Genomic DNA, 223,414 nt, shown 5'->3' with positions numbered 1-223,414 from the left:
CAGTTGGTCGACATCGACGGAGGAGGCCTGGTCGGCCTTGTAGGCGCGGGCGTTGACGCCCTTGGCCTTTAGTTCGGCGACGACGGCTTCTGCCTTGTCGGGGGATGCCACGTAGCTGATCGCAACGTTTGCGCCTTCTGCGGCGAGGGCGCGGGCAGAAGCCGCGCCGATGCCGCGCGAACCGCCGGTGACGAGGGCTACCTTGCCTGAGAGCTTCTTGGTCATGGGATTTCTCCGTTGCTTGAATTCTGATGGCCATTGGATATGCCGCCCGGCGTGGTATAGAAATAGAAACTATTGAAACTCATTGTTTCCAAAAATGAGCATTGGAGACGATCCGAATGTCAAAGCTCCCGGATTTCGAAGCGCTCGCGATTTTCGCAAAAGTCGTGGAGTTACGGTCGTTTGCGTCGGCCGCCACCGAACTGGCGCTGTCCAAGGCCACGGTGTCCAAGGCGGTCAGCCGGCTCGAGCAGCGGCTCGGCGCGCGGCTGTTCAACCGCACCTCGCGGCGGCTGGCGCTGACCGATGCCGGGCAAAAGCTGGCCGAGCGCGCGGCACGCCTGCTCGCCGATGGCGAGGACGCCGAGAACGAGGCGTTGTCGCAATCGATGGCGCCGCGCGGGCTGGTGCGGCTCGCGGTGCCGATGACGTTCGGGGTCAAAGCCGTGGCGCCGATCTTGCCGGAATTTCTCGCAGCCTTCCCGGAAGTCTCGATCGATCTTCATCTGAGCGACGCAACGGTAGATCTGATCGGCGAGGGGTTCGATGCCGGCCTGCGCATCGCGCGACTGCCGGATTCTTCCCTGATCGCGCGGCGGCTCTGCGCGATGCCGCGCTACACAGTGGCGGCGCCGTCATACTTGAAGCGCCACAGCAGGCCAACGCATCCGATGCATCTCGCTGAGCATAAATGCTTCGGCTACGCCTATCTCTCCACACCCGGCGTCTGGCACTACACCAACGCATCAGGCGAGCAGGCCAGCGTCCGGCCCGCGGGCCAGCTCCGCGTCAACAATGGCGAGGCACTGTTGCCGTCGGTTATCGCAGGCCTCGGCATCGCCGACCTGCCGGACTTCATCGTCGGCGACGCGATTGCGTCGGGTGAAGTCGAAGTGATCCTGAAAGGCTGGCACCAGCCGGAAGGCGCGGTGCATCTGGTAACCCCGCCCGGCGGCCCGCGGCCTGCGCGCGTCGAAGTGCTGGCGGATTTCCTGGCCAAGCATTTTGCGAAGGCGAAGAAGCGAGGAAAGACTTCGTAGGGTGGGCAAAGCGAAGCGTGCCCACCGCTGATACGAACGGTCTGAAATTCGTTGAACGCACACAATGAGCACGAAGGCCCGAAGGATGGTGGGCACGCTGCGCTTTGCCCACCCTACTATTTGAGGCTAGGCTGCACCAATAACCAAAACAAAATCACCGGGGAGAAACCACCATGAACCGCCGCGAACTCCTGAAGGCCGCCGCTGCTCTGCCGCTGGCACAAGCCGCGCTCTCCAACGCCGCCTTCGCGCAAGCCCCTTACCCCTCGCGCAACGTCACCATGATCGTGCCGTTTCCGCCCGGCGGCCAGGCCGATCTGGCGGCGCGACCGATCGCGCAGGCGCTGGAGCGGATCCTCGGCAAGCCCGTGATCGTCGACAACCGCGCCGGCGGTGGTGGCGGGTCGGTCGGCAATGCGGCGGCGGCGCGCGCCGAGCCCGATGGCCACACGCTGCTGATGACGCTGTCCTCGCTGGCCGTGCTGCCGGAAGCCGACCGGCTGTTCGATCGGCCGGTGGCGTACGAAGTCTCGCAGTTCGCGCCGATCGCGCGCGTGCTCGCCGATCCCACGTTGCTCGCCGTGCCGGCCTCGGCGCCGTGGAAGACGCTGCAGGATTTTGTCGACGACGCCAAAAAACGTCCCGGGCAGATTCCATATGGCTCGTCCGGTCCGTACGGCACGCTGCATGTGGCGATGGAAATGTTCGCGGCGAGTGCCGGCATCAAGCTGCTGCACGTGCCGTTCCGCGGCGCAGGCCCCGCGCTGGCCGCGCTGTTGGGCGGCACCGTGCAGGCGATGGCGTCAGCGCCGGGCACGCTGAAGCAGCAGGTCGATGACGGCAAGATGCGCGTGCTCGCCAACTGGGGCGCCGAGCGCGTCAAGAGTTTCCCCGACCTGCCGACTTTTCGCGAACTCGGTTACAAGGATGTCGAGTTCTACATCTGGGCTGGATTGTTCGCGCAAGTAGCCTTGCCGGCGCCGATCATGACACGGCTGCGCGAAGCGATGGCGCAAGCGGCGAAGGCGCCGGAGGTGGTGAAGACCTTCGAGACCGCCGGCAGCCCGGTCGCCTATCTGGACGCGCCGGAATTTGCAAAGTTCGTCGCGGAAGACAGCGCGCGGCTGGTCGCGGCGGTGAAGAAGATTGGCAAGGTGGAGTAGGGAACCTGCTTCACATTTTTTTGTTCACACTAACGTGGCGTGGCCGCATTCATTCGACAGGCTGAACGCCGCCGCCGCGCGGAGTTCCGCGCCAACTTGAAAATCGAAGAGAAAGGACCTGATCCATGCAAACGCAGCGGATTGTCCTCGGCCTCGCTATCGCGATCGGCGGAACAGGCGTGATCGCTCCCGCGTCGTCGCAGGAATACCGCGGAACCTGGGAACAGCAGATGGCCTGCACGCCCGACGTCTGGCGGCTCTGCGGCGACCAGATCCCGGATGTCAGCCGGATCGTGGCCTGCTTGCGGCAGAACACGCCGCAGCTCTCCAGCAATTGCCGCGCGGTCTTCGAATCGCAGGCCGATGCGCAGCATCCGCCGGCGCCACGCGGACTGCAGCAAAACGCGCCACGTGCCCGTGCCCCGCAGCCGGGGCAGCCGCAGGCAGTACGGCCGCGGCCGATGCAGCCTCCGCCCTATTATGAGGAAGACAATTAGGTCACAGCTTCGCGCTCGGCCCTGAGTTCGCAGACGTCGACCCATTCAGCCGCCGTCAGTTCGGCCATGCGTGCGGGCGTAATCCGCACCGCGCTATGGGTCGAGCCCGCTGCCGGCACCACGACGTCGAACGCCTTCAGCGACACGTCGCAATAGACCGGCAGCGGTGTCTTCAATCCGAACGGGCAGACGCCGCCGACTTCATGGCCGGTGATTTCGGCGACTTCCTCAAGGCCGAGCATCTTCGGCTTTCCCCCGAACAGCGCCTTCACCTTCTTGTTGTCCATCCGCGACGTGCCGGCGGCTACGATCAGCACCACGCGGTCGCCGACGCGCAAGCTCAGCGTCTTTGCGATCCGCGCCGGCTCGACGCCGTAAGCTTCGGCGGCCAGCGCGACGGTGGCGGAACTCATGCTGGATTCGATCACGGAGATATCGGACGCCTTCTCGGCGAAGAAGGCGCGGACGGACTCAAGACTCATTTCAGGACCTTTGGGCAGACACCAGGGCGGGGAGCTCGGCGAGGCCGTGGATGCGGTGATCGGGCACGACGCCGAGTTCATCCATCTGGGTACGCAACGCCCAAAACATCGTCAATGGCGGCAGCGTCTCGCTTTCGAGGCAGGCCAGCGCCATCGCTTCCGGCGTCACCCGCTCGATCCAGGCGACGTTGAGCCCGAACGCCTTGGCGCCGCAGGCGTCCCAGGGATTGGCTGAGATGAACAGCACCTCGGCGGGCGGCACGTGCAGCACCTCCTCGATCAGCATGTAGGCTTCGGGACTGGGCTTGAAAATCTTTTTGGCGTCCACGCTGATCACCGCATCGAGCACGCGGTCGAGCCCGCTGTTGCGCACCAGCGCGTCCAGCATATCGGGACTGCCGTTGGACAGGATCGCGAGCTTGCGGTCCTTCATCGCCGAAAGTGCCACGAGCGCATCCGGATAGAGATCGAGATGCAGATATTTGTCGATGATGCGCGCGAAAGTGTCGTCGTCATGTTGCAGCCCGAGGCTACCAAGCGTGTAGGCCAGCGAGTCGCGCGTCACTTCGGAGAAATCCCGGTATTGCCGCATCAGCGAGCGCAGCCAGGTGTATTCGAGCTGCTTGATGCGCCAGACCTGGGTGATGATTTCGCCGTAGCCGGGAAACGCGTCCTCGGTGACGTCAGCCACCGACTGGACGTCGTAAAGCGTGCCATAGGCGTCGAACACAACGGCTTTGATGGTCATGAGCACACTTCAAATGTGGGGACGGGTTTATTCGAGTGTAGCACGCCGGACGATGGCGCAGATACCCGTTATGCAAGCGATCGGATGTCGACGAGCAGCCGGCACGATGCAAGCGCCACATCCAGCGTGTCCGGCGGAGGGCCGGGGATAAGGCGGGGCGCACGCATTTGCCGTGGGCAGACTCAACGCACGTGCCGCGCGCGTCAGCGCGCTCAAGCTGCCGTCCGCCTGCGGCGGAGCCAGCACGGTCCGCACCAGCGCAAGGTAACGCGGTCAGTACGCCAGGTTCCGGTACACACTGGCAATCAGGATCGGTGTCCTCGCCGAATTTCCTTCAGCTCTTGGATGAGCCGCGGCAAGGCCCGATACCTCAATACTCATTGCGTGGCCTGGTCGCTGGCATCTGCAAGGAATTTTTCAAGCATCTTGGCTGCGTCATCTGGCACATTGAGGCCGTGACGGGGAAAAATTTGCTTCGCACCGTACTCGCTCGAGTTATAAGTCAGCCAGACCTTGTCCTGGTCGTCCTGCCAAACCAGCGCTTTCATCGGGAGGTCGATCGCGAGCGTCGCGCCCTTCATCATCGGCGGCGTTCCAGCCTTCGGATTACCGAAGATGACGACCGTTCGCGGCCGCATTTCCAACCCGGCTTCCTTTGCCGCGGAGGCGTGATCGATCCGGCCGAAGATCATCCATCCGCCTGGAGTTTTCGACTTGATGGCTGCTTCGAACTTTTCGATGGTTTCCTGAACTGTGTGTTTGCTCTGCTTCGTGACCAGGCCGCTGTCGGCGAACGCTTGTGACGACGACATCGCGACCAATATTCCTGCAACTATCGTGTTTCGTGAGAGCATGTCGATGATCCTCCGCGGGCGTGGCCGATCCGGACTGCACGCGCACCGTATCGATCGCCGTGCGACAACGCACACTGATAATCAGTTGATGGGTTGTCGGCGGCAATAAATACATCGTGAGCTGCCAACCCGCCACTCGGGCCAATGGCGCATCCTCGGCGACGGCGGCGATCGGCTGGATGTCGCAGGGCGTGCCGCCGGCACCGAACACGATGGCCTCTAGCTCAAAAGCTCGAGACGGACGTCGCTTTATATACCCAAAATCTTCCTTGCGTTGGCCTTCAGCACCTTCGGCCTGATTTCCTCCCGGATGTCGAGCTTGGCGAAATCCGCCAGCCAGCGGTCCGGCGTAATCACCGGCCAGTCCGAGCCGAACAGCATCTTGTCCTGCAAAATGGAGTTGATGTAGCGCACCAGAATCGGCGGAAAATATTTCGGCGACCAGCCGGAGAGGTCGATATAGACGTTCGGCTTGTGGGTCGCGACCGACAGCGCCTCTTCCTGCCAGGGGAAGGAAGGATGCGCGAGGATGATCTTGAGGTCGGGGAAATCCGCCGCCACATCGTCCATATACATCGGGTTGGAATATTTTAAGCGCATTCCCATGCCGCCGGGCATGCCCGAGCCGACGCCGGTCTGCCCGGTGTGGAACAGCGCGATCGCGCCGCCGTCATTGATCGCCTCGTACAGCGGATAGGCCATGCGGTCGTTGGCATAGAAGCCCTGCATGGTCGGGTGGAATTTGAAGCCGCGGACGCCGTATTGCTCCATCAGCTTCCTCGCCTCGCGCACACCAAGCTTGCCCTTGTGCGGATCGATCGAGACGAAGGGGATCAGGACATCGAGATTATCGGACGCGACTTCCAGCATCTCGTAATTGTTGTAACGGCGGAAACCGGTCTCGCGCTCGGCGTCGACCGGGAAGATCACGGCCGCGATGTTCTTGGAGCGGTAATAGGCCGCGGTCTCCGGCACGGTCGGCGGATGCTTGTGCGGCGACTTGAAATAGTCCGCCATGCGCTCCTGGAAATCGTCGTAGCCGTCGTCGCCGTGCATGCCGCAGGGCTCTTCCGCGTGGGTGTGGATGTCGATCGCGACGACTTTCTCGATATCGGGCAGTTTGAGCTTGGGCATCTGGGTTTCCCGCCGGCTTGATTTTTGGGTCTGGAAAATTGATTATACTATATAACGAATTCCGCAAGGCGGCAGAAACAAAAGCCGGAAAATAAGGGAGCGCAAGATGTCCCAGGCCGAGGCCTTCGAGACCGATTTCTGGAAAGACGCCAATTTGCGAAAGGTCTGGGACGACATCGTCCCGGGCGAGCCGCGCAAGACCATTCCCTACACGCTGACCAAGGAAGCCATCGAGCTCTACTGCAAATCCGTCGGCGAGGATCACCCGATCTATTTCGACGAGGCCTATGCCAGGACCACCCGCTATGGCGGGCTGATCGCGCCGCCCTCGATCCATATCCTCCTGATGTTCTCCTGCACGCCGGCCGACGACTGGATGCGCTCGCCCGGCACCGTCAATGCCGGGCAGTCCTGGAGCTACAACATTCCGGCGCGGCCCAATGACGTCATCACCTTGCAGGCCCGCGCCCTCGACAAGTTCATCAAGCGCGAGCGGCTGTTCGTGGTGCACGACAACGTGTTCTTCAACCAGAAGGGCGATGTAATCTGTTCCGGCCGAGGCTGGACGATTCGGCCGATGTGAGAGGGGAGCGATCAATGACTGCTACGTTCGACAATCTCTCCGCCGGCGACGTCATCGACGGCCCGAAATTCGCGGTCTCACGCGAATCGATCCGCCTGTTCTGTGATGCTTCGCTCGACTACAACCCGCTGCATCTCGATGACGACTACATGAAGGGCAATTTCGGCAAGACCAATTTCGGCGGCATCATCATGCACGGCATGAACAATTTCGGGCTGATCTCCCGAATGCTCACCGATTGGGCCTGCCCCGCCGGCGCGGTCCACCGGCGGTTGGAGACGCGGTGGGTCAAGCCGGTCCGGCCCGGCGATACCATCCAGCCCACGGGGATCATCAAGGCCAAGCAGACGACTGAAAAATCCCGCTGGGTTTTGATCGACGTGGTGGTGAAGAACCAGGCCGGCGAAAAGGTCGCCACCGGCGAGGCCCTGGTCGAATTCCCGCGCGATCTGTTTTGCCAGTGATTCCGAAGAGTTCTACGGACAAGTATCAACCCACCCGGCGTTAGGGCCGGAACGGGACAGATGGGCCCGAAAACGGGCCCATTCGGATTGACATCCGGTCCCGCCATGGCTTAGAAACCGCCCCGTCCCGGGCGGTTGGCCGCTTTCGGGATAAATCCCATTTTGCCACTTTCGGGTAGCTCAGGTTCGGCCTTCAACACGGCCTTTCAAAGCATCAGGATTGTCCCATGAAGGTCCGTAACTCGTTGAAATCGCTGCGTGGTCGCCACCGCAACAACCGTCTCGTCCGCCGCAAGGGCCGGGTGTACGTGATCAACAAGGTGCAGCGCCGCTTCAAGGCCCGCCAGGGCTAAGCCGCCAAGGGTAAGCCGCCACGGCAAAGCCTTGGGCGCTGAGTCGGCTTTTTCTTCCTCGTTTCACAGGTCTTTGACGACGTACCGCTTTGCGGCGCGATTTTGCGCGTCTAGACTTGGCCTATGATTTTAAGATTCCCGGGTGCCCGTAACTGCCGGATCGTGGTCCTCGCCGCTGTCATGACAGCCGTGCCGGTGGCCGCTTTTGCCCAGGATGACCCCAGGGTCATTCCCCCGCCGAAAGCCCAGAAGAAATTGCCGGAAGCGCCGAGCAAGCTTCCAAAGGTCGGGGCCGATCGCACCCGCGGGCTGGATTTCCTGTTCGGCGCGCTGAAGGCCGCCCCCGATGAAGCCAGCGCCAAGCATGTCGAGGCGCGGATCTGGGCGCTGTGGCTGCAGACCCCGAGCGACACGGCTGCGCTGTTGATGCTGCGCGCCAAGGCCGCGATGGAAGCGCAGAAGGTCGACGTCGCGCTGAAACTGCTCGATGCCGTCATCAAGCTGCGTCCCGACTATGTCGAGGCATGGAACCGGCGGGCGACGCTGCATTACCTGAAGAACGATTACACCCATTCGCTGGAGGACATCCGGCAGGTGCTGATTCGCGAGCCCCGGCATTTCGGCGCGCTGGCGGGCCTGGGCATGATCATGCAGGACCTCGGCGACGAAAGGCGCGCGCTTGAGGCGTTTCGCAAGGCGCTGGCCGTCAATCCGCATCTCGAAAAGGTGCCGGAATTAGTCAAGACCCTCACCGAAAAGGTCGAAGGCCGCGATATCTGATGTTTCGCGGTTAACCCTGATCCCTGACGATTTATGTCAGGCAGGAACAGCGCGTCGCTAACGCGTATTATCGGCTGACTGCGTGACAGGAGCGAGCCATGAAATCATTGCCGCTGGCCAGCGCAATGACCGTTGCGACCGGAACCTGCGCTTTGGCGCAAAGCGGCTATTGGGTGGTCGGCAACCGTGCCACCGCCAAATGCGAGATTGTCACCAGCAATCCCGTCATCATCGCCCAGGTCGGCTGAAATATCTGGTTTGGATCCGGACCCTACAGGTCGATCGACGACGCCAAGCTCGCCCGTTCGGCCATCAGCCAGTGCCCGGCGGTGGAAGAACCGCCCGCAAAGACGCCGGGTGACGAGGACAAATCCAACTAGAGCGTTTTTCCAGCCGTTTCGCGTCAGGAAAACGCGTCGACCCAAAAGGCTCTCATGTACCGCGTTAATGTATCGCGTTGCTGCCGCGGGCCATGCCGTCGAGGCCTACGGCCGCGTAGAATTGCGCCAATTCCGCCTCGAGTTGCTCGTTTACCCGTAGCAGGGCCTTGAGTGCGCCGCGGATGTCGCCATTGCAACTCGCTACGATCTGATCGATGGCGGCTTCGCTTGCGTCGGAAATCATGGGGCATCCTCCGATGATACGCTGGAACAATTTGTAGTGAGCGCCCTTGTTCCTGTGGATGTTGGGTACAATGCAGGCGCCCGGCTACCCCCTAATCAGGCACGCGCACACATGGCGAAAGTGTCAGCGTCACTGTACAAATTTGCCGATGACAGCAGTATGACCCCGCTATCCACAGGTTCGAGGCCCTGTGGACAATCCCGAAACCCGCAACCGATCCGGGCCGTAGCTCGCCGGTGCAGAAAATCAGCCGGAAATTCTCGATGGCGGTAGTGATAGTAGTGGCGGCGCTGGCGGCGCTGCTGGCGCTGATCACGCAAGTCGGCGTTTTTCTCAGCGAACGGGCCCATCCGGCTCGGGGCAGGATAGTTGAGGTGGCGGGCGGAGCCCTCCACATCCTCGATCTCGGCCCGCACGATGCGGCCGGCCCGCCGATCGTGATGCTGCATGGTGCGAGTTCCAATCTTGAGGTGATGCGGCGGCCGGTCGGAGAACGGCTTGCCAGAAAGCACCGCGTGATCCTGATCGACCGTCCCGGGCATGGCTGGAGCACCCGCCTCCGGCTGGAGGATTCGACGCCCGAAATTCAGGGCCGGATGATCGGGGAGGCTTTGGCAAAGCTCGGCGTCGGCCAGGCGATCTTCGTCGTGCATTCCTGGGCGGGCGCCCTCGGCCTGCGCATGGCGCTGGATGAGCCGCAAACTGTGGCGGGTCTCGTGATGCTGGCGCCGGTCGCCTATCCCTGGCCGGGCGGCGTCGGGCGATACAACAAGATCATCGCGACGCCGGTGATCGGCCCGCTGCTCGCCTATACAATCACGCTGCCGCTCGGCCATTTGCTGGCCGAACGCGGCGCGCGCGTCGTGTTCCTGCCGCAGACCATGCCGGACGACTTTGTCAGGGACACTGCGACGCCGCTGCTGCTGCGGCCGCGCGAATTCATCGCCAATGCGCGTGACTTCGTGACGTTAAAGGCGGCTGTGGCCGAGCAAGCGCCGCGCTATGCCGAGATCACGGCGCCGATCACGATCATCACGGGCGATGAATCCGACAAGACGGTCTCGACCTGCATCCATTCGCGACCGCTCGCTGCCGTTGCGCCGAATGCAAAACTGATCGTGCTGCCCGGCGTCGGCCACATGGTTCAGCAAGCGGCGCCCGATCTCGCGATCGCAGAGGTGGAGGCGATGATGGGCGCGATGACGCCGAGGGCGGCAGCGGCGGCCGATTGACGGGTGCGGGAGCCCGGTTCTATCGACGCGCTTTTGCGCGATCAGAGGCGACGGTGACGCCGCGCGTGGCCTGACGGCTCCGGATGGGGTACGATCGCTGTGCGCGGGATTCCGCTGCTCGTCCCGCCGTGGATGAACCTTAAGAGTCGCGATATCGGGCAGCCGACCTTCGAGGGAGAGCGCCATGTACGCCGCCATTCGTCAGGGCAAGGCCAAGGCCGGCAAGGCCGAAGAGCTCACGCGCAGGATCAAGGAAGGCGCGATTCCCGTCATCAGCGGGGTCGAGGGATTCATGGCTTATTACGTGGTCTATGCGCCCGACGACACGGTGATCGCGATCAGCCTGTTCAACAACTTTGCGGCCGCTGAAGAATCCAACAAGCGCGCGCTGGCATGGATCGAGCACGATCTGGCGCCGCTGTTGACCGGGCCGGCCACCGCGATGGCCGGACCGGTGATCGTGCACACGCTGGCTTGAACGGGCGAACTCGGGCGTCGTCTCACCCTCCCCTGGAGGGGGAGGGTCACCGCGTAGCGGCGGGGTGGGGTGACGGTCTCTCCACACCCAACAGTGACCGAGTGGAGAGATCACCCCACCCCGTCTTACATTTCGCTGCGCTCCATGTGAGCCGACCCACGAGCGAGCTCCGCTCGTCTCGGACCCCTCCAGGGGAGGGTGAAGAAACAGCTCTCACTTCGTCTTGCCGTCCTTGTCGAACGAGGAGACATAGGCCCAGAGATCGCCGGCCTCTTTCTCGTTCTTGATGCCGGCGAACACCATCTTGGTGGCGGGAATCTTCGCCTTCGGGTCCTTGATGTATTCGAGGAACACGTCCTTGTTCCAGGTGATGCCGGAATTCTTGTTGGCGTCGGAATAATTATAGCCCTCGACGGTGCCGGACTTGCGGCCGTCGAGCCCGTTCAGCACCGGGCCGACCTTGTTCTTGGCGCCTTCGCCGATTGCGTGGCAGGCCAGGCATTTGTTGAACGAGGACTTGCCGGCGGCAGCGTCCTGCGCCAGCGCGCCCGTTGCTGTGGCCAAAGAGGTAACGACAACCAGCGCGCTCAAAGTCGATGTTTTCATGTGGTGCTCTTCGTTTCTTCCCGGGTAGAGAGGCGGATTTCTTGTGGCAGGACCGCTTGAATTGGACAAGCCACGAAACTTTGACAGTTTTGCCCATGGCCGGCTTGTCCCAGAGAGAACTCATCGTTCGGAGGGACGGCAATCCAACTTTCGGATGGCCTACCCAAACCTTGGTAGACGTGCTTGATTTGGCATCACAAATTCGTTCGCGAGGCTTTGAGGATACGCATGGCCATCATGATGCCGGCTTCCGATCAGGCGGTCCTGGATCGCCGTGACGCCATCGTTACAGCCTTGCGCGCGATCGTGCCAGGCGAGGGCGTGATCGACAGCGCGGCCGAAATGCTGCCCTACGAGTCCGATGGCCTGATGGCGTACCGGCAGCCGCCGATGGTTGTGGTGCTGCCGGACACGACGGAACAGGTCTCCAAAGTCCTGAAATACTGCTTCGAGCACGGCATCAAGGTGGTGCCGCGCGGCTCCGGCACCTCGCTATCAGGCGGCGCGCTGCCGCTGGCCGACGGCGTGCTGCTAGGGCTCGGCAAGTTCAAGCGCATCCGCGAGATCGATTTCGACAACCGCGTGGTGGTGACCGAGCCCGGCGTCACCAACCTCGCCATCAGCCAGGCGGTGGCGCATGCCGGATTCTATTATGCGCCCGACCCGTCGTCGCAGATCGCCTGTTCGATCGGTGGCAATGTCGCGGAGAATTCCGGCGGGGTGCATTGCCTGAAATACGGCATGACCACCAACAACGTGCTGGGCTGCGAGATCGTGCTGATGTCCGGCGAGATCCTGCGCATCGGCGGCAAGGCGGCGGAGAACTCAGGCTACGACCTGATGGGCATCATCACCGGTTCGGAAGGGTTGCTCGGCGTCATCACCGAGATCACGGTGCGGATCCTGCAGAAACCGGAGACGGCCCGCGCCCTGATGGTGGGGTTCGCCGAAGTCGAGGCCGCCGGCGAATGCGTGGCTGCCATCATCGGCGCCGGCATCATTCCAGGCGGCATGGAGATGATGGACAAGCCCGCGATCCACGCCGCCGAAGCCTTCGTCCATGCCGGCTATCCGCTCGACGTCGAGGCGCTTTTGATCATCGAACTCGACGGCCCGAGCGTCGAGGTCGACGAACTGATCAAGCGCGTCGAAGCGATCGCGCAAGCCTGCGGCTCGACGACCTGCCAGATTTCCACCAGTGAGGCCGAACGCAATTTGTTCTGGGCCGGCCGCAAGGCGGCATTCCCGGCAGTGGGCCGGATCTCGCCCGACTATCTCTGCATGGACGGCACCATTCCGCGAGGGGCGCTGCCGAAGGCGCTCGCGCGCATCCGCGACCTCTCGGCCAAATATAATCTGCGCGTCGCCAACGTGTTTCACGCCGGCGACGGCAATCTGCATCCTTTGATTCTCTACGATGCCAACCAGCCCGGGGAGATCGAGCGGGCGGAAGCCTTCGGCGCCGACATTCTGCGGGCCTGCGTCGAGTTCGGCGGCGTGCTCACCGGCGAGCACGGCGTCGGCATCGAGAAGCGCGACCTGATGGGCGAGATGTTTTCGGAAGTAGACCTCAACCAGCAGCAGCGCCTGAAATGTGCGTTCGACGCGCAGGGTCTGCTCAACCCCGGAAAAGTGTTCCCGACGCTGCACCGCTGCGCCGAACTCGGCCGCATGCATGTGCACGGGGGCAAGCTCGCGTTTCCGGATATTCCGAGATTTTGATGATGGCCTTCTCCGATTTTTCAATCGTCATACCCCGCGAAGGCGGGGTATCCAGTACGCGCAGCGCGATTACTGGATCGTCCGCTTTCGCGGACGATGACGGCAACGGGCAGGCGTAACGCCGTGGATACCCTAAAAGTACGTGACGCCAGGGACGTCGAAGAGGCGGTGCGGGCGGCGATCGCCAGCGACCAGCCCCTGGAGATCATTGGCCATGGCACCAGGCGGCTGATCGGCCATCCTATGGCGACCAATGCCGTGCTCGACCTCTCAGGCCTGAACGCGGTCTCCGCCTACGAGCCGAACGAGTTGATCATCACGGTGCAGGCGGGTGCCCCGCTCGCCGACGTGCAGTCGCTGATCGATTCCAAGAACCAGCAGTTCGCCTTCGAGCCGATCGACACTTCCGCGCTGCTGGGCGTGCCCGGCAACGGCACGATCGGCGGCATGATCGGGGCGGGGCTCGCCGGTCCCCGCCGTATCAAGGCCGGCGGCGCGCGGGATCATCTGCTCGGCGCGCATGCGGTGTCCGGCTTCGGCGACAGTTTTAAGACCGGCGGCCGGGTGGTGAAGAACGTCACCGGCTATGATCTCTGCAAACTGTTGGCGGGGTCGTGGGGCACGCTGGCTGTCATGACAGAAGTGACTCTGAAGGTGATGCCGAAGCCCGAGAGCGAGCGCACGTTGGTGCTAAGCGGGCTGGACCACGTGACCGCAAACCGGGCGATGACCACGGCGCTCGGCTCGCCATTCGACGTCTCGGGCGCGGCCCACCTGCCGAACTCGGCATTCCGGCCCGCGACGGGCGAGCTTGCGGGGTTTTTGACGCAGGGGCGGGCGGCCACGCTGCTGCGGCTGGAGGGCATCGCCGCGTCAGTGGCCGATCGCGCTAATTCGCTCGGCAAGACGCTGTCGCCGTTCGGGTCTGTGGAAACGCTGCAGGATGCGGCCTCGGCGGCGGCGTGGGGCGCCATCCGCGACGTCGAACCCTTTGCCGCCAGCGGCGCACTCGGCGCCTGGCCGGTGTGGCGGATCGTCTGTCCGCCGGCTTCCGGCGGCGCGCTCGGCCAGGCTCTGGCGCGCGATAGCGGGGGCGATGTGATCTACGACTGGGGCGGCGGCCTGATCTGGGCGGCATTGCCACCTAAGCCGGACGCGCAGGCGGCTTTGGTGCGTCAGCGCGTCGAGGCGGCCGGCGGCCACGCCTCGCTGCTCCGGGCGCCCGAAGAGACCAGGCGAAATGTCGACGTCTTCCATCCGCAGGCCGGCGGCCTCGCCGCGCTAAGCCAGCGCGTGCGCAACAGTTTCGATCCCAAGATCATCCTCAACCGCGGCCGTATGCTGCTGATGACAGCGACATGAAAACCGAATTCTCGCTCGCCCAGCTCGCCAATCCTGATATCGCCGAAGCCGACAAGATCCTGCGCGCCTGCGTGCATTGCGGCTTCTGCACCGCGACCTGTCCGACCTATGTGCTGCTCGGCGACGAGCTCGATAGCCCGCGCGGGCGCATCTACCTGATCAAGGAGATGCTGGAAAAGGACAAGCCGCCGACAGCGGAGGTGGTCAAGCATATCGACCGCTGCCTGTCCTGCCTTGCCTGCATGACGACCTGTCCGTCGGGCGTGCACTACATGCACCTGGTCGATCAGGCGCGGGTCCGGATCGAGAGGGACTATTCGCGGCCGCTGGCCGAGCGGGCCTTGCGCGCGGTGCTGGCGCGGGTGCTGCCGCGGCCAAAGCTGTTTCGCGCCAGCATGATCATGGCGCGGCTCGCCCGGCCGTTTGCGGCCCTGCTGCCGGCGTCAAATGCGGCCGCGACACCCGGCCTGTTGCGGCGGATCAAGGCGATGCTGGCGCTCGCGCCGAACGGCCTCCCGGCGCCGGGACCCTCGGGCGGCAGCGTCTTTCCGGCCATCGGCGAGCGACGCGGACGGGTCGCGCTGCTGCAGGGCTGCGCCCAGCAGGTGCTGGCGCCACGCATCAACCAGGCCGCCATCAGTCTCCTGACGCGCCATGGCATCGAAGTCGTCCTGGTCAAGGACGAGCAATGCTGCGGCGCGCTCACCCATCACCTCGGGCAGGACGGCGACGCGCTGGCGCGGGCCCGCGCCAACATCAACGTGTGGAAAAAGGAAGCGGAACAAGGCGGCCTCGACGCCATCCTGATCACGGCATCGGGCTGCGGCACGGTCATCAAGGACTATGGTTTCATGCTGCGCGAGGACCGCGATTTCGCTAGCCCCGCAGCGCAAATCTCCGCGCTGGCAAAGGATATCACGGAGTTTCTCGGCGGCATTCAACTCGCGCCAACGACACAAAAAGGCGACGTCACAATCGCCTATCACTCCGCCTGTTCGCTGCAACATGGGCAGAAAATCACAGGCCTTCCGAAAGAATTGCTTTCCAAGAATGGATTCGTGGTGAAAGATGTGCCCGAGAGCCATTTGTGTTGCGGTTCGGCGGGGACCTACAACATTCTCCAGCCCGACATTGCGAGCAGATTGCGCGATCGGAAGATCGCCAATATTGCGACAGTCAAACCGGACATGATCGCTGCAGGCAATATTGGATGCATGGTTCAGATTGCCGGCGGTACATCAGTTCCTGTGGTGCACACGATTGAGCTTCTCGATTGGGCGACAGGAGGTCCAAAGCCTGGATCGATCGGCCAGGGATTGAATTGATCGATCGGCCTACGGGCAAGATCCGGAACGTCTGCCCCCCGCGTGTGGATGGCGGGATCGGCATCCGGTTTCCTCGGGACAGACGCGAAGCGTTTGCCCGGAGATCGCGCCCGGACAGGGGATAGAGTAGGAGGGCACTTCGAAGAAGTGTCGTCCCGGTCTGGCCCACGGACTATTCGAAGCGCTCGACAGACATGGACAGCGGCAACAGGAGGACCAGATGGCGAAGAAGAGTAAGAAGGGCAAGAAGGCTAAGAAGGCCAAGAAGGCCGTAGTGGCGAAAAAGAAGTCCGCCAAGAAGGCGTCAAGGAAGGCCGCGAAGAAATCGGCGAAGAAGGCTGCCAAGAAGGGCGCAAAGAAATCCGCCAAGAAGGCCGCCAAGAAGTCAAAGGCTGCCGCACCGAAGAAGGCTGCAAAGAAGAGCCCGGCGAAGAAAAAGAAGGCGGCTGCCAAGCCCGCCGCGCCCAAGGCGGAGCCCGCGATGGCCGCGCCAGAGCCGGAACCCGCGCCTGCACCGAGCTGGGCCACCCCGGAGCCGTCTGCACCCTCATGGGGGTCCGGCTCGTCCAACGGCGGCGACCACAACTAGACGGTCGCCTGCTGGAATAACGTTTCTAGAGGCCGCAGCGTCCAGCGCTGCGGCCTTTTTCGTGCGGGCTGTTTCGTGAGGTGTCCCGAGCGACCGGAGCCGTATTTTTATGGGAAGGTTGATTCGCAAAAAGGCGTCCTCCGGTATTTCGCCGCTGCTGCTTTTTTCAGTTCCGCATGTCGCCCTGACAGCACGAAACCCTAAAAATTGTTGTGAGAATGCAACACACGCGGAGAAGATTTATCGAAATGGTCAAAGCGCCTAAAAAGGCGGCACATGCTTGCCTTTTTTGCTTCACGATCGTGATGCCGCAGACCACTGTGTGACCACGTTAAGACATTTGGCCGCAGTCGGTTGTCGTTTGCCCTGGGGGGCCGGAACGGGACTGTCAAGAAGGGTGGATGGGGATCGTCATGAAGAAACTGGTTTTGTTAGCAACGGCGCTGGCAATGGTATCGGGTTCGGCTCTCGCTGCGGATCTGCGGGTAAAGGCCGTCAAGGCGCCGCCGCCGGTCGCGTTCGATCCCTGGGATATCGCCTTCGGCGCCGGCATCACCAACGATTACATCTTCCGCGGCATCACCCAGTCCAACCACAAGCCGTCGGTCAACGTCTATTTCGAGCCACGCTACAACGTCACCAAGGACTTCCAGCTCTATGTCGGTCTGGGCGGAGCGAGCATCTCGTTCCCGAACCGTGCGGCGGCTGAAGTCGACGCCTACGGCGGCGCCCGCCTGACGGTCGGCCAATTCGCCTTCGACGTCGGCGCCTGGGGCTATCTGTATCCGGGCGGCACCTGCCAATACGGCGCAGTCAACGCATTTAATGGTGGGACGACTGATGCCGCCGGCGTTCCGCTTAGCGCCGAATGTCTGCAGAACGCGCTAGTAAACAGCAACGTTCTGAAAAAGGACGTCAGCTTCTTCGAAGTCTACGGCAAGGTGAACTACACCTTCAACGACAACTTCTCGCTGGGCGGCAACGTCTACTATACGCCGAGCTTCCTTAACAGCGGCGCCGAGGGCACCTACGCCTCGATCGTCGGCAAGGCGATCGCGCCGAGCACCTGGTTTGGCGCCAGCGGCATCGGCATGTACGTGTCGGGTGAATTCGGCCGCCAGTGGCTGGGCACCTCGGACTCGTTCTACGGCACCGCGCTGTTCCCGAATGGCATCAACTACGCCGACTACAACACCTGGAACATCGGTGTCGGCTTCACCTACAAGGTGTTCACGCTGGACTTCCGCTATTCCGACACCAACCTGTCGAAGGGTGATTGCAACGCCTTCACCAGCGACTTCTCGGCCCGTGGCAATATCAACGGGACCAACCTCGGCACGTTCGTGACCCCGATCAATCCGTCGGGCGTCGGTTCGAACTGGTGCGGCGCGGCCGGCATCGTCAAGCTCTCGGCTGACCTGACCGCGATGACCAACCTGAAGTAAGATCTTCCTGTCGAAGACGAGGGGGCGGCAGAGCGATCTGCCGCCCCTTCTCTTTTGGGTGGCGCGGATGAAACGGGATTGGCGGCGCGTAGTGCGGCAAGCGATCTCCCGCAACGATCACCGCAACGTGGTGGCGGGCGCGGTCGCAGGACTCGGCGGCGCGATTGCCATCGGCGTGATGGAGTTGTTCTCGTTCGCCGCGCATTATCCGCTCGCGGTGATCCCGTTCGCCACCTCGATCGTGCTGGTGATCGGCTCGCCGGACGTCGAGCCGGCGCAGCCGCGCGCTCTAATCGGCGGTCATCTGATATCGGCGCTGGTCGGGCTTGCCGTGCTGAAGCTGACCGGGCCGCAGGCCTGGGCCGCGGCCGCCGCCGTCGGCCTTGCCATTCTGGCGATGTACGTGACCGGGACGTTTCACCCGCCGGCCGGCATCAACCCGCTGCTGGTGGTATCAGGCAATCTGCCCTCGACGTTCCTGCTGGCGCCGGTGCTTGCCGGCGCGCTGCTTTTGACCGCGTTCTCCTATCTCTGGCACCGCGGAGTGCGCCGCCAGCCCTGGCCGCGGCGCTGGTGGTAAATCCGGGCTACGGGTCTATGTCGTTCGTGCGGTCGGCTTTTCGTCCCGTAGCGCAAACCGTTCACCATCGCGCACCAGGCTGACATTGCGCTGATGGAAGGCATCCAGTGTCGAGCGATGGCCGATCGAGACGATGGTGGTCGCCGGCAATTTCTTCTCGAGCAGTTGATACAGTGCTGCTTCCGAAGGTTCGTCGAGCGACGCCGTCGCTTCGTCCAGGAACAAATACTGCGGCGTGTGTAGCAGCGCGCGGGTCAGTCCAAGGCGCTGCTGTTCTCCGAGCGAGAGCGTCCGGTTCCAGTGCCCGTGTTCGTCGAGTTGCGACGCGAGCCTCGGCAGTCCTGCCTGCTCGAGCGCGCCGCCGATTTGCCCGTCGGTGAACGTCCCTTCCTTGGCGGGGTACTCGATCGCGCCTCGCAGCGATCCGGTCGGGAAATACGGTCGCTGCGGCAGCATCATCATTGTTGCCCCCGCCGGAATCGAAATCGAGCCGGTCCCGAACGGCCAGATGCCGGCAATGGCACGGAACAGCGTCGATTTGCCGGAGCCCGAGGGCCCGGTCACCAGCGTGCGCTCGCCCTTGCGCAAACTCAGTCCGCTCGCGTTCACCAGCGGCGTTCCGTTCGGCAGCCGCAGCGCCAGCTCCTTGAGGTCGATGGCGCCGTCGCCCTGCGAGGCGACGACGTGAATTCGATCGCTCTGCTGGGCGAGTTCTCTTGCCGCTGCAATCCCGGCCTCGAACCCGTCGAGACGGTTCACCACAGCCTGCCATTCCGCCAGTTGACGATAGATGGTGATGAAGAACGAAAGCGCGCTCTGCACGTTCGAAAACGCCGATGCGGTCTGCATCATGCCGCCTAGCTGGATCTTCTCCGCGAAGTAAGCCGGCGCCACCAGGATGTAGGGAAAGACTACCGAAGCCTGATTATAGCTGGCGGTGAACGCCGTTATCTTCTTGGTCCGGTTCATGATGGCGAGCCAGTTCTCCACCACGCGTCCGAAGCGAACCAGAAGGCGCTCGCGCTCGGCCTGCTCGCCGTGCAATAGCGCAATCTGTTCGGAGTTTTCCCGCACGCGGACCAGGTTGAAGCGAAAATCCGCTTCAACTTGCTGTTGCCGGAAATCGATGCCGACCAGTGGCCAACCGATCAGATGGGTTAGCACGGTGCCGAGCACCGAATAGATCAACGCGCACCAGACGAGGTAGCCGGGAATTGCATATTCCTGGCCGAACAGGTGCAGCGGCGCGGCATTCGAAAGGCCCCACAACATCACGACAAAGGACGCCAGCGTGACAATCGAGTTCAAAAGGCCAAGGCTGATATTGAGCGTGCGATCGACGAACAATTTGACGTCGTCGGTCATGCGCTGGTCGGGGTTGTCGGCGGCATCCCCCTGAAGCTGCATCCGGTAGTGATTGGCCTGATGCAGCCAGTCACCGAGATAGCGCGCGGTCATCCATTGCCGCCAGCGGATCTGCAGCCATTGATTGAGATAGAGCTGATAGACCGCCAGCACGATGAAAATGCTGACAACGACGCTGAAATAGATGATCTCGCTGACGAAGGTGTCCCAGTTCCGATCCTGCAGGGCGTTGTAGAAGCGGGCGTTCCACTGAGTGATCAGGACGTTGATGCCGACGATCGCAAGCTCAATGGCAATCACGGCGGCCAGCAGTCCGCGGCCGGCCCATTTGTCTTCGGAGCGGAAATAGGGGGCGGAGATGCGCCACACCGTGGCGAGCGTCGGGCGGAGGTTGTTCACAGATCACCGTCTCCGGAAATGGGGCTTAAAGCCCTGAAGGGATGCAGGAATTAGGGTCTACTACTAAGGTTATGGAATTGGCTGCCTGCGGCGACTTGTCGCGGCTTCCGGCCAGACCCTAGCATGGCTGTGACGGCGAGGGGCGGCGGCCATCGAACTTCGCGAGGTTGTGAGCGTTGGCGATGCCAAGGCGGCTCAACCCCGCTTTTCCACGGTTGTTCCCGCGAATCGCTCAACTCGCGTCTGGCCATCCACGCTGGCGGGCGCGCCAATAACAATGTGGGAGAACCGCAATGTGGGACCAACACTATAATCCGCTTGGCAACGCCGCGCTGTCGACGATCGCCGCCGCCGTGCCCGTCGTCACGCTGCTGGTGCTGATCGCCAGCGGCAAGGTCAAGGCGCATCTCGCGGCCATCATCGCGCTGTTCGTCGCCAATATCATCACCATCGGCATTTTCACCATGCCCGCCAACATGTCGATCCGTGCCTCGTTGCTCGGCGTCGTGATCGGTTTCTTTCCGATCGGCTGGATCGTGCTCAACGTCATCTTCCTTTACCGCATCACGGTCGAGACCGGCCGGTTTGAGCTGCTGCAGCGGGCGATCGGCGGCGTCACCACCGATCGCCGGCTGCAACTGCTTTTGATCGCATTCGCGTTCGGCGCGTTCTTCGAAGGCGCGTCCGGCTTCGGCACGCCGGTCGCGATCACGGGCGCCGTCCTGATCGGCCTCGGCTTCTCGCCGCTGGCAGCCTCCGGCCTTTCGCTGATCGCCAACACCGCGCCCGTCGCCTATGGCGCGCTCGGCACGCCGATCCAAGGGCTGGCGTCGGTGACCGGCCTCGACCCCTATGTGCTCGGCGCGATGGTCGGCCGGCAATTGCCGTTCTTTTCGCTGATCGTGCCGTTCTGGCTGATCTGGGCGTTCGCCGGTTTTCGCGGCATGATCACGATCTGGCCGGCCATCCTCGTCACCGGCGTTTCGTTCGCGGTCCCGCAATTCGTGATCTCGAACTTCATCAATCCCTGGATCGTCGATATCGGCGCGTCGCTGATCTCGATGGGCTGCCTGATCCTGTTCCTCCGGGTGTGGCAACCCGGCGAGCTCTGGACCTCTGCGGCGCTGCGCGGACGCGATCAATCGGCTGCGACCATGGCGCCCGCCAAGCCGCTGGATACGGCGAAGCTGAGCCAGGCGCAGCTCTGGAGCGCGTTGCTGCCGTGGATCATCGTCTGCGTCGTGATGCTGATCTGGGGCACCGGCGCGTTCAAGAACTGGGCGAATTCGATCTTCGTCTGGAAATATCAGGTGCCCGAGCTGCACAACATGATCAACAAGGTGCCGCCGGTGGCCGCGAAGCCGACGCCCGAGGCCGCGCTGTTCGACTTCACCTATCTGTCCTTCACCGGGACCGGCATGCTGATCGCCGCTGTTATTTCCGGCTTCCTGATGGGCTTCTCGCCGCTGAAGATGGTCGGCGAATATGGCCGCACCATCCGGCTGTGCGCGATCTCGCTGATCACGATCTCGGCGATGCTCGCGATCGGCACGCTGACGCGGCTCTCCGGTGTCGACGCCACGCTCGGCCTCGCCTTTGCCGCTACCGGCGTGCTGTATCCCTTCTTCGGCACGCTGCTCGGCTGGCTCGGCGTGGCGCTGACGGGATCGGACACCGCTTCCAACGTGCTGTTCGGCAATCTGCAAAGGATCACCGCCGAACAGCTCGGCCTGTCTCCGGTGCTGATGGCCGCCGCCAACTCCTCCGGCGGCGTCATGGGCAAGATGATCGACGCGCAATCCATCGTCGTCGCCTCGACCGCAACCAACTGGTACGGCCACGAGGGCTCGATCCTGCGTTATGTGTTTCTGCATTCGATCGTGCTGGCCTGCCTCGTCGGCGTGCTGGTGACGCTGCAGGCCTACGTTCATCCGTTCACGATGATGGTTTTGAAATAGCGACGCCATCAAGAGCAACCGACATGGTCCCCGCGCGGCCGACATCCCCGGGTCTTCAACGTGTGTCCGCACTTTCGGGGTTGACCCATTGCCGAGGTTGCTGCGTGTCGCGGCAGTATTAGTCCAAATCGCGAATATAAAATGTTGGTTACGGCTCTTTGCAGCCACAACTTGCCTGATATTGCTTTTTCAACCCGCGAGGACACGCTATAGGTGGCGCATAAGCACAATCAAAGGTGGTTCAGTGCCCCCTATGCCAACTCAACTCCGCTCTATCGCGCCGGCTGTCGGCGCAATGTGGTTTATGTGCTTCCTGATAGCTTATACGCTCACCGGCAGACAGGCCTCGCTCTGGCTTGTAATCGGCACCGGCATAGTGGCTATTGCCCTGGTATGGCTTGTGAAATCACGCGGCTCTAGCGCCTGAAGTGCCACCGCACGCGGACGGTCCGGCTTTGAAAACAACGCGGATATGCCGGGCGGGCCGTCAAGTCGATCCCACGCTGCAACTGCTGCAACTCGAGACCAGACTATCAATTCGGAGGGATCATCCCGCTATCGACGTTGGCTGCCGAAGAGTCGCGCCTCGCCTTGCATCGCCGACATGCGGCATATTCGAAAGCTTCTAGCCAATCGCGTCGTTGTTCACTAGAACGGCGTGCGGTGTTGGGTTTGAGTTCGAGAGGTCGCATGATTTCGTTCGCACGTATGTTTCAGGCGGGCGCCGCTTCGCTCTTGCTGATCGCAACCGCCCTGCATTTCAGCCCGGCGCTGGCCGATGACGGCTTTCCGTTCGGAACGGAAATGCAACTCGACGTGAACCGCCAGCCCGGCTCCAAGCGGATACCCAATCTGGAGATCGGCGATGCCGGCGAGGTGGTGCTCGAACTCTGGTGCAAGGGCGGCAAGGGCCAGTTTTCGGTTGCCGGCAACACCGTGATCTTCGTCGCCGGCGCGATGGAAAACCGGCCCTGTCCGCCGGACCGGGCGCAAGCCGATGACGAGTTGATCGCGGCGCTGACAGATGCCGGCACCTGGAAGCGGCAGGGCGATTTCGTGTCGTTCGTCGGCGCGAAGACGCTGCGGTTTCGCATCAACACGAACTAGAGCACGATCCGGAAAAGTGGACACCGGTTTTCCCTCGGGACAAACGCGGAGCGTTTGCCCGGAGATCATGCTCAAACAAGAAGATGATCGACGAGCATGATTCGACTCAGTTGAAGCATGCTCTAGCGCGGAAGGCCCGGTTACTGCGTCGCGATCAATCCGCTGGCGGTGGCAATGACCCAGCGGTTGCCCCAGCGCACGATGGACTCCACGCGTCCTAGCCCGGGAATGGTGTCGCCGCGTGCGGCCATCCGGATTCCGTCAGGACCTTCGAGAACAGCGGTGCCGTCCCTGACATCGACCACCGTCCAGCCGGGAATCGTCGCCGGCTTGGTTTCCGGCGCCGCCACCAAAGGCTGCCGCATCGCGATCGCAGCGGCCGAAGGGCCCGCATTTGCCTGGGGGGCCGGGCCCGCAGACGGGCGTGCACCGCCCGGCAACAGGGCGGGTGGCTTAGGAATGCTCCCGACAATGGCGGGCGAATCGGACGCGGATGCCGTCTTTCGAGCGCCTTCAATCCTGCCGCTCGATCGTGCCTCGGAAATTCGCGGCGCGGGCGTTTCTTTCTGCGCTAGTTCCACAAGGCCGAGCTCGCTTGCGAACTCGGGCCAGTTCAGGCCGCCGGCCCATCCCAGTCCAAAGCTTGCCACCAGTGCGACAGTGACCAGCAAAGCGGCGCGTGCCTGATCGCCAAATGGCTCCCGCACCACCAATACTTCGTCGCGATCGGATTTGAGGAAATTCCACAGGCCCGCGGGTGGCTGCGGCCGCCGGTCGCGAACCACATTCCCCGACCAAATTTCAAAGGTACTCGGCTCGCGGTCTTGCATGGCGTGACCCAATTTTCGGTGAACCGATGATGTTCCCGGAAGCTGAATCGAATCTTAACAATCAAAGCCCGGGACCGGATCATTTGCGCACTGGTCCGCTATGGGGGCATTGACGCGTGCGCAGCCTGCCGGTCACCCTGTCGTGCCGGCATGCGGATCACTTCCACACCGACTTGTCCGCGTCCCAGCGCTGGCCCTTGAACTCCTTGGCCAGGGCCTCGACCGAACCATTGTCATCCTTCGGTTCGCCGCCTTCCTCGTCGCCGGTGGACTCTTCCGACAGGTTCAGCTTGGGGCCTGTGCCTTCATCTGCGGTGGTAATCACCGGGCTCGAGATCCACAGCATCAGCCGGTCGGTTGCGCCGGGTTTGTCCGGCGAGACCAGCGCGGTGACCTCGACGGTTTCGGTGAGCCCGAGCGGCGGATAGACCGGGCTCGGCCGCTTGAAGGTCAACGTCAGTTTTCCGGTATTGGCGTCCCAGTCGGCGCCCGCCGCCTTGGCTGCGAGCGTCCTGGAGAGAACGGCTGATATCGCCGATGCGATCTTGTCCTTGTTGATCTTGTCGCCGTCGCGCCATTCGGCGGCCGCAAAGCGGATGGTGCGGTCCATCTCGACAGAACCGCTGGTCCATCCCGCCGCAACCACGCCCGGCATCGATTTGGCCTTGGCAATCAGCGCGGCCGTGCGCTCCGGATCGGCCGTGAGGTTGATGGTCTGCTCGCCGGCGCGCAGCGCATCGCAGGAGATCGAAAGGCTCGAGAGTCCGACCTCGACAGCCTCGCCCTTCAGGCTTTTGAGGAAATCGAGCGCGGCGTCGAGCTTGACCCGCACGCCGAACGCCTCCGGCGAAACGTCGGTAAAATCCTTTGGCGCAGGGGTGATGCCGTCGTCGCTGGTCTGGTTGTCGAGGAATTCCTTCTCGCTGAGATCGGAATTATCAGTCGAGGTCACTTCGGTCACGGTCTGGCCAATCGTGATCTGGCCGCGGAACTCGAAGGTGTCGCCGACAGGCTTACGCGACAGCTTGACGATGACCGGCTGCTTGTCACCGAGGCTCTGCGTGGTGCCCGTCAGGTTCTGCCCGTTGAGGACGGCGAGATTGGCGACGAAGCGGTCCTTGCGGTCGGAGCCCTTCGCGACGGGGTAGCAGACGTCGAGGGTAGCTGCGATGACGTTCTTGCCCTGCCGGGTTTCCTTTAGGATGACGTCGGCATTGCCGTCCATCAGGCCGTCGATCGCGGTGAAATAGCGCGTCTCGATGGCGCCCGGCGCCGTCTTGGAGGGAAGTTTCATCTGGGCGAAAGCGAGGCCCGGGGAGACCGTGATCAGACCGAGCAGGAGAAGGAACCGCGCGCGCATATGAAATTCCCTGAAACGATGGAATCGGCAGGGGTCGTAAGTAGCAAACCCCGGCAGCGTTTTCGAGCCAAGCACGTCCTGAACCGGATCGGGCGCGCTTCATTGCCAAAAAAGCCAAAAAAGAAGGCCGCCCGGAGGCGGCCTTCGATCTGTTTACTCGGGAAAGCCGGGCTTTATAGCGTTTTCGAGCGAAGTGGGTACCGGTTCGCGTGAAGAAAACGCGTCAAAACAAGAATCTAGAGCTTCGGTTCTGATTCAATCAGAACCGATAATGCTCTAGAAGCCCATGCCGCCCATTCCGCCCATGCCGCCGCCACCGCCGGGCATCGCCGGCGCCGGCTCTCTCGGCAGTTCGGCGACCATGGCTTCGGTGGTCACCAGCAGGCCCGCGACCGACGAAGCGTCCTGCAGCGCCGTCCGCACCACCTTGGCCGGGTCGATGATGCCCTTGTCGACCATGTCGACATATTCCTCGGTCTGGGCGTCGAAGCCGAAGGTCTCGGACTTGTTCTCGAGGATCTTGCCGACCACGATCGAGCCTTCGACACCGGCGTTTTCCGAGATCTGGCGAACCGGAGCTTCCAGCGCCTTCAGCACGATATTGATACCGGCCTGGACGTCGGAATTGTCGTTGTTGATGCGGCCGACGGCCTTCTTGGCGCGGAGCAGCGCCACGCCGCCGCCCGGCACGATGCCTTCCTGCACGGCCGCGCGGGTCGCGTTGAGGGCGTCCTCGACGCGGTCCTTCTTTTCCTTGACCTCGACTTCGGTCGCGCCGCCGACGCGAATCACGGCGACGCCGCCCGCCAGTTTCGCAAGGCGCTCCTGCAGCTTCTCGCGGTCGTAGTCCGAGGTGGTTTCCTCGATCTGCGCCTTGATCTGCGTGACGCGGGCTTCGATGTCCTTCTTCTTGCCGGCGCCCTTGACGATCGTGGTGTTCTCCTTGTCGATCACCACCTTGCCGGCGCGGCCGAGCATGTTGATGGTGACGCTTTCGAGCTTCATGCCGAGTTCATCCGAGATCAGCTGACCGCCGGTCAGGATCGCGATGTCTTCCAGCATCGCCTTGCGACGATCGCCGAAGCCCGGCGCCTTGACGGCGGCGACCTTCAGGCCGCCGCGCAGGCGGTTCACCACCAGCGTCGCCAGCGCTTCGCCCTCGACGTCCTCGGCGATGATCAAAAGCGGACGGCCGGACTGCACCACGGCTTCCAGCACCGGCAGCATCGACTGCAGGCCCGACAGCTTCTTCTCGTGCAGCAGCACGTAGACGTCTTCGAGTTCGGCCGTCATCTTTTCGGCGTTGGTGATGAAGTAGGGCGACAGGTAGCCGCGGTCGAACTTCATGCCCTCGACGATGTCGACTTCGGTCTCGAGCGACTTGTTCTCCTCGACCGTGATGACGCCTTCATTGCCGACCTTCTGCATCGCCTGGGCGATCATCTTGCCGATGGCGGTGTCGCCGTTGGCCGAGATGGTGCCGATCTGGGCGACCTCGGACGAAGAGGCGACCGGCTTGGCGCGCTTTTCGAGATCCTTGACGACGGCGTGGACCGCGATGTCGATGCCACGCTTCAGATCCATCGGGTTCATGCCGGCAGCGACCGACTTGGCGCCTTCGCGCACGATCGCCTGCGCCAGCACGGTCGCGGTGGTGGTGCCGTCGCCGGCGGTGTCGTTGGTCTTGGAGGCGACCTCGCGCAGCATCTGCGCGCCCATGTTCTCGAACTTGTCCTCGAGTTCGATTTCCTTGGCGACGGTGACGCCGTCCTTGGTGATGCGGGGTGCGCCAAAACTCTTCTCGATCACGACGTTGCGGCCCTTCGGACCGAGCGTCACCTTCACCGCGTTGGCGAGAACGTCGACGCCGCGCAGCATGCGGTCGCGGGCGTCGCCGGAAAATTTAACGTCTTTGGCAGCCATTTGAATTGCTCCTGGAATGATGGGTACGGCCCTTGCCGCGTTGTTAGCTCGTCATTGCCGGGCTTGACCCGGCAATCCATCGCCTGCGTAAGACTCTTCAGAAGAATGATGGATGCCCGGATCAAGTCCGGGCATGACACCTGTGGGTGCGGTTACCGCTCGGATCTATCGGCTCAGCTCAGCACGCCCATGATGTCGCTCTCCTTCATGATCAGGAGTTCCTCGCCGTCGAGCTTGACCTCGGTGCCCGACCATTTGCCGAACAGCACGCGGTCGCCGACCTTGAGGTCGATCGGAATCAGCTTGCCGGCCTCGTCGCGGCCGCCCGGGCCCACGGCGGTGACTTCGCCCTGCGACGGCTTTTCCTTGGCGCTATCGGGAATGATGATGCCGCCCTTGGTCTTCTCTTCGGCATCGATGCGCTTGACCACGACGCGGTCGTGCAGCGGACGGAATTTGGATTTGGCCATGACGTCTCCTCTTGAAGTTCCATGGAAGGCGTGGTTTCAGGTCTGTGCCACGAAAATGGCTGATAATGCCGCGTATTCGACGCCGCCCCGGGCGGGACAGCATGACCCTTAGCAATCGTCGGATTTGAGTGCTAAACGTGGGGCCGGGGAATATGGCTTGGCGCTGATCCTGTCAAGCAAACAAGGGGGTTAAGGCCTTCTTGAGGCCAATATAGGATGGTCCCACAGAAACCAAATCGGCGCAGCGGCGTAATTTAACGGACGTCATTGCTCCGGCAGGCTTTTTACGATTGGCTGCTTGACGGGAGCGGCCAAGGAATTGCTCGGGGGAATACGATGATCAGCTCACGTAATGCGCGTACGGTTGCCAATCTGGCGATCGCATCGGCGCTGACGATCTTGCTGGCAGCGTGCAGCAGCATGAGCCTGCCGTCGCTGTCGTCCAGTTCGGCGCCCGAGGCCGAGCCCGGCGTCGCGCCCGATATGCCGGCCACCATCCGCTCCGACGAGATCGTCGGCCGCTGGGGCCTCGCCTCGTTCCAGAATCCCAACGACCGCGCCCGCACCGAAGCCGCGGCGCGCGGGCAGTGCAAGCAGCCCTATGTGATCGGCGCCGGCACCTCCGGCGGTGTTGTCATGCATCTGGCCGACCAGGCCACCCCGCAGGAACTGCGCCTCAAGGGCAGCCCGAGCGGCAAGAATTATATCGGTCCGCCCGGCCCGACGCCCGGCGAGCAGGACCGCGAGATCGTCTCGTTCGACGGCCGCGTGCTCGTGACCCGCTTCATCGAAAAGGATGCCGCGGTCCGTTACGGCAACATGGTCTATGTCCGCTGCGCGCCGCGGGCGTGATTAGACGCCGTCATTCCGGGGCGATGCGAAGAATCGAACTATGGTGCGCAATTGCGCACCTGAGAATCTCGAGATTCCCCGATGCGCAATTGCGCATCTGAGGTCTGGTGCTAACGCACCATCCCGGAAATGACCGCGCAAAAATCAACAAAAAACGCCGGCAGCTAGCCGGCGTTTCCATTTAGTCTGCGTTAACCAGTTCGATCAATCGAACAGCGCGTCGATGTCGTTCTGCGAGGCGTGACCGTCGTCGCCGTCCAGCTTCGGGCCGTTCAGCAGCTTGGCGTCGCCTTCGCGGGTATCGACGATCGGCGGGGCGTGCGCCTTGATGGCATCGACGCCACCCCAGATTTCCATCATCTCGATGATGTGCTTTTCGATGAATTTCATCGTCGTCATCACCTTGCTGATGCGCTGGCCCGTCAAGTCCTGGAAATTGCAGGCTTCGAAGATCGCGACGACGCGTTCCTGGATTTCCTCGCTGAGCAGCTTTTGCTGGTCGGGCGAGATGTTCTTGGACAATGCGGTGGCGGCCTGGTCGATCGCCTCGACGGCCTCGAGAATCTGCTGGGTGGCCTGTTCGGTGCCGCCGACGACGGCGCCGAGCTCGCCATTGACCTTGGCCATTTCCTGGCCGTCAAAGCTGTTGCCGTGCAGGGTGGCGATTTCGCGCTTGGTGCGGTTGATGGCGTCGTGAATGAGATCGAGCTCGACTTTCAGCTTCGCGCACTGCTCGATCTGGGCGCGGTAGGTTTCCAGCAACGCGTGGGCATCCGCGGTCTCGCGTGCGATATCCGTGGCGACAGTCGAACCGTCGCGGGTGTGGCCGAAGCCCGCCATCTGTGCGCGGATCGCGCGCAGCTCGGCCATGATCTCACGATGCATCGGGCCGATCTCGCCGCCTTCGGCGGCAGGCATCATAATTGGCGCGTCGCCCAGAAGGGCTTGTTCAATACGAAAACGCTTGCGATTGACCGACATGAGTTTTTCCCACCCCTACACTTCCGTGTGTGTTCTAGACCGATGCGATTTAACGTGAGGTTCACGCCGGAACGCGTCATGGTCGCGGTTTGCCCGCGGCCGCATACCAACGATTAACCATGAGGGGCGGCGTTCATGCAAAATAAACGCTACCGGGCAAATCAGCGCGCGATTGCCGAAATGGTGAATCGAAACGGCTGATCTGTTTACCAAACCGATTAGGTTTTGATTTGTATTGATCGCGTGCAGCGGTGCTCGTCGCGCCGCTGCCGCCAACCCGCAATGACGATCAGTACAGAGTACGTCGATGTCCGGAAAAATCTCCCTTGCGCTCCTTGCGAGCGCGTCTTGCCTTTGCTTCTCCAGTGAGGCTTTTGCGATCGACGCCTCGCCAATTGCCGAACCCGCCGTGATCTACGCCCGCGAGCCCGCGCAGCCGGCGCCGGTGCGCATGGCCGCTGCCGAACGCTCGCGGATGGGCGGCGGCTTCATCGAATTCCTGTTCGGCGACCTGCCGCAAGGCGGACGCTATCAGCAACAGCCGGCCTATCAGACGCAGCCTGACTACGGATATGGCGGGCGGCGCGCGCTGCTGCCGCCGATGGATCCGCAGCAGTCGATGCGCGGGGAGGAGGAGATCGACCTCGCACAACGTCCGCTCGATCCGAAATACGAAAAGCAGGTAGTCGAGTATCACGGCAAGGAAAGCGCAGGGACGATCGTGATCGACACCCCGAACAAGTTCCTGTTCCTGGTGCAGGGCGACGGCAAGGCGCTGCGCTACGGCGTCGGCGTCGGCCGCCCCGGCTTCACCTGGTCAGGCGTCAAGACCGTCTCCGCGAAGAAGGAATGGCCGGCCTGGACGCCGCCGCCCGAAATGTTGGCGCGGCGCCCCGATCTGCCGCGGTACATGGAAGGCGGCCCGCAAAATCCGCTCGGCGCGCGCGCGATGTATCTGGGTTCGTCGCTCTATCGCATCCACGGCTCCAACGAGCCCTGGACTATCGGCACCAACGTGTCGTCCGGCTGCATCCGTATGCGCAATGAAGACGTCATCGATCTCTACGGCCGCGTCGGCGTCGGCGCCAGGGTCGTGGTGATCTGATTGTTTTGATCGTAGCCCGGATGGGGCCAACGGGGCGCGCACTCGCGCACCCGTTGGCCCCATCCGGGCTACGATCCGTCCCAACAAAAAAACGGCCGCCTGATCGGGCGGCCGTTTTGACTTTTCAACTCAGACACCGCTCACGCGTAATCGCCATCACCACCATCGTCGCCGTCGAAGCCGTCGGCATCGTGGTCCATGTCGTCATCGTCATGCGAGGCCTGATCGAAGAAGCCCTGCCGCGAACCGGAATCGTTGTCGTTGTTGTCGGCGCGCTGGCTGGACGAGCCGCGCGAACCGATGTCGTTGATCCCGGCGTCGCGCGCCAGGTCGCCGCCGGACTGGTCGCTCCACGGCCTGCGGTCTTCGATTCCGCCGCTATGGTTGGCCGTGTCGCCGAAGCTTTGGTGGTTGCCGCCGCCGCCCATCATCGAACGGAGGCTGCCGGCCAGCAACGAGCCGCCGACCACGCCGACCGCGGCCGCCGCTGCGGTGCCGAGGAACGAGCCGCCACCGCCGCCGAACGGCGACTGCTGCGGCGGCTGCGCGCCATAGAGCTGGGGCTGGGCATAGGACGGCTGATTATATTGTCCGGGCGGTTGGCTCTGCTGCAAGACCTGGCCCGTGTTCCACGCCGGACGGCTGCCGCCCGAATTGCCGCCCATCTCGGGCGCACGAACGTTGGGTACCGAACCATGTGACGAACCTTGCGGCTGGTTCTGCCCGAAGATCGCATCGCGCATCGAATCGAGGAAGCCGCCGGATTGATTTTGCTGACCCGCTGCCGCTTCCAATTCCTGGATGCGCATGTCGGCGCGCTTCAGCGCTTCGTCCTGCACCAGCGTCGTTTGCACCAGCGCATAGACCGCATTGGGCGCGTTGCGCAGGCCCTGCATGATCGCTGACATCGCCTCCGCATCGCGCGGGGCGTTCTCCAGCTTGGTGAGCCGGTCGAAAAGACCGTCAATCAGTTGGCGTTCTTGCGGTGTCATGGCCCTCTCCCTCGCGTCGGATCGTCGTCAACGCGCCGGAGAGATGTAGGACGGGGTTTGTGTCGCAAGTAGTGGGTGGCCGAATTAAATTTTGGTATGCGACAAAACGCCGGGATTTGTTGAGTCTTATCAACTCAATGTAACTTTATTCGCCGCCAGCAATGCCGGGAATCGATCGCTTGCGAGATACGCATGTTCCGCCTCGCGCTGGGTGGTGAGGGGGTCGAGGCTTTCGAGCGTTGGGTCGACGAATCCAGGGTGGCACATCACGAGCGCGCCATCCGGCAATTCCCGAAGGAACTCACCCATCAGCACCGCGAAATCGGGTTCTTTTGAAAAATCATAGGCGCCGGCGAAGGCGGGATTGAACGGGATGCCGGCACGGGTGGCGCGCTTGCGGAATTGCGCGCTGAGAATGTCGAGCACCAGCGCCTTGGGCGCGCCGAGCAGCCCGGCCAGCGGCTTGAGGCGCCCGCCCTGGCGTACCCAGGCGGCGGGGGCGGCTTCCTTCACCGCGCGCAGGAAGGCGTCGCGCACCTGCGGAAAGAGTTGCGCGTGCTGATGGCCGTCGACGAAATCGGGCGCGCGGCCGAACAGCTCCTTGAACGCCGCGAGCTGGGCCAGAAGTTCGTCTTCGATCATTTCAGGGTCGAGCCGCCGCAGCAGGCCCGCGCGCAAGAGATTCGGAAACGGCAGAAACAGGCCGCCGTCGGTGGGGCGGAAGTGCATCGTCAGCGGACGAAACGGCGCGGTCAGCGTCGCATGCAGCCCGATCGCGCAGCGCGGGCTGTTCGCCGCGAGATCCTGCAGCGCGGCGACCTCGCTGCGTCCGATCGCTGAGCCTACCACCATCACCGAGGTGGCATTGAGACGGCCGCGGGAGATCAAATCGCGAATGGCGCGGTTGACGCCCTCGGCCAGTCCGTAATCGTCGGCGCACAGCCAGATCCGGCGCAGCGCAGCGTCGTTCATTCGGCGGCGGTCCGTTCGACGCTGGCCGTGGTCTCGCCATCGGCGCGCTTTTCGGAATGCTCGGCGACGAAGTAGATCGGCCGCGCCTTCAACTCGGAGAGGATCTTGCCGATATATTCGCCGACGATGCCGATCATGATGAGTTGCACGCCGCCGATCGTCATCAGGCCGATCACCAGCGAGGGATAGCCGGGGACCTGCTTGCCGGTGGTCCAGACTTCCCAGAGAATAGTCAGGCCGAACAGGAAGGCGCCGACGGCAAGCAGCACGCCGAACAGGCTCGCAAAGCGCAGCGGCGCCACTGAGAACGACGTCAATCCCTCGATCGACAGCCCCACCAGCCGGCCGGGGCTGAAGGTGGTGACGCCGTGTGCGCGCGGCGCCGGTTCATAATCGACGCGGATCTGGCGGAAGCCGATCCAGCTCGCCAGTCCCTTGAAGAAGCGGTTGCGCTCGGGAAGCTGCCGCAGTGCGGCGGCGGCGCGCGGCGACAGCAGGCGGAAATCGCCGGCGTCCTCGGGGATTTTCTGCCGTGCGCCCCAGTTGATCAGCGCGTAGAAGCCGTGCACCGCCTGGCGGCGCAGGAACGATTCATTGTCGCGATTAGCCTTCGCCGTATAGACGACGTCGTAGCCGTCATCGATCCAGTGCGCGACCAGCTTTTCGACCAGGCTCGGCGGATGCTGGCCGTCACCGTCCATGAACAGGACAGCGCCGCGGCGGGCATGGTCCAGCCCCGCCATCAGCGCCGCTTCCTTGCCGAAATTGCGCGACAGCGACACCACCTGGATGTCGAGCGCATCAGCGTTAAGCGTGCGCGCGATCGCAAGCGTATTGTCGGCGCTGCCGTCGTCGACATAGACCACTTCGCTGGCAAGGCCGAAACGTGCCTTCAGCGTGCGGGCGAGGCCGACCAGCCGCTCGTGCAGCAAAGCGAGCCCTGCCGCCTCGTTGTACAGCGGTACGACGATCGACAGGCCTTGCGCCGCGGCGCTGGCTGCGGTCGTCGACAGGCGGGAAACGTCAGAGCCCAGCGTCATCGATCAGGTCCCAGATCATCCAATCGTATATGTTACCTGCCAGAGTCTGTCGCAACGATGAACGAAACGGCAGCCTCATTGCCGCAAGAACGCCTCGAGCCTGGCAAATAACGGGTTTTCCCGGTCGAGCACGTAGTCGAGCGAGGCGATCGACACCGTGTCGGCGCCATGCTCACGCAGGAAACTGCCGAGCGCGTAAAGCTGCATCGGCGGGCAGTGCAGCGTGATCATGCCCGACGAGGTCGGTCCGCCGAACGGCGCCACCACGCCAAAACGATTATGCGCCTCCGCCAGCAACGCATCGTTGCAGCCGGCGAAGCGCGTTCGCACCTCGCGATATTTGCTGGCCCGGGCGCGTGCGGCGATGTGGTCGAGGATGACGCGCGCGGTCTCGCGGGCGTCAGCCGACCAGTCGGCATCCTTTGACGCCACGAGGTTGGCCTGGCTGCGCAGGATCACGCCGTCGTCCAGCACCTTGAGACCATTGGCGGCGAGCGTCGCGCCCGTGGTGGTGATGTCGACGATCATCTCGGCGGTGCCGACCGCGGGCGCGCCCTCGGTGGCGCCGGCGCTTTCGACGATGCGGTAATCGACCACGCCGTGGGCGGCGAAGAAGTTGCGCGTCAGGTTGATGTATTTGGTTGCGACCCGCATCCGCCGATTATGCTTCGCGCGGAAACCGGTCGTGACGTCGTCGAGGTCGGCCATGGTGCGGACGTCGATCCAGGCCTGCGGCACCGCGACCACGACATTGGCGCTGCCGAAGCCGAGATTGTCGATCAGCAGCACGCGCTTGTCGGCATCCGCAATGCTTTCGCGCAACAGGTCCTCGCCGGTGACGCCGAGATGCACCATGCCGCGCGCCAGTTGCGAGGCGATTTCGCTCGCGGAGAGATAGGCGATCTCGACATTGTCGAGGCCGGAAATCGTGCCGCGATAATCGCGCGCGCCGCGCGGTTTCGCCAGCGAGAGCCCCGCGCGCGTGAAAAACGCCTCGGCGTTCTCCTGCAGGCGGCCCTTGGACGGAACGGCGAGAACGAAGGGGGCGGTCATGCGGCGCTCCCTAGCTTCGTCAAAGCCTCGATCCACACCGAGAAGCCGACCGCCGGGATCGGTGCGGGCGAACCGAGCTGCGTCATCAGGCCATCATAGCGACCGCCGGCCACCAGCGGCTCGACGCCGTTGCCTTTGGTATTTCCTTTGCCGTGCAGCTCGAATTCGAAGCCGGTGTAGTAGTCGAGCCCGCGGCCGAACGAGGTGGAAAACCGCGTCAGCTTCGTGTCGATGCCGCGCGCGGCCATGAATCCGACGCGGCTTTCGAGCTGGTCGATGGCGGCGGCGAGATCGAGCTTGGCGTCAGCGGCGAGCGCACGCAGTTGCGCCACCGATTCATCGGGATCACCCGCGATCGCGAGGAAGCGCTTGATGATGGCAAGCGCATCGCGCGGCAACGCACCGCCCTTCAGCGTCGATTGTTCGAGGAAGCGGTCGGCGATTTCGGCGACCGTTCGTCCGCCGACATTGGTGGTGCCGGCGATCGACATCAAATCGGTGACCAGCGCCAGCGCCGCCTTGCGGTCGGAGCCGGCAAGCGCCGCCAGCACGCCCTCATATTCGTTGCGGCCGGGCGCGGTCGCAAGCGTCAGCCGCTCGATGTCCTCGGCGAGGCTGACCTTGCGGTTGAAGTCCTTGATCAGCCGCCGCCGCCATACCGGATAGAGATTGAGCGCGTCGATCAGCGCCGTGAAAAGCGCGACGTCGCCGGTGCGGATGTCGACATCCTTCAATCCGAAAGCTGTGGTCGCTTCCAGCGCCAGCGCCAGCATTTCCGCATCCGCCGCCGCGCGGTCCTGCCGGCCAAAGGATTCGATGCCGGCCTGCAGAAATTCGCTGGGCTGGCCGCCGCGATAGCGGAACACCGGCCCGAGATAGCTGAAGCCCGCGGGCTTTCCGGCGCTGGCAGAGGCGAGATAATCGCGCGCCACCGGAATGGTGAGGTCGGGCCGCAGGCAGAGTTCCTCGCCGGACGGGTCGGTGGTCAGGTAAAGGCTCTTGCGGATGTCCTCACCGGAAAGGTCGAGGAACGGCTCCGCCGGCTGCAGGATGCCGGGGTGGGCCTGGACGTAGCCGCCTTGTGCAAACGACAATAGCAGGGCGTCCGCCCAGGCGGCGGATCCGGCAGCACCTGTGATGGCGGCGGTCGCGGTCATTTCAGGTCCAAATATCCGGAAAAACCGGGTTCCAGGGTTCGTTTGGGGTTCCCCGGGGTTCCGAGGGGCCTCGTTGGCGCAGGCCTTAGCATGGCCGGGGCGGCGTTTCGACAGGGATTGGCCAACTGAATTAATGGCCGGTGGCTTAACGGTTAGCCTTCCGTTGGCTGGCCGGGCCCGTGCCAGCCGGGCCCGTGCCAGCCAATCCCCCAGCACCGTCTGCACCAGCGCCAGCGCGGCGACGCCGGCGGTATCCGCGCGCAGGATGCGGGGGCCCAAAGACAGCCGCAGCGTCCTCGGCTGCCGCAGCAGCAGCGCGCGTTCTTCGTCGGCAAATCCGCCCTCGGGGCCGATCAGGATGTCGATGCCGCTAGCTGCGGTTAACCCGTTTTGCAGGGCCTGCAGTGGCGAGGTGGTTTCCGCCGCCTCGTCGCAGAAAACCAGTAGACGCTCCGGCTGGCGCTGGGTCAGAAACCGATCGAACGGCATCGGCTCGGCAACATCGGCAAGGCTCAGGATGCCGCATTGCTCGGCGGCTTCGATAACGTTGGCACGCATCCGCTCAACGTTGACCCGCGAAATCTGGGTGTGCCGCGTCAACACCGGCTGCAGCCTTGAGACCCCCATCTCGACGGCCTTCTGCACCATGTAGTCGAGGCGAGCGTGTTTCAGCGGCGCAAAGACATAGGCGATATCGGGCAGGCGATCCTGCGGCCGCGTCCGCGCGACGATGGTCAGGCTGTCCGGCCGCTTGCGGCCCTCGATCTGCGCCCGCCATTCGCCGTCGCGGCCGTTGAACACCAGGATCGATTCGCCGGCCGAAAGCCTGAGCACGTTGCCGAGATAATTGCTCTGGTTGCGCTCCAGTTCGATCCGCGCGCCCTGCTGCAAGGGGGCGTCGACGAACAGGCGAGGGGCGCGAAAGTCGAGGTCAGGCATGGCGAGGTTTTCCGTTTCCGGGGCGCTTTTAGCCTAAAGCGGCAAAATCCGGAGCCCAAGTTTGGCGCCCCAGCGTGGCCCTGCGCCGCGCTATCGCCTCATTTTCAGGGGTTGTTGAGGGGTAACATAAAGCGCTTAAATCGTAGTGCTCGCCCCGATTGCGCCCGAGAGAAACCGTTGATCATCCGCCGACTGATTGTGCCGCTAACCTTGGCCGTCGCGACCCATCACGCCGGGCTGGCATTCGCGCAGGGCACATTTCCTGCGCCGCTGCCCGGCCAGGCCGAAGCGCCCGCGAGCAACAGCGCGCCGATTGCCAGCCCTGCGTTCGGCGGTGCGCCGCCGCAGACCAGCGGCCCTGTGGACGCTTGCATGAAAGGTTTCGCTCCCTTGCGCGAGGAAGCCGAGCGGCGCAGCAAACTGATCAAGGCCGCGAGCGACCGCAAGGCGCCGCCCGATGAGGCCTGCAAGCTGATTGGAAATTTCGGCCAGGCCGAAGTGAAGATGATCAAATATATCGAGTCGAACTCGGCCAAATGCGGAATTCCGCCGCGGATCGCCGATCAGCTCAGGAACGGCCACAAGAACACCGAGAAGGTGCAGAAGCAGGTCTGCAAGATGGCGCAGCAGCGCCCCTCAGCGGATCCGGACCTGAACGAAGTGCTGGGGCCGGGCGACTTCTGGCCCGCATCCGCTCCGCTCCTCCGTGCCATCGATCCCTTGTGACCTGGATGAAACGCGTCGCGACCAGCTGCAGCCGGAATGCGCCACCTGGACGGTCACGAAACCGGGTACGGCATCTGAAATGTTCCGTTTCCGGGCGCTTTTAGCCTAAAGCGCTAGAATCCGGAGGCCATTGTTGGCTTACCGGCGGCCATGCGCCGTGCTGCTGCCCCAATCAACGGGTTGTTAAGCGTCGGCAGGAATCGTAAAATTGCCCATTGCAAATCTGCTTCGTTCGGAACACGCCAGCGTTGCCTGGACCTCGCCGGAGATACACCCTTGATGATCCGCCGCCTGATTGTGCCGCTGACCGCTGTCGTCGTGACCGTTCACGCCGGGCAAGCGCTTGCGCAGAGCGCGTTCCCGGCGCCATTGCCCAACCAGAGCGCGGCACCTGCCGCGGCCTCTCCGTTTCCGCCGGTGAATGGCGCTGCGCCGTCGGCCTCGGTCGGCGCGCCGTCGCCGTTCCCGTCGCAAGGTGCGGCTCCGGTTTCCAGCGGATTCAGTGGGCCGCCGCCACAGGCCAGCGGTGGGGCAGACGCCTGCATGAAAGGTTTCGTTCCCCTGCGCGAGGAGGCCGAGAAGCGAGGCAAGCTGATCAAGGCCGCGAGCGACCGCAAGGCGCCGCCGGACGAGGCCTGCAAGCTGATCGGCAATTTCGGCCAGGCCGAATTGAAGATGATCAAATATGTCGAGACCAACTCGGCCAAATGCGGAATTCCGCCGCAGATCGCCGACCAGCTCAAGAACGGCCACAAGAACACCGAGAAGATGCAGAAGCAGGTCTGCGCCGTCGCGCAGCAGGCGCAGGCGCGGGGACCGGCCGGTCCGAGCCTGAGCGAAGTGCTTGGCTCTTCGGCGGCGCTGCCTGAGGCGCAAGCCGTGAAGAAGGGCGGCAGCACCTTCGATACGTTGAACGGCAACGTTCTCGCGCGATGATCCCGGCTCGATGAGCGACGCGACCACCCGCGTTGCCGATGCCACCGGCAACTGGGTCGATACGCGCGCGCCGTCCTGGTCGCGGCCCTATTTGCGGCTCTCCCGTTTCGACCGTCCGATCGGATCGTGGCTGTTGCTGATGCCGTGCTGGTGGTCGGCGGCGCTGGCCGCCGGCATTGCCCGCGACGTCTCGCAATTGCCGCTCGTGATCGTGCTGTTCTTGATCGGCGCCTTTGTCATGCGCGGGGCGGGGTGCGCCTGGAACGACATCACCGACCGCGATCTCGACGCGCGCGTCGAGCGGACGCGGTCGCGGCCATTGCCCGCCGGGCAGATCAGCGTGGCGCAGGCATTTGCCTTCCTTGTCCTGCAGGCGCTGGTCGGACTTCTGGTACTGCTGCAGTTCAACTGGTTTGCGATCATGACCGGCATCGCCTCGCTCGTCATCGTCGCGATCTATCCCTTCATGAAGCGCATCACCTGGTGGCCGCAGGTCGTGCTCGGCCTGGCGTTCTCATGGGGCGCGCTGATGGGATTCGCCGTCACGCTCGGGCGGATCGATCTGACGGCGCTCGCGCTCTACGCCGGCTCAATCGCCTGGGTCATCGGCTACGACACGATCTACGCCCATCAGGACACCGAGGACGATGCGCTGATCGGCATCAAGTCAACGGCGCGCCTGTTCGGCGCGCGCACCCATCGCGCGCTCGCGGTGTTCTATTCGCTTGCGGTAATTTTGATCGGCATCGCGCTGGCGCTGGGCGGCGCGCGCTGGCCGGCATGGACCGGTCTGGTCGCGTTCGCCGCGCATCTGGCCTGGCAGATCAGGCGACTGGACATCAGCGATCCCGCGCTGTGCCGGCGCATATTCTATTCCAACCGCGACGCAGGGCTGCTGCTGTCTGCGGGATTGCTCGTGGACGCAGTGATGCGCTGAATTCGTAGCTGCGTAGGGTGGGCAAAGGAGCGCAAGCGACGTGCCCACCATCTATCACCGAGCGTGCTGTTTGATGGTGGGCACGCTTCGCTTTGCCCACCCTACGGACCGGCACGAAGAACGACTTCGCGGCACATCTTGGTTGCAGCCCAAGACATTCTGAAGGGAGAACTCGGCATCGTCATGGTTTTGCCGTGAGCGCTGCAATAACCGCGACCAACAGAAGTCCGGCGACACTCCAGACGACCAGACCAATCAGCAATTCGATAAAGGGATTCGACTTGCGGCCCCAAAGAGACAGAGCTTTCTTGCCCGTATGCTGGACGAGCAGTTCAAGCGCCGCCTGGATCAATGCGCCGATAAAACGAACAATGGTCTCTGCCATCTAGCCTCCGTTGCTCATCTGATTATCGAACTTGTTAATTTCCAGTAGCTTCGTAGCCCGGATGAGCGGAGCAACATCCGAGACCGCGGGTGCAGCAAGCACCCGGTCTTCCCTGCGCCCTCCGACAAAGAGGGCGGGAAGTTATCCAGCAAACCTCGGGCGAAAGGCGTCGCGAGAATGCGAAGGCGTATCCACGTCATTGCGAGCGCAGCGAAGCAATCCATCTATCCCCACATTGAGGCATGGATTGCTTCGCTACGCTCGCAATGACGTGGATAGGGCGTAGCGTACTGGATACCCCCACATGCGCGCGGCGGTATGACAGTCAGCATGCAGCGAAGGGCGCGCTTAGTCTCAATCCCGTGCGATGATCTCGCGCTCGTCCCGATGAACGGTGTCAGTGTTGAGCAAATTACCGCCCCGGCGGCGCACCAGAAATTTCGGGCGGCGGGCGCGGATCGCGTTGTGGCGGCGGCGGCGGGCGGCCGGTTCGCTGTTGTCATCTTCTTCCGCCAACAGCGGCAGCGCGAGGATGTCGCTCCACATTTGCCAGGCGGTGGCGATCTCGTCGTGGTCGGAGCTCACGCACAAGGGAATGTTCAGCGACGGATCGCGATGCGCCAGCACGAGCATCTGCGCGTCGTCGAGACCACGCAGCGCGACGCCGAGAAAGTCGCTGACGCGGACGTTGATTGCCATCCGCATGCCCTTGACGGCACGGTGCAGCACGACACGCTCGCGATGAAGTTCTACCCTCCGCACGCCGCCGTCTGCGCGGGTATCGTGCGCATGGAAGCTAAGCGGCAGAGAAAGAGGGTCGAGCCGCATGACACGGCTCGACCCGGCGGGATTGATCCCGCTTATTGCTGTTTGACGCCTCACGGCTCTCATCTCCCCGCCGGGATTATGTTCCCGGTCGATACGCGAGACCTTAGCGGAAGCGTTTCCGTTTCGCCTTAAAAAGCCTGGTTAAGGAGACGTCACCCGCCCTGGATCTTCCCGCATGATTGACAAGACCTTGGCACGCATGATTGACGAGACCTTGCCCAAATGCCGAAATTGTTTGGCATTTGGCAGCGCAAAATGCTTGAAATCCCCGTGAATCAGGCACATCTGAGGGCCTTGTCGATTTGCGTTCCCGCCCTCTTCAATGTCAGGGATTTTGTTTGTGAACTCTTCACCATCCACCGCTTCGCCGCTTTCGAAGACTTCCGACATGACCTCCGGTCTGTTCGACCAATCGGCGCTCTCGACGCTGGCGCAGCGGCTGGTCGAGGCCGCCAAGCGCGCTGGCGCGGACGCCGCAGATGCGGTTGCGGTCCGCGGCGTCTCGCAGGGTGTCGAAGTGCGTGAGGGCCGGGTCGAGGAATCCGAGCGCTCCGAAGGCGACGATGTCGGATTGCGCGTATTGGTCGGGCAACGCCAGGCCGTGGTCTCCACCAACGATATTTCCGGCGATGGCGTCGCAAAACTCGCCGAGCGGGCGGTCGCGATGGCCCGCGTTGCGCCTGACGACAAATATGTCGGTCTCGCCGATCCGTCGCTGCTGGCGCGCGAGTTCGCCGATCTCGATCTGCTCGACCGCGAGGTTCCCTCGACGTCCGAACTGGAACGCCGCGCCTGCGAGGCCGAAGCCGCAGGCATGGCGGTCAAGGGCGTTACCAAATCAGGCGGCGCGTCCGCCTCGAGCGGCATCGGCGGCATGGTGCTGGTGACCTCGACCGGCTTCCACGGCTCCTATTTGCGTTCCAGCCACGGCATCTCGATGACTGCGATATCGGGCGAAGGCACCGGCATGGAGCGCGATTACGATTTCACCTCGGCACCCCATGCGTCCGACCTCGCTTCGCCCGAAAGCGTCGGCCGCAGCGCGGGAGAACGCACCGTGGCGCGGGCCAATCCGCGCAAGGTCGAGACCTGCAAGGTGCCGGTGGTGTACGATCCCCGGGTGTCGGGATCGCTGGTCGGTCATCTTGTCGGCGCCATCAACGGCGCCTCGATCGCGCGCAAGACCAGCTTTCTGAAAGACCGGATGGGCGAGCAGCTGTTCGCGAAGAACATCCGCATCATCGACGATCCCTTGCGGGTGCGCGGCCTGCGGTCGCAGACCTTCGATGCCGAGGGTGTAAGGGTGAAGAAGATCGCGCTCATCGACGAGGGGGTGCTGACCACGTGGCTGCTCGATTGCGCGACCGCGCGCGAACTCGGGCTGGTCACCACGGGGCATGCCCATCGCGGCGTCTCGTCTTCGCCGTCGCCGGGATCGTATAATCTGCACCTCGAGCCCGGCGAGATGACGCCGAAGCAACTGATCTCTGACATCAAGCAGGGCTTTTACGTCACCGACCTGATCGGCTCCGGCGTCAACGGCGTGACCGGCGATTACAGCCGCGGCGCTTCCGGCTTCTGGATCGAGAACGGCGAGATCACTTACCCCGTTAGCGAGGTGACGATCGCGGGCCATCTGCTGCCGATGTTCAAATCGCTGGTCGCGGCCAACGACCTGGAATTCCGCTACGGCGTCAACGCGCCGACACTGCGTATCGAGGGCCTGACGCTTGGCGGACGCTGATATCGCCGACGCGATCTGGGCGCGCGATGCCGCGCTGCTGAGGGATACCGTGCGCGAGGCCGGCGCGCTGGCCTTGTCGCTGTTTCGCACCGAACTGAAGAACTGGATCAAGGGCGCCTCGTCGCCGGTCTCCGAGGCCGACATCGCCGTCAACGACCTCGTCGAGCGGCGGCTGCGCGCGGCGACGCCGGATTATGGCTGGCTGTCGGAAGAAAGCGTCGATGATGACAGCCGTCTCGGCAAGGAACTGGTCTGGATCGTCGACCCGATCGACGGCACCCGCGCCTATCTTGCCGGCCGCGAGGACTGGTGCGTGAGCGTGGCGCTGGTTGGGGGGTCGGCACCGGTGCTGGGGGCGGTGTTCGCTCCCGCCAGCGACGAATTCTTCTTCGCAGTTCGCGGGCAGGGCACCACGCGCAACGAAAGGCCTGTGCGTGCGGCCGCGGGCCACGAGCTCGATTTTTCCCGCATGGCCGGCCCGAAGCCGCTGGTGCAGCGGCTGAGTTCGTCACCGGATGAGATTACGCTGCATCCGCGGATCGGATCGCTGGCGCTTCGGCTGTGCCGGGTCGCCGACGGCAGCCTCGATGCCGCTTTTGCAGGCGGTCAGAGCCGCGACTGGGATCTTGCCGCGGCGAATTTGATCGTGCAGGAAGCGAATGGTAGAATGACCGCGCTCTCGGGGGATGCGATTGAGTATAATCGCCGGGAAGTGGTGCACGGGGTGCTGGTGGCGGCGGGATACGATCGGCATGCGCGCATTGTCGAGCATTTCCGAAATCGTCCGCTGCCCTGAATCGGTCGAAATCCGTGCCACAGATCATCCCGTCCACGCCGCGATATACGTTGCCGCTCTCGCCTGCCGGGCACCTCGTTAGGAAAGACCATCATGCCAGATAGTGCCCCGCAGCAATTGCTTCATCTCGTCATCGGCGGCGAGTTGACCGATCTCGAACACGTCACGTTCAAGGATCTCGACCAGGTCGATATCGTCGGCGTGTATCCCAACTACGCATCCGCGCTCGCGGCCTGGAAGGCGAAGGCGCAGCAGACCGTGGACAACGCCCACATGCGCTACTTCGTGGTTCACCTCCACCGGCTGCTCGATCCAGGTCAAGACACGAAGTCCTCCAGTTAAGAAGTCCTGCAGTTGAAACGATTCCTTCGCGATTTGCTGCGCAGCAGCTGGGTTCAGCGCGCGCTGGGTGTGCTCGCGGCCGAATATCTGCGGCTGGTCTGGCTGACCAACCGCTTCACCTATGAGCCTGCCGACGTCTATGACATCGTCGAGCCGGAGATGCCGGCCATCTTCGCGTTCTGGCACGGCCAGCATTTGATGACGCCGTTCATCAAGACCAAGGAGAGCTACCGCGCCAAGGTCCTGATTTCGCGACATCGCGACGGCGAGTTCAACGCCATTGCTGCCGAGCGGCTCGGCATCGGAACCATCCGAGGCTCCGGCGATCATGGCGGCGCCTTTCACCGCAAGGGCGGCGTCGGCGCCTTCAGGGAAATGCTGCAGGCTCTGGAGGACAAGTGGAACGTCGCAACCACCGCCGACGTGCCAAAACGGGCGCGGGTGGTGGGGCTGGGCATCATCATGCTGGCGCGGGAGTCCGGCCGGCCGATCATGCCGTTTGCAATGGTGACCTCCAGGTTCATCCGGTTGAAGAACTGGGACTCCACCACCATCAATTTGCCCTTCGGGCGCGGTGCGGTGGTAGGCATTGAACATGTATACGTGCCGCCGGATGCCGATGCCGAGACTATGGAAAAGCTGCGTCTTCAGGTAGAATCTTATCTGAACGAAGCGACTCGTCGTGCCTATAAGGCCGTCGGGCGTCCGGAGGCCGCTCTTGGCTAATTCGCTGCCGATGACGTTGCGCGTCTACCGGAAACTGTCGTCCGCGATGGTACCGCTGTCACCAGCGTTGATCAGCCGGCGGTTGAAGCTCGGCAAGGAAGATCCGGCGCGGGTCGGCGAGCGCCGCGGTCTGAGCGCCGATATCCGGCCCACCGGGCCGCTGGTGTGGATTCATGGCGCCAGCGTCGGTGAGGTGCTGGCGGCGGCGGCGCTGATCGAGCGGCTGCGGGCCTTGAACCTGCGCATCCTCCTAACCTCGGGCACGGTGACTTCGGCTGCGATCGTCGCCAAGCGGTTCCCCACTGACGTCATCCATCAATATGTGCCCTATGATTCGCCACGCTACGTCGCGCGGTTTCTCGATCACTGGCGGCCCTCGCTGGCGCTGTTCATCGAATCCGACCTTTGGCCGAACCTGATCCTGTCGAGCGCTGCGCGGCGGCTGCCGATGGTGCTGATCAACGGACGGATGTCTCAGCGCTCGTTTCCGCGCTGGCGCCGGGTCGCGGGGACCATCTCGGCACTGCTTGGCAAGTTCGAAGTCTGCCTGGCGCAATCGCAGACCGATGCGGATCGTTTTACCGCGCTTGGCAGCCGCAACGTCATCGTCACGGGAAATCTCAAGCTCGACGTTCCTGCGCCGCCGGCCGACGGCAACAAACTGGATATGTTGATGTCGATGACGCGCGGCCGCCCGGTGGTGGTCGCGGCCTCCACGCATCCAGGCGAAGAGGAAATCCTGACGGAAACCCATCGCACGCTCGCCGGCTATTTTCCAAAGCTGTTGACCGTGATCGTGCCGCGGCATCCCGATCGCGGCGAGGCCATCGCGCGCATGATCGCAGCTTCCGGCCTCAATCCGACCTTGCGCTCGCACGAGGATTTGCCTACCGCCACGACCGACATCTATGTCGCCGACACCATGGGCGAACTGGGCTTGTTCTACCGGCTGGCGCCGATCGTGTTCATGGGCGGATCGCTAGTCGAGCATGGCGGACAAAATCCGATCGAGGCGATCAAGCTCGGTGCGTCGGTCATCCACGGCCCCCACGTCTTCAATTTCACCGACGTCTATGAAGCCCTCGATTCCGCCGGCGGTGCGCGGCTGGCCGATACGCAGGAAATGCTGGTCAAGCAGTTCGGGCAGATGCTCGCGGATCCCAAGGCGCGCGAAGCCGTGCTGACTGCGTCCGAGCGCGTGGTCGGGCAGCTCGGCGGCGCGCTGGAGCGGACGCTCTCCGCGCTCGAGCCGTATCTGTTGCAGTTGCGGATCGAGATGGGAGCCGCCAATGCGTGAGCCTGGCTTCTGGCACGGCCCGGCCTCGCTCAATTCGCATCTCCTGAAACCGCTCGCCGCACTCTACGGAGCCATCGCCGCACAGCGCCTGCGGCGCAAGGGATTGAACGCCGGCATTCCGGTGCTCTGCGTTGGCAATTATAACGTCGGCGGCGCCGGCAAGACGCCGACCGTGCTGGCGCTGGCGAAGCTGTTGCGCGACCTCGGCGAGACGCCGGTCGTGCTCAGCCGCGGCTATGGCGGCGAATTGCGCGGCCCGGTCAGGGTCGATCCTGCCAGGCACGCAGCTTCCGATGTCGGCGACGAGCCGCTGATGCTGGCAGGCCATTTGCCGGTCGTGGTGTCGCGCAAGCGCGCGGACGGCGTGCCGCTGGCGCGGTCGCGAGGCGCCACCGTGATCCTGATGGACGACGGCTTTCAGAGCCCGGCGGTCGTCAAGGATGCGTCGTTGATCGTGATCGACAGCGAGCGCGGAATAGGCAACGGGCAGGTATTTCCCGCGGGCCCGCTGCGCGCGCCGCTGCAGCCGCAACTGGCGCGCACCGACGCGCTCATCATCGTCGGCAACGGCAGTGCTGCAGAGCAGGTTGCGGCCGAGATCGCGGCGCAAGGCAAGCCGGTGTTATCAGCGCATCTGAAGCCGGATGAGGCGCAGGTCGCGCGGCTTCGGGGGAAGCGCGCGCTGGCGTTTGCCGGCATCGGCGATCCCACCCGATTCTTCAACACGCTGCGAGCCAGCGGCATCGAAGTGGTCGGGCAGCGCGCCTTCGCCGATCATCACCCGTATTCGCAAGCTGAGATCGAAAGCCTGATCGCCGAGGCGAGAGGCGAGGCGCTGACGCTGGTGACGACGGAAAAGGATCTGGCGCGGCTGCGGCACGGCGGCAGCCTGCCGGATTGGGCAAAGCAGATCGTGCCGTTCGGCGTAACGCTCGAATTCGACGACGCGGCGCTGCTGCAGAAGTTCGTCGCTGACCGGCTGTTCAAGGCGCGGGAGAAACCGTAAGGGTGGGCAAAGCCAACGGGTCGCGCGAATGCGCGCCCGATGACAGGCTCCGCGTGCCCACCCTTCAAGACAATGCTCGACGATAGATGGTGGGCACGGCGCGATGCGCCTTTGCCCACCCTACGGCTCAGCCCTGAGTCTTCAGCGCGCCGGGAAAATGCCGCTGCAGCACGGCGGTCGGGACCGAATAGGCCTCCTGCAGGTCGACGCTCCAGTACTTCAATTCGTCGAGCGGGATCCGCACGTCGGTGATGGCGCAGCGCACATAGGTTCCTGGCGAGATCACGCGGAAATCGCCGTCCAGATATTGCACCTGCGCTTCGCCATGGCCCGAGGGACCGAATTTATTGAGCACCGTCAAACTCTCCGATTGGCCGCGCACGGGCTGGCCTTAAGTATATTTTCCAAAATTCGATCTATCATAAATAGGTCGTACTGTCCGCCCCGGAAACTGACCTACTTGTGATGATTTTGTGCCGAGGTGCATGATAGCGTGAATTTTAACGTGCCCGCAGCGTCATACCGATCCGACAGAGACCGATGCGCCTGTTGTCCGCAACGCTATTCCTGACGCTCCTTGCGCCGACCTGCACGGCCGGTGCCGCGCAATTGCCGGCCCCGCGCCAGGTCGATATCCCGGCGACCGGTCTGACCCTGCATGCCCAGCTCTACAAGCCTGATGGTGACGGCCCGTTTCCCACCGTGATCGCGCTGCATGGCTGCGGCGGATTGGGCGGGCAGTCCGAGCCGGTGCAGCCGCGCTACCGCGACTGGGCGGAACAGCTGTTGAAGACCGGTCATGCGGTGCTGTTGCCGGACAGTTATGGCTCGCGTGAGCTCGGCCCGCAATGCCGCGACAAGGAGCGCCGCGTGCTCGCCCGCCGCGAGCGGGTGGCTGACGTCAACGCGTCGCGGCAATGGCTGTCGCAGCAATCCTGGGCCGCGCGTGACCGGATCAGCCTGATGGGATGGGCGAACGGCGCCAGCGCGGTTCTGTGGGCGGTGCGTCCGCAATCGTCGGCGCGCGGTATCGAACCGGACTTCCGCTCGGCCATCGCATTCTATCCGGACTGCCGGATCTCCTCCGGCCTCGGCTGGAGCACGCGGGTGCCGACGCTGCTGCTGATCGGCGCGCAGGACGACGTCAGTTCGCCACAGGCCTGCCGCCAGGTGGTGGAGGAGGCCCGTGGCCGCAGCGCGCTGGCGCAGATCGTGGTCTATCCCGGCGCATCCCACGATTTTGACCGCGCCAACCTTCCGCTACGTGCGATCGCAGGCTCCGACGCCGCGTTGCCCGAACGCGGTCATATCGGCACGGATGCGGACGCGCGCAAGGACGCGCAGCGACGCGTCACGGAGTGGCTGGCGCGCTAGAAGAGGCTGCCCTGATCAACCGGCTTAGCCGCGCGCTTCGGCGCCGCCGGCTTCGCCTCATGCAGCCCCGCTTTCGGCGTACCCGCGGCGGGCGCCGTGGCCTGCGGCCGATCGGCATCCGCGGTGGCGCCGACGCGGCCGTCGGCGAATTCGATCGACAGATGCGCGCTCGGTCCGATCGCGGCGGCGGCATGCACGGCGTGGCCATGTTCGTCGCGCACCAGGGCAAAGCCGCGCGCGAGCACGCCGCGGTAGGACAGCGCCGCCAACAATTGGCCGCTATGGGCGACCCGCGCGTCGAGGCGCTGCAGAGCGGTCAGAAGCGCGCGGCGGGCGCGCTCGGCCAGCCGTTGCGCACGTTCGCGGTCGCGCGCGATCGCATTGCGTTGCGCCTGGGCGTTGGAGAGTTTTGAGGCCTTCAACCTGACCTCGAGCCCGGCAAAGCGTTCGCGCCGGTTGCGCAGTAGCGCGCGGGCGGACAGCCGGATGCGTTCGCCCGACACCGTGAGGCGATGATCGGCCTGGGCAACCTGCCCGCGCAAAACCTTCAGCGTCAGGCCGGCGCTCAGATGCGAAAAGCGGCGGTGATGGGCATGCGTATTGGCCTTCAAGCCGCGGGGCAGGGCGGCGCCGAGGTGATCCAGCCGCTGCCTGGGGATTGCGAGCAGTTCGCTCGCTCCGGGCAGGGCGCGGGCGGCTGCGCGCAATTCGTTGCGGCGGCTCTCCTGCCCGCGCTGCCAGCACACCATCGTGCGCCGCGCCAGACTCTCGACCTCGACGAACAATTCGCTGCGCACCGGAACCGCCATTTCAGCGGCGGCCGTCGGCGTCGGCGCGCGCTTGTCGGCGGCGAAATCGATCAGCGTGATATCGGTTTCGTGGCCGACGGCCGAGATCAGCGGGATCATGCTGTCGGCGGCGGCGCGAACCACAATCTCCTCGTTGAACGACCACAGATCCTCCAGCGAGCCGCCACCGCGCGCGACGATCAGGAGATCCGGCCGTGGAATCTTTCCCGCTTCCGGCAGCGCATTGAAGCCGCGGATGGCGGCGGCCACCTGCTCGGCCGAGCCTTCGCCCTGCACCTTCACCGGCCACACCAGCACGCGGCGGGGAAAGCGGTCCTGCAGCCGGTGCAGGATGTCTCTGATGACCGCACCCGTCGGCGAGGTGACAACGCCGATCACCTCCGGCAGCCACGGCAGCAATTGCTTTCGCGACTCGTCGAACAGGCCTTCGGCCGCGAGCTTCTTCTTGCGCTCCTCCATCAGCGCCATCAGCGCGCCGATCCCGGCGGGCTCCAGCGCCTCGATGACGATCTGGTATTTCGACGAGCCCGGATAGGTCGTGAGCTTGCCGGTGGCGATGACCTCGAGCCCCTCCTGCGGCTTGAACCGCATCCGGGCGTGGGCGAACTTCCAGATCACCGCCTCGATCTTGGCGCTCTCGTCTTTCAGCGCGAAATAGCAGTGGCCGGAGGAGTGCGGCCCGCGAAAGCCGGAGATTTCGCCACGGACGCGGACATGCCCATAGGCGTCCTCCACCGTCCGTTTCAGGGCGGAGGACAGCTCCGAGACGGTGAATTCGGGCGCGTTGATCAGGTTTTCGGCAGCAGGCATCGGCAACTGATTCGGGCGTTGGAGGTGTTGCCGCAACGTAGGGATTTTTGACCATCCCCGCCAATCCGGCTCTTGTGGAACTCACGTACTCTGTGATACAGAGTTCTCTGTATTCTTTCTGAAGAGGCGAGGCGATGTTCAAATTCCTGATCCGCGGGTCCGTCAGCCTCCTGAAATGGGTCCTGTGCGGCGTCGGCGTGCTGGCGCTGGTGGTGTTGGCCCTGCTGGCAACCCCGCTGCAGCCGCTGCCGGAGCTGCAAGCGATCTCGCGGGCGCGAGCCAGCGTCGATCTTTCCAGCCTGCCTGCGATTGAGCGGTTCCAGGCCCGCGACGGCACATGGCTCGGCTTCCGCCATTATGGCGCGGGCGGCGCGCCGACGGGGCGCGTGGCGATCGTGATCCACGGATCCTCCGGCTCCAGCGGCGGCACCATCCACGCGCTGTCGCAGGGCCTGGCTGCGCACGGCGTGGAAACCTTTGCCGTCGATATACGCGGCCACGGCACGTCAGGCACGCGTGGCGATATCGGCTATGTCGGCCAGCTTGAAGACGATCTCGCCGATTTCGTCGCGGTGTTGCGCAACACCATGCCGTCAGCGCCGCTGACCCTGGTCGGTCATTCGTCCGGCGGCGGCTTTGCGCTGCGCGTGGCCGGCTCGCCGATCCAGAACCTGTTCGAGCGCTTCGTGCTGCTCGCGCCCTATCTCGGCTACGATGCTCCCTCCACCCGGCCGAGTTCCGGCGGCTGGGCTCGCGCCGATATCCCGCGCATCATCGGCCTGCTGGCGCTGCGCGCGATCGGCATCACCTGCTGTGAGGCGCTGCCGGTGCTGGCGCTCGCGGTGCCGCCGAACTCCGAAAAGACGCTGGTGTCGACCTATACCGACCGGTTGATGCGCAACTTTGCGGTGCGGGGCGATTTCCGCCGCGATCTCGCCGCCGCGACAAAACCGCTCACGATCATCTCCGGCGCCGACGACGAATTGATGTTTTCGGAAAAATATACTGAGGCCGTGCGTGGCGCGAAGGTCGCGGTCGACGTCAAGGTGCTCGACGGCATCAACCACATGGGTATCGTCGCCGCGCCGAAGGCGGTATCCATCATCGCTGAAGATGTTGCCACGCGCGCCATGGCAGGGTCATAGCGGCGGGGATGCGCAACATGATCGACAGCCGCGAGGCCACTGAGGCGCTCGCCGAAATCAACGAGATGACGCGCCGCGTCCGGCAATCGCGGATCTACAATCTCGCAAGCCTGATGCTGATCATGTGGGGCGCGCTGGTATTTGCCGGCTATCTCGGCTCGTTTCTGCTGCCGCGCCAGGCCGGCTATTTCTGGGCCGCGCTGAACGTCGCCGGCGTCGCGGGATCGTTTGCGATCAGCGCCTTCGGATATCGCAAGACCGGTATCCGCACCTTCGATTTCAGGATGCTGATCGCATTCGTGCTGTTCTTCGCCTTTGGTTTCCTCTGCACGAGTGTGCTCGGCCACTTCACGCCGCGCCAGATGGGCACGTTCTGGCCGATCTATTTCATGCTGCTCTACATCATCGCCGGACTCTGGTTCGGCCACGCCTTTGTCGTGATCGGTCTCTCCATCAGCGCACTGGCGCTAGCGGGCTATTTCTGGGCCGGCGACTGGTTCGACCTCTGGATGGCCTTTGTCGACGGCGGCGGGCTTATCCTCGGGGGCTTGTGGATGCGCCGGAGCTGATATGACCGGGCTCGATGACATCATTCACCAGCCGCTGCGGCTGCGAATCATGGCGGCGCTGAATGCATTGCCATCGGGTGCGGGGCTCGAATTCGCACGGCTGAAAAAGCTGACGGGGGCCACCGACGGCAATCTCGGCGCCCATATCGAGACGTTGTCAAAGGCCGGCTATGTCGCGGTTGAAAAGGCTTTTGTCGGCAAGAAGCCGCAGACCACGGTGACCGCGACCGCAGCGGGGCGGGGCGCTTTTGCCCGCCATGTCGCGATGCTGCAGGAGATCATCGCCGCCGCGGGAGGCAAATAGCGCCGAAACACCTCTGCACAACGGCTATTCTGCCGTCCGGTCCCCTTGCGGCGAGGGGGCGTTTTGTGCGACCGAAGCCGCATCTCATCCCCGCATCTGGCTCTTGTCATGAACATCCTTCTGCTCGGTTCCGGCGGCCGCGAACACGCTCTCGCATGGAAGATCGCCGCTTCCCCGCTGCTGACCAAGCTGTGGTGCGCGCCGGGCAATGCCGGGATCGCGCGGGAAGCCGAGTGCGTGGCGCTGGATATCGCGGACCATCCGGCGGTGATCGATTTCTGCAAGCGAAACGCGGTCGATCTGATCGTGGTCGGCCCGGAGACGCCGCTCGCGGCCGGCATCGTCGACGATCTCGCGGACGCCGGCATCAAGGCGTTCGGACCGGGCAAGCAGGCCGCCCAGCTCGAGGGCTCCAAGGGTTTCACCAAGGCGCTCTGCACAGAGTTCAACATTCCGACCGGCGCCTATGGCCGCTTCACGACGGCTGACGATGCGCTGGCTTACGTGCGCGCGCAGGGCGCGCCGATCGTGGTCAAGGCGGATGGCCTGGCCGCCGGCAAGGGCGTCGTCGTCGCCAAAACGCTTGATGAAGCCGAGGCGGCCATCGCCATGATGTTCGACGGCGTGTTCGGCGCGGCCGGCACTGAAGTCGTGATCGAGGAATTTCTCGCGGGCCGCGAGATCAGCTTCTTCGCGCTGTGCGACGGCGAGACCGCGATTGCGCTGGCATCCGCCCAGGACCACAAGCGCGTGTTCGATCACGACGAGGGACCGAACACCGGCGGCATGGGCGCCTATTCGCCGACGCCGTTCGTGACTTCAGAAATTCACGACCAGATCATGGCGCGGATCATCCTGCCGACCGTTGCGGGTATGAAGGCGCGCGGCACGCCGTTCCGCGGCGTACTCTACGCCGGCGTAATGTTGACCGAGCAGGGACCAAAACTGTTCGAATACAACGTCCGCTTCGGCGATCCCGAATGCCAGGTGCTGATGCTGCGGATGATGTCCGACATCGTGCCGGCGTTTCTCGCCTCCTGCGACGGAGAACTGAAGCATTTCGACCTGCGTTGGTATCCGGAGCCTGCGCTGACGGTGGTCATGGCGGCGAACGGCTATCCCGGCGACTACAGGAAGGGCACGCGCATCGAGGGCCTCGATGACGCCGCCGAAATCGAGGGCGTCGAAATCTTCCATGCCGGCACGGTGGCGAAGGATGGCGCCATTCTCGCCAATGGTGGGCGCGTGCTGAATGTCTGCGCCATGGGGAAGACCGTGCTGGAAGCCCAGCAGCGTGCCTATCAGGCGGTGGATCGCATCAAATGGCCCGATGGTTTCTGCCGCCGCGACATCGCCTGGCAGGCTGTAGAGCAGGAGAGGGCGAAGGGCTAGATCGGTCGCGTAGGGTGGGCAAAGCGAAGCGTGCCCACCATAGCGATCTCAGTCCGCAATGGTGGGCACGGCGCTTCGCGCCTTTGCCCACCCTACGCCGTCGTCAGAGCAAATCGCCGCCCACTGCGCTCGCCGTCGTGCCGTGCTCGCGGAACGCCTTGATGACGTTCTTGCCGATCTTCCACTTGTGTACTTCGTCCGGACCGTCGACCAGCCGCTGCGCGCGCACCTGGGTGTACCATTTGGCGAGCGGTGTATCCTGGCTGAAGCCGAGCGCGCCGTGGAGCTGGATCGCGGTGTCGATCACCTTGTGCACCATGTGCGCGTGGAAGATTTTTGCGATCGAGTTTTCCTGCCTGATATCGAGGCCCTTTTCCGCCTTGTAGGCGATGTGCAGCAGCATCAGGCGGCCGATGTAGAGTTGCTCGGCGCAGTCCGCGAGCATGAACTGGACGGCTTGCCGGTCGGCAAGCAACTGGCCGAAGGTCGAGCGCTTGGTGATGTGGGCAACCGCCATATCGAGCGCGCGCTGCGCCTTGGCGACATTGTGCATGCCATGCCGCAGGCGGCCATAGGCGAGGCGGTGCTGGCCCATGGCAAAACCGTTGCCCTCGCCGCCGACCAGATTGTCGGCCGGCACTTTCAGGTCCCTGATCTCTATTTCGGAGTGGCCGCCGTGAATCACATCGTCATGCGGTCCCTCGATCGCCATGTTGGCGACGTTGCGCTTGATCTTGTAGCCGGGGTTCGGCAGCTCGACGAGGAATGTCGAATACTGCCTGTGCCGTGGCGCGTTCGGATCGGTCTTGGCCATGACAAGCGCCATGTCGGCGACGCTGGCCGAGGACGAAAACCACTTCTCGCCGTTGAGGACGTAATTCTCGTTGCCGTCCTTCACCGCGGTGGTCTGCATGCCGGTGGCGTCGGCGCCGGCGGCCTTCTCGGTCATTGAGAAACAGATGCGCTTGTCGCCGTTGAGCAGGGGTTTAAGGAACTTCTCCTTCTGATATTCGGTGCCGTGGGCAAGGATCGTCATCATCGAGGCGTCGTCGGGCCCCTGCGTGTTCATCGAGAGCGCGCCGAGCATGCTTTCGCCGAGCTCCATCTGCACCAGCGCGTTCGCCAGCGGACCGAGGCCCATGCCGCCATATTCCTTCGGCACCCACGGGCACCACAGGCCGCGCGCGCGGGCCTTGGCCCGGAGCGGGCCGAGCACTTCGGCGAGCGGCTTGGTATCGAGTTCCTTTTCCGCTGGGATGCACTCGTCGTGCACCCATTGGCGGACTTTTTCGCGGATCGCCTTGGCTTCGGCCGGGATTTCGAAATCGATCGACATCTGACGGTTTCCTCGGTTCTTGTTCCTGTTGGTCGGACTTGAAGGATGGCATAAACCTCCGGTCTGCCAGCGGCAACGGCAAACAAAGTTTGAAGCAATAGAAGCAGCCCACGAGGGAGCGCACCCATGCCCGATCTTGCTGATCTGTTTCCCGGATACGCCTCCGAATGGATCAATACTTCGTCGGGCCGCATCTTTGCCCGCGTCGGCGGCAAGGGTCCGCCGCTGTTGCTGCTGCACGGGTTTTCGTCGACGCATGTGATGTGGCATCCGGTGGCGCCGCAGCTGGCGGACCAGTTCACACTGATCATCGCCGACCTGCCGGGCTATGGCTGGTCGGACATGCCGCGCAGCGACGAGTACCACACGCCCTACACCAAACGCGCGATGGCAAGAGCGATGGTGGAGGCGATGGAGCAACTCGGCCATGTGCATTTCGCGCTTGCCGGTCACGACCGCGGCGGGCGCGTGTCGTACCGGTTGGCGCTCGATCATCCCGGCCGGCTGTCGAGGCTCGCCGTGCTCGATATCGCGCCGACCTATGATTACTGGGAGAGACTGAACCGGCTTTCCGCGCTGAAGATCTACCACTGGGCGTTCCTGGCGCAGCCTTATCCGCTGCCGGAGACGCTGATCTCGGGTCATGGAGAGTTTTTCCTCAAGGAGAAGATGGCGAGCCAGACAAAATCGAAGACGCTCGACGCCATCGATCCGCGCGCGCTGGAGCATTACCTCGCGCCGTTCCGCGATCCCTCTCGTATTCACGCGATGTGCGAAGACTACCGCGCGGGCGCCTATGCGGATTACGAGATCGACAAGGCCGATTTTGATGCCGGCAAGAAGATCACGGTTCCGATGCTGGCGCTGTGGGGCGATGCCGGGGTTGCGAGTGCCGCAACGACGCCGCTCGATACGTGGAAGAAATGGGCGACCAATGTGAGCGGGGCGCCAGTGGACTCCGGGCACTTCCTGACGGAGGAGAATCCGGACGTGACGGCGAAGTTGTTGCGGGAGTTTTTTCTGGCGGCGTGAGTTGACACGGACCTCTCCACGTCATTGCCTGCGACAAACGCGAAGCGTTTGCGCAAGGGAGCGGAGCGACGAAGCAATCCATCTATTCCCCGTGTCGAGGCATGGATTGCTTCGCTGCGCTCGCAATGACGGAGTGGCCTACCGCCTCACCTTGAAAAACTCCTTCAGCAGCGTCGCCGCTTCGGTCTCGCCTACCGCCGAATAAACCTCCGGCACGTGGTGGCAGGTCGGCTGCGCAAAGAACCGCACCCCGGAATCCACCGCGCCGCCCTTGGGGTCGGCGGCGCCGTAATAGAGCCGGCGGATCCGGGCAAACGAGATCGCGCCCGCGCACATGGTGCAGGGCTCCAGGGTAACGTAGAGGTCGCAATCGACCAGCCGCTCGGTGCCGATGGCCTCGGCGGCCTGCCGGATCGCCAGAATTTCGGCATGCGCCGTCGGGTCGCGGTCGGTCAGCGTCCGGTTGCCGGCGGTGGCGATGACCTCGTAACCCCTGACAATCACGCATCCGATCGGAACTTCGCCCGCTTTTCCGGCGTTTTCGGCCGTTTTCAGCGCCAAATCCATGAAAGAAGGGGCAGTCATGCCTCGTATCATCGGAAGAAACCTGCTACTAGCTGCGCCTTCAGCAAACGTGGATGCCGGTTTTGCGTGAGAATGCGCCTTGAGCGAAGCGCGCGCGCGTTTCCGCTTTGACAGCCCATCCGCATCCGCCTGATAGCCATTTTACCTGTACCGAGAGACCATTCATGCCCCGCGATAGCGACAAAAACAACGATTCCCGCGGCCGGCGTGACCGGCCGTCCGGCGGCAAAGGCCGCTCCGGGGCGGCGAGGGGGCCTGAAAAGAAGTTCGCCAAGCGCGGGTTTGCTGGGAAGGACGACGGCGAGCGGCGTCCCTATGCCGGAAAGTCCGACGGTGCGAGGTCGTTTGGCAAGAAGCCTTATGCCGGCGGCGGAAAACCTTACGCCGGCAAGCGGGACGGCGATGATCGTCCGCCGCGCCGGGACTTTGGCGACGCGCCGCGTCCGCGCGGCGATCGGCCGTTTGCTGGCCGCCCGTCACGCAGTGACGATGGTGAAAAGCGTTCGTTCAAGCCGCGTGAAGATCGTGGCGGTGGCGAGAAGCGTTCGTTCAAGCCGCGCGGCGACCGGCCGAACTTTAATCGGGACGACCGCCCCCCGCGCTGGGATCGCAAGAGCGACCCTAGGGATCGCGATGATGTGCGTCCGGCGGGACGTTTCTCCGATCGAAAATTTGGCGACAAGAAGCCCTATACCCCGCGAGAAGGCGGTGGCGAGAAGCGGCCCTATGCGCCGCGCGGCGAAGGTTTTCGTAAAGACAGCGACCGTCCGCGTGGCGATCGGCCCTTTAGTGCCCGCCCCCCGCGCGATGGCGATCGCCCCCGTGGTGATCGGCCTGAGAGAAAATTTGGCGGTGACAAGAAGTTTTCGCGCGGTGCGCCCGATCGCGGCCCGCGAAAGGATTTTGGTGACCGTCCCGATCGTGGTCGGGACCGCGGCGATTCAAAGCCGTGGCAGAAGCGCGAGGATCGCGGCGAGCGCGATTCCCGTCCCGCCCGTGCCGGTGCGCGCAATTTCGACAAGCCGCGCTTCGATCGATCCCGCGACGACCGCGGCGACGATGAGCGTCCGCGGTTTTCGCGTGCGCGCGAGGATCGCCCGAAATTCGACCGTCCCCGCCGGGATCGCGAGGGCGACCCTGGGAGGCCGGCCGGCCGCACCGACTGGCAGGAGCATCCGCGCAGTGAAGCGGGTGACGATCGGCCGCGTCGCGAGAACGAGGACGACAGCAAGATTTTTGCAAAGCGTCCGGCGTTCGGCGGCCGTGGCGCTTATCGCGAGCGCCAACCTGAATTCGACAAGCGCGCGCCGCAGCCGCCACGCGTCAAGAAATCCGGCGAGCGCATCGCCAAGGTGGTTTCCCGCGCTGGGCTGGCCTCGCGCCGCGATGCCGAGGAATGGATCACGCAGGGCCGCGTCACCGTCAACGGCCGCGTCATCAATTCGCCGGCGCTCGACGTCACCGCCAACGACACCATCGCCGTCGACGGCAAGGTGCTGCCGCCGCGCGAGCGCACGCGGCTGTTCATGTATCACAAGCCGCGCGGTCTGATGACCACGCATGCCGACCCCGAGGGACGGCCGACGGTGTTCGACAATCTGCCGGAAGGCTTGCCGCGGCTGATCTCGATCGGCCGGCTCGACTTCAACACCGAGGGGCTGCTGCTGCTGACCAATGATGGCGGGCTGGCGCGCGCGCTCGAATTGCCTGACACCGGCTGGCTGCGGCGCTATCGCGTCCGCGCCCATGGCGAGGTCACGCAGGCGCAGCTCGACGAACTGAAGAAGGGCGTCGAGGTCGACGGCGTCAAATACGGGTCGATCGATGCGACGCTGGAGCGCGACCAGGGCGCCAATGTCTGGCTGGTGTTTGCGATCCGCGAAGGCAAGAACCGCGAGGTCCGCAACGTCATGGCCCATCTCGGCCTCGAGGTGAACCGCCTGATCCGGGTTTCCTACGGGCCGTTCCAGCTCGGCGAACTTGCCGAGGGCCAGGTCGAGGAGGTCAAGACGCGCGTGCTGCGCGAGCAGCTCGGTGAGAAGATCGCAACGCTCGCCGGCGCCGATTTCAACCGGCCGATGCCGGGCGAAAAATCTGACGAAAAGTCGGACGACGAAGAGGCCGCCGCGCCGCGCGGCAAGAAGCCGTTCAAGCCGGCCGGGAAAAGCGCACTGATCGCCGACCGCAAGGGCCGCCGCGTGCTGGTGCAGCGCACCGGCAGCGAGGAGGCCCGTGCCCGCAACGAGGAAGAGGCCAACGGCTACGGCCCGCCGCGCCGCCCCAAGCGCGGCTATCACGGCAAGCGCGATTTGACGCCGCGGGACGAGTAGCTGGACGATGCGCGTCGTCGGCGGACGATTGAAGGGCCGTAATCTGGCCTCGCCATCCTCGCAGGCGATCCGCCCGACGGCGGATCGTTTACGCGAGTCCGTGTTCAACATCCTGATCCACGCCTACGATGATCCGATCGAAGGCGCGCGCGTGCTCGACCTGTTTGCCGGCACCGGCGCGCTCGGCATCGAGGCGGTGTCGCGTGGCGCGGCGTTCACGCTGTTCGTCGACAACGGCGCCGAAGCGCGTGCGTTGTTGCGCAACAATGTCGAGGCGCTGGGTTTGGGCGGCGTGACAAAAGTCTATCGCCGCGATGCCACCAATCTCGGTCCGGCGCATCCGATGGAGCCGTTCTCGCTGGCCTTTCTCGATCCGCCCTACGGCAAGGGACTCGCGGACAAGGCACTCGTCTCGCTGCGCGATGGCGGCTGGCTCGCTCGGAGTGCGCTGCTGGTGGTGGAGGAGGCGAAGGCCGCGGCGTTCGCCGCGCCCGATGGTTTCGAGGAACTGGAACGCCGCGCATATGACGATACGGAGTTCGTGTTTTTGCGAGGTTCGTAGGGTGGGCAAAGGCGCGCTTGCGCCGTGCCCACCATCAAGCAGCGTGCTCGTGATGGTGGGCACGCTTCCGCCTTCGCTCGCTGAGCTACGGCGGACAAGTCGCTTTGTCCACCCTACGAATTCCTTCAACGCCGCCCGAACAGCTTCTCGATATCGCTCAACTTCAATTCCACATAGGTCGGCCGGCCGTGGTTGCACTGGCCGGAGTTCGGCGTGTCTTCCATCTCGCGCAGCAGCGCGTTCATCTCTTCCGGCTTGAGTCGCCTCCCGGCGCGGACCGAGCCGTGGCAGGCCATCGTGGCCGCGACATGCATCAAACGCCGCTCCAGCGGCAGCGCCTCGTCCCATTCGGCCATGTGCTCGGCGAGATCGCGCAGCAATCCGGCGGCATTGGCCTTGCCGAGCAATGACGGCGTTTCGCGCACCGCGACTGCGCCGGGGCCGAAGGAATCGATCGCGAGCCCGAAGGAGCAGAGTTCTTCGGCGCGGTCCAGCAGCTTCTCGACCGTGGCCTCATCCAGCTCGACGATTTCGGGGATCAGCAGTATCTGCCGCTGCACGCCATTCTTCGCCAGCGACGCCTTCAGCTTCTCATAGACGATGCGCTCATGCGCGGCGTGCTGGTCCACCACGACCAGGCCGTCGCGGGTCTGCGACACGATGTAGGTCTCGTGGATCTGCGTCCGCGCCGCGCCCAGCGGGCGGTCGAGCAGGTCGGCAGAGGGCTGCGCCTCGAAGCGCACGTCGGCGGTCGGCGTGCCGACATCGAAGGCGGCCTGTCCCGCTTCGGCGAGCGCAGACGCGACCGAGCCTCCGAATGAAGGCGCGGGGTTCACCGGATAGGCCGGCGAACTGCGCCAGTCCCAGTTGCTCGGGCGCGGCGTAAAGGAGGGACGAAACGCCGACAGCGCCGCGCCGTCGGTATTGGCGGCGGTGCGCCGGCCCTCGCGGGCGAGGCCGTCTTTCAGTGCGTGCACGATCAGCGCGCGGACGAGGCCGGCGTTGCGAAACCGCACCTCGGTCTTGGCCGGATGCACATTGGCGTCGACCTCCTGCGGATCTGTCGTCACGAACAGCGCGACCACGGGATGGCGGTCGCGCGGCAGATAATCCGAATAGGCCGCGCGCACAGCGCCGAGAATGAGCTTGTCGCGGACGGGGCGGCCGTTGACGAACAGATATTGTCCGAGCGCGTTCGCGCGCGTCAGCGAGGGGGCTGCGGCAAAGCCCTCGACCACGACGCCTTCACGCTCGGCGCGCACTTCGATGGCGCTCGAACGGAATTCGCTTCCCAGGATATCGCCGAGCCGGGTCAGCCGGCCCGCCGCGCCGGGCAGCGCTGCGGCCCAGGTCACCGGCGCGCGTTCCTCGCCGGCCAATGTGAAGGCGATGTCGGGCCGCGCCATCGCCAGCCGCCGCACCACTTCGCGGATCGCTTCGGCCTCGGTGCGATCGGTTTTGAGGAATTTCAGCCGCGCCGGCGTCGCGTAAAAGAGATCACTGACCTCGACGCGGGTGCCTTGCGACAGCGCGGCCGGCATGATCGCAGATTTCACGCCGCCTTCGACCGACAGCGACCAGGCGTGCGGCTCGCTGGCATGGCGCGTCGTGATGCCGAGCTTCGCGACCGCGCCGATCGAGGGCAGCGCCTCGCCGCGAAACCCCAGCGTGCGAATGCGTAAGAGATCCTCGTCGTCCAGCTTGGAGGTGGCGTGGCGGTCGACGGCGAGCGCAAGGTCGCCATGGGTCATGCCGCTGCCGTCGTCGGTGATGCCGATCCGCCGCCGGCCGCCGCCATCGGTGAAAATGTCGACGCGGCTGGCGCCGGCATCGATGGCGTTCTCGACCAGTTCCTTCACCACGCTCGCAGGACGTTCGACCACCTCGCCGGCGGCGATGCGGTTGACGACCTGTTCGGGGAGCTGGCGGACGGGCATGCGTTCTCGGATCGATTCGAGTCTGGATGACGATTTTACGCGGCTACCGAGTCAAATGCATGTGTTCAAAATATTTTTACGGAACTTTCCGGACGCTGCGGAGGCGCCGAATATGCGGTCTGCATGTGGCCAAAGATTCGCAAAATGACCCCGAAATCCCTGCACGATCACCACATCGCGCGGCTTGCATGGCGGGCGCGCCGTTCGCGGATAACGACTGTTCCGGCGATGAGCATGTTCGGGTTGTGAACGGCGCCTGAAGAAGCCGAACTGTTCGTCGTCAACCAAACCTTGGAGAAATGGATGAAGCTAGTGAAAACCTCGGCTATCGCGGTTGCAATCTCGGCTCTGCTTGCCGGTCCGTTACTGGCGCAAGGCGCCTCATCCGACACCCAGATCCGCGGCGGTGCAAAGGGCACGACCCAGATGCAGGGCGGCCCGTCGGGCAGCATGGACGAGGACGCTGATGCGCCGGCAGCCGGCCAGAAGGCCGGCGCGAAGCCCGGCTCGAAGGGGACCGTCGGAGCCGGTAGCGGCGCGCCGCATGCAGCGCCCAAGGCCACGGGCGGAGCGGCTACCCCGCCAGCGAGCAACCGATAAGTGCCAGGAGGACACCCGTCTCCTCCGCCGGGTTGCTCTCCAAACAGAACTCCGGCCGCGCCAGGCGGCCGGAGTTTTTTGTGCAGTTTTTTTGTGCCCTGACCCGAAGTTCGCGAACCGAAAGCCCGGCTGAACGGCTCTATTGGGGGAGAACTGAGTGAGGTTCTCTCGCTGAATCAAAGGGAGCTGTTATGTTTTATCGCAAGAATTTGCCGGGCTGGGAGCGGGCGATGCGGACGATCGGGGGCGTTGCGATGATTGCCTACGGGCTGTTCGGGATGCCGGGCACGATGGCCGGTTATCTGATCGCGGGCACTGGCGCGATCGCGATCGCAACCGGGTTTTTCGGCTTTTGTCCGATGTGCGCCATGGTCGGCCGGAGGCTGCCTTCGCCATGACCGCGCTGGCCGGGGCAGGGCGCTGCGATCCCTCGCTGATCGAGGCCGCGCGCGGCGGCGACACTGAGGCGCTGGTCTCGCTGATCGCGATAGCCCAGCCCGACATCCGCCGCTATGCCGCGCGCAATTGCCGCGCGGCCGATATCGACGACGCGGTTCCGGAAACGCTGTTGCTGCTGTACCGGCGCCTCGGCACGCTGCGTGCGGTGACGTCGTTTTCGGCGTGGCTGTTTGCGGTCGCCCGCCGCGCCTGTCTTCGGCTGCTGCGCCGATCGGCGGGAATGGCTGACGCTCCGGCCGACGATGTGGAGATGCGTTTGGCGCATCTTGCGCCCGACGACATTCGCATCGATCTGTCCCGCGCGATCCAGTCCTTGCCCGATCATTATCGCGAGGTGATCCTGCTGCGCGATATCGAGGAATTGCCGATCGACGAGATCGTGGGCGTTCTTGGGCTGACGCGCGAGAGCGTCAAGGCGCGCATTCACCGCGCGCGGTTGATGATCCGGGAATATCTGATCCGGGATTGAGGGAGAGCGTTTTCAAGCGAAGCATGCCCTCGGACTTGATCCGTGGGTGAATACCGGTTCGCGTCAGGAAAACGCGTCAATCAAAAGATCGACGGCAGCCCTTCAATCGTCGAAGCGCGCGGTGTTGCGCTTCGCCTTGATGTCGCTGCGGCGCTTCTTGCCTTCGAGCCTTCGCTGCTTCGAGCCGAAGGTCGGCTTGGTGGCGCGCCGCGGTATCGGCCTTACCATGGCTTCGCGCAGCATTTCGAGCAGGCGGTCGATGGCGTCGGCGCGATTGCGTTCCTGGGTGCGGAAGCGCTGGGCGTGGATCACGATCACGCCCTCCTTGGTCATGCGCTGGCCGGCAATCCGGTTCAGCCGCAAGGCGGCATCCTCCGGCAGCGTGACCCTGCGCGTGTCGAAGCGGAGCTGGGCCGCTGTCGCGAGCTTGTTGACGTTCTGCCCGCCCGGGCCGGAGGCGCGGACGAAGCCGATCTCGATGTCGTTTTCGTCGATCGTGAGGTCGCGGGAAACCCGCAGCATGGCGTTCACCGGTCGTCGTCATGCCCGGGCTTTTCCCGGGCATCCACGTCTTACCAGCGTATGAAAAAAAGGAAACGTGGATGGCCGGGCACAGGCAAGCGGAAGCAACGCCGTCCTGCGGACGGCTATGCCCGGCCATGACCGCGAAAATACCTGTCAGTTCGCCTTCGGCGGCGCCACGACGGACTGGGCGGCGGCCTGCGGGGCGCGGCCGACGATGACGGTGAGCAGGCCCTGGCCCCACAGCTTCTGCGCGGCCTTCTTGGCGTCGTCGAGCGTCACGGCGTCGACCAGCGCGTTGCGCTTCTCGATGTAGTCGATCGGCAGCTTGTCGAGCTGGTACTGCAGCAGCGCCTGGGCGAGCTTCGAGGAGGTATCGAGCGCCAGCATCTGCGAACCCTTGAGGTAGGACTTGGCCTCGTCGAGTTCCTTCTGGGTCGGGCCTTCCTCGGCCATGCGGCGGACTTCCTTCTCGATCGCGTCGACGGTCTCGCCGGCGCGGTCGGCGCGGGTGCCGGTATTGCCGATGAACAGGGCGGAGCGATCCATCCAGAGCAGGGATTGATAGACCGAATAGGCGAGGCCACGCTTTTCGCGCACCTCCCTGTAGAGCCGCGACGACAATCCGCCGCCGCCGAGGATGTGGTTCACCACATAAGCGGCCATGAAATTCGGATCGTGGCGGCGAATGCCGGGGCCGCCGAACGTCACCACGGTCTGCGGCACGTCGAGCGGCACGAACGCGCGCTGCGGCGGCTTGGTGGCCTCGACTTCGGTGATCGCCGTCAGGCTGGCCTTGGCCGGCAGTCCGCCGAATGTCTTGTCCAGGAGCTTGCCGAGCGTGTCGGCATCGACATCGCCGACCACGGCGATGCGCAATGTATCCTTGGCGATGACGCGGCGGACGTAATCCTTCATGTCGGCGACGTCGATCTTCGGCACGCTGTCGAGCGTGCCGTTGCCCTGCCTGCCATAGGGATGATCGCCGAAGGCCGTTTCGAGGAATTTGCGGCTCGCCAGCGAGGTCGGGTTGGTGGTGTCGCGGCGCAGCCCGGAGAGCACCTGTGCACGAATCCGCTCGACGTCGGTGGTGTCGAAATGCGGCGAGGTCAGCGCCAGATGCAGAAGGCCGAAAGCCTCGTCCTTGTTGTCCTTGAGCATACGCAACGAGCCACGGAAGTAATCCCGGGTCGAGGAGAAGCTCAGCTCGATGGCGCGGCGCTCGAGGCGCTCGTGAAAGGTTTTGGAATCAAGGTCGCCGGAGCCCTCGTCGAGCAGGCCGGCGACCATATTGCCGACGCCCGATTTGTCCGATGGATCCTGGGCGGCGCCGCCGCTGAAGGCATATTCCATCGCGATCAGGGGCACGGTGGCGTCCTGCACGAACCACGCCTCGATGCCTCCGGGCGAGACCAGCCGCTGGATCTTTGCCGCGGCGTGCGACGGCGTCGCCAGCACCAGCAGCACGGCGCCGGCGATCAGGCCGGATGTGAGGCGCTGCGCGCCAATCGAAAGACGGATCACGAGCGCTTCTCCTCACGTTTCGGCGCGGCATCCTTGATCAGATAGCCGGTCACCGAGCGGTTCTTCTCGAGCCATTTCTGCGCGGCGTCGCGGACTTGTTCGGCGGTAACGGCGCGAATCCGGTCGGGCCAGCTCCTGATATCGTCGATGGAAAGCCCGGTCGTCAGCGCGCCGCCATACCAGCGCGCCAGCGTGGCCTGATTGTCCTGGGCGTAGATCGCTTCCGCAATCAGCTGGGTCTTGACCCGCTCGAGATCCTCGGCGCGGGCGGGGTTCTGGATCACCTCCGCAATCACGCCGTCGATCGCCTGTTCTACTTGCGAAAACTCCACGCCGGGCTTTGGCGAAACCGAGATCGAGAACTGCGAGGGATCCAGCGAGGTGCCCTGATAGCCGGCGCCGGCGCTGATCGCGAGCGGACGGTCGATCACCAGCGCGCGGTAGAGATAGGAGTTGGAGCCGCCGCCCATCAATTGCGCGAGCACGTCGAGCGCGGGGCCTTCGCCGGCCGCAGCCGTTGCGGAGGAGGGGACAAGATAATAGCGCCGCAGGCTGCTCTGCTCGACGCGCGGATCGGACAGCGTCACCGTGCGCGGCGCGGCAGGCACCGGCTCCTGCGGACGGATGCGCTGCGCTGATATCGCCGGCTGCGCCGGGATGCCGCCATAGGCCTTTTCCACCATCGGGCGGACTTCCTTGGCGTCGACGTCGCCTGCGATCACCAGGATCGCGTTGTTCGGCGCGTAGAAGCGCTTGTAGAACGCCAGCGCATCCTCGCGGTCGAGCTTCTCGATCTCCTGGCGCCAGCCGATCACGGGCCGGCCATAAGGATGGTTGAGGTACAGCGCCGCCATGATCTGCTCGGTCAACCGCGCGTCCGGATTGTTGGCGACGCGCATGTTGAACTCTTCCAGCACGACGTCGCGCTCGGGCAGTACGTTCTCATCCTTGAGAATGAGGCCGGTCATGCGGTCGGCCTCGAACTCCATCATTTTGGCCAGTTGCTCGCGCGGCACGCGCTGGAAATAGCCGGTGTAGTCGAGCGAGGTGAAGGCGTTCTCGTTGCCGCCGATCCGCAGCACGGTCTGGGAGAATTCACCGGCGGGATGTTTGGCTGTCCCCTTGAACATCAGATGCTCGAGAAAGTGCGCCAGTCCCGATTTGCCCGGCGTCTCGTCGGCGGAGCCGACCTTGTACCAGATCATCTGCGTGACGACGGGCGTGCGGTGATCCGGGATCACGACCACTTGCAGGCCATTGTCGAGGGTGAAGCTGGCGGGACGTTCCGACGTGACCGTGGTCTGGGCGAATGCGCTGCCGGCGGAAAATGCAAACGTCGAGATGAAGACTGCAACGAGAGAGGCGGCAAAACGGTGTGAGGACATCATGACCTATCTGGCGCGCATGCCGCAAAGCTGGTGACCGGTCCTGCGACAGAAATTCGCGCAAACGTTAGAAGTAACCCGACAAAACCGTTCGGGATCAAGCTGCGGCATCGTACACCGCGCCGGCACCAGCAATCGTCACGAAGGCGAGAGATCAGCTTAACTAATCGCCATGCTTAACTAATCGCCATACTTGCCCTTGGCCGGGTTGTATTCCTTGTTGAGCGATTCCCTCGGCCCGGTGCCGTAGGCGTAGTTCGGCGACGGCGTCTGGTAGCCGGGCGGTGGCTGGGTCAGCGAATCCCGCGTCGGCTCGGCCTTGAACGGTGCCGTCTCGGCCTTGTTGCCGCCGAACAGGCCGCTGAAGCTGCCGTTGTAGCCGAGCTGCGACGGGCTCAGGATCGGATTGTTGTTCGAGGTGCCGGGCTGCACCGGATCGTTGTCCTTGCGCGAGGGCGCCGCGGTCTTGCCCACCGCGAGTTCGGCCGGCGTCAAGATGCGGGCCGCTTCGCGCGGGTCCTTGTTTTCTTTCTTGCGCGCCGCGGCGGCTGCCTTGCGGCGCTGCAGGTCGGGATCCTTCGGCCAGTTCGGCGCCGTCACTTCGGCCGAGGAGCCGGCCGGCGGCGGCAAGTCCAGCTTGGGCGGAACCACCAAGGGCGAGCGCTCGCGGTACTCGATGCCGCGGTTCTCCATGTTGGTGCCGCCGATGCCGCGCATGATGCCTTCGATGATCTTTTCCTCGAAGGTCTTGTCGTCCTCATCCTCGTCGTCCGCCGCGCGCAACGGTCCGGTGGCCATCACGAGGACGATGCCGAGAGCAATGGCGGCGAACCGCAGGGCCCGGCTCAGCGAGCTGGTCTGCAGCATCCAGAAGCGGGTTTCGGTCTCGCGCATCGCGCTGTTCCCATTCACAATTTCTGCAACACGCGGGGGCCGGTTTAAGGGGCGTGATGGCTCCATACCGCAGGGGTTCGTATCGACCGGGATCAGGGCGCTTTTGCGGCGGGTACCCCTAGGAACGAGTCATACAATAGGCCCGCTACCCCGGCAACAATGGCCACATCCGCCAGGTTAAACACATACCAATTGAAGGTTTTTCCCCCGATCTCGATGTGGAACAGGGCAAAATCGACCACCGCGCCATACAGGAAGCGGTCGGTGACGTTGCCGGCCGCGCCCCCGATGATCAGGCCGAGCGCCAGCGTCGCCAGCAGGGTGCTGGAGCGCGCCATCCAGATCCCTAGCACGATCACGGCGATCGCCTTGATCGCCATCAGCGCGAGCTGGGCAAACTGGTTATCGCTTTGGAACCAGCCAAAACTGATCCCGACGTTCCAGGCCAGCACCAGATCGAAGAACGGCGTGACCCTGACCGCGCCGCGACGGGCGAGGTCGAATACGTAGAGCAGCCAGAGTTTCGAGGCCTGGTCGATCACCAGCGTCGCGATCGCGGCAATGACGCCGACGCGGAGGTGAGGGGTTCGCGGGTGTTCGAGGCCAGACACTTATCTGGCCTTCTTCTTTTTCGCCCTGGTCGCCGGCGGCTTCCTTCCCGGCTTCTTGGTCGTCTTTTTCTTCTTTGCCTGCTTGGCCGCCGTCTTTGTAGCCGCCTTCTTTGTAGCCCCCTTCTTGGCCCCCTTCGCTGACGAAGAGGCCTTTTTGGATTTGGCAGCCTTCTTGGCCTTGGCTTTCTTGGCTACAGCTTTTTTGACTACGGCTTTCTTGGCTTTTGCCTTTTTGGCCTTGGGCTTCTTGGTATTGGGCTTCTCGGCTTCAATGGCTCTCTCGGCTTCGACAGCCTTCTTGGCCGCTGCGACCTTCCTGGCTTTGACCGGTCTCTCGGCTTCCTCAGCCTCCGCGCTTTCCAAAGTCTTCTTGGCCCTGACTTTCTTGTCGGGCCTGGCAGCCGTCACGTTTTCCGAACCGGCTTGTTCGGGCGTTTCCTTTACCGGCGCTGGTTCTACGTGTTGCGTCTCGATCAATCCGACCGGCTCGGCAGGCGCTTCGACTGCATCCACCGGCTTCACGCCTTCGACAAGTGCCTTCCATTCCCGCAAGGCCTGCGCGTCACGCGGGGAGACGTCGGGATACTCCGCGTCCTCGCCGACCGTGGGCAGGATCTTCCACGACCGGGCGCATTTGGTGCCCACCGCTTTCTCGACCACGACGGCGACGCCGGGCACGTCGGGAAGGGTGAACGCGCTGGTCGGCGCGTCGTCGTTGGTCGCCATCGCGTTCGAGGTGATGCAGACCTCGGCCAGGTCGACATCGAACAGCGTGTTGAAGATGTTCTTGTCCGACACATAGACCAACGGCGACGCCTCCAGCGAGGAGCCGATGTTCTTGGCGGCGCGTTCGAGTTCGAGCGCACCGGTGACCACGCGCCTGACATCGCGGATGGTTTCCCACTTCGCGGCGAGCGCGTCGTCGCGGAATTGGTCAAAGCCTTCCGGGAACAGCGTCAGGTGCACCGACGGCTCGGCGTCCGGCCTGTACATCCGCCACGCCTCTTCGCAGGTGAAGCTGAGCACCGGCGCCAGCCAGCGCAGGATCGCATCGCAGATGATGTCGATCGCGGTCAGCGCCGCCTTGCGCGTGACCGAGGACGGCGGATCGCAATACAGCGCGTCCTTGCGGATGTCGAAATAGAACGCCGACAATTCGGTATTCATGAACGCCGCAAGCGTCGCGACCACCGTCTTGTAGTCGAACTCGGCATAGGCCTGGCGCACGATGGCGGCGCGCTTCGCGAGCTCGTGCAGCATCAGCCGTTCCAGCTCGGGCATGTCGGCATAGGCGACCGCATCGGCCGGATCGAAATGATGCAGCGTGCCGAGCATCCAGCGGATCGAGTTGCGCAGCTTGCGATAGGTCTCGATGGTGTTCTTGAGGATCTCCGGCCCGATGCGCTGGTCGTCGGCATAGTCGGTGGCACAGACCCAGAGGCGGAGGATATCCGCGCCCGAATCCTTCATCACCTTCTGCGGCTCGACGGTGTTGCCGAGCGATTTCGACATCTTGCGGCCGTTCTCGTCCAGCGTGAAGCCGTGGGTCAGCACTACGTCATACGGCGCGCGGCCGCGGGTGCCGGCGCTTTCCAGCAGCGAGGAATGAAACCAGCCGCGATGCTGGTCGCTTCCTTCCAGATACATCACGGTATCGTCGCCGCCATCGATCTTGCGGACGATATTACCGAGGTTGGGAAAGTTCTGGCGGTCTTCCAGCACGAAGGCGTGCGTCGAGCCCGAATCGAACCAGACGTCGCAGATGTCGTCGACCTTCTTCCATTCCTCAGCCGCGCGCTCTCCAAGAAATCGCTCGCGCGCACCGTCCATGTACCAGGCGTCGGCGCCTTCCTCCATGAAGGCTTCGACGATGCGCTGATTGACGATTTCGTCCTGCAGGATCTCGGCTGCGCCATCGCCCTTCTCGCGCACGAACACGGCGATCGGCACGCCCCAGGCGCGCTGGCGCGAGATCACCCAGTCCGGGCGTCCGGCGATCATGCCGTTGATGCGGTTTTGTCCTGCGGGCGGCACCCATTGCGTCACCGAGATCGCATGCAGCGCGCGGGCGCGCAGCGTGTCGCCGGGCTTGGTCTTGCCGTCAACAGCAATGTCCTTGTCCATCGCAATGAACCATTGCGGCGTGTTGCGGAAGATCACCGGCTTCTTCGAGCGCCACGAATGCGGGTATTGATGCTTGAGCCGGCCGCGCGCCAGAAGCCTGCCGGCCTCGACCAGCGCCTTGATCACGGCGTCATTGGCGTCGCCCTTCTCGCCCTTGTCGTTGATCACGCGTTTTCCCGTGAAGCCGGGCGCGTGGTCGGTGTAGGCGCCGTTCTCGTCGACGGTGTAGGGGATGGCGGTGTTGATGCCGCGAGCATCCAGCTCGCGCGCGTTCGCCATCCAGGCGTCGAAGTCCTCGCGGCCGTGGCCGGGCGCGGTATGGACGAAGCCGGTACCGGTGTCGTCGGTGACGTGGTCGCCGGGCAGCAGCGGCACGGTGAATTCATATCCGCCGCCGAAGCCTTTCAGCGGATGGGCGCATTCCACCGCGTCGAGCGTGTCGCCCGGCAGGTCGCGCACCTTCTCATAGGCGGTGACGCGCGCCTGCTTGAACACTTCTCCAGCGAGCGCATCGGCGAGGATCAGGAGATCGCCGGTCTTCGCCCAATTGTCAACGGGCGCATCGGTGACCTCAAAGAGGCCGTAGGCGATCTTCGGCGAGAACGAGATGGCGCGGTTGCCGGGCAGCGTCCACGGCGTCGTGGTCCAGATCACCACGGAAGCCTCGGCCAGCACGCCATGCGCCGGCGAGGTGACCGGAAATTTTACCCACACCATATCCGAGGTGTAGTCCTCGTATTCGACCTCGGCTTCGGCCAGCGCGGTCTTCTCGACCACGCTCCACATCACGGGTTTTGAGCCGCGATAGAGCGTGCCGTTGGCGGCGAACTTCATCAGCTCGCGCGCGATCTGCGCCTCGGCCGGGTAGCTCATGGTGGCGTACGGATGATCCCAGTCGCCGATGATGCCGAGCCGCTTGAACTCCTCGCGCTGGATGTTCAGCCAGTGCGTCGCATAGGCGCGGCACTCTTTGCGGAACGCCACCATCGCGGTGGAGTCGCGGAAGTCCGGCTTCGGCTTGCCCTTGGAGCGGTAGTTCTCTTCCTCGATCTTCCATTCGATCGGCAGGCCGTGACAGTCCCAGCCCGGCACGTAGTTGGAATCGAAGCCCAGCATCTGCTGGCTCTTGGTGACGACGTCCTTGAGGATCTTGTTCAGGGCATGCCCGATATGGATGTTGCCGTTGGCGTAGGGCGGCCCGTCATGCAGCACGAACTTGGCACGGCCGGCGGCGTCCTTTCGCAGCTTTTCGTAGAGGTCGATCTCGTTCCAGTATTTGAGGATTTCCGGCTCACGCTGCGGCAGCCCGGCGCGCATCGGGAATTCCGTCTGCGGCAGGAACAGGGTCTTGGAATAGTCGGTGACGACGTCGGACTTTTGCGAATTTTGGGACATGAATGCTCTGGTTTGGCTCGTAACGGCGCTGAAATCGCTGATATGCGGGTGAAGCACGGAAAATCCCGGTCTTGCGCCGAGCGGATCGCTCAGGCGGAAGCCGGGCCGCTAATGCTGATGGTGCGCCGCGCAAACATGGGACTTTTCCATAGCAGCCAACCGGGAAATCGCAAAGCCCCACGGCCACCGAACCGATCGCTGTTGCGGTTTTCTCCGATGATACTAATCTATTGATTATTGGAGAGAATTCATGAGCGCCAAGTCGTCCGAGGTTTACGAGAGATTAAAGGACCTTCGCCGCCAAGGCGATTTGACCAAACTACAGTCGAGGATCAGGCGGCAGTTCAAGGCGATGTACGATGACGTCGTAAGGCAGGCTGTTCCGGATCGCTTCGCCGAACTCATTCGGAAATCGGACGAGGCAGAAAGTCATGTTGGCACAACGGATCCATCGGCAAATTTGATCAGAGCACTCGAGATCAAGACGCTCGCCGACCGGATCTTTGGCGACGAGCAAAAGGCCGAAGCCTGGCTGCAGCGGCCTAACGCGTCGCTGTCAGGTCAAAAGCCCGCTGATCTCTTGAATGACGAGCTTGGCACGGCGGTCGTTCGCGAAATGCTTGAGCGAATCGACCATGGAATCTTCGCCTGAGCCGTCAGATGGAGCTCTGGCGGATTTCGAACTACGCCGATCTTTCCGGGATTGGGGCCTAAGGGCAGCCGGGCGGTGGCATTCGCAGGGCCGGCGGATCGTCTATCTCGCCGATCATTCATCCAGCGCATTGCTTGAGATGCTGGTCCACATGGACCGCGATCTGATGCCGGCTACTTATCAATTGCTGCGCATCGTCGTTCCTGCGGACATAGCCGTCGAGACCATCGACGCGGAGCTATCACAAGATTGGCGATCGCAGACGTTGACGAGCCGGGAAATCGGAGATCGATGGCTTGATCGTTCAGCGAGCGCACTACTACGTCGGCAATCAGCGCGAAAGGAAATAATTACCTTTTGAATCCCGAACACCCGGACGCCGCAAAGATAGCCGTGGCGGAAATCATCAAAGCGCCCTTCGATCCTCGATTGCTCGCCTGAAAAGGGAGCCGTCAGGCCGGTCATTTCCGGGGCCGGGCCGGGTTTCCGGCAACTGTCTGGCCGGCAGCGACATCCCGGGTGACCACGCTGCCGGCGCCGATCATCGCGCCATCGCCGATCGTGATGCCGGGGAGGATGATGGCGCCGCCGCCGATCCAGACGTCGCTCCCGATTCGCACCGGGCGTCCGAATTCAAGGCCCGTCCGCCGCGTCTCGGCATCGCGCGGGTGATCGGCGGCATAGATTTGCGTCGCGGGGCCGATCTGGGTGCGGTCGCCGATCGTGACTTCGACCACGTCGAGGATGACGCAATTGAAATTGAGAAACACCTCGTCGCCGAGCCGGATGTTGTAGCCGTAGTCGCAAAAGAACGGCGGACGGATCACGGCGCCGATGCCGACACGGCCGAAATGGGCCGATAGCAGCGCGTGCCGCTCAACCACGGGCGCTGCGAGCGCCGCATTGTAGCGCGCGAGCCAGGCCTTGTTCGCGGCGGCATCCGCCTGCAGTTCGGGATCGCCGGGACGATAGAGCTCGCCCGCCAGCATTTTTTGTTTTTCCGTCTTGTTCAACCGATCGCTCCGAGCCTGGGAAAGGCGTCCGGCGCCGCCGCCAGTGTCGCGCGCGCCCTGGCGCTGTCGTCATCCATCTGGCGTATCAACGCTTCGATGGTGTCGAATTTCAGCTCGTCACGGATGAAGCTGATAAAGGCGACGTCGAGGACGGCGCCATAGAGGTCGCCCTTGAAGTCGAACAGGAACACTTCGAGCAGCGGCGCGCCGTTATCGAAGGTCGGGCGGCGACCGAAGCTCGCGACCGCATCGAAACGCTCGGCCCCACGGCCGACCCGCACCGCATAGATGCCGTGCTTGAGGCTGCAATTCTTGTCGAGGCGGATATTGGCGGTGGGATAGCCGAGATCGCGGCCGCGCTTCTCGCCATGGATCACCTCGCCGCTCACGAACCACGGCCCGCCCAGCATGGCGGTGGCTTCGTCGATCTGGCCCTCCGCCAGCGCCATGCGGATCGCGCTGGAGGACACCGGCCGCTCCTCGATATCGACATGGGCCTGGACGTCGACCTCGATGCCGAGCCGCGGCCCCTCACTGACCAAGAGGCTCGGCGTGCCGGCACGGCCCTTGCCGAAATGAAAGTCGTAGCCGACCGCAATGCCGCTGACGCCGAGGCGCTCGATCAGGTCATGGTGAATGAAATCTTGCGCCGAGGTCCCGGCGCGGGTCTTGTCGAAGGTCATCACGACCGCGCCGTCGAGCCCGGTCCCGGCCAGCAGGCGCAGCTTGTTGGCCTCGTCGGAGAGGCGGAATTGCGGGCTGTTCGGGCTGAAAAAGCTGCGCGGATGGGGCTCGAAGGTGACGGCAAATGTCGGCCTGCCATGGGCGCGGCCCATCCGTAAGGCCGCGTCGATCACGGCCCGGTGGCCGAGATGAACGCCGTCGAAATTGCCCATGGCGACCACGGCCCCGCGGGGGATCTCCGCGGCAGGGGTGGTGTCTCGGATAACGGTAAAAGCAGTGGTCATTTCTGGGATTCTTCAGGGATTCTTCAAAGATTCTTGGGTCGGGGAGCGCGGCCGGACCGTGACGCGGTGCCGCCTTCGAAGTCAAGCGGGCGGGGATGCATCAAAACGGCCTCAATCCGCCTGTTCCCGATTAACGGGCTGTTTAACGGCAGCTGCTAGATGTGGGGGGAGGACTGCGGGTCGCGCAGGCCTGTCGATTATTTGTGGCGTAAGCATTGAGTGGGGGAAAGATGGCGGTTGATTTGTCCATGCCGGTTCTGGTGGTCGATGACTACAGCACCATGATCCGCATCATCCGAAATCTTCTGAAGCAGCTCGGCTTCGACAACATCGACGATGCCAGCGACGGCTCGGCGGCGCTGAACAAGATGCGCGGCAAGAAATACGGGCTCGTGATTTCCGACTGGAACATGGAGCCGATGACCGGCTACGACCTGCTCAAGGAAGTCCGCGCCGATCCCAATCTGGCCACCACGCCCTTCATCATGATCACGGCGGAATCCAAGACCGAGAACGTGATCGCCGCCAAGAAGGCCGGCGTGAACAATTACATCGTCAAGCCGTTCAACGCGGCGACGCTGAAAACCAAGATCGAGGCGGTCTTCCCGGACATGGCGACGGCGTAAGGCGCCTGGTCTCCCAGCTCGCTCCAATTCTCGTGATGCCCGGCCCAATCCCGGGCATTGCTGCGCTCTCATGAGTCCACGTCCTACCAGGTCTTGGCCCTACCAGGTCTTGCGTTTTCGGATGATGTAAGGCCCATTCCTACTTTGCATGGGGTTGTTTTCGCAATTTTGAGTCCGGTGCAACGATGCACCTACCACCGCAGCTCGCGCATCAGCGCGCGGGGTGGATGGCCGAACAGCTCCTTGACCGAAGCCGGATCGAGCTGATCGATGCCCTCGAATTCCTCGGAATGGATGCCGCGGGTGAGGAAAAGACAATCGATTCCGAAACCGAGCGCGCCGGTGAGGTCGGTCCGCACCGAATCGCCGATCGCCAGCACACGGTCGAGCGAGGTCGGCTGGCCGCGGCGTTCGGCGGCGAGCGCCATGGCGCGTTCATAGATCGGCCGGTGCGGCTTGCCATAGAAGACTACTTCGCCGCCTAATTCGCGATAGAGCTCGGCGATCGCGCCCGCGCAATAGATCAAGCGGTCGCCGCGTTCGACGACGATGTCGGGGTTGGCGCAAATCAGCGGCAGCTTGTGCTCGCGCGCCTGCAGCATCATGGCGCGATAGTCTTCCGCCGATTCGGTCTCGTCGTCGAACAGGCCGGTGCAGACGATGTAGTCCGCCTGCTCCAGCGGCGCCATCACGGCATCGAGCCCGCGATGGATCGACGAGTCCCGGTCCGGACCGATCCAGAACATCTTCTTGCCGGGATGGCCGGCGACGAAATTCCGGGTCAGGTCGCCGGAACTGACGATGGCGTCGTAGGTTTCGTCGGCAACGCCGAGCTTGCGCAACTGGCGCTGCACGGAATCGGCCGGTCGCGGCGCGTTGGTGATCAGGATGACGGTGCCGCCGCGCTGGCGGTAGGTGTGCAGCGCCTCGCAGGCTTCGGGGAAGGATTCCAGCCCGTTATGCACCACGCCCCAGATGTCGGAGAGGATCACCTCCACACCGTCCACCAGCCCACGCAGCTGCTCGATGAACCGCAATGAGGTCATGATTGCGGAAGCCTGTTAGCCCGGTCCCGCGGCACGGCGCGCCAATGCGGCATTGCCGGTCGCCCGCATCGGGGGCTCTGCGGCCGGGCTGGCGATGGGAACGGTGTTGCTGGAGCCATTGGGAGCGCCGGATTCCTTGTTCGCTGTCGCCCCGCCGGTAGCAGATGCCCCCTCGGGCCGCAACGGCCGCGGCGGCGCAAACAGGAAGCCCTGTCCAAACCGCACGTCATAGTCGAGCAGATCCACCACCGCGCGCTCGCCCTCGATCTTTTCGGCGATCAGGTCGATGCCGAAGCGGCCGAGCAGGTCGGAAAGGTCGGAAGGGTGGATGTCCGAAGTCGAGCTCTGCTTGGGATCGAGCAACAATGCCGCCGGCACCTTGATGAAACGGACGCCGCGGTCGGCGAGGTCGCGCGGCTCGATCCGCAAGTCGGTGACGTGATCGATCGAGAAGCGGTAACCGCGCTGCGACAATGCAGCGAGATTCTCGATTTCGGTCGGGCCGAGATGGCGGAACGTCGCCTGCTTGAACTCGAGCACGAAGGACGGCGCCAGCGCCCGATTGGCCTCGAGGAAGTCGAGGCATTGCGCGAAATTGGCGGAATTGCCGAGCGTCGCCGCCGAGACGTTGCAGAACACGCCGACGTCCTTGTTGCGCACCATCAGACGGCGCAACACCTGGATACAGCGCAGCATCACCATATGATCGATCTTGCCGATCAGCCCGCCGGCTTCGGCGGTGGGGATGAAATCGTCGGCGGCGAGGATCTGGTCCTTGTCGTCGCGCAGTCGCGTCACCGCCTCGTAGAAGCGCACCTTGCGCTGCGGCAGTGTCACCATCGGCTGCAGGTAGATGTCGAGCCGGCTTTCCTCGACGGCATTCTTCACCGCGGCAAGCAGCTGCGGCTGGCTGCGCGAGTGCGAAGCGGCGTCCGCGGCCGCCGCTGAAGGTGCCGGCCTTGCAGCCGCAACCGGTGCGGGTCTGACGGCGGGGGCCGCTTGCTCCGGGGCGATCGCCGGTTGTTCCGGCGGTTCGGAATGCGGCCGGCCCGACGGGGCGGGGGGCGCAGCCGCGGCGCCCGAGGCCAGCAGATCCTCATGGCCCGCCACCGAGATGGCCAGTTGCTTGACCAGCCCGCCGAGCTCGTTGATCTCGCCCAGGACGGCCTGGATGCGGTCGGAGCTTGCGGAGTTTGCCGATACAACCCGGCCCTCGATCGCGGCGAGCCGGCGGCCGAATTCGGCGACCTGGCGGGCGAGGTCGGCGGTGCCGCGGGAAAGATCGGCGATCTGGCCGCCGACGTCGGAGCGGTCGCGCAGCCGCATCGACACGGCGTTGTAGAGGATCAGGAAGGTCAGCGCGGTGAGCGCCACGATCGCGGATTCGGTGCCGCTGAAGCCGGCCACCGCATGCAGGACGAGGCCGAGGGAGGCTGCAACCAGCACCATGCAGATGGCGATGAAAATCGTCGAAATGCGAATCATGTCGCGCGCTACGCCCTCAGGTCGGAACTGTATTCACCCGGGAAAACACGGAAGTTGCAGGCACGGCCCGCCTTGCGCTCCCCGAGCGCAGAAACCTTAGCATCAATGTTGATTCGCAGAGCTAGTGTTCTTTGGGCACGGCCGGAACTGGCTGGCGTGCCGGCGCAGCTGCTATCCGATGGCTTGGCGCCCCGGGGCGTCAGTGGTTGCATGGCGCTCGATCTCCGAGTTCAGCTCCGCCCCGAACAGCACGATCGTTGCCGATATCCACATCCACATCATCAGGCCGATCGCGGCGCCAAGCGAGCCGTAGGTTGCGTTGTAGTTGCCGAAATTCGAGAGGTACCAGGACAGCACGGCCGAGCCGGTGATCCAGAGTAACGCCGCGGCCAGCGTCCCGGCGCCCAGCCATTCCCATCGCGCCGCACGCCGGTTGGGTCCAAACCGGTAGAGCAGGCCGAGCGCCGCCAGCAGCACCACCAACAGCAACGGCCAGCGCGCCAGGCCGACGATAATCCCGCTCTCGGGCGGCAGGCCGAGATGATTGAACATGAGCGGAAACGCCACGACCGCGCTGACCATCAGCAGCAGGGCCACGATCCCGCCGGCCGTGAAGGCGAGCGAAAGCAGGTTTAGTTTCAGGAAGTTGCGCGTTTCCCTCACCTCGTAAACGACATTGAGCGCGTCGATGATCGCCTTGACACCGGCGTTGGCGCTCCACAGAGCAAGGGCGAGGCCAAACAGAAACGTCCCGCCGAGCGCGGCGTTGCCCTTTTCGAGCACGCGGGCAATCTGGTCCTCTACGATCTGGAACGAACCTTCGGGCAGCATCAGCGCCAGCTTTTGCAGATTGTCGCCAATGGTCGAGGGGTCGGCGAACAGGCCGTAGGACGAGACCAGCGCCGTCACGGCCGGAAATATCGCGAGCAGTCCGAAGAACACCACGCCGGCGGCGGTGGCGAGCAAACGGTCATCATTGGTGCGCTCATAGATGCGCCACAGGATGTGTTTCCAGGCCGCCCAGGGAATTGCGACCCAATTGATCATACCCGCTCGGGCGGCGGGTTCCTGAGCCTGTTCGCGCGGGGGCGAGACGGGTTGCGCGATCGATTTTCCGGAGGAACCTGCTTTTGCTCCTTTTGCTCCGGGCTGAAAAAAATGCTGCGCGGTCAGGACGAGAATGGCGGTCGCCGCCATCAAGCGCAGATTGTCGTCGGGGCCGGATCGCGCGCGGGGCATCAGACGTCCATTTGTCGCGCTCGCCACCGCCGTCGCGTTGCCGCCCAGCCCAGCAAGGTCGCCATCAGGATCAGGCCGGCCTGCATCTTTCTGTTGTCGCGTCCCGTCCGGGACCGCCTGCGACGGGCGCCCGCCGGAGGCGCCAACAGAACCGACGCGGCGGTGTCCCGTGCGGCTTCGAGTTGGTCCGGCTGGAGCGGATTGGCCTTGATCGCCACGCGAAGGCGACTGGTGAACGAAGGAAAATGTGGAGATGGTTGTTTCAGTTTGGCCGCGGCCAGCCCGGCGCAGACCGCGGCGATCGCGAGCAACAGCGCGCCGATCGCGCCAAATGCCCAGAACTGCCCGTAATGGATTTCGATCCAGCGAAATAGCGCCGTGGCGCCGACGAGGCAGGCGGCGATAAGGAAAATGCCGGCTACGGCGAGCAGGCCTGCCGCGACGGCATAGGACGTAATGGTTCCGCTCGCCTGATTCGTCCGGTCGCGCAGATACGAGCGCGTCGCCAGCTTGATCTGGTTGAGCTTCAGTCCGATCCCGGCGCGCAGCAGGTCGCTCGTAGGCGCGAGCATCTCTGCAATACCTCCGCCGGCGGCGACATGATCGTCGCCGCCGGAGAATGAACGCTGGTTGGATTTGAATGTTCCTGTGGGCAGCTCAGGCCGTCGCGCGGATCACCTTGGCGACCTTTTCGATGATCTCGCCGATCTGGTCCTCGGTGATGATCAAGGGCGGGGTCAGCACCAATGTATCGCCGGCAACCCGCAGCATCAGGTCATTGTCGTGGAAGGCGCTGTTGAGCCCGGCGAAGCCGCGCTTGCCCGGCGCATCCGCAACCGGCGCGAGATCGATGCCGGCGGTCAGGCCGACGGTGCGGACATCCACGACATCAGGCTGGTTCCGCAGCGACATCACCGCATCGGCGAATTTCGGCTCGAGCTCGTGAGCGCGCTCGAACAGCTTTTCGTCGCGGTAGATGTCTAGCGTGGCAAGACCCGCCGCGCAGGCCAGCGGATGGGCCGAGTAGGTGTAGCCATGGGCCAGTTCGACCGCATGTTCCGGGCCGCTCATGAAGGCGTCATGGATGGTGTCGCGCACCAGCACGCCGCCCATCGGCGCCGCGCCATTGGTGATGCCCTTGGCGAAGGTCAGCATGTCAGGCACCACGCCATAGCGTTCGGCGGCAAAGGCGAAGCCGAGCCGGCCAAAGCCGGTGATGACCTCGTCGAAGATCAGGAGGATGCCGTGCTTCTGGGTAATCTCGCGCAGCCGCTTGAGATAGCCCTTCGGCGCCGGCAGCACGCCGGTCGATCCCGCCATCGGCTCGACGATCACGGCCGCGACGGTGTTGGCGCCGTGCAAATTGACGATGCGCTCGAGCTCATCGGCGAAATGCGCGCCATATTCGGGCTCGCCCTTGCTGAAGGCCTGCTTCTCGCGGTCATAGGTCGCCGGCAGATGATCGACGCCGGTCAACAGCGAGCCGAACAGCTTGCGGTTGCTGACGATGCCGCCGACGGAGGTGCCGCCAAAACCGACGCCGTGATAGCCGCGCTCGCGGCCGATCAGGCGGATGCGGCCGCCCTGGCCGTTGATCTGGTGATAGGCCAGCGCGATCTTGAGCGCGGTGTCGGCCGCTTCCGAGCCGGAATTGCAGAAGAACACGTGGTCGAGGCCTGCGGGCGCCAGTTCCGCGATGCGGCTGGCGAGCTCGAAGGCCTGCGGGATGCCGAACTGGAACGGCGGCGCATAGTCCAGCGCCTCGGCCTGCTTGGCGATCGCCGATGAAATCTGGGTGCGGCCATGGCCGGCATTCGTGCACCACATGCCCGAGGCGCCGTCGATGATCTTGCGGCCGTCGACGGTGAAGTAGTGCATGTCCTTGGCGCCGGCGAGCAGCCGCGGGTTCCTCTTGAACGCCCGGTTCGCGGTGAACGGCATCCAGTGCGCGGCGAGGTCGTTCGGAACCGCGACGGGGGTGGGACGGGGGCTCTTGTCCAGCATGGGCGGCCTCTCTTCTGTTTGGGGCGATGGTCTAATGCCAAACTATCAGTTTCGTCCCTGAACGGGAACGCCAGCACGCCGTGATATTTCCGCGCAATTCCGTAAATTCAGAGATCTGCCGCGGCGATCCAGAACACTTCGCCCTCGGAATCCGCGGTATCGAGCCAGAGCAGCGGCAGTTGCGGATAGGCGGCTTCGAGTTGCGGGCGGCAGCGGCCGATCTCGCATAACAGCCCGCCCTGTGGCGTCAGGTGCGCTTCTGCTTCGTCGAGGATGCGGCGGACGATGTCGATCCCATCCGCGCCGCCGTCGAAGGCAAGCTTCGGCTCGGCGCGGCATTCGCGCGGCAGGCCGGCCATGCCCTGCGCGTCCACATAGGGCGGATTGGAAATGATCAGGTCGTAGCGCTTGCCGTCCAGCGGCTTGAACAGATCGCCGCGGTACAGCGTGAGGCGATCCTCCAGGGCGTAATCCCGGACATTGCGCGCGGCGACCTCGAGCGCGTCCTTTGAAATGTCCACCGCGTCGATTTCGGCATTCGGAAAATTCCGGCTGGCGAGAATGGCCAGGCAGCCCGAGCCGGTGCATAGGTCGAGCACGCTTTCAACCACGCCCGGGTCAGAGATCAGCGAGCCGGCCTCGTCATCACCGTCGCCGCCGAAATGCTGTTCCAGCAATTCGCCGATGAACGAGCGCGGCACGATGGTGCGCTCGTCGACATAGAACGGCAGGCCGCGCATGTAGATCTTGTTGACGAGGTAGGCTGTGGGTTTTCGCGTCGTGACGCGGCGTGCGATCAGATCAAGGATCTTCTTGCCTTCGGCTGATGTGACGCGCGCGGTGGCGAACGCCTCGAACTGGTCAGGGTGCAGATGCAGCGCCTCGCAGACCAGGAAGGCGGCCTCGGCAACCGGATCGGTGGTGCCGTGCGCGAATACCAGCTTGGCTTCGACGAAGCGGCTGACGGCATATCGGACGAAATCGAGCAGCGTCAGCAATTCGCCCGCGCCGACCTTGGGAAATTTCGATGAGCCGGCGCTGCGCTTCGCCGCCGGTTTTGCGCGTTTAGCCATCAGGGTTTGGTCCAGCGCGCGGCTGCGGCGTCGTCGTGATCGCGCGCCTCGATCCAGCTCGTGCCTTTTTCGCTTTCCTCGCGCTTCCAGAACGGCGCGTTGGTCTTCAGATAGTCCATCAGGAATTCCGCCGCTTCGAAGGCGGCCTGCCGATGCGGCGATGCCGTCACGACAAGCACGATGTTCTCGCCCGGCGCGATGCGGCCGAACCGGTGAATGATGGTGAGCCCCTGCAACGGCCAGCGCGTCAGCGCCTCGTCGGCGTGGCGGGCGATCTCGGCCTCCGCCATGCCGGGATAATGCTCGAGCGTCAAAGCGGCGATCGGTTCGCCGTCCTCGCTGCCGCGGCAGATGCCGCTGAACGAGACGACGGCGCCGATATCGGTGCGGCCCTTGGTCAGCGCCGCGATTTCCTGCGCGACGTCGAAGTCGGCTTCCTGGATACGGATGGTCGCGGTGACGGACATGGACAGGGTTAGCCGCCGGTCATCGGCGGGAAGAACGCAACCTCGCGCGCGCCTGATATCACGGCGTCCTGCTTGACATGGGCATGGTCGATCGCGGCGCGGATTACCTTCGGTTTTTCGAATGCGTAGGCATAAGCCTCACCGCGGCTGGACAGCCAGCCGATCAAATCGTTCACCGTGCGCACATCGGCCGGCGGCTCGACGGTTTCCTCCGCGATGCCGATCCGCTCGCGTACCCAGGCGAAATATTTCACCTTCATCCTTCATCCTCCTTGATGAGGTGATGGATGCCGGCGCGGAAATAGTCCCAGCCGGTGTAGATGGTGAAGATCGCCGACACCCACAGCAGGGCGATGCCGATCAGGGTGGTCTGGGGCAGAATCTGCTCGCCGGCCTCGCCTGCGATCAGGAAGCCGATCGCGACCAGCTGGATCGTGGTCTTCCATTTTGCGAGCTTGGTCACGGGCACGCTGACGCGCAGCGCCGCCAGATATTCCCTCAAGCCCGAGACCAGGATTTCGCGGCACAGGATCACAATGGCAGCCCACAGCGTCCAGCCATGGATGCTGCTATCGGCTGCCAGCATCAAGAGGCAGGACGCCACCAAGAGCTTGTCGGCGATCGGGTCCAGCATCCGGCCAAAAGCGGACTGCTGATCCCACATTCGCGCATAGTAGCCATCGAGGTAGTCTGTCACCGCGGCGGCGATAAAGACGGCCAGGGCCACCCAGCGCAGCCACAGCGGGCCGTCGAGGATGGACTGGGCGAAAACGCAGCCGACCACCACCGGAATGGCGGCAATGCGGGCGTAGGTCAGAATATTCGGCACGGACAGGGTTTTGCCCTGTCCCCTGGTTGTTGCGATGTTCATCCGTCTTACCAATACCGCTGGAGCGTGAAGGTCAACCGTGCGGACCTAGATCATCTGTCGCAGGCGACGCCCAAATGACATGCCTCTCGATTCGAGGTCCCTCAACCCGGCTGCGCATGGAAAAACTCGAAAATCTTGCGGGCGCTTTCGGCGCTAACGCCTGGAACCTTGCCGAGGTCCGCGATCGAAGCCCGCTCGATCTCCTTCAGCGTTCCGAAGTGATGCAGCAAGGCACGTTTGCGTGACGGGCCGATGCCCGGGATTTCCTGCAGGCCGGCTTCCCGGATGTCTTTTTTCCGCAGTTTGCGGTGCGAGCCGATCACGAAGCGATGCGCCTCGTCGCGCAGCCGCTGGATGAAATACAGCACGGGATCGCGCGGCTCGAGCTTGATGGCTTCACGGTCCGGCATGAACAGGGTTTCGCGCCCGGCGTCGCGGTCCGGGCCTTTGGCCACGGCCATGAGGGAGACCTGGGTAAGTCCGAGACCCTCGAAAATCTCCCTGACGGCGTTGAGCTGGCCGCGGCCGCCGTCGATGATGACGAGGTCGGGCCATTGCGGAAACGAATCATCGTCGGCCTTCGCCTTCGCGGCGTCGCCCTCCGGCGGCTTCAACAGCCGCTTGAAGCGCCGTTCCAGCACCTCGCGCATCATCGCGTAGTCGTCGCCCGGCGTCAGTCCCTCGGACTTGATGTTGAACTTGCGGTACTGGTTCTTGATGAACCCATCCGGCCCCGCCACGATCATCGCGCCGACGGCGTTAGCGCCCTGGATGTGGCTGTTGTCGTAGACCTCGATGCGCTTCGGCACCTGCGGCAGTGCGAGCGTGGTCGCCATCCCTTCCAGCAGCCTGCTCTGCGTCGCCGTATCGGCGAGCTTGCGGCCAAGCGCCTCGCGGGCGTTGGTCAGCGCATGCGCGACCAATTCCTTTTTCTCGCCGCGCTTCGGCACCGAGACTTCGACCTTGTAGCCGGCCTTCACGCAAAGCGCGTCGGCAAGCAGTGATGATTCCTCGATCTCGTGCGACAGCAAGATGAGTTTCGGCGGCGGCTTGTCGTCGTAGAATTGCGCGAGGAACGAGGCCAGCACCTCCTCTGGCGTGAACGACTTCTCCGCGCGCGGGAAATAGGCGCGGTTGCCCCAGTTCTGGCCGGTGCGGAAGAAGAACACCTCCACGCAGGAATAGCCGCCTTCTTGATGGATCGCGAACACATCGGCTTCCTCCACGGTGCGTGGATTGATGCCCTGCTGCGACTGGATCGCCGACAGCGCAGCGAGGCGATCGCGGTAGAGTGCTGCGGTCTCGAATTCGAGCTCGTTGGACGCCTTCTCCATCTCGCCGGCGAGCAGCTCCTTCACGGCGTGGCTGCGGCCGGAAAGGAAATCGTTCGCCTCGCGCACCAGCTCGCTATAGCTGGGGAAGTCGATCTCCCGCGTGCAGGGGCCCGAGCAGCGGCGGATCTGGTACAGCAGGCACGGCCGGGTGCGGCTTTCGAAGAAGCCATCGGTGCAGGAGCGGATCAGGAAGGCGCGCTGCAGCGCCGTGATGGTGCGGTTGACGGCGCCGGCGGATGCGAACGGCCCGAAATATCGCCCAGGCCTGGTTTGCGCGCCGCGATGCTTGAGGATCTGCGGCGCCCAATGGTCGCCTGATATCAGGATGTAGGGAAACGACTTGTCGTCGCGCAGTTGCACGTTGAAGCGCGGCCGCAACTGCTTGATCAGATTGGCTTCCAGCAGCAACGCTTCGGTCTCGGTCGTGGTGGAGACGATCTCGACCGTCACGGTCGCCGCGATCATGCGCAGGATGCGTGCCGGCAGCGGCGCGTTGACGCGGGCGTAGGAAGCAAGCCGCTTGCGGACGTTTTTCGCCTTGCCGACGTACAGCACGTCGCTTCCGGCATTAAGCATGCGGTAGACGCCAGGTGAGGTCGGCGCCAGCCGCACCGCGTTTTCAATGGCCGCGTGGCCGACCGCCAGCGGGCCTTCTGCAATCACCTCGGCGGACTCTTCGGGGGCCTCCGGCAGGCGCCCCTCGTCGTCCTCCTCGGCGGCGGATGTCGCGGGATCGACGTCGGCGGTCAAGTCCTGTGGCGGCAAATCCGATTGGGAACCCCGCCGCGCCTTGCTCGGGGATTTCGGATGGTCGGTAGAATCGTGATCCATGGGGCTAAATTAAGCGCTGCAAGGCGGCATCGCCAGCGCTCGCGGTGCTCCTTTGGGGGAGGCGCCGGTAACGCATTCTTAAGACTGATGAGTGGGCGGTAACCCAGCTTAACAATCCTTTAACTTAAAACTCTCGATAAATCTTACCGGAATAAAGTGGAGTTCCGTAACCAAACCGGTGTCTCGCCCGGTTTGGTCGCGGCAGTTGCGTGGGGTTGCGTGATGAGCAGGTTTGTGTGGGGCGCGCTGGCGCTGGTCGCTACAGGCTGGACCATGTCGGCGCGGGCGGCCGACCTTTACGGATCGCGCGCACCCTATACCGTCAACCAGCCGCTCAATGCCTATAGCTGGGCCGGACCCTATCTCGGCGGCAACCTCGGCTATGGCTGGGGTTCGGTCGCCAACAATCCGACCAAGCCGTCCGGTTTCGTGGGTGGTGTCCAGGCCGGCTACAATTGGCAGAACGGAGGTTGGGTGTTCGGTCTCGAAGGCGACATCCAGGCGACCGGCGCCGAAGAAACCTTCGCGCCGTGGAAATTCTCCAACCCCTGGTTCGGCACGGTTCGCGGCCGCGCCGGTTACGCGTTCAACAACATCTTGTTCTTCGGCACCGGCGGTCTCGCCTTTGGCGAGCTGCGCGCCACCACCTTTGGCGTGTCGGAATCCCATACCAATGCGGGCTGGACGCTCGGCGCCGGCGCCGAGATGGGCTTCGCCCCGAACTGGAGCGCCAAGATCGAATACCTCTATGTCGATCTGGCCAACAGCAACTTCGTCGTTACAGGCGCGTCGAATGGTTACCGGTTCGGCTTGATCCGGGCCGGAGTGAACTATCGCTTCTGAGAACAAAGAAACTGTCGACTACCATCTCCCGGCGGCAGTAAGTCGCCGGGATTTTTTTGCCTTCAGGCCGGGTTTACGCGCGCGGGCGCCGCGTGCCTCAACGCTCTGGGCGGCGATGCCGCGCCCAGCGCAAATCTTCACAGCCAAAAATTCAGTCCGCGTCCAACGCGAGCGTCAGCTTACGATGAAATCACCAGGTTGACCGCCTTGGGGCCTTTGCCCTTCTTGTCCGGTTCGACCTCGAACGTAATGCGCTGTCCTTCTGTCAGATCCTTCAATCCGGCCCGCTCGACGGCCGTGATGTGCACGAACACATCGCGGCCGCCATCATCGGGCTTGATGAAGCCGTAGCCGCGTTCTCCATTGAAGAACTTGACTATTCCAGTCATGGCCATCGGGAAACTCCTCCCCCGTATTGCTCTGCCGCTACGCGCATCTCGCGTATCGGCCGACCGGACATTCGCTGCCGGAAGCTTGGCCACCTGAGCCGATCGGGTTCACGGCGCCGACCGACCTGGATTTTTATTCGGCCTTGATCACTCCGCCGCAACCATTCGCGGAAGCGGAACGTAAAGCCAGTCCCAATGGCCTGAGCATAATACGGTTTTGCGTAAATTGCCTACGGCCCAATCACACTTTTCAGAGGGAGTACCTCTTCAGGGCTTGGGTGTCTCGAGCCTGAAACGGCCGGCCCCGCCCTGGCCGAGCGGTTTTTCGAGTTCGGGTAGAATTGTCTTCAACTCACCCGCCAGCGTCCACGGCGGATTGACGATCAGGAGCCCGGTGGAGGCGAGGGGGCCGCCAGCCGCCTGCGGCGCAACGGAAAATTCGAGCCGCAGGCATTTCCCGGCCGGCTTGCTGGCGGCGGCAGCGCCCGCGACAAGGCGCGCCAGGGTATCGGTGGCGCGCCGGCTCTTCACCGGATACCAGATCAGATAGCTGCCGGTGGGCCATTTCGCGTAGGCTTCGGCGAATCCGTCGGCCAGCGTCTCGAATTCGTCCTTTTGCTCGAAAGAGGGGTCGATCAGCACCAGGCCGCGCCGCTCGTTGGGCGGCACGAAGGCCGGCAACGCCGTCCAGCCGTCGAGGTCGACCACCCGCGCCTGGCTGTCGCGGCGCAGCGCATCGATCAGTTGCCTGCGGGCGCCGGGCTCGATTTCGCAGGCCGTAAGGCGGTCCTGCGGCCGCAGCAGCGCGCGGGCGATCAGGGGCGATCCGGGATAGGCCTCAAGCTTGCCCGGCGCGTTGAATGCCCTGACGATATCGAGATAGGGGGTCACCAGCGGCAGCGTGTTGTCCGAAAACCGCGCCTGCAGCACCCGCGCAATCCCGGTCAGCCATTCGCCGCCGCGGCGCGCTTCCTCAGCCGTGAGATCGTAGCGCCCGGCGCCGGCATGGGTGTCGATGACGCGAAACGCGGCCTGCTTTTCCTGCAAATAGGCCAGCATGCGCACCAGCACGATGTGCTTGATGACATCGGCAAAGCCGCCGGCGTGAAAGGCGTGTCGGTAGTTCATGGGGGAGGGGTTACGACATCGGGGCGCAGAAAGTAACCCATATCGTCGAAGATGCGAGCGGCGGCTGACGTCTCGCGTTGCCGAGGTGTCCGTCTCATCGCGCGATGATTTAACCGGCCATCCACAGAACCGGCCAAAACCATTGCATGGCAGATTGCTGCAAATGCAGCCCATCCGCTAACTTTCTATTTAAGGGTGTATGGTGTTCTGGTGCTCCTGGGAAAGAAGGAAGTGCCTCATGAGTGTGATTGCCGCTGCCTATTCATCGTACACCACTTGGTCGATTTCGCAGGCCGGCACCGCGGCAGCGGATGCAGGCACCAAGGTCAGCACGGCAAGTGTATTCAGCCGGGCATCGTCCTCGGCGCCCGGCGCTTCGGCCACCACGGTCAGCATCTCGTACCGCGCCAAGATGTTGCTGGCGCGGGCGTCGGCAGAACAATCCGCCGTTGATCAGCTTCAGGCACAGGTCGATGCCTTTCGCACTGGTGGGTCGGCGGCGGGGCTTCGCGGCACCAACGACGGGTTGTCGGTCGGCATGGATCTGTTCGAGATTATCAGCGGAGCCGGTGACGACAGCATCCACGTTCAGGCCAGCAACGCCACGATCGATGCCGGCGCGGGCAACGATGTGATCGGTGTCGATGGCCAGGCCAGCGTCGTCGCCGGCGAGGGTGACGATGTCGTCTTCACCTATAGTCATTCGACCGTGGATGGCGGCGCCGGCAATGATCATATCAGCACATACGGTCATTCAACGGTCACCGGCGGTGACGGCGATGATTCTATCAGCACCTATGCGTATTCGAGCGTTTCGGGTGGTAACGGAAACGACATACTCAGAGCCTACGGCAATTCCACCCTTGATGGCGGTGCCGGCGACGATAGCCTCAGCGCCTACGATCACGCCAACCTGAGCGGCGGCGCCGGCAATGATCATATCAACGCCTACGACAATGCGGTTGTCGATGCCGGTACCGGTGACGACACCGTCCGCACATACTCACATGCGACTGTGTCGGCCGGCGACGGCGATGACCATGTGTGGACCCATGATTATTCCGTCATCGATGCGGGCGCTGGTAACGATATGATCTGGGTCGGTGGATCTTCGACCGTGACGGGCGGCGCCGGTGACGATTACATCAATGTAACGGGTGATAATTCCACGATCAATTTTGCCAAGGGTGACGGCAACGATGTCGTTCGGATCGGCAACGGCAGCGTCGATTTCTCGATCAGTGGTTATTCGCAGGATGATGTTATCGTCACCCAGTCGTACGGCAGGACCACTGTAAACTTCAAGGGCTCGAACGATTCCCTTGCTTTCGATCACGGCAGCAATGGATCGGTACGACTGAGCTTCGCCGATCACACCAGCGTGGATATTCGTGCTTGACGCCGCTCTGGTGTAGAGGAATCCCGGCCATCCACGTGCCTTGCAGACGACAATAAAGCCGTGGATGACCGGGAACGCAGACAACTCTGGGTAGTCTGCGCAGGACGGGCCGCCATGCCTTGGCCTTGGCATCGCGGAAGAGGATCTTCAGCCGCCCCGCACCGGCGGCATTACTACTTCGTCGCGGCGGCAGGCGCGGCGGTCGGTTTCCTCGCAGGCGCGGAATTGCATGTCCTTGCTCAGGCAGACCCGTACTTCGCTGAGGCGCTTCCCGGAACACGTCACCGAAATCGCCGAACTGCTCAAGCCCGGGTTGATCTTGATGAAGGCCGCCTCGAGATCGCCCGGAGCGATGGTTTTCTGCTCCGACAATTGCAGGAATTCCTCGGGGATCTTCACCGCCGCGCGCGCCTTGCGGATGCTCTCGAAATAGGCCCGCGCGCCAAGGCCCGAACAGGTGCCGTGCTTGTCCCACTCGTTGAAGATCAGGCCGGGCGCCGGCATCAGGTCCAGCATCGAGGTCATGATGTTGCGATCGAGCCGCGGCGAAGGCCGCTGGCAATATTCGGGAAAGCCGCGCTCATATTGCGGCCACAGGCCGTGAACCACGAAGGAATAGGGCCGTTCGCACTGGACCTGTGAGCGCCCGCTATTGCCACGCTCGGCGGCCGCCTCGCAGAACGAGGGCGACCACGAAAGGGCAAGGACATAAAAATCGAACTCGCCCGGGGCGTTCTGCCGGCGGTCCTGCGCGGACGCCATTCCGGCAAAGACGACAACAAGCGCCAGCGAAATCAGAAACCGCGAAATAACGACAAATCGGTGCATCGAACGCCCCTCTACTCGACTACCGGGAGCCTAGCAGGGAGGCGGAACATTTCAAGAACAAAATTAAATGATCGCGAACGTCAGCCGCCGAAGGCTCTGTTCAATCGGCGCGGACCAGGGAATCAGGGCCGTGCGGCCCGGCAGCCGGGGCTATAGGCCCAGTTGCGATCAAGTCCGGTCACGCACCATTCGACGCCCTGGCCGAAGCCGGCAAAGCCGCCATCCTCAATGATCGAGTAGTGCACGGTGCGCATCTTGCCGTCGCTCAGCATCACGTCACCGCTGCAATAGCGGCGCGGAATGTTATCGGACTGCCAAGGCCGGAACGCGGTTTCGTGGATTCGGCCGAAACCGGTGATCGTCAGCGCCGAATTCCAGAACTTGCCCTCTTTCTCCTGGAATCGCGCCGCGATCGTCGACAGCGCCCGCTCGCATTCGGCGACGCGGCCGTCATAGCTGGGGCCGAACAGCCCGAAATTCAGCTCCAGCGGGTTGGCGGCCTGGGCGGCAGGGCTGGAGACCAGCAGGGCGACCGCCGCCGTGATGGGGCCGAGTGCTCTCAAGGATGTGAACAGGTTGCGCATGGGGAATCCGCCGGTAAATCAACGTGAGAGACGGTGCCGCGAAGCCCTGACGAGGTCAAGTGCAGCGCGGCAACACCTGGCGGCGAACTCCGCCTCGTGCTGCAACCATTCTTTTCACGGCCACCGGCGCACACTATGGTGGGCTTCGAGCGAAATGGAGTCTGCGATGCGAAGAATTCTGGCCGCGAGCCTGATTGCCATGTGCCTGGTCGTCATGGGCGGAATGCTGGCGGGGGCGCCGGCGCAGGCGCAGTGGTTCGACATCGACACGGTGCCGCCGTTCAAGGGCAATGACACCGGCGGCATCATCGCCTATCCGCTCGCGATGCAGGCCGACGCCCGTCAGCTCGCCGTTGACCACTGCGCCCGCTACGGCAAGGTGGTGAAATTCCTCGGCGTGCAACCCAATTACGGCGGCTATGTTTCCTTTGCCTGCCGCTGGGTGCCCTACGGCGCGGCCGAGCGGCCGCTGCGCACGCTTTACTGAGCGCGATCCCGCTAGCTTTCCCCGGCTGGACATGTTTTTGCCACGCGAAGCGTGTGTTCACTCGCGCGCACGATATCGTGGAAGAATTCAGGTGGGAGCACAGGCATGAGACGACTGCTTCTTGTAACTTGTTCGGCGCTTGGCCTGCTGGCCCTGTTGCCGGTGAACGGCGCGCTCGCCGTCGAGCTGCCGGTGCGCAAGGCCGGTCTGTGGGAGATGAAGGTGCTGAGTGGCGGCTCGGTGCCCGAGATGACCATGCAGCAATGCACCGACGAGACAACGGACAAGGACATGAGCACCGCCATGTCGCCGGTGGCCAAGGAGATCTGCTCGAAGCAGGACATCCAGAAGACGGCGACCGGCTATGTCACCGATTCGGTCTGCGGCGTCGCCGGCATGACGATCAAATCAAAGGCCGAGATCAACGGCGATTTCAATTCTGCCTACACCGTGAAAACGAGCTCGCACACCGAGGGGGGGATGGGCGGCGCCCCGCGCGACAGCTCCTCGACGATCGAGGCGAAGTGGATCGGCGCCTGCAAAAGCGATCAGAAGCCCGGCGACATCATGATGCCGGGCGGCATGAAGATGAATATCAACGACATGCAAAAGCTGAAGGCGCTGATCCCGAAACAGCCGGCGAAGTAACGAGCCAACGAGCTACTGATCAACGCGTCTACACCGGCACCCTTACCGCCGCTCTCAATCCGCCCATCGGGCTGTCGCTGAGCGTGATGTCGCCGCCATGCGAGCGGGCGATGTCGCGGGCGATGGCCAGCCCCAGGCCGGTGCCGCCCTCGTCCTGGTTGCGGGCATCGTCGAGCCGCAGGAACGGCTTGAACACTTCCTCGCGCATATTGGCGGGAATACCGGGGCCGTCATCGTCGACCGTCACCGTCAGATAGCGGTGATCGCGGTGGCCGGTGATCGAAACCGTGTTGGCGTGGCGCGCGGCGTTGGAGACGAGGTTGGCGATGCAGCGCTTGAACGATGCCGGCTTCACCGTCACCACGGGCAGGCCGTGGAACGTCACCGTCGCAGTATGGCCGTGGCGCTCGGCGTCGCTGCGCAACTCTTCCAGCGCCTTCGCCATGTCGGTCGGCTGCGCGATCTCGCCGCTGTCGCCGCGCGCAAAGGAGAGATAGGCCTCCAGCATGCCGGCCATTTCGTCGACATCCTTGCGCATGCCGTCGACTTCGGGGCTGTCGCCGATCAATGCCAGTTCGAGCTTGAAGCGGGTCAGGATGGTGCGCAGGTCGTGGCTGACGCCGGCCAGCATGGCGGTGCGCTGATCGATCGAACGCTCGACGCGCGCCTTCATCTCCAGGAAGGCCTGCGCCGCCTGCCGCACCTCGCGCGCGCCGCGCGGACGGAAATTCGGCGCCTCGCGCCCCTTGCCGAAGCTTTCGGCGGCCTCTGCCAACCGCAGGATCGGCCGGATCTGGTTGCGCAGGAACAGCACCGCGACGATCAGCAGGATCGAGGAGGTGCCCAGCATCCAGAAGATGAAGATCTCCGAATTGGAGGCGTAGGCCCTGCTTCGCTGCGCGAACACCCGCATCACCGCGTCGTCGAGCTGGATGCGGATCTCGACCAGGTTGGACTTGCCGACGGTGTCGATCCAGAACGGACGGCTGATCTGGCGGCTGATCTGCCCCGAGAGCGACTGGTCGAGCAGCGAGAAGAACGGCTTTGGCCCCGGCGTGGGCATGTCGCCTGGCGGGAGGAAATCGACCACGAGCCCGAGCCGCTCCTGCGCGATGCGCTTGAGTTGCGTGCGATCCTTGTCCTGCGGATAAGTCTTATAGATGTCGATCAGGCCCGCGATATCCTGCACCACGGCGGCCGATAAATGCCTTGTCACCGTGTTCCAGTGCCGCTCCATGAACACGAAGGCGACCACCGTCTGCAGCATCACCATCGGCACGATCATGATCAGAAGCGCGCGCGCATAGAGGCCGGTCGGCATCCAGCCCTTGAACGCGTTGCCCATCCAGCCATTGACCGCGGAGACGCGTTGCGATGCGTTGCGAATCAGGGTCAGGCCGGTGTCGAGCGTACTCATGAAAATCGGCTCAGGGCGACGCAACCAGGCGATAGCCGATGCCGCGCACCGCCTGCAGGAACAGCGGATTAGCGGGATCGCGCTCGATCTTGCGCCGAAGGCGGTTGATCTGCACGTCGACCGCGCGCTCGTTCACCGTATCGCCCCCCGTCAGCGCCGCACGCGGCACGGTTTCGCCGGGGCTCGCAGCCAGAATTCGCAGCATTTCGCGCTCGCGATCGGTCAGGTGAATGATCTCCTCGCCCTGTCGCAGTTCGCCGCGGTCGAGATGATAGACGTAAGGGCCGAACGCGATCTGCTCCAGCGCCTCCACCGGCGGAGGCGCGCTGCGCTTGAGGATGTTGCCGATCCTTAAGACCAGCTCTCGCGGCTCGAACGGTTTGGCGACATAGTCGTCGGCGCCGATCTGCAAGCCCTCGATCCGCGCCTCCGCTTCATGGCGCGCCGTCAGCATGATGATCGGCACCGAGGAGGAGGTGCGAATGAACCGCGCCAGCTCGAAGCCGGTTTCGCCGGGCATCATGACGTCGAGGATCAACAGATCGAAATGCAGGCCGAGCAGCTTGGCGCGGGCGTCGTTCGCGCTCGACGCTGTCGTGACGCGATAACCCTCGCCGGACAGAAACCGCGACAAAAGATCGCGGATACGACGGTCGTCGTCGACCAGCAGCAGATGCGGGGCGTCGTCGGCCATTTGCTGCGTTGCGCGCGCGGTGGCTGTAGCGATGGTTGCTCCTTGCGCCACGATCACTCCCTTGGCTTCTTGCCGGTCCCGAAGATCGCTTCGAGCACCTTGTCGGGGTCTTCGCGATCGATCATCGCGCGCAGGAACTGGCTGATAACAGCGACGCCTTCGGGATTGATGTCCCGGAGCGCGCGGGTGATCCGATCGGTCTGCAGCCCTGCGAGCTTTGCCACCAAGGCTTCGCCCTTGGGGGTGGCGTAAAGAAGGCGCTGCCGGCGGTCGTTATTGCCGGTCTTCTGGATGATGTAGTCCTCGTCGAGCAACTGCTTGAGCACCCGGCCAAGCGATTGCTTGGTGATCCGCAACACGTCCAGCAGGTCGGCGACCTTGAGGCCGGGATAGCGGTAGACGAAATGCATCACCCGGTGATGGGCGCGGCCGAACCCGAAAGCCTCGAGCTCATGGTCGGCATCGCCGACGAAGTCGCGGTAGGCAAAGAACAACAATTCGATGATGTCCCAGCGCATTTCGCCCGCCCGCTGGGCAGGGGACGTGCCGGCGGCGCCTTGCGAATCGGGGGTGGCCGGGCCCTTTGAGAAATTTATGTCAGTCATGTTGACATATCTTGGGTTCAATGTTACAAAACTACCAGCCACGACGAAACTTTAAGTCGCTTCGAACTTGGCGACGTGTCAGGCAGCCGGAAAAAGCCAGCAATGGCGGCAACGGCCGCAAATTGAACTAGAACTACCGTGCGATTGTCGAGCGGCATTTCGGCAAACATACTGGACTTCGTCATCCCGCAAAAGCATGTCCTCAACCGACATGACGGCGACGGAAGCCGGCCGCAAGGCTGGTGATGGGTGAAGCCCAGGCCTGTGACGTCCAGACCTATTGAGCCAGCGGGCCCGGAGAGGCCGGCCGGCGCCAGAATCGCGCCGATTCCGGCAGCGGAAAGCAAGGGCAAGGGAATGAGTTTGAAATTCGAAATCCAGCCGACGGCGAATCCGACGCCGGAGAACGAGCGCACGGCAAAGCTCGCGGACCCGGGCTTCGGCCGGATTTTCACCGATCACATGGCGATCGTCCGCTACAACCAGGCCAAGGGCTGGCATGACGCGCGCGTCGAAGCCCGCGCGAATTTCTCGCTCGATCCGGCCACAGCCATCCTGCACTACGCGCAGGAGATTTTCGAAGGCCTCAAGGCCTACAAGCGCGACAACGGCGTGAACCTGTTCCGCCCCGAAGCCAATGCCAGGCGCTTCCGGAACTCGGCTGAGCGCATGGCCATGGCGCCGGTGCCAGAGGCTCTGTTCATCGAAGCGGTCGAGCAGGTCGTGCGCATCGACAGTGCCTGGATCCCGGGCGGTGAGGGCAGTCTCTATTTGCGGCCCTTCATGATCGCGAGCGAGGTCTTCCTCGGCGTGAAGCCGTCCGCGGAATACATCTTCGCCGTTATCGCCTCGCCGGTCGGTTCCTATTTCAAGGGCGGACCCGCGCCGGTGTCGATCTGGGTGTCGGAGAACTACACGCGCGCCGCGATCGGCGGCACCGGCGCCGTCAAATGCGGCGGCAATTACGCCGCGAGCTTGCGCGCACAGGCCGAGGCCATCGAGCACGGCTGCGATCAGGTGGTTTTCCTCGATGCGGTCGAGCGCCGCTACATCGAGGAACTCGGCGGCATGAACGTCTTCTTCGTGTTCGACGACGGCTCGCTGCTGACGCCGCCGCTCGGCACCATCCTGCCGGGCATTACCCGCGATTCGATCATCGCGCTGGCGAAGGATGCCGGCACGCCCGTCCGCGAGGAGCTCTACACGATCGAGCAGTGGCGCGCGGATGCCGCCAGCGGAAAGCTGAAAGAGGCCTTTGCCTGCGGCACGGCGGCCGTCATCTCGCCGATCGGCAAGGTGTGTTCGGCGAGCGGCGAGTTTCTGATCTCTGGCGGCGCGGCTGGCCCCGTCGCCATGGGGCTGCGCAAGAAACTGGTCGACATCCAGTACGGTCGCGCTGAAGACCCGCACGACTGGATCAGAAAGGTCCTGTGACCGGCGGCGGAATTATTCCGCCGCTTCCGCGACAGATCACTTGAGCGCCGGGGTGCGCGCGTCTCGTTGAGCCGCGCGAGGTCGGATGTGCGGCCAATTGAAGCAGCGCCAATCCGGGAGAGAGCCCATGGGAGTTTCGTTCGACAAGATCGATGGCGTCATCTGGTACGACGGCAGGCTGGTGCCGTGGGCCGACGCCAACGTGCACATTCTCACCCATGGCCTGCATTATGCGAGCTGCGTGTTTGAAGGCGAGCGCGCCTATGGCGGCAGGGTCTTCAAAAGCACGGAGCATTCCGAGCGGCTGAAGAACTCGGCCAGCATCCTCGATTTCGAGATTCCCTGGTCGGTCGCCGAGATCGACGCCGCCAAGCAACTCGTGATCGACAAGAACAATCTGCCCGACGCCTATCTCCGCCCGATCGCCTGGCGCGGCTCGGAGATGATGGGTGTCTTGGCGCCGACCAACACCATCCATCTCGCCGTCGCCGCCTGGAACTGGCCGAGCTATTTCGATCCGGCCGAGAAGCTGAAGGGCATCCGGATCGGCATGGCCGAATACCGGCGGCCCGATCCGGCGACGATTCCGGCGATGGCCAAGGCGTCCGGTCTCTACATGATCTGCACCATCAGTAAGCACAAGGCGGAGCGCCAGGGTTATGCCGATGCCATGATGCTGGACTGGCAGGGGCGGGTCGCCGAATGCACCGGCGCCAACATCTTCTTCATCAAGGACGGCAAGATCCACACGCCGATTGCCGACTGCTTCCTCGCCGGCATCACCCGCGCCACCGCGATCGACCTCGCCAGGCGCCGCGGCATCGAGGTGATCGAACGCCGCATCATGCCGGAGGAACTCGACGGCTTCACCGAGTGCTTCATCACCGGCACCGCGGCCGAAGTGACGCCGGTCTCCGAGATAGCGAATTGGAAGTTCACGCCCGGCAATATCTCCGAGCAGTTGATGGCCGACTACACCGCCGACGTGCAGCCCAAGGGCAAGGCCACGGCCGCCTAAGGCCCGGCTTCTTCCCCCGGCGGATCTCTCTTCCCCTCTCCCCACCGGCATTGCCTTGGGATGATGGTCGTCGAACTGGATAGAGGAACTCGGCTGGTCGGGCCGCGTTGGTGATGCCGAAGATTGACGAAGCATTCCCGGCCGACAGCAGCATCCGCGACGCCGCTGCACAAGCTGATCGGAGCGAGCAGGTTTTCAGGCGAAATGCGAAGCCATCATGGCCACGATCTTGGAGCGCTCAGGAAACGGGCGGACAAGAGCAACACGGAGGGCACATGAGAAACATCGTGAACGAGGACGGCGAGATCATCGCCAAGGCAACGAAAGACGGTACGCTGGTCGGTGGTCACCACCGCCTCATAGTGGCGGGCAGCCTCAGTCAAAAACTGTTCTGGCAAGATACCGGCGAACCTGTGAAGCTTGACGCCTTGATGCATCTAAATTCTCATCGACGTATAGCTTAATGCGCTCGCCGCGTTAGCGAACGGCTTACTTCTTCTCGTCCTTCGGGGCCGGTGCACCGTCCTTGTCCCTTTTGATATTGCCCTTGGTTGCGCTCATGCCGGTGGTGTCCATCGAACCATCTGGCTTGGCGCCGCTCGTCGTTCCGGGCTTCTCCATGCCGGTCTGCGGAGCGGGGCCGGTGTTCTGGGCAAAGGCCGAGCCGCACAGGAGCGCAAGAGCGGTTACGGTGATAAGCTTCCTCATAGATCTCTCCTTTGGAGACCTACAATAATTCGGCGCGCAAAGTGTGGTTCCTGGATCGTGAACTCTTCTGCGGCTTTGTGCGACCAACTCCCCGGATTGCGGATAGAATTCGGTGCGTGAAATGGTGACAATGACCTCAGCCCTCTCAATATGCTCCAAATGCGTCGTGGCGGCTGCCGTTGCGGCGGCCCTCGCGGCTTTCGGCTCCCCGACAGGGGCCGTCATGGCCCAGGACCGTTCCCCGGTGATCGACCTTAGCTCCGGCAACGCGGAGATGAATGCCGCGATCGCAAAGGGGCGGGCCACGCTGCCGACGTTCTGGGCCTCCTACGACGCGCCAAAATCGTCGGAGACCGGTCATTCCCTCAAGGTGCGTTTTCCGAATCCGAGGAATAATGGCGAGCACATCTGGATCGCCGAGGTGAAGAAGATCGCGGACGGCCGCTATTCGGGAAGGTTCGCCAACGCGCCGCGCGATCTGCCCGGCAAGAAGGCAGGTGACGCGACCGAGTTCAAGGAGGCCGACATCTCGGACTGGATGTTCACGCGGAACGGCAAGATCGTCGGTGGCGAGACCATCAAGCCGCTGCTGAAAGCAATGCCGAAGGCCGACGCCGACGCGCTTCGCGCGCGGATGGAAACCCCTTAAGGCCCAAGGCCAAACAAGACATTCTGGTCAAAACCCGCCCGGTGGGGTAGGTGCGTGGGATCACCCTAGTTTTGCCGGTGGCGGTGCCAAAAGCGGCTTTCCCCGTCAGGCACATGCTGGTACCAACGCCGCCCATGGCTGAAAAACCCAAAAAACCCCAGAAGCTCCGCGCCCGCTTGCCGCGCGGGCTGGAAGATCGTGGTCCGGCGGCGATTGCCGCCACGCGCCAGATGGTCGAGAAAATCCGCGAAGTCTACGAGCGCTACGGCTTTGAGCCGGTGGAAACGCCGGCGATGGAGTTCACCGACGCGCTCGGAAAGTTCCTGCCCGACCAGGACCGGCCGAACGAGGGTGTGTTCTCGTTCCAGGACGACGACGAGCAGTGGATCTCGCTGCGCTACGACCTGACCGCGCCGCTGGCGCGTTACGTGGCGGAAAATTTCGACGCGCTGCCGAAGCCGTATCGCTCCTATCGTGCGGGCTATGTCTATCGCAACGAGAAGCCGGGCCCGGGCCGTTTTCGTCAGTTCATGCAGTTCGACGCGGATACGGTGGGCTCAGCCTCGCCCGCGGCGGACGCCGAGATGTGCATGATGGCGGCGGATACGATGGAAGCGCTCGGCATTCCGCGTGGCAGTTATCTGGTGAAGGTGAATAACCGCAAGGTGCTCGATGGGGTGCGCGATGCGCTCGGCATCGCCGATGACGGACAATGGCTGACCGTGATGCGCGCGATCGACAAGCTCGATCGGCTCGGCATTTTCGGCGTACAGCAATTGCTGGGTGATGGCCGCAAAGACGAGTCAGGTGATTTCACCAAGGGCGCGGGCCTCAAGGCGGAAGACATTGCCCTGGTCGTCAGTGCGATCGAACAGGGCGCTCAGATTGACGCGCGGCTGCGCGACAGCAAGATCGGACAGGAAGGTCGCGACGAACTCGACGCGATCAGCAATCTCGTTTCGGCATCGGGCTATGGGCCGGATCAGATCGTTATCGATCCTTCCGTCGTCCGCGGCCTCGAATATTACACCGGACCTGTTTACGAGGCCGAACTCACGCTCGAAACCAAAGACGAAAAAGGCCGCCCTGTTCGCTTTGGCTCAGTTGGCGGCGGTGGCCGTTATGATGGCCTCGTCTCGCGCTTCCGCGGCGAGCCGGTGCCGGCGACGGGATTTTCCATCGGCGTGTCGCGGCTGCAGGCCGCGCTGACGATGCTCGGCAAGCTCGACACCCGGCCCGACTTCGGGCCGGTCGTCGTCACCGTGTTCGATCGTGATCGTGTCGCCGACTATCAGAAAATGGTGGCGCAGCTTCGCAACGCGAACATCCGCGCCGAGCTCTATCTCGGCAATCCCAAGAACATGGGCAACCAGCTCAAATATGCCGACCGCCGCAACTCGCCGTGCGTGATCATCCAGGGCTCGGATGAAAAGGCGCGCGGCGAAATTCAGATCAAGGACCTGATCGAGGGTGCGAAAGCCGCTGCGGCCATCGCCTCCAACCAGGAATGGCGCGAGACCCGTCCCGCGCAGTTTTCCTGCGGTGAGGACGAGATCGTCGCAAAGGTGCGCGAAGTGCTGGCGCGCCATGACGTGAAGTGGGGATAGCCATTCATTCCAGACGTCATGCCCGGCCTTGTGCCGGGCTTCCACGTCTTGTTTGATAGAAGAGATCGTGGATGGCCGGGACAAGCCCGGCCATGACGAAAGAAAAGCAACGAGGAGACGAGAATGCCTGAGATTACCGTGAGCATGGCCGCCGGCCGCACCGACGAACAGAAGGCCGGCATGATGCGCGACATCACCCAGGCGCTGGTCAAGAATCTCGGCGTCGATGCCGATGCGGTGGTGATCCAGATCAACGAAGCGCCGCTGGCCCACAAGATGAAGGGCGGCAAGACGTTTGTGGAACGGGCGGCTGCTGCTGCGAAGAAGTAATTTCCACCGTCATTCCGGGGCGATGCGAAGCATCGAGCCCGGAATCTCGAGATTCCGGGTCTGGTGCTAACGCACCATCCCGGAATGACAGCGATCATTGAAAGCGAGCATGGACGCACGCGACTTCATCAAGATCGGTATGAGCGCCGAGCGGACGCTGGTCGTGCCGACCGAGCGGACGGTCGGGCATTTCGTGCCTGATATGCCGATGGTCTATGCGACGCCGATGATGATTTTGGAAATGGAGATGGCATCGAGCGACGCCATCAGGGCCCATCTTCAGCCGGGCTGGATCACGGTCGGGACCGAGGTCGATATCCGCCATCTCGGCGCGTCGCTGGTCGGGGCTGTGGTGCGCGTCACGGGAAAAGTCACTGCAGTGGAGCGCCGCGTGATCCGCTTCGAGGTCGAAGCCTTCGAGGGCGAGCGCAAGATCGGCGACGGCCGCCACGCCCGCGGCCTCGTCAATGTCGAGATGTTTACCAAGCGGCTGGGTGCGAAGTAGCTGCTTGCTCGGAGCCGTAGGGTGGGCAAAGCGAAGCGTGCCCACCATTTAGCACGGTGCTCGCGATGGTGGGCACGCTTGCGCTTTGCCCGCCCCCTACGCACCTTCTACTTCGCCAGTTCCTTCGATCGCTTCGTCGCCGCGGCGATGGCGCGGATCATCAGCGGCTGCATTCCGTCCTGGCCCATCAGCACTTCCAGCGCGGCCGCCGTGGTGCCGCCGGGCGAGGTGACGTTCTGGCGCAGCGTCGCGGAATCCTGTTCCGAGCGATGCAGCAATTCGCCGGAGCCGGCGACGGTTTCGCGCGCGAGTTTTGTGGCGAGATCCGCCGGCAGGCCGGCCTCGACACCGGCGCGCGCCAGTTCTTCGGCGAGCAGGAACACATAGGCCGGGCCGGAGCCGGAGACAGCGGTCACCGCGTCCATCAGGCCTTCATCGTCGACCCATTCGACCGAGCCGGTGGCGCGCAGCAGCGCATCGGCGGTGGCGCGCTGCGCGGCGCTGACATTCTTCGCCGCGACCGCAACCGTGATGCCGCGGCCGATCGCGGCTGGCGTGTTCGGCATGGCGCGAACCACCATGCCGCCGCAGACCTGTTCCAGCGCGGCGATGGGCGTGCCCGCCATGATCGAGACGACCAGCGTGTCCGATCCGACGAGCTTCTTCAGCGCCGGCCCCGCTTCGCGGAACATCTGCGGCTTCACCGCGACCACCAGCGTATCGGCGGTGCCGGCGTCGTTCGGATTGAGACGGACGCCCTTGGCGGCGAGCGCCTTGATGTCGTCGGACGGGAAGGGCTCGACGACGATGACGCGGCTTGCGTCGAGGCCGCCGGCCAGCCAGCCGGTCAGCATCGCGCCGCCCATCTTGCCCGCGCCGGCGAGCGCGATGGTGCCGTTGAGGTTTTCAAGTGCGTTGGTGTTCAAGGTGTCACCACAAATGCTGCCGTCGTCCCTGCCTGGTGCGCAATTGCGCACGGGCGCAGGGACCCATAACCACAGTCGGTTCTAGTGAAGCGAAGACCGTGCGACAAGCATTTTGCCTGAACGCAGGCGCCACGGCGCATGGGTTCCTGCGCCCCGTGCGCAATTGCGCACTAGGCAGGGACGACATCGACGGCCGGAACGGCGGAAACCCCTACGCCTCGCCCTCGGTATCGAACATCGCCGCGCTCATCGCCTCCGCGGCGGTCTTTCCGGCCCAGACCACGAACTGAAACGCGGGGTAGTAGCGCTCGCAGGCGTGGATGGCGCCGGCCAGCATGGCCTCGCATTGCGCGGTCGAGGCGGTCAGCCCGCCCGGCAGCACCAGCGCCTGCCGGTACATGATCATGCCGGTATGGGTCCAGATGTCGAAATGGCCGACCCATAATTGCTCGTTGATCGCCGCGATCAGCCGCTGCACTTCGGCACGGCGCGCAGGCGGAATCTTCATGTCGAAGGCGGAAGCCAGGTGCAGCGCCTCGATCTCGGCCATCCAGGTGAAGGAGAGCTGATAGTCGGTCCAGCTGCCCTTGGAGACGATGGTGACTTCGTCTTCGCCGGAGCGCTCGAACGCCCAGTTGTTCTCGGCGGCAATGTCCTCGACCGCCGCGAGCGGGTTGTTCCGGGAATCGATAATGCCTTCGAGGAGGGACATGCCGTCTCGACCTTGTTTTTGAATTCTTCTGATACGCACGCGGAGCACGGCGCGCGTTGAACTGATGCGCCGGCGCCGTCTGCAATCGCCCCGATCGCTGATCCTCCCGGGGTTGCCGAGGCTCAAGTGATGTGATTTGCGGAATCCGCGCAACTGACCCCTGAGTCCGTCCACAGGCCAAAGCGGCGTTGTTCACAGCAGATCGCGGCCATGATTATTAATTTGAGAACAAACCGGAATCGGATTCGAGCGCCGCGGAGTCCGGCGGCCGGAGAAATCGGGCCGGAATGCCACAATGGTTAATTTTTTCCTAATTTTCCCGGAGTGGCCTGATTTCGTATCGCGACGGGGACGGCCGGCGGAGACGCTGCGGCTACTTCTCGCGCGCGACCAGCGGACACGCCTCGATGGCTGTCCCCAGCACCGCGCCTTCGATTTCGACGCACGGCCGGGAAGCATCGACGCGCATGCCATATTGCTCCAGCAATGGCTCGCGGATCGGCTTGCCGCGCCTGTGCAATTCCCATGCGCCGCCCGGCAGCGGTTTTTCCAACGCTGCGCGAATGCGGCGGTCGAACTTGCCGTCGGGCATCATGGGCAAGGCAATGTCGGCGATCTGATAGAACCGCGACTGTGATGGCAGAAGCGGGGCGACATAGGCCAGCGGCTTGTCGAGAAGAAGATAGACAGCGGGCTGCTCAAGGGATTTTGAGATGCTCGGATTATAGGGATTGGACCAGGGGCGGCGGAACCAGTCTCCCGGTTGCGACCACAGCGCGATGGCCAGGGCTACGGCAAGCATCACCGCATTCATGCGCACCGAAGATACGCGGAGCGAGTCAGAGCCGGGCGTGGCGGCGATGCAGCGATGGATCAGCAGGACGATCAAGGGTGCGCACAACAGCTCCAGCACGATCGCGTAGCGCTGGATCGAAAAAACGGCGAGCCATGCCGCATAGGAGACGGTGAAGAACAGCAGGAACTGAGTATCGCGGCGCGTGAAGATATCGGTGCGTGTGACAAGGCCTCGGCCGATGCCGAGCACGATCAACACCGTCGCAATCGCAAACCGCGCGTCGCGGAACGGATATTCCGAGCTCCTGTTGTCGCCGACCAGCCAATAGAAGGGATACGCCAGCGCGTCCAGCATGCTGCGGGGCAGGAATTGCCAGTCCATGATGTTCATCGGCATCAATTCCCGGGACTGGAATACGGCGTTGAAGAGCGGGAAAATCGGATTGCCCAGCTCGCGCCACAGCATCAGCCCCCACGCGCCACCCGACGCCAGCGCACCGACCGCGCCGCCGACTCCGAGGCAGAGCGTTGCCAGCAGCGGCCGGCTAGCGACAAGCACGGCGGCGGCCGCACCGAGCGCATAGACGGCATTGGTCAATTTCAGCCCGACGGCGGCGCCGATCAGCAGCCCTGCGAGAACGTAGCGTCCGTGATGCGATCCATCCGCCGACAGGATCAGGACGCAGCCGGCCAGAATCGGAAGCGCGGTAAGAATGTCGGAGAAGCTCGTGCCGACCTCCGAAAGCGTCATCGGCCCGACCGCGGCAATCAGGATCGATGCGCCGATCGCGCTCGCCGTCGCCGCTTCCCGCAACAGGGCGCGGACGAGAAAATAGATCAGCAGCAAATTGAGGCCGTGCACTGCGCCGATGATCATCAGGCCGTAGGGCAGCGGCAGCAGATGGCGCAGATAATAAACCGGAAAATAGACGGCCGGATTGAAGTAGGTCTGAAAGCCGGCCGGCAACGCGTCAATGCCGTAGCGGTCGTTGATGACCGCCCAGACATTGTACTCGTGGTAGTTCAGCCAATCCCAGTTGACGTCTTCGCCGACAAACCAGGTGTAGATCGCGCCGGCCAGGAGCGAGCCGAGCGCAATGGCGATCGGTACCAAGGTCCTGGTTTGAAAAACGGGCCATTGCCAGGGCCGATCAGCGGGCCTTCCGGCATCCGTGCGGGAAACGTCGGTGGCGAGTGTCACGCTTGCCTCGTTTGTATCGCTGGGATGACCCGGAGTTGAAAGACACATCTAGGACGCGCCTTTTTAAGGATTCGTGAATGTATCGCCTCGCATCCGATCTCGCAGACCTGTTCGCAAATTGTGCGTTAACGCCGGTCCGCATCTCCATCGCAACATCGTCGAGATCAATCCGCCGATGGCGGCCTTTGCCTATCTGGCGGGCGTGGCGCTGGCACGTGCGCGCGGGACGTAGCCGGGAGCGCCGCGGCTTTTATTCCGGCTTGAGGCCGCCGGTGCGGACCACCTTGCCCCACTTCTCGGTTTCGTCGGCGATCAGCCTGCCGAAATCGGCCGGTGAGCCCGGCATCGGCGCGCCGCCGATGGCGGCAAGCTTGGCCTTCATGCCGGGATCGGCGATTGCCGCATTGATTTCCTTGTTGAGCTTCTCGACGACCTCGGCCGGCGTGTTTTTCGGCGCGGCGAAGCCGTACCACTGGCTGGCTTCATAGCCGCCCACGAAATCGCCCACGGTCGGAATCTCCGGCAGCTCCGCCATGCGCGCGGCCGTGGTCACCGCGAGCGCGCGCAGCTTGCCGGTCTTGATGTGATCGGCGGTGCCGGGCGCAGCCGCAAACAGGATCTGCACCTGGCCGCCGAGCAGATCCGTCAGCGCCGGGCCCTGGCCGCGATAGGGGACGTGGACCATGTCGACGCCGGTCATCATCTTGAACAGCTCGCCGGCCATGTGCGGCGCGCTGCCGCTGCCGGCCGAGGCCATGTTGACCTTTCCGGGATTGGCTTTGGCGTAAGCGATGAATTCGGCCAGCGTTTGCGCTGATACCGAGGGGTGGACCAGCACCACCATCGGCACCCGGATGACGCCGGCGACCGGCGCGATGTCGCGGACGAAATTGAAGCTGAGCTTTTCGTAGAGCGAAGCATTCACCGCATTCGGGACGGTTGCCAGCAGCAGCGTATATCCGTCGGGCGCGGCATTCACGACCGCCTCGGTGCCGATATTGCCGCCGGCGCCGGTCCGGTTCTCGACCACGAAGGGCTGCCCGAGATGGTCGGCCAGCCACTGACCGATCAGGCGCGCGGTGATGTCGACGCCGCCACCGGCGGCAAAACCGGCGACGATTTTCGTCGGCCGCGTCGGATAATCGAGCGCGGACGAAAGTCGCGGCAAGGCGGGCGTAGCGATGAGTGCGCCGGCGAGTTTGAGGAAATTCCGCCGAAGAAGAAATTTCATGCTGTGCGCCCCCCTGTTGGCAGCAAGCCTATCCCAATTGCCGCGGCCTGAGTAAAGCCGTTCGCGGATTTACGCTTGCGCGCCCTGTTCTGGCGGCATGGGGACATGCCTTTTCCCCATGCCAAAGGTGCTTGCTGACGCCCCGGCGTTGGTCATAGTCTCAAGGCAGGTCGTCCATTCCGGGCGGCCGATGTTCTCAGGGCGGGGTGAAAATCCCCACCGGCGGTAAGGGTGACGTAGCCCAAGCCCGCGAGCGCCTTCTTCTCTCCCGAGAAGAAGGGTCAGCAGATTCGGTGTGAATCCGAAGCCGACGGTTACAGTCCGGATGAAAGAGAACGGTTTGCGGCGGCCTTCGCGCGTTTGCGCGTGGGCTGACGTCGTTCCGTATGCCCTGATTCTGGTCCTGAAAGAGGAAAGCCATGAATCAGATGTTGCAAGAGCCTGAAGTCCAATCCCCACCCCAAACTGTTGAAACGAGCCACGTCCCTGACGTGCCCGAGCGTCCACCGGCACCGGCGCATCCGCGTTTCGTCAAGCCGCAGCGGATCGCCTTCGTGCAGTCGTCCTGGCACCGCGACGTCGTCGAGGAGTGCCGCATCGCATTCCTCGAAGAGATCGAGGCGCGCCATATCACGCGCGCGCAGGTCGATCTGTTCGAGGTGCCGGGTTCGTTCGAGATACCCCTGCATGCGCAACTGCTCGCCAAGACGCGGCGCTACACCGCGATCGTGGCCGCCGGCCTCGTGGTCGACGGCGGCATCTACCGCCACGAATTCGTCGCCGACACAGTGATCAAGGCGCTGATGGATGTGCAGCTCAGAACCGAGGTGCCGGTATTCTCCGCGGTGCTGACACCGCAGCAGTTCCACGACAGCGCCGTGCATCACGACTTCTTCCGCAAGCATTTCGTCATCAAGGGTATCGAGGTCGCGGAAGCTTGCGCCAACACGCTGCACAGTTTGGAGCGGCTGCGCGGACAGGTGGCCGCGGGGATCGTCGGGTAAGATCTCCGTCATTGCGAGCGAAGCGAAGCAATCCATAGCGCCGCAAGAAAGATGGATTGCTTCGTCGCTGCGCTCCCTTGCACAAACGCTTCGCGTTTGTCGCAGGCAATGACGAGCATGGCGTTGGATTGGAGTCATCGATGGTCAGAACCGAACAAGACCCTTCCGATTGGCTCGGCCTGTCAGGCCGAGTCTGCGTGGTGACGGGTGGCGGTGGCGGGATCGGCCGCGCCGTCGCCGTCAGTTTCGCCCAGGCGGGCGCCCGCGTCGCCGCGATCGATCTCGATGAGCGCGGTCTTGAAGTGACGCGCGAAGAACTCGGCAAGCTTGGCGCCGAGCATGTCATCGCACGTTGCGACACGTCTGATGTCGAGGGCGTGACATCAGCGTCAGCGACGATCGAGAAATCGCTGGGGCCGTGCGATGTGCTGGTCAATACCGCGGCGGTGTTGCGGCCCGGCGCGCTCGACTCGTTGTCGCTTGCCGAATGGAACGCGGTTCTGTCGGTCAACTTGACCGGCTATTTCGTCTGCGCACAGGTTTTCGGCCGGCAGATGCGCAAGCTTGGCCGTGGCAGCCTGGTTCACGTGGCCTCGATCGCCGGCAGCAATGCGCAGGGGCAGAGCGGCGCCTACAGCGTCAGCAAGGCCGGCGTGATCATGCTGTCGCGGCAGCTCGCCAACGAATGGGGGCCGCATGGAATCCGCAGCAACGTCGTCAGCCCCGGCATGGTGATCACGCCGATGAGCCAGGCCTTTTACGATACGCCTGGGGTAACCGAGCGGCGCGCCGCGGTGGTGCCGATGCGGCGGGTCGGCATGCCGCAGGACATCGCCGATGCGATCCTGTTCCTGGCCAGCGACCGCGCGTCCTATGTGAACGGCGACGAGATCATGGTCGACGGCGGCTACGCCAATATGCTGATGAACCTGGTGCCGCGGCCGGGATTTGAGTGAGGCCGCTCTAGACTAAAGCTGCGTAGCGTGCCCACCAATCGGGAAACGACTCGTGGATGGATGGTGGGCACGCTTCGCTTTGCCCACCCTACGAAGTCCGATCTAGTCGAACAGGCTCGACACCGATTCTTCCGACGCGGTGCGGCTGATCGCTTCCGCGATCAGGGGCGCGATTGACAGCGTGCGGATGTTGGCGGCCTTGGTGACCGCCTCGGTCGGCAGGATGGAGTCGGTGATGACGAGTTCCTTCAGCCGCGAGCCGGCGATACGCGCCGCCGCGCCGCCCGACAGCACACCATGGGAGATGTAGGCGTAGACATCCTTGGCGCCGTTGGCGAGCAGCGCGTCCGCCGCGTTCACCAGCGTGCCGCCGGAATCCACGATGTCGTCGATCAGGATGCAGGTGTAACCGGCGCAGTCGCCGATCACGTTCATGACTTCGGACTCGCCGGCGCGCTCGCGGCGCTTGTCGATGATGGCGAGCGGCGCGTTAATGCGCTTGGAGAGACCGCGGGCGCGTACCACGCCGCCGACGTCGGGCGACACCACCATCACGTTGGCGAGGTCGAAGCGTTCCTTGATATCGCGCACCATCAGCGGCGAAGCGTAGAGATTGTCGGTCGGGATGTCGAAGAAGCCCTGGATCTGGCCGGCATGCAGGTCGAGCGTCATGACGCGATCGATGCCGGCATGCGTGATCAGGTTGGCGACCAGCTTGGCCGAAATAGGTGCGCGCGAGCCGACCTTGCGATCCTGCCTGGCGTAGCCGAAATAGGGGATCACCGCCGTGATGCGGCGCGCGGACGAGCGGCGCAGCGCATCGGTGATGATCAGCAATTCCATCAGGTGGTCGTTGGCCGGAAACGACGTCGACTGGATGATAAACGCGTCCGAGCCGCGCACGTTCTCGAGCACCTCGACGAAGATTTCGTTGTCGGCAAAGCGGCGGACGCTGGCCTTGGTCAGCGGCAGGTTCAGCCCTTCGGCGATGGCCTGCGCCAGCGCCGGGTTGGAATTGCCGGCGACCAGCTTGATCGAGCCGTTTTTGGCCGCCATCAACGCTTCTCCTCGCGCCTTGCTGGATACGACGTTCAGCATATCGAGAAATCCTCGGAACCGGCGCTTTTGATGGGCGAGGAGATATCAGGCGGGTGGCTTGGCTGGCAACCCGTCGGCCCGGTTTTCCCGGTCAAAAAACGGCAAATACGTGACTTTTACGGGGGCGCCTATTGGGCGCTGTAGCTGAGCGAGGTGACGGCGAGCGCATCCTGCGCGGGTACGGCGCTTTCCACACTCGCGACTGCGGGACCGCGGCGCTCGGGGGCCGGGGCCGGCGCGGCATCCGGAATTCCGTTAATCATACCTGACAGACCACTGAGGCCGGCCTGCGCGATCTTGCGCAATACGAGGTCGTCGGCCGCCGCCCAGGCGTCGCGTCCGGCCTTGCCGGCCGCTTCTTCGCCGGAAAGCCGCAGCGCGCGCTGCTGGTTGTTGTCGTAGACGTCCCAGACCCAGGCGATCACGGTCTTGCCGCGCACCACCTGCGCCGAGAGATAGCCGCGCACGCGGTAGGAAGCCCCGCCCTCGCGGGAGACGATCGACAGGTTGCGCAGCTTCGATTCGCTGTCGAGCACGCTGACCATCCGGTCGAACACCTGCGGCGGCGGGCCGTCGATCGATTCGAACGCCACGGTCGGACCGCTGCCCGTCGAAACCATCGCATACGAGCCGCTGGCTGCGCCTCCGCCGGCACAGCCGCCGAGCGCCGAGGCGACGACAAGCAGCACTGCCGCGATCATGGCGCGCGGCGCTTGCAGGCACGAAGCTGGAACGGTGTTGCTCATTGTTCCCTGCGATATCGTTAAAATGTGTTAAGGTCTAGGGCAGCGGCTGCACCGGCCCCCCAAAAAGATTGCGTCGAGCTCGCGCCCGTTCACCTTGTTGTTGCCAGAATTCTTCAACTCCGCAGGGATGGTCCATGCGAGCCTTTGTCCTCGACGGCTATGGCGCGATCGCCGACCACGTCCGCCCGCCGTGAGGGCGCGGGCAGGCTGGTCGGTGTGGCGGTCCGGCTGATGAGCCGCAAGGTCTATGCCGCGAGCGCCAAGGCCGGCGCGTCCTGTTGCTGGTTTCTTCACAGAGCCGAACGGCGATCAAGAGATCGCCGGGCTCGTCGATCGCGGCGCGATCAGGCCGGTGGTCGATCGCGAATTCGCCTTCGAGCAGTTGCCCGATGCGCTGACCTATCTCGAAGCAGGCCGGGCGCGCGGCAAGGTGGTGTTGCGGGTCAGGTAGGGGATATCACGGTCTGTCTTTAACCTGGCTCGGTCCGGCCAGCCGCAATAACCACAAGGACTTCCGCCTTTTGCCGGCCCAGGCTGTGCACCTGGTGCGGCATCTCCCCGGAGAAATACAGGCAATCGCCCTTTTCGAGCTTGAGCTCTTCACCATCGAGCTCGATCGCGACCCGCCCGCTGACGACGAACAGCATCTCCTCGCCGGAATGGAACGCCCGTTGAATCGTCTCGTTTGCGGCGGTCGAATTCCGTGACGACTTGAACGGTGGCATGAACAGAAACGGCTCCATGCTCTTGTGCGGACGCGCGGCTGCCAAAGCCATCAGTCCGAACGATCCATTCTTCATGGGATCGGCACCTTCTTCCTGATGCCGGTGGACGGTGTACCGCGGCGCGGCGCTCGATTTCGAATCGAAGAAATAAGCGACGTTGACGTCCAGTGCGGCGGCCATGCGAAGCAGCGCCGCAATCGACGGCGCCTTCAGACCGCGCTCGACCAACGAGATATAGCCGCGCGTGAGTTCGCTCATGCTGGCGAGCCGGTCCAGCGTCAGTCCCTTGGCCGCGCGCAATCTGCGCAGATTGAGGCCCACTCCGGCAGTCCTGCTGACGTCAAGCAAAGCGGATCTCCTTCCAGGATCGTCCAGCTGGTGCGGCTCCGGGCATCAGGCACCAATACGCATACAACGAAAGCGGGATGGCCGATATCGTCCTACTAGTAAACATTTGCATTGCAGGAATTTACAGCAACGGCTGGGAAAATATAGGCAAAGATGTGCGAAAATCCGCTGTTTTAGGCTATTTATTTAGCATTCCCTGCCTTTTGCCGACTTCCTCGCCAAATGCCGCTTTTCGCGACGTTGATTTCTATAAGTAAACATGGTCGCTTTCGAGCACGCACGGAGGTTCGAAGGGCCGATCTTATGCTGCAGCTTTTTCCAGCGCGGAGATCGCGGCGGTTGCGGCCGTACCCCGAGCGCCGACGTCCACGCTGGGGCGGCTGAACCAACCAGCGAAAATTGCTGAGACGACCGAACTGCGCCGCGGGGAGCCGCGATGCGGAACGGAAAACTGCGCCTGAAACTGAACATGTCTTTTCAAGGAGCGACCGATGACCGTTGCAGAAGGATTCTCCACCGCTAGCGTCTCGGACGACGCCGCAAATCTGCGGCGTATCGTGTGGTCGAGCGTGATCGGCACCGCCGTCGAGTGGTACGACTTCCTGATCTACGGTGCCGCGACCGCGCTGGTGTTCAACAAGGTGTTTTTCGCCGCTGGCGATCCGGCGCTGGCGACCATTGCCGCCTTCGGCACCTATGCCGTCGGCTTCCTGGCCCGGCCGCTGGGTGCCGCGATCTTCGGCCATTTCGGCGACAAGGTCGGCCGCAAGGCGATGCTCGCCGTTACGATCATCTTAATGGGGCTCGGCACTTTCCTGATCGGTTTGTTGCCGACCTATCAGCAGATCGGCGTCGCGGCTCCGGTGTTGCTGGTCGTGTTGCGCTTCCTGCAAGGCATCGGCCTCGGCGGCGAGTGGGGCGGCGCCGTGCTGATGGTCGTCGAGAACGCGCCGAAGAACCGGCGCGGATTGTTCGGCAGCATGGTTCAGGTCGGCAATCCCATCGGGAACCTGGCGGCGATCGGCATGTTTGCGCTGGTGTCGCAGCTGCCGGAGAGCGAATTCATGGCGTGGGGATGGCGCATTCCGTTCCTGATCTCCGTGCTCCTGGTCGGCGTCGGCCTGTGGATACGGCTGCGCATGGAGGAGACGCCGGCCTTCCGTCAGCTCAAGGCGAGGAACGAGGTCGCAAGGATGCCGGTCCTCGACGTCTTCAAATATCATCGCCGCCCGTTCTTCACCGCGGTGTGCCTGAAGATCTCGGAGATCGCCTATGCCAGTATCGCCGGCGTCTTCGTGATGTCGTATGCAACCTCGCGTCTCGGACTATCGCGCGGGCTGATCCTCAACGGCGCATTCATTGCGTCGTTCGTCGCGCTGTTCTCGATTCCCCTGTTTGGGTGGATGTCGGACAAGCTCGGCCGCAAGACGATGTTCTATGCCAGCTGTCTGTTCTCGGCACTATTCGCATTCCCGCTGTTCTGGCTGCTCGACACCCGCGATCCGACGATCGTGATCCTGACCATCGTGGTTGCGATCAGCTTTGGCCAGATGGTGATGTTCGGCATCGGGGCGCCCTGGTATTCCGAACTGTTCACCGCACGGCTGCGCTATACCGGCGCCTCGCTCGGCTTCCAGGTCGGTGCGGCCTTGAGCGGCGGACTGAGCCCGCTGATCGCAGCGTCACTGATGACCTGGGCCGGCGGCGCCACCTGGCCGGTCTCGCTGTTTCTGATCGCCTGCGCGCTGATCACCGCGATCGCGACATTCGTTGCACCGGAAACGGCCAACAAGGAGCTGACGTGATGCTCGATACCATCCAGACATCCGACCGCGGCGCGGTCGTGCCGGGCTGGACCGGCGTCGTCCGCCACCTCCATGTTACGCCGCGTGCCTTCCTGCCGATGCGCGAGATGCACGAGATCAAGCTGGTCGAAGGCAAGGGCATCGAGGGCGATCGCTACATGATCGGTCGGGAAGCGGGCTTTTATTCGCACAAGCCCGAAGAGGGACGGCAGGTGACGCTGTTCGAGTTCGAAACGCTGGTGGCGCTGAAGCGCGACGCCAGTATCGAGCTCGGGCCCGAGGAGCACCGGCGCAACGTCACCGTCGAAGGCGTGCCGCTCACTCATCTGGTCGGACGTCGCTTCTGGCTCGGGGAAACCCTGCTGGAAGCGACGCGGCTGTCGATCCCTTGCCGGCACATCGAAGAGATCACCGGCAAGGCGATTTTCGATCCGCTGATCAACCGATCCGGGCTTAACTGCAAGATCCTCAAGGGCGGGATCGTGCGCATCGGCGACGCCGTGCGGAATTTCCAGTAATGGCTGCTCCGATCACGACGGTCACGACGATTGTCGAGTCCATCGAGGACGCCGGGCCGGACGTCAAATTGTTCTCACTGGTCGACCCCGACTGCTGGGAGCTGCCGCCCTTTCGCGCCGGTGCGCATATCGATTTGCGTCTGCCCGGCGGAATGGTTCGAACCTATTCGCTGTGCAACGACCCCGCCGACAACAAATGCTATCGCGTGGCCGTCAAGCGCGAGCCGGCCGGGCGCGGCGGCTCGGCGAAGCTGCACGATCAGGTCAGGGTCGGCGACGTGATCGGCGTTTCGCTGCCGCGCGGCGGATTGGTTTTGGACGCGGCGATCTCCCGCTTCATCTTCGTCGCGGGCGGCATCGGCATCACGCCGTTCTTGTCAGCGGCAGCGTTGCTGCTGCGGATCGGGCGGCCGGACTTCACGCTGCACCTGCTGACGCGCGGCGAGCCGCCGCTGGCGCGCCAGGTGGCGCCATTCGTGCAAAGCGGGCATGTGATCCTGCACGATACGGCTACAGCCGGACGGCCGGATCTTGCCGCACTGATCGGCCTGCCGGCGCCCAAAACGGCGATCGGATGTTGCGGCCCCGCCGGCATGATCGACGACTTCGAGCGGGCTTCGCGTGACTGGCCGGGTGAGCGCGTCCATGTCGAGCGCTTCGTGCCGCCGGCATTGCCGGCTGATCCCAATTCACGGCCGTACACGCTTGCGCTGGCGCGCTCGCAGATCGAAACTCGCGTCGAGCCCGGACAAACCATGCTCGCCGCACTTCTCGATCTCGGCATCGACATTCCGGCATCGTGCTGCGGCGGCATTTGCGGCGCGTGCAAGGTCGACTGGCTCGAGGGCAGCCCCGTGCATCGCGACCGCGTGCTATCGCCGGCCGAGCGCGCCCGCAGCCTGATGGTCTGCGTCGCCGGATCGGCGGGCGTGCGCCTGGTTCTGGACCTCTGACGCTACTCGCGCGCCAGCGCAATCGCGTGGACGTGGCGGCCGTAGTCCGGTTCTTTCCGGTGCACCGAGCGGCGGTAGCTGTAGAAGCGCTCGTCGGAATAGGTATCGACGCCGATATCGTCGATGACAAGCACGCCGGCATTCTCCAGCCGCATGCGGATGAAGCCGGCGAGATCGAACATGGCATGGCCTGATCGAACCGAGGGGATGAAGAACACGGCATTCTCCGCGTCAGCGTCCAGAAAACGCTCGACGAATTCGCTGCCGACCTCATAGGAGTGCTGGCGGATCAGCGGGCCGATGGCGGCGACGATGCCGGAGCGGTCAGCGCCGAGTTTTTCCATCGCCTCGATGGTCGATTCCAGCACGCCCGTCAGCGCGCCCTTCCAGCCGGCATGCGCCGCGCCGATCACGCGCGCGCTTGCGTCGGCAAACAGAACGGGTCCGCAATCCGCGGCGGTGACGCCGATGGCGATGCCTTCGGTGCTTGTGACGAGTGCGTCAGCGCGCGGTTTGTCGCCCTGCCATGGTCCGGTCGCCACCACGACGTCGGGCGAATGGATCTGGTGCGCGCTGAGCAGGCGCTCGGGCGCAACGCCCATTTGCTCGGCCATCCGGCGGCGATTTTCCGCGACACTGGCCGGGTCGTCATTGGAGCCGAGTCCGCCATTGAGGCTTTGGTAAATTCCGCTGGATATCCCGCCCTCGCGGGTGAAGAACGCGTGGCGCAGCCCGGGAATGGCTGCGAGCAGCGACGATCCGAACGTCATGCTGTTTCATCTCCAGGCGCCGGCGGTTCGTCGCTGAGGCCCGCGACCGAGGTGAGGTTGGGTTCGGTGACCGCAAGCACCTTGAACATCGATCCCATACCGCCGCGACCGCTGTCGGTCAGGCGCTTCAGCGCGGCGGAAATATCGGCGGAAACTTCCGGCGTGGTTTTTCCCATTAGCGTGACGGCCCGCGTCTCGATGCCGAGCCGTTTGAGGAATTCGCCCTGCGTCACCGGGCCGTGAACGCGCGCGCCGACATCTTCCGCCGCGCGCGCCAGCGCCTGGAAATCGACATGGGCGGTGACGTCGGCCTGGCCGGGATTCCTCAGGGGATCGGCAAAGCTGTGGCGGGCGATCGCCTGGAAGGTGTCGCCGGCGTCGCTGCGCAGATGGCCGTAATCGATGATCAGCGCCGCGCCGTCCTGGTCGCGCACCCGCGTCGCGATCTTCATCATTTCGGTGTCCGGCCGCCATTCGAACACGGCGCCGACAGGGGCGGCGCGCACCAGCGGCGGCAGCAACACCTCGAAGCGCGGCATCGGCTCGTCGGAAGCTGCGAATACCAACTTGCCATTGGCGTCGAGGTTGACGACGCGCTCGTGCCAGCCGGTCTCGCGTTTGACCACCTGATGGATCGGCAGCACGTCGAAATATTCGTTGGCCAGAATGACCGCGGGGCCCTCGGGCACGTCGTCGATGCTGTCATGCCAGCTGATGTTGCGGGCGCCTGACAGCATCGCACGCTGTTTTTCGCGCAGCACGGGGTTGATCTCGACGAGATCGATATGGAGCGATTGATAGAGCGGCGGCAGCACCCGGACCGCGCGGAGCGCATCCGCCATCATGGTGCCGCGGCCGGGGCCGAGTTCGACCAGCCGCAGCATCGGCGGCGACCCGATTGCCTTCCATACCGAGGCCGTCCACAGGCCGAGCAGTTCGCCGAACATCTGGCTGACCTCGGGCGCGGTGGTGAAATCGCCCTCGCGGCCCAATGGATCGCGCGACACGTAATAGCCGTGCTCGGGATGCATCAGGCACAATTCCATGTACCGCCAGACCGGCATCGGTCCTGACGATCTGATCAGCTTGTGGATCTCCGACTGCAACGGCGAGAATTCGGTCACGGCCTGCCTTAAGTCGACTTCTCTATATGCTCCGGCGCCTTGCGGCGCCATGCCTTCATGATCAGGATGGCCCCGACAATGATCATGGGTACCGACAAAAGCATACCCATGGTCAGCCCACCCCACAAAAATCCGAGCTGCGGGTCCGGTTCACGGAAGAACTCGCTGGTAATGCGCGCCAGCGCGTAAATCGTGATGAAGCTGCCGAGGATCAGGCCCGGCCGCTTCAACGCGCCCATCCGGACCATGATCGCCAGGATCGCAAACAGCAGGATACCCTCAAGCGCCGCTTCGTAGAGCTGGCTTGGATGGCGGAAAAGTTGTTTCGCGTCATCGGGAAAGACCATTCTCCAGGGTACGCTGGCATCCGCCTCCCGCCCCCACAACTCGCCTTTGATGAAGTTGGCGAGGCGCCCGAGGAATATTCCGATCGGAGCGACCGCGGTCGTGATGTCGCCAAGCGACAGGATGGGGATATTGTTCTTGAGCGCAAACAGCATCACCGCGGCGACGCAGCCGAGAAAGCCGCCGTGAAAGGACATGCCGCCCTCCCATAATTTGAGAATGGCGGCGGGATGCTCGATGAAGAAGGCGGGGTTGTAGAACAGCACATAGCCGGTACGGCCGCCGAGGATGATGCCGAGGGTGACCCAGAGAATGAAGTCGTCGAGTTGCAGGGGCGCGATCGGCGCCGGCCCGCCCCACAATTTCTCGCTTCTGATCAGCGCGCGCGCATATATCCATCCGATCACGATGCCGCTGATATAGGCCAGCGCATACCATCGGATCGCGAGCGGTCCGATCGAGATGGCGACGGGATCGATTGCCGGAAAGGTGATGGTGAGGAAGGGCATCCGGTGCGATGCCTACGGCACGAGGTTGCGGCGATAGAGCGCCAGCAGCCGCTCCCAATGCCGCTCGGCGGCATCGCGGTGATAGACCGGACGCTTCGGGAAGGCGAAACCGTGATGGGTGCCAGGGTAGATCTCGACCTCGTTGTTCGATCCCTTCATGCCGGCTGCTACCTTGTCGATAATCTCCTGCGGCGCATAGATGTCGGTCTCGGCGCAGGCGAAATAGAGTTCGGCCTTGGTCTTGCTTGCAGCGAGATGCGGGCTGTCGGGCAGGTCGGTTGCGAGATGCGTGCCGTAGATCGAAGCCGCCGCCTTCACGCGATCCGGAAAATGCGTCGCCGCGTTGACCGCGTAGCGGCCGCTCATGCAGTAGCCGAGGCTGCCGACGATCTTTGTATTCGCCGCTTCCTGCGTCTCGGCATAGGCGAGCAGCGCCTTGGTGTCTTCCATCACCATGGGAATGTTGATGGAGTTCATGAAGCCGAACATCCGCTTGCGCTCGGGCGCTTCCGGATCCGGCGGGATCGGTCCGAGCTCCATGACGCCGGAGCGGTAATACATATTGGGCAGCATCACGTAATAGCCCGAGGTGCCGAGCCGCCGCGCCATGTCGCGCAGTTCCTCGCGGATCGCCGGCGCATCCATGTAGAAGATGATGATCGGAAACGGCCCGCCGCGTTCGGGATGGGTGATGAAGGTCGTGGTCTTGCCGTCCTTGGTCGCAATATCGATCTGCTGGTCGATCATGGGCGCTTCTTCTTGCTTTGTGACTCTGGGGGCTGGCTGGACGTTCGATACGATTGCAAGGAAAGGCGGGCATGACAAGGCGAACGGCCGTCAGTCTTGAACCGCGCACTTGAACCTTGCCCTTGAACCCCGCTCTGGGGATCGCCATTGTCATGTCGGTGACGATCAATTTGCAGCGACCGGAGCGTTTTCAGATGACCCAGACCAGCAATCGGTTTTTCGATGAGATCGGCCGTTTGATGAACGACGCCGCCGGCGCCGCCCAGGGCGTCAAGCGCGAGGTCGATACGGTCATGCGCAACCAGGCCGAACGCATCCTGCGCGACCTCGACCTCGTCAAGCGCGAGGAGTTCGACGCGGTCAAGGACATGGCGCGCCTGGCGCGCGAGGAGAATGAGGCGCTGAAGGGCCGGATCGCGGCGCTGGAAGCCAAGCTCGGCATTTCGCCGGCAGCGCCGGATGCCGGCGCAGTCTGAAGACGGACGGGTAGGGGGCACCCTCCCCTGGAGGGGGAGGGTCGACGGGCGCGAAGCGCGCGGCGGGGTGGGGTGACGGTCTCTCCACACCCGACAGTGCCCGAGTTGAGAGATCACCCCACCCCGTCTCGCATCTTGCGATGCGAGCCGACCCACGAGCGAGCTCCGCTCGTCTCGGACCCCTCCAGGGGAGGGTGGCCAACCCGCCAAAAAATCCCTTCATTTCCTTGTCATTTCGTCCCTTTGGGGCTAAAAGCCCGCCACGTCCGCAGCCCCCGCACCCCTGGAGGCTTGCTGTGGGACGCCAGCGGGCCGCGATGCGGCCTTTAACTTTTTAGAAAACAAGGACTTAACACGATGGCGACCGTCAAGGAATTGAAGGCGACCGCGCGTCCGCAGAGCGGCAAGGGGGCCGCCCGGGCAGAGCGTCGCGCCGGGAGAGTGCCCGGAGTGATCTATGGCAACAACCAGCCCCCCGTGACCATTTCGGTCGACGACAAGGAACTGCGCCAGCGCATCCTGGCCGGCCGCTTCCTGACCACGATTTACGACATCGATCTCGAGGGCAAGAAGCACCGCGTGATTCCGCGCGACTTCCACCTCGATCCGGTCCGTGACTTCCCGTTGCATGTCGATTTCATGCGCCTCGGCGAAGGCGCGACCATCCGCGTGAGCGTCCCCCTGCACGTCGTGAACGGCGAAACCTCGCCCGGCGTCAAGCGCGGCGGTACCATCAACATCGTCACGCACACCGTCGACCTCGAATGCTCGGTCGATAACATCCCGCAGTACCTCGAAGCCGATGCCGGCGCGCTCGAAATCAGCTACTCGCTGCATCTCTCGGACATCAAGCTGCCGACCGGCGTGAAGGCGTTGTCGCGTGAGGACGCGACGCTGGTGACCATCGTGCCGCCGTCCGGCTACGCCGAAGAACAGAAGGCTGCTGCGGCGGCTGCGGCTTCAGGCACGGCCGCTCCGGCGGCGGGTGCCGCTGCGGCGCCGGCTGCTGCACCTGCGGCAGGTGCTGCGGCTCCGGCGGCTGGCGCGAAAGCGCCGGCTGGTGGCGACAAGAAGAAGTAAGCAGCGGCAGGATGCCGCGTCATGCGCCTGTTTGTCGGTCTCGGTAACCCCGGTTCGAAATACGCGAACAACCGGCACAACATCGGGTTCATGGCCGTCGACGAAATTGCGCGGCGTCACGGTTTCGCACCGTGGCGCCGCCGTTTTCAGGGCGAGACTTCCGAAGGCACGCTCGATCGCGAGAAGGTAGTTCTGCTGCGGCCGACCACCTACATGAACGAGTCCGGGCGCGCGGTTCAGGAAGCCGCGAACTTCTTCAAACTGTCCGCCGGCGACATCACCGTGTTTCAGGACGAGCTCGAACTGCCGGCGGCGAAAGTGCGCATCAAGATCGGCGGCGGCATCGCCGGTCATAACGGGCTACGCTCGATCTCCTCGCATATCGGCAACGACTACCGCCGGGTGCGGCTCGGGATCGGTCATCCCGGCGTCAAGGAGCTGGTGCACAGCCACGTGCTATCGGATTTCGCCAAGAGCGACCGCCCCTGGGTGGAAGCGCTGTGCGAAGCGGTGGCCGAGAATGCCGGCTTGCTGGCAACGGGCAAGGATTCGACGTTCCAGAACAAGGTTCACCTGGCGCTGCAGGCCAAGGGATTTTTCGACAAAGAGGAAGACGGCGGCGACAAGCCGGCCTGATCTATTCACCGTCATGGCCGGGCCAAAGCGCGAAGCGCGTCTTCGCGCAGATGTCCCGGCCATCCACGTCCTTGCTGGCGGAAGTCGAGAACGTGGATGCCCGGGACAAGCCTGGGCATGACGAATACGGATACAGAGGACGAAATGGGATTCAAATGCGGTATCGTTGGCCTGCCCAATGTCGGCAAGTCGACGCTGTTCAACGCGCTGACCGAGACGGCAGCGGCGCAGGCGGCGAATTATCCGTTCTGCACCATCGAGCCGAATGTCGGCGAGGTCGCCGTGCCTGATCCTCGGTTGGACAAGCTGTCGGCGATCGCAGGCTCCGCGCAGATCATCCCGACGCGATTGACCTTCGTCGATATCGCGGGCCTCGTTCGCGGCGCCTCGAAGGGCGAAGGCCTCGGCAACCAGTTCCTCGCCACCATTCGCGAGGTCGACGCGGTCGCGCATGTGGTGCGCTGTTTCGAGGATTCCGACATTACCCATGTCGAAGGCAAGATCGCGCCATTGGCCGACATCGAGACCATCGAAACCGAACTGATGCTCGCCGACCTCGACAGCCTTGAAAAGCGCGTCGACAATCTCGCCAAGAAGGCCAAGGGCAACGACAAGGACGCCAAGGAAGCGCTCGACCTCGTCAACCGCGCATTGGTGCTGCTGCGCGACGGCAGGCCGGCGCGGTTTCTGGAGCGCAAGCCGGAGGAAGAGCGCGCCTTCGGCATGCTGGGCCTCCTGACGTCGAAGCCGGTGCTCTATGTCTGCAATGTCGAGGAAGGTTCGGCCAAGGACGGCAACAGCTTCTCAAAACAGGTGTTCGAGCACGCACAGAAGGAAGGCGCGGTCGCGGTGGTGATCTCGGCCAAGATCGAATCCGAAATCGCGACCCTGTCACGCGAGGAGCGCGCCGATTTTCTCGAGACGCTTGGTCTTGAAGAGGCCGGCCTCGACCGCCTGATTCGCGCCGGCTACCAGCTGCTCGACCTCATCACCTATTTTACCGTGGGCCCGAAGGAGGCCCGCGCCTGGACCATCCACCGCGGCACCAAGGCGCCCGCGTCGGCCGGCGTGATCCATACCGATTTCGAAAAGGGCTTTATCCGGGCCGAGACCATCGCCTATGCCGATTACGTCGCGCTGAATGGCGAAGCCGGCGCCCGCGACGCCGGCAAGCTCAGGCTGGAAGGCAAGGAATATGTCGTCGCCGACGGCGACGTGATGCATTTCAGGTTTAATAACTGAGAACTCTCCACGTCATTGCCTGCGACAAACGCGAAGCGTTTGCGCAAGGGAGCGAAGCGACGAAGCAATCCATCTATCCCCGGGTGGAGAGGTGGATTGCTTCGCTTCGCTCGCAATGACGGTGAGGGGGTTACCGCATCTGCCCCTGATCGCGGATCGCGCCAAGATGCTCATTGATGCGGAAGACGATCAGGATGAATTCCGCGGCGATGCGCGAAAACACCACGCCGACCACGACACCGGCGATCGAGGACAACAGCAGGATGAATCCGCCGAACGGGCTGATCGCCATCGCGGCAAGTGCCGAGAAGATCCCGGACAGGCCGAACAACACGATCAAGCTGATGACCAGCCAGTAGAAGGTCTTGATGATCGTGGGCGTGATGAAGCGGTCCCACTGAAACAGATCCTGAAAATCGAGCATCGATGGTTCTCCGGCGAGTCAAAAACCTGGTCCCAGATGGCACAGGGCTAGCCCCGAAAACTGCTTCGGGCAAGTCAGGGCCGAGCGCCGGGAACGGTACTCGCCTCTGGCGAACGAGCCATGCGGGTGGACGGGTTGAGATTGCTGCAAATAACGGCCACATTCAGGCTTCCCCGCCGTAATCCTCAATCCAAATCGATGATAGATGACAACGCTGACCTTCGAAGACTTCGCGCCCGGCCATTTCGGCACATTCGGACCGCGCCACGTCACGCGCGAGGAGATTCTGGCCTTTGCCGCCGAATTCGATCCGCAGCCGATGCATCTGGACGAGGAGGCGGCCAAGGCGTCGATGCTGAAGGGCCTGTCCGGTTCGGGCTGGCATCTCGGCTCGATCATGATGCGGATGCTGTTCGACGGCTTTATCGGCCGTACCGCCTCGCTCGGCTCGCCCGGCGTCAACGAGATGCGCTGGCTGGCGCCGCTCCGACCGGGCGATGACCTGACGCTGGATGTCGATGTCGCGGAGGCCAGGATTTCGAACAGTCGTCCCGAAACCGGCATCGTGACCCTCATGAGTACGATCCGCAACGCGGCCGTGGTCGTACTCTGCGAGATGGAGTCCCCGATGATCGTGCGCCGGCGCCTTGAAGCAGGAGCGGAGTAGCGATGCGTTTCTTCGAGGACATCGAGATCGGCGCGCAGCGCGAGTTTGGCTCGTTCACCTTCACCGCCGACGACATCAAGAGGTTTGCCGCGCAGTTCGATCCGCAGCGCTTTCACCTCGATGAGGAAGAGGGGCGCAAATCCCTGTTCGGGGGGCTGGCCGCATCGGGCTGGCACGTTGCGGCGGTGTGCATGAAGCTCCTGGTCGCCGACGGCAAGCGCTTGACGGCCGAGGCTGTCGCGCGCGGCGAGAAGGTCGCGGTGTGGGGGCCCTCGCCGGGCTTTCGTGAATTGCGCTGGATCAAGCCGGTGCTGGCCGGCGACACTATCCACTTTTCCAGTGTAGTTGAAACCAAGCGGACCTCGGAGAAGCGTCCCGAATGGGGCATCGTGCAGGCCCGCAATACCGGCACCAACCAGCGCGGCGAGGTGGTGTTCTCGTTCCTCGCCACCGCCTTCGTGCCGCGGCGGGGTGATGGTTAATCGTAGCCCGGCACATGGTTAGCGAATTGTCCCGTTAGGTCATTGTAATCCATGACTCCACGGAACGGATTATTTGCTAACGCATTTTGAACTTTCTGGCTGCCAAATGCGTCTCAGGGGAAGTACCGAGGGGATGACGATGGCAGATCGCGGCAGCCTGAAATTCGTCGGCTTTATTTTCGCAACCGTCACGATGGCGGTGATGCTGACCGCCACGATGGTGGTGAAAAGCTACGCCGACGGTGTCTACACGATCGAGGACACCGCGTTCGTCCGCCAGTAGTTGCGGATCGGATCGCAGTGATCTGATAGCCAAGAGCGCTGAAGAAGTTCAGCGGCTCCAGATCAGCGTCATTACCACGACCGCAAGCGTCAGCAGTCCGATGAAGCGGATCACGATCGTGCCCATGCTGTGCGACGACTGGCGCAGCGGCATTGAATTCATGTTGTCTGGCTGAACGTTTTGCATCGCAGGTAGTGTCCCCAAAAGGTGCCTGCCGTCACGTGACGACATCCGTCTTTGGACGCGAGCGTGTTTATAAAGTTCAGATCGAGCACAGCCAAACAAAACCGCCGCGCTCAGTTACGGAACGCGGCGGAGTGTCAGATTTTTGCAACGATCACGCTTAGCTGTTGCGCAGACCGTCGGCGGCGCGCTTCCACTGCGTGACGTTGTCGGAGATCATGCGCGTCGACTTCATCGCGGCCTGGCTGAGCTGGGCATAGCCCGAGATTTCGCGCTGGACGCGCTGGCCTTCGGCATGCAGCAGGTCGCGGAGGCTTTCGAGTTCGGAAATCAGCTTCTCGATTTCCGCAAGCGAGGTACCGGCGACCCGCTGGATCAGCGAATTGACGTTGTTGACGGTGGCTTCCGCGTTCGGATCGAGCGGCGCGGTGTCCGGGGCGACCGCGGGGCGGCGCAGATAGGCGATGTCGTTGCGAACGAATTCGCGGATGCCGGCCTCGACTTCTGATACGGCGGCGAGATCGTTGTCGACCTCCGGGGTTTCATCAATCTGTTCGGGGCGAATGGTGGCGTTCATCGGCAATTCCTCTGTTTCGCTTTCAGGCGAGCGCGGACGTCCCCCGCACGACGAAGTGGAGCGTTCCCATCTGCGCTGCCGATTTTGGCCGCATCTTGGCCAATCTGCGGCAATGCTGGATCATTCTCGAGGGGCGGCGTGTCCAGCCCGGAAAACGCGTCAAATCGGGACAATTCCGGGCCTTACCAGCTGCGTTTGAACCCTGCGCTGAGGCTCTTGTTGGCGGCGCCGGACGGCGTTTCGCCGATCGAGCCCGAGATGGTGACGCCGTCGAACAGTTTCTGCTCGGCGCCGACCTTGCGCAGCCATTTGTCATCCGAGGTCGAAAGGGTCTGCCCGGCGATCAGGCTGGTGCCGGTGTCGCTGATGCTGAGCCTCGCGGATTGATCGGTCTCATAGCTGCGGGCCGGATGGCTGACGATGCCGGGCACCGGCACGATGCCCTGCTGGATCAGGTTGTAGTCGTTCTTCAGGGTCACCGAATATTGCTCGCTGAGCGGCAGCGATTTGCTCAAGGAGGTGCCGAGCCTGCTCTGCTCGGATCCGGGATCGACGCGGGCTTCGACCGAGGTCTTGTCCCAGATCGAGGCAACGCCGGGGGCCGTGATCGCCGCCCATGCGGTGCCGGACGATTGCGGCAGGCTGCCGCCATTGGCGAGTTTTTCCGAGAGCAGTTCGGATGTCGTCGCCGTGCCTTGCCGTGCGACCGTCATGTCGGCGCCGATGCGCGTGTCCCAGAACGGCGTGATGGATTGCTTGACCGACACCGCGGACGTGCCGTTCGCCCTTTCATTGGCGGACCACGCGGCTTCCGCGCTGCCGGCGGCTTTCGACGCGCCGCTTCCCTTCGGCGCCGGACCGGTCATGGTCGACGCATCGACATTGAGCAGGCTCCAGTCGAGCTTGCTGACGTCGATGTCCTTCATGATGTCGACGTCGTTGACGCTGGGAGCCGCCTCGGTCTCTTCCGCCTCAGGCATGTCCGCATCGTCGTCCGCCAGCGGCGTTTGTGCCGCTGCCGCCAGTATCGAAGCCAAAGTGATGCCGGCCACCAGCAATGGCAGCCGTGCCCAGCCAAATCGCATTTTGGGAATCATTGCCCGCCCGCATTCCAAGTCTCGCCCAGAATGCGTTCGCTCTGTCGCGAAATTATGGCGGGTGCAACGATCTTGCTCGCTTCACGCGAACGTCATGGCCGGGCACAGCGCGTCACAGCGCCCGATGACCCGGCCATCCACGCCCCCTTGGGGCTGGCGAAGGAAGACGTGGATGCCCAGGCGGGAAGATGCGATTTGCGCGCCCGGGCATGACGATTGGAATCGATTGACGTGAGCTAGATGTGAACTAGACCGCCATGCGCGGCAGGTGGATCGGATAGCCCACGGTCTGCTCGACCAGATCGAAGGTATCGACCAGCACGCGGAAATTGGTCAGGCGGCCGGCCCTGAACTGGGCGAAATGGGCGATGCGCAGGCTGATCGGCTTGTTCGAATCCAGCGCGGTCAGCGAATAGCGCATCATCGAGGCGGCCGAATCCACGCCCAGCATGATCGATTCGCGGTCGAAGCGGTGGACGCGGAAGTTGTCGGCGATCTGCCTGATCACATCGATCACGGCCGCCTTGCCGCGGCGCGAGCCGAAGAACGGGTACATGTCGATCGGGCCAAAGATCGCCCAGTCAATGTCCTCGTCGAGCAGGGCTTCAAGATCGGCGGGCTGGCGTTCGTTGATCGCGCGATGCAACGCGCGCGAAAAACGCCAGAGACTATGCTCTGTCATTTTGGTCTGGTCCTTGAAACTGGATTTTCAAAACAGCAGTCGCGCCCAAATGGGGCGTCTTCATCGACGCCGGGCCGAAATGCTGAACTTCACTGTTGCAGCTACAAATAGAGGACCATGGCCAAAACGCAATTGCCGTTTTTGCATTGCACAAATGCGGCGGTTTCCGGCCGTTTGCCGATCACTTAACGGTCATGACCGCGCAGCGGCTGCCGCTCGATAGCGATTTCGGCGTCGCGAACGGCGATGATGCCGAACAGCAGGGCGCCGCCAATGCCGCCGATCGCGGCCCCCAGCGGCATGAAGGTGAAGAACACCAGCATCCCGCTATAGCCTTCAAAACTCGTGGTTTTGAAGATTTGCACCCAGGCGAGGCCGGCCCCGACGCCCAGTGCCGCGCCTCCCAAGGTCCCCAACGCCAAACCAAGCAAGGTCAGCAATGCGATCTTCATGTGTTCTTCGTGTCCGGAAACAGCCTTGTGGTGTGTCACGGAGGAGGCGATCAGGTTCAATGGCGTTTGGAATATCCGGCGAAGCGTTCCGCATTTCATCTGTCATTCCGGGGCGATGCGTAGCATCGAACCCCAATGTGCAATTGCACATTGTGGAATCTCGAGATTCCCCGATGTGCAATTGCACATCTGAGGTTCGCGTCTTCGACGCGCCCCGGAATGACGGAGTGCGTAGACGCTAGATCGGGTCCGGCCGCCTGCCGGTCAGGATCGCGGCGATATCGCGTTCGAGCAGTTGCTGGACCAGATCGAAGGTGTCGATGACTTCCCTGATATGGCTGATCTTGCCGTTGCGCAGCGTGTAGAAGCCGGCGATGTCGAACTGCACCATGCGCTGATTGATGCTCTTGCGGAAGAACACGCGGATGAACGCGGACGCCTTGTCGTTCTCGGTGACCAGCATCGGCACCTCGCAGCGCAGCTCGGAATAGCGGGCGCGCACCGCATTCCACATCTCGCGCATTTCGGCCTTGCCGCGGCGATGGCCCATGTGCGGCAGGATGTCGATCGGGGCGTTGGCGAGAAATTCGATGTCGTCGGTGCAGCGCTCCAGCGCGGCCTCGACATCGCCGGAATACAGGACGTTGAGGAAATCCAGCACGTGCTGACGATTTGATCCCTCGGTCATTCGCCCACCTACCTGTGCTCGATCGGCTCTTGCGGCCGGCCCCATTGTGAACGGAACGGCAGAAGTATCAGCCAAAGGAACTAAAGTATCTGTCGCGATGGTTTCGAAATGGTTCACTGCTACGGGCCGTGCGGCGGGAAGGGGCGCGGGGCGGTATCTTATTGCTTTCCGAGCGCCGCTTCCGGGGGCGTCCTTCTGTTCGAAGATCACCGAGCCGCGCCGAAATCGGTGGCATGGGTTTTTGCGGCCGGCGACAATGCATGCGCCGTTGCATGCAACCGTTCCGGGGAACGATCCCTCCACGGCCGGCGTTGCTTTCGATTGATAACGGAGACCATGATGACGAAACCCGTTCCGCCCGTCCCGCAAGATAACCAGAGCCACAAGGGCCCCGGCAGCGCGCCCAGCGTTCCGCTCGATACCACCAAGGGCCATCGCGACGACGAGAAGAACAACATCCGCGAACAGGCCGAGCACGGCAACATGACGCAGAACACGAGCAACCGCCGGTCGGGGTGAGGCGGCGGCGCCGTCATTGCGAGCGAAGCGAAGCAATCCACAGGCTGTAAAGAAAGAATGGATTGCTTCGTCGCTTCGCTCCCTTGCGCAAACGCTTCGCGTTTGTCGCAGGCAATGACGCGGCTGCGATTTCGGATTCGAATGTCAAACAGCTAGAACCGCAGGATGGGTGGAGCGAAGCGATACCCATCAATCGTGATGGACGCAGCGCGCGATGGGTTTCGCTTCGCTCCACCTATCCTACAAGGAGACACGCCTTCGCATTCTCGCGGCGCGACGCGCCCGAAGTCATGCGATCGGCGATGCCCTCGAAAAACGAAGAGGGCGCAGGGAAAGCCGGGTGCCCTCAGCACCCGCAGTCGTGCGCACAAAATGCACACGGGTGACTGCAAGGTGCGCCGGAACACCCGGCCTTCCCTGCGCAATGGTTTTACGGCTTATAGCGCGCTCTTCCCGGCGACGAATTCCTCTTGCCACCGTCGCTGACGGATTGGCGATTAGCCCGGTTGGGGCCGACAAATCTCCATCAGCTTGACACCAGCCACGGGTGCCAGAACCACACGCCTTTGCCGTCCGCGGCTTCCTCCACCAAAACGCTTCGACCGGCTCATGTGCTGCCGACCAAAATCCTGGCGAAGGCGTTTAAGCGCCGGTCGTCTGCGCGCCGGATAATCGCTCACGGAAAATCCGCCCTGCGACCCCTCGCGCGCCCAACGCTGCCGCGTCCATCGCATCCCGCACCCAACGTCCGTGACGATCGCGATACGCCCCTCTAGCGGGTGCGGGATGGCGGGAGTTGTAGAGGTGATTTGGGGTAACCGCGAAGCGAATTATTTTCGCGACGAGGACTGGACCAAGCCATGTGTGATTTGCCCGGCAAGCAACGCAATCGGTAGTAGTGTTCTCGCGAAAGAGGCGTAGGCGGCTCGAGGGGCTGCGGCTCGCCGTCGACGCGTGGATCGAGCAGGACGGCAAGCGCCGCTGGCCAAATACATTCAGGATGCTTTCAAGAATTTGAAAGCCGAGATCTGACTGGCCACCGATCGATTGGACACTTGCCTAACTAGCGACACGACAGTCCTGCCTCAATCTCGGTCCAAAAGCCGCAATGCGAATTTGCGTGCGCGCCGTGGTGTGTCGCGTGAAGCAAAAGCACCAAGGTGATCGCGAGGAATGTAAGAGAAGCGAGAAGGATACGTGGCATGTTAATCCGTAGTTGCTGTTAAGGCGCTCGCGTCGATACAGGTCAGCATCGCCCATAAGGGCACTGGGTAGAGCCCGAGCTGCTCGCCGAGATCGAGTACCGGTCAGGTCAGCCGAGAGCAAGGTGCGCCATCCATTCTTCAAGGGTTACGGGGATACGCCGGCCATAGGTGCGACGAGTTCCCAAGGAACAGTTGAATTGGTCTGCTATGGGTCGGCGGAGGGGCGGGTTGAGCGTACGTTGAAGCCGATATTCACCGCGTCACCGCTTCTCGAAAGCTTGACCTCGTTCCGGCGCGTCGGTTCCGCATCGGGCCGAACTGGTCGGCGCTCCGCCTGATGACGAAATGCCGCCAAATAGCAATGCTTCCGTCGGCCGATCTCCAATACGTATTAAGTTAAGGTCCGCTATGAGTTCGTTCGAGGAATCTCCGGCAGTCCCGCACCGTGGCGCTTCTGACGGGCTGGATTTCGCTCCGGAAGCCCTTAGCCGTTTAGCGCGGCGAGATCGGGCCTCTCAAGGCAAACCAGCGATTTCGTCAGTTCGACCGCTCCTGCTATGCGTTCTGTCGCTGGCGGTGCTTGCGCTCGACTGCAACGCCGTTCGAGCCCAAGGCACAGTCCCTGACAGAGAATTGGTAGTGGCGACCAAGGAGGCCCCGCCCTTCGCGATGAAGCAGCCGGATGGGAGCTGGGGCGGTATCAGCATCGAACTTTGGAGAAAAATCGCTGCTGGAGCGCATCTGCGCTTTCGCTTGGTCGAGACCCAGAACGTGCAGGATCTGCTGGATGACGTCGCGAAGGGCACCCTTGACGCCGGTGTCGCGGCAGTAACTGTGACCGCTGGGCGCGCACGCAGCGTCGATTTTACGCAACCCTTCTACAACACCGGACTTGGGATTGCGGTGCCCATCAATGAAAGCGCCTGGGTATCGATCGGGCGGGCACTTCTTTCCTTCGGCTTCTTCCAGGCTGTCGCGGTACTGCTTTGTTTTGCGATGGCGGTCGGCTTCCTCATTTGGCTACTGGAACGCCGGAAAACGGAACATTTCGGCGGAGGAGCCAAGGGGCTCGGCTCCAGCTTCTGGTGGTCGACTATCGCCATGACACAGGCGGGAGCTGCTCAGAATGCGCCGGCAACTCTTCCAGGGCGAATCGTCGCAACCGGGTGGATGATCGCTTCCGTCATCGCCATAGCCGTGTTCACCGCAGGTATCACCTCCACCCTCACGCGCCGAGGGCTCGAAGGCGCCGTTCACGGCTTCAACGACTTACGATCCGTGCGCGTCGGCGCCGTCGCGAACTCTGCGACAACCGACTACCTAACTCGTCAGCAACTTTCCTTTCGAGCATTTCCGGACCCTCAAAGCGGCCTATCTGCATTGAGCCGCGGCGCGATCGATGCCTTCGTCCATGACAAACCGCTTCTGACCTGGACCGTCCGGAAGGATTTCTCGGCCTCGGTTCGTATTGTCGACACCAGCTTCAGCAGCGAGAGCTATGCAATCGTGCTGCCGAAGGGCAGTACCTTGCGGCCAATGCTCGATCTCGCCGTGCTCGATCAGATCGAAAGCGATTGGTGGCGACAAACGCTGTTCCAAACCCTTGGAAATGCACGATCTCCCTAACTGACCGTGCGACCCCCATCCGCTTTCAGTGTTATCTCAAGTTCCGCAGGCCGTGCGCGAGTGGAAAGGCGCCATTCCGCCGCTTGCGGCAGGTCAACACGACGGTGCTATGTGAAATCAGGAACCGCGCGGCGCGATCTCTCGATTAAGTGGTATGCGACTTTTGTACCAAAGCAGCAATGGCGACGCTTGGCTGTGGACGCGCGATCCGGCGTCGAAGTTGCCGGTCGTGAAACACGAGCCAAACGTGAGCTCTGGCGGACAAATCTCCACACGGATATCGGCAAATTCCTCCGAGACGGTGCAAACGGCCCAGAGCACCAGGCGCTACTAAGGCTTATCGGCACGCTGATGGATAACTGATGGCACGAGCCAGCCAGCGGGAGCTCCCGAATTTGTAGCCTCAATTCAACGAAACTAGCACGACTTGCCCTTGACGCCCGGCCGGTGCCTCGGGATGCTGCACCCGGCAGCAGCAAGTCCAAGGATAACTCATGGCGATCATTTCAGTTCTAATTGGCGTTCTGATCATTGTGGTCGTGGGCGCAATCTGTTTTTGGGCCATCGACAAGTTTGCTACCGACGGCCGATTGGCAAACCTCCTCAAATTGCTGGTGGTGCTCGTTTGCTTAGGCGCGATTGTGCAACGCCTGCTTGTCCTAACCTATTAGCCCGTACCCCTCGTGATATATCCTCCACGCACGTTACGTCAAACGGCCGGCAGTATCGCGATCCAAGCGACACCACAGCCAGCGGATGGTTTGGTCGTCCGCGATCATCCTATGCCATTCATCTGATGAGTGGATGATTTGATTGGGGTTGCGAAGTCGTTAGAAAAACGGTTTGACCGTCAGCCCTGCCGCCCGGGCATCCTGTATGAATGTATGTGCTTCCTCATTGGACATGGTGAGGTCAACGCCGCCGAGGAATTCCTCTCCCTTGGCAGTATTCGCACGGAATGTCGTCTCGTGTCTGCGGATATCAACTGTATAGTCAATGTCGCTTTGTGCTTCGGGCATGGCATTCTCCTCGATCCGAAGCCTGTCGCCGATGCAAAGAACGAGCTCCAGGCGAAGAACGTCCATGACCAGCTTATCAGGCCGAAGAAGCGCTAGATTGTTCTCAAGCCGACTTTCGATGCGACAGTTCCTGCAACGCGCGTCGCGCAACAGCTTCTAGCTAGTCTAGCGCGCCAAGCGTCCTTTCGCCTTTGTTGCAGCTTGAAACAGCTTCTTCGCGATGTACTTTCGCGTTTCATGATCGCCGCCACTGTTTGGCAGTACACGACAAGCATTCTCTTAGAGCTACGTTCGGTGGGTGACGCGACCGGATTTGTGGGTACACGCCCTGCGGACAGCAGCTTACCTCTTCTTCCACCCGCCGCGATGTCCCGGCGCGCCGCCGCTCGATCGCGGGGCGGGGCCGAACTCTGGGCCGGACTGGCGCGAGTCAGTTGGCTGGAAGATTTTGCTGCCGCCGCCGGACTCGGGCTTGCGCGGTTTGGCGCCGCCGGGGCGGTAGGGCAGGGATTCCGGTGTGTGCATTTCGTCCAGGTGGGGTTTGTGGACGCGCGAGGTCGAGGGACCGCCGCTGCCGAGAGATTTCACCCCGCCCCGCGCGCCTGCGGCGCGCGACCCTCCCCCTCCAGGGGAGGGTGAAGAAGAGGCGCCGCCGCGCTTCTTCATCGCTGACGTCGGCAAATTCGCCGCATCGCCGTATTTCCTGGTGCCCGCATAAGCACCCGCTTTGGCGGCGACACCGCGCTGCTTGATGGTGGGATCGTCCACCACGGCCATCTCCGTGGCACGGAGGCGCTTGACTTCGTCACGGAGTCTGGCGGCTTCCTCAAAATTCAAATCGGCGGCGGCTTCGCGCATTCTCGTTTCGAGGTCGGAGAGAACAGCCTCGAAATTGTGGCCGATGGAGATGACGTCGTCGGCCATGCCGCCGTCGCCGATCTCGACCAGCACGTGGTCGCGCTCGTAGACGCTGTTCATGATGTCGCCGATCGACTTCTTGATGCTCTCCGGCGTGATGCCGTGCGCGGTGTTGTACTCGACCTGCTTCTCGCGGCGGCGGTCGGTCTCGGCAATGGCGCGCTCCATCGAGCCGGTCATCTGGTCGGCATAGAGGATCACCTTGCCGTCGACGTTGCGCGCGGCGCGGCCGATGGTCTGGATCAGCGAGGTCTCGCTGCGCAGAAAGCCTTCCTTGTCGGCATCGAGGATCGCGACCAGCGCGCATTCGGGAATGTCGAGACCTTCGCGCAAGAGGTTGATGCCGACCAGCGCGTCGAACGCGCCGAGGCGAAGGTCGCGGATGATCTCGATGCGCTCGATGGTGTCGATATCACTGTGCATGTAGCGCACGCGAATGCCCTGCTCGTGCAAATATTCCGTGAGGTCTTCCGCCATCCGTTTTGTCAGCACCGTGACCAGCGAGCGGTAGCCGGCTGCAGCAGTGGCGCGGACTTCGCCGACGAGATCGTCCACCTGCGTGCGCGCCGGGCGGATGTGCACGGGAGGATCGATCAGGCCGGTCGGGCGGATCACCTGCTCGACAAACACGCCGCCGCTTTCGTTCAGCTCCCAGCCGCTCGGGGTCGCGGACACCGCGACCGATTGCGGACGCATCATGTCCCATTCCTCGAACCGCAGCGGACGGTTGTCCATGCAGGAGGGCAGGCGGAAACCGTATTCGGCGAGCGTCGCCTTGCGCCGGAAGTCGCCTTTGAACATGCCGCCGATCTGCGGCACGGTGACATGGCTTTCGTCGGCGAACACCAGCGCATTGTCGGGCACGTATTCGAACAGCGTCGGCGGCGGCTCGCCGGGCCGGCGGCCGGTGAGGTAGCGCGAATAGTTTTCGATGCCGGCGCAGCTTCCGGTCGCCTCCATCATTTCGAGATCGAAGGTGGTGCGCTGTTCCAGCCGCTGCGCTTCCAGCAGGCGGCCCTGGTTGTTGAGTTCGTCGAGCCGCATCTTCAATTCGCTCTTGATCGACTTGATCGCCTGCACCAGCGTTGGGCGCGGCGTCACATAGTGCGAGTTGGCGTAGATCTTGATGAATTCGAGATCGTCCTGCTTGTGGCCGGTGAGCGGATCGAATTCTTCTATATTTTCCACGGTGTCGCCGAACAGGTTCACGCGCCAGGCGCGGTCCTCATAGTGCGCCGGGAAGATGTCGATGACGTCGCCACGGACGCGAAAGGTGCCGCGGGTAAAGTCAGCCTGGGTGCGCTTGTATTGCAGGGCGACGAGGTCGGCGATCAACTGCCGCTGGTCGATGCGCTCGCCCTTCTTCAGGGCAAATGTCATCGCGGTATAGGTCTCAACCGAGCCGATACCGTAGATGCAGGAGACCGAAGCCACGATGATGACGTCGTCGCGCTCCAGGAGCGCGCGCGTCGCCGAGTGGCGCATGCGGTCGATCTGCTCGTTGATGGACGAGTCTTTTTCGATGTAGGTGTCGGTGCGCGGGACGTAGGCTTCCGGCTGGTAGTAGTCGTAATAGCTGACGAAATACTCCACCGCGTTGTCGGGGAAGAAGCTCTTGAACTCGCCATAGAGCTGGGCGGCTAGCGTCTTGTTCGGCGCCAGGATGATGGCGGGGCGTTGCGTGGCCTCGATCACCTTGGCCATGGTGTAGGTCTTGCCCGAGCCGGTGACGCCGAGCAGCACCTGCGTGCGGTCGTTGCGGTTGATGCCTTCGACCAGTTCGGCGATCGCGGTCGGCTGGTCGCCCTTCGGCTCGTATTCGGATTTGATCTCGAAGCGGACGCCGCCTTCGGATTTTTCCGGGCGCGGCGGCCGATGCGGCGTCCAGACCTTGAGCTGGCCGCCATCGCCCTTGAATTCCGGGCGGCCGTCGCGGATCAGGTTTTCCAGCGCGTCGGCGGTCGCCTTGACGCCGAGCGCCTCCATCTTGTTGCGCGGCGGACGGGCGAGGGCTTCGTCGTCGTCTTCCGCGGTGGGCAGGCCGAGCTGGCGCGCGAGTTCGGGGTCGAGCGTCGCGAGCGTCGGGATGGTCGCCGAGGTGCCGTAATTGGCTTGCGGGGCCTCTTCGAGACCTTGGCTGGACGCATCGCGTTTCGCGACGTCATCGCTCGTCCCTTTGGTCGAAGCGCGCGCGCGATGCGCTGCGGCCTCGCCGCCGGCGCGGCGGTCCCACGAATTGTCCGGCGGCGGCTGCAGGCCGGTGCCCGAGCCCATGCCGGCATCGCCGCGGTTGATCGCGGGATTGAGCAGTTCCGCGAGCGCCGGCCCGATCGGCTGCACGTCCGGCCGGTGGGCTTTGGATTTCGGGGTTTTGCCGGGCTTTTTGGGGCTGTCGGGTTTCTTCGCCATGCGGCGAATATGGGATGAGTCAGCCAGCGAGAAAAGGGCAAACGGCCTCGCGCGCGATGCTGCACGTCGTTATGTCAGCAGATGTCAGCAAGCCGATTTGGAACCGCCGCGCCTTACGCCGTCAGCGGGGCCGTCGGGGTTTTGACAATATCCAGATGAATCCCGCCGCAGCGGATGCATCGCATGGTCCAGTATTCGGCGCTGGCGCGGCCGGGGATGATGCTCAGCACGGCCAGCGAGGCGCTGCAATCCGGGCAGTTCGAGAGCACCGGCGTCGCCTGCAGGGTCTGTTCGGGAAGGGGTAGGGAGATTCCGCCGGCGGTGCTTAGGGATTCGCGAACCGCGGCTTGAAACGATCGATATGGGCTTTCGCGTCCGCAATCGCCGCTTCCGGATCTGACCACGCGAAACCGACTTCGAGCGTCGGAAACGCCATCCCGTCGATCACCACCGGCTCCTGGTCGGCCCGTTGAATCCTGGCGTGCCATAGCCCTCTCCCTGCTTCGAACGACTGAATTTCAAAGCCACCATAGATCATGGCGTGTCCCCCGGAATTGCCCATGGGACGAGAACAGCATGGTCCGGCAAAGGCAAATGTGAACGGGTTCACATGTCCTGGATTTTTTGGCGTTCCCCGGATGCGATCGACTCCCTCTCCCGCAAGCGGGGCGAGGTTAGAGGCGCCGCGCCAAAATATGATCGGCGAGCACCACGGCGTCGTCGCCGACGCCCGACAGGAACGAGGAGTTCATCTTCGACAGCCATTGCAGGCCGAGGAAATACAGGCCCGGCATCGCCGAGATGCCGTAGCGATGGACCGCTTCGCCGCGCGCGTCCAGAACGGGGAGATCGATCCAGCTGAAATCGACGCCGTAGCCGGTGGCCCAGATCACCGCGGAGATGCCTTCGGCGGCGAGGTCGAGATGCGTGAGCGGCGCGGTGACGCAAGGCGGGTCGGCGAACGTCGCGCGGGCGTCGGGGTCTTCGGGCAGCTCCATGCGGCGCCGTTTCACATATGCGTCCACCGTATCGAGGAAGGTGGTGTAGACAAGATCGCCATCGGTCATGCTTTCGGCAAGGCCGGGTGCAATCTCGATCACGCCGCGATGCGCCGCCTCGATGCGTCCCACCAGGATCATGCCGTCGGCGGCGAAGTTGCGGAAATCGATGGTGCGGCCGCCATAGGCGCCGGAAATGACAGGGCCCAGGCGCGCGGGCCCACGCTCCTCCGGCGAGACCTGATCGAGGCGCATCTCGGCGAGCCACCAGATCAGGTCGCGGCCGCGGTAGCGGCGCGGCAGGCGGCGGTGCCGTCCGATCGAGAGGTAGACGCGGCGGCCGGCCTGCAGCAATTCCTCGGCGATCTGCGCGCCCGACGCGCCGGCGCCGGCCACCAGCACCGCGCCCGGCGGAAGCTGTCCGGGATTCCTGTAGTCGGCGGCATGGACCTGGAACACGGGATGATCGCGCAGCATGTCCGGGACGAGGTTGCGCTGATAGGGACCGGTGGCGATCACGACATTATCCGCCGTGATCGTGCCGCCAGTGGTTTCGGCGATGAAACCCGCGCCGTCACGCCGCGACAGCCGCGTCACCGCGACGCCGCAGCGAATCGGGGGGCTGACGAATTTTGCATAGGCCTCGATGAATTTGATGATGTCGTCCGTGTTTGCAAAGCCATCCGGATCGCTGTGCGGAAACGGAAAATCCGGCAACCGCACCGACCAGTTGGGAAACTGGAATTTCAGCCCGTCCCAGCGTTCGCTGCGCCAGCGTTCGGTGATCCGGTGGCGTTCGAGCACGAGGTGCGAAAGCCCGCGCTCTTTCAGCCGGTGGCTCATCACGAGGCCAGCCTGGCCGCCGCCGATCACCAGCGTCTCGATCTTTTCATCCGGCATGTCTGTGGCCCCTGCGGCGTGTGGCGGGCTCCGCCGCGGCGCGGACAATCCAGCGCCGGAACGCAGCGAAATCGCGCTGGGCGGTGCTGAAACCGCGATACACCAGATACCAGCGCATGCCTTTCGGCACGCTTAACGCGAATGGCGCGACCAGCCGGCCGGCGGCGAGGTCGTCGTCGATATAGGGGCGGATACCCATGGCGATGCCGAGGCCGTCGACGGCGGCCTGCAGCGCCTGGCCGTAAAATTCGAACTCCGGCCCGCGGGCGGTGATGCGGGCCGTGCCGGCGGCCTCGAGCCATGACGGCCAATCGTCGGGCGAATGTGCCACCCGCAGCAGCGTCGGCCCCTTCAGGTCGCCGGGGCGTTTGAGCTGACTGGCAAGGCGCGGCGCGCACACCGGCAGCAGGTCGGCGGCAAATAATGGCTCGGCGATCAGGCCGGGCCATTCGCCGTCGCCGAGCTTGATGCCGCAGCTCCAGTCCTCGCCGAACGGCACCGCGGCGCCGCCGGTGGTGATGCGGACGTCGATATCCGGCTCCTGTTTGCGAAAATCCGCCAGCCGCGGGATCAGCCATTTCATCGCAAAGGTGGGACCGACCCCGATGGTCAGCACGCGCACGCTGGAGGGGACGGTGACCTGCGCGGTCAGGCTCGCCAGCGCATCGAAGATCGGCGTCAGCCCGCTCTGGTAGGCGCGGCCCGCCGCCGTGGTGGCGAGGCGGTTGGCCTTGCGCTCGAACAGCGCCACCCCCAGCCGCTCTTCCAGCAGATGCACCATCCGGCTGACCGCGGCGGCGGATACGTTGAGCTCAGTGCCGGCGGCGGCAAAGCTGCCGGTCCTGGCGGCAGCCTCGAACGCCTTGATACCGTTGAGAAAGAGCAGCCGCCGCACATAACCCTCAGGAAAACTGATGCCAGGGCAAGATAACTCAGTTTGCGCACGCGTCACAAGCGAGGCAGAAGAATAGCTGTGGTTGAATCGGTGCGAGGGAGACTATTCCGCGCCGGGACCTCGGTCTGGGCCGCGCTGATACAGGAGACTTCTCTTGACGCCCCTGATGATCGCAGCCCTCGGTGCGTTGATGGTCGCGACAGCGTTCCTGTCGGGCCTGTTCGGCATGGCCGGCGGGATGATCCTGATCGGCGTGCTGTTGATGCTGATGCCGCTGCCCACCGCGATGGTGCTGCATGCGATCACGCAGATGGCCTCGAACGGCTGGCGCGCCTTTCTGTGGCGGGCGCATATCCGCTGGCGGCCGGTGTTCGTCTATCTGATCGGCTGCGCGCTGGCGCTTGGCGTCTGGTCGATCGCCCGCTACGTGCCGGACAAGCCGATCGCGCTGCTGCTGCTAGGGGTGACGCCGTTCATGGCGCGGCTGATGCCGAAGAACATCAAGCCCAATCCCGACAGCATCTGGCAGGGCTCGTTCTACGGCTTCATCTGCATGGGCCTGATGCTGATGACCGGCGTCTCCGGTCCCCTGATGGACACCTTCTTTCTCGGCGGCAATTTTGGCCGCCGCGAAGTGGTCGCGACCAAGGCTACCTGCCAGGTCGCGAGCCATCTCACAAAGCTGATTTATTTCGGCGGCATCGTCGACCAGGCAGCGACGCTCGATCCGGTGCTGGCGGCAGTCGCCATCGCCGCCTCGATGCTCGGCACCACGCTGGCGCGGCGCATCCTGGAGGCGATGAGCGACGTGCAATTCCGCACCTGGGCGAACCGGCTGATCACGACGGTCGCGGGCTACTACATCCTTTACGGCGGCTGGCTGTTGTTCACGCGAACGAACGCGATGGCGTTTTGAGTTGAACCGCTTCTGATGCGGAGGCGCTGATGACCGAGACAACGGACGCACTGGTGCTCGACCTCGTCGAATGGATCGGCCGCGAGCCGCGGCTTTATTCCGAGGTGATCGAGACATGGCGCACCTCATGCCCGCGCCTGACCATCTGGGAGGACGCCGTCGATCGCGGCTATGTCGCGCGCCAGCCGGTGGCCGGGCAGGGCGTGCGCGTCGCGATCACCGAGAATGGCGCAAAATTTTTGCGAGAGCACGGCCGGGCCGCCTGAGATACCCGACAGATCATGAAAAAGGGCGCCTCTCGGCGCCCTTCGAGAATTCGAATGTCTCCGACCTATGTCGAAGATGCCGCGGCGCCCCCCTCAGCCTTCTTCCAGGAAACCACTGTCCCGTCGCTAGAGACAAGGTAATTGGTAGTCGGATCACTGAAGATGGAAGCGTTTCGGTTGTAGGTGAAATCCACATTCGCCGAGCCACCACCCTCGCCACCTTCGAATGTGTAGGTGTTGTGGAAATTCAGGTCGGCGAAATCAGCCGCGCTGTGGAAAGTAACTTCGCGAGCCTGGACGGCGGCAGCAAGACTCGTACCCCACTCGGTGGGCCTCGCCTGCGCCGAGTCAATATAAGCCTGTCCATTCGTTTTGTACCAATCACTGACCTGCTCCGCCGAAGTGGCCGGCGTAAAGACGTCGCGAGCAACCGCCGAGTAGTTTCTCACCGTCCCGTCGGCATTCCTATGGGCTTCGATCAATCGATCGAGAACCGCGTCTTCAAAATCACCAGCGCTTGAGGGCTCTCCTCCCGCCGAACTGGATCGATTATGACCCGTGAGGGATTCGAATATTTGAGTTCCATCCTTGGACGCCGGCGCCTGCTTGCCCGTGACGCTTTCCTTTGCGGATTGAAGGAACGCCGTCAGCTTGTCGGCCGCGACCTGGTCCGTCTTGGCGCGCACGAGAATCGCCTTGGCATGGTCCGAAAGATCAAGGCTGTCGGCGGCATCATTGCCCGCGGAAGGTTGGCCGAATTTCTCATTGCCCTGCGCTTTGCCGAGACCCGCACCGCCCCCAGGTAGTTGCGCTGCCTTTGCGTAAGCGGATGATGAGCCGCGTCGTAACTGCGGTATTCATCGGAACCCTCATTTCAGAAGCTGAATCCTGCAAAGAGCGCACAAGATCCATGCACCGCTACAATCTGAAGAATTGCAATAGGTTCGCGGGCGCTGATTAATGAAGGGTTAAGTTGCGGCTCGCAATGTTGCACTAAGTGGTGGTAGGGCGCTCGCAGGCGCCCTACCGTAGCGTTTCATTGCATCTTGAAGCTGGCCGTAAAGTTGTCACCGGGTCCGCTGGTGGTCACTACGCTGCATTGCGGCCGCCCACCGGATCCCTTGTATGCGCCAGCGGTGGCGAAGCCCGAGCTGAACGTGCTGACCTGCATCTGGAACTGGCAGCCGAAGCTTCCGCTCTGATATCGGACGGTACAAGTCATCGAGCCATTGCTCGAGGTGCCGGTGCCGCTTCCGGTTCCGTTGTTGTTGATCGAGAACGTCGGAAAGATTGATCCGCTTGGCGAGCAGCTAGCCGTATCAAGCGTGATGGTCGAACCAAATTGGTTCGTAATGGGATTGAAGCTTGCGGTTACCTGTGCGGAAGCCGCCCCCGAGCCCGCAATCGCGAGAATGCCGGTCAGGAAAACCCCGGCGCAAATTGTCCGTAGAGCCCTCATCGTGGAAACCATGGTCGCCCTCTTTCCGTCGCAGGCGCTGCACCGGGCGGATCTGCTGCTGCTGTTGTTCGATCACACGAAAGAGGCCCGACACTTCTTCGCGGAAGCGGAGCGTTATGGTGTTGGCCGGCATGGATTTACTTTGCCTATCCGCGGGCCAGCCGGAGAACGAGCGCTCTTCTCAATCTCAGCGCACGCTACTGACGAGCACTGGCACCGGTGGCGGTTCACATACCTCAAGGATTTTCGTTTGCTGGCCGACTATTTTCACGACCATGCGATGCGGCTTGCGGGCCTGCGCTCCAACGAAGTACTGAGGCCACTTTCAGCTCGGGAGAAGCAGTGCCTTGAAGGCCTGTTGCAAGGTAGAGCGCCTGGTCAAATGGCAGCATCATTCGATCTGTCCACGAGTGCAGTCCATGCTTACCTTCGAACGGCAAAGCGGAAGTTGAACTGTTCTACACTCGAGCAAACGATTGCCAAAGCAATCCAACTTGACCTTGTTCGATGATCATCTGCCTGCTCCGGAGAGAGACCGCCAGCAAATAAGTGGCTTGTGCCGACCGCCACCGGGCACGCAAACCAGCCATCCTTCATCATTGTTTTACGCGCGACAGATTGCCTCTCGAATTGCCCGGCTGTTAGGCGGGCCCCCACGTCCATGCGCCCATCACATTCGCGCGCGCGGGGCCGGCGCCAATTGACTTGCGGCTGCGATCCACTCAAATTCATGCAGTCGCATCTTTCTTGCGAAAACAACAATTTTAACGCACAGCAGGATCGTCCCATGATCGACCTTCACTATTGGACCACGCCGAACGGCCACAAGATCACGATGTTCCTCGAAGAGACCGGGCTGCCCTACAAGATCTTTCCGGTCAACATCGGCAAGGGCGACCAGTTCAAGCCGGAGTTTCTGGCGATCGCGCCGAACAACCGGATTCCCGCGATGGTCGATCATGAGCCGAAGGGCGGGGGCAAGCCGATCTCGATCTTCGAGTCCGGTGCGATGCTTTTGTATCTCGCCGAGAAGACCGGAAAATTCCTTCCCGCCGATCTCTACGGCCGCTATGACGCGATCCAGTGGACGTTCTGGCAGATGGGCGGGCTCGGTCCGATGGCCGGACAGAACCATCACTTCAGAAATTACGCGGTAGAGAAAATCAAATACGCCATCGACCGCTACGTCAACGAGACCAACCGGCTCTACGGCGTGCTCAACAAGCGCCTCGCCGATCGCGAGTTCATCGCCGGCGACTATTCAATCGCCGACATGGCGAGCTATCCCTGGGTCGTGCCCTACAAGAACCAGGACCAGAACATCGACGACTTCCCGCATCTGAAGCGCTGGCTGGAAACCATCCGCGCCCGGCCGGCGACCGAGCGCGCCTATGCCAAGGCAAAAGAGGTCAATCCGAATTTCGGCCAGCCCGTCAACCGCACGGAGGAGGAACGCAGGATCCTGTTCGGCCAGACCGCGGCGGTGGTGCGGTAGCCGCGTCCCCTTACGGCAAATTCATCCGCGATGCGCGGGCCAGGCCCCGCGTATCCATCGCCCCGCCACAATGGGATTGAAGGATTCGTCCGTTCAATCCCGGATATCTATCCCAAAGACGCATAGGCAATATCGGCGAATTGCGGCCTGAACGCTCAACTTTTGCCGGGCCCCGGCGTTATCAGACCGCAGGACTCACTCTTTCGGAGACGATTGTGAACACCACACTGAAGTTGAAGCCACGTCCAACCAACGTGGCGTTGATCGCCTGGCAGTTCACCGGACAGCCGCTGCACGACTGGCCGAACTGGGTCCAATCCAGTTGCTCGCTGCAGCGAAGCGAGGACGGGCACCTCGAGCTTCGGCATGAAAGGCAAAGCGGGACGCAGATCGTGTATCTCGGTGAATGGCTGGTGCGCGATCTCGATGGCGGCGTGTGCTTCTACACCGATGCCGAGTTGCGCAAAGAGTTCGACATCGCACCCAGAGCGTGATGACTTTTCTTCGAATCGTCATCTCGCTAGGCGTCGGCCGAGACCGTGCGGCGGCGGCTTACGAACTCGGCTCGAACGGACCCGGTTCGGAGAAGCCCTCGATCGATTCGACCTTGGCGTAGTTCTCGGCGATGCTCTCGGGTGTCAGATGTGCATCGTAGAAGCCAAGCCCCATGACGATAGCGATACGTTGGATTGCTCCAGCTCCCACGTTGTAGATGCGGTTCGTCTCCGAACAACTATCGCTTGCCAGCCAGACGATCGCCGGCGCAACAGCCTCAACCGGCATGCTGGCTCTTCCATCTGCTTCAGACAGGCGGGATCCCGCGGCCGGGTGCATCCTTGTGTACCCGACTGGCGAAATGGTGTTCACGAGTATCCCATGTTCAGCACCTTCAATTGCAAGAATGCGCATCAATCCGACTACTGCGCACTTGGCCGCCGCATAGGTGGTTTGGCCACGTAGTCCGAACAGACCGCTGACTGACGTCGTAAGGATGATCTTCCCATAGCGCTGTGCGACCATATACGGCCAAGCAGCCTTCACCGTGTTAACCGGCCCGCCGAGGTGCACGCGCCAATAGTGATCGAAATCGTCAAGGGTGGCGTCCTCGAATAGCTGGCTTCCACAGATACCAGCGTTGTTCACGAGAAGGTCTATTCTCCCGAAATGTTCGATGGTCGCCGCGATCAGGTCACTGCCACCTTCAGGGGTGGAAATATCGCTGTCATTCGCGACTGCCTCGCCTCCACGTGACCGAATGAGGTCGGCCACCTGTTCCGCTATCGTGGAGTCTTTCCCGAACCCCGATACGTCGGTCCCCAGGTCGTTCACCACGGTCCGGGCACCGCGTTCAGCGAGAAGCTCGACGTATGCCCGCCCGAGCCCGCGGCCTGCGCCAGTCACAACCGCGACCTTCCCCTCCAACGAAATTCGCTCAGTCATCTCGATATCCTCTTCCGACGAGATTCAACGCCCCTCCGTGCGACCGCGACACCAAATGCTGGGGCGCTTTAGCAAAGCCAGATTACCATGGGCATGAGGTGAGGCGTCAGTCGTTCAGGCCCTTCCCGTAACCGTCCTTGATCTGTGGTACGCTTACGTGGCGATGCGGTATGAGCCGAGAAGGTAGCCATCGGGCGTGTTAGCTCGCGTCGGCCGTATCATGGAGCAACTCGAGCCAGGCCTGCGAATCCGCTGAATGACGAAACGCCCCAGTCAGTGAAGCTGGTCACACAAATCGAAAAATAAACCGCTGGCACCGCGCTCCGATTGGCCACAATCTGGAGGTGGGTTTTGCTGATTGAACCCTCTCGAGGGGTATCGAGCTAATTTTACCTGAACCTTTATTGACCTGACACCGCGACACACCGGTACCCCTCTTCTCCCAACATTTTTTGATTGGAGGAAGTGATGGCAACACAAGTGAATGTCCAGCCCGGCCATGGCAAAGCTGGCCGCCAACCGACCCGACAATTTCTGGATTCGCTTTCCGGGCATGACGATCCCGGCATGTTCGGGCGGATGTTCCCGAACCTCGAACCGCTCGCCGTCGACGACGCTCCGCTGAAGGAACTTGCCGACGCGATGAAGGACGCCAACCCGGGCGACGCCGCCGGCAACAACACCAAGATCCCGGCGGGGTTCACCTATCTCGGCCAGTTCGTCGATCACGACATCACGCTCGATCTCACCTCGCTCGGCGACAAGGAAGCCGACCCGCTGGCGGTCGAAAACTTCCGCACGCCGGCACTCGATCTCGACAGTGTCTACGGTCTCGGCCCTGACGGCAGCCGGCAGCTTTACGCGCGCAATACCGGCGATGCCGACGGCAAGACGCCCGGTCCGAAACTATTGACCGGCAAGACCATCAGCGTTGATGACGTAACCATCACGCCGCGCAACGACCTGCCGCGTAACCCGGAAGGCTTCGCGCTGATCGGCGATCATCGCAATGACGAAAATCTCGTCGTCGCGCAGACGCACCTGGCGATGCTGAAGTTTCACAACAAGGTCTGCGACCAGCTTGCTGCGTCCGGGGTACCGGCCGGCGAGATATTCGCACAGGCGCGCCAGATGGTGACCTGGCACTATCAATGGATGGTGCTGCACGATTTCGTGGAGCGCATCACCGAGAAGGGAATCGTCGCCAAGATCCTCGACCAGGGCCGACGCTTCTACCGCTTCAAGAGGACGCCCTACATGCCGGTCGAGTTCTCTGTGGCGGCGTACCGGTTCGGCCACAGCATGGTGCGCGAGGTCTACAGCCACAATCGCAAGTTCACGCCGGGCGGCGGCATTCCCGCCACGCTCGATCTGCTGTTCAGATTCACCGGCCTGTCGGGCGGAATCATCGGCGATCTCGCGCCTGATCCGGTGCAGCCGCCGCTGCCAATCCCGGTGCTTTCCAGCAACTGGATCATCGACTGGCGCCGCTACCATGAAGTGCTGGCAACCAATCCCCCCAATGTGCGGCTCAATCCCTCGCGAAAGGTCGATCCGTTCCTGATGCCCCAGTTGCACGATCTGCCGGGCGGCGGCGGCAGCCTTCCGTTCCGCAACCTGAAGCGCGGCGTCATGCTGGGCCTGCCGTCCGGACAGGACGTCGCCAGGGCGATGAAGATCAAGAATCCGCTCACTTCGGCCGAGATCGCGAAGGGGACGGACGGCGCGGTGGCCAAGAAGCACGGCCTGCACGAGCACACGCCGCTCTGGTACTACATTCTCAAGGAGGCGGAGCAGCGTGGCGGCGGCGAGAAGCTCGGACCGGTCGGAGCCACGATCGTGGCGGAAGTGTTCGTCGGCCTCGTGCACGGCGACCACCAGTCGTACTTGTGGCTGAAGGGCAAGAACTGGAAGCCGACGCTGCCGTCCAAGACTCCTGGTGATTTCACCATGGCCGACCTGCTGAGGTTCGTCGGCGACATCAGCCCGATCGACGGCATCTCGACGGTCTAGGTGTCTCGGCGCCTGCCATCGGTTGTGATGTTCAATAGTTGCTGCGATTGCACGGCGTAGAGCTGTGCAGTCGCAGCGACGTTTCAGAAATGTTCTCGCGCTGGCGATGTTTCGCTTCCATCGTCGCCGCTATTCGCGCAAAATGCCGCCATGTCTCTCAAACTCTATGAACTCGTCGGCACCGACCCGTCCCGCCCCTTCAGCCCGTTCTGCTGGCGGACGCGGATGGCGTTGGCGCATAAGGGGCTGTCGGCGGAAACCATCCCGTGGTGCTTCACCGAGAAAAGCGCGATCGCGCCGCATGGTTCGGAGAAAGTGCCGGTGCTGCTCGACGGCGATAGCGCGGTCGTCGATTCCTGGACCATCGCCAACTATCTCGAAGACGCCTATCCGGACCGGCCGTCGCTGTTCGGCGGCGAGGGCGGCCGCGCCATGGCGCGGATGCTGAACTGGTGGGGCGACGGGGTGATCGGCGGCATGTTTCCGCTCATCATCGCCGACATCCCGCTCAACCTGAAGCCGGAGGACGCGGCCTATTTCCGCAAAAGCCGCGAGGCGCGTTTCGGCAAGCCGCTGGAAGAGATCATGGCCAGCCGCGACAAGGCGGTCGAAGGTTTCCGCAAATCGCTCGACCCGTTGCGGCTGACGCTAAGGACGCAAGCCTATATCGGCGGCGCGAGGGCGAACTATGCGGACTACATCGTGTTCGGCGCGTTCCAGTGGGCGCGGGTGGTCAGCCCGTTCAAGCTGCTGTTGGAGGACGATCCGGTTTATGCCTGGCGCGAGCGGCTGTTTGACGCGTTTGATGGGCTGGCGCGGAAGTCGCCGGGATATCACGGGTAGCGTCGGCGGGGCGCGTGGGCCGGCGAGATCGCCGGCCGGCGCCGATCGCGGCGTCGGTTGGCGGCAGCAACGGCGTTCGCTGACGCAAATCAGCAGGCAATGATTGCGCGACTGTCCGGCCTATCGCCGAGGCTGTAAATTAGTTCTATCCGATAACGATGTTAGCTGTGACGTAAAATGAAGGCGTAGTCTTATCTCCTTGCTAGCCGTTAGGGGGAGGCGTGTCATGACCGACCTTGAAGCCAAATTGGAGCGGTTTGAAACTCTTGCTGCCGAATGCGATTTGATTGGCAAGCTGACGACGGATGGGGCGAAGCGCGAGCTGTACTTGCGCCTCGGCTTGCATTACCGCGAACTGGCGGACGACCTGCGGACAATGATTGCGACCAAAGACGCCGCTTAGTCCGCCTGAGAGAAACGGCAGGCGCAGCGGCATCCTCTCTGGTAGGCGCTGCGATGGCGCGGCGGCGCAGCCGACGTTAGCGCGGGCGCCACGCGAGAGGCCGATTGACAGCCGCGAGACGGCCCGGCATCCTGACCCCCGCTGCATGTAGGGCGCATCGGCTTTCGGCCGAAGGGGCAATGCCCACCTACGCGACATCAACCGTAGCTGCGCCCATGCCGAATCTCGAAAACCTTCGCAAACAGGCCAAGCTCATCCTGTGCTGGCATCGTGACCGTTACTATCCGGCCGCCGCCCAGATCAGGTCGGGCTTGCCCCGCTTTAGCCAGATGACCGATCCTGACATCCTCGCGCACCATTTTCGCCTCAGCGATGCGCAGGAGCTGGTCGCGCGGCAGCATGGTTTCGAGAGCTGGCAGGCGCTCAAGACAGGATTTTCGACCATGTCGGATCATGCAGACACCACTTCCACCGCAGCCGTCATCACCGCCGCCGAGCCGCAGCTCTTCGTCGCCGATATCAAGGCGTCCTGCGATTTCTTTGCGGGCAAGCTCGGCTTCACCGTGGTCTTCACCTATGGCGAGCCGCCATTTTACGCCCAGGTCGCGCGCAATGCGGCACGGATCAACTTGCGCTGCGTCGCCAAACCGCCGATAGATCCCGAACTGCGCGACCGCGAAGAGTTGCTCGCCGCTTCGCTCACGGTCGCGACCGCGGAAGAGATCAAAAAACTCTTCCTTGCGTATCAGTCGGCGGGCGTCACCTTCTTCCAGACGCTGAGGCGGGAGCCCTGGGGCGCGCGCAATTTCATCGTGAAAGATCCGGACGGTAATCTGCTGCTATTTGCCGGGCCGGTGGAGTAACGACGACCGCTCCCGCAACGTCTGCAGCACCGCATTCAGGTCGGGGAGTACGGCCGCGCATTTCGCGCGCGTCTCGTCGGTCGGCGGCGCCATGTCTGGCACCATGATCGTGATCGCGCCGGCAGCGTGGGAGGCGGTCACGCCGTGATTTGAATCTTCCACCGCGATGCAGACCTGCGGGGCGAGGCCAAGGCGTCTCGCCGCGAGGAGATAGAGGTCCGGGCTCGGCTTGCCGCGCGCGACATCGTCCAGCGTCAGGATGGTGTCGAAGCGCGAGCGGATTCCAGCAAGCGAAAGATTGCGCTCGGCGGAGCGGCGTGACGACGAGGTCACAATCGCCATCGGGCAATCGGCGGCGGCGAGCCCGTCGAGCAGTTCCAGTGTGCCGGGCTTGAGCGGCAGGCCGGCCTCCATGAATCTGTCGCGATTGACGAGGAAGGCGCGGTTGATCTCGGCGAGCGGAAAGTTGTTGCCGTAGCGATCGAGCAGCATGGCCTCGCAGGCTGGTCCGGGAAGGCCGACCATGGCGTGGCAGAGCGCAATGGCGTCATCGGCGTAGCCACGCGCATTGAGCGCCGCGACGAGGCTGTTGAAATAGACTTTCTCGGTGTCGAGCAGCGTGCCGTCCATGTCGAGGAGGACGGCGCTGACATTCCATTTTCCGGTCATGTCACGCTCGCGCCCGCGCCCTGGTCCGCCAGCTTGCGCAGGCAGTCAGGGCAGAGACAATCGTCGCCATCCGTGGGCATCGGCAGGCGGAACGCCTCGTCGCTGCACCAGCAGGGGCCGGACAGGCTGCAATTGAATTCGGTTCCGCATCCGGCGCAGGCGAGGCGGCGCGTGGGCTGATTTTCCAAGCGATTTGTCATCAACGGGGCAACATCCTGACGCGGAATTAATCCCGGGTTCATGCCGAGGCGCGTTATACTCGGCAGCTACTATACGCCCGGGAAATTCTAAGGGAAATCCGATGGCCCGCGATTCGCAAGCAGCCCTTGTTGCGCTCAATCGCTTCGGACTGGGCGCGCGCGGCGGAGCATCCGGCGATTTTCTCAATGCCGCCTCCGATCCGCGCGGCTTCGTCAAGGCAGAACTTGCCCGTCCCAATGGCGTGCTGCTCGAAGTGCCGGGACTCCAGTCGACGCCGGCGCTCGGCAAGGCCGTGTTCGACTATCAGTTCGAGATCCAGCAGGCCCGCGACGCCGCCGCCAAGTCGGCGGCGCCTGCCACCGAAGGTCAACCGCCGCCGGATGCGAAAGCGCAGCGCCGAAACCTTTCGCTCAACAGCATCGCCATGGATATGGCGCCCAGAGAACCGTCAAAGGAACAGCCGGCGAAACCGCCGGACAATCCCAATGCGGCCATGGCGCCTGCTGAAGCGATGCGTCCGAATGCGCCAAAGCCGCCACCGGCACCGCTCAACATCATCCAGAAAACCTTTCGCGCCGAAGCGCTGGCGCGGCTGCAGCGGGCCGTCATGGCCGATTGCGGATTTACCGAGCGGCTGGTGGTGTTCTGGTCCAATCATTTCTGCATCTCCGCCAACAAGGGCGGGCCGGCGCGGATGTGGGCCGGCTCGTTCGAGCGCGAGGCGATCCGGCCGCACGTGCTCGGGCGTTTCGGCGACATGCTGAAGGCGGTCGAGCAGCATCCGGCGATGCTGTTCTTTCTCGATAACCAGCAATCGCTGGGCCCGGATTCGCGCGCCGGGAAAAACCGCAACCGCGGACTGAACGAAAACCTTGCCCGCGAAATCCTGGAACTGCATACGCTCGGCGTCGGCGGCGGTTATTCGCAAGCGGACGTCACGTCGCTCGCGAACATCATCACGGGCTGGACCTATGCGGGAAGGCTGGGGCAATTGGGGGCGCCCGGCAGCTTCGTGTTCAATGCCAACGCGCATCAGCCCGGCGCGCAGCGGGTGATGGGAAAAATCTACGACGCCCCCGACGTCAGGCAGGGCGAGGCGGTGCTGGCGGACATTGCGCGCCATCCGTCGACTGCGAAATTCATCGCGACCAAATTCGCGCGTCACTTCGTGGCCGACGATCCGCCGCCGGCTTTGGTGGCGCGGCTCGCCGACGTCTTCATGCGAACCGACGGCGATCTCAAGGCGCTGGCGACGGCGCTGGTGGATTCCGATGATGCCTGGAAGGCGCCGCTCTCCAAGATGCGCTCGCCTTACGAATTCCTGGTCGCGGCCGGAAGATTGCTCGCGCAGATTCCGAACGATCCCGGCCGCTATCTCGGCGGCCTCAACGCGTTGGGCCAGCCGCTGTGGTCGCCCGCGGGGCCGAACGGCTTCCCGGATACGGACGCGGCCTGGGCAGCGCCGGAAGGCATCAAGCTGCGGCTCGATATCTCAGCGCAGATCGCCTCCCGGCTCGCCGACGGCGTCGATCCGCGCGACCTGCTCGAACTCGTTGCCGCGGACGCGGCGTCATCAGAGACGCGGAAAACCATCGAGCGCGCGGAATCGCGGCAGCAGGCGCTGGCGCTGCTGTTGATGTCGCCGGAATTCCAGAGGAGATGACATCAATGGAAACGACAATGGGCTGCTGCGAGGACATGCGATCGCTGGTGACGTCGCGGCGCGCGCTATTGCTCGGTGGCGCCTCCTTTGCGGCATGGGCCTATTTGCCGAAATTCGCGCGCGCCGCCGACGGCCGCGATCCGCGGCTGGTGGTCGTCATCCTGCGCGGCGCGCTCGATGGGCTCGCCACCGTCGCGCCGATTGGCGATCCTGACTATGCCGGCCTGCATGGTTCGATCGCATTGTCGTCGAGCGGCCCGAACGCGGCTGTAGGGCTCGACAATTTCTTTTCGCTGCATCCGGCAATGCCGGAATTTGCACGGATGTATCGCGAGAAGAAGGCTGCCGTGATCCATGCAGTGGCGACGTCATATCGCGACCGTTCGCATTTCGACGGGCAGGACGTGCTCGAAAGCGGTTTTGCGGGTCCGGGCCGGGTGCAGTCCGGCTGGCTCAACCGCGCGCTGGAGGGCCTGCCGAAAGGCGAGCGGGTGACAAGCGGACTTGCGGTCGGCCCGACCACGCCGCTGGTGCTGCGCGGCGCGGCGCCAACTGTCGGCTGGGCGCCGGTCGCGCTGCCGCAGGCTGCGGAGGATACTGCGATGCGGCTCGTCGAACTTTATCAACACCGCGATCCCGCGCTGGCGAATGCGTTGAAGCAGGGGCTGGCGCTCGACAAGGCCGCGCAAGGCGACGACATGAAGCCGAAGCCCGGCACCAATGGCGTGGCTGCGATGCGGCTGGTGGCGCGCGGCGCCGCCAAGCTGATGGCCGCCGACGACGGCCCGCGGATCGGCGCGCTCGCCTTCGACGGCTGGGACACCCATGCCAATGAAGGCGGGCCGGTCGGGCGGCTGGCGCAATTGCTTGGTGGCCTCGACGGCGCCTTGGCGGAATTCGAAACCGGGCTGGGGCCACGCTGGCGCGACACCGTGATCGTGGTCGCCACCGAATTCGGCCGCACCGCGCGCATCAACGGCACCCAGGGCACTGACCACGGCACCGGCACCATCGCGCTCGTCGCCGGCGGCGCGGTGAAAGGCGGCCGCGTGATCGCGGACTGGCCGGGGCTGAAGCCGGCGAGCCTCTATCAGGGCCGCGACCTCGCGCCGACCACGGACTTGCGCGCGGTGATGAAGGGCGTGCTGAAGGACCAGTTCGGGATTGCCGAGAAGGTGCTGGCGGAGAATGTGTTTCCGGACAGCGCGCCGGTGAAGCCGATGCAGGGATTGGTGGGGTAGGTTCAACCTCTCCACGCTCTTTGCGGGGAGAGGTCGCCGCGCCCTTGCGCGGCGGGTGAGGGGCAGGGCGATGCGCGGCCGCAATGAAAAGACCATCCGAATCGCGAGACGACTGCGTGGCAACCAGACCGATGCAGAAACCGTTCTCTGGAATCGCATTCGCAACCGGCAAATTGATGGACACAAGTTCGTCAGGCAGCAGCCGATACTCGGTTACATCTGCGATTTCGTTTGTCGTGAGCAACGGCTGGTTATCGAAGTCGACGGCGGACAGCATAGTGAGTCCGCAACTGACCCAATCCGCGATCGTCGCTTGATGGAGGAGAACTACCGAGTGCTCCGCTTCTGGAACAATGATGTGCTCGGAAATATCGAGGGCGTGCTGCTCACGATTCAGGCCGAGCTCTTGAAATAGAAACTCGCTCCAACCTCGCCCCGCTTGCGGGGAGAGGTCGGATTGCGAAGCAATCCGGGTGAGGGGGTACAGGTCTCACGTCGTTCACGGCTCGCGGAGAGTGCCCCTCACCCCGACCCTCTCCCCGTGAAGGACGGGGAGAGGGAGCGGAGAGAGTGCCGATGCCGCTACTTCGTAGTCTCATCCACCTCCGCGATCTCCTCCGCGCTCAAACTCCAGCCGATGGCCTTCACGTTCTGCTCGACCTGTTCGACACGCGTCGCGCCGGCGATGACGCTCGAGACTTGCGGGCGCGACGCCAGCCAGGAGAAGGCGAGTTCGAGCATGGTGTGACCGCGCGCTTGCGCAAACGCCTGCAGCTTCTCGACGATGTCCTCGTTACGCGGCGTGACGTAGCGGTCCTTCAAGGCCGGTGCCTTGGCGAAGCGGGTGTCGTCGGGGGCAGCAGTGCCGCGCTTGTATTTGCCGGTGAGCAGGCCGCTCGCCAGCGGGAAGAACGGCAATAGCCCGAGCTTGTATTCCGTTGCGGCCGGCAGCAGATCCTTTTCGATGCCGCGCACCACGAGGCTATATTCGTCCTGGCAGGAGACGAAGCGGCTGACATTCATCTGCCGCGCCATCATTTCCGCTTCCGCGATGCGCCAGGCCGGAAAATTCGAATTGCCGATATAGCGGACCTTGCCCTGGCGGACGAGATCGTCGAGCGCGCGCAGCGTCTCTTCCATCGGCGTCAGCGAATCGTAATCGTGCTGCTGGTAGAGATCGATGTAGTCGGTCTTCAGCCGCGTCAGGCTGGCCTCGACCGCGGACATGATGTAGCGGCGCGAGGCGCCCTGCCTGGTGCCGTCGGTTGCCATCGGCTTGGAATATTTCGTCGCCAGCACGATGTCCTTGCGGCGGTCGCCGAGCACGGTGCCCAGCACGGTCTCGGAGCCGCCCATGCCGGCATAGATGTCGGCAGTGTCGAACAGCGTGATGCCGAGATCGATCGCCTTGTGGATGACCTTGCGCGAGGTCTCGAGGTCAGTGCGCTGGCCGAAATTGTTGCAGCCGAGCCCGACGGCGGAAACGCGCAGGCCGGAGCCGCCGAGGTTGCGAATTTGCATGGATCGATCCTGTGGAAAGCACGCGGGGAGAGGGGGCCGGCATTGTGGCCCGCACGGCTTCGACCCGCAAGCAGCTGTAATATCGGCCGCCACGCTTGGCAGCCATGCGGCAAAAAAGATGCGGCCCCGGTCAGACGCGGCGACTGACGGGGGCCGCTTGGGGCGCGTGATCTGAGACGGGGGGCCTGATCAGACGCAGGCGCAACCTATCCGCGCTTTGTTACGCGGCGGTGACATCAGGACTTATCCACAGGCGGCCTGACGGGACTGTCTTCACAAAACTGTGTCAGAACAGCTTGCGGTAGACGACGAAGCCGGAGCGCTCCGCCACCTTGTCGTAAAGCAGCATCGCGGTGTGGTTGGTCTCGTGCGTCTGCCAATAGACGCGGGAAGATCCAGCCAGCTTCGCCTGTTCGTACACGCCGTTGATCAAGGCGCGGCCGACGCCCTTGCCGCGCGCCGCCGCGCTCGTGAACAGATCCTGCAGATAGCAGTTCGGCTCGATCATGATCGTCGAGCGGTGAAACAGATAATGCGTCAGCCCAAGCAGCTCGCCGCCGCTCTCGGCGACCAGCGCATACACCGGCTCATAGGCGTCGAAGAAGCGGGCCCACGTCATTGCCGTGATCTCGGGCGCCAGCGCGGTCGGACCCGAGCGGCCGTAGAAGGCGTTGTAGCCGTCCCACAGCGGAAGCCATTGCGCGTAGTCCTGACGGGTGACGAAGCGGATGGTGAGGTCGCCGGACATGCGGGATTCCGTCTGTAGCGGGGTGGCGCGTCGAGGCCGCGCAGGAGGATGCCCGTTCATTACTACAGACAGGGCAGGAGGGGATCAATGTCGCAGCGAGCGCTGTGTGCCGCCGCTATTCCGCGGCGCCGAGGTGGCGGGCAAGGCTGCGATAGCTGCCGCGCAGGGCGCGATAGTAGTCGGCGCTGCCGGGATCGTCGCTGTGGCGGACGAGGTCGGTGACCGGCGTGTAGCTCAGCATGCGTCCGCCATCGGGCAGCGCCGTGCAAATGAAGCGCAGCACCTGCCCGTCGGCGAGATCGATGTTGATGGGCGTGGAATCGCCGACCCGGATCATTTCGGTGCGCTTGGCGATGAAGGCGTTCAATTCGTCCTCCGGCAGTTGCCAGGCGCCGGTGTCGCGGCCGTGATACATCAGCGCGATGAAGGGCGGCTTGCTGTCGGCCTGCTCATCGGACAGCTTGAAGTAATCGCGGAAGGCGCGGTTGATGAATTCGGCGCGGGTATCGGCATCGAGCAGCACGATGCCGATGTCGACCTGATCGAGCGCGGCCGACAGCCGTTCGGCGGTGGCATGATGCTTCTTCTCCCACGCGAACGCATCGACCCATTTTTGCCGCAGCAAGCCGGTGATGAGCGCGGTGCCGCCGGCGGTCACCGCCAGCAGCAGCATGCGCGCCAGGTCCGACATGTCGTACCCGGGCGCTGTGCGGTGGTTGAGGAAGAGCAGCGCGGAAGCCACCACCGCAATGACGGCGCTGGCCATGCCGGAGACGATGCCGCTGACGGAAGCGGCAAGGGCTACGATGCAGACGAACAGCGGCGCGGGATTGGGGACAGGAACGAAATGCCGATCGACGAGGAAGGCTGCCAGCGCCGTCGCTGTCGTAAGAGCCGGACCGGAGATTGCGCGCCAGTTTAACTGCATGCCGTTCTCGTCACTTGCCGGGAATAAGCGCAAGCATGCCTGATTGTTGCGATTGTGCACGCCTTTCTGCCGCCAGTCTTAATTGAGCGTTGCGCCGATGCGGCGGGCTTTCGCTTTTTTGAAATCAAATGATATTCGAATGCCGGAGAAACGGGTTAAGAGACCCGAAAGTTGAGCCGGCACGACATATTGCAAGAGGACATCGATGCCCACTGTTTCCCCGACGCTGCTGCCGATCCTGATGCTGTTCGCCTCCAACGTCTTCATGACCTTTGCCTGGTATGGCCATCTGAAATTCAAGGAGAGCCCGCTGCCGATGGTCGTGCTGGCGAGCTGGAGCATCGCCTTCGTCGAATACTGGCTGGCGGTGCCGGCCAACCGCTGGGGCAGCGCGGTGTATTCGGCGGCGCAGCTCAAGACCATGCAGGAGGTGATCACGCTGGTGGTGTTCGCCTGCTTCTCGGTGCTCTATCTCAAGGAGCCGCTGGGCTGGAATCACGCGCTCGGTTTTGCCTTCATCGCCTTCGGTGCGTTTTTGATTTTTCACAAATGGGCGTGAGTTGATGGCAACGGCGTGTTCGGGGAACGCCGCTCAATCGCATGAGCCGCTGAAGGCTGAGAAAGTAGCTAAGAGAAAGAAGGCTGGAAAAATGGCCCGCTAGTAATGATAGCGGCACTGAGCAATGTCGAGTTGCTGAGTGTCACCCTTTCCAGAAACGCGATACACCAAGCGATGTTCGCCTGAAATGCGGCGCGACCACCATCCCTGGAGCGCATGTTTAAGGGGCTCTGGTTTCCCAAGCCCCTTGAACGGATCGCGCTTAATATCTTTGATTAGACCGTTTATGACTTCGAGGATCTTTTCATCCTCCTTTTGCCATTGCAGATAGTCTTGCCAGGCATCTTCCGTCCAAGCGGTTTTCATACCTTGGCCGAACCTGCCTTTGTTGGCTCGATCAACTCGCGTTCAGTTAGTTTGCCCTCGTCCGCTTCCTTGATGGAACGTAGAAGACGTACTGCATTGGCGGGACTCTTCAGGAGGTGGACTGTCTCCATGAGACTCTCATACTCATCCTCGGCCATGAGAACGACGGTGCGGGCATTCTGGCGGGTGACGAACAGGGGGGCGCGATCATCGCAAACCGCGTCCATGTAGGACGCGAGGTTGTTACGCAGTTCAGTGTAAGAAACGTGCGCCATCTCTTCTACCTTTGTGCTGCACGGCGATATGTACAGATATATGTACATATAGTGCGCGTGTCAACAAGAGGTTTAGTTTCCCGCCGTTCCCACCAAATGCGCAACTTCACTTCGCAACCGGCGCCACCCGCAATACCCGTCCGTTCGAACTGTCCGTCAGCAGCCACAGCGCGCCGTCCGGCCCCTGGCGAACGTCCCTGATACGCTCATGCAAGTTTTGCAGCAGGCGTTCCTCCGACGTTACAGCGTTGCCGTTCAGCGTCAGCCGCACCAGCATCGCGCCGCGCAGCGCGCCGGTAAACAGGCTGCCGTTCCATTTCGGAAACAGCTTTCCGGTATAGAAGGCCATGCCCGACGGCGCGATCGACGGCACCCAGTATTTGAGCGGCTGCTCCATGCCGTCCTTGGCCGTAGCGTCGTGGATCTTGGCGCCGGAATAATCGATGCCGTGGCCGATCACCGGCCAGCCGTAATTCTTGCCCTTGCCGATCAGATTGACCTCGTCGCCGCCGCGCGGGCCGTGCTCGATTTCCCAGGGGTCGCCGGAAGCCGGATTGATCGCGAGCGCCTGCACGTTGCGGTGCCCGTAACTCCAGATCTCTGGCTTGGCGTCAGTGCGGCCCGCGAACGGATTGCCTGATGGCACCGAACCATCGGGCGCGATCCGGATCAGTTTGCCGAGATGGTTGCCGAGATTCTGCGCCTGGTCGCGGTGAGTGAAATGATCGCCCAGCGCCACGAACAGATTGCCGTCCTCGGCCTGCGCGATGCGGCAACCGTAGTGATTGCCTGATGACAGCGGCCCTTGCTGGCGGAAGATGATCTTGACGTCGTCGAGGCGGCCGCTGCCGTCGTTGAGTTGTGCGCGAGCGACCGTGGTGCGCCCGCCACCTTCGGTTCGTTCGGCAAAGCAGAAATAGATGGTTTTGTTCTGCGCAAAGGCTTTGTCGACGACGACATCGAGCAGGCCGCCCTGGCCGGACGCCCAGACCTCGGGAACGCCCTTCAGCGGCGGCGAGATCTGTCCTTCGGTCGTAACGATGCGCATGCGGCCCGGACGCTCGGTCACCAGCATCTTGCCGTCAGGCAGGAACGCCAGCGCCCAGGGATTAGCGAGGCCTCTGGCGATGGTCCGGACGTCGAGTTCGCCCGCCGACGAACCAAATGCCTGCTCCTGGCCGCGGGTGCTGGTGGCGATCAGGAACGAGACGGCAAGCAGGATCGCGACCGCCAAGGCCGCGGTCACAAGGCCGACAGGTGTCTTCATCCTGTCCGTCCAATCGCGATGACGGTCATCGCGCGTTCGCTAATGATGCAAACGGAAAAGCCGCAACCATTACGGAAAGGGCATCGCCACGGTGGCCTTGATCGACAGCACCGTCAGGGTGACCATGAGGCAAAGCGATAGCGTGCCGATCGCGAGCGATGTGGCGATGGCACCAAGTAACCGGGAAGAAGCGACAGGCGCTCGGCTGCTCTCGAAGCCGACCGCGCCGGGTGACCGTATCATTGGCCTAAATCCTTGTAACGCGGGACGAATCACCCGCGACTCACGCGACGTCAGGAAAATCTTGCAATCATCACCGGCAACATTGCGGCGACCGGAGGCTGAAAATGGCGGGAATGCGGCAAAGGTTAACGTTATGCCCGCTATTGTTAACCTTTGGCGGCATGCTCGCGCGAAAGTGAGGAGGCCGGCGGCAGGCGCGGCGGCGGTTATGCGCCGGCGGCGATGTCGGCCTGGTCGTCGACCTCGGCCTCCGGCTGCCAGTCCATGGTGACGAAGCCGGGGGTCTGCTCGACCCGCCGCAGCCAGGCGCGGATGGCGGGGAAGGTCGCCAGGTCATAGTCGCAGCGGTCGGCGACATGTGTGTAACCGTACAGCGCGATATCGGCGACCGTCAGCTGCCCCGCGGCGAAATAGGCGCGGGTCTTGAGATGGTTTTCCATCACCTGAAGCGCGGCATAGCCGCGCTCCATCCAGTCCTCCAGCGCATGCGTCTGCAGGTCGCGGCCGCCTTTGACCAGCGACAGCCAGAAATAGGCGGCGCCGATATTGGGCTCGAGCGCGTGCTGCTCGAAGAACATCCATTGCAGCGCTTCGGCGCGCTCGACCCGTGACTCCGGAGCCAGCGAAGTGCCGCCGCAGACATACCAGAGGATGGCGTTGGACTCGGCGAGATAGCGTCCGTCGGCGACTTCCAGCAGCGGCACCTGTCCGCTGGGATTCTTCTCCAGAAAATCCGGCGTGCGGCTTTCGCCGCGGAGAATGTCGACTTCGATCGCCTGATACGGCGCGTTGAGCAGCGCCAGCGCAAGGCGGACCTTGTAGCTGTTGCCGGAGCGCTGCATCGAATAGAGTTTGTACATCGTCGTTGGGTTCACTTAAGGCTCGAATCGCGCACGCGGTAAGCGCACTGCGGAAAGCTCTCGCGCCGCAACGCGGCTAAACAATGATGCCGATACGAATGCGTCGCAAGGCCCGCGGAATGGAAAAAGTCGAAAAGCTCTACTGCACTGCACGCGCGCAGCATGGCATGCCACGGCGCTGGGATCACGTGGACGAGAGCGGAGGAGGAGACCGATTCAAGCCTTCGCGATCAAGCTGTCCGCGTCCGCTTCCGGCGTGAGCGAAGGGAAACCGAATCGCGTGCGAGACACCTTGGCGTTGAGTCGACATGGGTTGCGAACAGGCGTGCGCCACGCCGTCCGCCAGCGCGTGGTGGAGAACCGGGATGCCGGGCGGCCTTCGGCTGCGGGCATGCAGGGCAGTGGCCGTGTAGGACAGCCTCGGGCCGTCAACCGCTCCCGGCATCGCGATCCGTGCCGGACGCTCGAGCCTTGCCGGCCCCTTGTCAGATATGAGCCAATTCGCCGCGGAACTTCGCGAATATTGCGCCGATATTGCCCCGATCGTACCGAGCCTGTTCGACGCTCCCTAAAGTTTGACCCCTATCCGGCCAAGCTTCTTGCGATGCAGCGCGGCGCGCCTTAGGGTGCAGCGTTCCCATCAAAAATGAGTCGTGAATTTCTTCAGCTCACGACGTTTGCCAGGAGATGATGATGCCCTTCCTGTCCGCCTCGCTCGCCCGTGTGAAGCCGTCCGCGACGATCGCGGTCACGGATAAAGCGCGCGCGCTGAAAGCGGCGGGCCGCAACGTCATTGGTCTTGGCGCCGGCGAGCCGGATTTCGATACGCCCGCCAACATCAAGCTGGCGGCGATCCACGCCATCGAGGCCGGCAAGACCAAGTATACCGATGTCGGCGGCATTCCCGAGCTGAAGGAAGCCATCATCGCAAAATTCCAGCGCGAGAACGGCCTGACGTATAAGCCGAACCAGATCATCGTTGGCACCGGCGGCAAGCAGGTGCTCTACAACGCGCTGATGGCGACGCTCAATCCCGGCGACGAGGTGATCATCCCGGCGCCGTACTGGGTCAGCTATCCGGAAATGGTGGCGCTCGCCGGCGGCGAGACGGTGCCGGTGGTGTGCCCGGCGTCGAGCGGCTTCAAGCTGCGGCCCGAGGATCTCGAAAAGGCGATCACGCCGAAGACCAAGTGGATCATCCTGTGCTCGCCGTCGAACCCGACCGGCGCCGCCTATACGCGCGCTGAGCTGAAGGCGATCACCGATGTGCTGATGAAGCACCCGCATGTCTGGGTGATGACCGACGACATGTACGAGCACCTCGTCTATGACGACTTCCAGTTCGCAACGCCCGCGCAGGTCGAACCGAAACTGTACGAGCGCACGCTGACGGTGAACGGCGTGTCGAAAGCCTATTGCATGACCGGCTGGCGCATCGGCTATGCCGGCGGCCCCGCCGACCTGATCAAGGCGATGTCGACGATCCAGTCGCAGTCGACCTCGAACCCGTCGTCGATCGCGCAGTGGGCTTCGGTGGAAGCGTTGAACGGTCCGCAGGACTTCATTCCGGTGCACAACAAGGTGTTCAAGGAGCGCCGCGATCTCGTGGTGTCGATGCTCAACCAGGCCAAGGGCATCGAATGCCCGCGGCCCGAGGGCGCGTTCTACGTCTATCCGTCCTGCGCCGGCACCATCGGCAAGACCTCGCCGTCCGGCAAGGTGATCGCCAATGACGAGGACTTCGTCACCGAGCTTTTGGAGAGCGAGGGCGTCGCCGTCGTGCAGGGTTCGGCGTTCGGGCTTGGACCGGCGTTCCGGATTTCCTACGCGACCAAAACCTCCGATCTCGAAGACGCCTGCAAACGCATCCAGCGCTTCTGCGGCAATTTGAGATAAGAGGCGTTTTCGCCTCACAGGCCCGTCCCGCACTCGATGCGGGATGGGTTCCGGTTCTCGTCAGCGAAACGCGTCAAAAAAGCGGTCGTCAAATCACATCACGCGTGATCTGCGCGAAGTTTTGACGGCTTCTCATCGAGGCGCTCTGTTTTTTATGGGCGCGCCATGTTTTCGACACGGCGCTTCCATCCTGTCCGCTCCGCTGAATTTGTTCATCAACATGCGGAGACTGGGACACATGCGATTCCTGACATTGACACTCGCCACGCTTTCGTTGCTCGCGCCGATCGCAAGCGCTGACGCGGCGCCGCCGGTGGTTCGCGCCGGCATCCTGCAATGCCAGGGCGGCCAGAATGTCGGCTTCGTGGTCGGCTCGGTGACGAGCCTGGAATGCGTGTTCCGCAGCGAAGGCCGCCGTCCTGAACCTTACATCGCCAAGGTGCAGCGCATCGGTCTCGATCTCGGCGTCACCGAGCAGACGCAGTTGTCCTGGGCGGTCAGCGCGCCGAACAGCCGGCTCGGACGCGGCGAACTCGCCGGCAGCTATGGCGGCGTCGGCGCCAATGCATCGATCGGCGTCGGCGGCGGCGGCAATTTTCTGGTTGGCGGTCCCGCCAATGCCTACGCTCTGCAGCCGATCAGCGTGCAGGGACAGACCGGGCTGAATGTCGCTGCCGGCATCGCCGGCCTCGAGCTGCAGCCGTTCAACGGCTACGGCCCGCGCCGGCACACGCGTCACCGCCATCGTCATCGCGGTTGAGATTGACCAGCATCTTTCAGGAAGAGGCCCGCGAAAGCGGGCCTTTTTTTCATTATGAGTCCCTGTCATTCCGGGATGGTCCGAAGGACCAGACCATAGATGCGCAATTGCGCATCGGGGAATCTCGAGATTGCGGGTTCGCGCTTTGCGCGCCCCGGAATGACGTAGCAAAGAGCGAATCTGGCACGGTCACTGATGTTGTGGCATAGAACGAAGCGCGCCGCGGGCACGGCGCCTTCTTCAATTCTCTGCTCGCATCACATTTTCCCAGCCGGAGATTCTTCATGCGTCGCTCTCTCATTCTCGCCGGTGCCGCGCTGACCATGCTCGCCACTTCCATAGGCGGCGCCCATGCGCAGCAGGTGCAGCGCGTGCAGGTCGGCGTGCTGGAGTGCCGCGGCGGCGCCAGCGTCGGCTTCATCGTCGGTTCCGTCACCAATCTCGGCTGCGTGCTGCGCGCCGACGGCATGCCGGAAGACCGCTACATCGCCACCATCCGCAAAGTCGGACTCGATCTCGGCATCACCCAGGAATCGGCGCTGGCCTGGGGCGTGTTCGCGCCTGTCGCGCGGCTCGGGCCGGGCGGCCTGTCCGGCGACTATGTCGGCGCGCAGGGCAGCGCGACCCTCGGCGTCGGCATTGGCGGCAACGTGCTGGTCGGCGGCTCCGCCAATTCGATCGCGTTGCAGCCCTTGAGCGTGCAGGGCCAGGTCGGCGTCAGCATTGCCGCCGGATTGGAGAGTTTGGAACTGCGGCCGGGGCGTTAGTTAAGGCTGCCTCCACGTCATTGCGAGCGAAGCGAAGCAATCCATTTCTCCGCACGGGGATAGATGGATTGCTTCGCTTCGCTCGCAATGACGGGTTAGGGGGACAGCGGGGGGCTTCCGGCTTGTCTTTTTCCGCGCATATCGTTGCGCCTTGCGTGGGCTACTTGCTGGCCGCTCCCTTCGGCATCGGCTAGCACGAATCATGAATTCAAATCATCAGATTGCGTCCGGCCAAGCCAGGCTGGCTGTGAAAGTCGTCGGCGACGGCGACCCCGTGGTCTTTCTGCACGCCGCGGTCTGCGATAGCCGCATGTGGCGCGCGCAACTCGATGCCGTCGGCGCAAGCAACAAGGCGATCGCGTATGATCGGCGCGGCTTTGGCGAGACCCGCGCGGAAAAGGAAGACTTTTCCGCCGTCGCGGATTTGCTGGCGGTGATTGACGCCGTCGGGAACGGCGCGCCGGCGATCCTTGTTGGATGCTCCCAGGGTGGACGGGTCGCGCTCGACACCGCGCTTCTGCATCCATCCCATGTCCGCGCCCTCGTTCTCATTGCGCCCGCCGTGAGCGGCGCGCCTGAGCCGATCCATCCGCCTGACATCGCGGGCTCTTAGCCAGGCTCAAGGACGCCGAACAAGCCGGCGATCTGGATCGCGTGAACGCCATCAAGGCTCATCTTTGGCTGGACGGTCCACTGCAGCCCGAGGGTCGTGTCACGGGTGAGGCGCGCCGGCTATTCCTCGACATGAACTCCATTGCGCTACGGTCGCCGCCGGTTGGCTCGAACCTCGATGTCGCGCCCGCCTTCCATCGTCTCGGCGAGATATCGGCGCCATCGCTTGTGATCTGGGGTGACCTCGATTTCCCGCACATTCAGGAACGATGCCGCCATATCGCAACGACGATGCCGAACGGGTCGGGCCATATGTTGACCGGCATCGCCCATCTGCCGAGCCTGGAGCGACCAACCGAGATCACGGGCCTCCTCGCCGAGTTCATCGATGGCTATTCCGACCGCCGGGCATAGCAAACGGCGCGCAGGGCAGCGCGACGCTCGGCGTCAGCATTGCTGCCGGATTGGAAAGCCTGGAACTGCGGCCGGGACGTTAACTTTCGTCGTCCTCCGTCGTCATTGCTGTGCATGTTCACTAATTCGCTGATTGGATCGCTCCTCTGGAGGACCATCCGATGCGCGATGACGGGTTAGGTCCCAGCCCGCCTCACGCCGCAGCGCAGCGAATTTTTCCCGCTTGCCAAAATCACGAGACAGGCGGAGCATCCAATCCGCCGACCCAATCATGGGCCGAGCTCCAAACAAGGAGGCGGCAATGGGACAAGACGTCAGAAGTCCCCGAGGTCCACGGTGCATAGCGCTGGTGGGCCCTTTCCAGAGCGGTAAAACCACACTTTTGGAGGCGATATTGGCGCGAACAGGCGCCATTAAAAATGCCGGCAGCGTCGATGCCGGAACCTCGGTCGGCGATTCCAGCCCCGAGGCACGGAACCACAAGATGGGCGTAGGCCTCTCCGCCGCCACGACCAGCTTCATGGGCGATAGTTACACCCTTATCGATTGTCCCGGCTCGATCGAGTTCGCGCATGACATGCGCGCCGCGTTGCCTGCGGTCGATGCCGCGGTCGTGGTCTGCGAGGCGGATGAGAAGAAGCTGCCGCAACTGCAGATCATTCTGCGTGAGCTGGAAGATTTGGGCATTCCCCGTTTTCTGTTTTTGAACAAGATCGACCGCGCCAACAAGCGCATCCGCGAGACGCTCGCGACCCTGCAGCCGGCTTCGCGCGTACCGCTGGTGCTGCGACAGATTCCGATCTGGAACGGCGACTTGATCGAAGGTTTTGTCGATCTCGCGCTGGAGCGCGCCTTTGTTTATCGCGAACACAAGCCTTCCGAAGTCGTCGCGCTGGAAGGCGGCAATCTCGACCGCGAGAAGGAAGCGCGGTTCTCGATGCTGGAAAAACTCGCCGACCATGACGACGCGCTGATGGAGCAGTTGCTGGAGGATATCCAGCCGCCGCGCGACGCGGTGTTCGACGATCTCGCCCGCGAATTGCGCGAAGGCCTGATCTGCCCGGTGTTGCTCGGCGCTGCGGCGCGCGAAAACGGCGTGCTGAGGCTGATGAAGGCGCTGCGGCACGAAGCGCCCGGCGTTGCCGAGACGGCGAAGCGGCTCGGCGTATCCGCGCAAAAGGAAGCGCTGGCCTATGTGTTCAAGACGCTGCATCTGCAGCACGGCGGCAAGCTGTCGCTGACGCGGCTGCTCGCCGGCCATCTCGATGACGGCGCGACGCTGCAATCATCCTCCGGTGAGGCCGGGCGGGTTTCCGGTATTCAAGCGGTGAGCGGCGGACACGACACCAAGCGGGCCGCGGCCGAGGTCGGAGACACGATCGCGCTCGGCAAGCTCGACGCGATCAAGACCGGCGATACGCTGTCGAGCGGCAAGACCGTGCCGCCGACGCTGGTGCAGATCGTGCCGACGCCACCGGTGCTGGCGATGTCGCTTGCGGCGAACGACCGCAAGGACGACGTCAAGCTCGGCCAGGCGCTGCTGCGGCTGAACGAGGAGGACCCGTCGCTGACGATGATCCAGAACCAGCAAACCCACGACATCGTACTGTGGGGGCAGGGCGAGATGCATCTGCGCGTCGCGCTCGAGCGGCTCAAGGACCGTTTCGGCGTCAACGTCAAATCGCAAGCACCCGCGATCGGCTATCAGGAGACCATCCGCAAATCAATCACCCAGCGCGGCCGTCACAAGAAGCAATCCGGCGGCCATGGCCAGTTCGGCGATGTGGTGCTGGAGATCAAGCCGATGCCGCGCGGCTCGGGCTTCGCGTTCGACGAAAAGGTCGTCGGCGGCGCGGTGCCGCGCAACTATATCGGCGCAGTGGAGGAGGGCGTGGTCGACGGCCTCACGAAGGGCCCGCTCGGCTTCCCCGTCATCGACGTGCAAGTGACGCTGACGGACGGCTCCTATCACAGCGTCGATTCCTCCGATCTCGCCTTCCGCACCGCGGCGCGGATCGGCATGAGCGAGGCGCTGCCGCAGTGCCAGCCAGTACTGCTGGAGCCGATTCACATGGTGGAGATCGTCTGCCCGACGGAAGCGACGGCGAAGATCAACGCCATCCTGTCGGCGCGGCGCGGCCAGATCCTGGGCTTCGACACCCGCGACAACTGGCCGGGATGGGATTGCGTCCGCGCCACCATGCCGGAAGCGGAGATCGGCGATCTGATCGTGGAATTGCGCTCGGCCACCGCCGGCGCCGGCAGCTTTACGAGGCAGTTCGACCGCATGGCCGAAGTCACCGGCCGCGCCGCCGACCAGATCATCGCCGCGCACCGCGTCGCGGCGTAAGTTGCCGGCGGGCCGCCGCAGCTTCGTCTGCGGCGGCTCGCGTTCGGCTTGACACAGCACAGCGGAAGATAAATTGATCGTCGTGGCCGGGTTATCCCGGCCATCGACGTCTTTAGGAGATTTCTGCCGTGACCAAACCCCCCGCCGCCTGCCTGATCGGATGGCCGGCTGCGCATTCGCGTTCGCCGCTGATCCATCATTACTGGCTGCGGACGCTCGGCATCGAAGGCGGTTACGTCATCGAGGCGGTGCCGCCCGACGAGTTCAAGGATTTCATTTTCCGGTTGTCGCTGCGCGGTTTCGTCGGCGCCAACGTCACCATTCCGCACAAGGAGCGCGCGCTTTCTCTGTCAAAGCCGGACGCGCGCGCCCGTGCGGTCGGTGCGGCCAACACGCTGTGGTTCGAGAATGGCGAACTCTGCTCGACCAATACCGACGTCGAGGGCTTCATCAACAATCTCGATGCCTGTGCGAGCGGATGGGACAAGGCCGAGGATGCGCTGGTGCTCGGCGCCGGTGGCTCATCTCGCGCGGTGCTGTTCGGTCTGCTCGACCGCGGCATCAAGCGGGTGCATCTCGCCAACCGCACCATCGAGCGCGCCCGTGCGCTGGTGGATGAATTCGGCGCGAACGTTCTGCCGGTGGCATTGGACGCGATCGGCGATTTGCTGCCGCGCACCGGGCTACTGGTGAATACGACCTCGCTCGGCATGAAGGGGCAGCCGCCGCTCGAAATCGATGTCGGGCAGTTGCCGTCACATGCCGTCGTCGCCGATCTCGTTTACGTGCCGCTCGACACGCCATTGCTGACGGCTTCGCGCGCGCGCGGCCTCAAGACCGCCGACGGGCTCGGCATGCTGCTGCACCAGGCGGTGCGCGGCTTCGAATTGTGGTTCGGCCGGCGCCCCGAAGTGACGCCGGAACTTCGCGCGCTCGTCGAGGCCGATCTCACGAATACATGATCGGCTGATCGCGGAGACTTGAGCCGGAATTTTTTTGAATGGCCGGGGTCAATGGCTACGTCAGGTCTGCCACCGGAGATTCCTGCCATGCCCGTCCGTCGCTTTCAGTTCGTCCGCCCGCTTGTCGCCGTTGCGATGGTCGCCGGCTCCACGCTTTACGCCATCGCCCAGCAGCCGCCGACGCCGACGCGCGTTCGCGGCACCATCGAGGCCGTCGATGGCGACGTGCTCGCCGTCAAGTCGCGCGGCGGTGAAGACGTCAGGCTGCATATGGCCGGCGACATCAACATCGTCGGGATCACCAAAATCGCGCTGTCCGACATCAAGGTCGGTTCCTTCATCGGCACGACCACGGTGCCGGGGCCGGACGGCAGCCAGAACGCGGTTGAAGTGCACGTGTTTCCGGAAGCCATGCGCGGCACCGGCGAAGGCTCGCGGCCCTATGATCTGCGTCCCAACTCCACCATGACCAACGCCACGGTGGCGGACTCCGTGGTCGGCAATGACGGCCACACCCTGATGATCAAATACCGGGGTGGCGAGAAGAAAGTCGTGGTCTCCCCGGAGACGCCGGTCGTGACCTACGTTCCTGCCGACAAGTCCGACCTCAAACCGGGCGCCAAGGTGATCGCCTTCATGAAGAAGCTGCCGGACGGCTCGCTCGAGACCAGCCGGGTCAGCGTCGGCCGCGACGGGCTGACCCCGCCGATGTGAAGTCGCCTCCTGGAATAGCACCTCCCGCGCGGTGTTTGCGTTGAGTTGGGCGCTAACATCTTGGGAGGGATACCATGTCAAAATCTTCTTCCTGGCCGCGGATGCTTGCGGCCTCGCTGACCTTTGTCACCCTGCTTGCATCGGCGGCGTGGGCGCAGCAGCCGCCGACGGTCCGCATTCGCGGCACCATCGAGGCCGTAGACCTGCCCATGCTGTCGATCAAATCGCGCGAGGGTACCGACATGAAGGTCCGCGTCACCGACAATGTCGCGGTGTTCGGCGTGGCCAAGACCGAACTCTCTGAGATCAAGGAAGGCTCCTATATCGGCGTCACCGCGATGCCGGAGCCGGACGGCACCCAAAAGGCGGTCGCAGTGCATATCTTCCCGGAGAACCAGCGCGGCGCGGCCGAAGGTTTCCGGCCCTGGGACCAGCGTCCGAACTCGACCATGACGAATGCCACCGTCGCCCAGACCGTGAAGGGCACCGATGGCCAGAACATTTTGGTGAAATACAAGGACGGTGAAAAGAAAGTCGTGGTGCCGGAGGGGACGCCAATCGTTACCTTCGTCGCTGGCGACAAGTCCGAACTGAAGCCGGGCGCGAAGGTGATCATCTTCAGCGCGGTGAAGAAGGACGACGGCACGCTGGAGGCGGCCCGCGTCAATGTCGGCCGCAACGGGATCACGCCGCCGATGTGAGGCGAAGCCTTTCTTACTTCCCTTCTCCCCTTGTGGGAGAAGGGAGGCAGGACGCTTCGCTTGGTTGTGCGCATCACGTCCTTGCCAAGGCGGAACTTCGCCATCCCGCCAGAGCTTTGATCTAGGTCAAGCGCCTGTTCAGTCAGAGTCAAACCCTGCCAGGGGGTGGATGCGAATTGGGTTGGTTGCAGCCCGAACGCTCGGGCCCAATCAACAGGAAGGAAGCGCCATGTTTCGCTATGTTCTGCCGGTTCTTGCAGCACTCGTTCTGGTTACGGCCAGCCTTATCCCGGACGACGCGTTCGCGCGCCGTGGGGGTGGCGGGTACCGAGGCGGTGGAGGCTTCCACGGCGGCGCCGTCCGAGCCGGAGGCGTTTACCGAGGTGGAGCCGTTCGTGCCGGTCGCGTAGGGCGGGTCGGATATGCCGGTTACCGGGGAGGGTATTATCCACGTCGCGGATACGGTGCGGCGGCGGTGGGGGCCGCAGCGGTTGGTGCCGCGGCCTACGGTGCCTACGGCTCTTACAACAACTGCTACGACGCGTACGGCAACTATATCTGCGGCGGCCAGTATCGATACTGACACACGCCGGGAGCCTGAGGCGGTCAATGCGCTACGTACTTTCCTTCTCCCACAAGGGGAGAAGGAAGGTCGCGCTCCATTCGCGAGTCGTGCCGCGAAAGCAGGGACCCACAACCATAATTGCTTACTGTGGATGGAAGGCGTTTACCGCATCGCTTAACCGAAGGGCTGCGGCATATGGGTCCCCGCGCCCGAGCGCAATTGCGCACTGGGCGGGGACGACCCGTTGCGGGATTCGTGCTAACTCCGCCTCACACCGCCAGCACGTTGTCGTCAATCTCGGCAATCGTGTTGACGCCGCACAATCCCATCGTCGTGAGCATTTCCTTGGCGATGATGTCGAGTGCCTTGGCGACGCCGGCCTGTCCGCCGGCTCCCAAGCCATAGACATAGGCACGGCCGATCATGCAGGATTTGGCGCCGAGCGCGAGCGCGCGCACCACGTCCTGGCCGGAGCGGATGCCGCCATCGAACATGATTTCCATCTTCGAGCCGACCGTGTCGACGATCTCGGGCAGCACCTCGATCGACGACGGCGCGCCGTCGAGCTGACGGCCGCCATGGTTGGACACCACCAGCGCCTGCGCGCCGGTTTTCGCAGCGAGCTCGGCGTCCTCGACGTCCAAAATGCCTTTGAGGATCAGCTTGCCGGGCCAGATCGAGCGGATCCAGTCGATGTCCTTCCAGTTCAGCGAGGTGTCGAACTGCGACGCCGTCCATTCCGACAATTTGGTGAGATCCTCGGTGCCTTTGACGTGGCCGACGATGTTGCCGAAGCTGCGGCGCTTGCCGCGCATCACGCCGGCGACCCATGACGGCTTGCTGGCGAAGTCGAGCAGTTTCGACAGCGACCATTCGGGCGGCACCGACATGCCGTTCTTGATGTCCTGGTGGCGCTGCCCGATCACCTGCAGGTCGACAGTCAACACCAGCGCCGAGCATTTCGCCGCGATCGCGCGTTCGATCAGCGACTTGATGAAGCCGCGGTCCTTCATCACGTAGAGCTGGAACCAGAACGGCTTGTCGACGCTGGCTGCGATATCCTCGATCGAGCAGATCGACATCGTGCTCTGGGTGAAGGGAATGCCGACGGCCTGGGCGGCGCGGCAGGCATGAATCTCGCCATCGCCATGCTGCATGCCGAGCAGGCCGACGGGAGCCAGGATCAGCGGCATTGCGGCGGGCTCGCCGAGGATCGTGGTGGAGAGGTCGCGCTTCGATACGTCGACCAGGATGCGCTGGCGGAACTTGATCTGCGCAAGATCCTCGGAATTGGCGCGCAGCGTATCCTCGGTATAGGAGCCGCGATCGGTATAGTCGAAGAAGGCCTTGGGAACGCGGCGCTTGTGCAGCTGGCGCAGATCTTCGATGCAGGTGATGTGTTTCATGGACGTCCCGGCCTTCTTGAATTCCTTCGTTGTGTTGTCATCTATCATGGTTGGTTGGGGAGCCAAATCGCATCTCGCGGCGCCATTGCCGAGGCAAGGACATGCCATGACCGGACCGCGCAAAGTTTCCAGTACCGACGCCGGCTCACAGGATCGCGCAGAAAAGCGCCGGTTGGACGAAGCCCTGGAGGAGGGGCTGGAGGAGACCTTTCCGGCCTCCGACCCGGTCAGTGTCACCCAGCCGCCGCCCTCGAAGGGTGACCATCACGTCAAGCGGCGGGACTAGCGCTTCGGCCCGACGCGGCCTGTTTTTAAAAATATCAAGTTATAACAATTAGTTATACATGAAAACGGCCGCGATGGCCGTAATGATTCATCATATTTTTTGAAGCCATTTTTGCGGCTGAGGGATTATAACGGCTGCACGCTACCATGGAGCGCGTTCGGGGATTCCTGGCTATTATGGCCTGAAGAAGCCCCGAAATGCTGGGGGTCACATGAGCCGCAAATATTTCGGTACCGACGGAATTCGGGGCCGCGCCAATGGATTGATCACGCCGGAGCTCGCGCTCAAGGTGGGGCAGGCGGCCGGCCTGGTGTTCCAGCGCGGCGAGCATCGCCACCGCGTCGTCATCGGCAAGGACACGCGTCTCTCCGGCTACATGATCGAATACGCCATGGTGGCCGGCTTCACCTCTGTCGGCATGGACGTGCTGCTGCTCGGCCCGATGCCGACGCCGGCGGTCGCGATGCTGACCAAGTCGATGCGCGCCGATCTCGGCGTGATGATTTCAGCTTCCCACAATCTGTTCGAGGATAACGGCATCAAGCTGTTCGGTCCGCAGGGCTTCAAGCTTTCCGACGATGTCGAAAAGCAGATCGAGCAGTTGCTCGACGAGCCGATCGACCGTCGCCTCGCGCAGAGCGCCAGCCTCGGGCGCGCCCGCCGTATCGACGGCGTTCATGACCGCTACATCGAATTCGCTAAGCGCACGCTGCCGCGCGAGCTCTCGCTCGACGGCCTGCGCGTCGTGATCGATTGCGCGCACGGCGCGGCCTACAAGGTGGTGCCGGAAGCGCTGTGGGAATTGGGCGCCGATGTCATCGCGATCGGCGTCGAACCCGATGGCTTCAACATCAACAAGGAATGCGGCTCGACCTCGCCGGAGGCGCTGGCGAAAAAGGTGCGCGAGATGCGCGCCGATATCGGCATCGCGCTCGACGGCGACGCCGATCGCGTCATCCTGGTCGACGAACGCGGCCACGTCGTCGATGGCGACCAGTTGCTCGCGGTGATCGCGCAAAGCTGGAAGGAAGACGGCCGGCTCTCGAAGCCCGGCATCGTCGCCACCGTGATGTCGAATCTCGGGCTCGAACGTTTCCTCGAAGGGCAAGGCATCGGCATGGTGCGCACGCCGGTCGGCGACCGCTACGTGCTCGAGCAGATGCTCAAGCAGGGTTACAATCTCGGCGGCGAGCCTTCGGGCCATATCATTCTCTCCGACTACGCCACCACAGGCGACGGCTTCGTTGCTGCGCTGCAGGTGCTGGCCGTGGTGCAAAAACTTCGCCGGCCGGTGTCGGAGGTCTGCCGCCGTTTCGATCCGCTGCCGCAGATCCTGAAGAACGTACGCTACCGCAGCGGCAAGCCGCTCGACCATGCCGAGGTGAAATCGGCGATCATGGACGGCGAGAATCGCCTCAACGGCCACGGCCGGCTGCTGGTCCGTTCGTCCGGCACCGAGCCCGTGATCCGCGTGATGGGCGAGGGCGACGACCGCATCCTGGTCGAGGATGTCGTCGATCAGATCGTCACCGCGCTCGGTCACGCTGCGGCGGCATAAGCCAGCTTTATTTTGATGGTGCGCGATTGCTGATCGGTGGTGCGGCAACGCATCGCAGCCATAAGCTATTGATGCTGGTCGCGACGATGGCCCGGCCGTAGAACACGAGACATTGCCTGTCCGCGATTCTTTTCGGGAATGCGCCCTTGAACAAGCCGGTCATCGTCTCAGAGGAAACGCCAACCGCGCAGGTGGTCGTGCCTGACGCGGCGCCAGGCCTCGCCGTCAAGGCGGCTGTTGTGGCGCCGGCCTATGTCGTGCTGACCGGCATCAGCTTCTCGCATTTCCTCAACGACACCATGCAGTCGCTGATTGCCTCGGTCTATCCGATCCTGAAGGATGCTTACGCGCTGGACTACGGACAGATCGGCATGATCACGCTGGCGTTCCAGTTTACCGCATCGCTGCTGCAGCCGCTGGTCGGGCATTTTACCGACAAGAAGGCGCAGCCTTTCTCGCTCGCGATCGGCATGGGTTTTACGTTTTTCGGATTGCTGCTGCTCAGCGTCGCGCATCTCTATCCCATCATCCTGATCGCAGCCGCTCTGGTAGGCCTCGGCTCGGCGGTGTTTCATCCGGAGTCGGCGCGGATCGCGCGTCTCGCCTCGGGCGGGCGTTACGGATTCGCGCAATCGGTGTTTCAGCTCGGCGGCAGTTTTGGTACGTCGATGGGGCCGGTGCTGGCGGCGCTGATCGTGGTGCCGTTCGGTCAGCCCTCGATCGCCTGGTTTTCATCGATCGCGTTTCTGGCGATCGTGATCCTGTGGCGGATCGGCGTCTGGTACAAGCCGCAGATCGTGACGAAGAAATCGGCCGTGGTGGAACGCCATCCGGACCTGCCGGATTCGCGGCGCGTGAAAATAGCGCTCGCGGTGCTGGTCGCGCTGCTGTTCTCAAAACAGCTCTACGTGTCGAGCCTGTCGAGCTATTACATCTTCTATCTGATCGACAAGTTTCAAGTCTCGACCCAGGCGGCGCAGCTTTATCTATTCATCTTCCTTGCCGCCAACGCGGCGGGTGCGTTCTTCGGCGGGCCGCTCGGCGATCGCTTTGGCCGCAAATACATCATCTGGTTCTCCATCCTCGGCGCGCTGCCGTTCACGCTGGCGCTGCCATATGCGGGTCTCGTCGGCAGCGCCGTGCTGACAGTCTTCATCGGCCTCATCCTCTCGTCGGCAACGTCTTCGATCATCGTGTTCGCGCAGGAACTGATGCCGCACCGCTTCGGGATGATCTCGGGCGTATTCTTCGGCGTCGCCTTCGGCATCGGCGGACTTGGCGCGGCCGTGCTTGGCAAGCTCGCCGATCACACCGGGATCGCTTTTGTCTATCACCTCTGCGCGTTCCTGCCCGCGCTCGGCCTGCTCGCGGTGTTCCTGCCGAAGATGCCCAGGCATGTACGTTGAAGCACGCGCGCTGACGCGCCGACGCATTTCCGCGAGGCGAGGGCGCGGCTCACGACATCAACAAAGTCTTAATGGCGCAGCAACACATCGTTAGGATGTATGGCGGTTTCGTCTCGTTTGTCGTGTTGCAAATGCATCGTCACTCGACTCGCAAACGGCGCCGCGAAAAAAGTCAGAGATTGTCAACCTTAAAAATTAGGGTTAAGCGCCGCTTAAGCATTTAATGACATCGTTCGTCCGTGAGTTTTTGAAGTGGGGCTCATCGCAGTCAGCCTCACCGGACAAAGGACGAAGCCCATGCGTAGCGTTAAGTCTTTCATTGCCGCCGGTGCGGCCACATTATTGTCCCAGGCGGCGTTTGCTGCCGACATGGCTATTGCGCCTCCTCCGGCATATGCGCCGGCGGTGGTCGAGGATTTCGGCGGCTGGTATCTGCGCGGCGACATCGGCTTCAGCAATCAGCGCGTCGGTCGGCTGAACAACCTGGATGACTCCACCCTTACCTCGTCGGTACAGACGAACAACTTCAACACCGCGGGCATCTTCGGCCTCGGCGTCGGTTACAAGGTCAACAACTGGTTCCGCGCTGATGTCACCGGTGAATACCGCGGCAACTCGCAGTTCCACGGCACCGACCGCATCACCTATGTGGGCGGCGTCGGTACCGACACCTATCACGCTACCAAGAACGAGTGGGTCGTTCTCGCCAACGCCTATGTCGATCTCGGCACCTGGTGGTGCATCACCCCGTTCATCGGCGCCGGCGTCGGTGGCGCGCGGGTTGCGATCAACGGCTTCACCGATCAGAGCATCGCCAGCAATCCAGTGCAGCCGGGCCCCGCACTGGCGGGTCTGGCCTACGGAGACAGTGTTTCGAAGTGGAACTTGGCCTGGGCGGTTCACGCCGGTCTTGCCTACAAAGTCACGCCGAACTTCACCGTCGAACTCGCCTATCGCTATCTCGATATGGGCGACGGCCTGACCGGCGACCTCCGCACTTTCGACGGCAACAACTTTCGCAACAACCCGATGACGTTCAAGGACATCACCTCGCATGACCTGAAGCTCGGTGTGCGTTGGAATTTGGAAAACCCGCAGGTCTACGCGCCGCCGCCGCTGATCCGCAAAGGTTAATCGCGACTTCCATTCGTTAACGGTTGCCGAACGGCGCGGGAGTTTTCCGCGCCGTTTTGCTTTTGGCGCATGCCGAGGCGGATGTAGCGGCTGACGAAAAATGTTTGCCAGCTTTCCGACAAGATCTCGCCAATTAGATGCCGCGAAAACGATTGGTTAAGGTTAACAGGCGATGATCAACGCAAGTTCAGAGTGTCTGATGGAGCGTTGCGATGCGTCGATTGTTGCTGGTGGCTGTGATGTGCGGGTTGGTAAGTGGCGCGCAGGCGGCCGATATGCCGGACCTGCCGTTTCTACGCGGCAGCTTCACCGAGGGGCTGAGCAGAGGCACCGTCAACTGGGGCGGCGCCTATGTCGGTGCCCACGCTTCTCACGGCGCGGCGGACATGGACTTCACCAATTCCGGACAGGACCTGCTCGCCAAGCTCTTGAACAATGTCGATATTGAATCGCAGTTCAACATCTCGAAATGGCCGTTGCTCGGCAAGGCCCATATGCAGAACAGCGGCTATGGCGGGTTCATCGGTTATAATTGGCAGTGGACCGATGCCGTCGTCGCCATCGAACTGAACTATACCCATGGCAATTTCTTTGGAGCCAACGGCGGCTCGCAATCCCGCTCGTTTCAGTATCCGACCGATTACGTAACCACCGCTACCATCGCCTCGGCCGCCACGATGAAGGTCACCGATTACGGTTCGCTGCGGGTGCGCGGCGGATACGCGATTGACAACTTCCTGCCCTATGGATTTGCCGGCATTGCAATGGGGCAGGCGAATATCAACCGCTGGGCCACTTATTCCGCCAACTATCGATATGTCGGCTCGGCCATTCCAGCGCTTCCCGACTACTCGGGAAGTGGTGTCCTGACGGACAACGCCAACTCCCATTTCATCACCGGCTTCGCCGGCGGTGTCGGCGTCGACGTGATGCTGTACGCGGGCCTCTTCCTTCGCGCCGAGTGGGAGTATCTTCGGTTCACTTCGACTGTCGATACTACCATCAACACGGTCCGCGCCGGCCTCGGCTACAAGTTCTGATCTTCGCGGCGCCTCGACACGGCGCCGTTGACAGATCTGCCGCCGCCTGTTGCAGTGCGCCGTAACGAAGGGCGGCGCATGAAGGTCTACGGCGATACCAATTCCGGCAATTGCCTCAAGGTGAAGTGGGTGTGCGACCATCTCGCGCTGCCCTACACCTGGATAGCGGTCGACACCCTCAAGGGCGAGACGCGCACCGCGGAGTTCCTCAAGCTCAACGGCGCCGGCCAGGTGCCGGCGATCGAACTCGACGACGGCCGCACGCTGGCGCAATCCAACGCCATCATCCGTTATCTCGCACGCGGTTCTCGTCTCATTCCGCAGGATGCGTTCGCGGCAGGGAAGATGGACGAGTGGCTGTTCTGGGAACAATACAGCCATGAGCCGTATATCGCCGTAGGCCGCTTCCAGATGTTCTATTTGAAGAAGCCGGTTTCCGATCTCGATCCCGACAAGGTCAAGCGCGGCTATGCGGCGCTGGCGCGGATGGAGCACCAGCTCGCCATCACGCCCTTCCTGGCCGGCGACGCCGTCACGCTCGCCGACATATCGCTGCTGGCCTATACCCGCGTCGCGCATGAAGGCGGCTTTCACCTCGACGGCTATGCCGCGGTGCGCCGCTGGATCGGCGCGACCGAAAAATTCCTCGGCCTGTCGCCGGCGCGCTGACCACACCGGAAATTGTCATGTCTGCCATCTCAGACGTCACCATCCGTCGTACCCGCCGCGAGGATGTCAGCGTCATCGTCGCCATGCTGGCGGACGATCCGCTCGGCGGTGCCCGTGAGCGGATCGAAGACCCGCTGCCGCAATCCTACTTCACGGCGTTCGAGCAGCTCACGCGCGATCCGAATATCCTGCTCGTCGTCGCCGAGGACGGCGAGGGCGCCGTGGTCGGCTGCCTGCAGCTCTGCATCCTGCCGGGGCTGAGTTCGCAGGGCGCCTCGCGCGGACTGATCGAGGATGTCCGCGTCGCCAAACACTGCCGTAGCCGCGGCATCGGCGAGCAGATGGTGCAATGGGCGGTTGTGGAAGCACGCGCGCGGGGATGCAAAGTGGTCGAACTGCTGACGCATCACACCCGCGTCGATGCGCAACGATTTTACGAGCGGCTGGGCTTTGCGCGCAGCCATGTCGGCATGACTGTGCGATTTTGATACCCGTAGCGTTTTTGAGCTAAAGCCTGCCCCGGTTCGCGCAAGGAAAACGCGTCAGAATAAAGGTCAATTGCGGTTGAAGCTTATTTGCGACGAATGCCTGAGGTAGTCGTCAACTCTACGATCCGGTTAACAACCGATAAACTACGCGTGCGTCCGTGATTTTACGGACCGGAACGTCTCCGCTATGCCGACGTCTCCCATGGGGCTTTGGGCAGCTTGGGGATTTCCAATGAAAAGATATTCGATTGTCCGGATCGGAAGCGAATATGTCGTGCAGGCCGGAAAGACCAGCATTCTGAAGGTCTCGAGCCGGCGGGAGGCCGACAAGCTGATCACCGATGCCGCAGAACTCCTGCAGCAGGAGCCGGCTCCAGTCTCGGACGAGCATCCATCAATCGGGCATGAAGCTCCCGAACTTCCTTGACGATCGGGCGCGATTCCCTTAATGACCGCGGCGGGACACCTCCCCCCAACGGGAGGCTTACTATCTGGAAGGATAGATGATGACCGTAGCGAAGCCCGCTTCGCGGCCCAACGTGCCGCATTTTTCCTCCGGCCCTTGCGCCAAGCGCCCCGGCTGGAACCCCCAAAATCTCAAGGACGCAGCCCTCGGCCGCTCGCATCGCGCGAAGGTCGGCAAGGCAAAACTCAAGCTCGCGATCGAACTGACACGCGAAGTGCTTGAAGTGCCGGCCGATTACAAGATCGGCATCGTGCCGGCGTCCGATACCGGCGCGGTCGAAATGGCGCTGTGGTCGCTGCTCGGCGCGCGGCCCGTCACCACCATCGCCTGGGAATCCTTCGGCGAAGGCTGGGTCAGCGACATCGTCAAGGAATTGAAGCTGAAGGACGTCACCAAGCTGCATGCCGGCTATGGCGATCTTCCCGATCTTTCCAAGGCCGATCCGGCGTCCGACATCGTCTTCACCTGGAATGGCACGACGTCCGGCGTGCGCGTGCCCAACGCCGACTGGATCAGCGCGACCCGCGAAGGCCTCACGATCTGCGACGCGACGTCGGCTGCTTTCGCGCAGCCGCTCGATTTCGCAAAGCTCGATGTGGTGACGTTCTCCTGGCAGAAGGCGCTGGGCGGCGAGGCCGCGCACGGCATGCTGATCCTTTCGCCACGCGCGGTGGAGCGGCTCGAGACCTACAAGCCGGCCTGGCCGCTACCGAAGATTTTCCGCCTGACCAAGGGCGGCAAACTCAACCAGGGCATCTTCGAGGGCGAAACCATCAACACGCCATCGATGCTGTGCGTCGAGGATTATCTCGATGCGCTGAACTGGGCGAAATCGATCGGCGGCCTCAAGGCGCTGATCGCGCGCGCCGACGCCAACACCAAGGTGCTGGCCGACTGGAAGGCGAAGACGCCGTGGATCGATTTCCTGGCGAAGGATTCTGCGATCCGCTCTAACACCTCGGTGTGCCTGAAGTTCACGGATCCTGCGATCACCTCGCTCAACGCGGACGCGCAGGCGGAGTTTTCCAAGAAGCTGGTCGCGCTGGTGGAGAAGGAAGCCGCCGGTTACGACTTCGCCTATTACCGCGATGCGCCGGCGGGCCTGCGGATCTGGTGCGGCGCCACCGTGGAAGCCTCAGACGTCGCGCTGCTGACGCAGTGGATCGACTGGGCGTTCGCCGAGACCAAGGCTGCGCTGCCGAAGGCGGCGTGATCGTCACCCTCCCCTTGAGGGGGCCGAGACGAGCAAAGCTCGCTCGTGGGTCGACGCACAAGGGTGCGTCGGGGTGGGGTGATCTCTCCACACCCGACGCACGCAGAGTTCGCAGCGACAGTTTCACCCCACCCCGGCGCTTCGCGCCGACCCTCCCCCTCCAGGGGAGGGTGTGAAGGATTACACCAATGTCCAAACCCAAAGTTCTCATTTCCGACGCGCTGTCTCCCGCTGCCGTGCAGATCTTCAAAGACCGCGGCGTCGAGGTCGACTTCCAGCCCAATCTCGGCAAGGACAAGGACAAGCTCGCCGAGATCATCGGCGACTACGACGGCCTTGCGATCCGCTCCGCGACGAAAGCGACCGCCAAGATCATCGAGAAAGCAAAGAAGCTGAAGGTGATCGGCCGCGCCGGCATCGGCGTCGACAATGTCGAGATACCGGCGGCGACCGCCAAGGGCATCATCGTGATGAACACGCCGTTCGGCAATTCGATCACAACGGCTGAACACGCCATCACGCTGATGCTGGCGCTGGCGCGTGAAATCCCTCAAGCCGACGCCTCCACCCAGGCCGGCAAGTGGGAGAAGAACCGCTTCATGGGCGTCGAGATCACCGGCAAGACGCTGGGCGTGATCGGCTGCGGCAATATCGGCACGATCGCCGCCGACCGCGCGCTTGGCCTGCGCATGAAGGTGATCGCGTTCGACCCGTTCCTGTCGCCGGAGCGCGCCAAGGACATTGGCGTCGAGAAGGTCGAGCTCGACGAACTGCTCAAGCGCGCCGATTTCATCACGCTGCACACGCCGCTGACCGAGAAGACCAGGAACATCATCGACGCGGCGGCGATCGCCAAGATGAAGAAGGGCGTGCGCATCATCAACTGCGCGCGCGGCGGCCTGGTCGACGAGCAGGCGCTGCTCGACGCGCTGAATTCCAGGCATGTCGCAGGCGCCGCCTTCGACGTGTTCGTCGAGGAGCCCGCCACCAAGAACGTGTTGTTCGGCCATCCCCACGTGATCTGCACGCCGCATCTCGGCGCTTCCACCACGGAAGCGCAGGAGAACGTGGCGCTGCAGGTTGCCGAGCAGATGTCGGATTATCTCTTGACCGGCGCGATCTCGAACGCGGTGAACTTCCCCTCGATCACGGCCGAAGAAGCGCCGAAGCTGAAACCGTTCATCGAGCTCGCCGAAAAGCTCGGCTCGTTCGCGGGCCAGCTCACCGAGAGCGGAATTTTGAAAGTCCAGATCACCTATGAGGGACATGTCGCCGAGATGAAGATCAAGGCGATCACCTCGGCGGTGCTGTCGGGCCTGCTGCGGCCGATGCTGGGCGACGTCAACGTGGTCTCCGCGCCGGTCGTCGCGAAGGAGCGTGGCATGGTGGTGGACGAGATCGTGCGCGCGGCGCAGAGCGATTACGAAAGCCTGATCACGGTGACTGTCACCACCGAGCGGCAGGAACGCTCGGTGTCCGGCACCGTCTATCACGACGGCAAGCCGCGGCTGGTCGACATCAAGGGCATCCGGGTCGATGCCGAGTTCGGCAAGTCGATGATCTATGTCACCAACGAGGATAAGCCCGGCTTCATCGGCAGCTTTGCTGGCCTGCTTGGGGCGGCCCAGATCAACATCGCCACCTTCCACCTCGGCCGCACCAAGCAGGGCGGCGACGCAATCGCGCTGGTCGAGATCGACGGGCCGGTCCCGGCGGACGTGCTGAGCAAGGTGCAAGCCTTGCCCCAGGTGAAGCAGGCCAAGGCGCTGGTGTTCTAACCGCGCATCGCTCTTTTCCCTTCGGAGAGGGGATTGCTTATCCTTCGCCGCGGTCCCGCCGCGGCGAAGCCACATGGAAATCTCAATCGAACCAGTTTCTCCCTCGCTGCGTCTCATGACCGGGAGTGGTGGGCGTTGTTGCGCGTCGCCATCCGGCGAACGGTTCAGGAGGGTATCCATGCGGTTGATTGCGAACGTTTTTTCTACGACGAGCCTCGTCTTGCTCACGGCGCTCGGCGCGGGCGAGGTGCGGGCGGCTGAGTTGGCCGCCAGTTCGGCGGTGGATGCCGTCACCGTCTATCCCGATGGCGCCAGCGTCACGCGGATTATCTCGCTCGATCTGCCGGCGGGCGAGAATTTCGCCGTTCTCAAGGATTTTCCGCTCGCGCTGGATCCGTCATCGCTCAGGGTCGAGGGCGAAGCCGGCGCAAAACTCACGATCGGCGCGATCGACGCAAAACCGCCGCGCGCGGCGCCGCCGGTCAACCTGCCCGAACTCGACAAGCGCATCGAGGCGCTGAAGGACGAGCGCGCCAACTTGCAAGGCGCGATCGATGCCGCGACCGCGCGGCGCAAATTCGCCGAGCGATTTGCGGATACCTCTCCGACCGGCATCGGCGACAAGGGTGAGGCGCGGCCGATTTCCGAATGGCGCGCGGCCTTTGCCGCGGTCGGCGATGAAATCGCCAGCGCCGACGCCGCGATCCGCGACGCCGGGCGCAAGCAGCGCGAGCTCGACCGCGAAATCGCGCGTCTCGAGCAGGACCGGGCGCAGAAGCCGCCGAGCAGACTGGAAGTCCGGATCGAGCTCGCGGCAGCCGCCGCGACGAAAGCGACGCTGCGCGTGACTTATGCCGTGCGCAACGCGCGCTGGACGCCGCTCTACGACGCCCGTCTCGACACCGGCGCCAAGGACCGCAAGCCTGCGCTCGAACTGGTGCGCCGCGCCGAAATCACCCAAAACACCGGCGAGGATTGGTCCAATGTCGCGCTCAGCGTCTCGACCGTGCGCACCGCGCGCGGCGGCAACGTGCCCGACCTGAAGTCGCTCGTCGTTCAATACCCGCAAGTACCGCGCCCGATGGCCGCGGGCTCCGTATCGGATACTGCGATGAACTTGGCTGCGCCAGCTCCGGAGAGGTCGAGGCAGTTCCGCGCTAGCGGGGGGAAAGCCGAGGAGCCGGTGATGGAGAAGGCGGCCGAGCAACAGGCCGCGGCTGACGTCAGCGGCTTCCAGGTGGTGTTCAAGATTCCCGGTCGCGTCAGCCTCGGCGCCAGCGAAGGCGCCAAGAGCCTGCGCGTCTCCACCGCGACCATCGCGCCCGATCTCGCCGTGCGCGCGGCGCCGGTGCTGGATCCGACCGCGTTCCTGGAAGCAAGTTTCAAGCAGACCGAGGACGCGCCATTGCTGCCCGGCCGGGTTTCGATCTATCGCGACGGTGTCTTCGTCGGCCGCGGGCTGATGGCCGCCGCCAGCAAGGACGAAACCGTTCGGCTCGGGTTCGGCGCCGACGACAAGATCAAGATCGAGCGCACCGTCGTCAAACGCAACGAGGGCTCGGCCGGCTTGATCGTGACGACGTCGAAGACCGATGAACGCGCGTTCAAGACCAATGTGCGCAACGGGCATGATTTCCCGATCCGGATCGCGATCGAGGATCAGTTGCCGGTCAGCGAGAACGAGGACATCGTGGTCGAGATGTTGCCGTCGACGACAGCGCCGACTGCGAGCAACATCCGCGACAGGCGCGGTGTGCTGGAATGGGCTTTTGAGGCGAAGGCGGGCGAGGTCAGGGACATCAACTTCGCCTGGCGGATACGCTGGCCGAAGGACAAGGGCGTGGTGATGGTGCCGGCGGGGTAGGGCGCTCTGTGCTTATGCGGCAGTGCTCGCCACGGACTTCTCCCTCTCCCCGTTCTTCACGGGGAGAGGGAGAAGGGGCAGCGTCACTTCGCCTTCAGGAACTCACCCACTTCCAACAGCACAAACTCATTGTCGTCGGCCTTATTCGGATCGCGGCTCGACGAGAACGGCAAATTGTTGTCGTTGCCGACGATGATATGGGTGTCGTCGACGCGATCGACATTCTCGATGGTGAAGAACGGGAACGTTAAGACGCCGTCGTTGAGCGGCTTGCGCGCCTTCTTGTCGGGATCCTTGATCTTCATCAGGTCGATATAGGCGATCTTGCGCACCGGCTTGCCGACATTGGCGTCGGAGAATTCTACCTTGTAGACGCGCTTGAATTTGGCGAGATCGGGGAAACAGTTTTCGCCGCGTTGACCCTGCGGGCAGGCCTTGTCCGCGGTGCCTTCGCCGTTGTCGCGCTCGATGATCAGGCCGCTTGACGCGTCGATCATGTTGAAGTCGCCGATGGCGTTGCCGTTCTGCTCGAACGCATAGTGCCAGTAGCGGCCGGTAAATTTTCCGGCGGCAACGTCGAATTCGAGAATCCGCGAGGCTTCCTTGCCGTCGACCTTTTCAAAATCCTTCTTCTCGGTATCCCACAGCGGGCCTTCCAGCAGGCCGTAGAGGAACTTGCCGTCCTTCGACGCGGCAAAACCTTCATAGCCCTTGGAGCGGCGCAGATTGACCGTGGTGTAGCTCGCGCCGGGTGCGCCCGGCGACTGCACCGACCAATGGTCGGGCGAGCGCACCGGCTTGCCGTCAGCCATGGTGTCGAACACGGCCAGGATCTTGCCCATCCTGTCGGCCTTCAGCACATACGGCCCGAACTCGTCGCCGATCCAGAAAGTGTCGCCGATGATCTGAAAGCCTTCGGTGTCGAAGTCGGCGCCGGTGAGATAACGTTTTGCGGTGTCCTCATGCAGGATGCGGAACGGCACCTTCCTGTCGGGATCGTGCAGGAAGATGGTTTCCTGCCGCTCGATCTTGCCGGTCGCCCAGTCGATCTTGTGGCGGTTGAGATAGAGCATCGAGTCGGCCGAGTTGTAGCGCGAGCCCATGCCGTTGTCGGTGAGCACCCAGAACGAACCGTCCGGCATCACCTTGATGCCAGAATGGCCCTGCAGCGGCTGGCCCTTGAACGGCAGCGATACGCCGGTCGGCCGCTCGTAGGATTTGCCCATCACGCTGCCGACGGTGTCGACGCGCTTGCCGGTGGTGTATTTGCCGGCGGTTTTGAGATCGTCAGGCGCGTCCGTGGGCGCATCGATGAAGCTCTGCGCCGGCAGCACGGCGTGGCACTTCAGCGTGGCGGGAAACTCGCCTTCGCCTTGCGCAAATGCAGCGCTGGCCAGAAATATCGACGCGACGGAGCAGAGCAATGACACGCGCATGGCGGATCTCCCGTGAATGGTGGTGCGCTGTGTCTTGCGGAGCGGCTGTTACAGTCGGCTGACAGTTCTGTGAAGAACCTGTAACGCCGTTGGATAAGCCATGCGGCGTTATGCCGTCATAGCGCTTTCCAGCGAAGTGGGCCCCGGTTCGCGTCAAGAAAACGCGTCAAAACAAAAACCTGGAGCCGGTTCTGATTCAATCAGAACCGGGCTCTAGGGCGGGCCTGCGGGCCGCATGGTTTGCGGCAGCAGGAACGGCACGCCCTGATCGGTGTAGTCGATCGTGACGTCTACCTCAAAAATCCGGCGGATGGTCTCGGCCGTGATCGCGTCAGTGCGGCCGCCGTCGACGGCGAGCTTGCCGCGATGCAGCAGCACGATCCGGTCGGCGAAACGCATCGCCAGATTGAGGTCGTGCAGCACGGCGATGACGGCTGTGCCATTCTGAGCGCGCCCTCTTGCCGTCTCCACCAGATCGATCTGGTGGCGCATGTCGAGGCTGGAGGTCGGTTCGTCCAGCAGCAGCAGGCCGGGGCCGTGCTGTTGTTCGCCGCAGGCGAGCTGCACCAGAACGCGGGCAAAATGCGTGCGTTGCTGCTCGCCGCCGGAAAGCGTCGGCAATTGCCGGTGACTGAAATGCGCGAGTCCGACCTCGTCGAGAGCGGCATCGACCAGCCGTTGCGCGGCGGCGCGGCCGGTGTCGCCTGCGCCCATATGGACGATCTCCTCGACCGTGAACGGGAAGGTGACGTTGACATGCTGCGACAGCATCGCGCGGTGATAAGCGAGCTGTCGCGGCGGATAGAGATGGATGTCGCGCTGCTTCAATTTGATCTGCCCGCGCGTCGGGCGGAGATCGCCGGACAGCATCCGCAGCAGGGTCGATTTGCCGGCGCCGTTGGGGCCAACGATCGCGACCATCTCGCCGGCTGCAATTTTCAGATCGATGCCGTCGACCAGCGTGGCGCCGCCGACCACCATCGAGATCGATTGCGCTTCGAGGATGGCGGTCATAGCGAAACCAGCCCGCGCTGGCGGAGCAGCATCCCTAAGAAGAACGGCGCGCCAATCGCCGCGGTCAGGATGCCGATCGGCATTTCCGCGGGCGCCACGATGGTTCGCGCCAGCGTATCGGCGCCCACCAGCAGCACCGCACCGAATAGCATCGAGGCCGGCAGCAGCAGCCGGTGCGCTGGGCCAATTAACAGCCGCAAAAGATGCGGCACCACGATGCCGACAAAGCCGACGACGCCGCAGACCGAAACCGCAACGCCCGTCATCGCCGATACCAGCACGATCGAAATCCGCTTCAGCCGCTCGACATCGACGCCGCTGTGGAACGCCTCGGCCTCGCCCAATACCAGCACATCGAGCCCGCGCGCGATCGAGACGCAGGCGATCAAGGCGAGTGCCAGCACCGGCGCCAGCGTGGCGAGCTTGGGCCAGGTTGCGCCGCTCAGCGAGCCCAGCATCCAGAACGTGATGTCGCGCAACTGGCGATCGTCGGCGATGAACACGAGTAACCCGACGCCGGCATTGGCGATGGCGGCAATCGCAATTCCCGCCAGCAGGAAGATTGCAATCGACGTCCGTCCCGAGCGGCTGGCGATGGAGTAGAGGATGATCGTCGTTGCCAGCGAACCGATAAAGGCTGCGAGCGGCAACAATTGATTCTGCATAAAGTGGAGGCTCTGGCCGAACCGGCTGTCGGTGAACACGATCGCCGCGGCGGCTGCGAACGCGCCGCCGGAGGAAACGCCGACGAGGGCAGGATCGGCCAGAGGATTGCGAAACAGCCCCTGCATGATCGCGCCGGATGCCGCGAGCAGAGCGCCCACCATCGCCGCCGCAGCAATCCTCGGAATCCGGATCGACCACAGCACGAGTTGGTCGCGCGCGAGCGTTGGACCGGGTGCGGCGTCAGCCCACAGCCCGAGCGCGGCCGGCAGCCGCGCCAGCGGAATGCCGGCGGCGCCCATGGTGAGTGCGACCAGCGCCGCACCGGCAAGTGCCGCCAGCAGACAGAGGAGGGTCAGCGAAGCAGGAGGGCGCAACGCGTATCCGCTGCGGCGCTTCGCCCGTTCCGTGCTGTCGGATAGCGCCGTCACTGCCGGCAGTTTGCGGAGAGTGCCGCCGGCTTGAATTTCTCAGCCTGCGGCGCCAGCGCCGGATACAGCTTGATCGAGAGATCGCGTGCGGCCGCCGCCGTGCGCGGCCCGAAGCCGAGCAGGTAGAGGCCTTCCATGGAGATGAAGCTCTTGTTGGCCGCGACGGGGGTCAGCGCAAAGGCCGGATGGACGTATACGGCTTCGGCGTCCACCGAGTCCTTGCCGCGCTGGATCGACAGTACCACGTCGGGCTTTGCAGCCACGATCGCCTCGTCATTGATGATCTTGTAGCCGTCATAGCCATCGATCGCGTTGACGGCGCCGGCCATCGCGATGATTTCGTTGGCGGCGGTCTTCTGGCCCGCGGCCATCGCCCGGCCGTTCAGCAGTGACATCACGAACATCACGCGCACCGGCTTGGTCACCTTGGCGCGCAGCTCGCGCAGTTGCGCCAGATCGCCGGTGACGACTTCCGTCAGGCATTCGGCCCGCTTGTCCGCGCCCATCGCGTGGCCGACCAGCTTGATCTTGTCGATCAGGCCTGCTTCCGAAAAGGTTTCGGGCACCAGCACCAGCGGCACGTTGGCCGCCTCCAGCACGTCCATGGTTTCCTTCGGCCCGGACCCCTGTACCGCGAGCACCAGCGAGGGATTGAGCCCGAGCACGCCCTCGGCCGAAAGCTGCCGCATGTAGCCGACATTCGGTTTGTCGCGCAGCGCCGCGGGTGGATAGAAGCTGGTGGAGTCCACGCCGGCGAGGCGGTCCTCGAAGCCCAGCGCGTAGAGGATTTCGGTGATCGCGCCGCCGATCGAGACGATCCGCACGGGATCTGAGATCGTGACGTCGCGGTTACGGGCATCATGCACCGTAATGCCTGCGGCGAGCGCGACGTTGCCGAGCAGGAAGCAGCCCGCGGCGGCCGACAGTGCGAGCATGCGACATAATGTCATTGCCGGTTCACCTGGTTCACTTGGTCAGGATCAGCTTGTTCTGCGACGTCAGCCGCAGGCGATAATTGTCCTCGCCGTGCGCGATGATGATTTCGCGCTCGGTCGCGAACAGCTCGCGGCTGTCGATCCGGCTGCCGTTCATGGTGAGAAGGCGTCTCGCAGACGGCGGATTTTCGGCATGTTTTCCGGCGCCTCCGACATTGTCTCCTGAAGGTGCCGCCATAATTGCTGTGGTGTCCCAATGTTCCCGACTAGCTGCTTGTATAATTTGATCGACGCGCAATCCAACTGCTGCACTTTACAATCGATATAAAGTGCGCCGTGCCGTCATTGACCGGTTCCGCAACGCGGCGTAACCAAGATCAACGCGATACGAGCGGGGGTGCCCGGTCGCGAAAATCGTTAGCCAGCAAGCAGCCGCGCATCACCGCGGCGCCCGCCAGCCAAACCCAAAGACAGAACAACAGGTTGGGGCAGTATGGCTTTCGGGGTCAGGCATTCGCGCGCCTTGGTTTTGGGCGCGTCGGCATTTTCGTTCGCATTGATGTCGTCGAGCGCAGCGTTCACGCAGGCGCTCGAAGCGGAGGCCGTCACGCGCTCTCCTGAGCAGAAGAAACAGAAGCAGGCCAAGCGCCAGCAAGCCAAGCCGCAGCAGGATACGCAGGCGCCGGCGCCGGGCATGAACGCGCGGGCGCAGATCGGCGCCGTGCCGGTGCAGTCGCTCGATGCGATCACGGTGGCGGCCTCGAAGACCGAGGAGCGCGCCATCGACGCGCTGGCGCCGGTCAGCGTTGTGACGCTCGAGCAGATCCAGGGCCTGCAGCCGAACCGGCTGTCCGGCATCCTCTACCAAATACCTGGCGTGTCGGTCCAGGAGCGCGGCGACGATCCCGCGACCGTCATCAACATCCGCGGCCTGCAGGATTTCGGCCGCGTCGCTGTTGTCGTCGACGGCGCGCGGCAGAACTACCAGCGCACCGGCCACAACGCCAACGGCTCGTTCTTCCTCGATCCCGAACTGGTCGGCAGCGTCGACGTGGTGCGCGGCCCGACCGCCAACGTCTACGGCTCCGGCGCGATCGGCGGCGTGGTGTCGTTCCGCACCAAGGACATCGACGACGTCGTGCGTCCTGGCGAGCGCTGGGGCGTCGACATGACCGGCTCGGGCGGCACCAACAGCGCTCGCGGTCTCGGCTCGATCTTCGGCGGTGTGCGCGTCAATCCCAATGTCGATGTGTTCGGCGGCGCGGTCTATCGCACCCAGGGCAATTACAAGGATGGCAACGGCACCGAGATCGGCAATACCGGCAACGAGATCGCGGCCGGTCTGGGGAAGGTCACCGTTCGCCCCGCTGATGGACATGAGATCAAACTCGGCGGCGTCTTCCAGGATTACCAGTACAGCATCGGCCAGCCCAACCGCGGGCCGGTGGCGACTGCGGCGCAGCGCGCCCTGTTCCAGGGATCGTCGGTCTATGCGTCCGATACCAAGAACTACACTGGCACGCTCACCTGGAAGTACAACAAGCCGAGCGACAATCTGTGGGATTGGAATCTGTCGCTCTACGGCAACCGCACCGAGAACGACCAGATCAAGACCGCCCACATCAGCACGACGCCCTCGGTCTATTGCGGCGGCGGCTTCGGCAACAACGTCTCCGGCTGCGTGGGCGACAGGCGCGGCTATGTGCTCGATACGCTCGGAATCGACGTCTACAATACAACGAGGTTCAACGTCGGCGATTGGCGCAATGCGGTTACATTCGGTGTCGACGCCTTCCAGGATGACGTGAGAACATCTGACAGCCGTGGCAACTCCAACATCACCACGCCCAGCGGCCTGCGCACCGTTTCCGGCGGCTTCGCGCAGCTGAAGCAGAACTATTCGACTTGGTTCGAGGCCGTCAGTGCAATCCGCTACGACCGCTACGAGCTTCATTCGCCGACGGTGGCGACCGGTGGCGGCGGCGACCGATTCTCGCCGAAGATCACCATCGGTGTGACGCCGGTGTCGGGCTTTACGCCCTATGTCAGCTATGCTGAGGGCTATCGTGCGCCTTCGATTACGGAGACGCTGGTTTCGGGCGCCCACGCCAACGGCGGCAGTCCTATCAATTTGCCTTGCCCGGATGGCACGACCGGCCTGTTCTGCTTCCTGCCCAATCCGAACCTGCGGCCGGAGGTCGGCAAGAACAAGGAGGCCGGCGTCAATCTGAAATATAACGGTATCTTTGCCGCCGATGACAGCTTCCGTGGCAAGTTCAACGTGTTCCGCAACGACGTCAGCGACTACATCGACGCGGTTGCGTTTGGCCCGGTTTCTACGCCGTTTGGCAGGTTCAACCAGTTCCTCCAGTACCAGAACATCGCGCAGGCCCGGATCGAAGGCGTCGAGGCCGAGACGATGTATGATGCCGGCCTATGGTATGTCGGCGTTGCCGGGCACCTGATCCGCGGCAAGAACGTCGCGACCAATATCGGGCTCGCGACCATCACGCCGCGCAAGATCACCACGACCGGTGGCGTGCGGCTGCTCGATCGCAGGCTGGTCCTGGCCGCGCAATGGTCCTCGTTCGGCGCCAACAACGACGTGCCTGTCGGCTATCTGCCCTCGACCGGCTATGAGCTGGTCAATTTGTATCTGACCTGGAACGCGACCAAGGACATTGTGTTCTCGGCGTCGATCGACAATCTGTTGAATCAGTACTACCGGCCCTATGCCATCCCCGGCAGTTCGACCGACGGCACCACGCAGAACGACGTGTTATGGTCGAGCCCCGGACCGGGCAGGGTCTACAAGGCCGGATTGAAGATTCACTTTGGTGGAGTTTAGTTCGACGAGCTGACAAACCGATCAAGTTGCACCGGGCCGCGCTGATGCTCCAGCGCGGCTTCGGTGCATTCCATGTTTCCAACCAACTTAAACGGTACGCCAGGCGCACCCCAGCAACCCAGCAAGGAGATCTTTTAAATGTTTATCGCAATGAACCGGTTCCAGGTGAAGATCGGCTCTGAAGCCGCCTTTGAGACCGTGTGGCGCACCCGCGAGTCCTATCTCAGCAGCATGGCCGGCTTCGTCGAATTTCACCTGCTGAAGGGACCTGTCGCCGACGATCACACGCTGTACTCGTCGCATACCGTCTGGGTCGACAAGGCGGCTTTCGAAGCCTGGACCAAATCGGAAGAGTTCCGCCGCGCCCACGCCCGCGCCGACAACAAGACCGGCGAAAGCCTCTACCTCGGCCATCCCAAATTCGAAGGGTTCGAGGTGATCCTGAGCGAGCGCAAATCCAGCGCCGCCGCCTAAGGGAGGGTGCCATGCTGAGCACGGACCTTGCTGGCCTCAAGGCGTATATGGCGGAGAATCCGGGCGCGGTGATCGAGGACGTGGCGCGGGAGCGGAAGGTCACGCCGCGCGCCGTGCTCGAGGCGCTGCCCGAGACGATGGTGCGTTTCGGCCCCGGCAGCGAATTCGGCGCCGCGATGAACGACGTCGCGCAATGGGGCGAGGTGACGCTGATCGTCCACACCGACGATGCGATCTTCGAATTCACCGGGAGCATCCCGGCGGGCGAGATCGGCCGCGGCTACTTCAACCTGATGCAGCCAAAGGGCCTGCACGGCCATTTCCGTCACGAGCGCTGCGCGGCAATCGCTTTCGTCGAGCGGCCGTTCATGGGCAAGTCGTCGGCGTTCATCGCCTTCATCAATGTGGACGGCGGCATCATGTTCAAGGTGTTCGTCGGCCGCGACGAGACGCGGGCGCTGCGCGGCGACCAGTTGCAGTGCTTTCATGCGCTTGGCGAAAAGATCGCGTCCGCTCGCGCGGCGTAACCGATCCGTAAGTCAGCCCGGGAGACGATCATGCAGCGAGCAATGCTGAACGTTATGATCCGTTGGTGTGGCGCAGCCGGAGCGACAGCTTTGCCGGGCGCGGCGTTCGCTGCCCCCGACATGGCGCTGCTGCCGCGCAATTTGTCGCCGTGGAACATGTTCCTGAATGCGGACGTGGTGGTGCAGGCGGTCATGGTGGGCCTGGCCTTCGCCTCGCTGGTGACGTGGACGGTCTGGCTCGCCAAGACCATCGAGATCCACCGCAAGACGGCGACTGCAAGGCGGCGGCTGAGCATGCTGGAAACCGACACGGTGCTGGCAAAGGCCGAACAGGAAAGTCGCGACGGCCATGATGCGGTGGCGCAGATCATCCTATCAGCCGCGCGCGAGGCCAGCCTCTCCGGCGGTCATTTCGACGACGGCCTCAAGGAACGGGTGGCGCTGCGGCTGGAGCGGGTCGAGGCCGCAATGTCCAGGCAGATCGCGCGCGGCACCGGCGTGCTCGCCACCATCGGCGCCACCGCGCCGTTCGTCGGCCTGTTCGGCACGGTCTGGGGCATCATGAATTCGTTCATCGGCATTTCCGAAGCCAAGACCACCAACCTTGCCGTGGTCGCGCCCGGCATCGCGGAAGCGTTGCTCGCGACCGCGCTTGGCCTCGTCGCGGCGATCCCGGCGGTGGTGATCTACAACCATCTCACCCGCACCATCGCAGCCCATCGCGCGCTGCTCGGCGATGCCTCGGCGATGGTGCTGCTCCTGATCAGCCGCGAGGGCGACCGCGGGTCGTTCCGGCTCGCGCGCGCCGCGGAGTGAGCGAGGAGTGTAACCGATGGGCGCCAAACTGGGTAACGTAGTTGGCGGACGGGCGCGCGGCGGTAGTGACGATCTTGTCGAGGCCCATGAGATCAACGTCACGCCGTTCATCGACGTGATGCTGGTGCTCCTGATCATTTTTATGGTCGCAGCCCCGCTCGCAACTGTCGATCTGGGCGTCAATCTCCCCGCCAGCGCGGTCGAGCCATCGCCACGGCCCGACAAGCCTGTATTCGTCACCGTGAAGCCGGACCTGTCGGTAGCGGTAGGCGAGGACGTGATCGCACGCGATACGTTGACCGCCACTCTCGACGCCGCCACCAAGGGCGACAAGAACGAGCGCATTTTTTTGCGCGCCGACAAGGTCGTCAGCTATGGCGATTTGATGGAGGTGATGAACCTCCTGCGCAACGCCGGCTATCTCAAGATCGCGCTGGTCGGCCTCGACGGAAGAAGCTAGTGCCGTGAACGCCTTCGCGCTTCATGATGTTTCCGACCAAGCCGTATTGCGCCGTTGGGGCGCGTCGGCCGTGGCGATCCTTGCTGTCCATGCCGCCTTGATCGCGATCGGCATGAACTGGATGCGGCCACAGCCGGAGCCGGGAGTCACCCTGCCGGCGATCATGGTGGACATGGCGCCGGTATCAGCGGCGCCGCAATCGACGCCGCTGGAGCGCGCCCCGGATCAGTTGATGGATCAGGCCGACGCCTCGCCGCCCGAACCGGTCAAGCAGCAGGAGGTGGTCGAAGAGCAGATCGCGCCCACTCCGCCGCAGGAGAACCCGGAGGTGGTGGCGCCGCCCGAGCAGAAGGTGGAACTGAAGCCGGCGACCGAGCCCGCCAAGCCCGTCCCTGAAGCAAAGCCGACGCCAGTCAAACCAAAAGTCGTCCGCCCCGAGGCGAAGAAGCCGAGCGACTCGACGCCTGCGCCGCGCACTGCGGCGCCGCCGCGCGTTGAACGTCAGGCACAAGCCGCCTCCGCGGCCAGCGCGGGCGCAACCGCCTTGGCGGTCGCGACCTATAATCAGCGCGTCCGTGCACATCTGATGCGCTTCCACCAGTACCCGTCGGGGGCCAACCGCCAGCCCGGCGTAGCGAGACTGTCTTTCACACTCAGCCGCAGCGGGCAGGTAGCTGGAGGCCGGCTTGCCGGATCATCTGGTGTCACCGCGCTCGACGCTCAGGCCATGTCAATGCTTCGCCAAGCCTCGCCGTTTCCGCCGTTTCCGCCGGAAATTACGCAGGGCTCGATAGGCTTCAACATTCCAGTAATTTTTACCGTCCCCAGATAGCAGGAACCGCTTATTCCTTCACCGCGCCGGTCAGCGACGACACGTAGTAATCCACGAACAGCGAATAAAACAGCGCGACCGGCAGCGATCCGAGCAGCGAGCCCGCCATCAGCGCGCCCCACTGATAGACGTCACCGGTGACGAGCTCGGTCAGAATCGCGACCGGCACCGTCTTGTTGGCGCCGCTCTGGATGAAGGCCAGCGCGTAGATGAACTCGTTCCACGACAGCGTGAAGGAGAAGATGCCGGCCGAGATCAGGCCGGGCACGGCGAGCGGCAGCGTGATCCGCCGCAGGATCTGCAGGCGCGTCGCGCCGTCGACCAGCGCGCATTCCTCCAGCTCATACGGGATCGACTTGAAATAGCCGATCAGGAGCCAGGTGCAGAATGGCACCAGGAACGTCGGATACACCAGGATCAGCGCCATCGGCGAATCGAACAGGCCGAACTGCACGATCACGGTGGCCAGCGGAATAAACAGGATCGAGGGCGGCACCAGATAGGCGAGATAGATGCCGAGCCCCACGTAGGGGCTGCCGCGGAAGCGCAGGCGCTCGATCGCGTAGGCAGCGAGCGTCGAGGCGAACAGCGACAGGAACGTGGAGCCGATCGCCACCAACATCGTGGTTTTGAGCCAGGTCGGATAGGCGGTGTTGAACAGCAGATGCTTGATATGGGCGAGCGTCGGCGAGGAGATCCAGAACGGATTGTGCTCCTTGTAGTTCAGAAGCTCGGCATTCGGCTTGAACGAGGTGATCGCCATCCAGTAGAACGGGAACAGCAGGATCAGCACGAAGCACGACAGCGGCAGGTAGATCATCATCACCCGCCGCGCGCGGGAATCCCACGCCATGGTGTCCGGCGTGGCGCTGGCGACATTGGTCGATTGGGTGACTGCGTCAGTCATTGGCTTCTCCCTGCTGCCATTTGCGGCGCGCGAGGCCGAAGTAGCTGAACAATGTCGCGAACACCAGGAACGGGATCATCGACACCGCGATCGCCGCACCCTCGCCGAGCTCGCCGCCGGCAATGCCGCGCTGGAACGCGAGTGTCGCGAGCAGATGCGTGGAGTTGACCGGCCCGCCGCGGGTGATGGCGTAGACGAGCTGGAAATCCGTGAAGGTGAAGATGATCGAGAACGTCATCACGATCGCGAGGATCGGCATCATCATCGGGAAGGTGATGTAACGGAAGCGCTGCCAGGCGCTGGCGCCGTCCAGCATCGCCGCCTCATAGAGCGAGGGCGAGATGGTCTGCAGGCCCGCCAGCAGCGAGATCGCGACAAAGGGGATGCCGCGCCAGATATTCGCCGCGATCAGCGAAAACCGCGCCGGCCACGGTGTCCCGAGGAAATCGATATTGGTGGTTCGGATGTGCAGTACATCCACCAGCAGATAGGAGATGATCGAGAATTGCGGATCGTAGATCCACCAGAACGCCAGCGCCGACAGCACCGTCGGCACGATCCACGGCAGCAGCACGATGGCGCGCAACAGGCTCTTGAGCGGAAAGTGGTTGTTGAGCAGCAGCGCCAGCCAGAAGCCGAGCGCGAATTTCCCGAAGGTCGCGATCGCCGTATAGAACACGCTGTAGAACACCGCGCCCCACCACAAGGGATCGGTCCACAGATACTGGAAATTCTCCAGGCCAATGAAGATGCCGCGCTGGCCGATCGTGGTGTCGGTGAAGGCGAGCCAGACGCCGAGGCCGAGCGGGTAGGTGAGGAACACCGTCAACAGCCCGATCGCCGGCGCAAGGCACATCACGATCAGGAACGGCTTGTAGTCGAACAGGCGCACGATCCAGCCGGGTTGCCGATGCGTCACGCGTTGTGATGGTAGAGTCGTTACAGACATCAACAATATCCCGATGGGAGCTACGTCAGAACGTCATTGCGAGCGAAGCGAACCAATCCATGTCTCCATGAAAAGAAAGAGTGGATTGCTTCGTCGCTTCGCTCCTCGCAATGACGCTCCCTTTACCGGGTCTGGCGCCGGAAATATCGCTTGCAGCGTTGCTCCGCCTCTGCGGCCGCGGCCTCCGGCGTCGAGGCGCCGGTCGCAACCGCTGCGCACATTTGTATCAGCACGTAGTCGGCACCGACCGCACCTGTTGCGGTCGAGATCGGCCCCTTGTAGCCGTCGTAGTAAGTGCTCTGCATGGTGTTCTTGAAGATCGAGACCTTGGGATCGCCGGACCAGACCGCAGCGTCGGCATAGGCGGAAAGCGGCTGCGACCAGTAGCCGGAGTTGGCGTTGAGCCAAGGCTCGTATTGTTCCTTTTCCAGCATGAATTGCAGGAATGCCTTTGCGGCATTGGGATACTGGCTGTGCTTGAACAGCATCGCGTTCAGCGTCAGGCCCGCCATCGGCGAGACCTTGGCGACGCCCTTCGGCAACAACTGATGCTCGCTGTCCTCGGCGATCGCCTTGGTCGCCGGATCGTTCTTCAGCGAGAAGTACAGCGAGACGCCGTTGGCGGTCAGCGAAATTTCCTGCGAGGAGTAGGCGCGGTTGTTGCTGACGTCGTTCCACGACGGCGTGCCGGCGATGAAAGTCGGGTACAGTGCTTTGACCCACTTCAGCGCTTCGATAGTCTCCTTGCTGTTGATGACGATGTTACCCTCTTCATCGAGCAGGGAAGCGTTGTGCGACCACAGCGCCCAGTTGGCAAAGCCGTTGCCATCACCCCTGGCATTGCCCAGCGCGAAGCCGGCCGGCTTGCCGGCCTTGTGCAGCTTCTGGCAGAGGTCCACAAATCCGGCACTGTCTTCCGGGATCTTGTCATACCCGATCGATTGCAACACCGACTTGCGGTAGATCAGCGGGCCGGCGGTGGCGCCGAACGGCAATCCGATCCAGGCGTCGCTCTTGTTGCGCTTGCCGTATTTCTGCGCCAGCGGCAGCCAGCCGCCGTAGCGCTTGCCGAGGTAATCGGCGACGTCGGTCAGTTCGACCAGCTTGTCGATATAGATGTGCGGCGCGTCGGAGAAGCCGATAATCACATCGGGGCCGGCGCCGGAGTTCGACGTCACCGCGGTCTGCTGGTTGATGTCCTCCCAGCCGACAAAGTCGACCTTGACCTCGACGCCGGTCTTGTCGGTGAAGGCCTTCGCATTGGCGCGGAACACGTCCTCGTCGGCCTGCACGAAACGCACCGGCCGCAACATGCGCAGAGACGCGCCCTTTTCGATTGCCCACTTCGGGGCCGGAACGTCGGCAGCCTTGATGACGGAGGCGGTCTGGGCCGAGGCGCCGGTCGCAGCCAGCGCGGCAGCCGAGACGCCCAGCGCCAGCGCATCGCGACGCGTGATCTCGTTCTTCATGGTTCTCTCCCTGTTTCGGTTCCCGGCGTTGAACCGCCGGTGAACGGTCGTTTTATTTAGGCATGATCGCGATCATGCTAGCTGTTCGGGCCGCGGTCCATGCTGACCGGCTGCCATCGCCGCAGCGCAGTATTCTGCAGCACCGACGGATTGACGCAGCTTACCGGCCACATCCCCTGCAGGACCAGTGACAATTCGTAGCCTACGCGGCGCTTGCGCGCCTCGTCAAAACGTGCCGATGCCGACGCCACATGCGCGGTCAGGGTAACGTTTTCCATCGAAAGCATCGGGTTGTTGTGGGACGGCGGCTCCTTTTCCAGCACGTCCAGCGCCGCATGCGCGATCCACCCCTCCTGCAGCGCCTTGATCAGCGATTCCTCGTCCACCGTGGCGCCGCGGCCCGTATTGATGAAGACGGCGGATTTTTTCATCTGGCGGAAATGCTTCTCGGTGAGCATGTGATGGACCTCGGGCCGGGCCGGCGCATGCATCGAGACGAAATCCGATTGCGACAGCACCTCTGTCAGCGTCGCCGGCATCACGCCGTGATCGTACATCAGCGTTTCCTGGATGAACGGATCGTAGGCCATCATGCGCAGGCCAAAGGGCGCCGCGCGCTTGGCGACCGCGCGCGCCACCCGGCCGAACGAGATGAAGCCGAGCGTCTGGCCCATCAGCCGCGGGATCTTCAAAAGCGCCGGCCGGCCCTCCGACCAGCGGCCGGTACGCACCATCTTGTCCTGCTCGACCAGCCGGCGGAACCCAGCGAGAAGCAGCATCATGGCGTGGTCGGCGACCTCCTCGATGAAGGTGTCGGGGATGTTGGTGACGGGAATGCCGCGGGCGGTGGCGGCCTTGACGTCGACTGAATCGACGCCGACGCTGCCGAGCGTGATCACCTTGCAGTTTTCGAGCGCGTCGATGACGGCTTTGGTGATCGGCATGCCCTTGGCGTAGATCGCGTCCGCGGTCTTTGCGGCGGCGATGAATTCCGCCTCGTTGGCCGGCGCCTCGATGATTTCGGCCCCGATCGGATCGAGCGCTTCCTTTTCATAATCGTAGCCGCCGCCGGCGACCGTGAAGCTCGCGCCCTTCGGCGTCAGCACCCTGTATTTCGGCATTTCCTGCTCTCCCGATTTGACTTTTCGGTGTTGGTTTAAGGCGGTGGCATCGCGTCGCCGCCCTGATCTGTTACGCGACCTTTACGCGAGCTGGCCGGTTCTCCGCACAATTCCCGGTTGCCCTTGCAGGCATTATCTTCGCATCGGGACTTTTACGCAGGTGGCGTAACAAAGCGCTAAAGGGTCTCACGATATGGTGCGCCGAATCAATCCGCCAAAACGCGCCTGGCGCCCTTTTCCCGGAGATCCCCCGTGAACCTGACCAACCTGAAGATCACCCCCAAACTCGGTATTTTGGTGGGCGTGACCCTGCTGGGCCTTTGCGCCGCCGGCGCGCTTGCGGGTTATTTGATGCAGCGGGAGATGCTGAACGCGCGGATTGATCAGACCAGGGCGATCGTCGACATGGCGCGCAACATGGCGCTCGGGCTGCAGAAGCAGGTTGAGGCGGGCCAGCTGACCAAAGAAGCGGCGATTGCCGAATTCAGCAAGCGAGGCAATACGCTGACTTTCGACAACGGCTCCGGCTACGTGTTCGCCTATATGATGGATGGAATCACGGTCCTGAACTCAGATCCCAAGCAGATCGGTCAGAACCGCCTCGATGTCGAGACCAACGGCAGAAAGCTCGCGCGCGAGCTCCGCGACGGCGTCGCGGCGAAAGGGGAGGTGACCCTGACGTACGAATTCAAGAAGCCCGGCAAGGAGGAACTGAGCCGCAAGATTTCCTACGCGGTCGCGGTGCCCGGCTGGAACATGTTCGTCGGCACCGGCGCCTATCTCGACGATCTCGACACCAAGATGAAGCCGATCGCCTGGGTGCTCGGGCTCGCCATTCTCGGCATCGCGCTGATTTCAGGCAGCATCGCCTGGATGATCGGCCGCAGCATCAGTAAGCCGCTCGGCGAGCTCGGCGCCCGCATGCAGGAGCTGGCGGACGGCAAGCTGGACGGCGAAATTCCCGGCGCCGGCCGCGGCGACGAGATCGGCGCGATGGCCGCGACCGTCCAGATCTTCAAGGACAATGCGGTGCGTATCCGCGGGCTTGAACAGAAGGAAGCCGAAGTGCAGGCTCGCGCCGAGGCCGAGCGGCGGGCGGCGATGGAAAGTATCGCCAGCGACTTCGAACGCAGCGTGACCGGCATCGTCCGCTCGGTGTCGACGGCGGCCGCCGGCATGCAGACCACCGCGCAGTCCATGACGGCTACCGCCAGCGACGCCAGCGCGCGGGCTGCGACCGTCGGCGCGGCGTCGCAGCGTTCGTCCGACAATGTCGGCACGGTGGCCTCCGCCGCCGAAGAGCTCTCCAGCTCGGTGACCGAGATTTCCCGTCAGGTGGCGCGCTCCAGCGAGATCGCCAGCAAGGCGGTCAGCGACGCCGAGCGCACCAACGCCACCGTCGGCGCGCTCTCGACCGGCGCCGAGAAGATCGGCGAAGTGGTCAAGCTGATCCACTCGATCGCAGCGCAAACCAATTTGCTCGCGCTCAATGCCACCATCGAGGCGGCGCGCGCCGGCGATTCCGGCCGCGGTTTTGCGGTGGTGGCGTCGGAAGTGAAGGCGCTTGCCAACCAGACCGCGAAGGCGACCGAGGAAATCTCCTCGCAGGTCGCGGCCATGCAGGCCTCCACCAGCGAAGCCGTGGCCTCGATCGGCGGCATTACCGAAACCATCGGGCAGATGAGCGAGATCACGGTTTCGATCTCGACCGCCGTCGAGCAGCAAGGCGGCGCCACCCGCGAGATCGCCCGCAACATTCAGTCGGTGGCGGCCGGATCGAACGAGATATCCACCCATATCGGCGGTGTCACCACGGCGGCGGCGGCGACCGGCAAGGCGGCCTCCGAGGTGCTGGCGAATGCCCGCGAGCTCGACACCCAGTCCGGCATGCTGCGCAGCGCGGTGGATGAATTCTTGGGCAAGGTGCGGGCGGCGTAGGGCGCGCACTCATCCTCCGGCCCTTCGCGCATCGGCGGTCTGCTTAACGATCAATATGATTTCGACGCGCGCTGCAAGATCGTGGCCACCGGCGAAGGTTTTGCCGGAGCGTTGATAACGTCCTTCGCCCCTGCGACCGTGACCGGTCGGCTAATGGAAGGCGGCCCGCCATCCAGCGCTGGCAAGCTAATCGCCGCGTGTAGTCCCTTTTTCTGGTTGATCAAGGCGATATCTCCGCCGTGGTGGCGGACAATAGACCGGGCAATGGAAAGGCCGAGACCTACGCCTCCAGTTTCGCGGTTCCGCGAACTCTCCATCCGGAAAAACGGCGTAAAAACCTGCTCCTTGGCGGTATCGGGAATCCCGGGCCCATCGTCCGAAACGATGATTTCGATACTGTCTGCTCGTCTCTCCACGCTGACGCGCGCGCGCTCGCCATAACGAACGGCATTTTCGACGAGGTTACGGCATGCGCGGCGCAGCGCGTCGGGCCGGCAGCTGTAGCTGATCTTCTGTCCCTCGGAGAAAGAGACGTCATGACCGAGTTCGGCGAGATCGTCGCAGAGACTTTCCACGAGAGCTGAGAGGTCCACGGTCCGCGTGTTTTCGGCGGTTGCGTCCTCGCGAGCGAATGCGAGGGTTGCCTCCGTCATCGTCTGGATCTCCGAAATTGTGGAGAGCATTTTCTCGCGGACGTCGTCGTCGGGCACGAATTCTGCGCGCAAACGGAGCGAGGTCAGGGGTGTACGCAGGTCATGGCCGATGGCGGCCAGCATTTTGGTGCGGTCGTCGACGAAACGGTGCAGGCGCGCTTGCATGCGATTGAATGCCTCGGCGGTGCGTCGGATATCGTCGGGGCCGGTTTCCGGCAGCGGTACGACCTCCTGACCACGGCCGAGGGCTTCGGCCGCTACGGCGAGCCGGCGCAATGGTTGCGCGATGCCGCGTGCGGCGAATACGGCAATGATCGACAGCGACAACGCGGAGAGGCCGAGCGCTAGGGTGGATTTGGAGGTCCAGAAGCCGTCTTGCGCGGGTTTGGCAAATGCAGTGTTCAGCCATGCACCGTTCGCCAACCGGACGGCCAATCCCATGCCGGTGGCGTCATCGAGATAAAGAAATTTCGCTGGTCGAGACAGCGGCCAGGCTTCCGGCCTTAGATCGATCCATTGCGAGGAGGAGGCGCTGCCACTGCTGGCATTATTTCGGGCGAAATCCGGCCTCGCTTCGGCCGGCACGGTATGGCCGGGAAAGGACACGCGCGGCAATGGCTGAGCCAAACGCTCCCATGCTTCCTCTCGCCACGCGGAGGCATCCTTCAGACCGTTGGCCGATATCCAATATCTCGCCGTACTGGTGTTACTGGCGTTAAGGATATCGGTTTGAAGCGCCGGAGGCGTCGCCTCCAACACTCGGGCGAGCGAAGCGCACCGGCTGAGTATCTCGCCCTTGGCGGCCTTCCGAATCGTCTGCCCGTGCTCATCCCACGAAATGAAGAACACGATTGCTTGCGACAGCACGAGGGACAGCAGTGTGAAACAGATGAAACGGGCCGCAAGACTACGCTTCCACAAGTTCATCATGGTTGCTCGACCTGTGCGGCGAGGCTGTATCCACCGCCCCAGTGGGTCTTGATCAATGCTGGTACTTTCGGGTCAGCCTCGATCTTCTTCCGCAAGCGGCTGACTTGATTGTCAATGCTCCTGTCGAATGGATCGGCATCTCGGCCGACCGTCAGATCAAGAAGCTGATTGCGGCTGAGTACCAGGCCCGGATGATCGAGAAATGCGCACAACAGACGGAACTCCGCCGTGCTGAGCGGCACTGCGACGCCGTCGTCGCCCGTCAACTCGCGCCGGTTGACGTCAAAGGTCCATCGATCAAAACGTACAACCTTGGTCGCGAGCCGGCCCTTTTGCGGCGGCAGGCTCTGGACGCGTCGAAGCACCGCTTTGATACGGGCGAGAAGTTCGCGGGGATTGAATGGCTTGCTCACGTAGTCATCGGCACCTACTTCCAGGCCGACGATTCGATCGGTTTCTTCAGCCATCGCAGTCAACAGGATAACAGGAAGGTCCGTGGTGCTGCGCAGATGCCGGCAGACGGACAGTCCGTCTTCGCCCGGCATCATGACGTCAAGAACCACCAGGTCCAGAGCACTTCGTTCGAGCAAACGGCGGAGTGCAACAGCACTCTCCGCAAGGCTGATGCGGTAGCCATGCTGCATCAGATATTTGCCGACCAGATCGCGAATATCGCGATGATCGTCCACGACGGCGATGTGAGGTGCCGAGTCCATCTAGTTTGCTCCGTCCCGGATCATACTGAAGTCCTGCACCCAACCCATCGGAAAAGTGTATCAGAATGTATCGGCCGCGCATGATCGACCGAAATCAAATGCTTGTGGCTGGCTTCGCTTACAGCGTCGCGGCATCGGATCGGGATCGCAGGATCCCGATGCCGATGCCGGCCGATCCGAGCGGGAACCGGCCTCATGTGCATGATTCCCCGATCTGGCTGAAGCAATTTAGGCACAAGCTGTCGCAGAACGTTGTCCCGGTGAGCCAACTTTGTCGCAAATTGTCGCAGACCCGTATGCCCGCCAAGACTTGATGCAACTTAAGAAACCGCATTGAGAGCAAGGTCATTGAAAAGTAGCAGGAGTGGCCATCACCGAGGCCGCAACTGTCGCGGACTATGCGATGCAGCATTCCTGAGACAGATCGCGACAATTCCCGGCAGCGGTCGGCAAAGTTCTGCGACATCCGGACTTCATCGTGCGCACGCTCAACGAAGCAGGAGCGTTACATGTACGATGCGAGGCACGCCGTTTGCCACGGGGGCGTTCCGGAAATCTCGAAAGGCTCATCGGCCGAGGGCGATGAAGACTACGCTACACCGAAGGGACTGCTTCTTCGCAGAGCCGCAGTGCGGATAAGCTGGCTGCTCGTTTTGGTGTTGCGGAATACCTCGACCTCGACCCCGCCCCTTGATTTGCTGCACAGTGGAGATCGTATGGCTGTTTCTCGCCTCGTGACGGAGGACGACGGTTTGACGTCCGCGCAGAATCCTAAGTTCGTGTGCAGAGTGCCCGCCGTTACTTCTTGCGGGCCATGTCTCCGTGTCAGTCGCGAAAGCTCATCCTCGGCCGATCAGCCTGACTGGCGTCGCGTACAAACGCTCTTCTCCAAGAGCCGACTTGAGGAGAAATCGTCAAGCGCCGAAGGCGGGCCGTAATTGCGTAGCTCAACGGATCAATTGCGAAGCCAGCAACGCTCAACGTTGGCGCGCAAATTTGTCTCAAGCGACAGCGCAAAAATATTCTTTGAAGGTGAACCAGCTCACACCAGAGCCTCCAGCGGCAGGTTCAGTTTGCCGGCTTGGGATAACCCAGATGCACGATCGAGTCACCATCCCCAAGCTAATCGTCGGCGAGCTTCCGGAGCTGAAAGGCAACGCCCGCGACCTGCGAATAGATGCCTGCCGAGGCATCGCGCTGTGGTGGATATTTCTCGACCATGTCCCCAACAACATCGGAAGTTGGCTGACGCTGCGGAACTACGGCTTCGGCGATGCCGCGGAAATATTCATGTTCGTCTCGGGCGTAACCTGCGCGCTGGCCTACGGCAAGGCATGGCGCTGCGAGGGCTGGACCGAAGTGATCCGCCGGACGCTGCGGCGAAGCTTTGACATTTATGTTGCGTTTCTGCTGCTCACGCTCGCCTGCGCCATCCTGGTTCACCTCACAGGCGGCGGGCGCCTCGCTGACGAGAGCAATACGCGCATTCTATTGGACCATCCGGGCGCGACGCTCGCGCACGCGGCGATACTGCAATACCGTCCGGTCAACACCGACGTGTTGTCGATCTTCGTGCTTCTTCATCTCTTGTTCGCGCCGTTGCTGTGGCTGCTGCTGCGACTGCCGAACGTGACGCTTGGCGCGTCGCTGGCGCTTTATGTGCTGGTGCATGTCTTCGGCTGGACCGTCCCGGCGTGGCCGAGCGGCCATTGGGCCTTCAATCCGCTGGCCTGGCAGCTGCTCGTTGTGCTTGGCGCGTGGTGGATGCTCGAGGAAAAGAGAGTCCGGCCGTGGCTCACGTCACGCACGGTGCTTGGACTGGCGGTCCTGTATCTGCTCTTCAGCTTGGTCATCGCCTTGAGCTGGCGCATCAAGCCGCTGGAAGCCCTGATCCCGCAGGCGCTGGCGAAGCTGCATCCGTTGGATAAATCGAATCTCGATCCACTGCGATTGCTGCATTTTTTGGCCATAGCGGTTTTGGCAGCATGGTTCGTGCCCCGCAATTGGCGAGGGCTGACGACGCCGGTGATGCGCGGCGCGATCTGCTGTGGCCAGAACTCGCTGCCAATCTATTGCCTCGGCGTTCTGCTGGCGTTCGCCGGCAACATGGCGCTGTTCGACATCTCGGACGGGCTTGCGATGCAGATAGCGGTGAGTCTCGTTGGCATTGCGGCGATGATCGCGACCGCAACGCTGCTGAACCTGGTTAGCATCAAGCCCAGGCAGCAATAGTTTAGCGAACACTGCGATCAGCGAGAATATCAATGAAAGACGAAGAATGCCGTCATCGCCGAGATCGCCGCCAGGCTGCGGCGCTGATGGCATTTAGTTTGTGCCCTCGCGCCATTGCGGCAGCTTGCCTTGTCCTATGCTGCTGTGACCGTGGGGACGTAGCAGTCCTCTGGATCGGGCTGCGGTTCAGCGATGGCAACCGATCGGGAAATTACGCCGTTCGTTTTCGTCCGATCGCCTCGAACTGCGCCTTCTGCTCGTCGCTTAACGTAGCATAGAAGCCCTCGAGCGCGGCGCTCACCAGATAGACCGCTTGCTGCATGTCAACGAGCCGCACGTCCACTGCGTCAAGGCGAGCGGATGGTGTGATCGCGTCTCTCGGCTGGCATTCGGCGGTCAGGATGTCGACGGCCCTGGCATTGGCGTCCTGCAGCACTTTAAGAGCCGCGCGTTGAGTATCGTTCGGTCGTAGCCTGGCCTCGATCTCGTCCGCCGGCCATTGCAACACGGCTGGTTGTTGCGCCGCGCCGCAACCTTGGGCAGGCGCTTCCGTGGCCCTGCTTGCGGCGAACGTCCTGCGTCGATCCTCGGCGAGTGCATTGAGCCGTGCTTCCTGTTCGTCTTCCAGCAGGTCATGGAATTTCCCCAGCGGCTGCCGCACGGCTAGCACTGCCTCGATCATCGCCCCGATGCGCTGGTGCATGACGGTCAACCGGCCCGGTGCCGTGAACGGCGTCTGCGTCAGACACGACGCCCGAATCCTCTGGGCGGCCGAGATCCATGCGTTGGCAAGATCGTCCAAAGCGGCGCGCTGCGCCTCATTCGGCTGTATCGCCTGCTGAATCTGATTGATGGGGAGGCCGGCAATTTCGGGGCTGTCATCGCCGCAGAACTGCTGTAGCGGAGGGACTCTGCGATGTCTTCGGCCGCGTGGGCTCGGTCCCGTATAGGCGGCGAGATCATCACGGCCGTAAGGCGCAAAGATCGCGGCATAGATGTCAGGATAACCGTAGTCCCAGAAGCCGATGCCGTCCTCCCAGATGGTGTAGTCGTAGATATCGTAAATGGCGAATGGCCAAAACAGCGGCCCGACCCATCCATATCCGCCGTCGCCGTGCCGCCACCACCCCTTCGCGGTTTGACCGCCATGCCAACCTGCCAACGCTGCAGCCGCGACGATTTGCCTGCGCACCGCCGGGTTGCGAAGCCCCGATTCCATGGCGTTGCGCACGTTTTGCGATTTGAGCGAAGCCGTTCGGATTTGGCCGTGACGAGCAAGGGCACGACCGTGATGTAATCCCCCCAGTGACAATACGCGGGTTACCGCGAATCTTGCGACCCCAAGGGGACCGATGCCAAGACGCACTCCGGCCAGGGCCGGACTCGACAGCAGGGTGGCCAGAACGACAACGGCGATTCCAATGCAGGTCTTCGACATGGCACTCTCCCGCGCCAAGCCTTATCGCGTCACTTTGGATGACGCGGAGAGGAACCGAAAGTTCCCTGCATTTGCCATACAGACCAAGGCATCGCGCTGAAAGCCAGCGATAACCAGATCACCTCCGGTCCTCCCCGATGGGCGGACATTCTCAGAGTCCGTCGGCATGTCTCAAGGTGCCAATTTCGGAAGTGAACGCACTCATTCGATCGCCTCGTCAGCGCGAGGCTAGCAGCGAAGGCGGAATGGCGAACCCGACTTCCCGGACATGCGCGTCACTTACCTCGATGCGACCGAGCATCCCGGGACCGTCCGACAGTACAAGATCATGCCCCCTGGAATCGTTATCACCGGTGAACTGGCTTATACTGGGAGCGTCAGCGAAACTGTCCAACCAGACCGGACATGACGCGTGAATTCAGCCCAACCGCGAGGGAGAGTCCGATGAAATCGCTCTTACTGCTCACGGCGAGCGGTCCGCTGCTCATTCTCACGTCGCACGATTTCCTTACACGATCCGAAGTTGCTCGAGGAGCTCAAGCACAAAGGAATTGGCAAGTTCGTAGCATTTGAGGCCCGCACCCGCAGGGTGGGAAAAGGCGCCCTTGCGCCGTGCCTACCATCCATCAACGGCTCGCAACGTAAAAGGTGGGCACGCTTCGCTTTGCCCACCTTACGCAGTGCGGTCCCGTCCTACTGCTTCTCGATCCCCGCTTCCGTGATCAGCTTCTCCCACACCTTGAGCTGGTCCTTCACAAAGGCGTCGAACTCTTCCGGCGTACCGGAGAACGCCTCCATGCCGCGCTCGGCGAGTTGGCTCTTGATGTCGGGCCGCTCGATCACCTTGCGGATTTCCGCGTTCAGCCTGGTGACCACATCCTTCGGCATGTTGGCCGGGCCGAAATAGCCCTGCCATGAGGTGATGTCGAAACCCTTCACCGTGGCGTCCATGGTGGGCAGGTGCGGCAGCAGCGCCGAGGGCTTTTTGGTCGTGACCGCAAGCGCCTTCAGCGCCTTGGCGTTGACGTGGGGCAGGCCGGTCGGGACATCGATGAACATCATCGAGACGCGGCCGGCGATCAAATCGGTCAGCGCCGGCGGCGAGCTCTTGTAGGGGACGTGGAGCAGATCGATCCCGGCGAGGCGGGCGAAGGTTGCGCCCGACACGATCGCCGACGAGCTGCCGCTGGCGTAGGAGTATTTGCCCGGCTCCTTCTTGGCGAGCGCGATCAGTTCGGCCACCGAATTGGCCGGGACGTCCGGATGGATCACCAGCATGAACGGCAGGTCGCCGGTCCGCGCGATCGGCGTAAAATCCTTGACCGGATCGTAGGTCATGTTCTTCAGCAGATACGGATTGGCCGAATGCGACGTATTCGTCGTCACGAACAGCGTGTAGCCGTCGGGCGCGGAGCGGGCGACATGGCTCGCCGCGATCGAGCCGTTGGCGCCCGCCTTGTTCTCGATCACCATGCTGACGCCGAGGGCTGTACCGAGTTCTTTCCCGATCAGGCGCGTCGTGGTGTCGGTGCCGCTGCCGGCGGCGAACGGCAGCACCAGCGTGATGTTGCGGTTCGGGTAGGGCGCCTGCGCGGAAGCCGTGGCGATCATCGCCAGCATCAGGGGAGCCGCTGCGGCGACGTGCCGGTACCGTTTCCATAACGCGAACATATCGTTGTTTCCTCAAGTTATTTTTATGTTGAATTGGCCGGCAAGCTAGCCTGCCCGGATCGAAAGGGGAAGCCGGTACGGCGCCACGCCGCAGGCCGGCTCAAGTCTTCTTCGCCGAGGCCCGCCTGGAAGCGATCACGACGCCGGCCAGCACCAGCACATAGCCCGCCAGATGGAATATCCGCAATTTTTCGCCGAGCAGCAGGATCGCCATCGCCGAGCCGAACACCGGCACCAGATGAAAGAACGGCGCGGCACGGTTCGGCCCGATCAGCGCCAGCCCGCGGTTGAAGAACAGATAGGCCAGCGTCGAGGGAAAGATCACGGCATAGCCCAGCGTCGCCATCGAAATGAAGTCGAACTTCAGCGTGGCGCCGGTCGAGAATTCCCAGATCGAGAACGGCACCAGCATCAGCGCGCCGCAACAGGTGGTGAACGAAATCAGCGACAGCGCGTGCGTCACCGGCCGGCGCGGGATCAGCGCCGAATACAGCCCGAACGACACCAGTGAACTGGCAAACATCAGGTCGCCGCGGTTGAAGCTGATGCTGGCGAGTGCGCCAAAATCGCCGCGCAGGATGATGGTCAGGACGCCGGCGAGCGAGATGGTGATGCCGGCGAGCTGTGCGCCGGTCAGGCGGATGCCGAACAGCGCCAGCGACCACAACGCGACAAACAGCGGTCCGGCCGACTGGATCAACAGCGCGTTCAGCGCCTCGGTGTATTGCAGGGCCCAGTAGGAGATCGCGTTGTTGTAGGCGAATCCGACCAATGACAGAAACAGCATCATCGGCAGATGCGCGCGCAGCACCGGCCAGTCCTGCTTCAGGTGCGGCCAGGCAAAGGGCAGCAGGATCAGAAAGGTGCCGATCCAGCGGACGCAGGACAGCGTCAAGGGCGGCACATGGCCGGCAACATGGCGCGCCAGCACGATGTTGCCCGCCCAGAACAGCGAGGTCAGGCTCAGCAACAGATAAGGCTGGTTGTTCAGCCACCTGAGAGGATGAAGAGCAGGCGGCGCTGGTGCGGGCTGGGTCATGGTCGCGAGGCCAGATAGGCCGGATTTTCCGCCACACGACAAGTCCCATGCGTGCAATGCTACAATGTCCTGTGCATTGTCTTTGCGCTTTTGTTGACCTGCGAGGTGCCGATCGATGGGCGTGGATTTGTTGAATGTCAGGGGTCTTGAGGAATTGGACCACGACGGGCCGGTGGTGATGGTGAACCTGATGCGGTTTCGCGAGCGTTCGCTCGACGGCGACGGATCGGGATGGGACGCCTATCTGCGCTATAGCGCGCTCACGGTGCCGATGATCAAGGCGCGCGGCGGCACGCTGCTGTGGACCGGCGACGCCAAGGCGGTCGCGCTCGGCGCAGAAGCCGGCAACACCTGGGATTATCTGCCGCTGGTTTACTATCCAACGGTCGCCGCTTTCATCGACATGATGACGTCGGCGGACTACGAGACGCGCTGCGACCCGCACCGTACCAATGGCTGTGCCGAGCACGTGATCATCGCGACCAACGAGGCCTACACCAAATTCAAGGTGGGGTAGGGCGGAAACTCGGTCGGCCGCTGAAGGTGACGGAATCGACGCTGCGTGATCACAATCGGTACTTGAGTCAATATTCTGCCTCAACCCTAGGCGTATCATTGGCGCGCGTTCAATGGCCAAGCCGATACAAACAGGTTGCTAGCTGATTTCAAGGAATGATGCTTTTATACGAATGCCGATCGGTCCCGGCCCGTGCGGCAGAATGAGACTGTTTCCTCGTTGGTCCAATCCAGACCCTTTGAGAGATTCGGATGCTCTGCCAGCAGTGCGGCGAACAGAATCCGGCAACTAACCGATTCTGCCAGAGGTGTGGCGTTGCGCTCCCGATCGGGTGCCCGAGCTGCAGCCATTTGAATCCGCCGGCTGCTGCCTTTTGCGGGAGCTGCGGGGTTTCCCTGCAAGCGGTCGGCCGGCCCGCGCATGCGTCAGGCGTGCCGCATCTCGGCAACGTCGTTCGCGGTGAATTCAAACAGGTAACCGTCCTGTTCGCCGATCTTGTCAGCTCCACGGAATTGGTAGCGCGGCTCGATCCCGAGGAGGCCATGCAACGGCTCAAGCCGGTGCTCGATACCATGTGCGAGGCGGTTGAGCGGTTCGAAGGCACTGTTGTTCGAACACTGGGCGATGGTATTCTGGCGTTCTTCGGTGCCCCTCGCGCGCAGGAAGGCCACGCGCTGCTGGCGTGCGAGGCAGCCTTGGCCATTCGCGATGCTCCCATGCTCCGCAAGGAGGCGATGGCCGTCCGTATTGGCTTGCACTCCGGCGCGATCGTTGCGGATGCGCCGTTGGCGGACAAGGCGAGCGAGCACGGCGCCTACGGGGTCACCATTCATCTCGCCAGCCGTTTGCCCCCGAAGGTCGATCCGGGTGGAATTTGCCTGACGGAAGAAACCTATCGGCTTGCCCGCGCATTCTGCGATGTTGATCGGCTCGGCCGCCATCGCTTGCGCGGCGTGCCCGAGCAGATGGAGTTGTTCCTGCTAAAGGGCCTGAAGCCTGCGGTTGCGAGCCAGCAATTCCGCGGAGTTACCCTGACGTCCTTTCTTGGACGCGACCGGGAAATGAGCCTGCTGCAGCGAACGCTGGCGGCCGTCGAGACAGGTGCATCGCGCGTGACCGGCATTGTGGGGGCGCCTGGTACGGGCAAGAGCCGTCTCTGCTACGAGTTTGCCGAATGGTGCCGCGGACGCCTGATCCCGGTGTTCGAGGCGCGCGCGCAACCCTATGGTGCGGCGACGCCGTTGCAGCCGGTCCTTGAATTCCTGCGCTCGAATTATTTCAACGTGACGCCGGACGATGATACAGAGCAAGCCGCGCGACGGATCGCCGAGCGTCTCGCCGAACTCGGCTCGACTTTTGAAGCCGACCTGCCGCTGGTGTGTGACTTCCTCGGGATCAAATACGGCCAGGAATCGCGCGCATGGCTTAATCCGAAGGCGCGTAACGTCCGATTACTCGACATTGTCCGCCATATGGTCCGGCAGCGCGGTGTCGTGGCTTCCGTCATCATCATCGAAGATCTGCATTGGCTTGACCAGGCGAGCGAGGAGTTTGTCGCCACGCTGGTCGACGCCGTGGCGTCCACGAAGACCTGTCTGGTGGTGAATTGCCGCCCGGCCTATTCCGCACCATGGATGCGGTCTTCCAACTATCAGCAGATCGAACTCGCCGAACTCAATCCCACGGATACAGACCTGCTCGTGGACCAGCTGGTGGGACGACGGCAGGAGCTCGCCGAAATTCGTCAACGAATCGTCGAGCGGAGCGGCGGTAACCCGTTTTTTGCGGAAGAGCTCATTCGATCGCTCAAGGAGCGTCTCACGCTCGTTGGAGAAGAGGGCGATTACCGGCTCGGCATCGCGAGCATCTCCGACGTCCTGCCGCCGACGGTCCAGGCGGTGATCGGGGCCCGCATCGACCGGCTGCTGGATTTGGAGCGCGACCTGTTGCAGACGGCCGCCATCATCGGCAAGGAATTCCAGTTGGCGGTGCTGCAACACGTCGCCGATCGGGAAGCGGGTGAAGTTGAAGCGTTGCTGGCGCGCCTGTGCTCGACAGGCCTGCTGCAGCCGCGCAACGCTCCCGATGGACACGGCTACAGCTTCCGCCATCCACTGATCCAGGAAGTGGCGTATTCTATGCAGCTTAGATCCCGACGAGGCAGTATCCATGCCGCGGTGGGGCGAGCCATCGAGCAGTTTTATCCGGAGCGGCTCAACGAATTCGCGGCGTTGCTGTCGTATCATTTTGAGGAGGCCCAGGAGATCGACGCGGCTGCGGAATACGCCGCGCGAGCCGCACGCTGGGTCGGTTCGACCAGCCCGGCCCAGGCGATCAAGCACTGGCACAAAGTCCGCTCGCTGAGAGCCGGACGACCGCGAACCCGCGAGAACGATTCGCTCAGGATCATCGCCAGCGGCCAGATCGCCTGGCTCGGCTGGCGTGAGGGCATGACGTCGGAAGAGGCGGGGCCCTATATCCAGGAAGCATTGGAATGGGCGCGCGACATCGACGACTCGATGATACCGCTGCTGCTGTTCGTCGAAGGCCGAATAGCCGGGGCCAGCGGCGGACAGGCCGACGCCTATGTCGGGATCGTCAAGGAGGCGTTGGCGCTGACGGATTCGCGAAACGATGCCGGGCGGGCCGCGACCCTCAATGCTTCGTTGAGCCAAGCCTATGGCTGGGCCGGTCTGCTGCGAGAGGCGCTTGCGGCAAACGATCTGGCGTTAGCCGCCGTATCCAGCGTTGCCGATTTCGATCATCAGTTCCTGGGATACAGCATCGAGCACTGGATCATGAGCCTGCGCGGACGCATTCTGGTTCGTCTCGGCCGGTTCGAGGAGGCGAGCCTTTGCTTCGACCGAATGCTTGCGATAGGACCAGGGCTGATCGACCCCACCGTCCAGTTCATCGCCCATTTTGGGTATGTTGACCTCGCATGGTGTTTCGACGATGCGGCGATGGCCAGCGAGCACGCGGGGCGGGTGGCGGATCTGGCGGCTCGCCAGGGCACTCCGTACCTGCGGACATATTCGCATGCCTGCACCGGCACCGCCCTCGGCATCGCCCGCAACTACCCGGCCGCCGTTGAAGCTTTCAGTGAGGGCATCAAATACCTCCGTGAGGCGCGCGTCGCGATGGAAATCGAACCGGAGCTGCTGGCGAGCCTCGCGGATTCTCAATTGAACGCCGGCGCATTCCAGGCCGCCGCGGAGACGGCGCAGGAAGCCGTCGCGATTTCGCGCGATCGCAGCGCGAGATTGGCGCACTGCCGGGCCAGCATCACGTTAGCGCGCGCGCTCATTGCGGCCAACAGCACCAATGACCAAAACCGAGCAAACCAACTGCTCGAGGATGCGGAAAGGTTGATCGATACATGCGGCGCCAGCATCTACACGCGATTGCTGGAAGAGGCTCGGGCTCGACTGGCCGTTACCGCCAGATGATGTCGACACCCATGTTCGGCTAACGGCGCACGATCAGCGTGTATTCCCGCAAGCCATAATCGTCGAGCACTTCGGTCGCCGATCCGAACCGGTCCGCGCAGTATCGCGCCCACCGGTCGGGTTGGGTGGAGTAGAGCCCTTTCCGGTCCGGCTTGCCACCCGCCGGCGCCTTCATGAAATTCACCGCAAAGCCCCGGCTGCTGGTCCGGTGCAATTGATCGAGTGTTTCGGCGACAAATCTCTCCCAGATCGCCAGCGGTTGATCGAGCTGGACATTGAAAATACCGCTTGCGACCGAGTAGTCGGCTACCCTTGGGCTGGCATGGCCGAGCACGAACGAGACGTTGGCGCGGTTGCGCCACAGGCGGCGTGCGCGACGGAGCATCGCCTCAGAGAGGTCGATCCCGACATAATCGATTGCACAATCGGCGTGGCGCTGGTCCAGATAGGCGATCAGCGCGCCGTAGCCGCAGCCAAGGTCGTTGCAGCTGAACGGCGAACTGAAGTCGCACAGCTTCAACAGCTGCACGAAGCGAAGTTCTTGCGTTGGCACGCAGCTCCAGTCCACGCCGAGCGGCGTTGCGCCGAATTTGGCGACCTTCGCCGAGTAATAGGACGCGATCGCGGCATGGACGGGGGCGAGGTCGCTGGGATCGGCTTCCATCGCCCCCGCGGATATCATGCGGGTTGTCCGCCCGGTTTCATCGGCAATGAGATCGTGAGGTAATCCTTTTCGATGTAGAAGATTGGCCGGTCCGGCTCGGTGACGATGACGATCGGCCCGTATTGGCCGCGCGAGTCGTGAGCCTTCATGAAGCAGGGGAGAAGCTTTCCGCCGTCGCCGAAATTGGCCATCAATGCCTTAACAATTCGCTGATCGCCCGTCTCGCCTGCCTTGTCCGATCCCAACCTGGGAAGGACGTCCAGCAAACTGAACCAACGGTTCTTGGCGCGGTTGTTCTGCAGGCCGCCCAGACCGAGCAATCTTGCGCTCTGGGCAAACGTCCGGTCGGCACGAAAAATTCCGAACTCGGACTGAAGCACTGCAATTTCATTGTTGCCGCCGCCGGAAAATCCCTGTTCTGTTTGACTTAGCCCAAACCGCAAATTGAACTGTTCCATAAGTGTGCCGATATAGATATCGTCCTCGGCCATAAGCGCGCCCATTGTCGCTCTCCATAATCGCCAAAGTTGAAAATGAGGTATGCTGCAGCGGCGGTATTGAACCCCCACCTTGCAAAAATAGCAACCTCCGGGCGCCGATTGGCTGACTTTGGGTCGCCCGGAAATCCGCCCGAACTAGAACTTCCTTACCAGGTCCGGCGTGATCTCGCTGATCGAGCGAATACCAAGCAGCGCGAGGTTGCGGTCGATCTCGGCTTTCAGCAGCGTGATCGCGCGCTGCACGCCGGCTTCGCCGCCGGCGATCGCGGCATAGAGGAAGGGACGGCCGACCCAGACGAAATGCGCGCCGAGCGCCAGCGCCTTGATCACATCGGTGCCGCGGCGGATGCCGCCGTCGACCATGATTGTCATGCCCTTGGCCTCAGTCGCGATCTCCGGCAGCGTGCGCAGGCCCGACATCGTGTAGTCGAGCTGGCGGCCGCCATGGTTGGACAGCATCACGCCGTCGACGCCGCTTTCGCGCGCGATGCGCGCATCCGCCGGCGAGACCAGTCCCTTGACGACGAGCTTGCCCTTCCAGCGTTTGCGGATCAGCTCGACATGCTTCCAGGCGAGCTGGTCGCGGGCGCCGATATTGCGCATCAGGTTTTTCGCCAGCACCGGCGGGCCGCGTTTGGCATCCATGTTTTCGAAATGCGGCATGCCGAAATTCATCATGGTGCGCGCCCAGGTGCCGAACAGCCAGTGCGGATGGGTGACCGTGTCCCAGAACACGCGCGGCGTGATCGCGAGCGGCACCTGAAAGCCGTTGCGGATGTTGTTCTCGCGGTTCGGCGGCACCGGCACATCGGCGGTGACGACGAAGGTATCGTAGCCGGCGGCTGCAACGCGATCGACCAGCGGTTCGATCCGCTCCGGCAACCCTGCCAGATAGGCCTGATACCACGCGGCCTGATTGGCGGCGCGCACATCCTCCAGCGTGATCAGCGACGAGGCGCTGAGGATCATCGGCACGTTTTCGGCTTTCGCCGCCTTCGTCAGCACGATGTCGCCGCGATAGGCTGATAGCGCCGACGAGCCCATCGGCGGAATGCCGAACGGCGAGGCGTAGGTCTTGCCGAACAGCGTGGTGGTCTGGTCGCGGCCGGAGACGTCGTTGAGCACGCGCGGTACGAAACCGTATTCGTCGAGGGCCTTGCGGTTGTCGCGCATGGCGGCATCGGTCTCGGCGCCGCCGGAGATGTAGCCGTAGAGGAATTTTGGAATCCGGCGCCGTGCGACAGGCTCGAAATCGTCGAGCGCGAGATATTTTTGTAAAGCGCGCGGCACCGCGCTCTCGGTGCGGGTCACGGTCGCGGGCGGCGCGGTCACAGCGGTGGATTTGTCGAGCACGTCGGGCGTTCCGTTATTTTGGTATTGATTCAAGCTATCGTCTGGCGGGCGAGGCGGGGGGCCTGCTGCCGTACTTGCTATTGTTGATGGATTGGCTGATTTCGCCAAACATTTTTCGCGTGTCCGCCATCAGCGTCCCGGATTTCTTGTCAAAACTTTCGATCAGCTCGCGCATCGAGATCACGGTCGGAAGCAATTCGCCGCCATATTTGTCGCTGGCGAGGCTGCCGAAGAAATCCTTGGTCTTGGTCAGCGCGCCGTCGACGGCGTTGACGCCGTTTTCGGCGGTCGCGATGATGCTGGTGATCTTCTCGCCGTCACCGGTCAGCGAGTCCGTGAAGGTCTCAAAATTCCGCAGCGTATCCTTGATCGCCACCTCATTGTCGGCAATCACCCGGTCGACGTTGCGCAGCGCCACCCGGATTTTTTCCTGGGTGTTGAGCGTCCCGTCCCGATCGGCGGTCAGCTCGGGAATGCCGTCCAGGCCCTTTGGCGGCGGCAGCGCCTCATCGGAGCCGCCGGTGAAGGAGATCGCGGCGATACCCGTCAGCCCCTGAAATTCGAGGCCGACTTGCGTGTCGCTTTTCACCGGCGTGTTGCCGTCGATCATGGCCAGCGCCACGACGCGGCGCGGATGGTCGAGCTTGAGCGACACTACTTCGCCGACCCGGATGCCGGCGAAGTTCACGCTGCCGCCCTTGCGCAGGCCGGACGCCGAACCTTCGAAGATCACCCGGAACGGCACCTTCTGCTTGGCGCTGACGAACTTCTGGTAGCCGAGAAACCCGCCCAGCGATCCCCCGATCAGGGCCAGGACGAGCGTGCCGATCAACAGATTGCTGGCGCGAACCTTCATCGATTGCCTTAAGCGAAACACGCTTCAGGAGTAGCGGATCTGGCAGATAAAGTCACCGCGGATGCGTGCGCTGCCAGCGTTTCCGTGGCGGGCGGCGTGATCGCCGTTCACGTCATCAGCCCCGGCAAGGCCGCCGCCAGCGCGTCGACCGCAAGACGAACCTTCAGAGGCAAATAAGGTGCCTGCAGCCAAAGCGCATAGCCGTCGTACAGGAAACCGGTTTGATTGGGCAGTAACGGCACAAGGGCGCCTGCCTGAATCCGTTCGCGAACCAGCCAATAGGGTAGCCACGCAACTCCCATCCCCGCAGCCGCAGCATCGGCGATGGCGTCGAGATCGTCGAGCCGGAAGCGGCTGACCGGCATGAGCTGCATCGGAGGCTGATCGTCGCGCGGAAACAGCCAGGGGCTCGCATGACCGGAACGGCCATAGAGGATGGCTTGATGTTTGCCTATATCCTCGATCTCTCGCGGGGTTCCGTGAGTCGCCAGATAGGATGGCGAGGCGCAGACAATCATGCGCTGGCGCGCGATGCGACGGGCGATCAATCCGGCCTTGTCCTGCAGCGTGCCGGTGCGGATTGCGAGGTCGAAGCCGCCGTCAGAAAGCTCGGTGAGAGAATCGCTGAAAGACAGATCGAGCTCGAGTTGGGGATGCCGCCCCGCCAACTCCAGCAACACCGGAGCAACGCAGCGGCGGCCGAACAGCACGGGCATAGTGACCCGCAGCTTGCCGCGCGGCTCGGAAAGTTGTTCGGCCGCGAGTGCGTCCGCGGCCTCGGCTTCAGCGAGCACTGATCGGCACCGATCATAGTAGGCGCGGCCGAACTCGGTCAGGCTCTGACGGCGCGTGGTGCGGTTGATAAGGCGAACCCCCAGACGTTGTTCGAGAAACCGGACGTGCTTGCCGACCATGGGTCCAGACAGATCGAGCGCATCCGCCGCGGCCGCGAACGAGCCGAGGTCGGCGGCTTTGACGAATACGGCCATGCTGGAAAGACGATCCATAATTCAAAACCATTAGTTTCGACTGTCCTGCTTGGGAAGGGATTTATTGCTCCAGTGAAGCTTGGCATTACCTATTCGGCTCAATTGTTTTGGAGTTTGTCGAATGGTTCGCGTCGTCCGTTTTCATCAGCATGGGGGTCCCGAGGTGCTGCGCATCGAGAATATCGATGTGCCACCGCCCGCTCCGGGCGAGGTGCAAATCCGCGTTCGGGCGTTGGGGCTCAACCGTGCCGAAGTGCTGCTCCGTTCCGGCTCTTATATCGAGACGCCGACATTACCTTCCGGGCTTGGCCTGGAAGCAGCCGGCATCGTCGAAGTGGTCGGTGCAGGCGTCGACAGCTTCGCGCCCGGCGATGCCGTCAGCGTGGTGCCTCCGCTATCGATGGTCCGCTGGCCCGCCTATGGCGAGCTGGCGAGCTTCCCTGCCGAACTCGTCGTCCAGCACCCGCGTTCGCTCAGCTTTGAGGCGGCGGCAGCGATCTGGATGCCAACCGTTACCGCCTATGGCGCACTGATCGAGATCGCCACGCTGCGGCGGGAGGATTTCGTGGTCATTACGGCGGCATCCAGCAGTGTCGGACTTGCCGCCATTCAGATTGCCAACCAGACCGGCGCGACTGCGATCGCGGTCACGCGGACGTCCCGTAAAAAGCGGGCCTTGCTAGGGTTCGGTGCCGCGCATGTAATCGCTTCAGCGGAAGAGAATCTGGAAGTGCGGCTGAAGGAAATCGCCGGCCCCACGGGCGTTCGGGTCGTGTTCGATGCGGTTGGAGGCCCGATCTTTGAGCCTCTGACGGCGGCGATGTCGACAGGCGGCATCCTCATCGAGTATGGCGGCCTGAGTTCGGAGCCGACACCTTTTCCGCTGTTCAATGTGCTGAGCAAGCGCCTGACGCTGCGCGGCTACCTCATGCACGAGATCGTCGGCGACCCGGCGCGGCTTGAAGCCGCCAAGGCGTTCGTGCTCGCGGGGCTGAAGTCGGGTTCGCTACAGCCGGTAATCGCAAAGACCTTTCCGTTCGATCAGATCGTGGAGGCGCATCGATTTCTCGAGTCCAACGAACAGTTCGGCAAGATTGTCGTGACGCTTTGAGCTCAGCCCGTCTTCGGTTTTCGCGACGCCACGAATACCCCGGCCAGCACCAGCGCGAAGCCGATGAAGTGAAACACCTGCGGATGCTCGCCGAGGAAGACGATCGACATGATGGTTCCGAACACCGGCACCACGTGGAAGAACGGGGCTGCCCGGTTGGCGCCGATCAGCTGCACGCCGCGATTGTAGCAGAGATAGGCGATCGTCGAGGGAAACAGCGCGACATAGAACAGCGTCAGCAGATTGGCTGTATCGATCTGCATCGGCGGCCGCGCGAACAGTTCCCAGATGAACAGCGGGATCAGGCAGGCCGCGCCGGCGCCGAAGGTGAAGGCGACGAACGACAGGCCGTGGATATCGGGGCGTTTCAGCGACAGCACCGAATAGATCCCGAAGATCGCCAGCGCCACGATGAAGATCAGGTCGCCGATGTTGAAGTCGATGCCGGACAGCTTGGTGAGGTCGCCATGCATCAGGATGATCAGCACGCCGGCCATCGACAGCAAAACGCCCGCGGCCTGCGCCAGCGTCAGCCGTACGCCCAGCAGCAGCAGCGACCACACGGCGACCACCAGCGGGCCGGCCGACTGCAACAACAGCGTGTTCAGCGCCTGGGTGTGCTCGAGCGCCCAGTATTGCAGGGTATTGAACGCGCCGATGCCGGTGATCGAGAGCAGGATCATGATGCCGAGGCGGCTGCGGATCGCGGCCCAGTCGCGGACCAGATGCCTCCAGGCGAACGGCAGGATGATCAGGAACGCGAACGACCAGCGCAGGAACGAAAGCGTCACCGGCGCGATGTGGCCGGCGGCCATCCGTCCGACGATGGCGTTGCCGGCCCAGCACAGCGCGGTGATGCTGAGCAGCAGGTAAGGCTGGTTGGCGAGCCAGTTCCCGGATCGGGCGGATGAAGTCTGTTCGGAAGCCGACATTTCAGGATAAGGCCCGGTTCATGGCGCCGCGGCCCGCCCGGCCGACCTCGCCGGGCCGGAAATGTGGCCCGGCCCCCGCCACAGACACGGATTTGCGGTGCTCATCAATGGTGCAGGATGCATCGCGACCATGCAGCCGCCTAGACTGTCCCCCTGTCTGTTCCTTGCCTGTTGTTTGGGGTTGCCAGCGGGCACACGAATATGCAATCAAAGGACGATTGATTTATACGACCCAACCCTGGTTTGTTTTCCGGGCGCATGGCGTGGGTTATTCCGGGTTTAATTTCAGTACAGGGCGTTCGTTCGATCGCTGGGACCACGGTTTTGCAGGCGGCGGCTGCGCAGCAGCTTCGTCTGTCCGTGAGGCGAATTTCTAGAGATGATGGGTTATTCCTTTGAACAAGCCAATGTCGGCCGAAGAAGCCGAAGCCGAAACACGTCACCAGTTTGCCGTTCGCGCCAATTCTATACTGGCGTTCATCGAATGCGATGAGGAGCAGCGCCCGAAACTGCGCAGGGCCATCATCGAGGCGATGCTATGGGCGCAGACGCAGCCACAACTCTCCACGTAGGGCCCCGCCGGAGCCGGGGCCGCTCACGCCACCAGTGCGCGCGCGATCGCGCCCGCAGCCTTCACGGCGTCCTGGGGAGCGAGTTCGACCTGCAAGCCGCGCTGGCCGCCATTGAGGAACACGCTCGCATGGCCGAGCGCCGCCTCCTCGATCGCGACCGGCACGCGCTTCTTCTGCCCGAACGGCGAGATGCCGCCGACATGGTAGCCGGTCAGTCGTTCGGCATCCGCCGGCCGCATCATCTTGGCCGCCTTGGCGGCGAAGGCGCTCGCAAGCTTTTTCATGCTGACTTCGCAGTCCGACGGCACCACGGCGCAGACCGGCTTGCCGTCGACCTCGGCCATCAGCGTCTTGAGCACGCGCGCCGGCGGCACGCCGAGCGCCTCCGCCGCCTGCAGCCCGATGCTCGCCGCATCCGGGTCGTAGTCGTAGGCATGCAGGGTGAATTTCACGCCCAGCTTTTCCAGCGCCTGCGTTGCACGGGTGGTTTTCGACATGGCCTTTCCGTCATTGCCGGATGTTAATGGGTCTCTCGCCCGGTGGTCAGGAATTTTACGGGGATATCAATGGGTTGGAGCCGTTCTAAGGCCCCCCTAAAACTGCCTTCTTGCTTGCCTAGAGCACCCGCTTCCTTTATCCGGTGGGGCTGCCTCGCATGCGAACGGCCCCGGCCGTGATTTTGGCTGGGCAGGCTAGCGCATGATCCGGAAATGTGGAGACCGGTTTTCCGGAAGGGTCATGCTGGGACCATCAGATTTGCAGGGAACACTTTAGAAATGGCCAACGTTGTCGTCGTCGGCGCCCAATGGGGCGACGAAGGGAAGGGCAAGATCGTCGACTGGTTGTCGGAGCAGGCCGATATCGTCGTGCGCTTCCAGGGCGGCCACAATGCCGGCCATACGCTTGTCATCAATGGCGAGACCTACAAGCTGGCGCTGCTGCCGTCCGGCGTGTTGCGCCCCTCGAAGCTTGCCGTGATCGGGAATGGCGTCGTGTTCGATCCGCAGGCCTTTCTGGACGAAGTTACAAAACTGAAGGGCCAGGGCGTGGCCATCAGCCCGGAAAACTTGCGCATCGCCGAGAACGTCACGCTGATCCTGCCGCTGCACCGCGATCTCGACGCCTTGCGGGAATCTTCCAATGCGGTCACCGCGATCGGCACAACGCGTCGCGGCATCGGCCCCGCCTATGAAGACAAGGTGGGCCGCCGCGCCATCCGCCTGATGGACCTCGCCGACCTCGACACGCTGCCGCACAAGATCGACCGTCTGCTGGCGCATCACAACGCGCTGCGCCGCGGGCTCAATCTGGAGGAGATCGACGGCGGCGGGATCCTGAAGGAGCTCACTGCACTCGCGCCAAAACTGTTGCCCTACGCCGAGACGGTGTGGCGGCTGCTCGACATCAAGCGCCGCGAGGGCAAGCGCATCCTGTTCGAGGGCGCGCAAGGCGCGCTGCTCGACGTCGACCATGGCACGTACCCTTACGTCACCTCATCCAACACGGTGGCGGCGCAGGCGGCGACCGGCACCGGCATGGGGCCGGCCTCGGTTGGTTACGTGCTTGGCATCTGCAAGGCCTACACGACCCGCGTGGGGCTGGGACCGTTCCCGACCGAGCAGGACAACGACATCGGCCGCAAGATCGGCGAACGCGGCCGCGAGTTCGGCACCAATACCGGCCGTCCACGCCGCTGCGGCTGGTTCGATGCCATGCTGGTGCGCCAGACCGTCCGCACCTGCGGCATCACCGGGCTCGCACTTACAAAACTCGACATTCTCGACGGCTTCGACACCATCGAGGTCTGCACCGGCTACATGCTGGACGGCAAGGAGATCGACCATCTGCCGGCGGGCGAGGGCGCCCAGGCCCGGGTGGTTCCGATCTACGAAACCATCGAGGGCTGGAAGGAGCCCACCGCCAACGCCCGCTCTTGGGCAGATCTGCCGGCCCAGGCCATTAAATATGTCCGCCGGGTCGAGGAACTCGTGGGTTGTCCCATCGCATTGCTTTCCACCAGCCCCGAACGCGAGGATACTATTCTGGTACAGAACCCGTTCGAGGCTTAACGGGATGTTACCGCCAAGGCTCCAATATCGACCTGCAGTATTGAAGAGAAATGGCTGATTATTACCCGCTGATCGCACGTGCTATCGCCGGCCTGGACCCCAATGCTCCAGGCGAGAGCCGCCGTGCGCTTTATGAGCGGGCTCGCACCGCGCTGATCGCGCAGTTGCGCAGCGTTCAGCCGCCGCTTTCCGAATCCGAAATCACCCGCGAACGGCTGTCGCTGGAAGAGGCCGTGCGCAAGGTCGAATCGGAAGCCGCCCAGCGCGCCCGCGAGGCAAGCCGGCCCGGCGGCGGCGGTGGCGCCGCGCGCGGCGGCGATGCTTTCCGCCGCGCCAATGCCCGGCCGCCGGAATCCGCAGGCCCTCCGGGCGCGCCGCCCGGTGCGATGCGCCAGCGTCCGCCTTCTCCTCCTTCGCGCGAGGCCCGTCCGCCGCTTGGCCAGGATGAGCAACGCCCGCCGCGCAATCTGCGCGCCGATGCGCCGCCGCCCGGCGCGCCGCGTCCGCAGCCGCCGCAGATTCCGATGCAGGATGCCGGCCCGTCGGCGCGTGGCGGCGGCCCTCGCCGCGGTCCCGAAAACGGCCTGCCGCCGCCACCGCCACCGCCCGGCATGCGCGGCTTCCGCGACATCGCCGCCGACGCCGACGATCTCGGCCGCGCCGCGGCCCAGGCCAACCGCGCCGCGCGAAAAACCTATGCCAACGTGCCGTCGCCCTCGCCGGAATTCGACCGGCTCGAGCCGAGCATGGAAAACCGCGGCGCCGATCCCGACGCGCCCTATTCGTATGACGAATCGCTGGAGGAGGCCGACCGTTACGCGCCGCAGCCGCCGCAAATGCCGCCGCCGCGTGAGCGTTCGCGGCTGTCGCAGGATCGCGACCGCGAGCCGAAGAAACAGCGCGCACGGTCGGCGGCGGTGTTTCCGTTCAAGAGCGCGATTGCGGTCGGTATCGTGCTCATTCTGGTCGGCGCCGGCATCCTGTGGGGCAAGTCGGCCGTCACGGCCGTGGGCGGCCTGTTCAAATCCTCCACTGTGGTGGAAGCGCCGAAGGATCCGGCCGCACCCCAGTCGCGCCCAAAAATTCCCGATCGCGTCGGCCAGCCGTCGCCAGGCGAGAACGTCGCGCCGGTGGCGCAGCGCGTCGTGCTGTATGACGAGGACCCGTCAGATCCCAAGGGCAAGCAATATGTCGGCTCGGTGATCTGGCGCACCGAACCGATCAAGGCGAGCGGCAACCAGAAGCCGGATGTCGCCGTGCGCGCCGACATCGAGATTCCCGACCGCAAGTTCAAGATGACGATGTCGTTCCGCCGCAATACCGACAGTTCGCTGCCGGCGAGCCACACCGCGGAATTGACCTTCATCCTGCCGCAGGATTTCTCCGGCGGCGGCGTCGGCAACGTGCCGGGCATTTTGATGAAGTCCAATGAGCAGGCGCGCGGCACGCCGCTGGCAGGCCTCGCCGTCAAAGTCACCGACGGCTTCTTCCTGGTCGGCCTCTCCAACGTCGATTCCGACCGCGCCCGCAATTTGCAGCTTCTGAAGGAGCGCTCCTGGTTCGACGTTCCGCTGGTCTATGTCAACCAGCGCCGCGCCATCATCGCGATCGAAAAGGGCTCCCCCGGCGAACGCGCGTTCAATGACGCGTTCGCGATGTGGGGGGAGTAGCTGGAGCGCAGCGGATGCGCTCTCAGGCCTGAGCTGATCTCCGTTGAGCCAGGAGATCGATCGTTAAATCGATCGCTGCGCGGGTAGCGAAAGAGTCCAGCAGGAAGACAGCCTCAGCATTGCACATCATCCGGCTGAGGCCGTTCGCGTTCGTCTTCGAGCGCAGCGACCGATCACTCGGCGGTGGCGGCTCGCCTCCGTGCGGCGTGCTCGCGGTCCATCACGGCACGACAGCCCGGACTGAGATTCGCGCGTTGCTTGACCATGCAGGCGGTGATTCGCTGGACGTTGGGGACTTCATGGCCGCATAGCCGCATGGCGTCGCCGGTGCACATTTGCTGCGCCTCCGACGAGAAGGCGAGGTTCGGAGTTATGGAAAGCGCCGTCGCCGCGCAGGCGATGGCGAAGAGAGGTGCGATCCTGCTTGTACGGTGGAAAGTCATCGATGCGATCCCCAAGGTTGCGCGCGCGGTGCTGGCCGCTGTTCATTGGGGGCGCTGCACGCGGCTTGCGCTGCCGCACACGTCATCCATCACCCGGGAGTCACCCGGTGTGGTTGCTCGAATTCTGCCGATGTTCGAATCAAAAGTGCTGCGCCGCTCCACCGCGAATTATGCGCCAATGCTGCGAAGCTGCAATGGCTCGCGTCAACACTTTCCTAACTGTTGCGTGCACGACACGTCGAACGAAGCGCAGATGCGCGACAACGCGGTTTTCGAAGAAGGAACAGATGCGGGCCCGCTACCCCACCCTTCCATGGAACGGCTTCCCTGACCCTGCGATCCCGCGGACCTCCGGAGGCGGATGTTGCCCGGCCCGGCGGGCCCCAGCCGGCCGGGCTCGCCTTCCACGCCACAAAACTCAGTACAAATGCGGATAATCCCGGGTTCGAAACAACCACCCGTTAGGGAAGCCCGGGTACGATCGGTGGCTATTGCTCGCACCCGGCTCGTTGCTTTCGTTGGAGTGAAAAGCCTGCCGACACTGGCCTTTCGAATGGCGCCCAAATGCTTGTTCATTCCGCTACCGATGGATCCACGACGACGCCGGCCATCCGCACGATGGCGCGGCCGCGGGAAGCGTTCCCAACCGTGGGCCTGAAGGCATGACGCGAGCCGGCGGAAATGGCGTCATGCGGCGGGCCGGCACGATCGATGCGGAGGTGGGATAGCCATGCCTGCCGCTTCGTCGGATCTGCGTAAAGAATTGAACGGCGCCGAAGAGAGTGGACCCGAGCACGACGCCCGGATTTTTGGCGAGGTGACGGACCTGTTCCTGTCCAATGTCGGCCGTCTCGGCGACTCCCAGATCGCAGCCGTCGATGGCGTCCTCGCCCACCTCGTCGCGCGGGTGGAAGCCGCAACCGTGATCCAGCTCAGCGAGGCGCTCTCCACCATCGAGCGGGCCCCGCGCCAGACCATCCGCCAGCTTGCGTTCCACGAACAGCCCCAGGTGGCCGCGCCGGTGCTGAGAAACTCCAGCTGCGTTTCGGAAGCAGACCTTCTTGAAATCGTCAAAAGCCGTAGCCAGCAGCACCTGCTGGCGATCTGCGACCGGAAGACGCTCAACGAAGCGCTGACGGACGCGCTGATGAGATTTGGCGACGTCAACGTCTCCAACGCGCTCGCCCGGAACTCGGGTGCGCGTTTCTCCGAATGCGGCTACGCGACGTTGGTGGGGCGGGCGGAGCGTGACGAAGGGCTGGCGGAAAAGCTCGGCGTTCGTCTGGACATTCCCGGCAGCTTGCTGCGGGAGCTCATTGGCAAGGTTGCCGACGTGGTTCGCGCGCGATTTCTGACGGCGCCGCGAGCTGTCGTGCGGGAGAAAGCCCAAAATTCCGCCGCGGCCCCCGCCGCACAGGGCGGCGCGGCCCGGAAGGCGATCGACTACACCCAGGCGCAAAGCGAGGTCGTTGCGCTCAATCGCACCGGCAAGCTGAATGATTCGATCGTCAACCGGTTTGCGGTGAGGGGCGAATACACCCACGTGGTCGCAGCCCTTGCCTTGAAGGCCGACGTCAAGGTCGAGGCGATCGAACCCTTGCTCGAACCCGACCGGGTGTATGGGCTGATCGTCGCCTGCAAGGCCGCCCGGCTGAGCTGGTCGACAACGACGATGATCGTCCGCAACCGGCCAGGCTGTCCGCCGTCCACCGACCGGGAACTCGAACAATGCGTCGCGGTGTTTGAGTCGTTGTTGCTGTCGGTGGCGCAATGGACCATTCGATGGGGGTCGGATCGGATTCTTGCCAAGAAGAATGAGCCTGCTGCGGCGCCGGCGGTGGGCAAGAAGATGAGCCAGCCTGCTTGACGCCGGCTTTGCCGACGCGCGAAAGGTGCATCGAAGGTTCCTGGAAAGCTCTTGTAAAGCTCTTGTAAAGCTCTTGGCCCCTTGACTCCATCCTGACTGGATTTGAAATTGCCTGCGGCCAGGGCGTTGATGAGAAGCCGGATCATGTCCGGTTACGGAAGCGCGCGCTTGGTCCGATGGTGATTCTTCTTTCTCGATCCAAAGACTCAACGCAGAGGTCGCCATGAAACGCTATCTGATCTTCGGAGCGATCGGCCCGTTCGTCGGCGGGTTTTTGATGCTGTTCGCGACCACGATGGCCTCGGGCTACTGGAACGAGACCAGCTGGTCGGAGATCGGAAAATTCCTCGGCGCGTTCGTCAAGACGCTGCAGTACAGCTATCTGTTCGGCATCGTGCCGGCGCTGATGGTCGGCGCCATCGACGACATTCTCTATCACGTCAAGCGGATTTCTCCCGCGGTGCGGATGCTGATCCTGGGCGCCATCGGCTTTGCCGCCGCCTCGCTGCTCTATGGCTCGCGCGGGCCGGATACCGGCGTAATGCAGTTTGTGCTCTATGGCGTCGGCGGCCTGGTGCCCGCGATGCTGTCGTCCTGGCTGACGCACAAATACGCCGACATGCCGCAGGCGGCGCATTCGACGTAACGCTTCGCATCGAATCGTAGGGTGCGTTCGCAGGGACGACGACCCGCCTGGACCAGCCGACGCTGCAACAAAAACGGCGGACCTTTCGGCCCGCCGCTCATGCGCAATGTGATTGCAATACGCTTACGTGAAAAAAAGCCCCGAGCCGCTTCAACCGTGGTTGAGGCTTGAACTATAGATTTTTTTCGCGGCCGATCTATCCGGTAAATGCCGGGGTCGGGGCGTTGCGCAAGGCGGCGGACTTGCTGGCGCATGCCGCCAAGCGGCGCATCAGCGACATCGCCTTCGCGTGCCGCTTCAACGACCTGTCCTATTTCAACCGCTGCTTCCGCCGCCGCTTCGGCCTGACGCCGACGGCGGCGCTAATACGCAGTGATAATTTGACGCAACTTGTACCTCGCATTCGCATTACCATCTGATGGCCATGTCAAACGACGATATCTATGCGCCGCACCGTTCACGCTCCGGGCAGTCTTCACGGACGCGCGCGCCCGGGCGCGGCCCGGTCATCGACCAGGAGGGGCGCGAGCTCCCCGAGGCGAACCTGCACACGCAGTTCGAGGGCTTGCGGTTCGATTTCGGCCATTCCGCCGCCAATCCGTTCGGCGATCTGACGCGGGAGCAGCGGCTGGCGCGGCTTGATGCCATCGCCAAACTGCTGGACGTGGCCTTCATCGTGCCCGGCACCAAATTCCGCTACGGCATCGATGGGCTGATCGGCCTGATCCCCGTGGTCGGCGACATCATCACGACGGCGATTGCGCTGTGGGTGGTGCGCGAGGCGCGCGCGTTGGGCGCGCCCTGGCACATCACGGCGCGGATGCTGGGCAATGTCGCGGTTGACGGCGTGGTCGGCCTGGTGCCGGTCGCGGGCGACGCCTTCGACGTCATGTTCCGCGCCAACGTCCGCAACGTGCGCATGCTCAAGCGCTGGCTCGACAAGCAGCCGCGCTGACGCATGACGCTGGAAAAGATGTCGCCAAAAAACATGCCCTCGGAGATGCTCCGAGGGCAGTCGATTTATCGATGCGGAATGTCAGGCCGCGTCGGCCTTGTCTTCGGCGCTGGCGGGCGCACGCGGACGGCGCGGCAGCGGGAAGGCTTCGCTTTCATAGAGCGTGCGGATGCCGCTCTGGTCGAAGCGGGCTTCCTCGACCTGCAGGTAGGCGCCATTCAGCGAGTCCGCCGGCAGCTCCTCGATCGCGAAGCGAACTGCTTCCGCCGCGGTGCCAAAACGCCGATAGGCGAAACCAGCCCGCTTCTTCTTGCGGATCGCGGCGGGAAACAGTTCGGCGGCGGTGTTGTAGCTGAAGGGACGCATGGACGGTGACCTCAATCTTTTTCGGCTCTTGCGTGTGAGCAATGGGGATTGGATGACGGTGGGCCACTATGGCGGGGCCGCGCCGTGCACGTCATTTCAGGTCCCAATATAAGCTTCTTTGACGGAAATGCGACCCCT

General features: G+C 63.2%; 231 protein-coding genes, 4 pseudogenes and 1 riboswitch (1 of these 236 only partly in view). Of the genes and pseudogenes, 123 read left to right on the top strand and 112 right to left on the bottom strand.

The genetic code is table 11. From position 1 onward, the window contains the following. Positions 1–225 carry the beginning of an SDR family NAD(P)-dependent oxidoreductase gene (locus V1286_RS28795; protein ID WP_334485348.1) on the bottom strand. The gene continues 528 nt to the left of window position 1, outside the view, so only the first 225 of its 753 coding nucleotides appear in the window; the start codon lies at positions 223–225; its stop codon lies off the left edge, out of view. Positions 226–341: 116 nt separating this feature from the next. Here V1286_RS28795 and V1286_RS28790 point away from each other — a divergent pair, with 116 nt between their 5' ends. The 3 genes from V1286_RS28790 to V1286_RS28780 all read left to right on the top strand — a co-directional run bounded on the left by V1286_RS28790 (position 342) and on the right by V1286_RS28780 (position 2,922). Continuing rightward, positions 342–1,262 carry a LysR family transcriptional regulator gene (locus V1286_RS28790; protein WP_334485346.1) on the top strand — a complete coding sequence of 307 codons (921 nt, stop codon included), beginning with the start codon at positions 342–344 and terminating at the stop codon, positions 1,260–1,262. A gap of 173 nt (positions 1,263–1,435) precedes the next feature. After that, entirely contained in the window at positions 1,436–2,425 is a 990-nt protein-coding gene (locus tag V1286_RS28785) for a tripartite tricarboxylate transporter substrate binding protein (protein WP_334485344.1), read from the top strand. 125 nt (positions 2,426–2,550) lie between these two features. Beyond that, positions 2,551–2,922, top strand: a complete 372-nt coding sequence (locus tag V1286_RS28780; protein ID WP_334485342.1) for a hypothetical protein — start codon at positions 2,551–2,553, stop codon at positions 2,920–2,922. Here the strand turns inward: V1286_RS28780 and V1286_RS28775 are convergent. The 4 genes from V1286_RS28775 to V1286_RS28760 all read right to left on the bottom strand — a co-directional run bounded on the left by V1286_RS28775 (position 2,919) and on the right by V1286_RS28760 (position 6,140). Further along, positions 2,919–3,404 carry a YbaK/EbsC family protein gene (locus tag V1286_RS28775; protein WP_334485340.1) on the bottom strand — a complete coding sequence of 162 codons (486 nt, stop codon included), beginning with the start codon at positions 3,402–3,404 and terminating at the stop codon, positions 2,919–2,921. The genes V1286_RS28780 and V1286_RS28775 overlap by 4 nt on opposite strands. A gap of 1 nt (position 3,405) precedes the next feature. Then, complete coding sequence (locus tag V1286_RS28770) at positions 3,406–4,152, bottom strand: haloacid dehalogenase type II (protein WP_334485338.1); 747 nt, start codon at positions 4,150–4,152, stop codon at positions 3,406–3,408. 377 nt (positions 4,153–4,529) lie between these two features. Next, the gene (locus V1286_RS28765; RefSeq protein ID WP_334485336.1) at positions 4,530–5,006 is read right to left on the bottom strand and encodes a DUF302 domain-containing protein; all 477 of its coding nucleotides are present in this window, start codon (positions 5,004–5,006) and stop codon (positions 4,530–4,532) included. Between the two features lie 249 nt (positions 5,007–5,255). Next, positions 5,256–6,140: an amidohydrolase family protein gene (locus V1286_RS28760; RefSeq protein ID WP_334485334.1), complete on the bottom strand. Its 885-nt coding sequence runs from the start codon at positions 6,138–6,140 to the stop codon at positions 5,256–5,258. A gap of 106 nt (positions 6,141–6,246) precedes the next feature. Here V1286_RS28760 and V1286_RS28755 point away from each other — a divergent pair, with 106 nt between their 5' ends. From V1286_RS28755 to V1286_RS28735, 5 genes and pseudogenes are all read left to right on the top strand, one after another. Further along, on the top strand, positions 6,247–6,723 hold the full coding sequence (locus V1286_RS28755) for a MaoC family dehydratase (RefSeq protein ID WP_334485332.1): 477 nt from the start codon (positions 6,247–6,249) through the stop codon (positions 6,721–6,723). 14 nt (positions 6,724–6,737) lie between these two features. Further along, complete coding sequence (locus V1286_RS28750) at positions 6,738–7,187, top strand: MaoC family dehydratase (RefSeq protein WP_108519918.1); 450 nt, start codon at positions 6,738–6,740, stop codon at positions 7,185–7,187. A gap of 227 nt (positions 7,188–7,414) precedes the next feature. Continuing rightward, positions 7,415–7,540: a type B 50S ribosomal protein L36 gene (gene ykgO, locus V1286_RS28745; RefSeq protein WP_002718645.1), complete on the top strand. Its 126-nt coding sequence runs from the start codon at positions 7,415–7,417 to the stop codon at positions 7,538–7,540. 180 nt (positions 7,541–7,720) lie between these two features. Next, positions 7,721–8,320 carry a tetratricopeptide repeat protein gene (locus tag V1286_RS28740; RefSeq protein ID WP_417021287.1) on the top strand — a complete coding sequence of 200 codons (600 nt, stop codon included), beginning with the start codon at positions 7,721–7,723 and terminating at the stop codon, positions 8,318–8,320. Positions 8,321–8,418: 98 nt separating this feature from the next. After that, a pseudogene (locus V1286_RS28735) lies at positions 8,419–8,700 on the top strand (hypothetical protein). A gap of 64 nt (positions 8,701–8,764) precedes the next feature. Here the strand turns inward: V1286_RS28735 and V1286_RS28730 are convergent. Continuing rightward, positions 8,765–8,944: a hypothetical protein gene (locus V1286_RS28730; RefSeq protein WP_108519921.1), complete on the bottom strand. Its 180-nt coding sequence runs from the start codon at positions 8,942–8,944 to the stop codon at positions 8,765–8,767. Between the two features lie 263 nt (positions 8,945–9,207). On the opposite strand from V1286_RS28730, the gene V1286_RS28725 reads away from it, so the two are divergent. Both V1286_RS28725 and V1286_RS28720 read left to right on the top strand, forming a co-directional pair. Further along, positions 9,208–10,176, top strand: a complete 969-nt coding sequence (locus V1286_RS28725; RefSeq protein ID WP_334485326.1) for an alpha/beta fold hydrolase — start codon at positions 9,208–9,210, stop codon at positions 10,174–10,176. 184 nt (positions 10,177–10,360) lie between these two features. Further along, complete coding sequence (locus V1286_RS28720) at positions 10,361–10,654, top strand: antibiotic biosynthesis monooxygenase (protein ID WP_108519923.1); 294 nt, start codon at positions 10,361–10,363, stop codon at positions 10,652–10,654. A gap of 213 nt (positions 10,655–10,867) precedes the next feature. On the opposite strand, the gene cycA is transcribed toward V1286_RS28720, so the two are convergent. Next, on the bottom strand, positions 10,868–11,260 hold the full coding sequence (cycA, locus tag V1286_RS28715; RefSeq protein WP_334485322.1) for a cytochrome c-550 CycA: 393 nt from the start codon (positions 11,258–11,260) through the stop codon (positions 10,868–10,870). A 228-nt stretch (positions 11,261–11,488) separates the two neighbouring features. On the opposite strand from cycA, the gene V1286_RS28710 reads away from it, so the two are divergent. The 6 genes from V1286_RS28710 (at position 11,489) to V1286_RS28685 (ending at position 18,283) form a co-directional block, all read left to right on the top strand. Further along, positions 11,489–12,982 carry an FAD-linked oxidase C-terminal domain-containing protein gene (locus V1286_RS28710; RefSeq protein ID WP_334485320.1) on the top strand — a complete coding sequence of 498 codons (1,494 nt, stop codon included), beginning with the start codon at positions 11,489–11,491 and terminating at the stop codon, positions 12,980–12,982. Between the two features lie 123 nt (positions 12,983–13,105). After that, the gene (locus V1286_RS28705) at positions 13,106–14,344 is read left to right on the top strand and encodes an FAD-binding protein (protein ID WP_334485318.1); all 1,239 of its coding nucleotides are present in this window, start codon (positions 13,106–13,108) and stop codon (positions 14,342–14,344) included. Beyond that, positions 14,341–15,669 carry a glycolate oxidase subunit GlcF gene (gene glcF / locus V1286_RS28700; RefSeq protein ID WP_334485316.1) on the top strand — a complete coding sequence of 443 codons (1,329 nt, stop codon included), beginning with the start codon at positions 14,341–14,343 and terminating at the stop codon, positions 15,667–15,669. The genes V1286_RS28705 and glcF overlap by 4 nt, the downstream gene beginning before the upstream one ends. Before the next feature lie 220 nt (positions 15,670–15,889). Beyond that, entirely contained in the window at positions 15,890–16,258 is a 369-nt protein-coding gene (locus V1286_RS28695; protein ID WP_334485314.1) for a hypothetical protein, read from the top strand. Positions 16,259–16,671: 413 nt separating this feature from the next. Next, complete coding sequence (locus V1286_RS28690) at positions 16,672–17,703, top strand: TorF family putative porin (RefSeq protein ID WP_334485313.1); 1,032 nt, start codon at positions 16,672–16,674, stop codon at positions 17,701–17,703. 67 nt (positions 17,704–17,770) lie between these two features. Then, positions 17,771–18,283 carry an HPP family protein gene (locus V1286_RS28685; protein WP_334485311.1) on the top strand — a complete coding sequence of 171 codons (513 nt, stop codon included), beginning with the start codon at positions 17,771–17,773 and terminating at the stop codon, positions 18,281–18,283. A 15-nt stretch (positions 18,284–18,298) separates the two neighbouring features. On the opposite strand, the gene V1286_RS28680 is transcribed toward V1286_RS28685, so the two are convergent. Continuing rightward, the gene (locus V1286_RS28680; RefSeq protein ID WP_334485309.1) at positions 18,299–20,047 is read right to left on the bottom strand and encodes an ABC transporter ATP-binding protein/permease; all 1,749 of its coding nucleotides are present in this window, start codon (positions 20,045–20,047) and stop codon (positions 18,299–18,301) included. 293 nt (positions 20,048–20,340) lie between these two features. On the opposite strand from V1286_RS28680, the gene V1286_RS28675 reads away from it, so the two are divergent. Next, the gene (locus tag V1286_RS28675) at positions 20,341–22,005 is read left to right on the top strand and encodes an L-lactate permease (protein ID WP_334485307.1); all 1,665 of its coding nucleotides are present in this window, start codon (positions 20,341–20,343) and stop codon (positions 22,003–22,005) included. Positions 22,006–22,695: 690 nt separating this feature from the next. Continuing rightward, the gene (locus V1286_RS28670) at positions 22,696–23,112 is read left to right on the top strand and encodes an META domain-containing protein (RefSeq protein WP_334485305.1); all 417 of its coding nucleotides are present in this window, start codon (positions 22,696–22,698) and stop codon (positions 23,110–23,112) included. Between the two features lie 140 nt (positions 23,113–23,252). On the opposite strand, the gene V1286_RS28665 is transcribed toward V1286_RS28670, so the two are convergent. From V1286_RS28665 to V1286_RS28650, 4 genes are all read right to left on the bottom strand, one after another. After that, positions 23,253–23,942 carry a hypothetical protein gene (locus V1286_RS28665; protein ID WP_334485303.1) on the bottom strand — a complete coding sequence of 230 codons (690 nt, stop codon included), beginning with the start codon at positions 23,940–23,942 and terminating at the stop codon, positions 23,253–23,255. Between the two features lie 157 nt (positions 23,943–24,099). Then, positions 24,100–25,302, bottom strand: coding sequence for a hypothetical protein (locus V1286_RS28660; RefSeq protein WP_334485301.1), 1,203 nt, complete (start codon positions 25,300–25,302; stop codon positions 24,100–24,102). A gap of 276 nt (positions 25,303–25,578) precedes the next feature. Further along, positions 25,579–27,225, bottom strand: coding sequence for a chaperonin GroEL (gene groL / locus V1286_RS28655; RefSeq protein WP_334485299.1), 1,647 nt, complete (start codon positions 27,223–27,225; stop codon positions 25,579–25,581). Between the two features lie 173 nt (positions 27,226–27,398). After that, positions 27,399–27,695 (bottom strand): co-chaperone GroES, encoded by a 297-nt coding sequence (locus V1286_RS28650; protein WP_057853021.1) that lies wholly within the window; start codon positions 27,693–27,695, stop codon positions 27,399–27,401. A gap of 336 nt (positions 27,696–28,031) precedes the next feature. On the opposite strand from V1286_RS28650, the gene V1286_RS28645 reads away from it, so the two are divergent. Continuing rightward, positions 28,032–28,547: a hypothetical protein gene (locus V1286_RS28645; protein WP_334485297.1), complete on the top strand. Its 516-nt coding sequence runs from the start codon at positions 28,032–28,034 to the stop codon at positions 28,545–28,547. 204 nt (positions 28,548–28,751) lie between these two features. Here V1286_RS28645 and V1286_RS28640 read toward each other — a convergent pair whose 3' ends face one another. After that, on the bottom strand, positions 28,752–29,528 hold the full coding sequence (locus V1286_RS28640; RefSeq protein ID WP_334485295.1) for a protein phosphatase CheZ: 777 nt from the start codon (positions 29,526–29,528) through the stop codon (positions 28,752–28,754). A gap of 307 nt (positions 29,529–29,835) precedes the next feature. Between V1286_RS28640 and V1286_RS28635 the strand changes: the two genes are divergently transcribed. Further along, positions 29,836–30,633 (top strand): L,D-transpeptidase, encoded by a 798-nt coding sequence (locus V1286_RS28635; protein ID WP_334485292.1) that lies wholly within the window; start codon positions 29,836–29,838, stop codon positions 30,631–30,633. Positions 30,634–30,773: 140 nt separating this feature from the next. On the opposite strand, the gene V1286_RS28630 is transcribed toward V1286_RS28635, so the two are convergent. The 6 genes and pseudogenes from V1286_RS28630 to V1286_RS28605 form a co-directional block, all read right to left on the bottom strand. After that, positions 30,774–31,625 (bottom strand): DUF2076 domain-containing protein, encoded by an 852-nt coding sequence (locus tag V1286_RS28630; protein WP_334485290.1) that lies wholly within the window; start codon positions 31,623–31,625, stop codon positions 30,774–30,776. Between the two features lie 129 nt (positions 31,626–31,754). Continuing rightward, positions 31,755–32,597, bottom strand: a complete 843-nt coding sequence (locus V1286_RS28625) for a ChbG/HpnK family deacetylase (RefSeq protein ID WP_334485288.1) — start codon at positions 32,595–32,597, stop codon at positions 31,755–31,757. Then, positions 32,594–33,637, bottom strand: a complete 1,044-nt coding sequence (locus tag V1286_RS28620; RefSeq protein ID WP_334485286.1) for a glycosyltransferase family 2 protein — start codon at positions 33,635–33,637, stop codon at positions 32,594–32,596. The genes V1286_RS28625 and V1286_RS28620 overlap by 4 nt, the downstream gene beginning before the upstream one ends. Positions 33,638–33,712: 75 nt before the next feature. Beyond that, positions 33,713–34,690 (bottom strand): ATP phosphoribosyltransferase, encoded by a 978-nt coding sequence (gene hisG / locus V1286_RS28615; RefSeq protein ID WP_334485284.1) that lies wholly within the window; start codon positions 34,688–34,690, stop codon positions 33,713–33,715. After that, positions 34,687–35,847, bottom strand: coding sequence for an ATP phosphoribosyltransferase regulatory subunit (locus V1286_RS28610; protein ID WP_334489973.1), 1,161 nt, complete (start codon positions 35,845–35,847; stop codon positions 34,687–34,689). Before V1286_RS28610 ends, hisG begins: the two co-directional genes overlap by 4 nt. A 201-nt stretch (positions 35,848–36,048) precedes the next feature. Continuing rightward, positions 36,049–36,786 (bottom strand): annotated as a pseudogene (locus tag V1286_RS28605) (16S rRNA (uracil(1498)-N(3))-methyltransferase); the annotation flags it as partial. Positions 36,787–36,966: 180 nt separating this feature from the next. On the opposite strand from V1286_RS28605, the gene V1286_RS28600 reads away from it, so the two are divergent. The 3 genes from V1286_RS28600 to ubiA all read left to right on the top strand — a co-directional run bounded on the left by V1286_RS28600 (position 36,967) and on the right by ubiA (position 39,385). Beyond that, a complete protein-coding gene (locus V1286_RS28600) occupies positions 36,967–37,512 on the top strand; it encodes a hypothetical protein (RefSeq protein ID WP_334489970.1) in 546 nt (181 codons plus the stop codon). A gap of 279 nt (positions 37,513–37,791) precedes the next feature. Further along, a complete protein-coding gene (locus tag V1286_RS28595) occupies positions 37,792–38,448 on the top strand; it encodes a hypothetical protein (RefSeq protein ID WP_334489968.1) in 657 nt (218 codons plus the stop codon). 10 nt (positions 38,449–38,458) lie between these two features. Next, positions 38,459–39,385 carry a 4-hydroxybenzoate octaprenyltransferase gene (ubiA, locus tag V1286_RS28590; protein WP_334485282.1) on the top strand — a complete coding sequence of 309 codons (927 nt, stop codon included), beginning with the start codon at positions 38,459–38,461 and terminating at the stop codon, positions 39,383–39,385. Between the two features lie 181 nt (positions 39,386–39,566). Here the strand turns inward: ubiA and V1286_RS28585 are convergent, their stop codons facing one another. The 3 genes from V1286_RS28585 to V1286_RS28575 all read right to left on the bottom strand — a co-directional run bounded on the left by V1286_RS28585 (position 39,567) and on the right by V1286_RS28575 (position 40,988). After that, positions 39,567–39,770 carry a hypothetical protein gene (locus tag V1286_RS28585; protein WP_334485280.1) on the bottom strand — a complete coding sequence of 68 codons (204 nt, stop codon included), beginning with the start codon at positions 39,768–39,770 and terminating at the stop codon, positions 39,567–39,569. A gap of 354 nt (positions 39,771–40,124) precedes the next feature. Beyond that, a complete protein-coding gene (locus tag V1286_RS28580) occupies positions 40,125–40,652 on the bottom strand; it encodes a DUF6101 family protein (protein ID WP_334485278.1) in 528 nt (175 codons plus the stop codon). 87 nt (positions 40,653–40,739) lie between these two features. Next, positions 40,740–40,988, bottom strand: a complete 249-nt coding sequence (locus V1286_RS28575; protein WP_334490282.1) for a hypothetical protein — start codon at positions 40,986–40,988, stop codon at positions 40,740–40,742. Between V1286_RS28575 and V1286_RS28570 the strand changes: the two genes are divergently transcribed. The 6 genes from V1286_RS28570 to lpxK all read left to right on the top strand — a co-directional run bounded on the left by V1286_RS28570 (position 40,939) and on the right by lpxK (position 46,509). Beyond that, on the top strand, positions 40,939–42,342 hold the full coding sequence (locus V1286_RS28570; protein ID WP_244608497.1) for a TldD/PmbA family protein: 1,404 nt from the start codon (positions 40,939–40,941) through the stop codon (positions 42,340–42,342). The two genes, V1286_RS28575 and V1286_RS28570, sit on opposite strands and share 50 nt — an antisense overlap. Beyond that, positions 42,329–43,138: a 3'(2'),5'-bisphosphate nucleotidase CysQ gene (locus tag V1286_RS28565; protein ID WP_334485274.1), complete on the top strand. Its 810-nt coding sequence runs from the start codon at positions 42,329–42,331 to the stop codon at positions 43,136–43,138. Before V1286_RS28570 ends, V1286_RS28565 begins: the two co-directional genes overlap by 14 nt. 93 nt (positions 43,139–43,231) lie before the next feature. Continuing rightward, on the top strand, positions 43,232–43,480 hold the full coding sequence (locus tag V1286_RS28560) for a DUF4170 domain-containing protein (protein ID WP_108519953.1): 249 nt from the start codon (positions 43,232–43,234) through the stop codon (positions 43,478–43,480). A 12-nt stretch (positions 43,481–43,492) separates the two neighbouring features. After that, on the top strand, positions 43,493–44,206 hold the full coding sequence (locus V1286_RS28555; protein ID WP_334485272.1) for a lysophospholipid acyltransferase family protein: 714 nt from the start codon (positions 43,493–43,495) through the stop codon (positions 44,204–44,206). After that, positions 44,199–45,503: a 3-deoxy-D-manno-octulosonic acid transferase gene (locus V1286_RS28550; protein ID WP_334485270.1), complete on the top strand. Its 1,305-nt coding sequence runs from the start codon at positions 44,199–44,201 to the stop codon at positions 45,501–45,503. Before V1286_RS28555 ends, V1286_RS28550 begins: the two co-directional genes overlap by 8 nt. Then, on the top strand, positions 45,496–46,509 hold the full coding sequence (gene lpxK / locus V1286_RS28545) for a tetraacyldisaccharide 4'-kinase (RefSeq protein WP_334485268.1): 1,014 nt from the start codon (positions 45,496–45,498) through the stop codon (positions 46,507–46,509). The genes V1286_RS28550 and lpxK overlap by 8 nt, the downstream gene beginning before the upstream one ends. A 127-nt stretch (positions 46,510–46,636) precedes the next feature. Here lpxK and V1286_RS28540 read toward each other — a convergent pair whose 3' ends face one another. After that, positions 46,637–46,864, bottom strand: a complete 228-nt coding sequence (locus V1286_RS28540; RefSeq protein ID WP_108520004.1) for a DUF2093 domain-containing protein — start codon at positions 46,862–46,864, stop codon at positions 46,637–46,639. 185 nt (positions 46,865–47,049) lie between these two features. On the opposite strand from V1286_RS28540, the gene V1286_RS28535 reads away from it, so the two are divergent. Continuing rightward, positions 47,050–47,883, top strand: a complete 834-nt coding sequence (locus tag V1286_RS28535) for a dienelactone hydrolase family protein (protein ID WP_334485266.1) — start codon at positions 47,050–47,052, stop codon at positions 47,881–47,883. On the opposite strand, the gene xseA is transcribed toward V1286_RS28535, so the two are convergent. Beyond that, on the bottom strand, positions 47,880–49,502 hold the full coding sequence (gene xseA / locus V1286_RS28530) for an exodeoxyribonuclease VII large subunit (protein WP_334485265.1): 1,623 nt from the start codon (positions 49,500–49,502) through the stop codon (positions 47,880–47,882). The two genes, V1286_RS28535 and xseA, sit on opposite strands and share 4 nt — an antisense overlap. A 134-nt stretch (positions 49,503–49,636) precedes the next feature. Here xseA and V1286_RS28525 point away from each other — a divergent pair, with 134 nt between their 5' ends. The 4 genes from V1286_RS28525 (at position 49,637) to purD (ending at position 52,912) form a co-directional block, all read left to right on the top strand. Beyond that, the gene (locus V1286_RS28525; protein WP_334485264.1) at positions 49,637–50,647 is read left to right on the top strand and encodes an alpha/beta hydrolase; all 1,011 of its coding nucleotides are present in this window, start codon (positions 49,637–49,639) and stop codon (positions 50,645–50,647) included. 17 nt (positions 50,648–50,664) lie between these two features. After that, positions 50,665–51,216 (top strand): hypothetical protein, encoded by a 552-nt coding sequence (locus tag V1286_RS28520; RefSeq protein ID WP_334485263.1) that lies wholly within the window; start codon positions 50,665–50,667, stop codon positions 51,214–51,216. Between the two features lies 1 nt (position 51,217). Further along, positions 51,218–51,520, top strand: coding sequence for a winged helix-turn-helix domain-containing protein (locus V1286_RS28515; protein ID WP_334485261.1), 303 nt, complete (start codon positions 51,218–51,220; stop codon positions 51,518–51,520). 108 nt (positions 51,521–51,628) lie between these two features. Further along, positions 51,629–52,912: a phosphoribosylamine--glycine ligase gene (gene purD, locus V1286_RS28510; protein ID WP_334485259.1), complete on the top strand. Its 1,284-nt coding sequence runs from the start codon at positions 51,629–51,631 to the stop codon at positions 52,910–52,912. A gap of 103 nt (positions 52,913–53,015) precedes the next feature. On the opposite strand, the gene V1286_RS28505 is transcribed toward purD, so the two are convergent. After that, positions 53,016–54,248 (bottom strand): acyl-CoA dehydrogenase family protein, encoded by a 1,233-nt coding sequence (locus V1286_RS28505; RefSeq protein ID WP_334485256.1) that lies wholly within the window; start codon positions 54,246–54,248, stop codon positions 53,016–53,018. A gap of 126 nt (positions 54,249–54,374) precedes the next feature. On the opposite strand from V1286_RS28505, the gene V1286_RS28500 reads away from it, so the two are divergent. Continuing rightward, the gene (locus tag V1286_RS28500) at positions 54,375–55,280 is read left to right on the top strand and encodes an alpha/beta fold hydrolase (protein WP_334485254.1); all 906 of its coding nucleotides are present in this window, start codon (positions 54,375–54,377) and stop codon (positions 55,278–55,280) included. 138 nt (positions 55,281–55,418) lie between these two features. Here the strand turns inward: V1286_RS28500 and V1286_RS28495 are convergent, their stop codons facing one another. Continuing rightward, positions 55,419–55,865, bottom strand: coding sequence for a nucleoside deaminase (locus V1286_RS28495; RefSeq protein ID WP_244608499.1), 447 nt, complete (start codon positions 55,863–55,865; stop codon positions 55,419–55,421). 164 nt (positions 55,866–56,029) lie between these two features. Here V1286_RS28495 and V1286_RS28490 point away from each other — a divergent pair, with 164 nt between their 5' ends. Then, positions 56,030–58,195 carry a pseudouridine synthase gene (locus V1286_RS28490; RefSeq protein WP_334485252.1) on the top strand — a complete coding sequence of 722 codons (2,166 nt, stop codon included), beginning with the start codon at positions 56,030–56,032 and terminating at the stop codon, positions 58,193–58,195. 7 nt (positions 58,196–58,202) lie between these two features. Then, positions 58,203–58,757, top strand: a complete 555-nt coding sequence (gene rsmD, locus V1286_RS28485; protein ID WP_334485250.1) for a 16S rRNA (guanine(966)-N(2))-methyltransferase RsmD — start codon at positions 58,203–58,205, stop codon at positions 58,755–58,757. A 125-nt stretch (positions 58,758–58,882) separates the two neighbouring features. On the opposite strand, the gene mutL is transcribed toward rsmD, so the two are convergent. Continuing rightward, positions 58,883–60,694: a DNA mismatch repair endonuclease MutL gene (gene mutL, locus V1286_RS28480; protein WP_334485248.1), complete on the bottom strand. Its 1,812-nt coding sequence runs from the start codon at positions 60,692–60,694 to the stop codon at positions 58,883–58,885. 303 nt (positions 60,695–60,997) lie between these two features. Here mutL and V1286_RS28475 point away from each other — a divergent pair, with 303 nt between their 5' ends. The 3 genes from V1286_RS28475 (at position 60,998) to V1286_RS28465 (ending at position 62,222) form a co-directional block, all read left to right on the top strand. After that, positions 60,998–61,294 (top strand): hypothetical protein, encoded by a 297-nt coding sequence (locus V1286_RS28475; RefSeq protein ID WP_334485246.1) that lies wholly within the window; start codon positions 60,998–61,000, stop codon positions 61,292–61,294. Between the two features lie 191 nt (positions 61,295–61,485). Then, positions 61,486–61,692 carry a YgaP family membrane protein gene (locus V1286_RS28470; RefSeq protein WP_334485244.1) on the top strand — a complete coding sequence of 69 codons (207 nt, stop codon included), beginning with the start codon at positions 61,486–61,488 and terminating at the stop codon, positions 61,690–61,692. Beyond that, a complete protein-coding gene (locus tag V1286_RS28465) occupies positions 61,689–62,222 on the top strand; it encodes an RNA polymerase sigma factor (protein ID WP_334485242.1) in 534 nt (177 codons plus the stop codon). The genes V1286_RS28470 and V1286_RS28465 overlap by 4 nt, the downstream gene beginning before the upstream one ends. A 102-nt stretch (positions 62,223–62,324) precedes the next feature. Here the strand turns inward: V1286_RS28465 and arfB are convergent, their stop codons facing one another. From arfB to ileS, 6 genes and pseudogenes are all read right to left on the bottom strand, one after another. Next, positions 62,325–62,744 carry an alternative ribosome rescue aminoacyl-tRNA hydrolase ArfB gene (gene arfB, locus V1286_RS28460; protein ID WP_334485240.1) on the bottom strand — a complete coding sequence of 140 codons (420 nt, stop codon included), beginning with the start codon at positions 62,742–62,744 and terminating at the stop codon, positions 62,325–62,327. A gap of 156 nt (positions 62,745–62,900) precedes the next feature. After that, complete coding sequence (locus V1286_RS28455; RefSeq protein ID WP_334489966.1) at positions 62,901–64,226, bottom strand: M16 family metallopeptidase; 1,326 nt, start codon at positions 64,224–64,226, stop codon at positions 62,901–62,903. Positions 64,227–64,264: 38 nt separating this feature from the next. After that, positions 64,265–65,656: a M16 family metallopeptidase gene (locus V1286_RS28450; RefSeq protein WP_417021192.1), complete on the bottom strand. Its 1,392-nt coding sequence runs from the start codon at positions 65,654–65,656 to the stop codon at positions 64,265–64,267. A gap of 177 nt (positions 65,657–65,833) precedes the next feature. Next, complete coding sequence (locus V1286_RS28445; RefSeq protein WP_334485238.1) at positions 65,834–66,547, bottom strand: hypothetical protein; 714 nt, start codon at positions 66,545–66,547, stop codon at positions 65,834–65,836. Between the two features lie 92 nt (positions 66,548–66,639). Continuing rightward, positions 66,640–67,158, bottom strand: a complete 519-nt coding sequence (gene lspA, locus V1286_RS28440; RefSeq protein WP_334485236.1) for a signal peptidase II — start codon at positions 67,156–67,158, stop codon at positions 66,640–66,642. Between the two features lie 519 nt (positions 67,159–67,677). Then, positions 67,678–70,677: pseudogene (ileS, locus tag V1286_RS28435) on the bottom strand (isoleucine--tRNA ligase); the annotation flags it as partial. Positions 70,678–70,927: 250 nt separating this feature from the next. On the opposite strand from ileS, the gene V1286_RS28430 reads away from it, so the two are divergent. Together V1286_RS28430 and V1286_RS28425 are read left to right on the top strand one after the other, a co-directional pair. Next, positions 70,928–71,329 (top strand): NepR family anti-sigma factor, encoded by a 402-nt coding sequence (locus V1286_RS28430; RefSeq protein WP_334485234.1) that lies wholly within the window; start codon positions 70,928–70,930, stop codon positions 71,327–71,329. Then, positions 71,298–71,690: an RES family NAD+ phosphorylase gene (locus tag V1286_RS28425; protein WP_334485232.1), complete on the top strand. Its 393-nt coding sequence runs from the start codon at positions 71,298–71,300 to the stop codon at positions 71,688–71,690. Before V1286_RS28430 ends, V1286_RS28425 begins: the two co-directional genes overlap by 32 nt. A 100-nt stretch (positions 71,691–71,790) precedes the next feature. On the opposite strand, the gene V1286_RS28420 is transcribed toward V1286_RS28425, so the two are convergent. Together V1286_RS28420 and V1286_RS28415 are read right to left on the bottom strand one after the other, a co-directional pair. Then, complete coding sequence (locus V1286_RS28420; protein ID WP_334485230.1) at positions 71,791–72,342, bottom strand: sugar O-acetyltransferase; 552 nt, start codon at positions 72,340–72,342, stop codon at positions 71,791–71,793. Then, positions 72,339–73,310 carry a bifunctional riboflavin kinase/FAD synthetase gene (locus tag V1286_RS28415; RefSeq protein WP_334485228.1) on the bottom strand — a complete coding sequence of 324 codons (972 nt, stop codon included), beginning with the start codon at positions 73,308–73,310 and terminating at the stop codon, positions 72,339–72,341. The genes V1286_RS28420 and V1286_RS28415 overlap by 4 nt, the downstream gene beginning before the upstream one ends. Before the next feature lie 230 nt (positions 73,311–73,540). On the opposite strand from V1286_RS28415, the gene V1286_RS28410 reads away from it, so the two are divergent. Continuing rightward, the gene (locus V1286_RS28410; protein WP_057835874.1) at positions 73,541–73,936 is read left to right on the top strand and encodes a response regulator; all 396 of its coding nucleotides are present in this window, start codon (positions 73,541–73,543) and stop codon (positions 73,934–73,936) included. 191 nt (positions 73,937–74,127) lie between these two features. Here V1286_RS28410 and V1286_RS28405 read toward each other — a convergent pair whose 3' ends face one another. From V1286_RS28405 to uvrC, 10 genes are all read right to left on the bottom strand, one after another. Continuing rightward, positions 74,128–74,982 (bottom strand): TIGR01459 family HAD-type hydrolase, encoded by an 855-nt coding sequence (locus V1286_RS28405; protein ID WP_334485226.1) that lies wholly within the window; start codon positions 74,980–74,982, stop codon positions 74,128–74,130. Between the two features lie 15 nt (positions 74,983–74,997). Continuing rightward, on the bottom strand, positions 74,998–76,467 hold the full coding sequence (locus V1286_RS28400) for an EAL domain-containing protein (RefSeq protein ID WP_334485224.1): 1,470 nt from the start codon (positions 76,465–76,467) through the stop codon (positions 74,998–75,000). Between the two features lie 171 nt (positions 76,468–76,638). Continuing rightward, entirely contained in the window at positions 76,639–77,706 is a 1,068-nt protein-coding gene (locus tag V1286_RS28395; RefSeq protein WP_334485222.1) for a YihY/virulence factor BrkB family protein, read from the bottom strand. Beyond that, positions 77,706–78,278 (bottom strand): phage holin family protein, encoded by a 573-nt coding sequence (locus tag V1286_RS28390; protein ID WP_334485220.1) that lies wholly within the window; start codon positions 78,276–78,278, stop codon positions 77,706–77,708. Before V1286_RS28390 ends, V1286_RS28395 begins: the two co-directional genes overlap by 1 nt. Before the next feature lie 85 nt (positions 78,279–78,363). After that, a complete protein-coding gene (gene aptA / locus V1286_RS28385) occupies positions 78,364–79,710 on the bottom strand; it encodes an omega-aminotransferase AptA (RefSeq protein WP_334485218.1) in 1,347 nt (448 codons plus the stop codon). 107 nt (positions 79,711–79,817) lie between these two features. Continuing rightward, positions 79,818–80,783, bottom strand: coding sequence for a 50S ribosomal protein L3 N(5)-glutamine methyltransferase (gene prmB / locus V1286_RS28380; RefSeq protein WP_334485216.1), 966 nt, complete (start codon positions 80,781–80,783; stop codon positions 79,818–79,820). After that, entirely contained in the window at positions 80,783–81,250 is a 468-nt protein-coding gene (locus V1286_RS28375; RefSeq protein ID WP_334485214.1) for a molybdenum cofactor biosynthesis protein MoaE, read from the bottom strand. The genes prmB and V1286_RS28375 overlap by 1 nt, the downstream gene beginning before the upstream one ends. An 8-nt stretch (positions 81,251–81,258) precedes the next feature. Continuing rightward, positions 81,259–81,510, bottom strand: a complete 252-nt coding sequence (gene moaD / locus V1286_RS28370; protein ID WP_334485212.1) for a molybdopterin converting factor subunit 1 — start codon at positions 81,508–81,510, stop codon at positions 81,259–81,261. Further along, a complete protein-coding gene (gene pgsA, locus V1286_RS28365; protein WP_334485210.1) occupies positions 81,507–82,121 on the bottom strand; it encodes a CDP-diacylglycerol--glycerol-3-phosphate 3-phosphatidyltransferase in 615 nt (204 codons plus the stop codon). Before pgsA ends, moaD begins: the two co-directional genes overlap by 4 nt. Positions 82,122–82,222: 101 nt before the next feature. Then, positions 82,223–84,286, bottom strand: a complete 2,064-nt coding sequence (uvrC, locus tag V1286_RS28360; RefSeq protein WP_334485209.1) for an excinuclease ABC subunit UvrC — start codon at positions 84,284–84,286, stop codon at positions 82,223–82,225. Between the two features lie 222 nt (positions 84,287–84,508). Between uvrC and V1286_RS28355 the strand changes: the two genes are divergently transcribed. Continuing rightward, a complete protein-coding gene (locus V1286_RS28355; protein WP_334485208.1) occupies positions 84,509–85,129 on the top strand; it encodes an outer membrane protein in 621 nt (206 codons plus the stop codon). A 179-nt stretch (positions 85,130–85,308) separates the two neighbouring features. Here the strand turns inward: V1286_RS28355 and V1286_RS28350 are convergent, their stop codons facing one another. Next, positions 85,309–85,524 carry a cold-shock protein gene (locus tag V1286_RS28350; RefSeq protein ID WP_108522052.1) on the bottom strand — a complete coding sequence of 72 codons (216 nt, stop codon included), beginning with the start codon at positions 85,522–85,524 and terminating at the stop codon, positions 85,309–85,311. 261 nt (positions 85,525–85,785) lie between these two features. Beyond that, complete coding sequence (locus V1286_RS28345; protein WP_334485204.1) at positions 85,786–86,646, bottom strand: 23S rRNA (adenine(2030)-N(6))-methyltransferase RlmJ; 861 nt, start codon at positions 86,644–86,646, stop codon at positions 85,786–85,788. 238 nt (positions 86,647–86,884) lie between these two features. On the opposite strand from V1286_RS28345, the gene V1286_RS28340 reads away from it, so the two are divergent. After that, complete coding sequence (locus V1286_RS28340; protein ID WP_334485202.1) at positions 86,885–88,045, top strand: calcium-binding protein; 1,161 nt, start codon at positions 86,885–86,887, stop codon at positions 88,043–88,045. 147 nt (positions 88,046–88,192) lie between these two features. On the opposite strand, the gene V1286_RS28335 is transcribed toward V1286_RS28340, so the two are convergent. Both V1286_RS28335 and V1286_RS28330 read right to left on the bottom strand, forming a co-directional pair. After that, positions 88,193–88,873 (bottom strand): ribonuclease T2, encoded by a 681-nt coding sequence (locus V1286_RS28335; RefSeq protein ID WP_334485200.1) that lies wholly within the window; start codon positions 88,871–88,873, stop codon positions 88,193–88,195. A gap of 122 nt (positions 88,874–88,995) precedes the next feature. Continuing rightward, a complete protein-coding gene (locus tag V1286_RS28330) occupies positions 88,996–89,457 on the bottom strand; it encodes a hypothetical protein (protein ID WP_334485198.1) in 462 nt (153 codons plus the stop codon). 166 nt (positions 89,458–89,623) lie between these two features. Here V1286_RS28330 and V1286_RS28325 point away from each other — a divergent pair, with 166 nt between their 5' ends. Next, a complete protein-coding gene (locus V1286_RS28325; protein ID WP_334485196.1) occupies positions 89,624–89,944 on the top strand; it encodes a hypothetical protein in 321 nt (106 codons plus the stop codon). Positions 89,945–90,049: 105 nt separating this feature from the next. Beyond that, positions 90,050–90,592, top strand: a complete 543-nt coding sequence (locus V1286_RS28320; protein ID WP_334485194.1) for a DUF3617 domain-containing protein — start codon at positions 90,050–90,052, stop codon at positions 90,590–90,592. Between the two features lie 28 nt (positions 90,593–90,620). Here V1286_RS28320 and V1286_RS28315 read toward each other — a convergent pair whose 3' ends face one another. From V1286_RS28315 to V1286_RS28305, 3 genes are read right to left on the bottom strand one after another with little or no spacing between them, the layout of a single operon-like run. Continuing rightward, positions 90,621–92,009, bottom strand: a complete 1,389-nt coding sequence (locus tag V1286_RS28315; protein ID WP_334485193.1) for an ATP-binding protein — start codon at positions 92,007–92,009, stop codon at positions 90,621–90,623. Between the two features lie 10 nt (positions 92,010–92,019). Further along, complete coding sequence (locus V1286_RS28310) at positions 92,020–92,703, bottom strand: response regulator transcription factor (protein WP_334489962.1); 684 nt, start codon at positions 92,701–92,703, stop codon at positions 92,020–92,022. Positions 92,704–92,756: 53 nt separating this feature from the next. Next, positions 92,757–93,308 carry a MarR family winged helix-turn-helix transcriptional regulator gene (locus V1286_RS28305; protein WP_108522044.1) on the bottom strand — a complete coding sequence of 184 codons (552 nt, stop codon included), beginning with the start codon at positions 93,306–93,308 and terminating at the stop codon, positions 92,757–92,759. A 357-nt stretch (positions 93,309–93,665) separates the two neighbouring features. Here V1286_RS28305 and V1286_RS28300 point away from each other — a divergent pair, with 357 nt between their 5' ends. From V1286_RS28300 to V1286_RS28290, 3 genes are all read left to right on the top strand, one after another. Further along, positions 93,666–94,742 (top strand): branched-chain amino acid aminotransferase, encoded by a 1,077-nt coding sequence (locus V1286_RS28300; RefSeq protein WP_334485191.1) that lies wholly within the window; start codon positions 93,666–93,668, stop codon positions 94,740–94,742. Positions 94,743–94,869: 127 nt separating this feature from the next. Further along, the gene (locus tag V1286_RS28295) at positions 94,870–95,760 is read left to right on the top strand and encodes a branched-chain amino acid aminotransferase (protein ID WP_334485189.1); all 891 of its coding nucleotides are present in this window, start codon (positions 94,870–94,872) and stop codon (positions 95,758–95,760) included. A gap of 113 nt (positions 95,761–95,873) precedes the next feature. After that, positions 95,874–96,224, top strand: coding sequence for a hypothetical protein (locus V1286_RS28290; RefSeq protein ID WP_334485187.1), 351 nt, complete (start codon positions 95,874–95,876; stop codon positions 96,222–96,224). Between the two features lie 25 nt (positions 96,225–96,249). Here the strand turns inward: V1286_RS28290 and V1286_RS28285 are convergent, their stop codons facing one another. Next, positions 96,250–96,468 (bottom strand): hypothetical protein, encoded by a 219-nt coding sequence (locus tag V1286_RS28285; protein ID WP_334485185.1) that lies wholly within the window; start codon positions 96,466–96,468, stop codon positions 96,250–96,252. A gap of 223 nt (positions 96,469–96,691) precedes the next feature. Between V1286_RS28285 and V1286_RS28280 the strand changes: the two genes are divergently transcribed. The 4 genes from V1286_RS28280 (at position 96,692) to V1286_RS28265 (ending at position 99,559) form a co-directional block, all read left to right on the top strand. After that, positions 96,692–97,117 (top strand): YegJ family protein, encoded by a 426-nt coding sequence (locus V1286_RS28280; RefSeq protein ID WP_417021191.1) that lies wholly within the window; start codon positions 96,692–96,694, stop codon positions 97,115–97,117. 113 nt (positions 97,118–97,230) lie between these two features. Further along, positions 97,231–98,724, top strand: coding sequence for a histidine--tRNA ligase (hisS, locus tag V1286_RS28275; protein ID WP_417021286.1), 1,494 nt, complete (start codon positions 97,231–97,233; stop codon positions 98,722–98,724). 123 nt (positions 98,725–98,847) lie between these two features. Then, positions 98,848–99,054, top strand: coding sequence for a tautomerase family protein (locus tag V1286_RS28270; RefSeq protein ID WP_171581580.1), 207 nt, complete (start codon positions 98,848–98,850; stop codon positions 99,052–99,054). Positions 99,055–99,163: 109 nt separating this feature from the next. Then, positions 99,164–99,559, top strand: a complete 396-nt coding sequence (locus V1286_RS28265; RefSeq protein WP_334485177.1) for a thioesterase family protein — start codon at positions 99,164–99,166, stop codon at positions 99,557–99,559. 107 nt (positions 99,560–99,666) lie between these two features. Here the strand turns inward: V1286_RS28265 and proC are convergent, their stop codons facing one another. From proC to V1286_RS28245, 4 genes are all read right to left on the bottom strand, one after another. Next, positions 99,667–100,485 (bottom strand): pyrroline-5-carboxylate reductase, encoded by an 819-nt coding sequence (proC, locus tag V1286_RS28260; RefSeq protein ID WP_334485175.1) that lies wholly within the window; start codon positions 100,483–100,485, stop codon positions 99,667–99,669. Positions 100,486–100,696: 211 nt separating this feature from the next. Continuing rightward, a complete protein-coding gene (locus V1286_RS28255) occupies positions 100,697–101,197 on the bottom strand; it encodes a type III secretion system chaperone family protein (RefSeq protein ID WP_108522035.1) in 501 nt (166 codons plus the stop codon). Between the two features lie 373 nt (positions 101,198–101,570). Continuing rightward, positions 101,571–103,193, bottom strand: a complete 1,623-nt coding sequence (locus V1286_RS28250) for a glycosyltransferase family 87 protein (RefSeq protein WP_334485172.1) — start codon at positions 103,191–103,193, stop codon at positions 101,571–101,573. Between the two features lie 250 nt (positions 103,194–103,443). Then, on the bottom strand, positions 103,444–104,424 hold the full coding sequence (locus V1286_RS28245) for a Bug family tripartite tricarboxylate transporter substrate binding protein (RefSeq protein WP_334485170.1): 981 nt from the start codon (positions 104,422–104,424) through the stop codon (positions 103,444–103,446). A gap of 188 nt (positions 104,425–104,612) precedes the next feature. Continuing rightward, positions 104,613–104,765: riboswitch (FMN riboswitch) on the top strand. A gap of 78 nt (positions 104,766–104,843) precedes the next feature. Between V1286_RS28245 and V1286_RS28240 the strand changes: the two genes are divergently transcribed. Together V1286_RS28240 and V1286_RS28235 are read left to right on the top strand one after the other, a co-directional pair. Then, complete coding sequence (locus V1286_RS28240; RefSeq protein ID WP_334485168.1) at positions 104,844–105,428, top strand: 6,7-dimethyl-8-ribityllumazine synthase; 585 nt, start codon at positions 104,844–104,846, stop codon at positions 105,426–105,428. A 140-nt stretch (positions 105,429–105,568) separates the two neighbouring features. Further along, complete coding sequence (locus V1286_RS28235; protein ID WP_334485166.1) at positions 105,569–106,384, top strand: SDR family NAD(P)-dependent oxidoreductase; 816 nt, start codon at positions 105,569–105,571, stop codon at positions 106,382–106,384. 102 nt (positions 106,385–106,486) lie between these two features. Here V1286_RS28235 and V1286_RS28230 read toward each other — a convergent pair whose 3' ends face one another. Both V1286_RS28230 and V1286_RS28225 read right to left on the bottom strand, forming a co-directional pair. Beyond that, complete coding sequence (locus V1286_RS28230) at positions 106,487–107,440, bottom strand: ribose-phosphate pyrophosphokinase (RefSeq protein WP_190242091.1); 954 nt, start codon at positions 107,438–107,440, stop codon at positions 106,487–106,489. Positions 107,441–107,610: 170 nt separating this feature from the next. Further along, on the bottom strand, positions 107,611–108,228 hold the full coding sequence (locus tag V1286_RS28225; protein ID WP_334485163.1) for a hypothetical protein: 618 nt from the start codon (positions 108,226–108,228) through the stop codon (positions 107,611–107,613). A 247-nt stretch (positions 108,229–108,475) separates the two neighbouring features. Between V1286_RS28225 and V1286_RS28220 the strand changes: the two genes are divergently transcribed. Further along, positions 108,476–108,679: a zinc-binding dehydrogenase gene (locus tag V1286_RS28220; protein ID WP_334485161.1), complete on the top strand. Its 204-nt coding sequence runs from the start codon at positions 108,476–108,478 to the stop codon at positions 108,677–108,679. A 19-nt stretch (positions 108,680–108,698) separates the two neighbouring features. Here the strand turns inward: V1286_RS28220 and V1286_RS28215 are convergent, their stop codons facing one another. Continuing rightward, positions 108,699–109,301 carry a helix-turn-helix domain-containing protein gene (locus V1286_RS28215; RefSeq protein ID WP_334485159.1) on the bottom strand — a complete coding sequence of 201 codons (603 nt, stop codon included), beginning with the start codon at positions 109,299–109,301 and terminating at the stop codon, positions 108,699–108,701. A 77-nt stretch (positions 109,302–109,378) separates the two neighbouring features. Here V1286_RS28215 and V1286_RS28210 point away from each other — a divergent pair, with 77 nt between their 5' ends. The 4 genes from V1286_RS28210 to V1286_RS28195 all read left to right on the top strand — a co-directional run bounded on the left by V1286_RS28210 (position 109,379) and on the right by V1286_RS28195 (position 112,577). Then, the gene (locus tag V1286_RS28210; protein ID WP_334485158.1) at positions 109,379–109,558 is read left to right on the top strand and encodes a hypothetical protein; all 180 of its coding nucleotides are present in this window, start codon (positions 109,379–109,381) and stop codon (positions 109,556–109,558) included. A gap of 234 nt (positions 109,559–109,792) precedes the next feature. Beyond that, a complete protein-coding gene (locus V1286_RS28205) occupies positions 109,793–111,106 on the top strand; it encodes an MFS transporter (RefSeq protein ID WP_334485156.1) in 1,314 nt (437 codons plus the stop codon). Next, positions 111,106–111,624, top strand: a complete 519-nt coding sequence (locus V1286_RS28200) for an MOSC domain-containing protein (protein WP_334485154.1) — start codon at positions 111,106–111,108, stop codon at positions 111,622–111,624. Before V1286_RS28205 ends, V1286_RS28200 begins: the two co-directional genes overlap by 1 nt. Then, positions 111,624–112,577 (top strand): PDR/VanB family oxidoreductase, encoded by a 954-nt coding sequence (locus V1286_RS28195; RefSeq protein WP_334485152.1) that lies wholly within the window; start codon positions 111,624–111,626, stop codon positions 112,575–112,577. Before V1286_RS28200 ends, V1286_RS28195 begins: the two co-directional genes overlap by 1 nt. 2 nt (positions 112,578–112,579) lie before the next feature. Here the strand turns inward: V1286_RS28195 and pgeF are convergent, their stop codons facing one another. Genes pgeF through V1286_RS28175 form a run of 4 tightly spaced genes read right to left on the bottom strand, consistent with a single transcriptional unit; the run spans position 112,580 to position 116,072 of the window. Next, the gene (pgeF, locus tag V1286_RS28190; protein ID WP_334485150.1) at positions 112,580–113,347 is read right to left on the bottom strand and encodes a peptidoglycan editing factor PgeF; all 768 of its coding nucleotides are present in this window, start codon (positions 113,345–113,347) and stop codon (positions 112,580–112,582) included. Continuing rightward, the gene (locus tag V1286_RS28185; RefSeq protein WP_334485148.1) at positions 113,344–114,471 is read right to left on the bottom strand and encodes a class I SAM-dependent methyltransferase; all 1,128 of its coding nucleotides are present in this window, start codon (positions 114,469–114,471) and stop codon (positions 113,344–113,346) included. The genes pgeF and V1286_RS28185 overlap by 4 nt, the downstream gene beginning before the upstream one ends. Before the next feature lie 8 nt (positions 114,472–114,479). Next, complete coding sequence (lgt, locus tag V1286_RS28180) at positions 114,480–115,325, bottom strand: prolipoprotein diacylglyceryl transferase (protein WP_334485146.1); 846 nt, start codon at positions 115,323–115,325, stop codon at positions 114,480–114,482. Between the two features lie 12 nt (positions 115,326–115,337). Beyond that, complete coding sequence (locus V1286_RS28175; protein WP_334485144.1) at positions 115,338–116,072, bottom strand: dienelactone hydrolase family protein; 735 nt, start codon at positions 116,070–116,072, stop codon at positions 115,338–115,340. 194 nt (positions 116,073–116,266) lie between these two features. Here V1286_RS28175 and V1286_RS28170 point away from each other — a divergent pair, with 194 nt between their 5' ends. The 4 genes from V1286_RS28170 (at position 116,267) to ychF (ending at position 119,506) form a co-directional block, all read left to right on the top strand. Next, on the top strand, positions 116,267–116,548 hold the full coding sequence (locus V1286_RS28170) for an accessory factor UbiK family protein (RefSeq protein WP_334358219.1): 282 nt from the start codon (positions 116,267–116,269) through the stop codon (positions 116,546–116,548). 357 nt (positions 116,549–116,905) lie between these two features. Continuing rightward, positions 116,906–117,628, top strand: a complete 723-nt coding sequence (locus V1286_RS28165) for a 50S ribosomal protein L25/general stress protein Ctc (RefSeq protein WP_334485142.1) — start codon at positions 116,906–116,908, stop codon at positions 117,626–117,628. Between the two features lie 21 nt (positions 117,629–117,649). Beyond that, a complete protein-coding gene (gene pth / locus V1286_RS28160) occupies positions 117,650–118,264 on the top strand; it encodes an aminoacyl-tRNA hydrolase (protein ID WP_334485140.1) in 615 nt (204 codons plus the stop codon). A gap of 144 nt (positions 118,265–118,408) precedes the next feature. Further along, positions 118,409–119,506, top strand: a complete 1,098-nt coding sequence (gene ychF, locus V1286_RS28155; RefSeq protein ID WP_334489960.1) for a redox-regulated ATPase YchF — start codon at positions 118,409–118,411, stop codon at positions 119,504–119,506. A gap of 130 nt (positions 119,507–119,636) precedes the next feature. Here ychF and V1286_RS28150 read toward each other — a convergent pair whose 3' ends face one another. Further along, positions 119,637–119,930, bottom strand: a complete 294-nt coding sequence (locus V1286_RS28150; protein WP_334485138.1) for a DUF4282 domain-containing protein — start codon at positions 119,928–119,930, stop codon at positions 119,637–119,639. Between the two features lie 205 nt (positions 119,931–120,135). On the opposite strand from V1286_RS28150, the gene V1286_RS28145 reads away from it, so the two are divergent. The 3 genes from V1286_RS28145 to V1286_RS28135 all read left to right on the top strand — a co-directional run bounded on the left by V1286_RS28145 (position 120,136) and on the right by V1286_RS28135 (position 121,362). Beyond that, the gene (locus tag V1286_RS28145) at positions 120,136–120,597 is read left to right on the top strand and encodes a MaoC family dehydratase (protein WP_334485136.1); all 462 of its coding nucleotides are present in this window, start codon (positions 120,136–120,138) and stop codon (positions 120,595–120,597) included. 2 nt (positions 120,598–120,599) lie between these two features. Next, a complete protein-coding gene (locus tag V1286_RS28140; protein ID WP_334485134.1) occupies positions 120,600–121,079 on the top strand; it encodes a MaoC family dehydratase in 480 nt (159 codons plus the stop codon). Between the two features lie 139 nt (positions 121,080–121,218). Continuing rightward, positions 121,219–121,362 carry a hypothetical protein gene (locus V1286_RS28135; RefSeq protein WP_025590610.1) on the top strand — a complete coding sequence of 48 codons (144 nt, stop codon included), beginning with the start codon at positions 121,219–121,221 and terminating at the stop codon, positions 121,360–121,362. A gap of 343 nt (positions 121,363–121,705) precedes the next feature. Here V1286_RS28135 and V1286_RS28130 read toward each other — a convergent pair whose 3' ends face one another. From V1286_RS28130 to V1286_RS28110, 5 genes are all read right to left on the bottom strand, one after another. Beyond that, entirely contained in the window at positions 121,706–122,122 is a 417-nt protein-coding gene (locus V1286_RS28130; RefSeq protein WP_108522014.1) for a hypothetical protein, read from the bottom strand. A 182-nt stretch (positions 122,123–122,304) separates the two neighbouring features. Continuing rightward, positions 122,305–123,207 carry a hypothetical protein gene (locus V1286_RS28125; RefSeq protein ID WP_334485131.1) on the bottom strand — a complete coding sequence of 301 codons (903 nt, stop codon included), beginning with the start codon at positions 123,205–123,207 and terminating at the stop codon, positions 122,305–122,307. Between the two features lie 259 nt (positions 123,208–123,466). After that, positions 123,467–123,901 (bottom strand): nuclear transport factor 2 family protein, encoded by a 435-nt coding sequence (locus V1286_RS28120; RefSeq protein WP_334485129.1) that lies wholly within the window; start codon positions 123,899–123,901, stop codon positions 123,467–123,469. Between the two features lie 185 nt (positions 123,902–124,086). After that, positions 124,087–124,353, bottom strand: coding sequence for a hypothetical protein (locus tag V1286_RS28115; RefSeq protein WP_334489957.1), 267 nt, complete (start codon positions 124,351–124,353; stop codon positions 124,087–124,089). 238 nt (positions 124,354–124,591) lie between these two features. Next, positions 124,592–125,041: a nuclear transport factor 2 family protein gene (locus V1286_RS28110; protein ID WP_334485127.1), complete on the bottom strand. Its 450-nt coding sequence runs from the start codon at positions 125,039–125,041 to the stop codon at positions 124,592–124,594. A gap of 339 nt (positions 125,042–125,380) precedes the next feature. Between V1286_RS28110 and V1286_RS28105 the strand changes: the two genes are divergently transcribed. The 3 genes from V1286_RS28105 (at position 125,381) to V1286_RS28095 (ending at position 129,062) form a co-directional block, all read left to right on the top strand. Continuing rightward, complete coding sequence (locus V1286_RS28105) at positions 125,381–125,560, top strand: hypothetical protein (RefSeq protein ID WP_334485125.1); 180 nt, start codon at positions 125,381–125,383, stop codon at positions 125,558–125,560. A 1,844-nt stretch (positions 125,561–127,404) separates the two neighbouring features. Continuing rightward, complete coding sequence (locus V1286_RS28100) at positions 127,405–128,391, top strand: transporter substrate-binding domain-containing protein (RefSeq protein WP_334485123.1); 987 nt, start codon at positions 127,405–127,407, stop codon at positions 128,389–128,391. Positions 128,392–128,885: 494 nt separating this feature from the next. Further along, the gene (locus V1286_RS28095) at positions 128,886–129,062 is read left to right on the top strand and encodes a hypothetical protein (protein ID WP_171985690.1); all 177 of its coding nucleotides are present in this window, start codon (positions 128,886–128,888) and stop codon (positions 129,060–129,062) included. A gap of 159 nt (positions 129,063–129,221) precedes the next feature. Here the strand turns inward: V1286_RS28095 and V1286_RS28090 are convergent, their stop codons facing one another. The 6 genes from V1286_RS28090 to V1286_RS28065 form a co-directional block, all read right to left on the bottom strand. Continuing rightward, the gene (locus tag V1286_RS28090) at positions 129,222–129,476 is read right to left on the bottom strand and encodes a hypothetical protein (protein WP_334485121.1); all 255 of its coding nucleotides are present in this window, start codon (positions 129,474–129,476) and stop codon (positions 129,222–129,224) included. A gap of 276 nt (positions 129,477–129,752) precedes the next feature. Further along, positions 129,753–132,737 carry an excinuclease ABC subunit UvrB gene (uvrB, locus tag V1286_RS28085; protein WP_334485119.1) on the bottom strand — a complete coding sequence of 995 codons (2,985 nt, stop codon included), beginning with the start codon at positions 132,735–132,737 and terminating at the stop codon, positions 129,753–129,755. A 113-nt stretch (positions 132,738–132,850) separates the two neighbouring features. Then, positions 132,851–133,006 carry a hypothetical protein gene (locus V1286_RS28080; protein ID WP_417021190.1) on the bottom strand — a complete coding sequence of 52 codons (156 nt, stop codon included), beginning with the start codon at positions 133,004–133,006 and terminating at the stop codon, positions 132,851–132,853. Between the two features lie 56 nt (positions 133,007–133,062). Further along, complete coding sequence (locus tag V1286_RS28075; protein ID WP_108522009.1) at positions 133,063–133,275, bottom strand: hypothetical protein; 213 nt, start codon at positions 133,273–133,275, stop codon at positions 133,063–133,065. A gap of 136 nt (positions 133,276–133,411) precedes the next feature. Continuing rightward, on the bottom strand, positions 133,412–134,635 hold the full coding sequence (locus tag V1286_RS28070) for an NAD(P)-binding domain-containing protein (protein WP_334485112.1): 1,224 nt from the start codon (positions 134,633–134,635) through the stop codon (positions 133,412–133,414). Further along, on the bottom strand, positions 134,625–135,530 hold the full coding sequence (locus V1286_RS28065; RefSeq protein ID WP_334485110.1) for a LysR substrate-binding domain-containing protein: 906 nt from the start codon (positions 135,528–135,530) through the stop codon (positions 134,625–134,627). Before V1286_RS28065 ends, V1286_RS28070 begins: the two co-directional genes overlap by 11 nt. Before the next feature lie 154 nt (positions 135,531–135,684). Between V1286_RS28065 and V1286_RS28060 the strand changes: the two genes are divergently transcribed. Both V1286_RS28060 and V1286_RS28055 read left to right on the top strand, forming a co-directional pair. Next, complete coding sequence (locus tag V1286_RS28060; protein WP_108522006.1) at positions 135,685–136,446, top strand: sulfite exporter TauE/SafE family protein; 762 nt, start codon at positions 135,685–135,687, stop codon at positions 136,444–136,446. Positions 136,447–136,475: 29 nt separating this feature from the next. Continuing rightward, positions 136,476–136,712 (top strand): hypothetical protein, encoded by a 237-nt coding sequence (locus V1286_RS28055; protein ID WP_334485107.1) that lies wholly within the window; start codon positions 136,476–136,478, stop codon positions 136,710–136,712. Positions 136,713–136,777: 65 nt separating this feature from the next. Here the strand turns inward: V1286_RS28055 and V1286_RS28050 are convergent, their stop codons facing one another. Next, entirely contained in the window at positions 136,778–137,398 is a 621-nt protein-coding gene (locus V1286_RS28050; RefSeq protein WP_334485105.1) for a hypothetical protein, read from the bottom strand. 350 nt (positions 137,399–137,748) lie between these two features. Further along, positions 137,749–138,183 (bottom strand): hypothetical protein, encoded by a 435-nt coding sequence (locus V1286_RS28045; protein ID WP_334485103.1) that lies wholly within the window; start codon positions 138,181–138,183, stop codon positions 137,749–137,751. Here V1286_RS28045 and V1286_RS28040 point away from each other — a divergent pair. From V1286_RS28040 to V1286_RS28030, 3 genes are all read left to right on the top strand, one after another. After that, positions 138,182–138,682 (top strand): autoinducer binding domain-containing protein, encoded by a 501-nt coding sequence (locus V1286_RS28040; protein WP_334489953.1) that lies wholly within the window; start codon positions 138,182–138,184, stop codon positions 138,680–138,682. The two genes, V1286_RS28045 and V1286_RS28040, sit on opposite strands and share 2 nt — an antisense overlap. A gap of 276 nt (positions 138,683–138,958) precedes the next feature. Then, positions 138,959–139,666 carry a glutathione binding-like protein gene (locus tag V1286_RS28035; protein WP_334485101.1) on the top strand — a complete coding sequence of 236 codons (708 nt, stop codon included), beginning with the start codon at positions 138,959–138,961 and terminating at the stop codon, positions 139,664–139,666. A 215-nt stretch (positions 139,667–139,881) separates the two neighbouring features. Beyond that, on the top strand, positions 139,882–140,160 hold the full coding sequence (locus V1286_RS28030) for a hypothetical protein (RefSeq protein WP_334485099.1): 279 nt from the start codon (positions 139,882–139,884) through the stop codon (positions 140,158–140,160). Positions 140,161–140,218: 58 nt separating this feature from the next. Here the strand turns inward: V1286_RS28030 and V1286_RS28025 are convergent, their stop codons facing one another. Next, positions 140,219–141,106, bottom strand: coding sequence for an SDR family NAD(P)-dependent oxidoreductase (locus V1286_RS28025; protein ID WP_334485097.1), 888 nt, complete (start codon positions 141,104–141,106; stop codon positions 140,219–140,221). 468 nt (positions 141,107–141,574) lie between these two features. Here V1286_RS28025 and V1286_RS28020 point away from each other — a divergent pair, with 468 nt between their 5' ends. The 4 genes from V1286_RS28020 to V1286_RS28005 all read left to right on the top strand — a co-directional run bounded on the left by V1286_RS28020 (position 141,575) and on the right by V1286_RS28005 (position 145,228). Next, positions 141,575–143,119 carry a peroxidase family protein gene (locus V1286_RS28020; protein WP_334485096.1) on the top strand — a complete coding sequence of 515 codons (1,545 nt, stop codon included), beginning with the start codon at positions 141,575–141,577 and terminating at the stop codon, positions 143,117–143,119. Between the two features lie 150 nt (positions 143,120–143,269). After that, positions 143,270–143,962 carry a glutathione S-transferase family protein gene (locus tag V1286_RS28015; RefSeq protein WP_334485094.1) on the top strand — a complete coding sequence of 231 codons (693 nt, stop codon included), beginning with the start codon at positions 143,270–143,272 and terminating at the stop codon, positions 143,960–143,962. A gap of 226 nt (positions 143,963–144,188) precedes the next feature. Then, complete coding sequence (locus V1286_RS28010; protein WP_334485092.1) at positions 144,189–144,365, top strand: hypothetical protein; 177 nt, start codon at positions 144,189–144,191, stop codon at positions 144,363–144,365. 215 nt (positions 144,366–144,580) lie between these two features. Continuing rightward, a complete protein-coding gene (locus tag V1286_RS28005) occupies positions 144,581–145,228 on the top strand; it encodes a VOC family protein (RefSeq protein ID WP_334489952.1) in 648 nt (215 codons plus the stop codon). Here V1286_RS28005 and V1286_RS28000 read toward each other — a convergent pair. Next, positions 145,205–145,897 carry an HAD family hydrolase gene (locus tag V1286_RS28000; protein WP_334485090.1) on the bottom strand — a complete coding sequence of 231 codons (693 nt, stop codon included), beginning with the start codon at positions 145,895–145,897 and terminating at the stop codon, positions 145,205–145,207. The two genes, V1286_RS28005 and V1286_RS28000, sit on opposite strands and share 24 nt — an antisense overlap. A gap of 301 nt (positions 145,898–146,198) precedes the next feature. Between V1286_RS28000 and V1286_RS27990 the strand changes: the two genes are divergently transcribed. From V1286_RS27990 to V1286_RS27980, 3 genes are all read left to right on the top strand, one after another. Then, entirely contained in the window at positions 146,199–147,761 is a 1,563-nt protein-coding gene (locus V1286_RS27990; protein ID WP_334485088.1) for a DUF1800 domain-containing protein, read from the top strand. Positions 147,762–147,766: 5 nt separating this feature from the next. Next, on the top strand, positions 147,767–149,002 hold the full coding sequence (locus tag V1286_RS27985; protein WP_334485086.1) for a DUF1501 domain-containing protein: 1,236 nt from the start codon (positions 147,767–147,769) through the stop codon (positions 149,000–149,002). A gap of 70 nt (positions 149,003–149,072) precedes the next feature. Continuing rightward, a complete protein-coding gene (locus V1286_RS27980) occupies positions 149,073–149,417 on the top strand; it encodes an endonuclease domain-containing protein (RefSeq protein WP_334485084.1) in 345 nt (114 codons plus the stop codon). Positions 149,418–149,584: 167 nt separating this feature from the next. Here the strand turns inward: V1286_RS27980 and V1286_RS27975 are convergent, their stop codons facing one another. From V1286_RS27975 to V1286_RS27965, 3 genes are all read right to left on the bottom strand, one after another. Next, positions 149,585–150,523, bottom strand: a complete 939-nt coding sequence (locus V1286_RS27975) for an aldo/keto reductase (RefSeq protein ID WP_334485082.1) — start codon at positions 150,521–150,523, stop codon at positions 149,585–149,587. 286 nt (positions 150,524–150,809) lie between these two features. Further along, positions 150,810–151,271, bottom strand: coding sequence for a GNAT family N-acetyltransferase (locus tag V1286_RS27970; protein ID WP_334485080.1), 462 nt, complete (start codon positions 151,269–151,271; stop codon positions 150,810–150,812). A gap of 115 nt (positions 151,272–151,386) precedes the next feature. Further along, positions 151,387–152,199 (bottom strand): PAS-domain containing protein, encoded by an 813-nt coding sequence (locus V1286_RS27965; RefSeq protein ID WP_334485078.1) that lies wholly within the window; start codon positions 152,197–152,199, stop codon positions 151,387–151,389. A gap of 205 nt (positions 152,200–152,404) precedes the next feature. Between V1286_RS27965 and V1286_RS27960 the strand changes: the two genes are divergently transcribed. Beyond that, positions 152,405–152,758, top strand: coding sequence for a DMT family protein (locus tag V1286_RS27960; RefSeq protein ID WP_334485076.1), 354 nt, complete (start codon positions 152,405–152,407; stop codon positions 152,756–152,758). A 99-nt stretch (positions 152,759–152,857) separates the two neighbouring features. On the opposite strand, the gene V1286_RS27955 is transcribed toward V1286_RS27960, so the two are convergent. From V1286_RS27955 to V1286_RS27935, 5 genes are all read right to left on the bottom strand, one after another. Beyond that, complete coding sequence (locus V1286_RS27955) at positions 152,858–153,124, bottom strand: Txe/YoeB family addiction module toxin (RefSeq protein ID WP_247780867.1); 267 nt, start codon at positions 153,122–153,124, stop codon at positions 152,858–152,860. Continuing rightward, positions 153,121–153,399, bottom strand: coding sequence for a type II toxin-antitoxin system Phd/YefM family antitoxin (locus tag V1286_RS27950; protein ID WP_334485074.1), 279 nt, complete (start codon positions 153,397–153,399; stop codon positions 153,121–153,123). The genes V1286_RS27955 and V1286_RS27950 overlap by 4 nt, the downstream gene beginning before the upstream one ends. A 106-nt stretch (positions 153,400–153,505) precedes the next feature. After that, positions 153,506–154,666 (bottom strand): PQQ-dependent sugar dehydrogenase, encoded by a 1,161-nt coding sequence (locus V1286_RS27945; RefSeq protein ID WP_334485072.1) that lies wholly within the window; start codon positions 154,664–154,666, stop codon positions 153,506–153,508. A 69-nt stretch (positions 154,667–154,735) separates the two neighbouring features. Then, complete coding sequence (locus V1286_RS27940) at positions 154,736–154,909, bottom strand: hypothetical protein (RefSeq protein WP_247780862.1); 174 nt, start codon at positions 154,907–154,909, stop codon at positions 154,736–154,738. 206 nt (positions 154,910–155,115) lie between these two features. Beyond that, positions 155,116–155,769, bottom strand: a complete 654-nt coding sequence (locus V1286_RS27935) for a glutathione S-transferase family protein (RefSeq protein WP_108521990.1) — start codon at positions 155,767–155,769, stop codon at positions 155,116–155,118. A gap of 693 nt (positions 155,770–156,462) precedes the next feature. Here V1286_RS27935 and V1286_RS27930 point away from each other — a divergent pair. The 9 genes from V1286_RS27930 to V1286_RS27890 all read left to right on the top strand — a co-directional run bounded on the left by V1286_RS27930 (position 156,463) and on the right by V1286_RS27890 (position 164,945). Next, on the top strand, positions 156,463–157,665 hold the full coding sequence (locus V1286_RS27930; RefSeq protein WP_334485070.1) for a pyridoxal phosphate-dependent aminotransferase: 1,203 nt from the start codon (positions 156,463–156,465) through the stop codon (positions 157,663–157,665). A gap of 238 nt (positions 157,666–157,903) precedes the next feature. Further along, a complete protein-coding gene (locus tag V1286_RS27925; RefSeq protein ID WP_334485068.1) occupies positions 157,904–158,425 on the top strand; it encodes a DUF992 domain-containing protein in 522 nt (173 codons plus the stop codon). 284 nt (positions 158,426–158,709) lie between these two features. After that, a complete protein-coding gene (locus V1286_RS27920; protein ID WP_334485066.1) occupies positions 158,710–159,192 on the top strand; it encodes a DUF992 domain-containing protein in 483 nt (160 codons plus the stop codon). Positions 159,193–159,394: 202 nt separating this feature from the next. Next, the gene (locus tag V1286_RS27915; protein ID WP_334485064.1) at positions 159,395–159,805 is read left to right on the top strand and encodes an alpha/beta fold hydrolase; all 411 of its coding nucleotides are present in this window, start codon (positions 159,395–159,397) and stop codon (positions 159,803–159,805) included. Between the two features lie 41 nt (positions 159,806–159,846). Further along, positions 159,847–160,218 (top strand): alpha/beta fold hydrolase, encoded by a 372-nt coding sequence (locus tag V1286_RS27910; protein ID WP_334485062.1) that lies wholly within the window; start codon positions 159,847–159,849, stop codon positions 160,216–160,218. A 301-nt stretch (positions 160,219–160,519) separates the two neighbouring features. After that, entirely contained in the window at positions 160,520–162,568 is a 2,049-nt protein-coding gene (locus V1286_RS27905; protein ID WP_334485060.1) for an elongation factor G, read from the top strand. 128 nt (positions 162,569–162,696) lie between these two features. After that, the gene (locus V1286_RS27900; RefSeq protein WP_334485058.1) at positions 162,697–163,530 is read left to right on the top strand and encodes a shikimate dehydrogenase; all 834 of its coding nucleotides are present in this window, start codon (positions 162,697–162,699) and stop codon (positions 163,528–163,530) included. A gap of 87 nt (positions 163,531–163,617) precedes the next feature. Next, positions 163,618–164,244, top strand: coding sequence for a hypothetical protein (locus tag V1286_RS27895; RefSeq protein ID WP_334485056.1), 627 nt, complete (start codon positions 163,618–163,620; stop codon positions 164,242–164,244). A gap of 101 nt (positions 164,245–164,345) precedes the next feature. Beyond that, positions 164,346–164,945, top strand: coding sequence for a hypothetical protein (locus tag V1286_RS27890; protein WP_417021285.1), 600 nt, complete (start codon positions 164,346–164,348; stop codon positions 164,943–164,945). 834 nt (positions 164,946–165,779) lie between these two features. Here the strand turns inward: V1286_RS27890 and V1286_RS27885 are convergent. After that, positions 165,780–166,916, bottom strand: coding sequence for an alpha-hydroxy acid oxidase (locus tag V1286_RS27885; protein ID WP_334485052.1), 1,137 nt, complete (start codon positions 166,914–166,916; stop codon positions 165,780–165,782). A 106-nt stretch (positions 166,917–167,022) separates the two neighbouring features. Between V1286_RS27885 and V1286_RS27880 the strand changes: the two genes are divergently transcribed. The 11 genes from V1286_RS27880 (at position 167,023) to V1286_RS27830 (ending at position 178,818) form a co-directional block, all read left to right on the top strand. Next, positions 167,023–167,202, top strand: a complete 180-nt coding sequence (locus tag V1286_RS27880; protein ID WP_108521486.1) for a hypothetical protein — start codon at positions 167,023–167,025, stop codon at positions 167,200–167,202. Positions 167,203–167,413: 211 nt separating this feature from the next. Further along, a complete protein-coding gene (glmM, locus tag V1286_RS27875; protein ID WP_108521483.1) occupies positions 167,414–168,760 on the top strand; it encodes a phosphoglucosamine mutase in 1,347 nt (448 codons plus the stop codon). 146 nt (positions 168,761–168,906) lie between these two features. After that, the gene (locus V1286_RS27870) at positions 168,907–170,166 is read left to right on the top strand and encodes an MFS transporter (protein ID WP_334485048.1); all 1,260 of its coding nucleotides are present in this window, start codon (positions 168,907–168,909) and stop codon (positions 170,164–170,166) included. A gap of 297 nt (positions 170,167–170,463) precedes the next feature. Beyond that, a complete protein-coding gene (locus V1286_RS27865; RefSeq protein WP_334485046.1) occupies positions 170,464–171,300 on the top strand; it encodes an outer membrane protein in 837 nt (278 codons plus the stop codon). A 212-nt stretch (positions 171,301–171,512) separates the two neighbouring features. Then, on the top strand, positions 171,513–172,340 hold the full coding sequence (locus tag V1286_RS27860) for an outer membrane protein (protein ID WP_334485044.1): 828 nt from the start codon (positions 171,513–171,515) through the stop codon (positions 172,338–172,340). A gap of 78 nt (positions 172,341–172,418) precedes the next feature. Continuing rightward, entirely contained in the window at positions 172,419–173,009 is a 591-nt protein-coding gene (locus V1286_RS27855; protein WP_334485042.1) for a glutathione S-transferase family protein, read from the top strand. Positions 173,010–173,026: 17 nt separating this feature from the next. After that, entirely contained in the window at positions 173,027–173,497 is a 471-nt protein-coding gene (locus V1286_RS27850) for a GNAT family N-acetyltransferase (protein WP_334485040.1), read from the top strand. 232 nt (positions 173,498–173,729) lie between these two features. Next, positions 173,730–173,924 carry a hypothetical protein gene (locus V1286_RS27845; protein WP_334485038.1) on the top strand — a complete coding sequence of 65 codons (195 nt, stop codon included), beginning with the start codon at positions 173,730–173,732 and terminating at the stop codon, positions 173,922–173,924. Between the two features lie 79 nt (positions 173,925–174,003). After that, positions 174,004–175,176, top strand: a complete 1,173-nt coding sequence (locus tag V1286_RS27840) for a phosphoserine transaminase (RefSeq protein ID WP_334489945.1) — start codon at positions 174,004–174,006, stop codon at positions 175,174–175,176. Between the two features lie 188 nt (positions 175,177–175,364). Further along, positions 175,365–176,954 carry a phosphoglycerate dehydrogenase gene (gene serA, locus V1286_RS27835; protein WP_334485036.1) on the top strand — a complete coding sequence of 530 codons (1,590 nt, stop codon included), beginning with the start codon at positions 175,365–175,367 and terminating at the stop codon, positions 176,952–176,954. Positions 176,955–177,132: 178 nt separating this feature from the next. After that, a complete protein-coding gene (locus V1286_RS27830; RefSeq protein WP_334485034.1) occupies positions 177,133–178,818 on the top strand; it encodes a mucoidy inhibitor MuiA family protein in 1,686 nt (561 codons plus the stop codon). A gap of 83 nt (positions 178,819–178,901) precedes the next feature. Here the strand turns inward: V1286_RS27830 and V1286_RS27825 are convergent, their stop codons facing one another. From V1286_RS27825 to V1286_RS27800, 6 genes are all read right to left on the bottom strand, one after another. After that, the gene (locus V1286_RS27825; RefSeq protein ID WP_334485032.1) at positions 178,902–180,254 is read right to left on the bottom strand and encodes an esterase-like activity of phytase family protein; all 1,353 of its coding nucleotides are present in this window, start codon (positions 180,252–180,254) and stop codon (positions 178,902–178,904) included. A 213-nt stretch (positions 180,255–180,467) separates the two neighbouring features. Further along, positions 180,468–181,268, bottom strand: coding sequence for a heme ABC transporter ATP-binding protein (locus tag V1286_RS27820; protein WP_334485030.1), 801 nt, complete (start codon positions 181,266–181,268; stop codon positions 180,468–180,470). After that, positions 181,265–182,308 carry a FecCD family ABC transporter permease gene (locus V1286_RS27815; protein ID WP_334485028.1) on the bottom strand — a complete coding sequence of 348 codons (1,044 nt, stop codon included), beginning with the start codon at positions 182,306–182,308 and terminating at the stop codon, positions 181,265–181,267. Before V1286_RS27815 ends, V1286_RS27820 begins: the two co-directional genes overlap by 4 nt. Positions 182,309–182,358: 50 nt before the next feature. Further along, positions 182,359–183,312: a heme/hemin ABC transporter substrate-binding protein gene (locus V1286_RS27810; protein ID WP_334485026.1), complete on the bottom strand. Its 954-nt coding sequence runs from the start codon at positions 183,310–183,312 to the stop codon at positions 182,359–182,361. A 16-nt stretch (positions 183,313–183,328) separates the two neighbouring features. Further along, positions 183,329–183,535 carry a hemin uptake protein HemP gene (locus tag V1286_RS27805; RefSeq protein WP_244608552.1) on the bottom strand — a complete coding sequence of 69 codons (207 nt, stop codon included), beginning with the start codon at positions 183,533–183,535 and terminating at the stop codon, positions 183,329–183,331. A 179-nt stretch (positions 183,536–183,714) separates the two neighbouring features. Then, entirely contained in the window at positions 183,715–183,879 is a 165-nt protein-coding gene (locus V1286_RS27800) for a hypothetical protein (protein ID WP_334485023.1), read from the bottom strand. Between V1286_RS27800 and V1286_RS27795 the strand changes: the two genes are divergently transcribed. The 6 genes from V1286_RS27795 to V1286_RS27770 all read left to right on the top strand — a co-directional run bounded on the left by V1286_RS27795 (position 183,857) and on the right by V1286_RS27770 (position 189,254). Next, positions 183,857–186,145 (top strand): TonB-dependent hemoglobin/transferrin/lactoferrin family receptor, encoded by a 2,289-nt coding sequence (locus V1286_RS27795; RefSeq protein ID WP_334485022.1) that lies wholly within the window; start codon positions 183,857–183,859, stop codon positions 186,143–186,145. The two genes, V1286_RS27800 and V1286_RS27795, sit on opposite strands and share 23 nt — an antisense overlap. A gap of 138 nt (positions 186,146–186,283) precedes the next feature. Next, positions 186,284–186,619 carry an antibiotic biosynthesis monooxygenase family protein gene (locus V1286_RS27790; protein WP_214487710.1) on the top strand — a complete coding sequence of 112 codons (336 nt, stop codon included), beginning with the start codon at positions 186,284–186,286 and terminating at the stop codon, positions 186,617–186,619. Positions 186,620–186,630: 11 nt separating this feature from the next. Then, a complete protein-coding gene (hutX, locus tag V1286_RS27785) occupies positions 186,631–187,146 on the top strand; it encodes a heme utilization cystosolic carrier protein HutX (RefSeq protein WP_334485019.1) in 516 nt (171 codons plus the stop codon). Between the two features lie 30 nt (positions 187,147–187,176). Next, entirely contained in the window at positions 187,177–187,962 is a 786-nt protein-coding gene (exbB, locus tag V1286_RS27780) for a tonB-system energizer ExbB (protein WP_417021189.1), read from the top strand. Positions 187,963–187,978: 16 nt separating this feature from the next. Then, entirely contained in the window at positions 187,979–188,422 is a 444-nt protein-coding gene (exbD, locus tag V1286_RS27775; protein WP_334485017.1) for a TonB system transport protein ExbD, read from the top strand. 4 nt (positions 188,423–188,426) lie between these two features. Beyond that, entirely contained in the window at positions 188,427–189,254 is an 828-nt protein-coding gene (locus tag V1286_RS27770) for an energy transducer TonB (protein ID WP_334485015.1), read from the top strand. A 10-nt stretch (positions 189,255–189,264) separates the two neighbouring features. On the opposite strand, the gene V1286_RS27765 is transcribed toward V1286_RS27770, so the two are convergent. From V1286_RS27765 to V1286_RS27750, 4 genes are all read right to left on the bottom strand, one after another. Further along, the gene (locus V1286_RS27765; protein ID WP_417021284.1) at positions 189,265–190,107 is read right to left on the bottom strand and encodes a carbohydrate ABC transporter permease; all 843 of its coding nucleotides are present in this window, start codon (positions 190,105–190,107) and stop codon (positions 189,265–189,267) included. Between the two features lie 46 nt (positions 190,108–190,153). Further along, positions 190,154–191,110 carry a carbohydrate ABC transporter permease gene (locus V1286_RS27760; protein WP_334485011.1) on the bottom strand — a complete coding sequence of 319 codons (957 nt, stop codon included), beginning with the start codon at positions 191,108–191,110 and terminating at the stop codon, positions 190,154–190,156. A gap of 122 nt (positions 191,111–191,232) precedes the next feature. Next, positions 191,233–192,579 carry an ABC transporter substrate-binding protein gene (locus V1286_RS27755; RefSeq protein ID WP_334485009.1) on the bottom strand — a complete coding sequence of 449 codons (1,347 nt, stop codon included), beginning with the start codon at positions 192,577–192,579 and terminating at the stop codon, positions 191,233–191,235. Positions 192,580–192,656: 77 nt separating this feature from the next. Then, entirely contained in the window at positions 192,657–193,700 is a 1,044-nt protein-coding gene (locus V1286_RS27750) for a C-terminal binding protein (protein ID WP_334485007.1), read from the bottom strand. 252 nt (positions 193,701–193,952) lie between these two features. On the opposite strand from V1286_RS27750, the gene V1286_RS27745 reads away from it, so the two are divergent. Next, the gene (locus V1286_RS27745; RefSeq protein ID WP_334485005.1) at positions 193,953–195,638 is read left to right on the top strand and encodes a methyl-accepting chemotaxis protein; all 1,686 of its coding nucleotides are present in this window, start codon (positions 193,953–193,955) and stop codon (positions 195,636–195,638) included. Positions 195,639–195,688: 50 nt separating this feature from the next. Here V1286_RS27745 and V1286_RS27740 read toward each other — a convergent pair whose 3' ends face one another. Both V1286_RS27740 and V1286_RS27735 read right to left on the bottom strand, forming a co-directional pair. Further along, positions 195,689–197,221, bottom strand: a complete 1,533-nt coding sequence (locus V1286_RS27740) for a sensor histidine kinase (protein ID WP_334485003.1) — start codon at positions 197,219–197,221, stop codon at positions 195,689–195,691. Beyond that, positions 197,218–197,937, bottom strand: a complete 720-nt coding sequence (locus V1286_RS27735; protein WP_334485001.1) for a response regulator — start codon at positions 197,935–197,937, stop codon at positions 197,218–197,220. Before V1286_RS27735 ends, V1286_RS27740 begins: the two co-directional genes overlap by 4 nt. 1,095 nt (positions 197,938–199,032) lie before the next feature. On the opposite strand from V1286_RS27735, the gene V1286_RS27730 reads away from it, so the two are divergent. Further along, positions 199,033–200,169 carry an OpgC domain-containing protein gene (locus V1286_RS27730; protein ID WP_334484999.1) on the top strand — a complete coding sequence of 379 codons (1,137 nt, stop codon included), beginning with the start codon at positions 199,033–199,035 and terminating at the stop codon, positions 200,167–200,169. Positions 200,170–200,380: 211 nt separating this feature from the next. On the opposite strand, the gene V1286_RS27725 is transcribed toward V1286_RS27730, so the two are convergent. The 3 genes from V1286_RS27725 to V1286_RS27715 form a co-directional block, all read right to left on the bottom strand. Further along, complete coding sequence (locus V1286_RS27725; protein WP_334484997.1) at positions 200,381–201,607, bottom strand: Spy/CpxP family protein refolding chaperone; 1,227 nt, start codon at positions 201,605–201,607, stop codon at positions 200,381–200,383. A gap of 693 nt (positions 201,608–202,300) precedes the next feature. Then, positions 202,301–203,227, bottom strand: a complete 927-nt coding sequence (locus V1286_RS27720; RefSeq protein WP_334489940.1) for a Bug family tripartite tricarboxylate transporter substrate binding protein — start codon at positions 203,225–203,227, stop codon at positions 202,301–202,303. 151 nt (positions 203,228–203,378) lie between these two features. Then, a complete protein-coding gene (locus V1286_RS27715; protein ID WP_334484995.1) occupies positions 203,379–204,317 on the bottom strand; it encodes a DMT family transporter in 939 nt (312 codons plus the stop codon). Positions 204,318–204,432: 115 nt separating this feature from the next. On the opposite strand from V1286_RS27715, the gene V1286_RS27710 reads away from it, so the two are divergent. After that, entirely contained in the window at positions 204,433–204,834 is a 402-nt protein-coding gene (locus tag V1286_RS27710) for a DUF1330 domain-containing protein (protein ID WP_334484993.1), read from the top strand. A gap of 251 nt (positions 204,835–205,085) precedes the next feature. After that, complete coding sequence (locus tag V1286_RS27705; protein WP_334484991.1) at positions 205,086–208,283, top strand: adenylate/guanylate cyclase domain-containing protein; 3,198 nt, start codon at positions 205,086–205,088, stop codon at positions 208,281–208,283. 19 nt (positions 208,284–208,302) lie between these two features. On the opposite strand, the gene V1286_RS27700 is transcribed toward V1286_RS27705, so the two are convergent. From V1286_RS27700 to V1286_RS27680, 5 genes are all read right to left on the bottom strand, one after another. After that, positions 208,303–208,965 carry a class I SAM-dependent methyltransferase gene (locus V1286_RS27700; protein ID WP_334484989.1) on the bottom strand — a complete coding sequence of 221 codons (663 nt, stop codon included), beginning with the start codon at positions 208,963–208,965 and terminating at the stop codon, positions 208,303–208,305. Then, on the bottom strand, positions 208,962–209,450 hold the full coding sequence (locus V1286_RS27695) for a hypothetical protein (RefSeq protein ID WP_334484987.1): 489 nt from the start codon (positions 209,448–209,450) through the stop codon (positions 208,962–208,964). The genes V1286_RS27700 and V1286_RS27695 overlap by 4 nt, the downstream gene beginning before the upstream one ends. Positions 209,451–209,582: 132 nt before the next feature. After that, complete coding sequence (locus V1286_RS27690) at positions 209,583–210,737, bottom strand: alpha-hydroxy acid oxidase (RefSeq protein ID WP_417021283.1); 1,155 nt, start codon at positions 210,735–210,737, stop codon at positions 209,583–209,585. A gap of 97 nt (positions 210,738–210,834) precedes the next feature. Further along, positions 210,835–211,656 carry an MlaD family protein gene (locus V1286_RS27685; RefSeq protein WP_334484983.1) on the bottom strand — a complete coding sequence of 274 codons (822 nt, stop codon included), beginning with the start codon at positions 211,654–211,656 and terminating at the stop codon, positions 210,835–210,837. A 107-nt stretch (positions 211,657–211,763) separates the two neighbouring features. Then, entirely contained in the window at positions 211,764–212,663 is a 900-nt protein-coding gene (locus V1286_RS27680) for a LysR family transcriptional regulator (protein ID WP_334484981.1), read from the bottom strand. Between the two features lie 103 nt (positions 212,664–212,766). On the opposite strand from V1286_RS27680, the gene V1286_RS27675 reads away from it, so the two are divergent. Then, positions 212,767–213,756, top strand: a complete 990-nt coding sequence (locus tag V1286_RS27675; RefSeq protein ID WP_334484979.1) for a zinc-dependent alcohol dehydrogenase family protein — start codon at positions 212,767–212,769, stop codon at positions 213,754–213,756. A gap of 2 nt (positions 213,757–213,758) precedes the next feature. On the opposite strand, the gene V1286_RS27670 is transcribed toward V1286_RS27675, so the two are convergent. Continuing rightward, positions 213,759–214,688 carry a DMT family transporter gene (locus V1286_RS27670; RefSeq protein ID WP_334484978.1) on the bottom strand — a complete coding sequence of 310 codons (930 nt, stop codon included), beginning with the start codon at positions 214,686–214,688 and terminating at the stop codon, positions 213,759–213,761. 407 nt (positions 214,689–215,095) lie between these two features. On the opposite strand from V1286_RS27670, the gene V1286_RS27665 reads away from it, so the two are divergent. Then, the gene (locus V1286_RS27665; RefSeq protein WP_334484977.1) at positions 215,096–215,260 is read left to right on the top strand and encodes a hypothetical protein; all 165 of its coding nucleotides are present in this window, start codon (positions 215,096–215,098) and stop codon (positions 215,258–215,260) included. A 23-nt stretch (positions 215,261–215,283) separates the two neighbouring features. On the opposite strand, the gene ybaK is transcribed toward V1286_RS27665, so the two are convergent. Then, positions 215,284–215,757, bottom strand: a complete 474-nt coding sequence (gene ybaK / locus V1286_RS27660; protein WP_334484976.1) for a Cys-tRNA(Pro) deacylase — start codon at positions 215,755–215,757, stop codon at positions 215,284–215,286. Positions 215,758–216,036: 279 nt separating this feature from the next. Here ybaK and V1286_RS27655 point away from each other — a divergent pair, with 279 nt between their 5' ends. From V1286_RS27655 to V1286_RS27625, 7 genes and pseudogenes are all read left to right on the top strand, one after another. After that, complete coding sequence (locus V1286_RS27655; protein ID WP_334484975.1) at positions 216,037–217,329, top strand: adenylosuccinate synthase; 1,293 nt, start codon at positions 216,037–216,039, stop codon at positions 217,327–217,329. Between the two features lie 50 nt (positions 217,330–217,379). Continuing rightward, positions 217,380–218,999 (top strand): hypothetical protein, encoded by a 1,620-nt coding sequence (locus tag V1286_RS27650; protein ID WP_334484974.1) that lies wholly within the window; start codon positions 217,380–217,382, stop codon positions 218,997–218,999. A gap of 258 nt (positions 219,000–219,257) precedes the next feature. After that, positions 219,258–219,773, top strand: coding sequence for a hypothetical protein (locus tag V1286_RS27645; protein WP_334484973.1), 516 nt, complete (start codon positions 219,258–219,260; stop codon positions 219,771–219,773). Positions 219,774–220,172: 399 nt separating this feature from the next. Then, positions 220,173–221,309 (top strand): DUF2336 domain-containing protein, encoded by a 1,137-nt coding sequence (locus V1286_RS27640; RefSeq protein ID WP_334484972.1) that lies wholly within the window; start codon positions 220,173–220,175, stop codon positions 221,307–221,309. Positions 221,310–221,532: 223 nt separating this feature from the next. Beyond that, positions 221,533–221,955 carry a DUF5413 family protein gene (locus V1286_RS27635; RefSeq protein ID WP_334484970.1) on the top strand — a complete coding sequence of 141 codons (423 nt, stop codon included), beginning with the start codon at positions 221,533–221,535 and terminating at the stop codon, positions 221,953–221,955. Positions 221,956–222,179: 224 nt separating this feature from the next. Continuing rightward, positions 222,180–222,374 (top strand): annotated as a pseudogene (locus V1286_RS27630) (helix-turn-helix domain-containing protein); the annotation flags it as partial. Beyond that, positions 222,374–222,910, top strand: coding sequence for a DUF4112 domain-containing protein (locus V1286_RS27625; protein ID WP_334484968.1), 537 nt, complete (start codon positions 222,374–222,376; stop codon positions 222,908–222,910). The pseudogene V1286_RS27630 and the gene V1286_RS27625, both read left to right, overlap by 1 nt. Before the next feature lie 81 nt (positions 222,911–222,991). Here V1286_RS27625 and V1286_RS27620 read toward each other — a convergent pair whose 3' ends face one another. After that, positions 222,992–223,276 carry a hypothetical protein gene (locus V1286_RS27620; protein ID WP_108521386.1) on the bottom strand — a complete coding sequence of 95 codons (285 nt, stop codon included), beginning with the start codon at positions 223,274–223,276 and terminating at the stop codon, positions 222,992–222,994. Positions 223,277–223,414: the final 138 nt, after the last annotated feature.

It is taken from the genome of Bradyrhizobium algeriense (assembly GCF_036924595.1).
In the GTDB taxonomy this organism is placed as follows: domain Bacteria; phylum Pseudomonadota; class Alphaproteobacteria; order Rhizobiales; family Xanthobacteraceae; genus Bradyrhizobium; species Bradyrhizobium algeriense.
Note: the sequence above shows the minus strand (reverse complement) of the source record. Positions and strands in the feature narration are given on the sequence as shown.

Coding starts and splice junctions, on each gene's coding strand:
- V1286_RS28790 (WP_334485346.1), top strand. CDS start 342: ATGTCAAAGCTCCCGGATTTCGAAGCGCTCGCGATTTTCGCAAAAGTC.
- V1286_RS28785 (WP_334485344.1), top strand. CDS start 1,436: ATGAACCGCCGCGAACTCCTGAAGGCCGCCGCTGCTCTGCCGCTGGCA.
- V1286_RS28780 (WP_334485342.1), top strand. CDS start 2,551: ATGCAAACGCAGCGGATTGTCCTCGGCCTCGCTATCGCGATCGGCGGA.
- V1286_RS28775 (WP_334485340.1), bottom strand. CDS start 3,404: ATGAGTCTTGAGTCCGTCCGCGCCTTCTTCGCCGAGAAGGCGTCCGAT.
- V1286_RS28770 (WP_334485338.1), bottom strand. CDS start 4,152: ATGACCATCAAAGCCGTTGTGTTCGACGCCTATGGCACGCTTTACGAC.
- V1286_RS28765 (WP_334485336.1), bottom strand. CDS start 5,006: ATGCTCTCACGAAACACGATAGTTGCAGGAATATTGGTCGCGATGTCG.
- V1286_RS28760 (WP_334485334.1), bottom strand. CDS start 6,140: ATGCCCAAGCTCAAACTGCCCGATATCGAGAAAGTCGTCGCGATCGAC.
- V1286_RS28755 (WP_334485332.1), top strand. CDS start 6,247: ATGTCCCAGGCCGAGGCCTTCGAGACCGATTTCTGGAAAGACGCCAAT.
- V1286_RS28750 (WP_108519918.1), top strand. CDS start 6,738: ATGACTGCTACGTTCGACAATCTCTCCGCCGGCGACGTCATCGACGGC.
- ykgO (WP_002718645.1), top strand. CDS start 7,415: ATGAAGGTCCGTAACTCGTTGAAATCGCTGCGTGGTCGCCACCGCAAC.
- V1286_RS28740 (WP_417021287.1), top strand. CDS start 7,721: ATGACAGCCGTGCCGGTGGCCGCTTTTGCCCAGGATGACCCCAGGGTC.
- V1286_RS28730 (WP_108519921.1), bottom strand. CDS start 8,944: ATGATTTCCGACGCAAGCGAAGCCGCCATCGATCAGATCGTAGCGAGT.
- V1286_RS28725 (WP_334485326.1), top strand. CDS start 9,208: ATGGCGGTAGTGATAGTAGTGGCGGCGCTGGCGGCGCTGCTGGCGCTG.
- V1286_RS28720 (WP_108519923.1), top strand. CDS start 10,361: ATGTACGCCGCCATTCGTCAGGGCAAGGCCAAGGCCGGCAAGGCCGAA.
- cycA (WP_334485322.1), bottom strand. CDS start 11,260: ATGAAAACATCGACTTTGAGCGCGCTGGTTGTCGTTACCTCTTTGGCC.
- V1286_RS28710 (WP_334485320.1), top strand. CDS start 11,489: ATGGCCATCATGATGCCGGCTTCCGATCAGGCGGTCCTGGATCGCCGT.
- glcF (WP_334485316.1), top strand. CDS start 14,341: ATGAAAACCGAATTCTCGCTCGCCCAGCTCGCCAATCCTGATATCGCC.
- V1286_RS28695 (WP_334485314.1), top strand. CDS start 15,890: ATGGCGAAGAAGAGTAAGAAGGGCAAGAAGGCTAAGAAGGCCAAGAAG.
- V1286_RS28690 (WP_334485313.1), top strand. CDS start 16,672: ATGAAGAAACTGGTTTTGTTAGCAACGGCGCTGGCAATGGTATCGGGT.
- V1286_RS28685 (WP_334485311.1), top strand. CDS start 17,771: ATGAAACGGGATTGGCGGCGCGTAGTGCGGCAAGCGATCTCCCGCAAC.
- V1286_RS28675 (WP_334485307.1), top strand. CDS start 20,341: ATGTGGGACCAACACTATAATCCGCTTGGCAACGCCGCGCTGTCGACG.
- V1286_RS28670 (WP_334485305.1), top strand. CDS start 22,696: ATGATTTCGTTCGCACGTATGTTTCAGGCGGGCGCCGCTTCGCTCTTG.
- V1286_RS28665 (WP_334485303.1), bottom strand. CDS start 23,942: ATGCAAGACCGCGAGCCGAGTACCTTTGAAATTTGGTCGGGGAATGTG.
- V1286_RS28660 (WP_334485301.1), bottom strand. CDS start 25,302: ATGCGCGCGCGGTTCCTTCTCCTGCTCGGTCTGATCACGGTCTCCCCG.
- groL (WP_334485299.1), bottom strand. CDS start 27,225: ATGGCTGCCAAAGACGTTAAATTTTCCGGCGACGCCCGCGACCGCATG.
- V1286_RS28650 (WP_057853021.1), bottom strand. CDS start 27,695: ATGGCCAAATCCAAATTCCGTCCGCTGCACGACCGCGTCGTGGTCAAG.
- V1286_RS28645 (WP_334485297.1), top strand. CDS start 28,032: ATGATCAGCTCACGTAATGCGCGTACGGTTGCCAATCTGGCGATCGCA.
- V1286_RS28640 (WP_334485295.1), bottom strand. CDS start 29,528: ATGTCGGTCAATCGCAAGCGTTTTCGTATTGAACAAGCCCTTCTGGGC.
- V1286_RS28635 (WP_334485292.1), top strand. CDS start 29,836: ATGTCCGGAAAAATCTCCCTTGCGCTCCTTGCGAGCGCGTCTTGCCTT.
- V1286_RS28630 (WP_334485290.1), bottom strand. CDS start 31,625: ATGACACCGCAAGAACGCCAACTGATTGACGGTCTTTTCGACCGGCTC.
- V1286_RS28625 (WP_334485288.1), bottom strand. CDS start 32,597: ATGAACGACGCTGCGCTGCGCCGGATCTGGCTGTGCGCCGACGATTAC.
- V1286_RS28620 (WP_334485286.1), bottom strand. CDS start 33,637: ATGACGCTGGGCTCTGACGTTTCCCGCCTGTCGACGACCGCAGCCAGC.
- hisG (WP_334485284.1), bottom strand. CDS start 34,690: ATGACCGCCCCCTTCGTTCTCGCCGTTCCGTCCAAGGGCCGCCTGCAG.
- V1286_RS28610 (WP_334489973.1), bottom strand. CDS start 35,847: ATGACCGCGACCGCCGCCATCACAGGTGCTGCCGGATCCGCCGCCTGG.
- V1286_RS28595 (WP_334489968.1), top strand. CDS start 37,792: ATGATCCGCCGCCTGATTGTGCCGCTGACCGCTGTCGTCGTGACCGTT.
- ubiA (WP_334485282.1), top strand. CDS start 38,459: ATGAGCGACGCGACCACCCGCGTTGCCGATGCCACCGGCAACTGGGTC.
- V1286_RS28585 (WP_334485280.1), bottom strand. CDS start 39,770: ATGGCAGAGACCATTGTTCGTTTTATCGGCGCATTGATCCAGGCGGCG.
- V1286_RS28575 (WP_334490282.1), bottom strand. CDS start 40,988: ATGTCGGAAGTCTTCGAAAGCGGCGAAGCGGTGGATGGTGAAGAGTTC.
- V1286_RS28560 (WP_108519953.1), top strand. CDS start 43,232: ATGCCAGATAGTGCCCCGCAGCAATTGCTTCATCTCGTCATCGGCGGC.
- lpxK (WP_334485268.1), top strand. CDS start 45,496: ATGCGTGAGCCTGGCTTCTGGCACGGCCCGGCCTCGCTCAATTCGCAT.
- V1286_RS28535 (WP_334485266.1), top strand. CDS start 47,050: ATGCGCCTGTTGTCCGCAACGCTATTCCTGACGCTCCTTGCGCCGACC.
- xseA (WP_334485265.1), bottom strand. CDS start 49,502: ATGCCTGCTGCCGAAAACCTGATCAACGCGCCCGAATTCACCGTCTCG.
- V1286_RS28525 (WP_334485264.1), top strand. CDS start 49,637: ATGTTCAAATTCCTGATCCGCGGGTCCGTCAGCCTCCTGAAATGGGTC.
- V1286_RS28520 (WP_334485263.1), top strand. CDS start 50,665: ATGATCGACAGCCGCGAGGCCACTGAGGCGCTCGCCGAAATCAACGAG.
- V1286_RS28515 (WP_334485261.1), top strand. CDS start 51,218: ATGACCGGGCTCGATGACATCATTCACCAGCCGCTGCGGCTGCGAATC.
- purD (WP_334485259.1), top strand. CDS start 51,629: ATGAACATCCTTCTGCTCGGTTCCGGCGGCCGCGAACACGCTCTCGCA.
- V1286_RS28505 (WP_334485256.1), bottom strand. CDS start 54,248: ATGTCGATCGATTTCGAAATCCCGGCCGAAGCCAAGGCGATCCGCGAA.
- V1286_RS28500 (WP_334485254.1), top strand. CDS start 54,375: ATGCCCGATCTTGCTGATCTGTTTCCCGGATACGCCTCCGAATGGATC.
- V1286_RS28495 (WP_244608499.1), bottom strand. CDS start 55,865: ATGACTGCCCCTTCTTTCATGGATTTGGCGCTGAAAACGGCCGAAAAC.
- V1286_RS28490 (WP_334485252.1), top strand. CDS start 56,030: ATGCCCCGCGATAGCGACAAAAACAACGATTCCCGCGGCCGGCGTGAC.
- rsmD (WP_334485250.1), top strand. CDS start 58,203: ATGCGCGTCGTCGGCGGACGATTGAAGGGCCGTAATCTGGCCTCGCCA.
- mutL (WP_334485248.1), bottom strand. CDS start 60,694: ATGCCCGTCCGCCAGCTCCCCGAACAGGTCGTCAACCGCATCGCCGCC.
- V1286_RS28475 (WP_334485246.1), top strand. CDS start 60,998: ATGAAGCTAGTGAAAACCTCGGCTATCGCGGTTGCAATCTCGGCTCTG.
- V1286_RS28470 (WP_334485244.1), top strand. CDS start 61,486: ATGTTTTATCGCAAGAATTTGCCGGGCTGGGAGCGGGCGATGCGGACG.
- V1286_RS28465 (WP_334485242.1), top strand. CDS start 61,689: ATGACCGCGCTGGCCGGGGCAGGGCGCTGCGATCCCTCGCTGATCGAG.
- arfB (WP_334485240.1), bottom strand. CDS start 62,744: ATGCTGCGGGTTTCCCGCGACCTCACGATCGACGAAAACGACATCGAG.
- V1286_RS28450 (WP_417021192.1), bottom strand. CDS start 65,656: ATGATGTCCTCACACCGTTTTGCCGCCTCTCTCGTTGCAGTCTTCATC.
- V1286_RS28445 (WP_334485238.1), bottom strand. CDS start 66,547: ATGCGCGAGACCGAAACCCGCTTCTGGATGCTGCAGACCAGCTCGCTG.
- V1286_RS28430 (WP_334485234.1), top strand. CDS start 70,928: ATGAGCGCCAAGTCGTCCGAGGTTTACGAGAGATTAAAGGACCTTCGC.
- V1286_RS28415 (WP_334485228.1), bottom strand. CDS start 73,310: ATGACCACTGCTTTTACCGTTATCCGAGACACCACCCCTGCCGCGGAG.
- V1286_RS28410 (WP_057835874.1), top strand. CDS start 73,541: ATGGCGGTTGATTTGTCCATGCCGGTTCTGGTGGTCGATGACTACAGC.
- V1286_RS28405 (WP_334485226.1), bottom strand. CDS start 74,982: ATGACCTCATTGCGGTTCATCGAGCAGCTGCGTGGGCTGGTGGACGGT.
- V1286_RS28400 (WP_334485224.1), bottom strand. CDS start 76,467: ATGATTCGCATTTCGACGATTTTCATCGCCATCTGCATGGTGCTGGTT.
- V1286_RS28395 (WP_334485222.1), bottom strand. CDS start 77,706: ATGCCCCGCGCGCGATCCGGCCCCGACGACAATCTGCGCTTGATGGCG.
- V1286_RS28390 (WP_334485220.1), bottom strand. CDS start 78,278: ATGCTCGCGCCTACGAGCGACCTGCTGCGCGCCGGGATCGGACTGAAG.
- aptA (WP_334485218.1), bottom strand. CDS start 79,710: ATGCTGGACAAGAGCCCCCGTCCCACCCCCGTCGCGGTTCCGAACGAC.
- prmB (WP_334485216.1), bottom strand. CDS start 80,783: ATGGCTAAACGCGCAAAACCGGCGGCGAAGCGCAGCGCCGGCTCATCG.
- V1286_RS28375 (WP_334485214.1), bottom strand. CDS start 81,250: ATGTCCGTCACCGCGACCATCCGTATCCAGGAAGCCGACTTCGACGTC.
- moaD (WP_334485212.1), bottom strand. CDS start 81,510: ATGAAGGTGAAATATTTCGCCTGGGTACGCGAGCGGATCGGCATCGCG.
- pgsA (WP_334485210.1), bottom strand. CDS start 82,121: ATGAACATCGCAACAACCAGGGGACAGGGCAAAACCCTGTCCGTGCCG.
- uvrC (WP_334485209.1), bottom strand. CDS start 84,286: ATGGATCACGATTCTACCGACCATCCGAAATCCCCGAGCAAGGCGCGG.
- V1286_RS28355 (WP_334485208.1), top strand. CDS start 84,509: ATGAGCAGGTTTGTGTGGGGCGCGCTGGCGCTGGTCGCTACAGGCTGG.
- V1286_RS28350 (WP_108522052.1), bottom strand. CDS start 85,524: ATGGCCATGACTGGAATAGTCAAGTTCTTCAATGGAGAACGCGGCTAC.
- V1286_RS28345 (WP_334485204.1), bottom strand. CDS start 86,646: ATGAACTACCGACACGCCTTTCACGCCGGCGGCTTTGCCGATGTCATC.
- V1286_RS28340 (WP_334485202.1), top strand. CDS start 86,885: ATGAGTGTGATTGCCGCTGCCTATTCATCGTACACCACTTGGTCGATT.
- V1286_RS28335 (WP_334485200.1), bottom strand. CDS start 88,873: ATGCACCGATTTGTCGTTATTTCGCGGTTTCTGATTTCGCTGGCGCTT.
- V1286_RS28330 (WP_334485198.1), bottom strand. CDS start 89,457: ATGCGCAACCTGTTCACATCCTTGAGAGCACTCGGCCCCATCACGGCG.
- V1286_RS28325 (WP_334485196.1), top strand. CDS start 89,624: ATGCGAAGAATTCTGGCCGCGAGCCTGATTGCCATGTGCCTGGTCGTC.
- V1286_RS28320 (WP_334485194.1), top strand. CDS start 90,050: ATGAGACGACTGCTTCTTGTAACTTGTTCGGCGCTTGGCCTGCTGGCC.
- V1286_RS28315 (WP_334485193.1), bottom strand. CDS start 92,009: ATGAGTACGCTCGACACCGGCCTGACCCTGATTCGCAACGCATCGCAA.
- V1286_RS28310 (WP_334489962.1), bottom strand. CDS start 92,703: ATGGCCGACGACGCCCCGCATCTGCTGCTGGTCGACGACGACCGTCGT.
- V1286_RS28305 (WP_108522044.1), bottom strand. CDS start 93,308: ATGACTGACATAAATTTCTCAAAGGGCCCGGCCACCCCCGATTCGCAA.
- V1286_RS28300 (WP_334485191.1), top strand. CDS start 93,666: ATGAGTTTGAAATTCGAAATCCAGCCGACGGCGAATCCGACGCCGGAG.
- V1286_RS28295 (WP_334485189.1), top strand. CDS start 94,870: ATGGGAGTTTCGTTCGACAAGATCGATGGCGTCATCTGGTACGACGGC.
- V1286_RS28290 (WP_334485187.1), top strand. CDS start 95,874: ATGCCGAAGATTGACGAAGCATTCCCGGCCGACAGCAGCATCCGCGAC.
- V1286_RS28285 (WP_334485185.1), bottom strand. CDS start 96,468: ATGAGGAAGCTTATCACCGTAACCGCTCTTGCGCTCCTGTGCGGCTCG.
- V1286_RS28280 (WP_417021191.1), top strand. CDS start 96,692: ATGGCCCAGGACCGTTCCCCGGTGATCGACCTTAGCTCCGGCAACGCG.
- hisS (WP_417021286.1), top strand. CDS start 97,231: ATGCTGGTACCAACGCCGCCCATGGCTGAAAAACCCAAAAAACCCCAG.
- V1286_RS28270 (WP_171581580.1), top strand. CDS start 98,848: ATGCCTGAGATTACCGTGAGCATGGCCGCCGGCCGCACCGACGAACAG.
- V1286_RS28265 (WP_334485177.1), top strand. CDS start 99,164: ATGGACGCACGCGACTTCATCAAGATCGGTATGAGCGCCGAGCGGACG.
- V1286_RS28255 (WP_108522035.1), bottom strand. CDS start 101,197: ATGTCCCTCCTCGAAGGCATTATCGATTCCCGGAACAACCCGCTCGCG.
- V1286_RS28245 (WP_334485170.1), bottom strand. CDS start 104,424: ATGAAATTTCTTCTTCGGCGGAATTTCCTCAAACTCGCCGGCGCACTC.
- V1286_RS28240 (WP_334485168.1), top strand. CDS start 104,844: ATGAATCAGATGTTGCAAGAGCCTGAAGTCCAATCCCCACCCCAAACT.
- V1286_RS28235 (WP_334485166.1), top strand. CDS start 105,569: ATGGTCAGAACCGAACAAGACCCTTCCGATTGGCTCGGCCTGTCAGGC.
- V1286_RS28230 (WP_190242091.1), bottom strand. CDS start 107,440: ATGGCGGCCAAAAACGGCTCGATCAAGCTGGTCGCCGGCAATTCCAAC.
- V1286_RS28225 (WP_334485163.1), bottom strand. CDS start 108,228: ATGAGCAACACCGTTCCAGCTTCGTGCCTGCAAGCGCCGCGCGCCATG.
- V1286_RS28220 (WP_334485161.1), top strand. CDS start 108,476: ATGCCGCGAGCGCCAAGGCCGGCGCGTCCTGTTGCTGGTTTCTTCACA.
- V1286_RS28210 (WP_334485158.1), top strand. CDS start 109,379: ATGGCCGATATCGTCCTACTAGTAAACATTTGCATTGCAGGAATTTAC.
- V1286_RS28205 (WP_334485156.1), top strand. CDS start 109,793: ATGACCGTTGCAGAAGGATTCTCCACCGCTAGCGTCTCGGACGACGCC.
- V1286_RS28200 (WP_334485154.1), top strand. CDS start 111,106: ATGCTCGATACCATCCAGACATCCGACCGCGGCGCGGTCGTGCCGGGC.
- V1286_RS28195 (WP_334485152.1), top strand. CDS start 111,624: ATGGCTGCTCCGATCACGACGGTCACGACGATTGTCGAGTCCATCGAG.
- pgeF (WP_334485150.1), bottom strand. CDS start 113,347: ATGACGTTCGGATCGTCGCTGCTCGCAGCCATTCCCGGGCTGCGCCAC.
- lgt (WP_334485146.1), bottom strand. CDS start 115,325: ATGCCCTTCCTCACCATCACCTTTCCGGCAATCGATCCCGTCGCCATC.
- V1286_RS28175 (WP_334485144.1), bottom strand. CDS start 116,072: ATGATCGACCAGCAGATCGATATTGCGACCAAGGACGGCAAGACCACG.
- V1286_RS28170 (WP_334358219.1), top strand. CDS start 116,267: ATGACCCAGACCAGCAATCGGTTTTTCGATGAGATCGGCCGTTTGATG.
- V1286_RS28165 (WP_334485142.1), top strand. CDS start 116,906: ATGGCGACCGTCAAGGAATTGAAGGCGACCGCGCGTCCGCAGAGCGGC.
- pth (WP_334485140.1), top strand. CDS start 117,650: ATGCGCCTGTTTGTCGGTCTCGGTAACCCCGGTTCGAAATACGCGAAC.
- ychF (WP_334489960.1), top strand. CDS start 118,409: ATGGGATTCAAATGCGGTATCGTTGGCCTGCCCAATGTCGGCAAGTCG.
- V1286_RS28150 (WP_334485138.1), bottom strand. CDS start 119,930: ATGCTCGATTTTCAGGATCTGTTTCAGTGGGACCGCTTCATCACGCCC.
- V1286_RS28145 (WP_334485136.1), top strand. CDS start 120,136: ATGACAACGCTGACCTTCGAAGACTTCGCGCCCGGCCATTTCGGCACA.
- V1286_RS28140 (WP_334485134.1), top strand. CDS start 120,600: ATGCGTTTCTTCGAGGACATCGAGATCGGCGCGCAGCGCGAGTTTGGC.
- V1286_RS28135 (WP_025590610.1), top strand. CDS start 121,219: ATGGCAGATCGCGGCAGCCTGAAATTCGTCGGCTTTATTTTCGCAACC.
- V1286_RS28130 (WP_108522014.1), bottom strand. CDS start 122,122: ATGAACGCCACCATTCGCCCCGAACAGATTGATGAAACCCCGGAGGTC.
- V1286_RS28125 (WP_334485131.1), bottom strand. CDS start 123,207: ATGCGATTTGGCTGGGCACGGCTGCCATTGCTGGTGGCCGGCATCACT.
- V1286_RS28120 (WP_334485129.1), bottom strand. CDS start 123,901: ATGACAGAGCATAGTCTCTGGCGTTTTTCGCGCGCGTTGCATCGCGCG.
- V1286_RS28115 (WP_334489957.1), bottom strand. CDS start 124,353: ATGAAGATCGCATTGCTGACCTTGCTTGGTTTGGCGTTGGGGACCTTG.
- V1286_RS28110 (WP_334485127.1), bottom strand. CDS start 125,041: ATGACCGAGGGATCAAATCGTCAGCACGTGCTGGATTTCCTCAACGTC.
- V1286_RS28105 (WP_334485125.1), top strand. CDS start 125,381: ATGACGAAACCCGTTCCGCCCGTCCCGCAAGATAACCAGAGCCACAAG.
- V1286_RS28095 (WP_171985690.1), top strand. CDS start 128,886: ATGGCGATCATTTCAGTTCTAATTGGCGTTCTGATCATTGTGGTCGTG.
- V1286_RS28090 (WP_334485121.1), bottom strand. CDS start 129,476: ATGGACGTTCTTCGCCTGGAGCTCGTTCTTTGCATCGGCGACAGGCTT.
- uvrB (WP_334485119.1), bottom strand. CDS start 132,737: ATGGCGAAGAAACCCGACAGCCCCAAAAAGCCCGGCAAAACCCCGAAA.
- V1286_RS28075 (WP_108522009.1), bottom strand. CDS start 133,275: ATGATCTATGGTGGCTTTGAAATTCAGTCGTTCGAAGCAGGGAGAGGG.
- V1286_RS28070 (WP_334485112.1), bottom strand. CDS start 134,635: ATGCCGGATGAAAAGATCGAGACGCTGGTGATCGGCGGCGGCCAGGCT.
- V1286_RS28055 (WP_334485107.1), top strand. CDS start 136,476: ATGACCGAGACAACGGACGCACTGGTGCTCGACCTCGTCGAATGGATC.
- V1286_RS28040 (WP_334489953.1), top strand. CDS start 138,182: ATGGTCGCCCTCTTTCCGTCGCAGGCGCTGCACCGGGCGGATCTGCTG.
- V1286_RS28045 (WP_334485103.1), bottom strand. CDS start 138,183: ATGGTTTCCACGATGAGGGCTCTACGGACAATTTGCGCCGGGGTTTTC.
- V1286_RS28035 (WP_334485101.1), top strand. CDS start 138,959: ATGATCGACCTTCACTATTGGACCACGCCGAACGGCCACAAGATCACG.
- V1286_RS28025 (WP_334485097.1), bottom strand. CDS start 141,106: ATGACTGAGCGAATTTCGTTGGAGGGGAAGGTCGCGGTTGTGACTGGC.
- V1286_RS28020 (WP_334485096.1), top strand. CDS start 141,575: ATGGCAACACAAGTGAATGTCCAGCCCGGCCATGGCAAAGCTGGCCGC.
- V1286_RS28015 (WP_334485094.1), top strand. CDS start 143,270: ATGTCTCTCAAACTCTATGAACTCGTCGGCACCGACCCGTCCCGCCCC.
- V1286_RS28010 (WP_334485092.1), top strand. CDS start 144,189: ATGACCGACCTTGAAGCCAAATTGGAGCGGTTTGAAACTCTTGCTGCC.
- V1286_RS28005 (WP_334489952.1), top strand. CDS start 144,581: ATGCCGAATCTCGAAAACCTTCGCAAACAGGCCAAGCTCATCCTGTGC.
- V1286_RS28000 (WP_334485090.1), bottom strand. CDS start 145,897: ATGACCGGAAAATGGAATGTCAGCGCCGTCCTCCTCGACATGGACGGC.
- V1286_RS27990 (WP_334485088.1), top strand. CDS start 146,199: ATGGCCCGCGATTCGCAAGCAGCCCTTGTTGCGCTCAATCGCTTCGGA.
- V1286_RS27985 (WP_334485086.1), top strand. CDS start 147,767: ATGGAAACGACAATGGGCTGCTGCGAGGACATGCGATCGCTGGTGACG.
- V1286_RS27980 (WP_334485084.1), top strand. CDS start 149,073: ATGCGCGGCCGCAATGAAAAGACCATCCGAATCGCGAGACGACTGCGT.
- V1286_RS27975 (WP_334485082.1), bottom strand. CDS start 150,523: ATGCAAATTCGCAACCTCGGCGGCTCCGGCCTGCGCGTTTCCGCCGTC.
- V1286_RS27970 (WP_334485080.1), bottom strand. CDS start 151,271: ATGTCCGGCGACCTCACCATCCGCTTCGTCACCCGTCAGGACTACGCG.
- V1286_RS27965 (WP_334485078.1), bottom strand. CDS start 152,199: ATGCAGTTAAACTGGCGCGCAATCTCCGGTCCGGCTCTTACGACAGCG.
- V1286_RS27960 (WP_334485076.1), top strand. CDS start 152,405: ATGCCCACTGTTTCCCCGACGCTGCTGCCGATCCTGATGCTGTTCGCC.
- V1286_RS27955 (WP_247780867.1), bottom strand. CDS start 153,124: ATGAAAACCGCTTGGACGGAAGATGCCTGGCAAGACTATCTGCAATGG.
- V1286_RS27950 (WP_334485074.1), bottom strand. CDS start 153,399: ATGGCGCACGTTTCTTACACTGAACTGCGTAACAACCTCGCGTCCTAC.
- V1286_RS27945 (WP_334485072.1), bottom strand. CDS start 154,666: ATGAAGACACCTGTCGGCCTTGTGACCGCGGCCTTGGCGGTCGCGATC.
- V1286_RS27940 (WP_247780862.1), bottom strand. CDS start 154,909: ATGATACGGTCACCCGGCGCGGTCGGCTTCGAGAGCAGCCGAGCGCCT.
- V1286_RS27935 (WP_108521990.1), bottom strand. CDS start 155,769: ATGTACAAACTCTATTCGATGCAGCGCTCCGGCAACAGCTACAAGGTC.
- V1286_RS27930 (WP_334485070.1), top strand. CDS start 156,463: ATGCCCTTCCTGTCCGCCTCGCTCGCCCGTGTGAAGCCGTCCGCGACG.
- V1286_RS27925 (WP_334485068.1), top strand. CDS start 157,904: ATGCGATTCCTGACATTGACACTCGCCACGCTTTCGTTGCTCGCGCCG.
- V1286_RS27920 (WP_334485066.1), top strand. CDS start 158,710: ATGCGTCGCTCTCTCATTCTCGCCGGTGCCGCGCTGACCATGCTCGCC.
- V1286_RS27915 (WP_334485064.1), top strand. CDS start 159,395: ATGAATTCAAATCATCAGATTGCGTCCGGCCAAGCCAGGCTGGCTGTG.
- V1286_RS27905 (WP_334485060.1), top strand. CDS start 160,520: ATGGGACAAGACGTCAGAAGTCCCCGAGGTCCACGGTGCATAGCGCTG.
- V1286_RS27895 (WP_334485056.1), top strand. CDS start 163,618: ATGCCCGTCCGTCGCTTTCAGTTCGTCCGCCCGCTTGTCGCCGTTGCG.
- V1286_RS27890 (WP_417021285.1), top strand. CDS start 164,346: ATGCTTGCGGCCTCGCTGACCTTTGTCACCCTGCTTGCATCGGCGGCG.
- V1286_RS27885 (WP_334485052.1), bottom strand. CDS start 166,916: ATGAAACACATCACCTGCATCGAAGATCTGCGCCAGCTGCACAAGCGC.
- V1286_RS27880 (WP_108521486.1), top strand. CDS start 167,023: ATGACCGGACCGCGCAAAGTTTCCAGTACCGACGCCGGCTCACAGGAT.
- glmM (WP_108521483.1), top strand. CDS start 167,414: ATGAGCCGCAAATATTTCGGTACCGACGGAATTCGGGGCCGCGCCAAT.
- V1286_RS27865 (WP_334485046.1), top strand. CDS start 170,464: ATGCGTAGCGTTAAGTCTTTCATTGCCGCCGGTGCGGCCACATTATTG.
- V1286_RS27860 (WP_334485044.1), top strand. CDS start 171,513: ATGCGTCGATTGTTGCTGGTGGCTGTGATGTGCGGGTTGGTAAGTGGC.
- V1286_RS27855 (WP_334485042.1), top strand. CDS start 172,419: ATGAAGGTCTACGGCGATACCAATTCCGGCAATTGCCTCAAGGTGAAG.
- V1286_RS27850 (WP_334485040.1), top strand. CDS start 173,027: ATGTCTGCCATCTCAGACGTCACCATCCGTCGTACCCGCCGCGAGGAT.
- V1286_RS27845 (WP_334485038.1), top strand. CDS start 173,730: ATGAAAAGATATTCGATTGTCCGGATCGGAAGCGAATATGTCGTGCAG.
- V1286_RS27840 (WP_334489945.1), top strand. CDS start 174,004: ATGACCGTAGCGAAGCCCGCTTCGCGGCCCAACGTGCCGCATTTTTCC.
- serA (WP_334485036.1), top strand. CDS start 175,365: ATGTCCAAACCCAAAGTTCTCATTTCCGACGCGCTGTCTCCCGCTGCC.
- V1286_RS27830 (WP_334485034.1), top strand. CDS start 177,133: ATGCGGTTGATTGCGAACGTTTTTTCTACGACGAGCCTCGTCTTGCTC.
- V1286_RS27825 (WP_334485032.1), bottom strand. CDS start 180,254: ATGCGCGTGTCATTGCTCTGCTCCGTCGCGTCGATATTTCTGGCCAGC.
- V1286_RS27820 (WP_334485030.1), bottom strand. CDS start 181,268: ATGACCGCCATCCTCGAAGCGCAATCGATCTCGATGGTGGTCGGCGGC.
- V1286_RS27810 (WP_334485026.1), bottom strand. CDS start 183,312: ATGACATTATGTCGCATGCTCGCACTGTCGGCCGCCGCGGGCTGCTTC.
- V1286_RS27805 (WP_244608552.1), bottom strand. CDS start 183,535: ATGGCGGCACCTTCAGGAGACAATGTCGGAGGCGCCGGAAAACATGCC.
- V1286_RS27795 (WP_334485022.1), top strand. CDS start 183,857: ATGTCGTCGAGCGCAGCGTTCACGCAGGCGCTCGAAGCGGAGGCCGTC.
- V1286_RS27790 (WP_214487710.1), top strand. CDS start 186,284: ATGTTTATCGCAATGAACCGGTTCCAGGTGAAGATCGGCTCTGAAGCC.
- hutX (WP_334485019.1), top strand. CDS start 186,631: ATGCTGAGCACGGACCTTGCTGGCCTCAAGGCGTATATGGCGGAGAAT.
- exbB (WP_417021189.1), top strand. CDS start 187,177: ATGCAGCGAGCAATGCTGAACGTTATGATCCGTTGGTGTGGCGCAGCC.
- exbD (WP_334485017.1), top strand. CDS start 187,979: ATGGGCGCCAAACTGGGTAACGTAGTTGGCGGACGGGCGCGCGGCGGT.
- V1286_RS27765 (WP_417021284.1), bottom strand. CDS start 190,107: ATGGCGTGGGATTCCCGCGCGCGGCGGGTGATGATGATCTACCTGCCG.
- V1286_RS27760 (WP_334485011.1), bottom strand. CDS start 191,110: ATGTCTGTAACGACTCTACCATCACAACGCGTGACGCATCGGCAACCC.
- V1286_RS27755 (WP_334485009.1), bottom strand. CDS start 192,579: ATGAAGAACGAGATCACGCGTCGCGATGCGCTGGCGCTGGGCGTCTCG.
- V1286_RS27750 (WP_334485007.1), bottom strand. CDS start 193,700: ATGCCGAAATACAGGGTGCTGACGCCGAAGGGCGCGAGCTTCACGGTC.
- V1286_RS27740 (WP_334485003.1), bottom strand. CDS start 197,221: ATGATGAACTTGTGGAAGCGTAGTCTTGCGGCCCGTTTCATCTGTTTC.
- V1286_RS27735 (WP_334485001.1), bottom strand. CDS start 197,937: ATGGACTCGGCACCTCACATCGCCGTCGTGGACGATCATCGCGATATT.
- V1286_RS27730 (WP_334484999.1), top strand. CDS start 199,033: ATGCACGATCGAGTCACCATCCCCAAGCTAATCGTCGGCGAGCTTCCG.
- V1286_RS27725 (WP_334484997.1), bottom strand. CDS start 201,607: ATGTCGAAGACCTGCATTGGAATCGCCGTTGTCGTTCTGGCCACCCTG.
- V1286_RS27720 (WP_334489940.1), bottom strand. CDS start 203,227: ATGCTGGCGATGATCGCCACGGCTTCCGCGCAGGCGCCCTACCCGAAC.
- V1286_RS27715 (WP_334484995.1), bottom strand. CDS start 204,317: ATGACCCAGCCCGCACCAGCGCCGCCTGCTCTTCATCCTCTCAGGTGG.
- V1286_RS27710 (WP_334484993.1), top strand. CDS start 204,433: ATGGGCGTGGATTTGTTGAATGTCAGGGGTCTTGAGGAATTGGACCAC.
- V1286_RS27705 (WP_334484991.1), top strand. CDS start 205,086: ATGCTCTGCCAGCAGTGCGGCGAACAGAATCCGGCAACTAACCGATTC.
- V1286_RS27700 (WP_334484989.1), bottom strand. CDS start 208,965: ATGATATCCGCGGGGGCGATGGAAGCCGATCCCAGCGACCTCGCCCCC.
- V1286_RS27695 (WP_334484987.1), bottom strand. CDS start 209,450: ATGGGCGCGCTTATGGCCGAGGACGATATCTATATCGGCACACTTATG.
- V1286_RS27685 (WP_334484983.1), bottom strand. CDS start 211,656: ATGAAGGTTCGCGCCAGCAATCTGTTGATCGGCACGCTCGTCCTGGCC.
- V1286_RS27680 (WP_334484981.1), bottom strand. CDS start 212,663: ATGGATCGTCTTTCCAGCATGGCCGTATTCGTCAAAGCCGCCGACCTC.
- V1286_RS27675 (WP_334484979.1), top strand. CDS start 212,767: ATGGTTCGCGTCGTCCGTTTTCATCAGCATGGGGGTCCCGAGGTGCTG.
- V1286_RS27670 (WP_334484978.1), bottom strand. CDS start 214,688: ATGTCGGCTTCCGAACAGACTTCATCCGCCCGATCCGGGAACTGGCTC.
- V1286_RS27665 (WP_334484977.1), top strand. CDS start 215,096: ATGTCGGCCGAAGAAGCCGAAGCCGAAACACGTCACCAGTTTGCCGTT.
- ybaK (WP_334484976.1), bottom strand. CDS start 215,757: ATGTCGAAAACCACCCGTGCAACGCAGGCGCTGGAAAAGCTGGGCGTG.
- V1286_RS27655 (WP_334484975.1), top strand. CDS start 216,037: ATGGCCAACGTTGTCGTCGTCGGCGCCCAATGGGGCGACGAAGGGAAG.
- V1286_RS27650 (WP_334484974.1), top strand. CDS start 217,380: ATGGCTGATTATTACCCGCTGATCGCACGTGCTATCGCCGGCCTGGAC.
- V1286_RS27640 (WP_334484972.1), top strand. CDS start 220,173: ATGCCTGCCGCTTCGTCGGATCTGCGTAAAGAATTGAACGGCGCCGAA.
- V1286_RS27635 (WP_334484970.1), top strand. CDS start 221,533: ATGAAACGCTATCTGATCTTCGGAGCGATCGGCCCGTTCGTCGGCGGG.
- V1286_RS27625 (WP_334484968.1), top strand. CDS start 222,374: ATGGCCATGTCAAACGACGATATCTATGCGCCGCACCGTTCACGCTCC.
- V1286_RS27620 (WP_108521386.1), bottom strand. CDS start 223,276: ATGCGTCCCTTCAGCTACAACACCGCCGCCGAACTGTTTCCCGCCGCG.